This is a genomic window from Streptomyces agglomeratus (assembly GCF_001746415.1).
Classification (GTDB): domain Bacteria; phylum Actinomycetota; class Actinomycetes; order Streptomycetales; family Streptomycetaceae; genus Streptomyces; species Streptomyces agglomeratus.
In genome coordinates this window covers 344,283-574,968 of the sequence record NZ_MEHJ01000001.1, presented here as the reverse complement: position 1 = coordinate 574,968, position 230,686 = coordinate 344,283, and the positions used below count along the sequence as shown (strand labels likewise).

The following is a 230,686-nucleotide window of genomic DNA, read 5'->3' as shown; positions in this document are numbered from 1 at the left end:
ATCTCCGGCGGAGGCGGAGGTGTCCGCCGGGGCCAGGGCGGACGTGGTGCTCTGCCTGGCCCGTCGTGCCGGGGCCGGCCAAGCGCCCCGATACGGACCAGGGTTCGCTTCGACCCGTCAGTCCGTCGAGCCCACTGCGGCGGTTGTCGCTTGCCCGATGGTGAAGGTGGCGCCGGGGGTCGCGTAGTCGATGGGGCCGTCGAACCGGGTGGAGGCGCGGGCCACTGCCTGCCGGGGGTCAGGAAGCGGCCGACATGCGTAACGATCAGTCGGCCTGCCCGGGCGATGCGTGCGGTGTCGCCGGCGTCCTCGGGGGTGTGGTGCACCTGGTCACCGTTGTCCGGCGCCTGTGCGCTCTCGGCTTCGCAGAGCAATACGTCGCAGTCGTCGGCCAGCTGCGTGAGGCTCGGACACGGCGCGGTGTCCCCGGAGTACACCAGCGACCTGCCGGCCGCCTCGATCCGGACGGCGAATGCCGGGATGCCGTGGGCCACCGCCCGGCTGGTCAGCTTCAGCGAGCCGATGGCCGCCTGATGCCCGTCGTGCAACTCGGTGACGGCGAAGGCGGATTCGATCGGACTGCGGGTCGATGTGTTGGTGAGGAATCCGGCCAGCCGGTCGGCGATTCCCGGCGGGCCGAAGAGACGAATCGGCGCTGCCAGGCAGATGTCCGCGTAGAGAAGGGCGTAGTAGGCGGTGAGCAGGTCCGCGCTGTGATCGGCGTGCAGGTGGGAGATCCAGATCGCGTCGAGCTCGTCCAGCCGCACATGCCGCTGGAGCGGGCCGAGCGTCCCGCTCCCGGCATCCACCCAGATGCGGGTGTCGTCGCACGACACCAGATAGCCCGAGCACGGGTTGTCCGCACTGGCGTACGGCGTCGCGCACCCCAGGACCGTAATGCGAGGCAGCTCATCATTCATCCCGGGATCCTAGAACGTGTGAGCCACCGGAGTGTTGGCGTGGTCAGGCTGCCCCTCCCGCCGGCGTCGGCTTCGGCCCGCTGGACACAGTCCCGCACCGCGGTCTCGGGCAGATCGAAATCTCTGACGACCTGACCGACCGAGCGGTCACCCCGGCCGGCACAGAGCCGAGCACCCGGGGTGGCGCCTTGGGTCATTCGCGCTTCGGCTTGCGCAGCGTGAACCGCTTCGAGGACTGGAAGCCGGGCGCGGGACTTCCGGACCTCGATCGTCACGCGATGTGGGGCGTTGCCGTTCGGTGACATTTGTGACGTAGTTGCAGCAAGGGCGCAGGGCAACGAAAGAACCCCGTAGCGGGTCGTACAAGCTGTAATGACCAGAAGCGTTCCGGCGGGCCGCCCAACTGGGTCCCGTCCTCCGTATCCGGTCGTCTCGACAGCAACGCATGGGGGAATCATGAACGTTCGCACACGCGGTGCCCGACTCGTGCTGGCCGCGCTGGCCGCCGGGACCGCACTCACGCTGGCCGCCGCCCCCGCGACGGCGGCCGGCTCTCCGCGGTTCCTGGAGCCGGCCGAGATGCCGCCCCACCCGACCTCGCCCTGGTACGCCGGCCCGGTCACCGCGGGACAGCCCGAGCACCCCCCGGTCTGCGTGGGAGAGTCACTGCCGTCCGTCTCCAGCCACCGCGAGTACTGGACCGAGTACGACACCAACGGGTCGCAGGTCACCGTGGTCGAGCGCGACGAGCAGCGGGCCAAGGCGTTCGCCGGCCTGCTGCGCCGGAAGATCGCCGACTGTGCTGAGCGGCTCATGGCGGAGAACCCCGACGTCACCGCGACTCAGAAGAACTTCGGCAAGATCGGTGTCGAGGAGGGCGCCACCGTCCACGGTCTGCACACCGTGTCCGACTGGGGCTCCTCCGACGTCAGCCTGTTCTCGGTGGGCCGGGACGGCAGGACCGTGACGTATGTCCGGTGGGCCCAGATGGGCACCTTCGCGCACGCGCAGGTCGCGGACTTCAAGGCGCCACGCCGCAAACAAACCCTAGGCGGGGCGGACGGCCACCGCCACGGACGTCACGTACGGCTCGTCCAACTCACCACCGGGGAAGTGCTGGGCGAGGCGCTTGCGTTCGGCCGTGAGGAAGGCCGAGGCTCTGGGCTCGCCGAGCACGATGAAGGCTGAATGAGTGGCCAGCTTCGCGAGGTGGAAATCGACGGTGACCCGGCGCGACCAGCGCAGCGTACGGGTCTTCCACAGAAGTCCGGCCGGTGTCTGGACGTTGGAGATGTAACAGCCGGGCCCCAGCCATTCCTCGATCCTGGCCCCCTGCTCCGCCACCCACGGCACGGCCGGATCCGGGTCGCTCCACCACAACGCCAGAGCGCCCCCGGGACGCAGCACCCGCAGGGCGGACGGAACAGCACGCGAGGGGTCGGTCCAGTGCCAGGACTGGGCGTACGAGACGAGGTCGAGTGAGCCGTCGGCCAGCGGCAGCCGGTTGCCGTCCCCGCGCACGAGCGGGACCCCCGGCAGCTCGCGCCGGAACTGCGCCGCCATCCCGGCGCCCGGCTCCACGCCCACCACCCGGGCCCCGCGCTCGTGCAGATCCCGGGCGGCGATCCCGGTCCCGGTGCCCACATCGGCCACCCGGGCCCCGGCAAGCCGCTGCCCGCTGAACTCCTCCACGGTCTCGAAGACGGCCGCGGGGTACTGCGGCCGGTGAGCGGCGTACGCGCCCGCAGCCCGGTCGAAGGCCAGAGCCCGTTGGTGGGCGGGGAGGTCGTACGTCATGCCCCGACTATTGCGCAGGCCGCCACGTCCGCAACAGGGCGCGTCCTGGGCCATGGCTTTCCCGCCGCGCCTTCGTGCGAGCGGAGGCCGCGCGCCGTCGCGCCCCGCCGCGGCGTCGACGAAGAAGCGGCGGCAGGCGGTGCCCCGAGAGGTCTGTCCCGCTCGCCGCACCGCAGGTGTGACGGGATGGGCGTACGGGCCGCTCGGTTCAGCCGCCGAGGCGGTGCGCAAGGTGAAGCAGATCCGCCAGGTGCAGTACGCGTCCGTCGAACCCTGGGAGGGGGACATGGAGCGCCTGGGACCAGCGGGCGGGGATCGCGTCCGGCCCGTAGTACGCCCCCGCGAGGCCGCCGGTCACCGCGGCGACAGTGTCCGTGTCACCGCCGAGGTCGATCGCCGCGCGTACCGCGTCCTCGAAGCCGGTGGTGGTGCGCAGGGCCCAGACGGCGGAGCCCAGGCAGGGCCAGACGGCACCGTTGAACTCGGTGGCCTGTTCGGGGTGCCAGTCGGGCGCGAGGACTGTGGCGTAGCGCCCGCGGTGGTCGGGGTGGACCAGAGCGAGGATGTCCGGGAGCGCGACGAGGGGATCGGTGTCTTCGAGCGTGACGCGGATGAGCTCGTGGAAGATCGCGGTGCCTTCCCAGGCCGCCCGGTCGCCGTGGGTGAGGGCAGCGATGCGGCGGGCCGCGGCCATCGTGGCCTCCCGGCCGGCGGAAGCGAAGTAGACGGCGGAGGTCGATGCCCGCATCAAGGAGCCGTTTCCCGCGGCTCGTTGATTGACCTGGAAATGGACCGCGGCAGCCAGGTCCCAGGTCATCCCGTTGGTCAGGACGTCTTCGGTCTGCAAGCCGATGTCCTTGGGTTCCGATGCCGCCCACCGCTGGAAGCGGGTAAAGATGTCCGGCAGATCGAGTCCGCCCTGCTCCAGCAGGGACTCCGCGACCAGGACGGCCATCTGCGTGTCGTCGGTGGCCTCGCCCGCGTCCCAGCCACCGCCGCCGGTCATCTCGCCACCGGCACCGGGCACGGGAAACCGCGCGGAGAACGCTCCCTGGGGACCGAACTCGAAGGGGCCGCCCAGGGCGTCACCCACTGCTGAGCCGATGACCGCGCCGGCGGCCCGCTGAATTCGCTGCATCCGCGCAGGTTATCTGCGCCGTGTCGGCGGCCGCGGCGCTGTTCCTTCTCCGGATGCCCGACCGTCCGCCTGCCCGGTCCCTGTGCCACAACCGCACCGACCGGCGTGCCTGCTCCTTCCGCCCGCAGGGGCAGGCCGGGGGTTCAGGAGGGGGACGGGGCGGGGGCGTTCACGAGCGAGGCGGGCAGATAGCCGGACTTGATCCGCAGGTTCCAGCCGTGCACCTGAACCGCGAGCGCGGCCAGGGCGATCGCACCCATCGGCAGCAGGCTCCTGGGCGCGGGATCGTCACCGACGGCGTCACGGTGCTCCACCAGGCGTTGGTACAGCGCGTCCTCGAAGGCGGCCTGGTCGTCCCTGAGCAGGATGCGCAGCAGCCGCTGGTCGGGGCTCGCCGCGCCGGCGGCGTCCAGGGCCAGCGCAGCGTCCAGCCGCTCGTCGATGGACGGCTTGCACAGCGTCACCTGCGGCCAGTGGCGGGGCAGATGGCCCTGGGACGGGGTCAGGTAGCCGCACAGGGCGTCCATGTGCGCGAGGTCGGCCGGATCGGAGACCGAGTCCCGCTGCGCGTGCGGCAAGTTCTTGTGCAGCATGGGAGCGTAATCCTGTCGGAGCAGCAGCCCGACCACCCGCTCCCAGTCCCGCACCAGGCCGCTGGCCACACATATGTCGAACGCTTCGACCCAGGTGCGGGCGGTGATCGTGTCGGTCGCGTCCCGCATCTCGTCGAAGTCCTTCTCCTCGCTGCTGAAACGTGTGTGGGTCAGCGGGAAAGGAATCTCCCAGTCGCCGCCCGGGCAGCAACCCAGCTCAAGTACGCCGAAAAGAGATTCGGCAGCCGTGGTCAGGGCGAGGCGGGTGCGTTCCTCCTGGAGGTCGGGATCGTGCACGCTGCGTGCGGCGACGTGGTCGAGCAACTCGTAGCCGAGCTCCGACAGCATCTCGCGCAGTGGGTACCCGTGATAGTAAACGTCCTCGAACCGGCGCTGAACACGGTCCGCTTTGTCACCGAGGGCCTGCTCCAAGCGTTGCTGATTCACCGGATGGCGCTGCACGTCGTTGATCCCCATCCGTTCATCCTGTCAGTAGCTACCGACAACTCGGCCCTCAGCTTGTCGCTCAGCCTCCGCTGTCAGGCAGCCCGGCAGGTCGGAAGCGAGCACTGGCGCCTTCGGCACCGCATAGCGTGCGTAGCGGTCGTCGTACGGCTCGTTGCGAGGGGCGCCGGCGCATGTCGCTCCCGAGGGGCGCTGAACGATCTCCCTGGGCATGGGAAGCGATCTCCGGCAGTCGCTGAGCTGAGCCCTCCTGGTACCGCCGTGTCGTGCCGGGGCCGTCGGAAGCCCCACGGTCAACCCGCCGCCGACACAACGGCGTACGCCGACGCCACCAGGGCCAGTACGGCGGCCGGCAGGGCCCGTACCGGCGGATCACCGTGGCGCAGGTGCGCCACAGCGGCCCCGGCCATCAGCAGCGCCAGTCCGATCGCGGCGGCCACTGCGAGGGCCGTCGCGGCCAGTCCCGCCAGCAGCCCGACGACTGCGGCCAGCTCCAGGGCTCCGACGACGCGGTAGACGTTCGGCGACATGCCGAGGTGGGCCGCTGCCCGACGCATGACCGGTAGAGCGGCGAGCTTCGCCACTCCCAACGGCAGAAAGATCAGGACGAGTACGACGACGGTGGTGACCTGTGCGGTATTCATGCCGTGGCCCTTCGGTCGCGGTGGTCGGCTCCGAGCCGGGCGTAGTAGTCGATGAGTTCCGGGGCGTCCACCGAGGCACGGTTGACTACCTGCTCGGCCGGGGCGCCTTGAAGGAGGCGTTTGACGGGGACTTCGAGCTTCTTGCCGGTTCGGGTGTGCGGGATTCCCGTGACCTGGAGGATCTCGTCGGGGACGTGGCGGGGTGAGGCGCCGGTGCGGACCGCCTCACGGATCCGCTCGCGCAGGGCGTCGTCCAGCGTCGCCCCGGCAGCGAGGACCACGAAGAGTGGCATCCAGTAGCCGCCGTCGGGTTCCTCCGCGCCGATGACGAGGGCTTCGGTGATCTCAGGGAGGCGCTCGACGACATCGTGGATGTCGGCGCTGCCCAGGCGCACGCCGTTGCGGTTGAGGGTGGAGTCGGAGCGGCCGTGCACGATCACGGAGCCGTGGGAGGTGAAAGTGATCCAGTCGCCGTGCCGCCACACCCCGGGGTAGCCGGCGAAGTAGGCATCGTCATATCGGGTGCCATCGGGGTCGTTCCAGAAGTACAGCGGCATGGACGGCATGGGCCGGGTGACGACCAGTTCACCGACCTGGTCGACGACCGGTCGACCTTCGGCGTCGTACGCGGCCAGCGCCACGCCGAGGTGCGGGGCCGACAGTTCGCCGGCCCAGACGGGGGTTGTGGGCGCGCTGCCGGCGAAGCCGGAGACGATGTCGGTGCCGCCGCTGATGGATGCGAGCAGGACGCGGTCGCCGACGTGGTCGCGGACCCAGGGGTAGGCGGAGGCCGGCAGGGCGGAGCCGGTGCAGCCGACCACACGGACGGACGACAGGTCGTGCACCGAGGGGTTGATGCCGAACTTGGCCATGCGCAGCAGGTACTGGGGGCTGGTGCCGAAGACCGTGACGCGGTGGCGGGCCGCCAGCTCCCACAGGACGTCCGGGCGGGCGAAGGGGGCCGGGCTGCCGTCGTACGTACACGTGGTCGCGCCGGTCAGCAGCGTGGAGACGATCAGGTTCCACATCATCCAGTGCGTCGTGGTGTACCAGAGCAGGCGGTCGCCGGGGCCGAGGTCGGAGTGCAGGCCGAGGGTCTTGAGGTGCTCCAGGAGGACGCCGCCGTGGCCGTGCACGATTCCTTTGGGCAGGCCGGTGGTGCCGGAGGAGAAGACGACCCACAGGGGGTGGTCGAACGGCACGGGCGTGCAGAGGAACTCCTGCGTGCGGGTGGACGCGTCCTCCCACGGAATGACCAGCGACGGGTAGTTCCGGGACGGCCAGGGCAAGCCCGCGTGGTCGACCAGCAGAGTGGCCTTGAGGGTGGGCAGCGACCGTGCCAGTTCCAGGGCGGCGTCGCGGCGATCGTGGGTCGTGCCGTTGAAGAGGTAGCCGTCCCCGGCGATCAGTACGGTGGGTTCGAGCTGGCCGAATCGGTCGGCGGCGGCCTGCGGAGCGTAGTCCTGACCGCACACCGACCATACGGCGCCGAGGCTCGCGGTGGCGAGGAAGGCGACGATCGCGTGTGGGGTGTTGGGCAGGTACCCCACGACCCGGTCGCCCTTCCCGACCCCCAGGTCGCGCAGGGTCGCGGCCACCGAGGCGACCTGGGAGCGCAACCCCTTCCCCGTCACCTCGTAGCCGGAGCCGGTCTCGTCGAGGGCGACGATCGCCACGTCGTCGTCCGCGAGGCCGCGCAGGGCGTGATGGGTGTAGTTGAGGGTGGCGCCGGGGAACCAGCGGGCGCCGGGCATCCTCTCCTCGGCCAGCACCTGCTCATGCGGGGTGTCCGCATCGATGTCGAAGTAGTCCCACACCGCACCCCAGAAGCCCTCCAGGTCGGTGACCGACCAGCGGTGCAGGTCGGCGTAGTCGGTGCCTGTCTCCACGCCTCGGTGCCGGGCCGCCCAGCGGGCGAAGTCCACGATGCGGCTGGCCGCCGCGGCTTCCGGACGGGGCGTGAAGAAGGGGGACGGGTACGGTGTGTTCATCGCTTCGTGCTCCTCAACAGGGCTTCCTCAACGGTCTGTTGTGAAGGAAATGAGCTTCGCGTGGTGTGCAACAGGGACGCCCAGTCGGGCCTGCCCGTGAAGTCGTGGCCGCCGGACGGGACGACGTCCATCACGACGCGGTCCGGCCGCAGCAGCACGGCGTCCGTCCGCCCTTCCCGCAGCCAGTCGACGAGGCGGTTGTCGTCGCCGAGGCCCACCACGCAGACGGTCCGGGCGCCGAGTCCGTCGACGACCGCCTTCAGCGAGGGAGGCAGCGGCACGGCGGTCAGAACGGCGAAGGAGTCGCCGAGCGTTTCGTCGAGGCGGGCTCGCCGTCCGTCGACGGTCACCCACGGCTGCGGGCAGAAGCGGCCCGCGAGACCACGGCCGCCCTCACGGACTCGACGGCGTACGAGCGGACCCGCGGCGAGGACCGGACTGAGGTCGCGCCCTGCCGCCGCTGCGAGGCCGGGGATGCGGCAGGCCGTGCCCAGGACTCTGCGCCGGACAGCGGCAGCGCCGTCCTGGCCGCCGGTCATGGCCCAGCCCATCGCGACCGCGAGACGGATCACATGCCGGGCATGCGGCTTGCGTTCACTCTCGTAGGTCTCCAACAGCCGTTCAGTGGCGCCCTGCTGGAGGACACGGGCCAGCTTCCATGTGACGTTGTAGGCGTCGCGCAGGCCGGAGCACAGTCCCTGCCCGACGAAGGGCGGGGTGAGGTGCGCGGCGTCGCCGAGGAGGAACACCCGGCCCCGGTGCCACCGGTCCACGATGCGGGCTCGGAAGGTGTACTGCGCCTGTCGCACCACCTCGAAGTCGGCGCCGTGTGCGAGGTCCACCCAGGGGGCAATCAGCTCACGCAGCCGCTCGTGATCCAGTTCCGCCGCGTCCGGCAGACGGAACTCCCACCGGTAGCGGTCCTCGCCGATACGCATGAAGGTCGCCGGCCGGCTTGGGTCGCACACCTGATCGACGCCCTCCCAGCAGCGGACCGGGAGGCTGGTGCGTACGTCGATGACGGTCCAGCGTTCCTCGAAACGCAGGTCCTCCCACACGGCGCCGATGGCGTCGCGGGTCACGCTGTTGGCGCCGTCGCAGCCGAGGACCGCGTCCGCCCGCAGGAAGTGCTCGCCCTCGTCGTCCCGGTACGTCACACCGACCGGCCCGTCGGCGCCCTGCTCGACACCGACGACCTCCACCCCGCTGCGCAGTTCGCACTCCGGGCGCCGGGCCAGGGCGTCCCGCAGCAGTCTTTCCAACTCGGGCTGGTCGAACATGCTGGTCTGTGGGAAGCCGTGCTGTCCCTGCGCGGCGCGCGGGAACTCGGCCATCACCCGGTGCCGGGCGTCCAGCAGCCGCAGCCCCCGCGCAGGACGGGCGATCGCGGCGAACTCCTCCTGGACCCCTGCGGCCTGTAGGATCCGGCGCACCTCGTCGTCGGTGGCGACGGCACGGGGTAGGGGGTAGAGGTCGTGGTGGCGTTCTAGGACGACGGTCCTCACACCACGCCGGGCGAGCAGGAGTGCGGCGGTCACGCCCACCGGCCCGGCTCCGACGATCACCACGGGTACGTGTCCCGGCCTGGGCGTGGTCTCCCGTGGTCCGGCGACCTGGTCGACGGTCATGTGCGGCTCACTTCGGGTGTCGGTTCGAGTCGGTCAGTTCGAGTCGGTCACGGGGGTGCGCTGCTCCCCGAGGTCGATCCGCCCGTCCGGTGTGGCGATCGTCGCGGTCACCACATCGCCCTTCCGCAGGTAGTGCGGATTCCTCGCCTGACTCTTGAAGAACGCCTTCCACTTCACGGCGGGCGGCAGGAGCGAGCCGATCTTCTCGACCGGCTTGGGCGGTGCCTTGAGGGCCGTACCGCCGGGGGTGCCGGTCAGCAGCAGGTCACCGGGGGCCAGGGTCTGGAACCGGGTCAGCAGGGTCAGCGCCTGCGCCGGACGGACGATCATGTCGGCGAGAGTGCGGTCCTGGCGCAGGTCCCCGTTGACGCTCAACTTCAGCCGCAGGTCGAGGAAATGGGCGAAGTCGTCCGGCTCCAGCAGGGCCAGGTAGGGACCAGTGGGTGTGAAGGTCGGGTACGACTTGCTCTCGTAGAACTGGGTCTTGGTCAGTTGGACCTCGCGGGCGCTCACGTCATTCGTGATCACGAGCCCGGCGACGTAGGTGGGAAGGTCCCGTTCCTCGACGACCGTGCCCACCGGCAGGGGTGCGCCCATGACCAGGCCGAGCTCGACCTCGTAGTCGAGGAACTGCACGTGCGTCGGCCGCACGATGCTGTCACCGGGGCCGCTCACGGAGCCGGACGCCTTGCGGAAGAAGGCGGCCGGGATGTCACCGGTGAAGCCTGAATCGCGTGCGTGACTACGGTAGTTGACCATTTGGGCCACCACACGGCAGGGGGTGGTGACTGGGGACAGCGCCACCAGGCCGGCGACGGGGGTGCCCGGTCCGACGGCGGCCTCTTCGACAGCGGCGCGGTCGGCCAGCAGCTCGGCGGTGGTGACGGCCTTGGTCTCGATACGGACGGCGCGCGCGTCACGCACCACCCACCAGCCGTCGGCGGTACGCAGGATGTTGGTACTCATGTCATTGCCTTCGTCAGGGGTTGGGGAAGTCAGGAATTCGCGGCCTTGAGCAGGCCCAGCAGGCGGGCCCGGTCCATCTCGTTGTCGCCGCGCAGGGCCTGGATGACGTCGCGGACCCTTTGCGGGGAGGGGCCGGCGCCGAGGAAGTCACGGGTGGCCGGCGGCCCCCACTGGGCGAGGCCGCTCGTGGACAACGGCGCCCAGCCGGGTTCGACGTCACAGGAGAAGAGGTCGCCGTCGGCGAAGTGCTCCAGCATGAAGTGGTCGGGATCACGCCAGTAGTCGAAGAGCTGGCTGCCCTGGACATGTCGGCCGATGCCCCAGCTGCGCTTGTAGCCGCGCTCGGCCAGGTATTCCCCGCCGACGGCGATCGCGTCCAGATCGGTGACCTGGTAGGCGGAGTGGACGTAGCCGTTGCCCGGCCCGAGGTGCATGGCCAGCGTGTGGTGATCGACCGCGACGCTTCCCTGGTCGCAGCGGATGAACGCCATGACCGGGCCGTGCTCTCGCCGGCCGTCCAGGAAGTGGAAATCGCTGACGATCATGCCGAGGGTGTCCAGGTACCAATCCAGGGCACGGGCAAACACCCGCGTCTCCAGCACCACATGACCCAGCCGCTGGATACGTGACGGTTCACGCGGCGGCCGCTGTGTGACGTTGACACGAGGGTGGTCGCTGCCGAAGTTGAGAAGAAGCGGCTGCTGCCCGGGCAGCGCCGGCAGTTCCTCGCCGCAGTGCACCACGCGCACGGGGAAGCCGGAGGGGTCGAGCAGGTCGACCGCCTTGCCGCCGCCCGGAACGTCCACGTCGCGTACGGCGGTCCCCGTCGCCCGGGCCAGCCGGTCCAGGTCGGCCCGCTCCGCCGCGCGGAACGCCGGGCCGATGAAACGGGACGTACGGCCGCGCCGGATCACCATGCATGGCGAGCCGGCGTACGTGCCCCGCAGCCACAGCGCGCGCTCACTGCGGGCGGCGATCCCGAAGCCGAAGTCACGGGCGAAAACCTCCGCGCGGTCGAGGTCGGGCTTTTCGAACTCCAGCCAGGCCAGGTCGGCCACCTTGATCACGGGGTTCCGGGACAGCCCGGCGTGCTCGCCGCGCAAGGCACCCTGCTCGCTGTGAAATCATCATCTCTGATTCATCAATCGTCAATAGCTGCATCCGTGAAGGTGAGGGAATCATCAGAGATGCACTGATCGATGCATCAGAACTGTGGTGTCCACGGGCTCATTGCTAGACTCCTCGTATGCCGACGTCAGCTCCGCCCCTCAACCGCTTCGAACGGCGCCGTGCCGAGACCCGCCGGGCGCTCGTCCGAGCGGCCCGGCAGATACTGGCCGAGACCGGAGACACGAGCGCGAGCATCCAGGTGATCGCGGAGCGTGCGGACGTGGGTTTCGGCTCCTTCTACAACCACTTCGAGTCGAAGGTGGAGCTGTTCGACGCGGCGGTGGTGGACGCGCTCGAGGAGTTCGGCCAGGCCATCGACGAGCGTCTGCGGGGGACCGACGACCCGGCCGAGCTGGTCGCGGTGGGGCTGAGACTCAGCCTGCGGATGGTCGACTCCCACCCGGAGCTCATGCAGGTACTGCGCCACCGCGGACTCGGCCACGTTCACTCCGACACGGGTCTGGCGCCCCGAGCCCTGCGCGACCTGGAACGCGGTGTCGCCTCGGGTCGGTTCGTCGCTGTTGACCCGACCGTCGCCCTGTCGGCTCTGGGCGGGTCCCTGCTGTCCCTCGTGGAGTTGCGATTCGCCCGCCCCGAGCTCGACGCCGACGACGCGGCCTCCGGTCTGGCGGAAATGGTTCTGCGCATGCTGGGGGTTCCTCCGGACGACGCCCGCGACGTCGCCCGCCGCCCCCTGCCCGACCCGGCCTGACTGCGGGTACCGGTGTGACGGGATCGCCCGGGAAGGGGGAGGGGCGGCGAGGGAGGGGCTGGCGAGGGGAGGGGCCGGGCTTCAGCGGGCGTTGGTCTGGCTCTCGGCCGGCACGGCAGCACCAGCGCGGACCGGATGGCCGTCTTCGCCGGTGTTTCCCCGACGCCCCGCGCATCCGGAAAGGTCAGCGGTGACCTGCACCGTCGACGGCGAGGCAGGGCGTCTCTTCGGCGATGTGCCCGCCATCGCCCCGCCGCTGTCCCGCATCACCTCGGTGTGAACGCTTCGGCCGCGGCGGTGAAGGCGGCTGCCCAGTCGGACGTGATGATGCTTGCGATGTACCCGTCCGGCCGGACGAGGATGAGGGTGTCGCCGGTGATGCCGTAGATGCTCTTCAGCCGGCCGGTGGTGTCGCTGAGGAGGCGATCGGCTGTCTCTCGGCCTCGTAGGTATCGAGGAGGCTGTCGGGTGCGCCGGCGATGACCTGGGCGAGTTTCCAGCCGAGGTTGTAGGCGTCCTGGACACCGGTGTTGAGTCCTTGTGCGCCGGCCGGGGTGTGCACGTGGGCGGCGTCACCGGCGAGGTGGTGAATGGCTGCGGAGTGCCTGTCGGCTGCTACGTGTCGGCCTGTCGGCGGCCGTAAAACATGACGGGCAGGAAGGTCGCCCTCGATGTCACGATGGACACCACTGCGTAGTTGCGGCAATCAATGCCCTCCCCGTCCTTGGAGCGTCCCTCTCGGCGAGGTTGCGCAGACCGGCCGATCCGTGGCCCTCAACCTCCCGAGCCCAGCTCAGACGAGAAGCCGCCAACGAGACTTCTGGTGGAGGCTGAGGGATCATTGATGGGTGTACCGCGCCGCAACCCAGGATTCGTCTTCGGCTGCGGTAGAACCCAATTTGACCTGGCATGCAGCAAAGTCCGTAGGGCGTTGCCAGCCGGAGGTCGTCCGGTGCCGGTGAGGTGGGGCCGAAGGGGTGCGGCGGTGGGGAGCGGGCGGGCTGAGGGCCCGGAGTCGAGCCTGGTCATCCAGTTCGTGGACGTCACGTCCAATACGGTAACAGGTGGCCCAGGTCGCATGTTGGTTTGGACGGTCATCAGGAGACCCGCACGTAAGTATTCGGTGTCGCCTCTCGGTCAGATGGCCGAGAACGATGAAAGTTGTTGGTGAAAATGACCACCACTGAGAAACCATGCGTCGTTGCCACCATCCCAGTAGGGACGGAGCCGGTCGGTGTGGCAGCGGATGTTCATGACCATGTCTTCGTCACCAATAGCGGTGATCACACGTTGTCGGTGATCGATGCTTTGACCAACACTGTGACCGCCACCATCAACGTCGGACTCCGCCCGGAGAGCGTGGCAACCGATCCTCAATTCGGCATCTACGTCGCCAACGGCGGCTTTGGCACCGTGTCAGTGCTCGACAGATTCCATACTGTCATCGCCACCATCAACGTCGGAGGCCCGCCTTCGATTCTTCACCCACCATCCCACGTGGTGGGAGTGGCGGTCGATCATTTCCTGAGTCGTGCCTACGTGACCAGCCGAAGTCATCACAGAGTGGCGGTAATCGGCATCAGTGGCGAGCTCCCCACGGCCGCCCACAACTTCGTCCCTGTCGATGGTCCCCTTGGTGTGGCAGTTGACTCTGCAAGTCATCGCGTCTACGTCACGCAACCCGACTGGGACACGGTATCGGTGCTCGATGCTGCGACCAGCGGGGTTATTGCGGCCATCCCGGTCGGGCAGCATCCCATGGGCATTTCGATCGATTCCCAGAGGCGCCGTGCATATGTGGCCAACAACGGCTTCAAGACGGTGTCAGTGCTCGACATCGTCACCGGCGCAGTCGCCGATATCGAGGTCGGTGTGAGACCGCTTGGTGTGGCGGTTGATCTCCGGGGTGACGCCTACGTAACCCATTCTGACGGTACGGTGAAGGTGATCGACGCCGAGTCCAGCAGCGTGAGCGCTACGATTCCAGTCGGATCCCAACCGGATGGCGTGGCTTTCGAGCCCCACAGTAATCGCCTCTACGTCGCCAACAGGGGCGACGGCACCGTATCGGCGATGGATCTTGCTCGCAGTTGAAAGGTCGCCGGTGAGCCGTTTCCCCGACGAAGACTGCCTTGGGCAGAACGCAGCGCAGAAGGCGCAACTGACGTGGTGACCGATACTTCGCGTCGCATCTCCCGTTCAACAATGTGCCGTTCGCGATCGCTGTGGCTTTGGCAGTGCATCAGCCGCCTCACCCGCTTCGCCGCCCGAGACTACGTCCGATCGCCATCAGAAATTCGCGCCGAGGCGAGTCAACGCGTCCCGCCGCGCTGCGTACGCCGCAGAACGGGAGCCGTCAGGGCAGTCTCGTACGGCAGTTGGGAGCCATGGTTCCCCAGAGCAGCGAATCCAGCGTGGACGTGAGGCGCGTGCGAAGGTCGTCGCTGGGAACGTCATGACGGTGACTCGTCGTGGGAATGCGGGGCCTCTAGGCCGGAGGTACGCTGAATGCGGGGCGGAGAGCGAACGTATTACCCGACGCGGCCAGTGAACAGCGACATTCCCCATCGTGTGGCCTGCGAGGCGATCACATTATGCTCGAAGTTGAACTCGACATATTTTCAGGCATGCCGAACCCTCGATGGGTTCTGTCGCCACAAGAAGAGCGGGAGCTGACGGAGCGCGTAGAAGCGGATACGAGCCAGCTCTCGGAGGTCACTTCCCCCCACGAGGTGTTGGGTTTGGGGTACCGCGGCTTCATTGTGCGTTCAGTCAAGTCGGAACATGGAGCCTGGGACACATGGCAGGCGACGTCCGCAGCCCGTATCGGGGCTGAGTTTCGGGTAGGGGTCCGAACGGCCGCCAGAGAGGTCGATTCTGTTGCGCACTGGCTTCTCGCAGCGCCGGCCACCAGGATGGGGATCGCTGACGAGCTCCTGTCCGTTGCTGCAGGAGGCCCCTCTATTCTGCCGGCCGAGCGGGAGGAGCTGTACCCACCCAGTCCTGACTCGTTCGATGAATCCCCGGATGTCGAACGGGGGGTGACATGGCATCGACCGTGTCCCAGCACGCTCTATGCCGCGAACGCGGACATCTTCAACAGTCCCGGAACAGTTGAAAAGAACAACTGCTACTGCTTTGCGTCGAACCACGTGGCGAACATTCGACATGCCTTGCCGGGACGTAGAGGGGGAAAGCCGGCTGCCTCCCCGACAGTCGACAACATTCGGGGCGGTCTCTACGCCGATGGCTGGGCTGACAACTGCCAGACGAATACTCTCGTGATCGCGGCCCACGTCTGGCCGGGCTGGGACTATCACTTCTACCGTCTCGTGTCACCGGATCCCAACTGGCTTTGGTATCACAAGACCGGTGGCACCCCGGCGGTGTACCTCGATGGCGCCGGCTACCCGATACGCCGACAAGTGACCGGCGGTGGTTCGGTTATCTGGCGGCATCCCCAGAACTGTGTGAAGACGCCGCCCGACCCCATTGTGCCCGTGTACACCGAGTTCGTCGGCTGGTTCTACCAGAGAAATGCGACTGCTTTGGTTGCTTGACGGGTCGTTGTTGTCCGAGCGCGTGTTGCCGAAGGAGCTCTCATGTCAGGTGCCGTTAAGTATCGAAGCGACGCGATCGTTGAGCTCATGCAGATGCCCGCAACGGACCATGACGAAACCTGGCTGAAGGAGGCGCTGCAACAGGCCGTCTTGCTGGAGCTCGCGACGCTGCCGCCCTATCTGTGTGGCCTTTGGTCGATCCTGGAGGAGGACCAGGGGTCGGATGTCTTCGAGACGATTCACGAAATCGTCTTCGATGAGATGTCACACATGGGTTTGGTCTGCAACATGGTCTCGACCATTGGTGAGGTGCCGCGCATCGCCGACAGCGAGCTCGTACCGAAGTACCCAGGTCCGCTTCCCGGTGGTGTTCAGCCGGATCTGGAGGTGTCTCTCACCGGGTTGAGCAAGCAGGCGCTCGACATGTACTCCCGCATCGAGAGGCCCGACGACCCCGTGGCCGAAGAACGGATAGCGCACACGTCTATCGGCGCGTTCTACACGGCGATTCTCGAAGCTTTCCGTGCGCGCCCGGAGTTGATCCAGGGCACGCGGCAGCTGACCAAGGACATGTCCGCGGCCCACGGGCAGGGGAACAACGTCGCCCCGCTCAGATCGCTCGGTGATGTAGAGGCTGCCCTGCAAGTCATCAAGGAGCAGGGCGAGGGCACCGCGGCATCACCGGAGAACCCGTTCCCGGGCGAGGCCGACGAGTTGGCGCACTTCTACTCCTTCCGAGAGATCTTCCACGGGCGCAACCTGATCCGCGTATCAGACGATCCGCCACTGTTTGATTTCCAGGGAGATGAGATTCCCATGCCTCGGGCGTTCCCGATGGGAACGGTGCCCGCAGGCGGCTGGGTCGAAGGCGGGGTGCCCGTCTCCGATGCCGTGCAACGGGACCTGACCGAATTCAACCGGCACTACAGCTCGATGCTCCGGTTCCTCGAACGCGCCTGGAAGGCGGAGCAGCCGGGCACGGCGAAGCAGATGCTGAACCGGGCAGTCGTGGAAATGGTCAGCTTGCAGGTACCTGCCCAGACGCTGATGGCGACGCCGCTGCCCGACGGGAGCGGAAAGACGTACGGCCCGGAATTCCTGTACGTCGAGGAAGATCCGTGACGGAGAAACGGGCCGCAGTGCACAAGAGGAGAAGCAAGGAGAGCCGACATGGCGTTCCGTGTGACGCTGGAAATCTATTCGGGCCTGCCAAATCCCTCGTGGATGGTCACCGATCCCGATCAGGTGCAACGGTTCCTGCGGCTGTTCCTGCGTCATCGCGCAGGCTTGGCAGTGGCGCCCGGCGGCTTCACGGGGGTCGACTTCCGCGGGATGAAGATCGACTTCGCCAGTGACACTGTGCAGTCGTTCGGTCTGCCGCCGAGCATCGAAATCGCAGGTGGCGGTGCCGTAGACCCCTTCGCCAGTGCCGAGTTGGCGGAGGAACTTCTCGAGACGATGCCGGAGCCTGCTGAGGAAGAAGAGAGGGGTGACTTTCGAGTTCTGCGCGACGCCACGCGTCAGGCAATTCAACGATCAGTCAAAGAAGGACTAGGAGGGACGGAGACAATCGAGCCGGGGGAGCCACCGGACCAGGCACTCGCGGCTGAAGTCGAAGAACAGCTCCGACTTATCGATCAACGTCTGAATGCGTGTCCGTTCGATGCCGGTCCATTCGAGCCCGCCTTCTGGAACAACTTCTACGTCGTAGAGCGCAACAACTGCTACAACTACGCCGTGAACCAGCGTACGGACTCGTTCGCTCAACCCGGATGGGCTCATGGCTACAGAATCCCGCCCTCAGTGACCTGCGCGGATGTGCGCACGGGAGTGTTGCGGGACGGGCTGCGGGTTTGGGGTGACTGTCAGCCGGCCGGTTATGAACGGCACTTGGTCGCGCTCGTCACCGGAACCATGATGAGCGGGAAGCGTGACTACCACTGGTACCGGCGCCACCGCGAGGGTTTCTGGGGGCACAAGCTGGCGACCAACCCTGCCCAGAACGTGGACTACTCCAACAACGTGATCACCAATCCGTTCTCGTGCAACAGAGGCCGCTACACGGACTGGTGCGGCTTCTACCAGTCGCACAATTCCGTGATCGTGTCGGGGCCACTGTGACAGCCGGCGGACCAGCGAAGGGGTAAGGGAAATGCCTGTCACCTATGGAGTCCACTGGAACGATGCGGCGCCCGCTGTCGGGACCAGCTGTTCGTTCGTTGCCATTCCCGTCATCTCCTCGGTCGCGTCCGGGATGGACTCCGCCATGCAGAGCATGGGGCACACGCGCCGCTTCATACGTGGTAACGAGAACGCCTGGGCGACAGATTACGAGCACCCCGAAGTCGCGTCGACCGGCCAGTCGCTCACCGAAGACGGCATAGACAGCGTCGCGCTCATGTACTACGCCGGGCACGGGCTACCGGAGGTATCGGTCTCCCTGGCGTCGGACCATTTCGGCTGCCGCGCCTTCTACAGCAACATGCGTCTGGGCGTGCAGGAGCTGCGCTGGCTCGTGCTGGACCTCTGCGGTGGGGTGGCGGGACCGGATGTCAGCGCCAGTGTGAACATGGTCTGGTCCGAACCGACCAACGGAGACAGCGCGCGTCCCCTCGAGTCGCTGCACGTCCTGTGCACTTTCGTCGATGAGTCCTTCGCCGGTTTCGACACCGGCCGTGGCGGGGAGTTCGCCACCTTCGTCTCCCACGGTGCGCCGGTAGGCAGCGCATGGCTCGACGCAGCGTTCGCACGGTCCGGGGAGCAGGCCAACATACCCATCGCGATCGCCTGCGGCAACGATGAGGCGGACGCGCGATTTCGACTCGACAACGGCCGTTTGGCGGACGGCGCAGGCGGGCCCGTCCCATCCGTCAGTCTGGCTTGGAAGTGGCGTTCGTAAACTTCGCGCGATGCAACGAGAGATGCGGTCGCAATGGACTACAACACGCTGAGACAACGCTGGGACGCGCTCGAGGCGCCGGCGAGCATCTACGAGGTCGATCCCTCACTGGAGCCGCTGGACGACACGGTCGAGCTCGCACGGCACGCAGGCATGGCGATTCCGGCGCGGGAGCCCTCCTGGTCCGAGGATGGGGTGTCCATGAGGCTGGAACACGATGCCCACACGCTCACCGTCTACCGGCCCTCACGAGCAGTGCAGTACGTCGACAGCAGCCGATGGCAGGTGGATGACGGAACGTCCGACATGCATATCTCGGACACCGAGGCGTTCGATGCGGCAGTACGAGAAGCAAGCCGTGTGGGACTCATGGAGCAGAACGACTTCACTCCGTTCCGCGTGACGCGCCTGCGTGCATCATCCTGCGTCCGAGGCCAAAGCCCCAGGAACCCGCGGGTGATCGATGTCGGGGTCATCCTCAAGCGGCGGCTCGACGGCCTCGCCTTCGAGGGACAGGGCGGCAACGTGGTCATGTACTTCGGCCCCGACGGGAGCCTCACCGGATTCGAACGCGTCGCCAGGCGAGTCAGTAACGTTCGTGCCGCCGTGTCCGGCTGGCGCTCACTGGACGACGTGCTGACCGAAACCGAGGACCACCTGCGGCTGCGCCGCGACAGCGACTTCACCGTAGAAGAGGCCCGGGCCGGATATCTCGAGCTCGGCCGTCTCCAGCAGCAGACCGTGATTCAGCCCGTCTATGTCCTGGCATTGCGCCTTGGAGGGACCCACCGGGAACCGGCAGAGCCCGAGCGCCGCATCCAACACGCGATTCCCGCCGCTCTCAACAACGTCGCTCCGCTGGTGCCCAGCGCCGAACCGGACATACCCCAGACGCCGAGATACAGCGCCGAGTGAGGCCGGATCGGGCGGTGTGCTCACCGCGCACATGCCATCCGGTACGCGAAGAGATGGTGGGCGTGGGGGCGGAATCGGTACGGCCGGCCGTCGTCCGGCCAGGGCCGTCCTGCGAAGGCCCACGCGCAGCGTGAGGCGGCGCGGGTCCGGTGGGGTGAGGCCGTGGATGTCCTCGGGTGAGGCCGTTGTGCCCCCGCTTTACGCGGGGCCGAGTTCATGCTCACCGTCGTCATCGTGATCCAGAAGTAGTCACCCTTGCTTGAGCGGGCCGAGCCTTGCCCACCAGCAAGCAGGGAAGCCGCATCTCAGAGGTTCTCCTTGAAATGGTCTCGTGACGTGACTCGGTCCAGGGGATCCCGCGAGCCGCGATGAGTCCTGCGGCGTCCGGCGGGTCATACTGTCGAACCCGTTCACGAGGAGGGCTTCTGATGCGCAGCGTGACCTATTCGATGAGCGTCTCACTCGACGGCTACATCGTCGGGCCGGACGGTGACTTCAACTGGACGGTCCCCGGCGAGGATGTCTTTCGCTTCTGGATCGACGAGATCCGGCAGGTCGGCGTCCACCTGTTGGGACGGCGGCTGTACGAGACGATGCTGTACTGGGAGACCGCCGACCAGGATCCAACGCTCGACGACTCGATGCGCGAGTGGACCGGGCTCTGGAAGCCGCTCCCCAAGGTGGTCTTCTCCACCACGCTGTCGACGGTGCAGGGCAATGCCCGCCTGGCCTCCGGCGGCCTGGCGGAGGAGATCGAGCGGTTGCGAGCCGAGCCGGGGGAGGGCAACATCGCGATCGGCGGCGCGACTCTCGCCGCCGAGGCGGCCGCGCTGGGTCTGATCGACGAGTACCGGACCATGGTCTACCCGGTGCTGGTTGGCGGGGGCATCCCGTACTTTCCCCAACGCGAGCGCCGGGTGGTTCTGGAACTCGCCGAGACCCGCACCTTCAACTCGAGAGTCGTCTATCTCCGCTACCGCGTGGCGCGTTAGCCGGCCCGTCCGCCGAGCCCGGGAGGGAACGGGTCCCAGTGCCGTCGGTCAGCGACGCCCACGCCGTCGACGGGCCGGGCGGCACCGCACTGGAGCAGCCCGCGAGCCGGGCCGGCCCGCCACCCTGGTGTGCGGCATCGGCCAGGACGCCCGCAGTCGCCGTCACCCGGGGCCGCCTCTCCACAAGGCAACGCCACTTCCAGTAGCGGGCGGGTGGTTACCTCTTCCCGAGACCACCCTTTGCGCCGCAGCCGCCAGATGCTGCCCGATGGGTTCTACCGCCTCGCCCTGCGCACCTTCGTAGCAGCCCCTGAGGTCCACACCTGCGACCATAATCAGTGTGATGGCACCGTCCTCGCTCCTGCTGGCGAGGCTGACCGGAAGGCACGCCGAACATGGCTGGGCAAGAAAACCGTTGGGCGGAACTGACCGGCGGACAAGCCGGACAGGAGTACGCCCAGCGTTTCGCGCGACTCGCCGCATCGGGACACGACGTTCACGGCGAGGCCGCCTTCTGCGCCGCATTGCTGGAACCCGGCGCCCGGGTACTCGACGCTGGCTGCGGCACCGGCCGGGTCGCGATCAGGCTCGCCGAGTTGGGCCACTACTGCACTGGCGTAGACGTCGACTCCTCGATGCTCGCCGTCGCCCGCCGCGACGCCCCCACGCAGGAGTGGCTCCTGGGTGACCTGGCCCATCTGGATGCCCTCGGCCTGGATCCGGGGTACGACCTGGCGCTCGCCGCCGGAAACGTCATCCCCTTGCTGGCCCCAGGCACCGGCTCAGCCGTCGTCCGGCAACTGGCCTCCGCGCTTCGCCCGGGCGGTCTGCTGGTCACGGGCATGGGACTGGACGCGGCACACCTGCCGCTGCCGGAACCGACGGTGACCATTACGGAGTTCGACCATTGGTGTACCCAGGCCGGACTGGCCCTGCGGCAGCGTTGTGCGACGTGGAGCGGCGATCCCTATCACCAGGGCTGCGGCTACGCCGTCAGCGTGCACTCCCGCGCTGCCACGTGAGTCCGCGCGCATTGCGCGACGGTCCGTCACCGTCAACGCGATGGGTGTGCGGCGTCGACACCGCTCACCCCCGCCGCTCGGTTACAGGTCGAGGACGGCCCAGAGGCGCCGGCCGTCTTCTCCGGTGTCGGTGCCGCAGCTGGAGACGATGGAGTGGGCGCTGAGTTCGGCGAGGACGTCGTCGCCGTCCGGAGCATGGCCGGCGGTCAGGTTGGGCTGGTGGGAGAGGACGAGGACGCAGGCCTGACCGTCTTGGTCGGAGAGATGGACGCTGATGCGGCGGCCGCCGTCGTGCAGGACCGCGCCCACCAGCTCGCCGACAACGGCCTCCAGGGCGGGTTCGTCCGGCCGGTGCCCCCACGCGTGGAGCTGGGTGACGACCTGCCGCCCCGCTTTGGCGGGCGACCACGGAGCGTTCTCGTGCACCCAGTTCGCCGCCCGCCTGTTCTTCAGCGCCACCCCACGCTGCGCGGTCGTCATCAGCGGTGCGCCGGGCGGGGCCTGGTGCTCGGGCCTGGGTGGGGAGATGGGGCGCTTCGGCGGGGGCGGGGTCTTCGGCGGGTAATCCGGCTTGTGGTCGCCGTCGATGTTCGTACGCGGTGCCATGTGGCCCTCCCCGGTGGTGCGGCGGCCGCCGGGCCGCCCAGGAGTCTCAGCGTAGGCCCGTAAGCGCCCGGGATGGTGGAATTTGGCACCGGCCAATGCTGCTGACTGCTTGCACGGACGGCTGCATGCGACCCATCGGCCCAGGTTCCCTGCCGGGAAGCCCGGTTCGCGTCCGGCCCGGGTAGCACTCGGCCGGTTCAGAAATAGACGAGCGATTACCCGCTCTGCTGCATACAGCGGCCGATACCGGTCAGGCGAACGAGAAGCATCCGGCGACGCGAATGGAGGCACGACGATGGACTGGCGTCACGAGGCCGCCTGTCGGCGGGAGGATCCGGATCTGTTCTTCCCCATCGGCACGGGTGGCCCTGCGCTGCTTCAGATCGAGCAGGCGAAGGCCGTATGCCGCCGTTGCCCGGTTCTGGACGAGTGCCTGGAATGGGCCCTTGAAGGGGGCCAGGACATGGGCGTATGCGGCGGCCTGACCGAAGACGAGCGGCGTGCTGTCAAGCGGCGCCGGGCGGCCAGGGCGGCCCGGGTCCGGGCGGAAGCCTGATCTCACCAGCGTTCCGTGTTGGTGGGGGCGCCCCCGCCTTTGATCGCATGACGGCGCTGCCAAGCCTCCGGGACGGCCGGCCCGGTCGATCTTCGCGTAACGCACGCGGATATCGGGAAATTTCTGGACGCTCAACCCTATGGTGGCGTGGTGAACGGCCACCAGCGAATGCGGGACGACGAGGGGAGCGCGGCCCGGCTTCTCGCGCTGTCGGACGGCGTCTTCGCCATCGCGATGACGTTGCTGGCGCTGGACATCACACTGCCCGCCGGACTGGACCAGGCTGGTTTCGAAAAGGCGCTGGGCGAGGTGGTACCCAACCTGTGGGCGTACGCCCTCAGCTTCGTGGTCATCGCAGCGTTCTGGCGGGGACACCATCAGGTCTTCCGGTACGTGCGAGTGGTGGACGGGACAGTCATCAAGCTCGGGCTGCTGAATCTGGGGCTGATCGCCCTGATGCCCTTTCCCACTACCCTGCTGGCCGAGTACGGGGACCAGCGGCAGTCGGTGGCGGTCTACTCCGGCGCCGCCGCGGCCATCGGTGCCGCACAGCTCGTGTTGACGGTCGCGCTGTGGAAGCGCCCGTGGCTGAGCAGTACGGCGATCCCCGATCCCGTGGCGCGCAACGACGTGCTCGACCTGGCGTCGATGGTGCTGATCTTCGCCGTCGCCGTGCCGCTGGCCTTCGTCTCCCCGACGGGCGCGCAGCTTTGGTGGGCGGTGCTGATCCCGGTGAAGGTGGTGCTGGGCCGACGGGCCAAGCGTCTGCGCGCGGCAACCTAGCGGTGTCGCGGCTCGGAAGGTCGGGACACCCAGACACTCCGTGCAGGGCCATTCGGGGGACCTGTCGCGCACGGGAAGGCCCGCAGATGCGGCTCCTACGTTTGGCTGCCATGACGTACGTACCGAGCGGTCCCGCCTCCGCCGATCCGTACGAAGTTGCCCTGTGTTCTCGGCGTCTCCAGCGCCTCCGTGACACCGGGGCTGTTCGGACGCGGCCCGACCGCACGTCAATCTCGTACATCCGGGGGGAGCGGGACTGGTCCCGCTGAGCACGTCCGAGGGGAGATCTTCGCTCTGGACAGCACCCGGTCGACATCTCCGCGGCTTCGAGATCGGAGGGCCGATGTTCGACCGGGCTCTGAGGGATTCAGCGTGTTCCCGTCCAGTTGTGCGCCACGTCGATCACTACCCGGTCGGGCGCCACCGACACCCGGAACGGCAGCCGCGCCCGGACGCCGAGTCCGATCTGAGTGTCCCCTTCAAAGCTGCCTGCGAACCGGGCATCCCTGAAGGTGCGGTATCCTGTGAGGTCCACGCCCTTCAGGCGCTGGCCGGCCCGCACGGGGTAGGTGGGATTCCCGGTGGCGGGGTCGTAGGCGGGGGCGTTGACCCGTATCTCGAGGACGGCGCCGCCGCCGACGGGGATGTAGTTGCCGGAACCGTCCTGGTGGAGGCGGCTGACATATCTGACGGAATAGCCGAGGCTGCTGGTGCCCGCGCCGGGGACATCGACGACCATGCGGTCGAAGCAGGCGTGCCGGCCGGTCCTGATGTTCGTCACCGGCTCCGCCGTCGCGGCGGAGCGGGTCTTGGCCGCACTGCCCCAGCCGGTGGGGCAGTTTGTGGTCTGTGCGGTGGTGGTCGTTGCGGCCGCGGCCGGAACCGCCGCCACTCCTGCCATGGCGGCCACAAGCGCGACCACCGTCGCCCATGCGGCTCTGTTTCGTCCCATTTCGTCCCCTAGAAAGGTGGTGTGTCGGACATTAAGGGAGACACCCGGGTGGGCCGAATGGTTGCACTGTTCCGGAGCGGTCGAACCGGCCGAACTCGCGCTCGTGAACCTGCCGACCCCGTGTGACTCCCTACCGGGACGGCCGCTCGCCCTCGATGACGCAAGCGTCCACGACATGGACGGGCCATGGAAGGTAAGCCGCAAACGCCCGCACGTACGCCCCCTGGCCACGTCCTGATGGAGATGCGGATACGGGGCGTGTGTGCCCGGCTGGCCGGCATCCTGAGGGCAGACCGATGTACGAGCGGCACGGCGAGCCGATACCCGGGCAAAGCGGTTTGGTCTGGCGCGTGATCAGCAAACAAGCGCGGACCAGCGCTCTGTGCGGTGCGACCTCTGCCGCTGCCCGCATCGCCTCCGCCAGGGGGAGGCAGCCGGGGAACGAATCTGCGACTGTTGCATGACCGCCGTCGGCTCAGCCGCCCAGCGCAGCCCCATGGCGCTGCACGTGCCGACATCCACCGCGCGACGGCTCTCCGGCTACTCGCCGCTGGACCACAAGAACGACAAGGGCAAGGTCCACCCGTCGTGGGCATTGCCTTCCCTGAGCTGCCAATGGTTGTGGGCCGGGCGACGTTCCTCCTCTACGGAGTCACCGCTTTGTCCACTAGCGGAAGTTGGAGCCGTCACTCGGCCCCAGCGTGCACTACGTCAGCCACGGCATCCCCCGTACGGAGCGACGGCTCCCAGGAGATCTCCCCGGCGTGCGGGGCGGCGACCATCACCCAGGTCGACCAGAGACCAGCGGGCAAAGACCGGCACCCCAGCCGGGGCACCGAAACCTACTCGCCCCGGCCTAGGCGCGCCGCCCAGGCCGAAGATCCGCCACCCGGCACCCCGCCACGATGTCGGCAGATCCACGGGCGAGGCGTACGCCCGGCCCGCGCATCACCATGACCTGGCGCTCGCTGCCGAGCGACAGTGAGGTTCCCCCGTTGTGCGGGAGGTGCTGATCAGCTGGTCAGGGCGGGGTGACGGGGTTCCAGGTTCGCTTGTTCGGCCGTCGCCTGGTCGGTGTAGTGCTTCTCCTCGAACTCGATGGGGCTGAGGTAGCCGAGCCGTTGCTGGATGCGCCGGCTGTTATAGAAGCCGTCGATGTACTCGAAGAGGGCCAGGTTCGCCTCAGCCCTGGTCAAGCGTCACCGACACAGCCGAGGCAGAACCCCGGCACCCGACAGGTGGTGGTGCTCTGCCACTGTCAGGGGCAGACGCGCTTCCGAGCGTGTCATCGGGCAGGGGCATCTCTGCCCCCATACCGATTCTCGAGAGGGGCCGCACAAAGTGGTCCGGGGCGAATGGCGCGCGCCGCCTGTGATGCCTACGGTGGTATAAGAGGCAATGCGGCACGAATGGTCGCCGACACGATTAAGAATGTTGGCGCACCGATTTCGTACGGGGGTCCGCTCACCGGATCAGGTGGGAAAGATGCGTGCTCACAAGCTCGGCTCCGCCGCACGGCGTGCGCTGTCGGATGTCGGTGAGGCGGTCGGCCCCACTCCCTTCCAGGTGCTCATCCGGGTGAAGGGGGAACCCGGTGAAGAACAGCGTCGCCAGATTGCCGATGCTGGCGCGCGGGTGGGTATGGCCGCGGGGGATGTCCTGACCGCGGCGGTCGCCCCCGGCGATCTCGGACGCTTGACGGAAGTCGACTGTGTCGAATACGTGGAGCTGTCTGAACCGCTCCACCCCGACACGAGCACCCGGCCACACAACTAGTGATCGCCTGTCCCGCACTATGAGGGCAGGCGTTTTTCGCCAGAGAGAAGACCGCTCATGCTCGACTCACGGCTGAAATTCCTGCAGTCCCGGGCCGAGGAAGGTCCGGCGGAGCTGGTGGGCCTGGAGTCCACCGGCCGTTTCGCACTCATTACCGAAGGGGTGAGGGCACCTCGTGTGCGTGTACTGCTGCGAATGGCGGAGGGATACGGCGCCGACGACCTGGGGGAGCTGTCCCAGGGCATGGGGCTGACGGTTCTCATCCGCGCCGGGGACGTGGTTGGCGGCGAGATCGGAATCGACCGTCTCACGGAGCTCGACGAGTTGGAAGCTGTCAGCTACGTCGAGGCGTCCCGCCCCACCCTCTCGGAACTGGACGCCGCCGTGCCCGAGACCAAGGCCGACAAGGTGCACACCGGACCCCCCGGACTCCGTGGCGCCGGTGTGATCGTGGGTGTTGTCGACAGCGGAATCGACTGGCGCCACGGCTGCTTCCGGGACCCGACCGGGAGAACCCGCATCCTGCGTATCTGGGACCAGAACCTCACCACGGAAGCCGGGGAATCCTCACCGGCGCCGTTCGGTCACGGGGTGGAATACCAGCGTTCCGCAATCGACGACGCATTGCGCGCTGCGAACCCCATGGGCACTGTGCGGCACATGGACGACACCGGTGGCCATGGCACCCACGTGGCCGGCATCGCCGCCGGTGACGGGTCGTCGGCCGGTAATGGGCAACCGGAGTTCACCTTTGTCGGCGTCGCGCCCGAGGCGGATCTGGTCGTCGTGGCCAACCGGGTGACGACGGAAGCCCTGGGCGATTCCATGGGCACGCTCGAGGCCGTCGGTTACGTCTACAAGGTCGCCGAGACCCTCGGTCGGCCTGCGGTTGTCAACATCAGCCAGGGCGACAATCTGGGACCGCACGACGGTTCCAGCCTGCTGGAACGCGGAATCGACAACCTGCTCAACGCCCCGGGGCGCGCGCTGGTGAAGTCCGCGGGCAACGCGGCGAATGCCGGCATACACGCGACGGGCCAGGTGACGGAGGGAGGCAGCGACGTCGTCCAATTCCTGGTACCCGTCGACGACAACACGCCGGATACTCTGGACATCTGGTACTCCGGCGCTGACCGTCTCTCCCTGCGGATCACTCCACCCACTGGCACGGCGAGCGCCGAAATAGCCCCCGGCACCACCATCACAGATCTGGATCTCCCCGGGGGAAACAAGGCATTCGTCGACTCTGTCGTGCACCACTCACAGAACGGCGACAACCGGATCTACGTTCAGCTGAGCCCGGGAAGCCAGACAGCGATCCGGTCCGGCACCTGGAGTCTCACCCTCATTGGCCAGACCGTGGCCGACAGCGGCCGCTGGCACGCCTGGATGGAGAGGGGCCGGACCGTACCCCAGTTCATCGGATCACACCGGAATGACGAGATAACCATCTCCGTACCCGGGACCAGTCGGAAGGTCGTCACCGCCGCTTCCTACATCACCAAAGGCGCGGGGCAGGGAAACCTTTCCACCTTCTCCAGCCGGGGCCCCACCCGCGACGGCCGCAAGGCACCGACGCTCTCCGCCCCGGGCCAGGCCATCACCTCGGCACTGGTAGGAGCCACAGGACCGAGCCAATACCAGCCCATGTCCGGCACGAGCATGGCCGCACCGCATCTCACCGGGGTGTGTGCCCTCATGTTGCAGTCGAGTCCCACGCTGACCCAGGACGACCTCGTCCTGCTCCTGACCAGTTCGGCCCGGCTGGACCCCTTCACCGGCGCGGCGCCCGGCAACGACTGGGGGGCGGGCAAGGTGGACGCGGCAGCGGCGGTCGACTCCGTACCCTGACCAGTAGACACGCGCACCGCCCATCATGGCCGCCGTCGTACGCCCACCGCGGCCAGGGGGTGTGGGCCTGGCTGCACCGTGTGGTCTCGACGAGTGACGAACTCGGCACGAGTGACGCACTCGGCGCCGAGGGCAGTGCGACCGGCCGCCCTGTGCAAATGGAGGCTTCCCCAAGCAGGAGGCCGGTGTAGCGGCTTGGACCGCCTCGTCGAACTGGCCGAGCCTGGGTGAAGTCGCCATGGTTTACGACCGAGTGCGCTGATCCGGCCGATCAGCGCTTTGCAGGAGGCGGGGCGGAACGTACGCGTCGGACCGGAACTCCGGTCTCGTGCGATCCGCTGCTCCCGGGCGGGCCCGGGAGCAGCGGATACGACACCGGCCTGACCCTGTGCGATGGCTTCAAAAAGCGGGACATGCTTCAGGGTCAGGCGCGGTGTGTGTGAGGCCGGGGTCAGGCGCGCACGGTGAGCCAGGCGCCGAGGCCGCCGCATCCGGTCGCGTTGTAGGTGGTGCTCCGGTAGCCCGCCGGGATGGGGGAGTAGGGGCACGTCCATATGCCGTCGCGGACGAGCTGGTGGTACCAGGCGCCGACGCCGTCGCAGCCGCTCTTCATGTAGTTGGTGATGACGTATCCGGACACGACCGGGGAGCCCCCGCAGGTCCAGATGCCGTCACGGGCGAGCTTGTGCTGCCAGGCGCCGATGCCGTCGCAACCGCTCCTGATGTAACCGGTGATGACATACCCGGTCACGATTGGGGAGTACGAGCACGTCCATATGCCGTCCCGGGCCGGCTCGTGCAGCCAGGCCCCTGAACCGTTGCAGCCGCTGCGATTGAACGCGGTGATGACGTAACCGGGGGGGACGGCGGTGCCCGGGCAGGTCCACCCGCCTGCTGTGGCCCCCGCGGATCCGGACTCGGCGGCGCTCGCTGTGCTGGTGGCTGTGCCGGTGAAGACGGCCGCGAATATCGCGATCGCTCCGACCATCGCGGTGAACCTGCTGCGGAGGAACGACATCGTCGTACGGCTCTGAAGGCGACGCGATTGACTGTTCAATTCACACCCGTCCTTTGGACATGCCGGTGTACTTCCTCTCGACGGCCGAGAGCGCCTGGCGGTGGATCAGGAGGCACCCTAGTCGGCTCAAGAGGGCGAAGAACACGGCTGCCATAAACCAGAAAGAACCCTGTCCTGAAGCAGACATGACAGCAGGTCAGCACTGCTGTGCGAGGACGCTCGACGTGCGGCGAGGTGCCCGGTGCCGGGGCGAGATCGCCAGGCACCGGGGCTGCGGCCGGTGGAGGGGCATGTTGCCCTGTCGTACTGGCTGTGGCAGCGGATCGTCCTGTCGGGTCTGCTGGAGATCGAGCTGAAGGAGCTTGCCGAGGCGGCGGGCGCGGCCGAGCGCCTGTGGCCGTACGGACACGGTTTCGACCCGCACATCACGAAGAGCGGTGTCGTCCGGCGTGTCCATGTGAAGACACCTTCATTCTGCCCCGCCCACAAGGACGGTTCATCTCGCGCTGCCGAAGGACCATGCCTCGATGTCGCGGTAGTGGATCGGCCCGGGGCCGCGGCCGAAGTTGCTGCCGACCAGATGCAGACGCTCGGCCTGCCACGTGCGGCCGGTGAACGTGGAAAGCCCTGCGGCGGCCTGTACCACGCTGGAAGCATCACCGCGGCGCGCACGGGCGAGCGTCAGGTGGGGGTTCAGTGGCCGGTCCATGAAGGGGACACCATGTTCCTTCACCAGCGCCCGCACCTCCCCGGCGAGCAGCCGCAGCTCCTCGAGGTCCCCGCTGAGCCCGCTCCACAGCACACGCTCGTCGAAGTGCCCGCCGCCGCAGAGGGCCAGGTCCAGGGGCCGGCGCCTCGCTGCGAATTCCGCGAGCGGCGGCCGCAGGAGCGAAACGGCTGACGTCGGCAGCTCACCGAGGAACGCCAGGGTGATGTGCCAGTCCTCGATGCGGTTCCACCGCATGCTCGGGTAGGCGTCGTAGGCGGGCCGCAGCGCCTGCGCCAGCTCCTCCTTGGCGTCGTCGGGCGGAGCAAGGGCTATGAAGACACGGACGGTCGCGGCCTGGATCTGTTCGTTCACAAAGGACTTCGTACACCACCGAGGCCAGCCGCTGCTGTGCGTGGTGGGCTGTCGTTCAACGAGGCGGACTCGCCGTGGCTCACGCCACCAGCCACCAGCCACCAGCCGCCGCGGTCGGCGGCCCGGGACCGCGAAGCCGGGCTCGCCGACGTGCTGCGCGTCGATCTGTTCCATCACCTGACGTGGCAGGCGGTGCGTACTGCCTGGCGGCCCGGCCGATGGGCGGCGCTACCGCAGGCGATCGCCGGTAGGCTACGGCGGTGCGCACGGTCGAGCTCCTGTTGGACGAGACGGCAGAGCTAGCGGTCCGGGAGGCCTGGCGGCGGCTGGCGGATGCGGGGCTGCCCAGTCAGGCGCGCCACCGCTCACCGACGAACAGCCCGCACCTCACGCTGGCCGCCTGCCCGGAGCTGACCGCCCCGATTCGCTGGGAGCTCGCCGAGGTGGCCGCCGCCCTGCCGCTGCCGGTGCACTTCACCGGCGTGGTCCGTTTCGAGCGGCCCACCTCGGTGCTGGCCTGGGCGCTGGACTGCGACGTGGCGCTGGCCGGCTTGCACCGCCGGGTGTGGGAGGCGGTGGTCTCCGACAGCCCGCCCGAGACCCTCAACCCCTTCCACGCACCCGGGCGCTGGAGCCCGCACATCACCCTCGGCCGGAGCCGGCGGGCCGGGGCCTTCGCCGGCCGGCGGGTCCCCGAACTGCTGCCGGCGCCGCCGCTGTCGGCTCGGCTCACCACCCTGCGCAGCTACGACACCGAGACCGGCGCCCTGGAGGTGCTGAAGCCCCGTCCCTGAAGACGCGGCGGGGGAGCCGCGGCGGGAGTCCGGCGAGCGGCCGCCGCCGACGCCCTGCTCGGTGCCTACGCGGGCCGCTCCACTTGATTGGCCCCACCACCGCGCCACCGACCCGCCCACGAGGAACCCGGACGACCGGGTGCGCGCCGCTGTCACGGGCTCATGCGCCCCTGAGGCACTCCGGTCCGGGCTTCAGTACGACGTGACCCGTTCGGGTTCCGGTGCAGTTGCGGTCGCACGGCGGCGCGACTGGCCGCCAACGGTGGGCCGCGGGCGGACCGGCCACCAGAGGGCCCTGCCGAAGAGTGCGGCAAGAGCTGGGACCAGCACCAGCGAAAGGACCAGCGCGGAAAGCATGATGCCGAGCGTCATCGCGAAGGCGACCTGTTCGCTTCCTGGTGTCGTGGCCAGCGTGGCGAAGGAGCTGGCCAGTACCAGCCCTGCCATCGCGATGGCAGGTGCCGTGTGCCGTACCGCGCGGGCCACGGCGGCGCGGGCGGGGCCCGGTCGCTGCATCTCCTCCCGGATCCGGTCGGCGATCAGGATGTTGTAGTCGGTGCCCAGTGCCACGACGAACAGGAACAGCACCAGCGGGAGGGTGAAGTTGACGCCCGGCCGGCCGAGGGCGTGCTGGAAGAGCAGCGTGGCGGCGCCGAGGGTGGCTGCGAAGCCGAGCCCGACGGAGAGAATCAGCATCAGCGGTGCGAGCAGGCTGCGCAGGAGCAGCAGGAGGATCAGCGCGATCAGCGCTGCCGCGACCGGGAACACGATCGTGAGGTCGTGGTCGACGGCGGTCGAGACGTCGGCGAAGATGGCCGCCGTTCCCCCCACGTGTGCCGTCATCCCGGCGGGCGTGTGCTGGGCGACCACAGCCCGGATCGGTCCGGAGGCCAGGTCGCGCGCCTGCCGGCTCTGGGGGGCAGCGGTCGGGTAGAGGTCGATCCGGGCGGCGCGACGGTCCTCGTTCAGGACGGTCCGTGCGACCTTGCCCACGCCTTTGACCTGGGTGAGTGCACGGGAGAGGCCGTCGACTCCGACGGTGGTGAGGGTGCCGCCGTCCGTGGCGGTGACGAAGACGCTCGTCGGGTCCGACACTCCGGCCGGCAGTGCGCGGGAGATCTCGGCCGCGGTGGCCGCGGCGGGGGTCCGGTCACCGGATTCGCCCCGGCCGTAGTCCATGCGGATACCGATCAGCCCGGCGGCAAGTGCGGCAAGCAGGGCGACGGAGGCCGTCAGCATCGTCAGTGGTCGCCGCGTGACCAGCGCGCCCAAGCGGGCGGCACGCCCTTCGTTCGGCTTGCGGCGCAGGGTTCGGGATGGCCAGAACATCTTGCGCCCGGCGGCCGCGAGCAGCGCCGGCAGCAGGGTGAGGCTGCCGAGCAGCATCACCAGGACCGCGACGGCGATCGCGGGGCCCAGCGAGCGGAACTGCCCGAAGGTCGCCAGGCCCAGCGTGGCGAACGCGGCAACGATGGTCAGCGCCGCCGAGGTGATCGCGGTGCCGACCCGGCCGGAGACCTGCTCGGCCGCCTCGCGGGCGGACTGCTCGGGCCGGTTGCGCAGTTGCTCGCGGAAGCGGAACAGCAGGAACAGCAGGTAGTCGATGCCGATGCCGAGCAGGACGACGCTGATCAGCCCTGGGGTGCCCGCGTCGAGCTTGCGCCCCGTGACCATCGCGGCGCCCGCCACGGCTCCCGACGCCACGCCGCCGATGACGGCGACCGCGAGCAGCGGCAGCAGGGCCGCCAGCACGCTGCGGAACACCAGCACGTTGAGCAGGACGATGAGCCCCATGACGAGGGCACTCGCGACTGTCGCGGCGGTCTTGTGGGCGTCGGTGGTATCGACGGTGTCGGCGAGACTCCCGGCGAAACCGGTGCGCATCCCCGCCTCGGAGAACTGCGTCCGGGTGGCGTCCCGGAAGGTCCGGTAGACGCCCTGGACCCCGCTGTCCGAGGGGTTCCCGATCAGCTGGACGGAGAGCAGTTCGAAACTGCGGTCGGGCGCCGTCATCGCCGGGGCGATCCGGGGCGTCTGGGAGCGGTCCGGGACGAGGAACTGCGGGACGTCGTCTTCCCTGGGCATGATCACACGGCGTTGGGACAGTTTCGCGGCCTCGGTCTCCACACGCTCCTGGTCGGCGGCGCTGAGGGCCTTGCCGTCGGACCGGGCGACCAGGACCGTCACCGTGGTGGCGTCGGGGTTCACCCCGAACTGTTCCTGGGCGATATGCAGCGCGGCGGCCGAGTCGTAGCTGCGGGGCAGGAAGTCCCCGGTCTGGTGCTGGGTGACGCGGGCGATCAGTGTCGGGGCCAGGGCGCTCAGTACGACGCCCAGCACCGCCCATAGGGCGATGACCTTCCAGGGGTGTCTGGTGGAGTATCCGGTCAGGGCGCGGATCACGATGTCCTCCGGCGGACGGACTTGAGTGCGGACGTCTGCCGGGGGCTCCCGGCCGGTCTTCAGACCATCACTCCGGGGGCCGCCAAGCGTCGTGGCAGCGGATGATCCGGACCGGGGCCCTGGGTCCTCCGCCCGGCCCGGGACCAGGACTCTGGTCCTGGTCCCGATCTGGGCCCGCCTCCGGGACAGGGGCCGCGAACTGCTGCCGCCGGTGCTGCCATTGCGGCTTCTGTGCAACCCTGTCCCGAACGCCGGGAGGCCGGACGAGAGGGAACAGGCATGCCCAGTAGTCGACATATCGGGCCCGGCGATGCCCGGGAGGCGCTGCAGATCGGCAGCGCCGAGCCGCCGTGGACCCGTAACGACGCACTCGTGACCGGCGGGGCCTGCGCGCTGAACCTGCTCAGCTACGTGTTCTTCGACGCCCCCGACCGCCGACACGACGTGAGCGTGGGTGGATTCCTCCTCGTCGCCCTGGCCGCCATGCCATTGCTCGCCCGGCGCCGCCAACCGGTGGCAGCGCTCGCCGCCGTACTGGCACTCGATGCCACGGCTGCCTTGGCCATACCCCTGCCCAGCCACTTCGGCGCCGTCCTGGTGGTCGCCCTGTACTCGGTCGCCAGGGCCTGCCCCGGCCGGGTGACGGCTGTCGCCGCCGTCGCGACGGTGTCGCTGACGCTGCTGAGCCAGAGCAACGGCCGGATTCCACCCTGGCAGGCCGCCGTTGCATCGCCACTCAGCACCCTGATCGTCGTCGGCACCGCCATGGCGGTCAACCGCTGGCAGCGGGAGGTGGCGGCCAACCGCAGACTCCTTGCCGACCGAGCGGTGGCCGACGAACGCCGCCGAATTGCACGGGAGCTGCACGACATCGTGGCCCATCACATCACCACCATGCAGCTCATGGCCGGTGGAGCCCGGGCCAACCTCGCCGAACCGGAGGTCGCCCGGGACGCCCTGGTCACCCTGGAGGCATCTGGCCGGCTCGCGCTGAGCGAGATGCGCCAACTCCTGGACGTACTGCGGGCCGGTGACGAACCGGAGGCCGCGCCGGAGCTGCCCCAGCCCGGCATCGACGACCTCGACCGCCTGGTCGCCGAGTCCCGCCTCGCCGGACTGCCGACCGAGTTCAGCATCCGCGGGCCGCAGCGTCCGCTGCCGCCGACCGTCGGCCTCACGGTGTTCAGGATTTCCCAGGAGGCCCTCACCAACATCCGGAAGTACGCCGGGGCCGCCCGCGCGTCCGTACAACTGACGTACCACCAGGAGCGGATCACTGTCGAGGTCCGGGACGACGGCGGAGGCGCACCGCCGCAGGAGGTGGTGCCGGCGGCCGGCTCGGGCGGGTACGGCCTCATCGGCATGCGCGAACGCGTCTCCCTGCAAGGCGGCACGCTCACCTTCGGCCCGCAGGCCGGCGGGGGATTCGCCGTGGTGGCCGACCTACCGCTGACCACGGCCGAGGCGGCCCAGGCGGCCGTCCAGCACGAGAGGGCACACTGATGGCCGGAACCGGGCCGACGCCGCCGAGGATCAGGCTGCTGATCGTGGACGACCAGCCGCTGGTCCGTCGCGGCCTGTCGCTGATCCTCTCCCCAGACCCGTCCTTCGAGGTAGTGGGCGAGGCCGAGAACGGCGCGCAGGCCGTCACCCTCGCCCGCCGCCTGCGCCCCGACGTCGTGGTGATGGACATCCGGATGCCCGTACTCGACGGGGTCGGCGCGACCGGGGAGCTCGCCGCCACCGTGCCCGACTGCCGGGTCCTGGCCCTCAGCACCTTCGACATGGACGAGTACGTGGTGGGCGCCCTGCGCGCCGGAGCGTACGGGTTCCTTCCCAAGGACAGTTCCCCGGAGGAGCTGAGCGCGGCCATCCGCACCGTCCACGCCGGTGAGGCCGCAGTCGCGCCGCGCCTGCTCACCCGGCTGATCTCCACCTATGTACGGGGACCCCACGGTGCGCGGCCGGCCCCGACCGGCCTGAGTGAACTCACCCCCCGCGAGGTCGAGGTGTGGCATCTGATGGCTACCGGCCTCGACAACACCGAGATCTCCCGTGCCTTGGACATCAGTCTCTCAACGGTCAAGAACTACATCACCAGCATCTTCGACAAGCTCCGCGTCCGCGACCGCGCCCAGGCGGTCATCGCGGCCTACGAAGCGGGCCTGGTCACTGCCTCGTCGGCCGGGGCCCCGCCCGACGACGGGCACAGCGGAACAAGGTCTCGTCGCCTCAGGTCCGGACCGCCACGGCACGAGGCCGGACACCGGCCCCGCCTCTGAACACGGCCGGATGTCCTGAGCCGGGGACGGCATACGCATCGAACGACCTCGGCCGGGGATCGTTTCTGGCTGGCTGGCTGGCTGGCTGGCTGGCTGGCTGGCTGGTCCGCTCCGCTAGCCGGCCTGCTTGACGCAGGTCTGATCCTTCGTCGGCAGTTTGCCGGTAGCCAGGTACCGGTTGACCTCGTCGTCCACGCAGGTGTTGCCGTAGCGCCCGAAGAGGGCGTGTCGGTTGGCGCCTTCAAGGGTGACCAGCCTGGAGCTCGGCAGCAGCTTGTGCAGTTCGAGGCTGCCCTTGTACGTGGTGCGCGGGTCGCCGGTGGCGGCCACGATCAGCACCCGGCCGTCGCGCCGCACCTGGGTGGGCTCCTCGCGCGGCCGGTCCCAGAAGGCGCACGGGCCGATATTGCTGGTCAGCGGGCCGAACAGCGGGTGCGCGGCCCGGTTGCGCTCGATGTCCCGCCAGTAGCGCCGGGGATCGCGAGGGGCGGCCACGTCCCCGCAGATGATCGCGTGCTGCACGCCCGAGGGCTCGTCCCCGCCGTGCAGCAGGTATCGGAGCGTCGCGGCGAAGTTCGGCGAAAGCGTGGTCGGCGCCGCGCCTTGTGCCGCCATGTTCAGTACGGACAACTGCTCGCCGAGGAACGCGCGCGTCGGGTCGGTGTCGTCACCGACGCTCGAGAAGAGGAGGACCGGCACCTGGCTGTCGTCGATCCGGAAGACATCGGCGCCGGCGCCGACGGTCAGCGGGCCGCGCGCCGACGCCGCGACAACGCGGTCGACGGTGGCGAGCACCTCGGCGCGGGTGCGGCCGAGGCCGTAGGCGTCGTGGCGCTCCGCCGCCCAGGCGGCCCAGTCGGAGAGCGCCTTCTCGTTCTCGCGCTCGGAGCCTTTCAGCAGTTGGGGGCCGTACCGGTTCGGCGAGATCGCCCCGTCAAGCACCACCCGGTCGTAGCGGCCGGGGAACATCTGCGTGTAGACCGTGCCCAAGTAGGTGCCGTACGAGTAGCCCAGATAGGAAACCTTCCGCTCGCCGAGCGCGCCGCGGATGACGTCCATGTCACGGGCCGTGTTTCGCGTGCTGATGTGCGGGAGCACCGAGGAGTCGGCGGCGCGGCACTTGTCGGCCAGGCTCTTTTGGAGGACGACCTGGCGGTCGAAGCCCGCCCGGCTGGTTCCGGCCGACAACCAGGACGTGCCGACGGGCCAGCCGCAGTCCAGTGGGGTGCTGCGGCCGACGAAGCGTGGGTCGAAGCCGATGATGTCGTAGCGCGCGCCGACGTCCTTCATCGCTTTGCGGACGCCGGGCGGGGATTCGACGGAGGGGCCGCCGGGGCCGCCGTTGTTGAGCAGGATCGAGCCGATACGGTGGCGGGTGTCGGTGGCCTTGAGCCGGGATATCGACACGGTGATCGTGCGCCCCAGGGGGTCGGTGTAGTCCAGCGGCACGGTCACGTCCGCGCACCGCACACCGGCCCTGTCGAGATCGCCGCCCGTCGTGTCGGCGGGGCCCTTGACGCAGCTGCCCCAGCCGAGGTGCTGCTGGTAGTACCGGTCGAGCCCGGTAGCGGAGCCGTCCTTGGCGGGGGCTTCGGAGGCTGCGGCCATGGCGGGGGAAGCGGTGAAGCAGGTGGCGAGGGCGAGGCTCATGCAGGCGCGCCTCGCGGCGGGGCTGAGAGTGGTCACAAGTCTCCTTGAAACTGGTGGGTACGGTCGGTGGCGCACAAGCCGACTTCGGTTCGCAACCAGGGACGTCGTTGAGGGCGAGGGCGAGGGCGGTGTCGAGGCCGTCCTGCGGCGGCGGTTCAGCACATGTGCGTGGCGGTGATCGGCGCAGGCGGATCAAGAGGCCCCGCCCCGGGACACAGCGAGAGGTGAACCAACAAGAGGCGGGGGCGCACCGGGCCGGCGGCATCCGGCGCCTCGACTGCTTCGTGTGATCGCATGACGCGAGGCTATGAACCTGCCCCTGTACGGCACATCGCCCGAGGGCACGAGGACCCCGGTCCCACCCATCCAGCCACCCAGGACCTGGGACCCGGGCGGACCTCCCCCGGGAGGCAGCGCGAGCAGGCGGCGGGCATCGCAGCGCCGTTTCACGGTGCAGGGCGGGGCGGCGGCCGCCGGGGTGCTGAAGGCCGCACTGGCCGGAACACGTGGGTCGTCGACCGGCAGCCAGCCGATGTTGAGGCGGGCACAGCGGGTTTCGAACTCACTCTGACGATCAGCGGGCCGGTCAACGGCGGCGTTGACCGGGGTGCCGTCGGTGCGGTGGGATCATCGCGAGGGCCGGACATTTCCCGGTCCGAGTGGCCGCCTGTGGCCCGGCGCGTGCGTTTCCTGGCCGGGCGAGACGGGTTGTGCCCTCGGCCTGAGGTGTCCCCGGAGGGCTTGATCTCGTTGGGACAGTGCGTGTCGATCGCGGCGCGTCCACATGTCCGGCCGGGCCGTACAGCTCGTACGCGCCATTTTGCAGACCGGGCCGTTTCTTGAGGAGAGAAGGATGGACTACTACGACCTCGGCACCCACAGCCGCCCCGTGACGACGTCGTCCCCGGCCGCCCAGATGTGGTTCGACCGCGGGCTGCTCTGGTCGTACGGCTTCCACCACGAGGAGGCCGTCTCCTGTTTCGAAGCCGCCGCCGCGGCGGATCCGGACTGTGCGATGGCCTACTGGGGCATCGCCTACGCCCTCGGTCCGAACTACAACAAGCCCTGGGAGTTCTTCGACGGCGAGGAGCTGGCCCGAACCGTCGAGCGTGCCAACGCGGCCGTCGAACGCGCGCACGAGAAGGCGGCCGGCGCCACTCCGGTCGAGCAGGCCCTGATCCGGGCGTTGCGGTACCGGTATCCGCAGGCGGAGGCGGCCGAGGACTGTTCGGTGTGGAACGAGCCCTACGCCGACAGCATGCGCGCCGTGTACGCACTCGCTCCCGACGATCTCGATGTCGTCACTCTCCATGCCGACGCGCAGATGAACCTCACGCCCTGGCAGCTGTGGGACCTGCGGACCGGGATGCCGGCGGAAGGCTCCCGCACGCTGGAGGCCAAGGCGGTCCTCGAGCGGGCGATCGGCACCAGGCGGGGGAAGGCGCACCCCGGCCTTCTGCACATGTACGTCCACCTCATGGAGATGTCCCCGACCCCCGAGGCCGCCCTGCCCGTCGCGGACCGGCTCCGTGGCCTCGTACCCGACGCCGGGCATCTGCAACACATGCCCAGCCACCTGGAGGTGCTCTGCGGGGATTACCGGCGTGTGGTGTCGGACAACACCATCGCGATCGCCGCCGACGAGAAGTACTACGCGCGGGCCGGCGCGATGAACTTCTACACGCTGTATCGCTCGCACAACTACCACTTCAAGATCTACGGTGCGATGTTCCTCGGCCAGTCGGAGACCGCCCTGGAGACGGCCGCACAGCTCGAGGCCTCCATCCCGGAGGAACTGCTGAGGGTGCAAAGTCCGCCCATGGCCGACTGGCTGGAGGGTTTCCTCGCCATGCGGGTGCACGTGCTCATCCGCTTCGGCCGCTGGTCCGACATCCTGAACCTGCCGCTGCCCGCTGACCGGCAGCTGTACTGCGTGACGACGGCGATGCTTCACTACGCCCGCGGCGTCGCCTTCTCGGCGACCGGCCGGATTCCCGAGGCGCAGAGCGAACGGGAACTGTTCCGTGAGGCCGTCTCCCGCGTACCCGACTCACGCACGCTGTTCAACAACACCTGCGTCGACATCCTCGCGATCGCGTCGGAGATGCTCGACGGCGAACTGGAGTACCGCAAGGGGAACCACGACGCCGCCTTCGCCGCACTGGAACGATCGATCACACTCGACGACAACCTTCCCTACGACGAGCCGTGGGGGTGGATGCAGCCCACGCGGCACGCCTACGGCGCCCTGCTGCTCGAACAGGGACGCGTGGAAGAGGCGGAGGCCGTCTACCGGGCCGACCTGGGCCTCGACGACACGCTGCCGCGTCCTTCACAGCACCCCGGCAACGTATGGGCACTGCACGGATACCACGAGTGTCTCCTGCGCCTGGGCAAGAGCGCGGAGGCGCAGATCGTGGCCCAGCAACTGAAGCTGGCATCCGCCGTGGCGGACGTACCGATCAGCGCGTCCTGCTTCTGCCGTCTGGAAGCGGTCGCGGTCGCGGGCGCGGAGGAAGGCGGCTGCTGCTGACGGCCCGCGAACCGCGGCCGCACACCACGGACGCAGAGGGACGGCTGGCGTTGCGCAGCCCGGCCGAACCCAGTCAGTAGAGGATAAGTCGCCAGCGCTCGGCCCAAAGCAGCCACTGACCACCCGAACCGCGCACCTGGGCACGGTCTTCTTCCACCTGCCAAACCGTGCCGTAGAGCGTGGTGCTGGGGAGGTCAACCCTGACGATGTCGTAGACCTCCAGATCGCCCTCGACCGGCCGGTTCCACGCATGTGCGCATTGCTCGCAGAGGTAGCCGACTACTTCGCGTCCCTCAACGGTCATCGGGACACCCGGACGGACCGCTTCGACGAGGCACCGAGGGCACGGGTCAGCAGTGTGCGGGCCTTCTGATCGGGACATTGTCTGATCCTGCTGTACAAGAACGAAGCAGGGCAACTCTGATATCAGTCGGTGGCGTCAACGACGGCAAGAACAGACATCAACGCAGGAATTGCCGACTGAGAAGCGTCTGCTCGTTCCAAGGGGGATGACGAGCTCGCCGAGATGAGATGCTCCGGGCTGATGCGGGAAGGGGTAGATCACATGGAGCCCCGTCCAGTGCAGCTCGGAATCTGCAACGGTTCCAGGGGCGACGAGGCAGCCGCGCTGCCCCGCGCCGAGAGGAACCGGCGAAGACGGCCGGCGCCTCTGGGCCGTCCTCGACCTGTAACCGGTCCGCTTCCTCAGCACGCTATTCGGCGCGCCCTGTTCTCTCGCCACTCCCGGCCGATCGACCGTATCAGGGGAGGCTGGAGGCGATGAGTACACCAGCCTGCGTACGGACTGCCTTCCTGGATCGATTGGCCGGGAGGGCCATGGCACTCCGTGATCACCGCAAGCCTGTCACGGAGCAAGGCTTACCCGAGGGGGCGGAGCCGGCCGGGCTGTTCGCTATCCGCGCTCACCTGGCAGCGTGTCCCTGAGGCGCTGCGCCTGAGACTTGATGTCCCGCCGGACCGACGGGTTGTGCGTCCTCTCGCTGAGGATGGACACCATGTCGTCCGCGGTTTGCCGGGCCTGCTCGACGCGGCCCGCCCTTGCCTCCATTCGGGCTCGGCGCTTCATCACCCAGCCAAGGGTGATGTTGTCGACGCCGTGGTTCTCCACCGAGGCGGTCACGACCTTGTTCAGTTGATCGATGCTCTCCTGGTACGCGGCTGCCATGACGAACGGTTTCCCGGTCGCGGGCAGGTACTTGAAGTCCCGGGAGGCGTTGGCTCCCTTGACCAGGTGCGGGTACACGGCCAGCGGGTGGTCGGCGTACCGGTCGAGCATTTCGTCCAGCGCGTCCCGTCCCGAGGACAGGGTTTCGCTGTGGGAGCCGAGGAGGTGGAAGAGCATGCCCTGGTCGTCGCCCATCATCAGTTCGGCCACGTTCTCGTCCTCGTCGGTGAGGGGCGAACGGACCGTCAGGTGGTGGATCTGCGAGAGCACGCGGGAGCCGTCGGAGGCGACGTACTGCGCCCGCAGCTGGTACCGGCCGGGCTGCTGGAAGTACAGGCCGTCCTTTCCGTAGCCGATGTACGTGCTCTTGTAGATCGCCGGCCGCTCGCTGTCGAGCCGGACCTGTTCGGCGTCGTCCACACAGCGAGTCATCGGCGGCCGGTAGGTCTTGACAACGCCGGAGGGGGTGCAGATGGCGATGGTGACGAAGCCCTCCTCGGGGTTCAGGTACCCGTGCGTGCTCCGTCCGTTCAGGTCCGTGGTGGACAGTTTGAGCTCGACGACGACAGGCTGCCCGAACCGGAAGGCGCTGGGCGAGCGAAGCTCCAGGGCGAGGCCGGAGTTGTTCACCACGGGATCGCCGAACAGGTCGGCTTCGGTTTCGGAGGCGCCGACGCCGAAGCGGTTCCCGCCCATGACCACATCGCGGTAGAAGCCGTGCCTGAGGTGGACCAGCTCATTGTCGGTGAACTGGAAGGGGAAGGCCGCCCAGTAAGCGGCCTCTCCGCCCGGTGCCGGAGGCAGAGGCTTGTACCCCTGCGCGTAGTTCATCCACGACAGGTCGCCCATACCGCCGTTGGGTCCCAGCGGTTGCGGAGGACTGACTTGGTCCTTCAGCCAGGAGTGGTACAGGTTGAAGGCGTGGCCCAGTTCATGGACGTAGGTGCGCAGCTGCGCCCGCTGACTGGCCGGGTCGGTTCCCTTGATCTTGTCGTGGAACACCGCGCAGCCTTGCCGCTGGAAGGCTCCGGCCCCATCGAACATGATCCCTCGGACGCGGCTGTCCACGAAAGCAGTGGCCACCAGCGTCCACACCCGCCACAGGGGGGCGTCCTTCCAGAGGCTGAAGTGGTTGACCATCGCGTTGTGCAGCTCGGACTCGTCCCACTTCGCGTCGGGGCCGGCCTCCTGGAAGGGGACGATGTTGGGAGCGCCCGCCACCTGCATCTCGATGCCCGCCTCCGCGAACGCCTTCGGCACGGTGAGGGTGCGCGGGGGGCTCGTCACCGGCTGAGGCAGGGAGCCGGTGTCGTAGGAGATGAACGGGACGGTCCCCGCGACCGAGTCCTGCTCGAGCTGGACACTGCGGAAGTGCGGTGAGACGAACGAACAGAGGTGGGTTGCGGTAGGCGCTGTTCCCGGCCCTGCCGAAAATTCCACAGTGGCGATGCCCGGCGTGGGTGGAACTCCCGTCCCGCGGGGAATGGTCACCCGCACGTGCCGGGAGCTGGTGGGGGAGCTGAACCTCCCCTGCCCTTCGAGCTTCACGATGCCGGGTGCCTGCCTGATCGTCGGGGCCTCGACGACGAAGGACCCGGTATAGCTGGAGGTGGCTCCGCTGTTCTGGAAGAAGTCGCCGCTCACGCGCATGGTCGGCCGGAGGCCGTCCACGTCGACACGCAGTTCCAGCTGGGTTCCGGCGCTGGCGCTGCGGTAGCGGCCGCGCACCAGACGCTTCACCGGATGCGTCGTGGCCCTCAGCGCGGCGTGCGCCTCCAGCTGTGCCACTCTTGCCTGGAGCTCTACAGCCTGCTCACCGCCTTCGAGCTCCGCGGCTGCGGACTTTTCCTGTAGCTCCGCCACCTGCTGCCGCATGGTCAAGTCTTCGAGTTCGACTTCCTGTGACGACGGAGCCTGGCCGTCGAAGGCCGTTGGGTCGGTGATCATCGTCATGCGGTTTGTGCTCCTTCTGGGTCGGCTTCTCGGGCCACGGCGGACGACTTCCTCAGCCGACCACAGAGAGGCTGAACCTTCACGCCACATACGTCCGTCCAGGTGGTACGGACCCGGGGGCGAGGAACGGGGTGTTGATCGGACGTTGATCCCTGCGGGGCGGCGTGTGCGGCATGCCGATCGTGGGTCCACGCTGACCGCGCCGCCCCACGCTCCCAGGGAGACGTGATGGGCAGCAACCAGGCAAGGACTGAGTACTCGTACGTCATCGTGGGAGCGGGGCCGGCGGGCTGCGTGGTCGCCGCCCGCATCTCGGAGGACCCCACCGTGCGCGCGCCGGCTACGACGCCTGGTGCGAGGCGTCGGGGCCCGAGTGGTCGTACGACGGGATCGTGCCGCTGGAGCGTGTTCAGTTCCAGCAGCTCGACCGGACCGGGCGCCGGCTCCGTGCCGAGGAACAGCGCCAGGCCGAGCTCGCTGCTCGCCGTCCTCCTCCGCCGCTTCCGGACTGGGTGATCCGGCTGGGCATTGGCGAGGGGCGGCCGTCCATGGCGGTACACGCAGGGGGTTGCGGTCTCGCCGACGGGCGAATGGACGTCCAGCCCCTTGCCGCGGTGCAGATTGACCAGGATGTACCAGGTTTGGTGGCCGTCGTCGCCGCCTCGGCGGGCACCGGCTCGCCGTGTCAGGTCAGGTGCGGGTCCAGCGTTGGTTGCTGCCGTTCGAGCAGGAGTAGAGCTGGATCAGGGTGCCGTTGGAAGTGCCGTTGGCGGCGGCGTCGAGGCAGAGGCCGGACTGGACGCCGACGATGGATCCGTCGCCGTTGAGGCGCCACTTCTGGTTGTCGCCGCCCCAGCAGCTGTAGATCTGGACTTTGGTGCCGTTGCCGGTGCCGACGGCGTCCAGGCATTTGTTGCCGTAGACCCTGAGCTCGCCTGCGGCGGTGTAGGTCCACTGCTGGTTTGTGCGGTTGTTGCAGTCCCACAGGTTGACCTGGGTGCCGTCGGTGGTACTGGCGCCGGGCACGTCCAGGCAGCGTCCTGAACCGACGCCCTTGATCTGTCCAGAACCGGGCGAGGGGGTAGGCGAGGCGGCGTTGAGTGCGTTGAGGACAGAGGTGTAGGCGGCCTTCTTGCTGCCGTCGCCGTTGAACAGCAGCGGCGAGTGCTCCGGTCGCCAGGAGTCGGTGTCGCGTACACCCCAGACGGTGATGCCGAGGCAGCGCGGGACGGCCAGGCAGTCGCTGGTCACGTCGGCGTAGGTCGTGGCCGAGGCGCCCTGGATGTCGAGTTCGGTGACGGCCACATCGACGCCGAGCGCGGCGAAGCTCTGAAGCGTGGTGCGGAAGTTGCTGTTGTAGGGGCTGCCGCTGTTGAAGTGCGCCTGGAAGCCGACGCAGTCGATCGGCACGCCGCGCTGCTTGAAGTCTCGGACCATGGCGTACATGGCCTGGGTCTTGGCCCAGGTCCAGTTCTCGACGTTGTAGTCGTTGTAGCAGAGCTTGGCGGCCGGATCGGCGGCACGCGCGGTACGGAAGGCGACCTCGATCCAGTCGTTGCCGGAGCGCTGCAGGTTGGAGTCGCGCCGGGCTCCCGAGGTGCCGTCGGCGAAGGCCTCGTTCACGACGTCCCACTGGGTGATCTTGCCCTTGTAGTGGCCCATCACGCCGTTGATGTGGTTGGTCATCGCCTGGCGCAACGCGCCGCCGCTGAGGTTCTGCATCCAGCCGGGCTGCTGGGAGTGCCAGGCCAGGGTGTGGCCGCGCACCTGCTTGCCGTTCTGCACCGCCCAGTTGTATACGCGGTCACCCGCGGTGAAGTTGAACTGGCCCTGCTGGGGTTCGGTGGCGTCGATCTTCATCTCGTTCTCGGCCGTCACCGAGTTGAACTGGCGGCCCGCGATCGTCGTGTACGTCGAGTCGTTGAGCCGGCCCGAGGCGATGGCTGTCCCGAAGTAGCGGCCGCTCTGCGCCGCCGCGCGGCCGAGCGTGCTCTCGGCAGCGTGTGAGGTCAGCGGTGCCACCAGCGCGGCGGTCGAACCGAGGACGCCGACCACCAGGGCCGTACACAAGCCTCTGATCTTCCGGCGGACGGCGGTGGGGGGAATGGAATTTAAGTGCATGACTGAACCTCCAGGACAGAAATCACGGAAGGATTCGACGCGGCAGAATGAATCCGCGTCAGCGGCGCCCGCGTCCATATGGAGATCATCTGCCGGGACCGGGCGGGCGTCCACGCCGAGGGTGCCCGGGGCGGATGCACCACCTCGCCCGCACGGGACAACGCCCGTCCCGTACGAGACCGGAGAGATCCAAGGGAAGCGGCTCCCCACCTCTCCGGCTCGGAGAATGCTCAGTCGATACAGAACTCGTTGCCCTCGATGTCCAGCATCGGAATGCACGAATCATTGCCGTCATACAGCGTTCGCACGTGTACCGCGCCGAGCGGCAGCAGTCGTGCACATTCGGCCTCAAGTGCGGCGAGGCGCTCTTCGCCCACGAGTCCGGTGCCGACCCGCACATCAAGATGCAGCCGGTTCTTGGCGGCCTTTCCTTCGGGGACGCGCTGAAAGTACAGTCGTGGGCCCACACCTGAGGGATCCATGCAGGCGAACCATGAATCCCGCTCCTCAGGAAGCTGCGAACGCTTGAAGTCGTCCCACGTGGCAAAGCCCTCCGGTGGCGGCGGTACGACATACCCCAACACCTCGCACCAGAAACGAGCGAGGCGCTCAGGCTCCGCGCAGTCAAAGGTGACTTGGAAGTGCTTGATCGTTGACATCGGCGCACCATACCAGCGAGACTCTGCCCCTCGTCTCCCCAGGTGAAATTGCCCGCAACTCCGGCGCGTTTGCGGGCCCTTGGAAACGAAGTGTTCCAACCGCACAGCCCACGAGCACTACTCGACCCTGGCGGCGGAGCCAACGGTGGTGCCCACGATCCAGTCCTGACCAACCACACTCACGCGCGAGATCAACTACGGGACAATCCTTGGCCGTGGGCGTCCCTTCCCTGGACTTCGAGAACAGAGAGTCATGGCGGTGTCCGGCCGGCTGGGGTGCTGAGCGCTCCGCGGCGGTGAGGAAGGCGCTGCTGTGTCGGGCCTGAGCCTCTCCAGGTGCTCGCCGGGGATGTTGGCGGTTTCACCACCGTGGTCCGGGTGAACACCTGCACACCGGCTGAAGCGTGGTGAGCCCTGGTACGAGTCGGCGTCGATGCCCCTCTGTGGGGGGCCGTCACCGCTGCGGTGCTTCTGGTCTGGCTCAGCTGCTGATCCAGGCTGTGCTCCAGCCGACCTCGGCGATGACGACCATGGGCGTCTCGGCGTCGGCTTGGGCGAGCAAGGCACCGCCCGGGGCCCACAGCGCGGAGCGGCCGCAACCGGTCCAGGCGCCGGCCGGGCCGACATGGTTGGCCACGACGACGTGCATGTTGCAGTCCTTGGCGATGCCCGGATACACCGCCGCCAGCTCTTCCGCCCCGCCACCCGTGCCGTACAGCGAGCTGGCCAGATGTACCTGGCACCCGTCGGCGGCTCCACGGGATACCAACTCGGAGAAGTGGTTGTCGAAGCATGTGGCAAGAGCGAAACGCAGCCCTCCGAACTCAAATCGGCCGTCGTGCCGCCCTGCTACGAAGACGTCCTGCTCATGCTTGAACAGGTGTTGCTTGCGGTACGAGGTGATCAGTTCGCCGTCGGGCGCGAAGACCAGCGTCTCCACGGCAGGCCGCTCCCCGCCGGTGTCTGTAGCACAGTTGACGACGCTGGCGACACCGGACGACCGGACCGAGTCCAGGCGTGGGTCGTCCGCCTGCACCCAAAGATCACGGCGGGCAAGCAGGGCTTCGAGCTCGTACCCGGTCAAGGCCAGCTCAGGGAACACCACAAGCTCGGCCCCCTGCCCGCGCGCCGCGGCCGCGAGGTCAGCCATCTGTCGCACGTTGGCTGAAATATCAACAGGGGCACACGTGAACTGAGCTGTCGCAATCTTCATTGATCTCAGGATGCCATCTCGCCTCGAGGGGCACTGTCGCCCCCCTGATCGAAGCGCCGGCCTCTGTCCAGGCAGGCCCGGATTGAGGCAACTGGCCGTCGGCAGCATCGCAGTGGCGGCCACGGTCTCCAGGCGCGGATGGTGTAGTGGCCGGGGCCGAGGACGCTGCGGGCTGAGAGCTGTTCCGTCCGGGCGAGTGGTCCATAAATGATGCCCGACAGTGGGGAAGTGGAACCAATCGTGCCATAGCGGCGTATTACTGGGTGGTGACCAGGCCGTGCACGTCACGCCGCGCAACACAAGGAGAATATGATCTTGAAGAGTACAGGTGCACAGCCATCTCGCCGCTCTGTGCTTACGTTCGGCGCCGGTACAGCGCTGGCAGCCGCCACGTCCAACGGGACGGCTCACGCGTTGACGCCCGCAGGAGACCGGATCTCCCGTCGTCTGCGCGATCTGGAGCGTGAACACTCAGCGCGGCTTGGGGTGTACGCCCGCAACATGGTCACAGGCAAGACCGTCGCCCACGGGGCCCACGAGCGCTTCCCTATGTGCTCGACGTTCAAGACGATCGCCGTCGCGGCGGTACTGCGGGACCTTGACCACGACGGCACGTTTCTCGCCAAGCGCATCCACTACACCGCCGAGTACGCCAAAGCCTCCGGCTACGACAAGATCACTGGCCAGAAGCAGAACGTCACCAACGGCATGACCGTCGAGGAACTCTGCGGCGCCGCCATTTCCTACAGCGACAACGCCGCTGCCAACCTGCTGCTCAACGAGCTGCGAGGACCCACCGCCGTCACCCGCTTCTGTCGCTCGATCGGAGACGGCACGACCCGGCTCGACCGGTGGGAGCCGGAGCTGAACTCCGCGGAGCCGGGCCGGATCACCGACACCACCACCCCCCGCGCCATCGGACGGACCTACGCGCGGCTCGTCCTCGGCAACGCGCTCGCCCCGGCAGACCGCAAGCGGCTGACCGGCTGGCTGCTGGCAAATACCACCAGCGACGAGAAGTTCCGTGCTGGCTTCAAGGGCTGGACCGTCGCGGACAAGACCGGCTCCGGCAGCTACGGCACCACCAACGACGTCGGCGTCGTCTGGACCCCGAAGGGGTCACCGATCATCGTCTCCGTCCTCACAACCAAGCACGAGGCCGATGCGGCAGCAGACGGGGCGCTCGTTCGCAGAGCCGCTGAACTCCTCGCGCCGGGTCTCGCCTGACGGTCTGAACGCAACCACGCCCCGCAGGGCAGCACTTCCCAAAGCTCTGCGGGACACCGCCACGTTCCTTGCGTCCGAAGAGGCCGTGCGGTGCCACCGTGTGGCGATTCGGCCGACGTGTCCATTGCGCACCCCTTTCGCGGATTGCGTAGTCCAGCCGGCTGAGGGCCGTGTCCGGACAGCGCGCGGATCGCCCAGGATAGGTATGAATCACAAGCACAGCTGCGAGGAACAGCATCTGTGAGTGATTAGCCGGCCGAGACATTCCGCGGCACGCCGGGCGAGGTCCGCCGGGAAAGCCTCGGACGGCCCGCCCAGGATCCTGTCGTGCTGCTGCACGCCACGCCTTTCTCCTCGTATGTCTGGAGTGCTGTCGCCCGCTCGCTCGCCCGCAGGCGCCAGGTGTGCGTGTGGGACATGCCCGGTTACCGGGGCATCGGAGATGTCCGCCGGCCAGGATGTCTCCCCTGGCTGCGCAGGGCAGTGTCTTCGCCGAACTCCTGGCGCACCGGGGAGTGGAGGAACTCCTCTCGGTCGCGCACGAGTTCGGCGGGTCCGTCTCACTGCGGGCGCATCTGTTGCATGGCGCCCGCTATCGCGCACTCGCTCTGGTCGACGCGGTAGCGCTTGAGCCGTGGGGATCCCCGCTCACACCGTCACGAACGAGAGGGCAATCGTCGATGGGTGTGGCTCGTCTTGAGTGACGGCACCTGATCCATGTGGCTCCCCGTCCTGAAGAAGGTACGGGTACGCGGGCCCGTCGGCCGACCCCGCATCCGGCCGGACGCGGTCGCCGGGGACAAGGCGTACTCGTCCCGCGGAAACCGCGCCCACCTGCGCAAACGCCGTATCAAGGCGGTCATCCCGGAGAAGAAGGACCAGGCCGCCAACCGGAAGAACAAGGGCTCCAGAGGTGGCCGACCCGTCAGCCACGACGCCGATCTCTACAAGGAGCGGAACACCGTCGAACGCCTGATCAACAAGCTCAAAGCATGGCGAGGCATCGCCACCCGATACGACTGTGAGGATGTTCAGGTGCCGCTCCGGGCGGTGGCCTGACTCGCGATACAACTGGCACTGGTGCCTTGGGCTTGATCTGTCGGCCACTGCTCGGGGCGATACTCGCTGCCGCCGGGCAGGGGGCGTGTCCCGATAGACATCTCGGATCCGAAGAAGTCAAGCAGCAGCTGCCAATGATGAGCGCGACGGCGGAGCGAAGGCACGTTCTTCGTCGAAGAGAACGCGCTTCTGGAGGCAGTGGAACAGCTGTCCGAGCAGGCGGTTGAACAGGTGCCGCTGAGCTTGTGCGTGCCAGTCGCCGAGGTCGCGCCGGTGGCGGTAGTGGGCCTGTGCTCCAGGCGATGAGCGCAGGGAGGAGAAGGCCCATAGGTAGCCGGCGTGGTGGAGTCGGTTGTTCTTGACCATGCGGCGCCCGACGTAGTGCTTCTTGCCGGAGGCGCGGGTGATTGGTGCGGAGCCGGCGTATGCCTTCAGGCCGCGGGCGTCGGCGAAGCGGTTGCGGTCGTCGCCGGTCTCGGCGAGAACACGTGCCGCGAGCTGGACGCCGAGGCCCGGGAAGCTCAGGAGTATCTCGGCGTCGGGATGCGCGCGAAAGTGGGCATCCACTGCTTCTGCGAGGTCGTCACTGGCTTGGCAGGCTGCCTCGAACTGCTTCAGCAGAGCGAGGAGTTGCCTGCCGAAGGCGTTCTCGACAACCGCGGGTTGGCGAGCATACTCGGCCCGCAGGACACCGCGCAGGCGGTCAGCCTCCTCCTCAACGCCGCGGACGCGGCCGGCGCGCCTGAGGGCGGAGCGCAACTGGCTCAGAGACAGCCGCGAGCCCTCCGCCGGCGTGGGTGCCTTGGCGAGGATGACGCGCGCCTCCTCGCGGGCCAGCCCGCCCTGCTTGGCCAGGAAGGCATCCAAAGCGGCGGGGTAGTACTCGCGCAGCAGGGAGCGGATCTGGTTGCCGATCTGCTGGCGATTCCAGACGGCGTCCTGCTGAGCCCGGGCCAGCACGGCGATGGCCTGAGCTTGCTCGGAGTCCGCAGGCAGCGGCCGGTGCACGGCCATGTCGGTGCGGAGGATGTTCGCCAGCACGAGGGCGTCGCCCGGGTCGGACTTCTTGCGGGACACACCGTGGCGGTCGCGATAGCGGGAGGCGGCGAGCGGGTTGATCGAGAAGACCTTGCGGCTGCCGGTCCGAAGGGCTGCCACGAGCAGGCCTCGACTGGTCTCGATGGCCACCGGTATTGGCGACTCGGGGCTGTCACCATGCTCGGCCAGGAGCTCCAGCAGCATCCGGTAGCCCGCAGCGTCATCGCTGATCCGCCGCTTGGCCAATAGCTCGCCGGACTCGTCGACCAGCGCGATGTCGTGATGCCTCTCTGCCCAGTCGATTCCGCAGAACACAGTCACACGTTCTCCCATCATCGAGTTGTTTTCCCAGGTCATGAGCTCATGCGGGTCACGCGGCGTCCTAATCCCAGGACTCGATCGGTCCGCCATCTCGGTAGCCGTTCGCGGACACCAGCGCACCCCAGGGGCCTCTGCCTGCGCCAGAGCTCGCGGCTCGCGGAGGTGGACAGGAGGTCGCCCTGCGGCGGGCTCGCGCCACGACGACAACGAACGACATGCGGTGGTGGGTTTCACGGGACGTGGAGACGCCGGAAACCGCGCCGCTCTCTCGTGAGGCCTTACGGCCGGGGAGATTCCCAGACGTCTGCCCGGCGTCCGCATGCCCCGTGAAACCCACCACCGTGACAGCGCCGCTCTATCGGGAGGCCTCAGGGGCCCGGGGCCTTGCAGGCGTCCGTCACCAGGCAGTCCAGAGCCCAAATGCGGCCCTCTGGAACCACCTTCACTACGGATTAGGGGCCTTCGCGACAGGCACCGTCACAGTCTTGACCGCCCCCGGTCCGGCGACGGCCACCGGTTCCCGAGGCGATCAGGAGGCAGGCGACCTTGACCAGCATCACGCAGTCCACCGTCCCATGTCACGTCCCGACGGACGCGGAGGACGTCCTGCTCGCCGTGGACACTCACAAGGACGTCCACGCCGCAGCCGTCATCACCATGCTCGGTGCCGCCCTGGACGGCCGCAGCTTCCCCGCGACCGCCGACGGCTATCGACAACTCCTCCACTGGGCCCGATCATTCGGCGTGCTGCGGCGGGCCGGCGTGGAGTGCACCGGCTCTTACGGAGCCGCCCTGACCCGTCACCTGCGAGCCGAGGGCATCGAGGTGACCGAGGTGAACCAGCCTGACAAGGCCGTCCGACGCCGTCACGGCAAGACCGACGCCATCGACGCCGAGGCCGCAGCCCGCGCCGTGCTGACGGGACGCGCCACCGCCGCGGTGAAGACCGGCGACGGACCAGTCGAGATGCTCCGGCTGTTCAAGCTGGCGAAGGGGTCCGCGATCAAGTCCAGAACCCAGGCGATCAACCAGCTCAAGAGCGTCCTGGTCTCAGCTGACTCCGCCCTGCGCGAGTCGCTGGCCGGGCTGAGTAACCCGCACCTGTTCAGGCGGTGCGCTGACCTCGACCCCCAGGACGCGAGCGGGCCGGCCGGGGCCGCCCGTCACACCTTGAGGCTGTTGGCCCGCCGTATTCGGCACCTGACCGAGGAGATCGACGATCTCAACAAGCAGATAGCCGAGGCCGTCGAAGCCAGCACGCCGGGCCTGCTGGAAGTTTGTGGCGTTGGCCCGGACAGCGCCGCTGCCCTGCTCATCTCAGCCGGCGACAACCCTGAGCGACTGGTCAGCGAGGCATCCTTCGCGGCCTTATGCGGCACCAGCCCGGTCGAGGCTTCCTCTGGAAAGACACAGCGCCGCAGACTGAACCGTGGCGGCGACCGTCAAGCGAACGCCGCCCTCTACCGGATCGTCCTCAGCCGTCTACGCTGGGACGACCGGACTCGCGACTACCTGCAACGACGTCTGACCGAGGGCAAGACGCGACGCGAGATCATCCGCTGCCTCAAGCGCTACGTCGCACGAGAGATCTACCGACACCTCGTCCCAGCGAATCGGCCGGCTGACCAGACAGGACCCGCCGGAGTCGCTGCTTGACATCCATAGGGGCATCAAGACTCCCGACAGCTACCTCGCCGGTCTCCACCTGCGCGCCTCGATGATCTGGATCAAGGACCTCACCAGGACCACCCGATGATCACGACTCGATACGCGCCCTAGTACTCCAGCCGGACTTCTTCATTAGCGCTGGTCAACGGCTTGGGCGTGGAGAGTGTAGCGGGCTGGAATGGGGGTGGGGCGGTCTTTGCCTGGCCGTCCCACGAACGTGTGGCCGCGGTGCTTGTAGGGGCAACGTTCCGGGCAGTCCGCCCGCATGAACGATGCACCAACGAGCTTGTGGGAAGAGGGACTTGGCGAACTGCTCTTGCGAATCGGGGCCGTTTCGCCCGAGTGGAGCCCCGGCGCCGGATGCGGGACTACGTCCGTGGGCTCCTTGGCCCTGTGGGCCGCAAGAACGGCTGGCAGCTCGCCGAATACGTTGGCCACGCCACCCCCGACGGGCTGCAGCACCTCCTGTCCCGGAGCCGCTGGGAGGCCGACGAGGTCCGCGATGACCTGCACGCCTACGTCGCCGAGCACCTCGGCGCGGACAACAGCGTGCTGATCATCGACGACACCGGCTTCGTGAAGAAGGGCACCACCTCCGCCGGTGTCCAGCGCCAGTACTCCGGCACAGCTGGGGCCCGTATTTCAATAACTGTCAGGGACGGGTTTCCGCGGGTGCGGTTCGGGCGTGTAGCTGTTCCAATGTGCGGGCGGGCGATCCGGGTATCGGCGTGACGAGGATCCGGTGCAGGTCCAGGAGCCGTTTTGCGTCCTGGTACTGGATGGACAGGTTGGTGCGGTTGACGCCCAGTAGTTGGGCCAGGAACGTCATGGTCATCGCTCTGCGGCGGCGGAGGATGGCTGCCAGGAGCCGGTGGGTGTGGTCCACGCTGCTGGTCTGTGGGTGGCGGTAGCTGCGCGGGCGGTGGAAGCGTCGCTGGAATGCTGCCTCGGCCAAGGCGTCCCAGAAAGGCTCCGAGACCGCCACCAAGTACTCGAAGGCGGTTCGTGACATGCCGGTCAGGGCCGGATCGGTGAGCATCGCGGTCAGGGCCGGGTCGGTCCGGTGTGTCGTTGCCGACGCGTCTGGCGGTCGCGGTGGAACGGGAGACAGTGTGTAGTTCCAGTCACCGTGGAAGGTGTTGGGTGTGATCGGAAGGGCGTGGAACTCGGCGGGTGTGATGCTGATGCCGAGGTCGTAGCTGCCTGTGTCCAGTTCGGCCTCGATGGTCAGGCCGGTCTTGGTTGTTGTGGCGGCGATGGTCTCGAGGACGACCTGGTAGCTGGTCAGCGGCCGCCCCCGCCAGTTCGCGGTGATGTGACAGAACATCCGGTGCTCTATCTTGTTCCACTTCGAAGTCCCCGGCGGTAGGTGACAGACCGTGATCTCCAGTCCGCTCTCTCGTGCGAAGGTGGCAAGGTTGCTTTTCCAGGTCCAGCGGCGGGGGTCGTTGGAGCCGCCGGAGTCGGCGGTGATCAGGAACCTGCCGGCATTCGGGTGGTCTGCCCGTCCGCGGTGCTGCCACCAGCGTCGGATGGACTCCACCGCGAACTGGGCGGTGTCGTGGTCGGTACCGACGTTGACCCATCCGCTGTTGTTGGCAATGTCGTAGATCCCGTAGGGGATCGCCATGGGCTGGTCGTTGGTGGTGAACGTGTGGCAGTCCACCTTGATCGCGTTCTTGCCCGGCCGCCAGGGTCCCGGTTGCCGAGCCATTCCTTGGCCTTGGTGTCGACGCTGATCACCGGCTGGGCATCGTTGAGGAACGCGGCGGCGGTGGCATTCAGGTGGGAGAACTGGGCATCGCGGTCCGGATGGCTGATGCCCTCTGTTGTCTTCGCGGTTCCCTGCAGACTGTAGCCCAGGGTGTGCAGCAGGTGTCCGACGGTTGAAGCGCTGACCGGATGGCCCTGTGTGGTGAGGGTCGAGGCCAGGGCCCGTAACGACAGCGTGGTCCACCGCAACGGGGAGACGGGGTCGCCTCGGGTGTGCGGCTCGATCAACGACTCCAGCGCGGGCAGCAGACCAGGGTCGGCATCTGTCAGCCGCTTGCGGCCCGCACCTGGAGCCCGGACCCGCAGGGTCGGTGAGGAGCAACCGGCCAACTCGGCCATGCCTCGCGCGATGGTTGCAGTGCTGGTGCCGGAGGCGGCGGCGACCCGGACGATCCCGCCGCGGCCGAGGGCCGTCGCCTCACTGGCCAGGTACAACCGACGGCGGCGCTCATCGAAGTGCGGCAGGATCTGATCGAACTTGGCTCGCAGAGCACGAGCTGCAACGCGGCCTGACAGACACGGGGTCATATCTCAGACTCCCACCAACACCCCTCTGCCGAGCACTTATTGAAATACGGGCCCCTGGCCGCACCGAGAACTGCCAGATCGGCGTCTTCGCCGCCTACGCCACCTCCCGCGGCCACACTCTGGTCGACCGCGAGCTCTACCTGCCCAGGTCCTGGACCGACGACCGCGAACGCTGTCGGGCCGCCCGTGTCCCCGACGATCGTGTCTTCGCCACCAAGGGCGAACTGGCGAGGGCCATAATCCTGCGGGCCCTCGCCTCACCCCTGCCCATCGGTTGGGTCACCGCGGACTCCGCCTACGGCCAGGACTCCCACTTCCGCCGCTTCCTCGAAGACCATCAGGTTTCCTACGTCGTGGCCGTCCCGAAGTCCCAGCAGGTCCACGGCCCGCGCATCGACCACCTCATCGGCCAGGCCCCGCCCGAAGCCTGGCAGCGGCTGTCCGCAGGAAGCGGCGCGAAGGGCGAGCGTTTCTACGACTGGGCCGCAGCCCGCCTGCCGGCCGTGTGGGAGTTCGACGGCGACGAACTCACCCGGCAACGCTGGATGCTGGCCCGCCGCAGCATCGCCAAGCCCGACGAGATCGCCTACTACCTCGCCAGCGCACCCCTGGAAGCCACCGTCGCCGACCTCGTACGCATCGCCGGCTGTCGCTGGAAGGTCGAGGAATGCTTCCAGAGCGCGAAGAACGAATGCGGCCTGGACCAGTACGAAGTCCGCCGCTACGTAGGGTGGTACCGGCACATCACACTTGCCATGCTCGCGCATGCTTTCCTCGCCGTCCTGGCCAGCCAGGAACGAGAAAAGGGGGCACTGAGCGGGACACACCCGACCTCGTGGACCTCACACCGGCTGAGATTCGACGTCTGCTGGCAGTTGGACCCCGCCACCGTGCTCAGGACCGCGACCACGCGATGACGTGGTCCCACTGGCGTCGCCGCCACCAAGCACGCGCCCGCCACTGCCACTACAAACAGCGCGGCCACACGTTCGTGGGACGGCCAGGCAAAGACCGCCCCACCCCCATTCCAGCCCGCTACACTCTCCACGCCCAAGCCGTTGACCAGCGCTAATGAAGAAGTCCGGCTGGAGTACTAGTACTCCAGCCGTACTTCGGTATTTGGGCTGGTCAGCGGTCTGACGGCGGGGAGTGTAGCCGGGGCGTCGCAGGCGGGTGAGGGCTTTCGCCGGCATTTCCTTCGAAGGAGGGCCTTGCCGCATGTCTGTGGGCGTGTCCGAGTAGTTCTTCAGCGTGATCGATGAGGCTCCGGCAGGCGTATGGGATCGGGAACTCGAAGAACTCTTCTTGCGGGTCGGCGCCCGCTTCGCCCGCGTCGAGCCCCGGCGGCGGATGCGGGACTACGTGCGTGGCCTGCTCGGCCCGGTGGGCCGCAAGAACGGCTGGCAGCTGGCCGAATACGCAGGTCACGCGACGCCGGACGGATTACAGCATCTCCTGGCAAGGAGCCGCTGGAACGCCGACTCCGTCCGTGACGACCTCCAGCAGTACGTTGCCGACCAACTCGGTGCGGACGATGGAGTGTTGATCCTCGACGACACCGGTTTCGTCAAGAAGGGCGAGACCTCGGCAGGCGTGCAGCGCCAATATTCCGGCACCCAGGCCGCACCGAGAACTGCCAGATCGGAGTGTTTGCCGCCTACGCCACCGGCCGGGGGCACGCGCTGGTCGACCGCGAGCTCTACCAGCCCAAGTCCTGGACCGACGACCGGGACCGCTGCCGGGCCGCCCACGTTCCGGAGCATCGCGTCTTCGCCACCAAGGGAGACCTCGCCCGCGACATGATCCGCCGGGCCCACGACTCCCCGCTCCGCTTCAGCTGGGTCACCGCAGACGCCGCCTACGGACAGGACGGCCGCTTCCGCCGCTTCATCGAAGACCTCCAACTGCACTACGTCGTGGCGGTGCCCAAGTCTCAACAGGTCCACGGACCTCGCATCGAGGACCGCTTCCGCCGGGAAACACCGCCGGAAGCCTGGCAACGCCTGTCCGCCGGCCCCGGAGCGAAAGGCGAACGTGTCTACGACTGGGCAGGCGCCCTCCTGCCCGTCGTCTGGGAACGCGACGGCGACGAGCCCACCCGGCGACGGTGGATGCTCGCCCGCCGCAGCATCTCCAACCCCTCCGAGATCGCCTACTTCCTGGCCAGCGCCCCGCTCGATGCCACCCTCACCGACCTTGCCCGGATCGCCGGATGCCGCTGGAGGATCGAGGAGTGCTTCCAGAGCGCCAAGAACGAATGCGGCCTCGACGAGTACGAGGTCCGCCGCCACACCAGTTGGTACCGGCACATCACTCTCGCCATGCTCGCCCACGCCTTCCTCGCCGCCATGGCCGCTCTGGAACGTGAAAAGGGGCCGGGACGATGACACACCCGACCTCGTGGACCTCACACCGGCCGAGATCCGCCGTCTCCTGGCAACTGGCCCTCCACCCCGGGACCACTGCGATCACGCTGTGAACTGGTCACGGTGGAGGCGACGCCACCAGGCCCGTGCCCGGACCTGCCACTACGCGCGGCGCGGCTACCTGTTCGCCGGCACCAGATGGCGAAAGCCCTCACCCGCCTGCGACGCCCCGGCTAAACTCCCCGCCGTCAGACCGCTGACCAGCCCAAATACCGAAGTACGGCTGGAGTAGTCGAAGGCGTCTCCCGGTGATGCAGTCCGACCCGGTACAGACTCTGCACGTGCGCTCGCACGTTCGGCTCCTTCCGCACGGCGGTGCGCGGCCGCCTGGTGGCGGTTGAGGAGCGCAGGCAGGACCGAAGGGCGCACTCTGTAGGCGGGGGAGGGCCTACTGGCCGGCGCAGCTCAGGCGGATGCCGAAGTGCGGTCCAGCCGGATCGGGTGCCACGAATGCTGCTCGGCTCCGGTCATCAGGGCGACCAGGCTGTGAGGCGCGTCGTCGTCGATGGAGGAATTTGGCGTCACCCAAGCCGCGCGGCATGCTGATCCGACAGGCTGGGCCCGCGCGTGGGCACGGCAACTGGGCTGGGAGAATCACGTTGATCGTCTGGGTGAACGGTGCGTTCGGCAGCGGAAAGACCACGCTGGTGGACGAGTTGCGTCTGCCTGGCCCGAGGCGCTCGTCTATGACCCGGAGATGATCGGCTATGTCTTGCGGGAGATCGTGGAGGTGCCGACCGGGGATTTCCAGGATCTCAGACTGTGGCGGCGGGAGGTTGCCAGCTTGGCGGTGGGTCTGGTTGAGGAGTACCACCGCCCTGTTCTGGTCCCCATGACCCTGATCGACCCCGCGTATGCCGGTGAGATCTTCAGCGCGCTGAAGGACGCGGGCATCGACGTTCAACACTTCTTCCTCAAGGTCTCCCGAGAGGTCCTGGAGAAGCGGATCGACGGCCGGAGCTTCACCCCGGATAACCCCGAGCAGGACGAGCGGGTCCGGCGCTGGTGCAAGGGCAGGATCGAAGCGTGCATGACCGCGGCCGACGCTCTGCCCATTGGCACAGTGGTCCTGGACGGCGAGTTGTCCCCGCAGGAGTTGGCCGATCAGGTACTGGTCCGGGTTCGAGCCGGTAGGTCATCCGGCACCTGATCGGCGTGGTGCGGCGTTGCCGGAGTTCGGCTGCCTCGACGCCTCGAGGAAAGGAGTGTGGCCTCCAACCCCCTCAGTGGCCGCAGCGTCGACCTCGTCTCCGAGCCTTTGCCGCTTAAGACGCTTGTCCTCGCCGACGCCGGAGGCGGGTGATCTCCTCGGCCAGCTTCTGGCGTGCTTGCGCGCGCGGAGTGACCGCCGACCGGCGTCGATGTGGTCCACGGTGTTTCTGCGAGCCGGGATGGAGGCTGCGCAGCAGCGCCGTGACCAGCGCTTGTCAGTCCCAGCATTGCGTCAGCTGAGCCCGACTGGGTACAGGTCAGGGCCGACTACGTGCGGGCGAGGTGTGTGGTCGTGTTCGTCATGGTGGAAGTGACCTCCGTACCAGACAACGAGGTCCCGGCCGTCCACGGCTTCACCCCCGACGAAACCGTCGATGCGTGCCCTCGACAACGCGGGATCGGTGGTGAAGCCCTGGCCGTCATCGATCTCGGCGCCGCGACGGCGCACTACCCACAGATCACCGGCCCCGTATGCGTCAGCAGTACTGTCGTTCGGTCCAGGAACAATGTGATACCCCTGGTCAGTTGCGCGGTTGACCACTCGCCACTGGCGACGATGCAGCGAGTGGCGGTTGCGGCGGGTCTCGAAGCGCAGGCGTGTCCAGGCACCGTCCCCGATGGGGGGATCGTTGTACTCGTCGACGCGGTCGTCAGCTGCCCCGGCGATGTCGAAGTTCAACCGCCAATAGGCATGATGAGTATGAACCTGGCAGGTACATGGGTTGGTCACGCCGGCGAAGCCGAAGCGGGGACGGATCACACCGTCGTCCGCGAATCGCCAGTCGCTGATGTAGCGGTACCATCCGGCCGCGAGCTCGCTGACAATGCGCAGCTCAGACCCGTCGTGATGGAAGGCGACGCCATGGAAGCTTCCACTGTCGCTTCCATTGTCGAGGATTGTGGCCGGGGCGGTGCTGCACAACCGGTAACCAGGCCCGGCCGGTTCGCTGCCACTCGCAGTGAAGCACGCTTCCTGGTTCTGCCAGTCGCGATACGTAGGGCCGCACCCGACAGCTTCGCCGTCCGGCCCGTACTGGACGTTGAGGATCGGCAGATGAGCCTGGTAGAGCACACGAGTACCGCGGTAGTCCACGAACCGCAGCTCCGCTCCGGAGCCGTTGGTGCCGGAGGACTGGGCCGGGCGGCTGACGACCAAGTTCCACAGCTCGCTGGAACCGCGGCGGACCCGCACCCGGACCGAACGGTGTCCCGGCCCCCCTTCAGGGCAGTCGTCGACCCCCGGCGTGGTCTCGCATTCGTACGACGCGGGTACTGGAACTCCGACGGGCGAAGGAAGCACGATCCCGTCCCGCATCCGCACGCCAACGATGCGATGTTTCATTTCGCCACCCGGATCGCGCAACCCCACGGTGACGATACGGTCAGTCGTGCCATCGGCGTGCTCAATATCCGCCAGGGGTGGCATCGGCCGGTACGGATGAGCACCATCCCGGGCGAGTATCTGACTCAATTCGGGGTGAGCGCTCACTGCTTCAACAGCCTGAGCAAACTCCTCGGCACTCGGACGCGGCCGGAACCGCACTGAGCGTGCTTGCGCCTCGCCCAGCGCGGAAAGCCGCCCATTGACCAACACCGATCGGTAGGAGTCGGGGTCGTGGATCACAGCCTGGAAAGCCGCATCCTCCCCACCGTCCTTCTCCAGCAAACGGAAGTCTGCCATTCTTAGCCGCTCTCCGGGGAGCTGCTGGCGGACACCAGGCAGTCTTACCAGGTCGCCGGCCAGTGCCAGAGCGGCATCCGACTCGTTCTCGTATGGTTGGATATCGACGACTACTGCGTCATTCATAGAACTTCCATAGGCTCTCGGTTGTGCCGACGTTGTACCGCCGTCTTGCAATAGTGGTGGCGATATGGCGGAGCGGCAGGAGCAAGCCGTCGAGAGACGTGCAAGTCGGTAGGCGGTGCGTATCCGCTCCGGCTCGACTCACCCGGCGCTGGTTCCCGGGAAAAGGAGCGCGGCGCCAGGCCGGGCTCCTTTCACAGAGTCGAGCCACTCCGGCCGAAGATGGGTTACGTAGGTTTACCCTGGCCTCGGACAGTCGCTAGTCCGCTATATCACGTTGTGAGAGAAGAAACCGTGCGGGCAATTGTCGCATCTGCCGTCGCGGCCCTCTGACCATCCCTCACACCCGATGCAGGCCAGGCAGTTAAGTATGCCGGTTCCGCCCACTACGCCCGCGCTGTCCAGGCGAGACAAAGCCTTTCTGCGCACCTCATCCAGTTGATATTGCATCTTCTCCAGATCGTTTGCATTGTCCTTGAAGGCTTGCTTCTGCGCATCGGTCAAATCAGTGTTGAGGTCCACTGTCTTCCCTCGTTTCGCATCGAGAAGCCGTGCATCTATATCGATTGTCGCCCAAGCGGGAGACGGAGGCATCTGGAAACAACCACCCGATCACGGTCAACTATTGATTCGAAAAAACGGCGAAAAATCAACGATTCTGATTACGACTGCCGTCGACCTTGCCCCGCCCCAGTCGACCTGGCCGGGCGCCTTCGACGGGAATGCATCCCGGCATGGCGGGACATGCCGACCGTCGACCGCCGCCGGCCCCACCGGTTCCGCGCCTATCGCGTACGGACCCAGTAATGCTCTCCTGCCCTCAGCAGGTTCTCCAGCGTCTCGGGGTTGGCCCGGGCCAGGTCGCCGAGTGCCGCGTTCTCCTCGGCATGGGATTCGAGCCACGTGCGGAAGCCGGTCACCGCCGCGATGGACTCGGGAGTGGGGCCGCTCGCGGAGGCGAGTTGTTCCGGCGTGAGGAGAGGCAGTCCCGACCGGAGCCGTATCGCGCCCGGTACATCGAGACTGCGGTACCGGCTGGCCACCGTGTTCTCCTGGATCCCCAGCGTCCCGGTCACCGTGCACTCCCCGGACCGCAGGGCGGCCAGACGAGCGTCCCGGACGACGGCGAGAACTCCGTTGAGGTCGAAGTCGACTGTGACCGCCAGGTCGATCGTCCCCGCCCTCACGCCATCGATGATCAAGTCGACGCAGGGACGGTGGGTCGACGTGATGTGATGACTTGTCAGAGCGACGAGCTCCTCGCTGTCGGGGGCGTCGTGGGTGCGGCGAGCGGCTGCCGTGAGAGCCGAGTGTTTGCGCCAGCCCGCGCCCAGCAGGTCGAGCAGATCCATGGCGAGGAACCCGTTGACGACGGCGGCGATCTCACGCTCGACAGCGCGGCCTGCCGCACCTGGCATACGTCGGGCACCATTCGACAGCGTCTCGGCGACATGGCGCTCGTGCAGATGACCGGCGAGGGCGTCGATGGTACTCCCGCTCTCTTCCCCGAACAGGAGGGCCCGTACAGACATGGGTTCCGGGGGACTCGTCACGGTCGCCATTGATCGTCCTCCTCCTGGATGATCTGCTCGCCGGGGTCGCGGCGAGGCTCCAGCCGCACCGTGCGGTCCGGCGTATCCGAGTCGCGGATCTGGCGCACGCTGTCGAGGCCGGGACCGCTGCGCAGTACGGCGTGCACATGGCGGTGTACCCAGCGCGGACCCCGGTGACGGACACCGACGACGGCGGCCGTGGTGACCATCGCGGTGCCCAGCAGTACGAGGACGATCGGCAAGGCTCCGGACTCTTCGTCACCGTCCGGCGCCCGGTCTTCGGTGCCGGGGACGTCCGTGTCCGGGGCGTCGGTGTCGGATCCATCGGTGCCGGGAGGCTCGACCCCGGGTGGCACGGCCGGAGAGTCGGGTGTCGGCGGAGGCACTTCTGGTGGTACCGGTGGAGGTACTTCCGGACGCTCTTCCGGCGGGACCTCGGGAGGTACTTCTGGAGGAACTTCCGGCGATTGTTCGGGCGGAGGAGATTGTTCCGGAGGGGGCGGCTGCGGGGGAGGAGGGGGCTGCGGAGGAGGAGGATTCGGGGGATCTACGTTTCCCTCCCCTTCGCCCGAACACTCGGGGCACGAGGGACAACTGTCGCAGTAGTCACGATCAGGAGCGGATTGCCCGACAGCCCATGCTCCCGCGATTGCCACCCCCTGTACGGGCACCGTCCCGCACCTGCCCCTGCCCTGCGCCCCGGCCGCAGCGAGTGAAACCACAATGACGAGGAACGCCACGACCAGGAGGCGAACGGCTTGCCGACCTGGCACTGACATGGTCAATCCCTCGTCAACGACACTTGCCCGGCAAGGCTGGGAGAGCCATGCGGCGTGCTCGCTGGGCGCATTCCGCGCGGCTGACGAGCCCGGTGATGGTGCAACCGCCTCCATCCGGGCCACACAATTCCAGTCTGCGCCGACCGAACGCGGGCCGCACCTGGGGCTGGGAAGGCCGCGACGGGCGAGTAAGCGGGCGTCGTCCGGCGCAACGCCCAGCATGTGCAGGAGCATCTCCAGCAGGGCGGCGGGCGCCTTGTCGGCGTCGGGTCAGCCCTGATACCCGAGAACCGAACTTTGGCTCTGTGGCTGCGTGCGGCCTCGGTCGCCGCCCTGTACGCCGTGGCCTCCTCATGCTGCTCCTGAGCGTCCCGGCGATGGGCGGGGAAGTAACTCCGACGACCGACCGGGACGTCGCGGCCGGCGCTCACTTCTGTTTCGCCCTGTCCACCGTCTCCCTCGGCGCCACGGGTCTGGTCGCACGGAGGTAGAACGCGGCACTCCCTGCGGGTCGAAGCAGATGAGCCCGTGTTCGCGAGCCAGTGCAGCGGCGTACTCGGACACCTCTTCAGCCTTGCCATGGGACATAAGCATGTCCACGATCGGGCCCGATACCTCCTCGATGACCCGGAGACGCCCTTACGTCACCGCGGTCGATATCGTCTGGGTATCGCGCGACGAGAGCTTCCACGTAGGCCACGATGCGCGGCAGTAGGCCTACATGTAGTGCTCGTAGAGCTCGTCGTAGGTCGAGCCCGCTTGGTCGGCATCGAGTGGACGGTTGCCGTCCCACACCGCAAACTCATGGCTCACCAGCGCATCGTCGCAGGCAGCAGCTCCGCCGGCGCCATGCAGGCCCGGAGATCGACTCCACGCCTCCGCGCGCCCCGCGCAGGCGTGGCGTCCAGGCCGATGCTGCTGTCGTGCGCCCTCCCTGACCAATACCGAGCCCAGATGGGGGCCTCCGGCCGGGCTCGGCGTGCAGGTGGGCACTCGCCCGCCTAGCGTGTTGGTCGAACGGAAGGAACCACGCGGCCTGGCATGCCGCCGGTCCGGACGGGCTTCGGCCATGTGGGTGTCGGCGCGGGCAGTGCCGGGCGCGCCACGGCTGCCAGGTGCGCGCCCTTCTGCATCCCCCCACACTCTCCGGGAGTTCGGCATGGCCCGTATCACCATCAACGGCGTGACGGTGGACCCACTGCTCCAGTCCGAGGAGCTGGTCGCCGCATCGCTGGTGTCCGAGGACGCCTCCGCGTCCAACTATCTGCTCGTACAGACCACACACCCACCCACGCCCGAGGAGAAGGAACAGCTCTCGGAACTCGGCGTGGTGCTCCAGGAATACGTTCCGGACGACACCTATCTGTGCGGCTACCGGCCGAGCGATCTGGACGCCGTACGCGCACTGCCCTTCGTGGCCTGGGCGGACGTGTACCTCAACGGCTTCAAGATCGGCCAGTCGCTCCGCTCGGCCCGGCTGCGCACGGGCGTCGCCGAACTGGCCGAGCCTCTGGGCGGTGCGGGTCCGCGACCCCGCCTCGTCGACATCGTCCTGCACGAGGACGTCGACATGAGTGAGGACGGACTGCGGGACCGGATCGCGGCGGCGGCCGGAGTCAGCTACGGCGACGTACAGAACGACGGCGAGAAGGTCCGCATCACGATCCGCGATGAGGACCTGCCCGCCCTCGCCTCGCTCGACGAGGTGAAGGAGATCGAGGAGGTCCCCGAGCGGGTCCTGTACAACACCGTCTCGGGCACCCTGCTGAACGCCCACGTGTCGCTCAACGGCACGAAGTTCCGGGGCGAGGGCCAGATCGTGTGCGTCGCCGACACCGGCTTCGACAAGGGCTCGACCACCAATGTGCACCCCGCCTTCACCGGCCGGGTCAAGCGGCTGGTCGCCCTGGGCCGCACGAGCCCCGAGCGGATGGACGACCCTGACGGGCACGGCACCCATGTGGCGGGCTCGGTCCTCGGCGACGGCACGTCGGCGTCGATGGGCGGACCCGTCACCGGAACGGCTCCGGAGGCGAGACTGGTCCTGCAATCCGTGATGGACGAGAATGGCTTTCTCTCCGGCATCCCGAGCAACCTCCGCAAGCTGTTCGAACCGCCCTTCCTGGAGGACGGGGCGCGGATCCACACCAATTCGTGGGGCCCGGTCACCCCGGGGCTGCCCTACAACCAGGCCGCCAAAGAGGCCGATCGGATGGTCTGGGACAACAAGGACTTCGTCATCCTCTTCGCCGCGGGCAACTCCGGTACGGACCAGGACGGGGACGGACGCATCAACATGAGGTCCGTCAGCGGGGAGACCGCGGCCAAGAACGTCATCACCGTGGGAGCCAGCGAGGGCAACCGACCCGAGTTCTCCAAGACGTACGGTCAGCTGAAGAACGGACAGTTCCGGTGGCCGGTCCCGCCGATCAACGGCGACAAGATGGCGGACAGCCCCCACGGGATGGCAGCCTTCAGCAGCCGCGGCCCGTCCCAGGAGGGACGCTTCAAGCCCGATGTCGTCGCCCCCGGCACGTCGATCCTGTCCGCCCGCTCGCGGCTGGCGCCGGCCTCCCAGAACTTCGGTGTCTCCACGGACCCCGCGTTCATGTTCCAAGGCGGTACTAGCATGGCCACCCCGCTGGTGGCCGGCTGTGTGGCGGTGCTGCGCGAGACGCTCGTGAAGAACGGCACCCCGAAGCCCAGCGCCGCGCTCATCAAGGCCATGCTGATCAACGGCGCCGACGAACTGGCCGGTCAGTACGACCCCAGCGAGGCGGGCCCGTCGCCGAACAACAGCTCCGGCTTCGGCCTCGTCAACCTCCAGCGTGCCGTCGTCCTGCCGACCGACGCCGGCCGGGCGGGCTTCACCGACGCCGGGGAACTGGACCAGGGGGAGGAGCGTGCCTTCCACATCACCGTTCCGGAGGGAGGGGCCCGCACTCTGAAGGTGACCGTCGTCTGGACGGACCCCCCTGGGGCAGCCCTGCAGAACGACCTCGACCTGATCGTCCGCGCGGACGGTCAGGAACGCCACGGCAACATGGGTACGGGTTCCGGCTTCGACCGCGTCAACAACGTCGAGCAGGTCCACTGGCAGGATGTCCCCGCCGGGGAGGCCGAGGTCGTCGTCAGAGCTCATAGGATCACCCTGTTCGCTCAGCCTTACGCCGTCGCCTGGCGCATCCTTTGACGCGTAAACAGGCAGTGTCCCGGCCCGTTCGCTCGGGTCGGGGCAGCGGTCACGGGTCGGGCGGCAGCCGACCTCCAGGACGAGGCGTCGGCTCCCGACGCACATGGCGAGGGTGATCCGCTGCCGGGCGTCCGCAAGGCGGGCACCAACCGCCAGGGCGCACCGGCCACATTCAGGCCGGCGGGCACCAACTGCCAGGGCGCACCGGCCACATCCTGGCCGATATCCTGCCGCGCCCCACCGCCCTCGCAAGCCCGTGCAAAGCCGCACGCCGCTGCCCGACAAAAGCCCCCCGCGCCCGACGCCTCATCCTGGCCGGCCTCCCGCCCCTGACCACACAGCGCGAGCTGCGCCTCTACCGCGCCATACAGTGCCTGAGTGCCTGAGTGCCTGAACGGTGCTCCTGGCCGCCCGACGCTTCCAAGTGCACGGGGGAAGTCCCGCTCCGGGGCCGGTTCCGGCCCCGGAGCGTGGTGCGTCGCGGCTACCGTGGCGCCGGGCCGGCCAGGGTCCGCGTCTTGCACGTTTGCCGGGGGAGCGGGGTGGAAGAGTTGACCCCGACGACCGGCCGGCCGATTCGCCGGCGGGACGGCCGATTCTGCTCGACGCCCTGAACAGAACAGGAGCCCGCCGTTGCGCCTCTACGCCCAGACTCCCGCACGCCGGAACCGCCAGGTGCTCGTGGACCTGATCGCCGTGACCCTGATCGCCCTCACGGTGTGGGCGGCATTGTTCGTCCGAGACATGATCATGCTGCTGGCCGAGCCGGGGCGGAAGGTCGAGAGCTCCGGAGACGGCCTCGCGGAGGAATTGGGCAACGCCGGAGACGCGGCGTCGGACGTACCGCTCATCGGCGACGTCCTGAAGAAGCCGCTCCAGTCCGCAGCCGATGCCAGTACCGGCTTCGCGGACGCCGGCGAATCGATCCAGGAATCCGTCACCCGGGTCGCCGATGTGACGACTGCGGCTCTCATCGTCATCCTCGTGCTCCTCATCCTGGTTCTGTGGCTCCCCCCGCGCCTGCTCTGGATTCGCCGCAGCGTGATCGTCCGGCGTCTCGCCGACGCGCCGGGCGGCGCCGATCTGCTCGCCCTGCGCGTTCTCACCGGCCCGCCGGCCGCCCTCGTCAAGCTGCCCACGCCGCCCGGCGGATTCGCTGACGCCTGGCGCCGGGGCGACCAGGAGGTCATCGCCACCCTCAGCGCGGTCGCCCTCGCACACACTGGCCTGCGCCCCTGACGTACGCCTCGCACGGCGAGGACGGCCGACACACGGATACAGGCCCGGGGCCCGGGGTGCGTACGGGCCGCCGGCTCCCTGGCGGTCAGGCCGCCACGAGTTCCTCGGCGACGAAGCCCTCCACGAACTCCCGTGCACGACGGTCGAGATCGGCGTACTGCGCCTCTCGCTCAGCGCCCGCGACCGCTTCGCCGATTAGGAGGTTGCCTTCGGCGTCGACGCGCTGCGGGCGATCCTCCGCGTCGGTGAGCAGGGCGACGGTGGAATGGGAGAAGCCGCAGTAATAGGCGATGCCTTCGCTCAGATTGGTTTCGAGGACGGTTTGCATCCCCTCCACGATGGGATCGTCGGCCGTGGCGCCGGCCAGGCCCAGCCACAGCATGCGCTTGCCGGCGAGGCGGGGCTTGCTGCGGCCGTAGGCGAACCCGTAGTTCCATACGCGGTCGATCCAGCCCTTGAGGATGGCGGGCACGCTCTGCCAGTACACCGGGAAGACGGCGACGACGACATCGGCGTCGAGGATGCGCTGCATATGGGCGTGCGCTTCGTCCGAATACGTCTTCTCCCTGTTGCCCCAGTCCGGCTGGTCCGACATGTTCATCCGCGGGTCGAACCCCTCGGCGTGCAGGTCGAGCAGATCGATGCGGTAGCCGGCGGCTTCGAGCCGGGCGGCGGCACGGCGGGCCGTGTGCGCAGTGAGGGAATCGGTGCGGTGGTGTGCGACGACCACGAGGGCTGTCCTGGCCTGGCTGTCATGCTGCGTCACTGTGTCTCCCGGCTGGTCTCGGTCGATGCGATAAATCCATTACAGCCACGGCGACTTGGATGATCCATGGGAGAAACGCTCGGAAACATAGGAGATCGTCTACGATGCGTTCTGTGGATCCTTTGAGTTCGCTGCTGAGTGGCATCCGGGCCGAGGGTTCGGTCGTCAGCCACGCCGTACTGACGGCGCCCTGGACCATCCGCTTCGCCGACGACGCACCGCTCATCATGATCAGCGTGCTGCGCGGCGGGGGCACCCTGCTGCTGCCCGACGGCACCGAGCGAGCGGTCGGCGTGGGCGATACGGCCATCGTGCGCGGCCCCGCACCGTTCCATCTCGCGGACCATCCCGCCACGGTCCACAGCTCCCATGCGGCGTACGAGATCGCCTGCTTCACCACGGACACCGAGTGCACCGCCCAGGAACTCGGCGGTATCCACTGGGGCACCGACTCGCAGGAGGCGACCGCGCTGATCGTGGGCGCCTACCGCGCATCGGGCCACAGCTGCGAGCGTCTCCTGCGTGCTCTGCCGCCCGTCCTGGTGGTCAAGGAGGAGGCCGAGGTCTGTGCCTGGCTGGAGACGGCCGCCGCCGACGCCGCCCAACTCTCCGCCGGTTCGCAGGCGCTGATGGACCGGCTCCTCGACTGGGCCCTGGTGTGCACGTTGCGCAGCTGGTTCGACCAGGCCGGCGCCGACGCGCCCAGCTGGTACCGGGGTCTCGCCGACCCGGTCCTCGCTCCCGCGCTGCAGGCCTTCCACGACCGGCCCGCCGAGGCATGGACGGTGGCGTCGCTGGCCACTCGAGCCGGTGTCTCCCGGGCGCTGTTCGCCAAGCGCTTTACCAAGTTGATGGGCCGTCCGCCCCTCGCCTACCTCACGGAATGTCGCATGGACGAGGCCGAGGCGCTGCTGACCGACACCGACCTCAGCATCGCTCAGATCGGAAGGTCCGTCGGCTATGCCGACGCTTTCGGCTTCAGTGTCGCGTTCAAACGACACAAGGGCATGAGTCCCAGCACGTTCCGCGCCGCGGCGGCTTGAGTTCCGGTCCGGCGACCGGGGGGGCTGTGCTCTCCTCGTGCGTCAGGAGCGATCCTGCGGCCGGTACGACTGTGGCAACGAGTGGATACCGCCGTAGTCGGCTTGCAGGTCTACGTGCCAACTGCGTCTCAGTGAACCTGCCTTTGGCTGGCGCTGGACGCGCAATGCAACCTGCTACCACCACCCGACGGCGGGCCGGTATTCAGGTTGCACGCCGCCGCCGTGCACGGCGGTCTACCGAAGACGACGGCGGCGTAAGCGGAGCCGACCTGCTCTGGCCGGCCGCATGAATTGTCCTGCTACTCCCAGCAGATGAAGGAAGACACCGCGTCGTTCCACCCGAAGGCATTCAGGTCCGGGAAACGGTTGCCTGCCGGAACGAAGAACTGAGGCCCTGACAGGTTGATGTCCCAGAAGAGATCGACGTCGAACGCGCAGACGCTGATTGACGACACGATGTCGTTCCAGTTCTGCGTGTGGAGAAATCCCCTGGGGACATTCAGGAGGTTCGGCCAGTGGAAGCCGTGCTCCAGTTCAAGACGGTCTCCGCCCTCGTTGGCGTCTTCCCAGACCCTGGTGAAGGTGGGAAGCCCGAAGTCCAACGCCGCTTCTCTGTCCAGCGAGTGCGCCTCGGAGAGCATCGCCGCTCGGTCCGTGAAGACTCCGAGAGCGACGGCGCCTCCGTCGGACAGCCGAGTGGTGTAGATTGCCTGCTTCCTCATGATGGCGTTGAGCCGCTCGAGGTCCTCGAATACTTCGCCATCGAGGACGACGGGGACCTCGGGTTCGAGAGGACGCACGGCGCCGCTCACCGGCGGGCGTCCCTCGTCGAGGTACCTTGCGAGGTCCGGGGTGTTTGGGCGGGCCTGTATTTGCGCCCACGCTTCGCGCTTCTGTGCCGTGACTGTCATCCGCGATCACTCCTGACTGTTTGGAGCTCTTTGGAGGAGGACGATGATTCGTCATTTCCACGCTAGGCCCCTGACCGCAGGGCAATTGACAGTGCAAACACGTGAGAACCTCTTTCATTCTGCGTGTCCGCAGATACGAAGAGTGAAAGAATGGTGCGGCCTGGAGTGGGCGTGGTCGGATACTCTCTTTGGTGCGGCGCATGTGGTGCAGGTCGCCGCACGAAGACTTCAGTGCCCGGGTGCCCGGCGTGCCGACTTGAGGACTCTTCTGCCGTCCGACAGCCATCCCGTAGCCACCACGATGGCCGCGACACGCGCGTTTGCGTCGAGGTCTCTCGCAACTCGCAGAAGTCGACCGGTCTGCCGGATATGCGCGCGCCTGTGTGATGAGCAGTCAGAAAGCCCAAAAACCCGGTCCCATCCGCACCGGCGAGCACGCCCAGGAGCAGGACGACGTCCACTGCCCCGGGGGCCGCCGCAGACTCGACTTCACGGGAGGCCACGACCCGGGCATCGGCTGCTTCCCTCTACCCGGCGGCGCGTTGCACGGTGGCCCGTCGGGTGAACTGCTTGTGCTCCTTGGGGGGAGGTGCCCGCAATGCGCAGCGCGATCCGTCCCTTGCCGTCGGCGGCCGCCAGTAGGCGCAGCGGCTCGTCGGTCTGGGCCGTCATCTCGGCTGCGGCTGTCTCGACGGGCACTTCGGCTTGACCGTGCAAGAGAAGCTTCGGCTGCCGGGGAACGGGCCGGCGCTGTGGGCGATGCGGCGCGAAGCCCGGCACGCGCATAGAAGGTGCTGGTGAGCCAGTCACCCTGTGCCCAGGTCCCGTACGGGCACGAACCGCGCCATTCTGATGTCCGGGCCGTCGGCTGTTCCGGGGAAGAACCAGTATCCGTGTTCCTCGCGCGGCTTGGAGAAGCCCCGGTATCCGGCGAGGAGTTCGGCGCGGCCGTCGTCGTTGAGGTCGGCGGCGGCGATGTCCCAGCCGAAGTTGTCGGCGTCCGCACTGTGCCTGGGACGGCTGGGTAGACCGAGCCGGTAGCGATCGATGGTGAGTGGGGGCTTGTAACCGCCGTTCGGCCGCGAGAGCAGAACGGTAACGGTGCCTGCCGGCTTGCTGCGGGAGTCCCGGTTCACCAGGTCGTCCCGGCCGTCACCGTTCAGGTCGGCGAGGACGGGCCCTCCGGTGTAGCCGGTGGTCAGCAGCGTCCCTGGTGATTCCTCGCCCTCGGCGTCGTAGGGGGCGGGGAGTCGGCTGGTGCGGGCACCGGGACCGTGCGGGCCGCCGTGCAGGATCGTGCCGTCGGTCAGGATGAGGTCCATGAACCGGTCGGCGTCGAGATTCCCGGCGGTGAGCAGCGGCGTGGCCCTGTCGCGGTCGCGGTCCGCCAGTGGCAGAGCCTTGCCCACGAGCGTGGGGAAGGAGGCGACGGCCGGCCCGGCGGGCGTACCGCGGTAGTACCGCGTGTCCACGAGGCCGCGTGGCAGGCGGTCCTCGTCGTACCCGTCTGACACGTCCTGATCCTGTGCCGCCATCGGCAACCCACCGCGGGTGACCACATCATCGCGGCCGTCTCCGTCGAAGTCGCCGGTGACGAGAGTGGACACTCCCACGTATCCACCTTGGGTCGCCTCGACGGCGACGGTCCTGCCAAATGCGCCGGTGCGGCTGAACGGCCCGTAAAGGACGGTCAGGCACGCCGAGAGGCGCGGCTCGTGGAAGCCGACAGGCCGTACCTCACGCCCGTCCCGCAGCCCCACGAGATCCAGCGCTCCGTCTCCGTCGAAGTCGCCGACCGCAGAGAACAGCGGGTACTCGGCGGGGAGGCGCACCGCGCGGGGCGTGCCCTTCCCCCTGCCCCAGACGATGCTCTGTCCGGTCCATGAGCGCTCGCGGTTGTGAAACAGGCTCTGGACGACGAGGTCCGCCAGGCCGTCGCCGTCCAGGTCCCCGGTGAGGTGGGCGGCACTGTTCCTGACCAGCGGGCGGGTGCTGGTCGCGGGGTCGAGTCCGGGGAGGCTCAGCGAGACGCCGGCCGCCGGGGCGATGCCTCGCGCCGAGCCGGGGACGACGGCTCGGTGGTGCAGCCAGCCACCGCCCTCCTTCGGGCGGTACCAGGCGTCGAGGTGGAGGTCGGTGAAGCCGTCGCCGTTGAAATCCGCGCGGTTGACCGGCCGTTTCGAGGCCGGCCGGACGGCGGTGCGCGCCGAGGCGTCAGGCGGTGCGGCGCACACGGCCGGTGCGACGTCCGGCGCCTTGCCGTCCGATTCGACCGGCGGAGTGCCCTGCGGTATGCCCGGGGTGCGGTGGCCACTGGAGGAACCGGAGAGGTGAAGGTGCGTCACTCTGCCGGCGATGGTCAGCGCGAGGGCGACGGCGGCGGTGGTGGTGGTGATCCGGCGGCGGGGCATGTCCCGAGTTTCCGACCGGGCGACCGGCGTCACCAGACCTGGCATGTTCCGGATCGGCAACGGTCGCCCTGCTGTCCTGCTGCCTGGCGGCTGAATGGCCGTCTGGACTTCATGACGCGGTGTGAGGTCCTCAAGCGCCGGAAGCGCGGCATCTGCCAGGACACATCGGCTTCGTAGGCTGCCGTTGTGCGACTACGCGGTCGGCCCGGTAGGGGTCTGCGTAGGCTGGCCGTGGGACGACTTGTTGTGAACCCATGGCTACCTCATGTCCATCGCATGCGAGCAGTCCAGTAGACCGTCTGAGGGCCTGACGGGACGTCGTAGCCGCGGATGCGCAGCAGCCAGCCGCCGCCTACGTTTCCCACAACCCGGCACTTCTCGAACACGCTGACGCTTGTGATGCTTTTTCCCTCGATGCTGCCGTCGTCGGGGCGGACCAGGTACAGGTCGAGGTCGCTGTGGGCGGCGGCGGGATCGGGCCACCAGATCGCGGCGTCGAGCAGGTCGGGGAGGCTGCCGCTACCACCGATGCCGAAGCCGATGTCGACCGTCTCTTGGTGGCCCACGCTCGTCTTCCCCCACCACCACAGGCCGCCCGAGAGCAGGCGCAGCGGACCGGCGCCGGAGGTGTTGTCGAACGGATACGGGTTCTGGCCGAAGAGGATGAGGTGCGCGTAGACGTGACCCGGGTCGATCGTGTCGCTCGACCCTCTGAGCCAGTCGCGTACGAGCGCCGCAGCACCGGCGGCGTAGGGAGAGGCGCCGCTCGTGCCAGTGAAGATGTGTCTCGCAGTGTCCGAGGCGTTGCTCGCCGTCTCGGTGTTCGTCGGGCACTGAATGTCCGGTTTGTAGCGGGCGTCAGCCGTGGGGCCGCGGCTCTGGACGGCGTACTGGGCGCCGGTCTGTACGTCGTAGGCGCCGACACCGATCACTCGGCGCGCGTTACCAGGGGCCACCACGGTGGCTTGGCCGGGGCCGTAGTTCCCGACGATGGAGATCACCACTGCGCCGGCGTCGAACGCCGCGTCCGCTGCCTGGGCCAGCGCGCTCAGATGGTCGGCGAACCGCTGCATCGCTGTCACGATCACTCGGTCCAGGGCCGCGACGGCGGCTTGGAAGCCGCGCACCGCCGCCTGGTTGTCCAGGAGTCCGCAGCCACTGGGATAGACCTTGAAGCTGTCGACGCCCATCCCGGTCACGCCCCGGAAGTCATTTCCCTGATTGCCGTTGCCGGTGATGATCGCGGCCATCGACGTGCCATGGTTCCAGCAGTCGTCACCCGAGTCGAAGCCAGAACCGGGCTGGTTGCAGTTGGCGTCGCCGTTGACGCAGTCTCTGGTGGAGATGATGTGGGACGGGTTGAAGAGCAGCGTGTGGCCGGCCCGCACGCCAGTGTCAAGGATCCCGATCGGGCCGCCGTTGACGCCCAGCCCGAAGTGGTCGGAGACGATGCTGGCCCGCCCGTCGTCCACCTCGTCCTGACCGGGTTCTTCGCCGGAGTAGCGTGCCTCGACCGACACGACGTCGTCGCGCCGTGCGAGGCGCTCCACTGATCTCAGCGGCATCTCCACCACAAGACCGTTGATGATCCAGAACCGCTCCAGGGGCGTGGCCTCGTAGTGGGCCAGCTCAGCCTCCAGCCGCTCGTAACCCGGTGCGCGCTGCGCTTCGACGGAACGCACCAACTCCTGTGCCCGCTCCAGGAGCCGACGGTTGAGGTCCGAATCCCGCGGCTCGCCGGTCGCAGGTTCGGGAAAGCGCGGGATCGTGAGCGTATCCGCGAAGACGACCACGATCTGTTCGTACTCATCACCGGATCGGTCAGCAAGCCATTCGCGTAGCTTGAGGTCGATCTTGTCCCGAGCATGTTGCGGTTCGGGCTCGTCCAGGTACTTGGGCCGACCCTTGTCGTTGTACCTGGCATCGCCGGGCAGCGGGTGCACCTCGATCCCCGCCGCTGCTCCCTCGCGCCGGTCAGCCCGGTACACGAGGTCGAAGGCGTCTTCGTCCTCGCGACCAGCTGGATTGACGGGCTCTTCATCTGACATGACTGCTCTCCCAATCCGGTCCGGGTGCCACGTCGACAAGGGGTCATCCCTGGCGGCGTGCGCGTAGCCTGTGCGGCCCAGTGGCCGAAAGGGGCCGGGAAGGTGCTCAGGGGGCCGTTTCGTACGTAGACGACGGTGAAGCGGGGGACTTTCGGTGAACCACGCCAGGGCGGCCGCAGTATCCAGTGCGTGCGACGGGTCGTCACGGTAAACGGAAGGGCAGCAAGGTCACGGCCGTCGCAGCACGCACAAACTCTTGATTGCACAGCCGGTTATATCCAGGGGCGACCTCCTGGAGAGAGCGCGAGCCGTTCGCTCACCCAAGCGGGCGCTCGGTTTCACCTGAAGAAACGATCCCCTGCGCTCGATCCAGGAAGTGCCACCAGTCGAGCAGCTCCGGCGTTCGGCGAAGGTGGGTCCGCACCCTGCTTCCCCTCGGGCAGTAATTCTGGCTTCGGCCCACGCCGTTCGCCTCCGGGTTGAGTGGCCTTCTTGGGCTCCGGCCGAGCTCAGGAGCCAATTCGGTGGACCCTGCTCCTCCGGCCGACACGCCGATCTTGTGTCTAGCGCATCGGTGCGGTTGGGCACATGCTGTAGTCAACTGCTGGCTGACCGCTACAACCGCTACGGCATGAGGAGGAGCGCCATGGAGAACTCAAACGAGGAAATCGCTGCTGACCGAGTCCTTTCTGTAGAGGAAGGGGCGGAAATCAAGCAACGCATTGCTGCGCAGAGGTCGATCAAGCGCTGGCGCTGGATGGGCAATTACGGAGACCCCACCCAAGCGGCCGCTGTCGCGAATGTAGATCCACCGTGCGTGGCCGGAGAAGTGATGTTCTCTGTCAACGGCGACTTGGTCCCGGCGTGGATGTTCTACTGACCTTTCCCCGCCTGATCACGCGCCTGGCAAGGGCCAGGGGGCGTGCGTCGTAGCAGCCTGGCCGAGGAGTTCGGGAAGGGCTGAAGCCCAGGCCCTGCCCGGCATCGTCGGCAGGGGATCGAAGGTGACCGGCACCCTGGCCGGGCCCCACGAGAGCGGCAGCTCACCACGAGCGTGCGGCGGGCGCACGGCTAGGGGTCTACCCCGGCGGTAGCTACAGCGGCCTGCCAGTACCAGAGACCACACACTCCCCAAAGCACGGATGGTGGAGTCGCGACGTACCACACAGCTGTAAACGTGATCAGCTCCGGCGCGTCCGGACTCGACACCGACGCAAGGACAACAGTTTCCCGGCCGGAACTCCGGTCCTCATGGGCGACGGTGCGGGCACGCCGATCGAGCGGATACGCGAGGGTGACGAGGCCCTGGCCGCGCCGATCCCGAGACGGGTATCACCCGCGGGCGAGTCGGGGCATTCGTACGGCAAGAGGAGCGCCGAGCGCGGCCACGCCGGCCAGGACCAGGAGTGCGGGGCCCGTGCCGAGGGGCATCAGCGTGGTCGCGGCCGCAACTCCCAGCGTCGGGCCGATGTTCATCGCGGTCTGCTGTAGCCCGCCCGCCACTCCGGCCGACTCCGACGGCACGTGCCGTACGACGACTGCGGTCGCGGTGACCATCAGCGCGCCGAAACCGGCTCCCAGCAGCACGAACCCAGTGCCGACCAGCACCGTCGACGACCCGGGGCCTAGCCGGGACAGCGCCAGGATCCCAGTGGTGAGCAGCACCGTCCCCGCGAGGGCGGTGGGACGGGCGCCCCATCGGCGCAGCAGTACGGCCGACAGCGGCGCACCGAGCACCATCATCACGCCGCCGGGCAGCGCGACGAGACTGGTGCGCAGCGGGTCCATGCCGAGGACGTCCTGCAGGACGAAGCTGCACACGAACAGCGCGCCGAGCATCGCCGCCGACGCGGCCACCAGCACTCCGAGTGCCGCACTCACGGTCACCGACCCGAGCAAGGCCGGCGGCAACAGTGGGTCGGCGGTACGCCGTTCATGGCGGATGAGGGCAGCGGACGTGACGGCCGCGATCAGCAGGCCGACCACTCCGGTCGCCGTCCAGCCGTCCTCCGGCATCCCGACCAGCGTGTGCACGAAAGCCGCCAGGGCCACGGCGAGCAGCGCGGCGCCGGGCAGATCGAGCCGGGGTGCGGGCCCCTGCCCCGTCCGCTCGGTCTCCGGGGGACGCACCGCCAGCGCCAGGAGACCCATCACCAGCGCCGGTACGACGTTGAGGAGGAACACCGCCCGCCAGCCCAGCTGGGCGACGAGCACACCGCCGACCAGCGGACCGGCCGCGGCCGCGACGCCGATGGCGCTGGTCCGCAGCGCTATGGGCATCCCCAGCCGGTCGGGCGGGAACGCGGCCCGCAGCATTCCCAACGTGGCGGGCTGCAACAGCGCGCCGAAGATGCCCTGGACAACCCGCAGCCCGATCACCCATCCCACTTCGGGTGCGAACCCGATCCCCGCCGAGGCCGCACCGAACCCCAGCAGCCCCCAGGCGAAGACTCGTCGATGACCGAACCGGTCGCCGATCCGCCCCGCGAACACCAACAGCCCCGCCACTGCGCTGAGATAGCCGGTACTGGTCCACTGGATCTCGGTGAGGGACGCGTCGAGATCACGCCGCAGGGTGGGCTGGGCGATCATCAGCACCGTCCCGTCGAGGGCGACGATCACGGCGCCGAGCACACTGTTGGCGAGCGTGAGACGGCGGTGCCGCGCGGATATCGGCCTGCCGCGATTGACGCCGGCCTCCGTCGTGGACGCCGTCATCAGCACTCCCTGCCCAGATGTGCCTCCAGCGCGGTGTCGAGCAAGGGGACGACGTCGTCGGCGCCCGTGGTGAGTTGGAGGCTGCCCCACGTCCACAGCTGGGCGATGCCGTACAGGTTCGCCAGCAATGCGCCCGCGACGAGGGGGGCGTCGGCGTCGGGACGGGTCCGTCGGACGAGATCCACCAGCAGGGAGAAGATCGGCAGACTGACGTCGCGCAAGCCCAGTTCGTCGCTTTGCAGAAGATCGTGACGGAACATCAACTCGTGCATGCCCCGGTGGGTGAGCGCGAAGTCGAGATACACGCGCCCCAGCGTCGCGATCTGTTCGCGCGGGCTCGCGGTGCCGTCCCCGAGCGCCGCGATTCCCTGACCCGCCAACTCCTCGAACCCCCGGCGCGCGATGGCCGACAACAGCTCCAGGTGCGTCGGAAAGTAGCGGCGCGGTGCCCCGTGCGACACACCCGCCCGCCGCGCGATCTCCCGTAGGGAGAGCGCCTGCATGCCCTCCGTCGTCACCAACTCGACCCCTACATCGATCAGCCGAGACCGCAGCCCCGTGTTCGGCTCGTTCATAGACACTGTCTACCAGGGGAGGTAGACAGTGTCTACTCGTCGGAGGTGCGCGAACTCACGGCGCGCGTGAGAAAATCCAGACCTCGGCACTCGGGCTTGGAACGGGAGCGGCGTGATGGCATACGGTCCTTCATCGCCGGAACGGCAGGCCGTCCTCGACGACTACGACAGGGCCCGACGGACTTTTCACGCGCTTCTGGACGAGGCCACGCCGGCCGACCTCGCTCGCCCGACCAGCGGCACCCGTTGGACCAACAGGCAGCTGCTCTGGCACATGCTCTTCGGCTACTGCGTCACCCGCGTCCTGTTGGGGCTCGCGCGCGGCTTCAGCCGCCTGCCCCGGAGCGCGAGCAAGGCGTTCGCCCGGGTACTCGACGCGAGGACGAGGCCCTTCGACGTGATCAACTACCTGGGGCCGTGCGGGGCGGTGAGGGTGTTCGGGCCCCGCGCGACGGGGGCCGCGTTCGACCGGATCACCGATTCGCTGGCGCGGCGGCTCGTGAAGGAGTCCGAACGTGATCTGGCGCGGGGGATGCACTATCCGGTCCGGTGGGACCCGTTCTTCAAGGACTTCATGACGCTTGCGGACCTCTACCGGTACCCCACCCAGCACTTCGACTTTCACCACCGCCAGCTCACCCTCGGCGAGCGCGGCTGAGTCCGGTCAGTCGATGTGGGGGCTGCGGCGTTCGATCAGTACGGTGTCGCGCCAGCGGCCGTTGTGGCGGCCGATGCGTTCGCGGGTGCCGATGATCCGGAAGCCGGCCCGTTCGTGGACGGCGAGGCTGGCGGCGTTCTCCGGGAAGACGCCGGACTGGATGGTCCAGATCCCCGCCGCCTCGGTGGACCCGACCAGCGCCTTCAGCAGCGTGGAGGCGACGCCGCGGCCCCGGGCGTCGGGATGCACGTAGACCGAGTGCTCGACGACGCCCGCGTACGCGCAGCGGTCGGACACCTTGGTCGCGGCGACCCAGCCGAGCACGCCCCCGGTCTCGTCGACGGCGGCGAAGCGGTGCTCGGGCAGCTTGGCCGCGTCGAACTCCGCCCACGTGGGGGTTGTCGTCTCGAACGTCGCGTTGCCCTCGTCGACACCGGCCTGATAGATCGCGACGACCTCATCGGCGTGGTCTGCGGTCAGCGGCACCACGACGGTGGAGGCGGTCACGCGGCGGATGCCTTGGTCAGGAGCTGCCCCATCGCGGCCAGGACCGCAGGCTCGACGCGGTAGTAGACCCAGGTGCCACGCCGCTCGGAGGAGAGCAGCCCGGCCTCCTTCAGCTTCTTCAGGTGATGGGAGACCGTGGGCTGCGAGACGCCCACGTCGGAGATGTCGCAGACGCATGCCTCGCCACCCTCGTGCGAGGCGACGGCCGAGAACAGTCGCAGCCGTACCGGGTCGCCCAGTGCCTTGAACATCACGGCGGTCCGCTCGGCCTCGTCGGCGGTCAGCGGACGCTCGGTGAGCGGCGGGCAGCAGGGCTCGACGACGGTCTCCAGCAGCGGCAGCGCCTTAACGTTTGACATACGTCTATGTTGACACATGTCGAATCAACCGCCTAGTGCCACGAGCGGCCGAGGGCGAGAGTCAAGCGCCGGGCGCTCCGGCGCGCATTGCGGCCGACGCCTCGCAGGGATGCGGACGACAGGCTTCGCTGCCATTCCAGCCCGACGTGGGCGAGGCGGGGATGGGTGAGCGAAGTGCCGTCGCGGTGTCGCGGCCGGATCGCCTCGTCGAGGGCGTTGCGCGGAGTGAGGTAGCCGAGGTCCGGCGCGTAGCCGGTGGCCAGGATGATCGCGTCCACGTCTTCCTTCGCGCTGTCGGTCCAGGTGACGCTGGAGCCGTTGATGTGGGTGAACATCGGGCGGCGATCCGGCCGGCCCGCGGCGAGGGCGGCTCGGTAGGGCCGTCGTCGATCACCGCCATCGTGGCCGGACGGTGCTGGAACCGGCCGAACGGGGCCGCGTCCAAGCCGGTCACGGTGAGCCAGAAGTGCAGGTCCCGCCCCAGCGGCTTCTGCGAGAACCAGCGCACCGGGCTGCGGCTGGCCAGGCTCGCGCGCGCCACGTTCGCGAGCTCGGCGGCCACCTGCGCCGCTAATTCCCCGCCCCGACGACCACGACCCGCTGCCCCGCGAACGCCCCAGGCATTCGGTACTCCGAGACGTGCAGCACCGTGCCTGTGAAGGTGTCGAGCCCGGGTGGAGCGGGCCGGTTCGGCCGGCCGAAACCGCCGTGGCCGTCACCACCGCCCGCGCGCCGAGCTGCCGCCCGCCCGCGAGGCCGAGCGCGAAGCCCTCGCCCTGCGCGTCCTCCGACGTGACCCGGTGCCGGGTGCGGATGTCGGTGTCCAGGCGCTCGGCGTACCGATGCAGGTAGGCGACCACTTCGTCGCGGTGCGGGTGCCGGCCGGGGTCGCCGCCGAACGGCACCCCCGGCAGAGCTGTACCGGGCCGGGGAGAACAGGGTGAGGCTGTCGTAGTAGTGCGGCCATGACCCCTCCGTCTGGTCCGAAGCCTCCAGAGCGACGGCGGTGAGGCCCTCCAGCGGCAGGCTGTGCGCCGCCGCGAGGCCCGACTGGCCGCCGCCGATGACCGCGACGTCGACGTGCTCCATGAAACAGCCCAAATCGATGGATGTCTATGTTGACGTCTATCGATACAGATGCCATGCTGAAAACGCAAGAGATCGACGGACGTCGAAACACAAGGGGGATCGCATGAACGCCACCGCCACCGAGCAACTGCCGCGTCGCCGGCGTCTCCCGCGCGGGCCGGGACCGGATCTGTCCACGCCCGTTACCCCATCCGGATCGGCGTCGGCGTCCCGGCCGCCTCCGGCGGTTGCTGACCCGACCCACCCGCTCAATTACCCACAGGAGGAACGTGATGTCCCGCGTACAGCTCGCCCTGCGTGTCCCGGACCTGGCGAAGTCCGTCGCCTTCTACACCAAGCTCTTCGGCACCGAGCCGGCCAAGCTCCGCGACGGCTATGCCAACTTCGCCATCGCCGAACCCCCGCTCAAGCTCGTCCTCATCGAAGGTGCCGAGGGCGAGGACACCCGCATGGACCACCTCGGCGTCGAGGTCGGCAGCACTGAGGCCGTCCACGCAGCCACCACCCGGCTCAGTCAGGAGGGCCTGGCGACGACGGAGGAGCACGACACCAGCTGTTGCTACGCCGTCCAGGACAAGGTGTGGGTCCACGGCCCTGGCCGCGAGCCGTGGGAGGTGTACGTGGTCAAAGCCGACGCCGACGCCCTGACCAAGCAGAACAACAGCACGTGCTGCACCACCCCGGCCGGTGCCGAGACCGATGAACTCGAACCGGTCACCGCAGGCGGATGCTGCTGATCTCGCGATGACAGAACTCCACACCCGCGGGGCCTCGACCGGAACGGGGGACCGGTCGAGGAACATCGGCGGAGTGACGCCTCGTTGCGTCGGTGTTTCACCACTCGGTCTTCGCGGAGCGCAGGAGTCAAACGGGAGGTTCAGCTACGCCGGCGGCCTTACCCGTCGGCCGTCTTCAACGAGCCGGCGGATCGTGTCCAAGTCCAGCGCCGGGTTCGCAGCCGCGTCGTGGGCCAGCTCCTCGTCGTCGAGGAGTACTGCCAGCCGGTACTGCGGAAGGTTCGGGTGGCGCGTCGCCGCAGCCCTCACGGCGTATTCCGGGTCCTGGGTGAGCCGCTCCACGGCTGTCGGCTCAGTTTCGGGGTCGCGTGCGGCCAAGGCCCGGACCTCAGGGTCTTCGTGGTCGGCGAAGGCGGCCAGTCCGTTGGTCGGGAAGTTCGGCCGGGTGGTGAGGTGGCTGCGCTCGGGGCCGGTGTACTCGAGGAAGCTGCGCAGCAGAAGTGGCGCGGAGGCGTCTGGATGATTTTGGGCCAGCAGGACGCGTACGCCGAGATCGTCGTCGGCGGCCAGGCGTGCGACGAGGTCCGGTGGCAGCAGGTGGTCCCTGGCTGCCTCCCGGCGCAGCATTGGGTGGTTGGAGAGTGCGTTTCGGCGGACGGTCCCGGGGTCCCGGACTATCTCGTACGCGGGGTGGAAGCCGAAGCGGTGGTCCATGGGGACCTGGTAGTCGATCCGGTCCCGTTCCTCCTCGCTCAGTGCGGGGTGGAGGGACACGGCCAGCCGGACGTCGGGGTGGGGGTCCGTCATGAGCGTGCGGCGCTCGGCCGGTCCCAGGTCCGCGCGGTACGCCACCTGCGCGCGCACGTCCGGTTCCGGATCGGCGACGAGTGCGCGGCACTCGGCGGGTCCGAGGTCTGCGCGTTGTGCGATCTGGCACCGTACCTCCGGATCCGAGTCGGCGGCCAGGAGGACCACCGCGTCGGGAGGGAGGGTGGGGTTGACGGCGATCATCGCCTTGTCCTCCTTGCCGGCGGGCCTGGCGAGGACGCCCTCCACCACAGCTCTGGTGAGGGGGTGGTGGAGCAGCAGGTCGGTGCGGGCGTGGCACGGTCGGTCAGGGAGCGCACTCTCCACCCACGCCGGATCCTCTAGGCGCGCATGCAGCTGAGCCCTCTCCCGGACCTCGCCGTCGGGGTCTGTGAGGAGGGCGGCCCGCACGTCTGTGGACAGCGATGCCCATGCCTCGACCCCCCAGCGGCGAACCTTCGCGATCGGATGGGTGGGCATGGATCGGCGCAGCCTGGTGGAGATCTGCTGGTAGAAGGGACCGCCCAGCAATTCGTCGTCGTACGTGCTGATCATGTGGACGACGGCCTCGTCGGGTAGGGGCCTTGGCCGGGCGAGGCCGGCCATCCGCGGTCCTGCGGCCAGGTGGGCGCGGACGAACCACTCGGGATCGTCCACCAGTCGAACTCGCTGGGCCGGATCGACATGGAGGTTGCGGGCGAAGAAGCTGCGGGTGTAGGTGTCGGGGTGCTCGATCACCGCGTCGACGACGGCGTCGGGCAGGATCCGGTCCCGGCACAGCACCATCCGTGCGGCAAGCGGAGCGTCGGAGAGCAGCCGCAGGAGGATGCTCTCCGGCACGGACGGGTGGAGAGCCAGCCCGGCGAGCCGACGGGTGGGGAGATCGGCGTCCGCCCAGATCTGCTCAGGCGTAGGCATGCCTTGTACCCCCCAGGGTGTCAACGGGCTTCGTGAAGACGTGGTCCACGACCTTATCCGCCTTGCGCAGCGACAGGCCGTGCGTCGGGTAGCGCCGTCCAGGGCCCGTTCGGACGGTCGCGCGCCCGCGAGGCGGGCTTCCCCAGTCCGACGCGGACGAAATGCATGCCATGCGAAATGCGGAGTTCACCTCAGGTGGCGGCGGGGGCGACGTGTACCCAGGGCCCCGGCCTGTCTCGCGCGGGCAGCCGGTCGACGCGGCGTCAGCTCGACTCGTCGTACACCACCGACCACGGGCGGGGCGGCCCGTCGGGCGGGTGCGGGCCGTCGTCGCGGCGCAGGGCTGCTGCCGTACGGTCGCGGGCGAGCACGCCGGCCGCGAGCTCTGCGAAGTGGGGGGCGGCCGGGTGGGCGGACCGGCCGGCGGGCCAGGCCCCGGTGGTCCGCCGGGTGAGGGGGCGGCCGGCCAGCGGCCGCCAGACGACGCGGGGCTCTTTGCGGGCCACCGGCCCCTGGTCGAAGGCGATGCCGTGGCCCGCGTGGACGAGGGCCAGCACGAACTCGGGGTTGGAGGCGTGCCGGAGGCGGCCGGGCACGAAGCCCTCGGCGCGGCAGGTGTCGAGGATCCGGTCGTACCAGCCGGGGGCCTGGGCACGGGGGAAGAGCACCAGGTCGTGGCCGGAGAGTTCAGCGAGCGCGACCTCGGGGAGCCGCGCCAGCGGTGAGGTGCGGGGGAGGACGACGCCGAGTTCCGCGCACACCTCCCGGCCGAGGCGGAGTTCGGTGGCGTCCACGGGCTGGTGGACGAGGCCGACGTCGAGCCCACCGGAGGCAAGCAACCGCACCTGTTCCTCAGTGGTGATCTCCTGGAGATCGACGGACAGACCCGGAGAGTGCTCCGCGCAGGCCGAGAGCAGGGCGGCGAGCATGGCGACCGTGGTGTCGGGGGGCACGCCCGCACGCAGAGTGCCCAGGCCGCCGTGTCCGGCGCGGCGGGCCAGCGTCCGTAACCGCTCCTCACGGGCCAGCAGTTCGCGGGCTTCGTCCAGCAGCACCATGCCGGCGGCGGTCAGCCGGACCTGGCGGTGCGATCGGTCGAAGAGTTCGGCACCGAGGTCCTTCTCCAGTCTGCGTACCGCCTGGCTGAGGGGTGGCTGGGCCATGCCAAGCTGGTCGGCGGCCCGGCTGAAGTGCAGCTCGTCGGCGACGGCGACGAAGATACGCAGGTGGCGCAAGAGATCCACAGCCACGGACCTTACGTGAGAGGCGAACCGATGGTCGAGGAACGGATCCGCGAGGTCTTCGCGGGGGCGGGGGCCGAGGGGTTGCTGCATGCGGTCCCCGTCGGCACGGAGCCGGGCGCCGAGGAGGTGGCGGTCGGCGCGGACGAGCCGGTCGTGATCGCCTCGGTCTTCAAGGTGCTGCTGGTCCTGGAGTTCGCCCGGCAGGTGGCCGCCGGCCAGCTCGACCCACGGGAGCGGGTGCGGGTGACGGCGGCCGACCGGCTCGGAGGCTGGGGCACGGCAGGATGTGCCGACGACGTCGAACTGTCGCTGCGCGATCTGGCGTTCTTCGCGATCTCGGTGAGCGACAACTCGGCGGCGGATCTGCTGCTGGCACGGGTCGGCCTGGACACGGTGCGGCTTCTCGCCGGGGAACTCGGGCTCGGCGGGACTCGGATCGTGGGCGGCCCCCGTGACGTACTGGAGTCGATGCTCGCCGAGGTCGGCGCCCGCGACGAGGCGGAGTTCGCCCTCCGTTACCCGGCTCTGCCGGACGATCGCAAGAGACGGCTGAGTGTGCTGGACCCGCTGCGGACCAACGCCAGCACGCCGCGTGAGATCACCCGGTTGTTGCGTCTCGTCTGGCGTGACGAGGCGGGCCCGCCCGAGGCGTGCGCTCACGTACGTGACCTGATGATGTGTCAGGCATTTCGGCACCGGCTGGTGTCGGGGTTTCCCGATGAGGCGACGGTCGCGGCAAAGACGGGAACTCTGCCCGGGCTGCACATGGAGGCGGGGGTCGTCCGGTATCCCGACGGCGGCAGCTACGCGGTCTCCGTCTTCGCCCGTACGAGAGATCTGGCCGCCTCGCGTCCGGTGGTGGACGCAGCGATCGGTGCCTCGGCCCGGATCGCCGTCGACTTCCTCCGCGCTAAAGGACTCTGACCTGCACTCATATGCTTCCGCATATGAGGAACCCAGAATTCTGATCTTGGACGGCGAGGGGGGAGTCCTGATCTCCTGACGCCATGAGCGACGACACAGACGCACAGCGCCCGAAGCGGCGCATCCAGGGGTTCGGCCGACGTACGGTGCTGCGTGGCGCCGCGCTCGGCGCGGCCGCCCCGCTGCTTCCCGCCACGACCGCCGTCTCCGCGGCGGCGCCCCGTAGGGCCCCGGCGGCTGGTTCGGCGTCCTTCCGCTGGCTGGGCACCTCCGGCTGGCGCATCGACGTCGACGGCCGGACGGTGCTCTTCGACCCGTACCTCACCCGGTTCAAGACCGGCCTGTTCGACGGGGGCTTCAAGCCGGGTACGAAGCTGAGGTCCGATCCAGGGCTGGTGCGGGAGCACATCGGCCACCCCGAGATCGTCCTGGTCAGCCACTCCCACTGGGACCACGTCGCCGATGTGCCCCACATCGCCAAGTCCACCGGCGCCCGGATCGTCGGCACGGAGACCACCTTCCATCTGCTGGTCGCGTTCGGTGTCGACCCGGCACAGATCTCGGTGGTGAAGGGTGGCGAGGTGCTGGACTTCGGCGGGCTCACCGTCGAGGTCGTGTCGAGCCTGCACAGCCGCAACAAGCGGCACTCCTACTTCGCTCCGGGCACGCTGAATGCGCCGCCCGCTGCTGTCCCGAGGACCATCTCCGACCTGCCGGAGGGCGACACTCTCGCTTTCCAGGTGACGGCCGGGAGCGGCGGCCCGTCGGCCTTCCTGATGGGCGCCAGCGACTTCTCCGAGCGGGCCGTGCAGGGTTTGAGCCCCGATCTGGCGATGGTCGCGGTGCCGTCGAGCGCCTCCACGTCCCGCTATGTGCCCCGGCTGCTGCGCGCACTGGGCCGGCCCGGCGTCGTCGTGCCCGTCCACTGGGACAACTTCGAGGAGCCGCTGAGCGAGCCCCCGCGCCGCGACCCGGTGATGGACCTGGACGCGTTCACCACCCAGGTCCACCAGGAGTCTCCGACGAGCCGGATCGTCGTCCCGGACTACCGCACCACGTACGGCGCAGACATGCGCCCGAACTCCTGACCGGCGTACCGGTCGCAGGAAATGCAGGTGCGGCCTGTTGGCCGAAGCTCATCTGTGGGCTGGGAAGTCGGAGTCGGATGCGCGTTGTCGAGGTGGGGAGCGGCATCGAAGCTGACGGGGAGATCAGGGACAGCGGCGAGGACCATTTGCCGGGTCCCGTCGACGGCTTGTCCGATCAGCCGCCTGTGAGCGGTCTGGAAGGAGCCGAGCTCATCGGGAAGGTCAGTCCAAAATGAGTTGGTGCGGTAGTTCCACGCGATGGCCTCAAGAGTGCGGCGGTGGTCGGCCCATCGCCGCCCGCGGACCGGATCCGCCGGCATCAGGGGCTCAATTCGGTCCCACATCGCATCGGTGATCACTGATCGGACGGACACGTCCGATCAACTGAGCAACCCAGCAGAGAGGCACGCGCTAGGCCGCAGGGAGGTCAGCCCAGCGTGTGATCCCCTCGGTGCCGACGCGTATGCCGCAGCGGGCAGCCAACGCGGTGACGATGTCGATGCCGCGGCCGTGCTCGTCCGGGTCCGGGGCGTCCCATCCGTCACCGGCGAGGACGGGTCCCGCGTCGGTCACTTCCACGCGCAGGGCCCCGTGTCCGTCGATGCGGACCCACGACAACCGCAGCGTCGCCGGTGGCAGGGCGTGGACCAGTGCGTTGGTCAGGAGCTCCGATACCACTACGAGTGCGTCCATGATGGCGTCGGGAGACAGGCCCCACTCGGCGAGTACGGTGCGGACCCGCCCGCGGACGGCGGACACGGCCCCCGGGGCGTGGGGCAGAGGGCAGACATGATCGACAGCGTCGGGGCCGAGGCGATCGACTGCCTCGGGGTCGACGACGTTGAGCTGGGCGGCCATCTGCCCTCCTTGAGGAACGGTGTCGACAGGTGCCGACGTCACGCACGCTATGAAGTGATAAGGCACCGGTCAATAAACGTCGGTCGGCATTACCGAACGCAAGTCGCGAGCGAGGGAAACCACCACGTCATGGCCGATGTGGGACGGGGAAGGCGGATCTAGAATCGCGGTATGGCCGGTCCCGTCCAGTCCATCGAACGGGCGGCGGCAATTCTCCGCCTGCTCGCCGCGGGCCCCCAGCGGCTCGGGCTCGGGGAAGTGGCGGCCTCGCTGGGGCTGGCGAAGGGGACGACCCACGGCATTCTGCGCACCCTCCAGCTCGTGGATTTCGTCGAGCAGGACGCGGCGACCGGGAAGTACCAGCTCGGTGCGGCCCTCCTGCACCTCGGCACCAGCTACCTCGATGTGAACGAACTGCGTTCGCGCTCGATCAACTGGGCCGACGCCCTGGCCGCCCGCAGCGGTGAAGCGGTCCGCCTCGGCACTCCGCTGGAAGGCCGAGTGCTCGTCATCCACCACGTTTTCCGGCCGGACGACACCCTCCAGACCCTAGACGTGGGCGCACTGCTGCCCCTGCACGCCTCCTCGCTCGGAAAGGTGCTGCTGGCGTTCGGCACCGCGAACCTCGATGCGGCGGTCGACGCCGGGCTGGACGCGTACACCCGGCACACCCTCGCCCACGCGGACGAGCTGACCCACGCCCTCGCCGAGATCCGGGAGAACGGCTGGGGCAGCGAAGTACAGGAGATGAGCATGGGGGAAGCCGGCGTCGCCGCGCCCATCAGGGGGCACGGCGGCCTCGTGGTGGGCGCCATCGGCCTGTCCGGCCCGGTCGAGCGGATCTGTGACGTCAGAGGCCGGCCGGAACTCAAGCTGCTCACCGTGCTGCGTGAAGCCGCCCGGGCGATCTCACGAAACCTGGGGGCCGCCCGCTGGTAGGCCCCTCGCGCAGCGCATCTCCACGCCTCGCATCTCCACGCATCGGAAAGGCGGTCCGGATCATGGTCGAACGGTATGTGATGTCCATCGACCAGGGCACCACCTCCACCCGGTGCATCCTGTTCGACCACCGCGGGCGATTGGTGTCCGTGGCCCAGCGCGAGCACCAGCAGTTCTTCCCCAAGCCCGGCTGGGTCGAGCACGACGCCCTGGAGATCTGGCGCAATCTGCGGCGCATCGTGCCCGAGGCCCTGTCCGGCACGGGCGACGGCGTCTTGGCCGAGGCCGTCTCGGCCCTGGGCATCGCGAACCAACGCGAGACGACCGTCCTATGGGACCGGCGGACCGGCATCCCGCTGAACAGGGCGATCGTCTGGCAGGACACCCGCACCGCCCCGCTCGTCGAAGACCTGCGCAGCGACCCGGGCGACGCGTTCTTCCTGGAACGCTGCGGCCTGGCGCCCTCGACGTACTTCTCCGCACCACGGATCCGCTGGCTCTTCGACCATGTGCCCGGTCTGGAACAGCGGGCCGCGAACGGAGATGTCCTGTTCGGCACGATGGAGTCCTGGCTCATCTGGAACCTCACCGGGGGGACGGCGGGAGGCCGACACATCACCGACGTGACCAACGCCAGCCGCACGATGCTCATGAACATGGGCACGCTCGAATGGGACGAGGAACTGCTGCGGTTCTTCGGGATACCGCACGCCATCCTTCCCGAGATCCGGTCCTCTGCGGAGTGGTACGGCGACGACCGCTCGGTGCTCCCCGGCAGGCCCATCACGGCCGCGCTCGGCGATCAGCAGGCCGCTCTCTTCGGGCAGACCTGCTTCTCCCCGGGCGAGGCGAAGTGCACCTACGGAACCGGCAGCTTCCTGCTGCTCAACACCGGGACCGACGTCGTCCGGTCCAGCAATGGACTGCTCACCACCGTCGCCTACAAGATCGACGAGCAGCCCGCGGTCTACGCACTGGAGGGCCCGATCGCCGTCACCGGCGCCCTGGTCCAGTGGTTCCGCGACCGGCTGGAACTCATCAACAGCGCACCGGGCATCGAGACCCTGGCGCGCACCGTCGAGGACAACGGCGGCTGCTACATCGTCCCGGCGTTCTCCGGTCTCTTCGCACCCCGCTGGCGCAGCGACGCACGCGGCGTCATCGTCGGCCTGACCTCGTACATCACCAAGGGGCACCTGGCCAGGGCGGCGCTGGAATCCACCGGCTGGCAGACGAAGGAGGTCGTCGACGCCATGAACGCCGACTCCTCGCTCACCCTGAGAGAGCTGAAGGTCGACGGTGGCATGACGTCGGACAACCTCCTGATGCAGATCCTGGCCGACGTCCTCGACGTGCCGGTGGTGCGGCCCATGGCGGCCGAGACCGTCTCCCTGGGCGCGGCCTACGCCGCCGGGCTGGCCGCCGGCTACTGGGCGGACCTGGAAGTGCTGCGCGGCAACTGGCACCGGGCGGCGCAATGGCTGCCGGACATGGACCCCACGCGGCGGGCGTCGGAGTACGAGAACTGGCAACGGGCCGTCGAACGGTCCTTGGGCTGGATCAGACGGCCGAACGGCTCGTAGTACTCCAAGACTCCAGTCGGAAATCGTTGCCTGATCTGGTCAACGCCTCCTCCGAAGTCTGCTGCACGGGTCGTGGCCGGCGTGACTGACGTGCTGGATCATGCGGGCCACCCGCCAGCCCTCAGCGCGCTCCATCAGCGTGCCGCCTGGGGCGAGACACAACCGCTCCGTCACCGGCCGCAGCGCCCGCACCGCCCGCCTGTGATCCGCCGGCCCATCACGCGGGGCGGCGGATGATTCCTCGGCGGGTGAGCAAAGATGGTCTTGATGATCACCGCTGACCCTCTGGAGGGGACCATGGCCGACGTCTGGGTACTGAGTCCAAGTCATAGCGAGCCGGAGAAAAGCCGTCTGATCCGTTCCGACGCCATCACCTATCTCAGCACCTCAGCCGAGGAGCTCGTCGCGGCCCGCGTCGGCTCGGACGACACCGTGGTCCTGGTTCACCGGGCCACCCAGGGCGGCAGGGACCTCCCCGAGGACTTCCACCTCGCCTACCTGGCCAAGCTCGCCGTGGCCCGCGGGCGGGCCCGCGTGAGCGAGGAGGACCTGGTGCTCCTCGCCGACACGGACGACAACGGCGCCTGGGACTGGTCAGTGCTCCCCGTCTCGGAGCTCTGGCCGGGCTGACCCGTAAATCGGCCGCCTCACGGAAGGACGAGCCGGGCGCAATCGTCATGCAGTCCCGCGCACGCGGCGGGGGACTCGTCGGCCTGCTGGGTCGGCGGCAGCGTCCGATGGGCCGCGGTAGGCGGGCGGCCCACCTCATGCTCCTGGTCGTTATTGGCGCGCGCGGTCGGTAGCGGAGGAGGGGCGCCGCGAGCTCGGGCCGCGAGCTTGAGCTCGCGGCAGCGTCGTACCCGCGCACCGCGTCGAAGCGGCCGGACCAGGGCGTCGCCGGACAGCCAGGCGCCGTTGCCCTCCTGGTCGGCCTTGCAAGTCCGCGGGGGTGTCCCAGACGATGCCCATGTCCTCGGCCCCGGAGAAGAGGCACCCGGCGGTGATGAGCAGAGGGCGACCAGGGCCACCGCCATCATGGCCAGGGGGCGCCTGGTCCGGCCGCCCGGCGGTGCGCGTTCACCTGCGCGGTCATGTCCGCTCGCCCTGAGCGTGTCGCCGTCGACGGTCCACAGGACTTCCCGCGTTCCTGGGCGGCGATCAGCATGGGGGGGTCGGTCCGCCCGGACGGAAGGCGCACAGCCTGACGGCCGAGGACGTGTAGGGCCCGGTGCTCCTTCACACCACTGCGAAGGAGCACCGGGCAGCGAAGGAGACGAGCCGATGCCCAGCACACGCCCGACCGGACGGGGCAGTTCCGGCGCCGCCTGGGTCAGGTGGCTTACTCGTGTCGGGCAAGCCACCTGACCCTCCTGCGGGAGGTACTTCGAGTGCGGTGTCGGTCGGTTCAAGCGTCATCGCGCGTTCGCCGCGAGATACGCCGAGCCGGCCGTCCGCTACGAGGCGTCGGTGCTGGACGCCGCCCTCGAAGAGGGGCTGCAAGCAGAGCTCAGTTCCGTAGCTCTTCAAGACGTTTGAGGTCGTCGTGAACCGACTGCCGCTCCTCGGCGGTGAGATGGACGGCGGCGGCCTCGGCGAGCGCCGCCGTCGCGGTCCCTTCGTCACCGAGGCGCCCGGCGACATCCGCTCGCAGTACGAGGAGGCGCAGCAGTTGTACGGGCGTGGGCTGCTCGTCCTCGAGGTGAAGCGCCCGGTCAATGACCTTGGCGGCCATCGCAGGGTCATCTTTCGAGTCGGCGAGGAGGGAGGCATGGTGGAGGGCGCGGGCGTAGGTCTCCTCGGGGGCGCGCCGGTGGCGCTGGTCTTCGCTCGTCCGCTTCCCGATGTGGATGCAGTTGCCTCCCGGATCGGTCAGGAGGAACTGCCGCACGCCGTACGACATGTCCTTGGGCGGCCCGATACGTGGCAGCCCTCGGGTCGGGATCCTCCCGTACGCCGCCTTGAGCCCCGTCCGGAAGACGGCATGCAGTCCGTCGACGTCATCGGTGACGACGTAGCACGTACTGAAAGACTCAGCAGGCTCGTACTGCTTCATCCCGAAGAACTGGAGCTCGATGCCCGCGCGCTCCACGACCGCGTAGGGGTTGGGGCTCTTCTGCTGGAAGGTCACCTCGAACCCGAGGGCGGTGTAGAACTCGAGAACGGGCTGGATGGTCCGGCACGGCAGGATCGGAATAGTTTTCTCAGCCATGCGCACACTCTAGTCAAATTTGAACAGAGGGTGGGCTTGTTACCGCTGACCCGCCTCATGGCCGAGGCGATGAGGCCGTGCTCGTTGCCGTCGTGGGCGGCGAACGCGACCGGAATGCCCAGGGAGCGCACTCGCTCCGGTCATGGCGGCGACGCGGCGAGGGCGGCTGCGGCGTCCAGGGGGCGTCGGGGCGACGGCCCACAGGTGGCGCTCGCGGCCGTAGTGGTCGACGGTCGCCTGCAACCAGGCGGACCGAGCCTACGAGCCGGGGCAGTCCTTGCCGTGTCGCAGGCGTACAGGGCACCAGGCGGGATTACGCCGCCCTGCGGCTGGACAGGGACTTGCGGCGGCCCCGCTGACAGCAGCTCCCAAGCGGTGAGGCGGCCGCCCATCAACTGGCGGCATCACCGGTGCGGAAGATCCGGTCCAGGCGGTGGTCCAGGACGGCGATGGCAGACTCCGGGCTGCGCTGGCCGACGAGGATGCTGGTGCCGAGTCCCGCAGACATGGCAAGCAGGCCGGCTGCCTCCAACTGTGCGTCCACACCCGGCTCGAGCAGAGCTGCCTCTTGCGCCTGCCGCAGGAGCTGGGTTACCGCGTCTTCTGCGGCATCCGGGTTCTTGATGAAGGGCTGGGCGGCGAGCGCCTGGTCGGTCACGGCCAGAACGGCATACGAGGTGTAGACGAAGTGGAAGGTGCGGCTGTCCTCGTCGGTCGGCAGCGCCGCCATCAGCAGTGCCTCGATCATTTCCCGCGGGCCGGGACTGTCCCCGGCGGCCTGCACGCGGGCGGAGGCCCGTTCCCCGAACCTCTCTGTCAGATGCTCCAGTCCGAAGAGCAGCAGCTTCTCCTTGGTCTCGAAGTAGTACTGCACCAGCCGCAGCGACACGCCCGCCTCTGCTGCCACATCGCGCATCCCCACGGCATGCAGCCCGCGTCGCCCGGCGACTCGGACCAGTGCCTCGGCGATCTCGGTGCGCCGTTCTGTGTGGTCCACGCGCTTGGGCATCGGCCGTTTCTCCGCTCGTCGTTCCGCTGTTGCGTCCCCAGTAGGACCTTAATGATACAGTCGTACCATTGTTGTGGTACGCTCGTATCACGAAAATGTGATCCGGAGGTAAATGTGTCCGAGACTGCTGTCCGCGCCCGAGCCGACATAGGCCGCTACGTGAGCGATGCCTGGCGCGACCGCTACTTCGCGGCCTGTGACGCTGCCTATGCACTGGGCGCACCCGCGCTCGCCGAAGAGGACGTGGAGACGTCCTTCGGCACCACGCATGTCTATCGCTACGGTCCCGAGGGCGATCCCGCTCGATCCCGCACCCCTGTCGTCCTGGTGCACGGCGCGGGCTCCTGCTCTGCCATGTGGCACCCGAACACCCCCGCCCTCAGCGCAGACCGCCCGGTCTACGCGATCGACACCCCGGGTGATCCCGGCCGCAGCGTGCAGCGCGAATCGATCCACCAACCCGAGCGCGCCGCACAGTGGCTGGACGAGACACTCGCCGGACTCGGCCTTGACCGCGTCCACCTCGTCGGCACCTCCTACGGCGGATGGCTCGCCCTGAACCATGCGCACCGCAGGCCCGGTCGCCTCGCCTCGGTCACGCTGCTCGACCCCGGCGGCCTGGAGAGAGTGGGACTGCGCTTCTTCGTCTGGATCTTCGCCGGTCTCTTCGCGACCTTCGCGCCCAAGGCGCTGCGCCCCCGGCTGGCGGCCTGGCTGGAACAGCCGGTCCTCGTCATGCCGGAACTGCGCACGATGATCAGAACGGCCGTTCGCGCCTACCGCATACGCCGCCCGGCCCCGCTTCCCCTGTCCGAGGAGGAGCTGTCCACCATCCGGACCCCGCTCTATCTGGTGCTCGGCAAGCGAAGCCTCCTCGTGCACCCGCAGCGGCAGGCGGAGCGTGTGCCGCGCCTGGTCCCCGGCGCCCGAGCCGAGATCATCTCCGGCACGGGCCACGGGCCGCAGATTGACCACGCGGAGGAGATCAACCGCAGGATGCTGAACTTCATGGCCTCCGTCGACTGACAACCGCCCTCGCGGACGGGGCCAGGACATGACCGGCGTCAGATATCCGAGTCACCCGTCGGTGGGCGGGGGTTTGCTCGTCCGCCTGCACGGGCGTCGGTTCTTCTGCGATCAGAGCCAGCGCCAACGCCGGACGTTCATGGAACAGGTGGCGGGCCTGACCGAGCCACGCCGCCGTTCTTCAGCCCCGGCAAGGTCGGTGATGAGGGCGGTCGCAAGGGAACTCGGCGGGTGCCCCGGCCAGCGGCTGTGTCGCGGAGCTGTGGCTTCACGGCCGACGGACTGCGCTGTTGGCGCAACTGGTAGCGGCCTGTGCCGGCCCGCGCACCGCGGATACCGGTTGCGCCCTACTCGCTGAGCCCCACGACTCCCCAGCCCCGCCGGGCGGCTTCGGACAGGACGTGGCCCCAGTCGTCCATCAGGCGGGTGAACGCGTCGAAGTCGCTGACCCACCCCTGGGATACGGCGGCGTGCTCGTTGTAGACCCCACGCAGCTCGCCAAGCCTGGGCCGTACCCGCTCCGACGTCGTGGCCAGCTTCCGCACGCTGTCCGGCGACCGCGCGAGCAGCACGCCGTGGGTGACTGCTGGGTCGTCGCAGAAGAAACCCGGATCGATGTGCTCCGCCTCACCGTCCAGCCCTCTCCAGGTCAGCCCGAGCAGCAAGGTGTCCAAGCCGGCCCGCACCAACGGGTCGGCATGGTCACGTATGGACTCCCACCGCTCCGCCGCCCAGAAGTGCGCCTTGAAGGAACCGAGGGTGCCCCGGAACTCGTAGACGGCGAAGGAGGTGCTGTGAGGCCCTCGTGGCCATTCCCAGTCGCCTTCCACCACCGGTGCGTCGTGATCCCACAACCCGGTCTCGTCGGCGTACCAGGCATCCCTCAACCGCGACAGCCTCTCCCGGGGCGGAACCTTTTCCAGCCATGACCAGTCGGCGATCAGCACATTGATGTCAAGCCCCATACCCGTGAGGGTACCGATCACCCGTACTGCAAGGGCCGGCGCTGGAGCCCCGTCTCGGGTTCCTGCCGGCGATTGCGAACGGACAACCGGACGCTCTCTTCTCCACAGACTTCATCGCTGATCAACAACGGGGCCCCTTCCGCTGCCTGATGCCCTTGTTTCGTGCACACGTTCTCCAAACGCCTTGGCGTCCGTCCCGACAGCGTGGTGCCCACCTCCCCGGCACAGGCAACATGGCCGCCACCACCCTGCCCCTGCAACTCGCCCTCGCCGACGAGGAAGGCCGCGTCCAACCGGGCATGAGTTCGCCTTGTTCGGTCTGGCCAGCGGTGCCAGCGGGTCTGTGACGATGATCGACTGGACAACACCACAGACAGCGATGCCCTGAACAGGCATCATGCACCTACCCGGCCAGTTCGCGGGGCGGCCGTATCGCCCGGGCGGACTGCCACCACGGCCGAGACAACGAGGGTGCGCTGAGCAGTGTTCATGTCGATGACGGTCTGCCGTAGGAAGCCGGTGAGGTCCTGGCCGGGTGTTGTGGTGACGGGGAGCGCGATGGAGTGTTGGCTGAGGGCCGAGGCTTCCTGGGGTATCCACGGGGGAATCGCTGACCCGCAATCGGGGCTCACGCTCGTCGAGGACTGCGGAGCGCTGCACCTGCCAGCTTGTCGACGGCCTGTCCCACGATGGCGCTGACCGTCCGCTCGACCTGTCTGGCCTGCGCGGCTGCCGTGAGACGTTCGGTACTGGTTCCAGGCGCAGACCGACACCACCGGCTTTGTCGTCCTGCAACGCTGGGCGGAGACCATCGAGCGGCACTTTCCGCCCCAGCTGCCGGACCTCGACCACACCAGCGACTAGCGCAGCGAAATGGCCTCTCGTCGGTTGGTGCCGGAGTTCCGTCGCGGCCGCGAGATGCCGATTCAGCCGCCGAATCCGCGCAAGACGTTCCCAGCGACATTGGCGGCTTCCTTGGCGGCCTCGATGGGCATCTGCCACAGGGCGAAGGTTCCGGAGTCCGGGTCGAACGCAATGGTCTGGGAATGCTCACGAGTGAAGTCGAGAGAGACAGCGTCAGCGGGGACGCCACCGTGCATCTCGACTGGCTTTCCCTGTACGTCTTGGATCTGACGGCTCCCCGGCTCGCCTACCTTCACCGGGAAAATGAAGAGCTGCTCTTCCGGAGCGAACCGCAGCATGTGCTTCTCCCTGGCCAGGCCATACTCGAGAGTTCCTACGGCGTCCTTGCCGTTCACCCGCGCAAGCTGGGCCAGCGCGACTTCGACCGAACCAGTGGACGCAGTGACCTCGATGGCCGTTTCATCCACCGCATGAGGGAGGCGTGAAAACTCTCCCGCATAGTGCTGGTAGGCATTTTCAAGGGTGGCGGTTGACCTGACCGGTTCACTCGCGGAACCATCGGCAAGCTTGGGGAGGAGGATGTAGGAGTCACTCTACGAAACGACGAGGTCTTCCTCTCCGTCCGTGCCCTGGAACGGCCAGATGGTCAGCCAAAAAGTGATGTACTCGGTCCCTGCCCCGCCATCCTTGACGATGGCAATCGTCTCTCCCTTGTCCTGTAGCTTCCTGCGCGTCTCATCGTTGACCTTGATGGTCAACTGATAGTCAGTCATTTCTCTCTCCCTGTAAGTTTGTTGACGGGATGCTCTCCTGGCGATCATCTCTATCCATTTCTGTGGCGAGCTCGGGCGTTTCATGTCGCCATCACTCCTTCAGCGTCATCTCATCGATGGCGAACCCTGCCCGCTGGGCGACTGTGGCAGATGCGGGAGCCAGGCCACGCCCCCGCCAGGACAGATCGAGGCCGTGGGCGACATTCACCTGGCCCGGGCGCCAGACTGATCCCAGCCGTGCCGGACGGAGGTCACCCACTGGCCGAGATCCTCGCCCCGGCGCACGACCCCGCCCGCCGTGGTGGGCAGGGGCAAAGGGGGCCGGGGCAAGGCCGTCTCCGGGGTGCCTGGCCGGTGTCCAGATGCTGGCGGACGAGGTGGAAGCGGCGCTGCCACGTCACCGGCCGGCTCGGGCGCCACGAGGGGGCGATCTCCTCCAGCTGCTCGTGCCGAGCGCGAATTACACCAGCTATCACGTGGTCATTTCACGCGTGACCGGAAGCTGCCTGACAGCCGTCAACCAATCCCGGTGACCACCGAGGCCAAAGACAGGAGCAACGCGCCCAGCGCCCCTACAGAGCCGTAAAGCCTCACCTCACGCCGGCCATCGTGTCGGCGGACATAGTGCGTGGCGGCTGCGGCAAAGGCCAGGCCACCGGCAATGAACCACGGCCCCCACAGACAGAGGTACCAGCGGGTCAACCCGACCAGATCAGGCGCGACAGCGCGCGCCCCAGCCTCAACCAGCACTCCGTGGACAACGAATAGACATCCATGCCAGACGAGCAGCACCGCCGCGCCACCGCCACAGAACACCATGAGTCGACCCGTCCACTTGCCGCGACGGCGCGTCAGGCCGATACCGACCAACGCCCCGAAGAGCTTCAGAAAGCCGGTCACCCACAAGACGGCCAGGAACCACGTCACTCGCTCATGAGCAAGATTCATCAGCGACGGAGCCACTGTCGACTTCGCACCGAAGGTGCCACCCAACGCCCAGATGAAACTGGGTACCGCGAACAGGAACCCCCATGCCGCAACGGCGAACCCGGGCCACTTACCCAGACGGAGGCGGAGCGCCCAGCTCGGGACCGGAGGCACTGCATCGTCCAAAGAATGCTTGATCGTCACAACTCCACCGTTGCCGAACCTCGACGACAGGGCGTCCTCCGCGCGGACGATCAAGCTCCCCGCGCGGGGAGCCACCTTTGATCGTGCTTGCGGCTGACGGTCAGCAAAGACTCGGAGTCCCTCGAAGATCAGTTATACCAGTGCTCCGTAAGAGAGCTCCTGGCCGTGGACGGGTTTGGCGGACCGGTAGTTGTATCTCCCCAAGGCAGGGATGTACGACCCTGAACGCTGCGGGGCGGCGAAGATCCCGACGCGCGTGAGTTCGCGACCGAAGGCGAGCTCGGCCCGATCAGGCCGGCCTGATCGGTTCCGCCCGATCAGGCCGAACCGATCAGACCGGTCCGGTCATGTCCGGGGGGCCGGCAGCGCGGCGAGTTCGCCCAGGACGCGAGCAGCCGGCGCGGGGTCGGCCAGCCACTTCAGGTGGCTGCCCTCCAGTGTGCGGACGTCGTACGGGTTGTCGGGCGTCAGTTCGTTGCCCTCGCGGATCAGGCGGTCCTGTAGGGCGAGAGGCAGGCTCGTGTCATCGGCCAGGCGGATGTAGGTCTTGGGAATACGTCCCCAGGTCGCGGCCTGCGCCCGGTCGGCGGAGCCGCCGACGTCCAGGTTCTCGTCGGGCTGGAAGGTGTTCAGGAAGGTGAGGAACTGCTCGTCTGTGCCGTCGGCGAAGAAGGCATCCTTGAACGCCGCGAGCGAGTCCGGGTTCGCCGTGCGGAAGTTGACGCGGAGCAGGCCGAGGTCGGCGGGGTTCCCGGCCAGCGCCGAAGCGAAGGCAGCGGGGTCGACTGTGGCCATCTCCGGCTCGGCGTAGTAATCACCTACGTCGAGCCGGACCGGGCACCAGGCCGAGACGTAGACGATGCGGTCGATCAGATCCGGACGGGCGTTGGCCGCGGCGGTGGCCGTGGCGCCGCCGCGGCTGTGGGCGACGAGGATCACGGGTCCGTTCTGTTTGGCCCGTTCGAGGATCCCGATGAGGTGCGCGGCGTTGTCGGCCAGCGTGACGCCCTTGATCGAGCCGGGGGTGGTGGCGAGTTCCTCGGGGTTCTGCGGTGACTGGTAGGCGCGCGTGAAGGTCGCCTGGAACCCGTGGCCGGGGAGGTCGACGGCGACCGAACGGTGCCCGAGGAGGCCGAGTTCGGCCTGAAGGGGCGCGAAGGAGAAGGAGTTCGCGAAGGCTCCGTGTACGAGTACGAACGTCGGTTGCATCTGTGTGCTCACTTTCCAGTCGTGTCGGGTGTCTGACGTAGAACCAAGCAGAGGAATCCGAAGCTTTCTCGGTATCCGTGCAGCCACTGCGAACGTGCAAGGGTGGCCGCTTTCAGTGCCTGGGCGCCGGCCGGATCAGCAGGGTGGTCCAGTGCCCAGGAGGCCAGTGAGCCCCAGCAGGCCCACTCGTAGGCGTCCAGCTCGCTGCGGGTGCTGACATGGCCGTGGACCGGGGTCCATCCGTCGGCGACGACGTGGTCCACCGTGGTCGCCAGATCGGCGAGGTCACCGAACGCCTCGATGGCCGCGGGTGAAGGGTCGCGGTCCCAGAAGGACTCACCGATCAGGACGCGGCCTCCGGGGGCCAGGTGCGTGCGGGCTGCCGCGAGGGTGGGGAGAAGACCGCCGAAGGCATGCGTGGCGCCGACGCTGATCACCAGGTCGAACGGCTGCGGCGAGCCGAAGGCGGCAGCTTCCTGGTGGTGAAGGACCAGACGCTCGTCGACCCCGAGTTCGCTCGCCGTCCGGCCGGCCTGCCGCAGGGCGGCCTCGGAGACGTCGACGCCCTCGGCGTGCAGGTGGGGCCGCGTAGCGAGGGCCCGCAGAAGCCATTCCGCCGTGCCGCATCCGAGGTCGAGGACTCGCTCGTCGCCCCTCGGGAGGCCGTGTCCGAGCAGCAGGCCGACCGACTCGTCGTCGAGCGGAGCCTTGATCGGGTGATCGGCATGCGCGATGCCGGAGATCTCCTCACGGCTCAGTGGCGTGGTGTTCGCTGTGTCGAGGAGCAGTTTCGCGGCCACTGTCGTCCCGTCTGTGCGGATCGTGCCGGCGACGGCTTTCGCCCGTGCTTCCGTCTCGGGGGCCAGGGCCGTCCCGAGAGCGGCCGACAGAGAGGCGAAGGTCGGGTTCGGACCGTCGTGAGCCGCGCCGATGCCCAGGTCGGCGACCCGAGCGGCCCAGTGGGGCTGATCCACGAACTGGGGAACCACCACCTGGGGCGCGCCGGCCCGGGCCGCCGTCGTCGTCGTGCCCGCGCCGCCATGATGGACGACGGCCGCCACCCGGCGGAACAGCTCCTGGTGGTTGACGTCACCGACGGCGAAGCAGTCGTCCGCGTCGTCGACCAAACCCAGGTCGGCCCAGCCACGCGAGACGAGTACGCGCCGGCCCTGGGCGCGAACCGCCTCGACGGTGATGCGGGCGACGTCCGTCGCGGTGCGCATCGGCATGCTGCCGAAGCCCACGAACACCGGCGGTGTCCCGGCGTCCAGGAACTGCTCCAGGTCGGTCGGCAGCGGGCGTACGTCCGGCAGGATCCACGCGCCCGTCTGCACGAGGTCGAGGTCCGTCAGCTCCTGCCACGGCCCCAGAACCGGATCCGCCGCCAGCCACGGCCAGTCGCCGAAGACATGGTCTCGGACGTTGTCCACCGGCGGCAGCCCGATCGCCTCCCGGTGGGTGTTGAGCGGCGCGAGGTACAGCGCGTTCACCTTCTGAACGTCCAGGTTCCACAGGGCCCGGTTGTCGGACATGTCGATCGCGTCGGTCGACATCGGCGGGCCCGGTCGCGGCGACGGCGAGAAGTGCGCCGACGGCATCTCGAAGGAGTGGAAGCAGGCGTATACGTAGCGGATTCCCAGCTTCTCGGCCACCGACCGTGCGCCGGCCGGCATCAGGCCGCTCGCCACCAGCACGTCGCATCCCTCGGCGGCCGCGGCGACCGTGCCGAAGTGCTCTGCGACCAGCTCGGCGGCGAACTCGGTGGCAAAGCCAGGTGACGGCGGCGCGCCGGTCACCAACGGGCGCACGGGCCGGCCGAACGGCACGTGCTCCACACCCATGCCGGCCAGCAGCTGTGCGAACTCCTCGTCCGGCGGCGCGCACACGCGCACGTCCGCGCCGAGTTCCCGCAGCCGTGCCGCGAGTGCGGCCGGCGGCATGATGTCGCCGCGTGACCCGTAGGCCATGATCAGCACACGCATTTCGTCGTTCTCGTTTCTGTGGCCGCCGACCTCGGTCGGCGATGGTGCGGTACGGATTCGGATCGTGCCGGAGCCGCCGGGGGACAAGCTCGTACGGCGGTCGCTGTCACCGCGCCCAGGGAAGTTCGCGGGTGCCCTCGCTGCCGGGCACCGAGGCGACTCCGTCGGAGCGCATCGCGACATGGGCCTCGGCCCGCTCCGGAGCGTGGATCCGGCGGACAAGGGCCGGCGGCAGGATCAGGCTCTGGCCGGCCAGGACCTTCTCGGTGCGGCCGTCACAGGTCACCTCCAAGGCGCCCACTGTGACCGTCCAGACCTGCTCACGGCTGATGGAATGCTCGGGTCCGGTCGCTCCGGCCTCCATCGTGACCGTCCAGGTACTGAGCTCGGCGCTGCCGAGGCTGGGGGCCGCGAGGCGCGTCATGGTGGCGTTCGGGGAGCTGGTGACGTCGTCGGCCGAGGGGGTGATCACCCGTACGACGGTGCCTTCGTTCCCGTCCGTGCCGTCGTCCGGGACGGCCCATTCGACGAGCTGGACGACGACACCGTTGGGGTCGGTCAGCTGGAACAGCCGCTCGCCCCAGGGTTCTTCCCGCAGCGGCATGGTGATGGGGGCGCCGGCGTCACGCAGCCGTGCCTCCTCTGCGGCGAGGCGGCTGACCGTGAGCGCGACGATCAGCCCGCCCGCCTCCCGGTCCCGCTGTTCGGCGGGCAGTACCTCGGTCCCCTTGCGGAGCAGGACGATGTCGACTCCGGCGTCCTCGCGGGTCAGCGAGCAGAAGCCGTCGTCGGCCAGGGCCACCTGGTAGCCGAGGTGGGTGAGAAAGAAGTCGCGGGAGGCGTCGACGTCGGCGACGGTCAGGGAAATGGTGGAGGCGGACACATGCATGGCAGCTCCTCGGAGAGTGTTTGTGGTGGCGGGTGGCGGGTGGCGGGTGGCGGGTGGCGGCTGAGTCGTCGGCGGGATGCTCAGTTCCGGTCGTCCGCTGCGGGCGGCACGTGATGGGGGAGAGGGGCGAGACCTGAGGCTGAGACTCTCCGGGGTGTCGGAGCGAAGTTCGTTTGCGCAAGAGGCTGTCGAGCGGGCCGGTGCCCAGGGCCGTCCCCTCCCCCCGAGTACGCGGACGAGCGTGATCGGCGTGTACGCCTGCGGAGTCCGCCGGGCCGGGATGGGCGAGCGCGGGAGGCGGCGTACTGCTTCGGACGGGCGGGACGGCATCGCACCGCCGAAGGGGAGGAAGCCGTACGGGCCGACGCGTCCGGGGCCGGCGGTGCAACCGTCGCGGGTGCGGCAATGGCCCGGCCGGCTCGTCTGAGGTCTTCGCGTCTTCACCGGTCCGGAAGTGGGTGCGACCACGGGGGGATCAGGCCGAGGGCAGGTCGAGCTGGAACTCGAGGGTGCGCCGGTAGGAGCGGTATCCCAGACGGTGGTTGACGGCCAGCATGTGGACGTTGTCCTCGGCGTTGTCCGTCTCGATCTCGACGACGTCGGGATGTTCGGCGCGCAGGCGCCGCACCATGGCGGTCTTGACCCACACGCCCAGGCCGTGACCGCGATGCGCGGGCACGACCGCCGTGTCGTACTGCTGGGCACGCGGTCCGGAGCCCTGGGGGAGCAGGACTTCGGTGTAGCCGGCCATGGTGCCGTCATCGTGGACCGCAGCGAGCGTCAGCAGTGTGTCGCCGCGGTCGGCGATCACCTTGGCCATGGCACGAACGCGGTCGGCGTCCCAGGCCACGCTGCCGTAGTCCATGTCACCGACGGGCATGTCGTTCATGGCGGTCTTGGCCGAGGCGAAGGCGTCGGCGAACTCGTCGGGGACCGTGCCGGTCCAGCCGGCCAGCCGGTAACCCGGAGGCGCGGTATCGGAGGTCAGGGGCTGGTCCGCGTCGGGCAGCTCGTCGAGGCGCAGCAGGAGGTGATCGAGGGTGAGCGCCCGGCTGAAGCCGCGCCGTTCGCTGAAGGCTTCGCCCGGGCTGTCGGCCGCGGCTGCGGCGATGAGGCTGCGCCGGTTCTCGGCGTGACAGGCCGCCACGACCTCCGCCAGCAGGAGGGAGCCGATTCCCAGGCGCCGGTGCGCGGGGTCGACGTGCAGTTCCAGTTCGGACAGGTGCTCCTGGCCCGGGGAGGTGAACACCCGCAGGCCGGCAATTCCGACGGGGCCCCCGTCCGCCCCCGTGGCCAGCCAGATCAGCCGGTGGCTGCCCAGAGCGGGTTGGGTGAGCTGGGCGTGGACCTGCCCGGGGTCCGGGGCCGGCACTCCGGGCAGGTCATGGGCCATCGAGGCCGCGACGACCTGATGCCATGCGGCGGCCTCGGCCACCGAGACGTTCCGGAGCGGAATGAGATGTACGGAGACAGACGCAGATGCAGACAAAATCAGAACTTTCACGGTCGAGTCGGTCCTGCTACTAAGGAAGACGAGGTCGTGCTCGCGTGGCCGCAAGGGCCGGCGAACGGTGGCGGCTGCCGTGGACGCGTCAGCGCGTGGTGCGGGGACCTCATCGGTCGAGAGCGGCGCCTTCAGTGATCCACCGGGTTGCGCAGTCGGCGTACGCGGCTGCGGGCAGCCGGGTGAGGAGCCTCTCCATCGTCGGTTCGTCGGCGCCGTCCAGCAGCCGCGGCGGCAGCAGCGGTACTACGCGACTCATCCGCTGCATGACAACCCGGCAACACGAGACGCCAATCGGCCCGAAACACACGACACACCGCGCATGCGCACCCACCCCACGCCTTGGTCATCCCCTGCACACAGACGAAACAGTCGCAACAACCACGCAGAGCAGGAGGTTATGCCTGCCCTTCCCAACGGTGCCGTCACGTTGCTTCGACGCTTGATTAGACATCGCGTGGCTGCGGTCGCAGTGTGCATGTTGTGCGGAGTGCCTTCGCATTTCGTGCAGACCGCTTGACCACCACGCATGGATCCCGCTGTTGGCCCGCCTCCGCTGACTTCTCCGGAGCGGCAGGCCCGATCGGCACCATGAGCACCACTGCTGACGACAAGCTCCTCCACCTGATCCGGCGTGCCGCCCCGCACCTGGTCCCGCGGTGAGCGCGATGTCACCAGACCTTCGGCAGCACCGCGGTCCCCGCCCCCCATTGGGATCATGAGATAATCGGGCCAGTTGGCCTGTTTTGGCATGACGCGTATGCGGGGGTTCTGTGGGTTGGTCGAGGGCGTCGGCTTCAGTCGTGCCGCCAACGGACAGGTTCGAATGGTTCCTCGAAACCGTCTCCAACGAGGTCATGCCCCTGTCGCTGAGCAGTGACCGAAGGGACGACTTCCACGCAGCCATCCAAGACATGCCACTGGGCCCCGTGGCGTTGTCGGCGTTCGAGTTCTCCCCGGTGCGGGCGTGGCGGTCAGCGAGGCACATCCGACAGGGCGATCCCGAGGGCTACCAACTCGTACTGGTAACCCAGGGCAGCTTCCGGGTCTCCCAGGAGGGCCGGGAAGCGCTGGTGGCGGGTGACTTCGTACTGTCCGACACTTCCAGCCCCATGCTGACCGAGTGCTTCTCCGCCGGCGACCCGATTCACGCCCTGACGCTGCAGATACCGCGGTCCGCCCTGCCGCTGTCCCCCCGCAAGCTTGAGCCACTCCTGGTGCGTCCCCTCCCTGCCCACAAGGGAGCGACCGCGATTCTCGCGGGCTTCCTGCGCACCCTCCACGCCCAAGGAGCGCACTGCGGAACGGAGGCACTGCTGTCCATGGGATCCGCCACGGTCGACCTGGTCACCGCGTGCCTTGCCCAACATCTGCATTCCCTGGACGAGGCGCCGGTCGAGGCGCGATCCCAGCTGATGCTCCAGCGGATCCTGCGCTTCATCGAGCACAACCTCGGTGACCCCGACCTCTCACCGCGCACGATCGCCGAACGGCACAACATCTCTCTGCGCACGCTCTACACACTCTTCGACGGCGAGCCCGCCAGCATCGCGGGAGTCATCCGACGCCGACGCCTCGAACGCTGCCACACCGACCTCGCCCGCCCGGAAATGGACCACCGAACCGTCCAAGCGATCTCAGCCCGCTGGGGCTTCACCAACCCCGCCACCTTCAGCCGTACCTTCCGCGACGCCTACGGAACCACCCCCACCGAACACCGCGCCCACGCACGCCAGCACCGCAACACAGACGCAACCCAGCAAGCGGAGCGCTGACTCCGACAGCAGTACCGCTCCGCACTAGTTCGTGGAAGCGAGCCGACTTCCGACGTCACCGAGCCGGCACCGCGCAGACGGCCTCAGCAGGTACTCAGCCCCTGGCGGCGCTCCGCCCGCATTCACCTGGGCGTCGCCGGCGCGAACGGCAGCAGTTGCCTGAGACGCACTTCGTCAACGTGACAGCCGCGCGCGAGACGCCCATGGACAGCCGCCCCTACGAGCCCTTGCCGGCACCGAACCGGGCTTCGCGAGCTGCTCGCAAGTAGCCGCCGACCTTGCCTGGTGGTGGTCACCTTTCGACGCCAGATTCGCAGAAGCGCCGGCCGCGCCCCCGGGCCGACGCGGCCTTGAACCAGTCTGGCCCCCGCGTGACCAGCCCCTGGCTGCTGCCGGTTCCTGAGCGTGTATCAGAGCAGAGGGGGAAGGCGGTTGCAGACGGTCTGTACTCCATGCGGGCCATGGCACGTCTTGAACAGCGAAGGCCAGGCCGGCGCCGCGCCGGGGACGGAGCACCCGAGGACCTATGCAGCACACGGACAACACCACCACAGCCCCGGCTCTCGACTCCCTCTACGAGACGCTGCGCCTGTACCAGCACGGCCCCTTCAGCGTGGCCTGTCCCGACTGCCATGTGAAGCCCGGCCAACTGTGTCTGGCACGCCGCGTCGTGCACCGCGGCCGCCGCCGCGCCTACAGATCCGAGATGGAACGGGTCGAGCTCGTCCCGTTGCTCGCAGCCGCCGCATAGAGCCAGCCAGGCTGCCGGGACGCCGGACGTGGACGCGGGGCCGGCCGCCGAGCATTGCGGCTCGCCGAGTGGGGCAGCAGTGCGTCCGCTGCAACCGTGTTACCTCCAGCGGCGGCCGTCACCGCCGGGCTCGCCCTCGCCTTCTTCACCGTGGTCCGCGCACCCGAAGCCGACTGGGCAACAGCACCGACGGTCCTTCAGCCGACCGCCGGAGCAGCCCTGTTGGTCGTGTTCGTCCTCATCCAGCGGTCGCGAAGTCGCCGCTGATGCCGCTCGGCACCTGGCGCACCCCCGGTCTCGGCGTCTCCAACCTGGTGATGGTACTGCTGGGGGCGGCGTGGACCCCGATGTGGTACTTCCCCAACCTCTACCTCCAGCAAGTCTTCGGCTACGGCGCCTTCGCCTCGGGCGCAGCCCTGCTGCCGATAGCCGGCCTGATGATGGTCTTCATGACCACCGCCAGTGCCCGCCTGCTCGGCCGCTTCGACCCCAAGCCGCTCATCGCCGGCGGGCTGCTGGTCCTGGCCGCGGGCCTGGCGTGGCTCTCGGCGGCCCGCCCGACCGGATCCTTCGTCATCGACGTCCTGCACGCCTCGCTGCTCTCATGCGCGGCACGCCGCAGACCCCTGGCCCACAGCGCACACCACACCAGCACCGCTCACGACCACGGCGCACACCCCGCCGCCAGCGGCCACGATGCGCACATGCCCGGAGGGCGCGTCCTGGGGGACGGCGGCGAAGGCGACGCTGCACTGCATGACCGGACGCGCGATCGGCGAGGTCCCTCGGCACCGCGCTGCTGTGGGGCGACGTGCCCACCATGGTCGTGGCGATCACGCTGGCGTTCGTCTTCGGCTACTCCTTCACCCTCTTCGCGGTCCGCCGGGCCGGCCCGGACTGCAAGTCCGCGATCAAGGTGGCGCTGGCCGCGGACACCGTCTCGATCGCGGTAATGGAGCTCAGAGACAACAGGATCATCGCCCTTACGCCCGGGGCGGTGGACGCCCATCTGTCGGACGCCCTGTTCTGGGCGGCGCTGCTGGCCGGCCTCGTTGTCGCCTTCCTCATCGCGACGCCCGTCAACAAGTGGATGATCGGGCGCGGCAAGGGCCACGCCGCCGTCCACGCCTGCCACTGACCCAGCCGTACGGCACCGCACCCCGCCGCACCCTCACGGTCCGACCGGGCGCGTTCGCATTCTGGGGCGTTAGCTGGAGGTACCGGGGGCTTCGATGGCGGCCGCCCTGGCTCCGCCGGCCTCCCGGGGAACGGAGGCACCCTGATGTCCAGCACCGTCAAGGACATGCTCGCCACCTACCCGTCCGACCTCGGCGACATCGACCAGGCCAAGCTCACCGCCTGCATCGAGGAGTGCATCGCCTGCGCGCAGGCATGTACGGCGTGCGCGGACGCCTGCCTGTCCGAGGGCATGGTGGGCGACCTGACCAAGTGCATCCGCACCGACATGGACTGCGCCGACATCTGCACCGCCACCGCCGCGGTCCTCTCGCGGCACACCGGCTACGACGCCAACATCACGGCGGCCATCCTTCGTGCGTGCGCAATGGCCTGCAAGGCGTGCGGCGACGAGTGCGCCAAGCATGCCGACATGCACGAGCACTGCCGCATCTGCGCCGAAGCCTGCCGAAGCTGCGAGGAGGCATGCAACGAACTGTTCTCGGCCCTCAGCTGACGCTCGCACCGTCATCCGTCCCGCCCGGCAGCTGCAATCGCGGCCACTGGGTTGGGACCCGGGGACCCACACCCGTCGACTTTGGGGCCCGCCCCGGTTCCGGCGTACCCCGCACACCGCCAGCCGCCTGGAACAGTGGCGCACCTGGTGCGAACAGGACCACCCAGGACCACCTGCGAGGACATCGCCGACCGCGAAGGAACCAGCCTCGCCACCGTGCGTCTCGCCTTCCTCAAGAACAGGGTCCCGCTGCGCCCCGCCGGGTCTATACGGGCCGCCCTCGGTGGAAGTGGTCTTCCCTGTACATGGAGCTGTGCGGCCTCCTTGCGGCTTCTCCGGCAGCGGGTCAGGTGCTGGTTGCCCGGTCGCCGCAAGACGCCAGCGGCCCTCTGCCGGTCTGTCGCCGACGCTTTGGCAGGCGCCGCGCTGTTACACCTCCACCAGCCGCTATATGACATTCGTTATAGACGAGTGTAGGCTGGAGCCCGTTTATAACGACTGTCATAGGAGAATGTCGTGACGATCATCACCGTGAACGCCCCGACGGGACGACTGAGTCAGGAGCGGCTCCGCACACTGGCCGAGACGCTGACTGACGCCGTTCTCGTGCCCGGGGTGGGCCACTTCGCTCCGCCCGCGCGGGTCGGGTTCCAGGTGCACTTCGTGGAGCGTCAGCCGGACATGATGGCGATCGGCGGGCGACTCCTCCGCGGACATCGGCACGCAGGCCGACGTGATGGTGATCGACGTGGCGGTGATGGACGGGGACTGGCGGCAGGAGGTCAGGACCGCGGTCATCGAGCGCATCCTGGCCGCACTGGCCGACGCCTGTGGCTTGGAGAAGCCGTCGCCGACCTGGTGGGTCAACTTCCGCGTCATCGACGAGGGGAGCTGGGGCTCCAGCGGCGGGGTGCTGTCCGTCCTCTCACTCCTCGACTCCGGAGTGTTCGCGGAGGAGAAGGCGGAGGCGATCCGCGCCGCGCTCAGCGCGTGATCCCGCCCCGCACCCGGGCGTCCGCGCCCTCGACCGGGGTGCGGACCACCCGGCGCGGGGTCACTTCGCGATCGCTGTGACGATAAGGGCCTGGAGCTGTTCGGCGGTGCGGTCGAGCGGCTCGGTGCTGCGCTTGGCGCGGCACATGGCCACCGTGCCCTCGACGGCCGCGACGACGAGCGTGGCGAGTTGTGCGGCCTGCTCGGGCTCGGCGCTGTGCGCCCGGAGCGAGTCGGCCAGCAGGGCCTCCCACTGTTCGAAGACCTCGGCCGCGGCCGTCAGTGCGGGCGGGATCTCGCCGTCCTGGGGCTCCTCGATAGCCACAGCGAGGACGGGGCAGCCGGCATGGAAGTCGCTGTCGACGACGATCTTGCGCCACAGCTCGAGGAAGGCCCGCAGGCCCGCGGCCGGACCCGCTTCCAGTTCCTTGCGCAGGCTCCGTGCGACCCACTCACCCGTAAACCGGACGGCCTCCGTGGCCAGCTGCTGCTTCCCCTCGGGGAAGTAGTGATACGTCGAGCCGAGCGGCGCCTTGGCGTGCTTGGCCATCTCCCGGATGCTCGTGGCACTCAGCCCGCGCCGGCTGATCATGTCCGCGGCACCGGCCACGATCCGCTCGCGCGACGGCGTACTGCTCTTGGCCACCTGTGCGCTCCCTTCTGGCTATAACGTCCGTCATAGTCTACCGTGACCAGCGTATATAACACTCGTCATAGGAGTTGCCGTGCCCATGATCCGGCTGACCGTGCCGACCGGTGCCCTCACCGAGGAGGGCCGGGCCACTGTCCAGCGCGACCTCGCGGCCGTCCTGCTGCGCTGGGAAGGCGCGCCCGACACCGTTTTCTTCCGCGCCCAGGCGTGGAGCTACCTCGCCCGATGAACACGCCCCTCACCACCCCGAACGACCCGGCAGCCAAGGACCTGGAACGCCAGCGGGAGGCGATCGCCACCCTCGGCCACGAGCTACGCCTGCTCGTCGACGCCACCGTCCGAACCACCGCCTCCCCTGAATCCCTGAACAACCTGGCAGACGGCGTCCGTACCCTCACCGGACAGCTCACCAACCGCCGCCGCGGGCCGGCGGAGATCCCCGAGGTGGACGAGTTCCCGGGCGGCGTGCGGTTGTACAGGCGACACACCTTCGCCATCCGCTCGCAAGACCGACTGCGGCTGGGGAAGTAACTGCTACGGCCAGGTCCTGGAATCCAAAAACCGTCGACGCCGACGCCGCCGTGACCAGCCGCAACACGCCCGTCGCGGCCGTACTGGGTTGCGGTGGACAGCGCCGGCACCCTCTACATCTCCGACCACGACAACGTCCGGGTCCGGAAAGTCACGATCGTGACCGCGAGAGCCTACGAGCGGGACCGCCCCCCGCATCCCCTTAAGAGGTCGTTTTCACCGGCGAAGTCTGTTTCATCCCAGCAATGACGGTGTTTCTCGTGGGCAGCGCGAGTGATGGGACGCCCGAACTATCTGTCTCATCCCGGGAAGTTCTGTCTCATCCCAAAGAATGGCCGTAACGGCGATCGCTCCCACCCCTGCTCCTGCCGATCCGACACTACAGAGGTGCAAGGTTCCCGTGAGGTAATTGCAGCGGCACAAAATAGCTGAAAACGACCTCTAAGAAGACACTCCAACGGGGCATCCGAGCCGACCCGCCGCACACGAACCGTGTTGCTCACCGGTGGCGCGAGGATTTGTCGAATGCACGCTGAGCGGGGGCCGTTCCGACCGAGGCCCGGCTGATCGGCTCCGAGAGCCGCCGTGTGAGTAGGCGGCCGCGCCAGCCTTGCTGCTGCTCGCAAGTGCGTTCGGCCAGGCGGGCGGCGAGGGCGGTGGTGCGGTCGCGGGTGATCTGCGCGGTCGGTTCAGGGGGCGGGTTCGAAATGGACTTCGGTTGTCGGGCACTGCTCGGCAAGGTCGAGCAGCTCGGCTTGTCACTGACGGGCCGACGGTCATGTTCCAGCGGAGCTTGGTTGCGGTTCATTCTGCGGCGTACTGGCAGTGGACGTCGGGCACGGGGCGGCATCCAGGTGCCGGGGTCCTGGTCGGACTTGCTGCGGTTGGAAGCGCGCGAATTCGTGGAATCCTTGGCGTCCAAGGGCTGAACCCGCCTCGGAGTCGCCCGTCGAAGCAGCTTCGGCGGACGTGTTTCACGTGCCGGCGGGTGCCGGGAGGCCGTACGGAGGTTCCTTCCGTTGGACGGAGGCGAGTGTCTCGCCGAGGGGCGCCGTTCGGCCCCTCCGCTAGATCGGCCAGATTCTAGGTCGCGGTGACGGCCGCAGCAGCGGAACGGACTCGAAATGCAGGGTCGGCGCCGCCGGTGACAGGACATTGAGGATGAGGGAGAGGTAGCGGCGCCAGCCGTCGCCGGCGAGGCCCATGGCCCACAGCAGGCTGAACAGCGTGGCCATGATTCTGGTCATGTCGTCCGGTTCGCGGCCGGCGCGGATGCGTCCGACCTCCTGGCGCGACAGACCACCGCGCGCCGCGCCCGCCGCATGGGTGTGTCGGCTGTCCGTCCGAGAAAGCGTGCTCCGGCGCCGCCGCGTCGCCTGCGGACTTGAAGCGCCGGTTTGCGGGCGACAGGGCCAGCGGTCAAGGACCCTTCCGGTGATGCGTCGGACTTTGCGGCCGCTGTGCCGGTCTCCGGCAGCGCCCGGCCGCTGGTTCTCAATGGTTGGGAGAATCGGGCACAACTGGACGCACCGGCCCGCCGGGAACGGCAGTGTCCACACGGGCACGTCACCCATTCCGCAGATGCTGTCCGCCCCAAGACCGTCGCCGCACCGCTGGAGTTCCCTGCGACCTCGACCGAAACCGTCGCCAAACCCGACGTCCGCTCGATGCCGGCGCCACTGAGCATGATCCGGCTCACCTACACCCATCCCGAGCCCAGGTACAGCGACCCGGACGACGGTCCCTGCTTCTGGAAAGTCACCGCTGACGCACGCCGGCCGGCAGCGCCGGCAACTCACCCTGCCCGGCCTGTGACCGCAGGCCTCCCAGACCCGGCAGGCTTCCCAGACTGCCCGGTGTGCGCCTACGTCGTCACCGGCACCGCACGACAGTGCTCCGACTGTGCCGGACACACGCTCCAGCCCGTCGCCGACAGTCACTGCCCGGTCTGCTCCCAGGCCGTCGCGCCCGGCAGGCAGTGCGGCAGCCGGCTGTGTTCATCTCTGCACAGTGCGAAGAGATGAACACAGCACTGCACCGGCGTGCCAGCAAAGGCTCTTAGACCGAACGCAGTTGCAGTCGGTGCCGCAAGTATGCAGACCGTCTGGCGACCATACGGACTGAGGAGACGTCCTGATCAGGGCTGTTGATGGGCCGGAGCGCCGACGGCATGCAGGCTGTGAAGGGACTCGGGGATGCCGCCGTCGTCCACGGCACCCAGCATCTCGGTCACCTCTTCGACCGGAGTTGGCGGTTCCGTTGATGAGCGCCAGCCTGGATCGACAGTTCAGCGAACCTTACGCCGCATTGCGAGTTCCCGGAGCGGAACCCACGTGGACAACCTCCCTGTGTGTGACCCTGCTTGATCGCGCCGTGCGGTCGATGGCCACGGGCCGGTCGGACGGGCGGATCAGCGCAGTCCGGCGAAGAGATCGTTCTCGGGTACCGCCGCGCCGGTGGCGTCCTGGACACGTACGAAGGTCTCCATGCCCATCAAATCGCCGAACCTCTCCTTGCCCATCTTGAGGAAGAAGATGTTCTCGCCCTGACTGGCGTGCGCGGCCAATGCGTCGAACTTCTGACCGCTGAACGCGGTGGTGTCCACCCACGTGGTGATCTCATCGTCGGGGAGGCCGATCTCGGCCATCGCGGCGGCCTCGGCAGGATCCGGCTCCGGCATGTCCTCATGAAACTCGCGCATGACTTCGCCGAACCGCTGCATCATCGAGCGTGGCATCGTGGTCCAGTACACCTTCGGTGTCAGTTCGGTCATCTCCAGCGCTGCCATCGTGATGCGGTGGGCCTGGATGTGGTCGGGGTGACCGTAGAAGCCGTTCTCGTCGTAGGTGACGACCACATCAGGTCGGTAGTGCCGCATGAGTTCCGCGAGTCGGGCAGCGCCTTCCTGCACGGGGGTCTGCCAGAAGGATCCGGGCGCGTCGTTGCTCGGCCAGCCCACCATCCCGGAGTCGGCATAGTCCAACATCTCCAGATCGCTGACCTTCAGGACGTCACAGCTCGCCTCAAGTTCTTGACGGCGCATCAAGGCGACCGCCGCCGGATCGTGCTCGGGATCACCCGGTTTCGCACCCCCCGGCCCGTCACCGCAACCGCCGTCGGTACACGTCACGAGAACCGTGCGGATGCCTTCCGCCGCATACCGCGCGAGGACCCCTCCGGTTCCGGTGGCCTCGTCGTCGGGGTGGGCGTGTACTGCCATGAGCGTCAAGGGCCGGTCGGTCATGAAACAGTCCTCCTGCAGAAGTACGTCTAGTTCGAGTGCGCGGTGGGGCGTACCGCGATCCTGGGGCCCGGATCCGTGGGGCGAACGACCTTTGTGCTCTCCGTGTTCCCCGCCCGTGCGGCGCCGGTCCCTCGGTCGATGCAACCGTATCGGCCCGACCGGTTGTTCCCGGCTCGGCCCTTTGGCCTCCCAGGCGTCGGCGTTCCCACGCTAACGAGGTACAGGCGCGACCTGCATGTCTCAGCGCCACATCGGACCCGACTTGCATCCGGCACCAGCTGCTGACGCGCGTGGCCGCCCGTCCAGTTGCTCCCGGTCGGCATACTGCGTATGCGGCATGTGTCACGAGGCGATCCGGGCCATGTCTGACCATTCCGCCGCTCCCGGCGACGCCTAATGACGGTTCCTCGTGCCCGCGGTCACGGAGATCGTGTCGCGACGGGGTGGGGGCGCCGGGTTGTCGTGGCGCGCTGAGCGAACGGGCTCCGGCGAGCAGGTAACCAGGGACGCTGGCTGTACGCGGGGCGCCCTCTATTACCTGTTCGCCAACAAGGAGGAGCTCGCGCTGGAGCGTCGTGACGTGGGTGAGCGAGCCGTGGGATGCCGAGGTGCGCCAGCCCGCCCTCCGCGAGGAGGACCCCCTGGCCTCGCTCATGACGATGACCCGGGGGCACACCCTCTACTGCCGTCGCCACGACGGAGCCAAGGTGATGCTCAACCTGAGGGTCGAGTTCACCGGGCAGGACCATCCAGTCGGGCGCGCGCTGGACATAACCTACGATCAGCTCGAGACGGAATGCGCAAAGTTGATCACCGCTGGTCGCCGCAACGGCTCCATCCCCCGGGCTCTCCGGGCTCGGCTGACCGCAGCCGGGCTCCTCGCGGTCCTTGACTCGGTCGCCATCGAAGTCGCCGATAAATCTCCCCATGATATCACGCTCATGACGAGGGCAGTACGAGGGGTCCTCGGTGTCGTACCACGCCTTACCCGAACACCTCTCGGACTTCTGCCGCTGACTTCATGGGCGTCAGCATCACGCCGTACTCCCAGCCCTACCTGCCAACCGGGCCCGAGCCGAACCGCGTCACCCTGGCGGCGGGGACCGCTTTTCGTGTCATCTCGACGCGGAGTGCGTTGCGGTGTTCCTCGTGGACGAGCCGCGCATCGTCGCTCGGCAGCGCCTCGGTAGTGAGGCCGCACGGAATGCGCAGAGTGCCCCTCGGGGCTGGTCCCGGCGCCACCAGCCGGGTTCTCGTAGCCGAGGTTGTGGCGGTACAGGGCGGAGGGCTGCTTTGTGGTCACCGACGGGCAGCGGGTCGGCCGGTCCTCTCAGGGGGTGAAGACCTGGTCCAGAGTGTCGATCTTCGCGCCGGGACCGAGGTGATAGCGGAAGACGAGTCCCTGGTTGGGGTGGGCGACGAGCCAGTCGATCAACTGCTGGAGTGTGATCTGCTTGTTCTCGGTGCTCTCGACGACCGGGGTGACGGCCGTGATCTTGGCATCCTCCGCGATCGGGATGAAGGTCTCCACGCCGACTGTCTCGAATGGTGCGCCGTCGGTGTCGGGCGTGCCACAGCCCCAGTTGCCGTGCTTGACGATGAGGCTGTGGAAGCCGCCCTCGGGGGTGTAGCGGTTGACGGCGATCTCGTCCGGCGAGATGGGCATCTTGTGGTCACAAGTGGCGCCCGGAGCGGGCGGCTTGGGCTCCTTTTCGCCCGGCGCGGTGGCAGGGCTGCCGGCCGGCGTGGGCTTCGATACCGTGGAGGGCCTCGCAGCCGACGCGGTGACCGTCGGGGCGGCGGCGCTCGCCCCCGCGGCGGGGGTGACAGGGGCGGCCGACGTGGAAGACGTCTCGTCGGTCCCGGGTGGGGCACTGTCGTCCGCCTTGCAGGCCGTCAGGGTCAGGGCCGCGCAGAGGGTCAGCACGGCCAGCGGCCGTCTGTGTGCCTCCGTAATTCCGCCGCGTCCGCGCATGGTCTTCTCTCCCTCTGTCAAGGCATCCCTCATCGGACGCCGTTGAAGCCTGGCGTCAACGTAGCGCGGGACGGCAACGAGGTCATTGGCCGGATCTCGTTCGTCACCAGGCCGGGATCACGCTGTTGCCTGATACGGACTTATACGCACCAGCCCGCCCACCGTGAAGTGGCCCCTCGGCTCAGCTACGCAAAAACACGCCCATCATCTGGCGCATGGCCGTGCGCAGTCGGTTCTCGGATTGGCGGGCAGGATCTCGCCCTGGTCGGCCCTGCCGTGCGCCGCCTGGACTGGTCGCGGAAGTCAGTGCGGACACCGCCATCGAACGAGGTGCGTGGAGACACCCGCTGCGCATCGTACGACCGCGCCTGGACGTCACCGTGGCCGACGTGCCCAGGTTCGGGGGGAGGAGTACAGCCCCACAGCGGTTGACCCCGCCGCAGCCGCTATGGAGCGTCCGCAACCCCGGGATGCGGCAAAGCCCGCTGCACTGCTGAAGATCCGACGGTCAGACGGGGCCAGGGCCCGCTCCGGCCGCGACCTGACATCGGGAAAGGCGGCGCGGCCAAGCAGGGCGGAAGCAGATGAAGGCGACGAAGTGGTCCGTCCACTCGCCCGCAGCCCGGTCCGCCCCAAAGTCGCGCCACTGCAACTGGTTCTGCGCCGGTTCAAGGCGAGCCGGCCCGTTCACGTACGGCCAGCTGGCCGTCCAGCGATCGCGTCCTGCGGCTGCACGGCCCCGACCCGCTCTCCTCCCACAGCTCCAGGCATGGGTGCAGCCCTCGTTCCACCGGTCGTCCAGGTAGGGCTTGCGGTCGTCGAGACGGAGGGCCGGTTCTGCCACTGACTGATCATGGCCTTGCCGGAGGCGGCGGTCGCAGGGCTGCCCCGCGGCGCCGCCGAGGAGCTTGCCGCCCATGGCGGCGGTCTTGGCCCTGGCCTCCTCGGCCTCCTTCTCTCCGAGATTGCCGAAGATCACCTCGTGATGTCCAGAAGCCGGTCCTGAGCGCCGCCGGGCCGGGCTGCGTTGCCTTCGCTATAAAAGGGGGGAAGGGAGTTCCGCATGACGCTGAAGCAGCCCAGGACCGAGCTCGACGCCCGCTACAGCTCCGCTCTCCACCCGCGCCCGGGCGCGGAGAACGTCACCGCCACCGACTGGGCCGAGGCTCAGCGCCAACTGCGGGCCGCCGAAATCTTCTGGATTACCACAGTCCGGTCGGACGGCCGGCTCCACGTCACGCCGCTGATCGCCGCCTGGCACGACGGGGCGCTGCACTTCAGTACCGGACCGGGCGAGCAGAAGGCAAAGAACCTGGCCGGCAATGCCCACTGCGCACTCACCACAGGGCACAACTCGCTCTCCGAAGGCCTCGACATCGTAATCGAGGGAACGGCGGAGCGGGTGACGGACCTGGCGCGGCAGGACGAGGTAATCGCCGCGTTCGAGGTGCAGTACGGGGACCACATCACCTCGCCGGAGGGGACCTTCTACGGCTTCGGTGACAGCATCCGCACGGGCAACGACCTGCTGTTCGCGGTGGCACCCGGCACAGCGTACGGCTTCGGGCACGACGGGCAGGTGTTCAGCCACACCCGCTACACCTTCTAGCGTGGACTGGATCTCGAAACAACCCAGCACGGCGAACAGCGACGACGCCCGGCGCGCCGCCACCAGGTCGTCAGCCACGGCGACCGTGGCGGGTTCCTCAGCCCTGTCTGGTCCTTGCCCCGCGATGCCTTCCTGCGTCGGGGTCGGGGTACACAGTCCCAGCCCTGGCGCGAGCGGGGAGCGGGAAGGGGCACAGCGGTCCTCCTCGAATACGTGCGCACTGCTGGAGGCTCTCCGGCCACGGACGGAGCCCAGGGCGTGCACCAATGGGCTGCCCCCAGACCGGATAGACGGTGTGGGGGCAGCCCGTTGGATTCGGCACTTCGTCGCTCGGCGGCGACGAGGGGGTGTAAATCTAGTTACCCACCCTCAAGTCGATTTCACAGTCGAGGGTTTGGGTGTACGCACGGTTCCCTTGCCGATAGTGGAACCGGCAATCCTGTACCGGCCCTTGTGGCGGCTCAGTGATCTTCGCCTTGGCGATGAAGAAGATGTCACTTTCTTTTCAACTTCAGGCGACTGGCTCTACAACTCGGGCGCCCACGCGACAAGGAGTATTTGTCACACAGTAACGATCCAGCCGCCGATTATGCGGCCAGTTTTCCCGTGAGGTGTAGGCCTTCCCGAGACGTGGTGGTTGGCCTCGACGGGTGCGAGGTTAGGAGGCAGGTACAGATGGCGACGCGGGGTCCGCCCCCGCGTGAGTCGGGCTGCCTTGCAGCGAGCCCCCCCGCGAGGTACCCCGCACTCACTCCCTCACCGGACTGAGGGCTTGGGGCGCCGGATTCCTCGAGGGCATCCGAGCTTCGTGCGGACCGCGTCAACCGATGAAGTGGCGCACGGTGTGGCGGATGACCCGGTTGGGGTGGCCGCCGCTTATCTGACGTGCGGCCTGGCACGGGGGGCTGTCAGACGTCATCGTCTCTGTGCGGCGCGTGTCTCCATACGTTCATCTCGGCGCACGTTGGCTGCGACCAGGAGGTCCGCGTACGCGAACTCTTCGCGGCCGTACGGGAAGCGGGTGTAGGCGTGCCCCATCCAGTGAGGGCAGCGGGCTCTGCGGAGTGCGCCTGCGGGATGGGGCGGGTCACGAAGGCATTTACCGGGCCGTAGCCGTGGCTCGCCTTTGTCCGCAGGTAGTAGCTGATGCGTCTCTTCACCAACGCCGCGCTCCGGGCTTCCCGAACGCAGCCTCGGTGAACCGGTCGTCGTCGCGGCGGAGGGGCTCAGTGCAGTAAGACGGCGACGGCCGTCAGCGCTGCGGTCACCGCGGCCACCACACCCAACGTGGCCGCGAACGCAGCCCCCGCCTGCAACGCCGCAGCAGGATACGTCGCACCACTTCTGCGGCTCAGGTATCCTGCCCCGGCGCCCACCAGTACCGAGACCAATACCGCCAGAATGCAGACCAGCACGACCAGAACAGCCTTCTCAGACACGGTGTCTCAACCCTTCGATCAGCGGAATGATTGATGTGCCGAATCTGACGGACCCGGTGTTCGCCAAGGTTCGCCGCGAACGACGACGAACAAAGACGAACCACCGAACGAAGTCCCGGGGGGCCGGATCTCATGGACGCGCAGCCCGACCCCGAATCGCAGGTGGCGTTGAGCCCGGAAGAGGCCCTGGTTGAGTTGCGCCGCCAGCTCAAGGCCGGCCGCCTGAAGAAGCGCCTGTCCATGGACCAGATGAAGACTCGCAGCGGTCTGGGACGCACCGTCGTCAGCCAGGCATTCAGCCCTAACGCGCCGCCGCCGAGCGCCGCAACAGTCAACGCGCTCGCCGACGCATTGGGCCTCGATACCAACTACCTGCTGGACCTGCTCTACACAGCCACCACGGTCCCCGTTGGCGCACGTCCGGCTCCCCGGCCCACTCCCCCCTCAGCGGTACTCGACCGTTCCCGGCCCATCCGTTCCTGGACCGCCAAGCGCCTCGGAGTCCATCCCGCAATCTCCGGGCGTCCCGACAGACAGGTCGACGCTGGTTTTGTCTTGCCTGCCTATGTGCCTCGCCCGCACGATGACGAGCTGCGCGAACGGCTGGTCGCTGCCGCCGCCGAGCAGGCGCCCCCAGCACTCGTAGTCGTACGGGGGCCGTCGTGCACAGGCAAGACTCGCACTGCATTCGAAGCCGTTCAGCACGCGGTGCCGGACGACTTCCAACTCTTAGTTCCCGCCAACGCGTCCAGTCTGCTCATGGCATTGACCGCCAACGCGCTGACCCCGCGCAGCGTCCTGTGGCTCGACGACGCTCAGTGGGCGTTAAGTCCGGTCTTCCTCGGTTCGTGATCGCTCGATCGTGGTACTGATCGCCGTCCCGGCCGCCTGATGAGCATGTCCATGTTGAGATGCGAGCGTGAAGAGAGAGCCGTACCTCAGCGACTTATCAGACGAGCAGTGGGCGTTGATCGAGCCGATGATCACGGCCTGGAAGCAGGACAGGGTGGCGCGGTCGGCGACCGGAGATCCCGGGTCCTGCGACCTCCGGGAGGTCGTGAACGCGATCTTCTATCAGAACCGGACGGGCTGTCAGTGGCGCCTTTTGCCTCATGACTTCCCGGCCTGGTCGGCGGTGTTTTACTACTTCGGCCTGTGGCGTGAGGACGGGCTGGACCAGCGGATCCAGGAACTCCTGCGCTGCCAGGTGCGGGAGAAGGCCCGCCGATTAGAGGACCCGTCCCTCGTGATCATCGACACCCAGTCCGTCCGCGCCGCGGCGGGTGTCCCGAAGACCACGACGGGGCTGGACGCGAACAAGAAGGTGTCGGGGCGCAAGCGGGGACTGGCCGTCGACGTTCTGGGGCTGATCATCGGCGTCGTCGTCCTGGCCGCCTCCGCGCACGACAACGCCGCCGGCACCGCCCTGCTCGACCAGGCCGCCGAGCGGTGCGGGATGCGCCTGGAGAAAGCGCTGGTGGACCAGGGCTTCAAGGACGAAGTCATCATCCACGGCGTCCTGCTGGACATCGACGTCGAGGTCGTCCGCCGCAACCCTGCTGACCAAAGCAAAGGGTTTGTCCCGCAGCCGAAGCGGTGGGTGGTCGAGCAGACGAACGGCACGTTGATGCTGCACCGGCGTCTGACCCGGGAGTACGACCACCGGCCCGACACCTCCGCCTCACGCGTCTACTGGGCCTCCACCGCGAACATGGCCCGCCGCCTCACCACCCCCGCTCCGGCCTGGCGCGACATTCTCGGGCTGGCCGCGTGAACGTCTCCGAGCTCCTGGCCTACCTTCAAACCCAGCAGGACGAGGCCACCACCCGGGCCGCAGAACTACGCGGCCAGATCGAGCACCTCACCGCTGCCCTGGCCGAGAGCGAAGCGCGACTCACGGATCTGGCCACCACTCGAATAATCACGGAGGCCGCACCAGCAGGAGCCGAACCCGATCCACCCGAGGCGAACACCGCCTACCAGGACATCGTGAACGCGTTCAACCAGCACCCCGACCAGGTGTTCCGAGCTCGCGAGCTGCACGAACTCCTCGGCATGCCCACCGACGAGGCATCCGTCAACATCACCCGCAGCCGCCTCGGCCGCCTCACCCGCCAAGGCTTCCTCACCCAACCCGGACGAGGCCATTACCAGAAACGGACTTAACGACCTCTCACCCGACCTGAACCCCGTCGAAGGCGTGTGGGCCCACGTCAAACGCAGCCTGGCCAACCTTGCCGTCATGGCCCTTGACCAGCTCGAAGCCCTCGTCCGCAACCGCCTCAAACGCCTGCAATACCGTCCCCATACCCTCGACGGCTTCATAGCCGGCACCGGCCTGACCCTCGAGACACCAGCCGCACCCTGACAAGCCGAAGTCAGTAGGCGGGGGATACACCGACTCTCGCAACACCTACAGCACCGCGGCGTTGGAGGTCATCCTTCCCCATGTGATCGGCGGCCATCCGTGGAGCTACCAGTCCCGGATGCCGATGTGGGACGAGATTGCCGAGAACTGTGAACTTGTGGTGGCGTTCGGAGGGCTGGCCCTCAAGAACAGCCAGATCAACCCTGGTGGGCTGGCCAGGCACCAGACGCAGAACCTGCAGCGCCAGTGCCATGAGGCCGGTGTGCGGTTCGTGAACGTCAGCCCCATCCGCAGCGACGTCGCCGGCTTCCTCGACGCCGAGTGGCTGCCCGTCATCCCCAACACCGACACGGCCGCAATGCTCGGCATCGCCCACACGATGCTGGTCAACGGGTGGCACGACGAGGACTTCCTTCGCCGGTGCTGCATCGGGTTCGACCGCTTCGCCTCCTACCTGGTCGGCGAGCTCGACGGCATCCCGAAGGACGCTGCCTGGGCAGCGGAGATCACGGGCATCAGCCGCGAGGCGATCACCGACCTCGCTCGCCGCCTGATCACCAGGCGTTCTCTCATCATGGTCAACTACGCGGTGCAGCGGGCAGACCACGGCGAACAACCGATCTGGATGTCTGTCGTGCTGGCCGCCATGGCGGGCTCGATGGGTCGGCCTGGCTGCGGCTGGGGCGCAGGTTACGCGACGATGGACGCGACCGGCGTTGCCAGAGGCCGCGCCTTCGTGGCGACGGTTCCCGCGGTTGCCAACCCTGTCCCGGATTTCATCCCTGTTGCAAGGATCGCCGACACTCTGCTGCATCCGGGCAAGACCATCGATTACGACGGCCGGCGCCTCACGTTGCCCGAGCTTCGCCTGATCTACTGGTGCGGAGGAAACCCGTTCCACCACCACCAAGACCTGCATCGGTTGACCCGAGCCTGGCAGACCCCTGACACGGTGGTGGTTCACGAAGCCTGGTGGAACACCACGGCCAAGTTCGCGGACGTCGTCCTTCCCGTCGCCACCACCTTGGAGCGCGACGACGTCGCCGCCGGATTCTCAGACCCCCACCTCGTCGCGATGCCGAAAGCCCGCGAGCCGGCGGGCGAGTCGCGCACCGACCACCAGATCTTCGCTGCCTTGGCCTCCCGGCTCGGATACGAGCAGGAGTTCACGGAATCGCGCTCCGAGATCGAATGGGTCCGCCACCTTTACGAGCAGACGAGGGCCAAACTCGGCGACGATGCCGCCTTGCCGGGCTTCGACGACTTCTGGCGAAACTCCACCGCTGAACTGCCGGCGTTGAACGGACCGTTTCCCGGCAGCTTCGAGGACCTCCGCTCAGATCCGCAGCGTTTCCCCCTGCCGACGCCGTCGGGCCGGATCGAGATCTTCTCCGAGGAGATCGACTCGTTCGGCTACGAGGACTGCGCCGGGCATCCGACGTGGTTTGAGCCGGTGGAGTGGCTTGGTGCCGATCTGTCAGACCGATTCCCGCTGCACTTGATCTCGAATCAGCCCGCCTCACGCCTTCACAGCCAGTACGACAACGGTGGCCACAGCCTCAAATCAAAGATCAGTGGCCGTGAGCCCGTGACGATCAATCCGTTGGACGCCGAGTCGCGCGGCATCGAGAGCGGCATGATCGTACGCGTCTACAACGACCGAGGTAGCTGTCTCGCGGGCGCAGTCCTGTCGGACGACGTCATGCCAGGCGTCGTGCAACTGTCCACCGGAGCGTGGTGGGATCCGGTCCAGCCGGGCCTGAGCGGAACATTGGACCGCCACGGGAACCCGAACGTCCTCACAGGGGATCGGCCGTGCTCGCGCCTGTCCCAAGGACCGAGTGCTCACAGTGCGCTGGTCGACGTCGAGCTCTACGACGGCCCCCTTCCTGATGTGCTCGCCTTTGCACCACCCCATCTCGAACATTGATACGAAAGCTTCCTGCCTCTTCGGGGAAGTTTCCGTGAACACCATCGTCACGCGCCTAGCAGGCTGGCCCTGGCCCCGAGAGGCTCTCAACTTGCCGCTTGCGCTTGCGTAACGGCACGAATACTGTGCGCAGTCGTGACTGCACTTCAAGACCTCAAGTACGGCCAGTGGTTCAGGGGCGCCGACGTCGACGGCGACGGGTTCATCACCCAGCGGGACGTCCGAATGATGAGCGAGCGTTACATCGCCGCCCGCGGCACCGCGCCGGACAGAGCCACCGCCCGCCTGCTCACCGAGGGGATGGACGGGTTCTGGACGAACGTAATCGCCCCGATGGATCAGGACGGTGACGGGAAGGTCAATCTGCGGGAGATGACCGAAGGGTTCAGGCGGGTCCTGACCGACCCCGCGCTGTACCCGGAACAGATCGCGCCGGTGACCAACTGCTTCTTCGACCTCGTCGATCTCAACGGAGACGGCAAGATCGACCAGGCGGAGTTCCAGCAGATGTTCGACTCGGTCGCCGGCGTTCCCGGCGAGGACTGCGCCGCGGTCTTCGCCGCTTTGGACCGGGACGGCTCCGGTGCGCTGGACCGCGCCGAATTCCACCAGGCGGTCACGGAGTTCTTCTACGGCAACGACCCGAACGCTCCTGCCAACCACCTGTTCGGCAGGGTCGCCGGCTGACCACCCCATATGCGGCCCGGGACCCGCACGCCCACACCACTGATGGTGTGGGCGTGCGGCGTGAAGTACATCGACGCCGCCGTCGAACAGTTCCCAAGCGGCGTGGACGTCGACTGCTTCGGATTCCAGGACCTGCCCGCCTGGAGCAAGACGAACCAGCCGGTTCTCGTGTGGGCGGTATGGCGGTGGACCAAGAGCGTCCGGAGCGGCTGCGACGGGCGGTCCGTGAACACGCCAAAAGGGCAAGGAGCCTAGTAGTACTTCGTTAGGTTGATTTGATCTCGGGCTGCCGGGTTGGGCATGCTGCTCTGATGGAGCTGGGGGAGATCGAGCAACTCCGGGGCGAGCTGGGCGAGTTCGTGGCTGAGGTGTTCGCGTCGGTGCCGCGGAGGGATCAGCGGGCGAAGGGTGACTGCTACCTGCGGGGGTTGATGCTGGACGGTCGCAGGAAGTCGATCCAGCCGATGGCCGAGCGGCTGCCGGACGGCGACATGCAGGCCTTGCAGCAGTTCGTGAACCAGTCTCCGTGGGACCACGTGGCGGTGTTGCGGGCGGTAGCCGTCAAGACGGTTCCCGTCGTCGATCCGATGGTGTGGGTGATCGACGATGTGTCGTTCCCCAAGGACGGGAAGATGTCGGTGGGGGTGGCCCGGCAGTGGTGCGGGGCGTTGGGCAAGCAGTCGAACTGCCAGGTCGCGGTCAGCCTGCACGCCGCGTCCGACACCGCTTCCGTGCCGATCTCGTGGCGGCTGTTCCTGCCGGCCGAGTGGCAGGACGACACCGCGCGCCGGGCCAAGGCGGGGGTGCCCGAGGAGGTGGGGCACCGGGAGAAGTGGCGTCTGGCCCTGGACCTGATCGACGAGGCGATCGGCTGGGGCCTGGAACCCAAGGTGATCGTCGCGGATGCCGGGTACGGCCAGAACAACGCCTTCCGGCAGGCTCTGGCCGACCGTGGTCTGGACTTCGTCGTCGCCGTCCGGGCGGATGAATCCGCTCACCCGGCCGACGCTGTCCCCACCGCCCCCGCCTGGAGCGGAACCGGACGCAAACCCGCTGTCCGCTACCGCACCAAGGCTTCCTCCCTGAAGGACCTGGCCACCGGGACCGGACGCAAGGCATACCGGCAGGCCACTTGGCGCACCGGTTCGCGCGGTGCGATGCGCTCAAGATTCAAAGTCGAGACGGTGCGTCCGGCCGGCGTCGCGGCCCGCAGGCACGCCATCGCCCGGGCTGGCGGCTCCACCGCCTGGGACGGTGTTCTGCCCACGGCGACACTGCTGAGCGAGTGGCCCACCGGCGAGAAAGCGCCCACCGAGTACTGGCTGACCAGCCTGCCCGCCGACACCCCGCTGCGGCAACTGGCCCGACTCGCGAAGATGCGCTGGAGGATCGAGCACGACTACCGCGAGATGAAGCACGGCCTGGGACTGGACCACTTCGAAGGCCGCACCTGGCGCGGCTGGCACCACCACGCCACCCTCGTCACCGCCGCCCACGCCTTCTGCACCCTCCGCCGCCTGGACCCAAAAGCAACAGCGCCGGCCTGACCTTCTACCAGGTCCTCCACACCATGCAGGACCTGTTGCTCTGCTGGACCGGCGCATGCCCCACCTGCCATCGCCAGTTACCACCCCGAAGGCGAAGACAACAGACCCTCTCCAGCCCGACCTAACGAAGTACTACTAGATCACCATCGCAGTGGCCGAACTTCCAGTAAGCGGTGCGTTTCAGTCACTGCTGCCGGTTCCAGTGTCCACGCCGCTCGGGTCGGTGCCTACCCCGCGCGGCATGGTCCCGGGCGCCGGGTAGGCGAGGTGCATGAGCCGGGACTGTTCCCGGCGCATGTGCATGACCGAAGTGAGAACGTAGCCCAGAAGGAGGACGAGTGCCGCGATGGTCATGATCGTGGCAGCCAGTAGCGCCGTGGGGAGGCGTGGCACGGTGCCTGTGCGGGCGAACTCGATGACTACCGGGGTTCCGAGGATGATCGCGACAAGGGCGAGCAGGCCCGCGATGGTTGAGTGGACGAGCGAGGGCCGTTCGCGACGCGCGAGGTTGAGGATGAGACCGAGGATTCGCCAACCGTCCCGGTAGGTGCGGAGCTTACTCTCGCTTCCTGTCGGCCGGCCCGTGTAGTCGACGGGGATCTCTGCTGTGGGGAGTCGGAGGCTCAGCGCGTGAACCGTCATCTCGGTCTCGATTTCGAACTCGCGGGACAGCGCGGGGAAGGACTTGACGAAGCGCCGCGAAAAGACTCGGTAACCGCTGAGCATGTCGGTCACATCGCGACCGAACAGGGTCCGCACCGCCGAGGTGAACAGCTTGTTCCCCACGGAGTGCCCGGTACGGTAGGCGCCGTCGGCCGCCACGTTGCGGGTGCCGACGACTTGATCGTAGGGCCCCTCGAACAGCAGGTTGACCATGTCACGGGCCCGTGTCGCGTCGTACGTGTCGTCTCCGTCGATGATGAGCAGGGCGTCGGCGTCGATGTCGGCGAACGCTCGCCGCACGACGTTGCCCTTGCCCTTGTGCGACTCCACGCGGATGATCGCGCCCGCCTCGCGCGCGACCGCCACTGTGCGGTCTGTCGAGTTGTTGTCGTAGACGTAGATTTCGGCTTCGGGAAGTGCGGCTCTCAGATCCCGCACCACCTTGCCGACGGCAGCTTCCTCGTTGTGGCACGGCACGACGCAGGCGATCGTCGGGCGCACGGGCTCTCCTTGGTCGGGCGATGGGCTGCTGCGCTCATGGTGCGACACGGGGATGCCAGACGGCCGCAGGCACACCGTGACCGTTATGATTGCTTTTGTGTCGGTTCTCGCCTCCCTGGCTCTTCGCGTGCGCGACGTCGTCAGGGGCGTCTGGCGCGAGGCCGCCATGTTCGGGACCGTCGGGGCGCTGGCTTTCGTGCTGGACAACGGCGGCTACACCTTGTTGGTCTTCGGCTTTCCCGGGGGCGGCGGCGGTCCGATGCGTGCCGTGCCCGTTCAGGCGTCAGTGATTGCCACGGGTGCCGCGACAGTCTTCAGCTGGCTCGCGAACCGTTACTGGACCTATCGGCAGCGACATCGGGAGAACGTGGCCCGGGAGTTGGCCTTGTTCACCTTCGTGAACGTCATCGGCATGGTCATCACCGCGGGCATGGTTGTTCTGTCCAGGCAGATGCTTGGGCTCGACTCGGCTCTTAGTGACAACATCGCTCGCGCCTGCGGCTGGTTCCTCGCCACATTGTTCCGGTTCTTCACCTATCGACGCTACGTCTTCATTCCAGCCTGATGGTGGTTTGGCCTCGCATGTGGCGGCACGCGTCCAGCCCCATCCACGCTGTTAGCATCCCACCCATGGGGCACATTGGGCATTTCGGTCACCGGTGGCGTCGCACCTGGGTTGTGACAGCCGCTGCTGTGGCCTGTTGCTTGGCCACGATTCTCGTGTTCTCGCCCGGATATCTGAGCCACGACTCCCTGTACCAGCTCAAGCAGGCCATCGGCATGGAGCCCTTGAGCGACTGGCACCCACCCGTCATGAGCTTGGCCTGGCGTGCACTTATCGCTGTGACAGGCACGCCCGCATCCATGGCTGTTCTGCAATCAGTCATCTTTTGGGCGGCCATATGGGTGATCGCCTGCTGCGTCCAAGATTTCACGGGGAGCCGTTCGGGCGCCTTGGCTGTCCTCGGAGCCGGGGTCCTTCCCCACGTCCTCACCTTCGTCGGAGTGGTGTGGAAGGACGTCCACATGGCGTTCGCTCTTCTCGTCACCAGTGCGATCGCGCTCAGCGGCCTGCGCCTGAGAGCTGACCGCCGCGCCCCGCGGTGGGCCCTCTTCTCTCTGGGGGTGCTCTTCCTGGTCTATGCCATTCTGGTCCGCAAGAACGCGGTCTTCGCCGCAATTCCGGTCTTCGTGATGCTCGTACTCGCACTGTGGGGCAAACCGGCCCCCCGGATCTGGATTATCACTACGGCGGCTCTCGTCCTCGGCCTGGTCGCGTCAACTGTCGCTATTTCAGTTGCCGCGCGTCCGGTGAAGACGAGTCAGGTCTCGCAGATCATGCTGGACGACTTGCTTCATGTCTTGAGCGTGCAGGAACTGGAGTCGGCGGCTGTGTCACCGAACCTGCGCGAACGCCTCGTGGCCGCGGCGAAAGAGTGCGACCGCGTCAACGCTTTGTCGGACACGTATTGGACCTGCTACGGGCGAGGGAAGCACGGACCGTTCACAGCTGTGGCTCATACGGACCAGATCTCATCCTTGTGGGTCCGCGAGATGATCAGGCACGTGCCGGGTTATCTCCAGTATCGACTGGAAATCTTCTCGAAATTCCTCTTCGAGTCGCGCTACCAGTACCACCCCGGGATCGCGGCCAACGATCTGCGACTCGAGCTCCACCACCCCCGACTGGGGCGAGCACTTCAGACGTATGTCGACGGTGCGGCCAGGGACTTGCCGGTCCTGTTCGCGGGATGGTTCTGGCTCACCATCGCCGTCGTCCTTGCGGTTCGTCCGGGCAGTGGGACGTTCGCAATGCCGGTCCGAGCCCTCGGGATCAGCGCTGCGGCCTATGTGCTCGCCTATCTGCCCATCCTGCCGGTGACGAATTACCGTTACATGTACTGGTCGGCGATCGCCTGCACGGTCGGCGTGCTTCTCTGCCGCCTGGGCCGTGGCACGGCCGACGTGCGCGTTGATCCGTCACAGGCGGAAGCTCGTGGACGTCAGGGCCGCACTCGTCAAGATTGTATTGATCTTGACCGTCGGAGCGGTAGCTCTCGATGATGCCGCCGGATATCTTCAGCACAATGGCCAGAATGGCCAGAAGGAGAAGGAGAACCATCCCGCATCACGTCCAATCTGGAAAGTCCAGAGCGTCAGTGCGTTGAAGGCCACTTCCAAGCTACCCGCTGCGCCGCAACTGTGCAGCGGCAGCGCCCGTCCGGGAGGCGGCAGGGAGTGGGCCGGGCATGCTGACATGAAAGAGACAATGGCTCTCGCACGCCGCCCAGTCAGCGGAAGGTCCTTGTCGTCGCCTCCTCGATGCTTGGAGTTGCGGCGGGCGGCCTTCTCGCTATAGGCAGCTTCCTCGGGCTCTACGTCCAGCCCACGTCGGACGATTGGTGCGCAGCATGGAGGAGCCGGGAGCTCGGGATCCTTGGGATTGCCAACGAATTCTATGAAATCCAGAACGGGCGTATCACCAATGAAGTAGTCGCGGGAGTTGTTTACGCACACGGGGTGGCAGGGCCGAAGCTCCTTCCGTCCCTGCTCGTACTCTCCCTTCTGGCGGGGCTGATCCTTCTCGCGCGCACTGTACTTCGGCTCGTGGGCTGGAAGGTGCCCCAGTCTCTGACGATCGCGGCTACCGTCGTCGTCTGCGTGCTGCTCTCTTTGCCGGCGCCAGCCCCTATCAGGCATTGCTGTGGGCGCCCGCGACCATCTCTCACACATTGCCGAATGTGCTGGCGGTATGGAGTGTGCTGGTGGCTCTGGCAGCAGCTCGGCATGGCCGCCTGGCCAGGGGCCTGGCGCTCGTCTTCGCCGTGGTGATGGGCGTCGCGATCGGCACGTTGAGTGAACCCTTCACCGTTGCAGCAGGACCGCGCGCGGGCCTCGTCCCGTGGCGTTCGCCACCACCACGGCCGTGGTCGCATCCGTGGCGAGCCTGTGGGCCGTGGCCGGTCTCGTCCCCACTGTGATGGCAACGGACACGGTGACCCGTTCGGTCGATTGGGATCGTCAGGATCTCCTGGTGCGCACGAAGGCCGCTCAAGGCTCGAAGGTCGTCCCCTTCCGCCCCCTCCCCATCGGGGACTGTCCGAGCCGTACGCAACCCCGGATTACTCCCGGGACTGGGTCGCACGGTGCGTCTCGGGCTACTACCGGGTGGAACGCATTGTGAGGCCGGCGCCGTAGCACTCCACTCGCCATCGCAGCCTCACCGGGGAGCAGCGGAGGAGCCGTCACGGGTGGCTGCCGAATGAAGAGCTTGGTCCAATGGTCATCCAGGGGGCGAATCGAGTGGAATGAGGAGCCTGTGCCGGATGTCACCGTCGTCGTCATCGTCTACAACGACGCCGATCGCCTGAGCCGCGCAGTGCTGTCGGTACTCCACCAGTCTCTGCGCAATCTGGAAGTGATTATTGCGGACGACTGCTCGACCGACGGCACGCCGGCCGTGGCCCAGGCTCTGCGGGATGCGGATCCGCGGGTGCGCTACGTCCGGTTGGACAGTAACAGTGGTGGATGCAGTGCACCTCGTAACGCCGGCATGGCAGCCGCGCGGGCGCCGTACGTCATGTTCCTCGACAGCGATGACGATCTGCCCAAGCACGCCTGCAAGTCAATGCTGCTCGTCGCGGAGCGAACCGGGGCTGATTTCGTCACCGGCGAGGTCACGCGGTTCTTTGAGGAGACTCGTGCTACCGGACTGTGGTATCCGGCCCTCTTCGACGAGGTCCGGATCGTCGAAGGCATCCGCCAGGCACCCGAGTACTTCCACGACCACCTGTCGACGAACAAGCTCTACCGAGCCGACTTCATCACCCGCCATGGCCTGCGATTTCCAGAGGGCATCCACTATGAGGACCAGCTGTTCACGGCCCAGGCCTACACCCTGGCCCGCAGCTTCGCCGTCGTCCCGTGGCCCGTCTACACATGGCGGCTCTCGGCTGACGCGGCCGGCCTGTCCATCTCCTCCAGCCGCCACAAGCTGAGGAACGTGGCTGACCGGATCGCCGTGGCCCGTCTCATCGACCGCTTCTTCATCCAGAGTGGCAATGCCGATCTGCGCCCTTTCAAGGATGAGAAGTTCCTCCGCCACGACTTGCGCCTCTACCTCGGTGATCTCCCCTTCCGTGGAATGGAGTGGACCGAACGGTTCGCGGAGCTCCTGACGCCCTACCTCGACGAGCTCACCACCGAGGCGATCGGCTCGGTGAGCCGGGAACAGCGCATCTGCCAGTACCTGCTGCGCGCCGGCCGCCTCGACGAGGCGATCGAGTCCGCCCGCAGTCTCGGCCGCCCAACGATCGCCCCACGACGGGTGAGCAGAGAATCCGGGCGGACGTACTGGGGACACCCCACACCGAAACACGACCCCGACGGCAGCCACGAACTGGACATCAGCGAGTGGCACCTGGACGCACAACCCTTCCTGTCCGCCCCTCTGCGGCACGAGGTGCATGCCCTCGACCCGGCAGGCCGCGTGCTGCGCCTGGTACTGCGCACGTACGACCCGGCGGGGCTGCTCTCCAACCCCGAGAAGGTGACGGCACAGTTGTGGCTGTCCGCAGGGGGCGCGCCGTTGAAGCTCCCGTTCCAGTACATACTGGGCGGAGGAGGCCCGGATGTGTACACCGCCATCGTCGAGCTCGACCTCCGGCACATCCCGCTGAGTGCTAAAGGCTTCAAGGGCCGCCGCCACCCCGTAGTAGTCCTCGAACGGCTCGGGATGAAGCGCACCGACGTTGTTCTCGCGCCCCCTGACCTGCTCCCGCTGCGCGCTCATCGAACGCTGCACGGCACGCTCGCCGGCCAGGACATTCGCGTGGCATGTGAGGGCAAGGGGGCCGGGCGGCTGGAGTTCACCTGGTCACGATCCGGAGCACTCGCCCACGCGGAGACGCTGGTGCCGCGCGTACGGCCACTGCGCCGGAAGGTCCGGCAGTTGCAGCGCAAGGTCAACGGGCCGCGGGCAAAGGCCCTCACCTACCGGGAGCTACAGAAACTACCGGTGGACAAGGGACTAGTGGTGTTCGAAGCCCTGGAAGGCCGTGGCTACACCGACAGCCCGCGCTACATCTACGAGGAGATGGTCCGGCGCGGACTGCCGCTGCGCGCCGTCTGGTCGTATTCGGATGATCGTTCAACTTTCCCGGAGGGCTTGAACCTGGTCAGGCGCGGCAGCTGGGAGTACGTACGAACTCTGGCCCGCGCCCGCTACTGGGTGGACTCGCACGGCTTCCCCTCGATCTACCCCAAACGGCCGGGAACCCGCTACCTCCAGACGTGGCACGGCCAGGCGATCAAGCACATGGGCTTCGACCTCCCCGCGCTGCGCCTGGGCAGTCCCGAGCGGCAGCAGAAGCACCGCGACATGATCTCGCGCTGGGACGCCCTCATCTCACCCAGCGAGGAATTCGAACGCACCTTCGTCCGGGCGAATGAGTTCACAGGTGAGCTGCTGGCATGCGGACTTCCCCGCAACGACGCGCTGGTTCGCTGCGACGAGCCCGCACAGCTCGAACGCGCGCGGGCCGCCCGAGCCAGGCTGCAAATCCCGGACGGACGCAAAGTGCTGCTCTACGCACCGACCTTTCGGGACGGGAACACCTCAGGCGGTTCTATCCGAGTGGACCTGGCCGAACTGGTGGAGAAGACAGCCGATGAGTGGATCGTCGTGGTGCGCCCCCATTACTACGACCGCTTCACCGTGCCACGCGAACTGGGACACGGTGTGCGCGACGGCCGCATGTTCCCCGACATCAACGATCTGCTCCTCGCGTCGGACGCACTGCTCACGGACTACTCGTCGGTGATGTTCGACTACGCGAATCTCAGGCGTCCCATCCTGCTTTTCACCGACGACTACGACGAGTACAGCACCAGTGCTCGTGGCACCTACTACAACCTCCCGGACATCGCCCCCGGCCCCATGCTGACCACCACCGAGGAACTCGTGGAGGCGATCCGGGACCTGGACCAGGTACGGACGAAGTGGGCTGACGCATACGCCGGCTTCAACGCCAGGTTCAACGCCCGCGAGACCGGACGGGCCAGTGAAAGCGTCGTCAGCACGTTCTTCGAAGGCGGCAACAGATGAACTCTGGAACGCGGACCACCGAAAATCGCCGAAATCTCTTCCTGGTGGGCATCGACGTCGACTCGATGGGCGGATCACAACGCGTCATGCACACCCTCGCCCAAGGGTTCGCGCAGCGCGGGCACCGCGTCGACCTGATCGGTATCAGACCGAGCGCCGCGCCGTACGAGTTCTTCAGCGCGCCGGCCTACCGGCACACCACTCTCTACAGCACTCCGTCGGCTCCGGCCTGGCACGCCCAGCGCCTCAGCGAACGGCTCAGCCCGGCCCGGATGCGCATGGCACGCGCTGCCCGGGCCGAGCGAGAGCGGGCGAGGAGGAAGCTGACGCAGCGGTTCGCCGCCGTGGACGACGGTTACGTCATCATCGGTTCCCCCTGGGCGGTGGACTGGCTCGCGTCGGTCGAGTGGTCGCACCTCAAGGGCGTCGGCCAGTACCACGAGTCGTTCGTGCAGGCCCAGGGTTCAGCCCACCTGCGCCTGATCCGGAGTCACTACCCTCTGCTGGAGAAGTCGGTCTTCCTCAGTGAGGGGGACGCCGCCGCGTTCCAGCGCGACCGGCTGCCGAACGCCACCGTGATGCCCAATCCGCTGCCCTTCCCGCTCACGGCTCCGGCCCCGTTGGACACCCGGCGGATCGGCGCGGTCGGCCGGTTGGAAGCCGTCAAGCGGCTCGATCGCCTCATCGACGCCTTCGCGGTCGCCTGCGCCGATCTCCCGGGCTGGGAGCTGCACATCTTCGGTGACGGCTCGCAGGAAGCGGCTCTGCGCGAGCAGGCCGCGCAACTCGGCATCGGTGACCGGGTACGACTCCGAGGGACCGTGTCGGACATGGTCGCGGCATACCGGGAACTGGCCGTGCTGGCCCTTACGAGTGAGCGCGAAGGACGTCCGATGGCCATCGCGGAGGCGGCCGGCTGCGGAGTGCCGTGCGTGAGCTTCGACCTGTCCGCAGGTGTGCGGGAACTCATCGACGACGGACGTACGGGCACTCTGGTGCGGCCGGGAGACACTGCCGCACTGGCCGACGCCCTGCGCCGGCTCGCCGAGGACGACGAGCTACGCCGCAGCTACGGCCTCGCTGCCCAGTCCCGCGTTGCCTCACTTGAGCTGCCCGTCGTACTGAACCAATGGGAGCGCCTGTTCGACGAGATAGACCGCTGATACGAGGAAGCCTGGACAGACCGTCGACACTCCGCCTCAGCGCCGTCCTTGGCCGCCCTCGCCCCGCCACTGACGGACCGCTCGGCCAAGGCCCCTGGACAGCCCGCCTGCGACGGCAGGAGAACGCGAAGTACACGAGTGTTGGAACCCGGTTCCAGCTTCGAAATGAAGGCGCGAACAGGGGCTGAGCTTGTGCACGAAGCCGAAGCGAAGAAGAGAGCAACACCGGTCACCGGAACGGATCTCGCGCATATGGCAGCAGAAACAGAGCGTAGCCGGCCCATGGGCCAAGTCTGCGTCATCGTGATCGGCTACAACGATGAGCGGCACATCAGAAGCGCTGTGCTGTCCGCCCTGCGCCAGGGCCCGGCCGTTGCCGAGATCCTTGTGGTCGACGACGCCTCGACCGACGACACCGCCATGGTGCTGGCGGGTCTCGCACGTCGGCACCCCCTGGTCCGGGTCGTGCGCCGCACAGTCAACAGCGGGGGCTGCGGAACCCCCCGCAACGACGGCCTGCGCGAGGCCACCGCCCCCTACGTGATGTTCCTGGACAGCGACGACGAGCTCCCGCCCGGCGCGGTCGACGCCCTGCTCGACGCTGCGGTACATCATGGCGTTCCCGTCGTCGCGGGTGCATGCCTGCGCCGCGAGCTGCCCGAGATGCGCGACACCCCCTGGCAGTACGAGCTCTACCAGCGAGCGGCGGTCCACAACGGTCCCAACGAGTTGCCCGCTCTGGTGCGCGACACGTTGTGCGTCAACAAGCTCTACTCGCACGCCTTCCTGTCGCAGTACGGTGTCTTCTTTCCCGAAGGGGCCTTCCGCTACGAGGACTTCGTGTTCACCGCACGGCTACTAGCCGCATCGCCCCGCATCGCCGTGATTCCCGACATTGTCTACCTCTGGCATGTACGCCGCTCGGTCGCACACCCGTCCATCTCACTGGCCCGCAGCAGCGTCGACAACTGGATCAGCAGACTGCGGGCCCACCGCAGTGCGGTCGAGGTTTTCGAGCGGGCCGGCCAGAGACACATGGCCCACGCTGCACGGGTGAAGTTCCTCGACCACGACCTGCGGATGTATGTCCGCGAGCTGGGCACCCACGACAGCAATCACCGCGCCGAGTGGTGGCGGCGCACCCGCGAGCACCTTTCCTCCTTCAACGAGTCCGACTTCACCGCCGCAAGCGCCCCCGCCCGCTGGCTGGCCAGGGTCGTCACCGGCGCCGATCACCCACGCGACCTCGCGCGGCTCGTCGGACTGGGCAACCGCCCGGCCCGGTTGCTCCCGCCGTACGCGTGCGTGAACGGGCGTCCCGTCTGGGCGGCGAACCTGCCCGAGGTCGCACTGGACAGGATTGAGAGCGAGCCGATCAGCCGACTACCCATCAACATCGACGCCGAGCCGCATATCTGGCGGTGGCCCAGGCACCTGCGAATCACTGTGCACGAGCTCTACGGACGGCTGGCCGCAGCAGACCCGAAAACCCTGGACATCGAGCTCCGACGCCGAAGCGACGGACGTCTGGGCCTGACCCGCAGCAACGTCCTCAAAAAGCGCCATGGACCGGACGGCGAGTCATGGACCACTCAAGTCCTCCTGCACGGCCTGGACACGCTGGCAGGCCAACATGCCCACCGCCTCGAGGTATGGGAGGTATGGGCCCGGGTGCGCTGCACCGACGGCTCCTCGCTCTACACCTGCGTCCGCGCCACCGGGTCCGGGCTGCGGCGTACGGTCATCCCCGGCCGACGCCACGGGGTGATACTGATCCAGCCCTACGCGACGGCCGGCGGCTCGCTCTCCCTACGGATTGCACCAGGTCCCGGAGCAGCAGCAGTCGTGGTGACCCGCAAACTTCGCCGACTGATGAGCAGGAGCCCGGGATAGGCGACGGCGCATGGGGTCAGTGGTCCAGGCCGCCGTACCGACGGAGCAGTCGCACATCTGGATGCGCAGCAGCGGCCGTTGGGCCGTCACCATGTGGATCTTCCAGGGCGACTTGAACAACACCCCTTCCAGCCGCCTCCGTAAGCAGATGCACGAGCGGCAGACCTCTGGCGACGGGATCCCGAACCTGGACCCGTGGAGCTGGAGAGCGTCGCCCGGGACCTCCACGCCGAGGCGATGTCTGACGCCCCTGAGCCGGGACGCCTGCGCCAGTTCGCCACCCAGCTGAAGGACAAGCTGCTGGAGGCCGACACCACCATTGCAGCCACGATGGGTATACAGATGGCCGACCGGGCCCTCGCCGCGCTGGTGTAGTAGCCCTTGGCTGATGGACGAAGCGCCGGTTGTCCGTGGGCTCACCCGCCCCTGTGGATGAGCCCACAGCGTCCGGTAGCCAGCGCATCCTGTGGAAGGCGGTGTTCGAGCTGGTTGCCCTCGACGCGGCCGGTAGTCACCCGGGGGGGTGGCTGAAGGGGGCCGTCGTATCGCGCTACCCGTGCCTACGGTTGTATCCGCATGGGGTTGGGTGCGCCGGGGCGGCTACCGCTTGCCGGGTGAGCGCCGGTTACTTAGAGACATGGACTGCGTGAGCGGGGTTAGTCGTATCTGTATGACGAGGCATGAGCCGAGTACGACGCAGGGAAAGACCGGAGTCCGTGATGTGAGTCAGGTCGATCGAGCCTTCGAGTGTCTGGAGGCCGAGGCTGCCGGGCCGGATCGGCAGACGCAGTACGCACGGGGTGCTCTGGCTGGGTACCTGTGGGCGCTGGGGCGTGGGGAGCCCGCGCCCATCACCGCGCAGTCATCGGACGGTGCGCCGGCAATGGAGGTACTGATGGCGGAGGCGGACGCCGCCACTGTGCAGATCCAAGACTCCACCCAGCGCACCGTGCCCCGCGATTACCTCCAGGGTGTGCACGACGCCCTGGCCTGGGTTTGCGGCCACACCGACGACAAGCCCCTGGCACTTTGACCACACCGCGGCGGGTCCACGCGGTTCAGGAGCGGGCTGCGTCGGCTCGGGTGTCCACGTGTCGTCCTGAGAGTCGAGTGCGCCGAGCTCGTCAATCAGCGCCCGTTCAACGTGAGTTGTATCCGCGTGGTTCGTCGCCTGCCGACTTGATCTGCTTGCGGTAGGCACCCGGCGGCGATCCGAAGTGTCGTTTGAAGGCTTTGGCGAAGGCGAACTCCGACGTATACCCCGTGTGCTGCGCGATTGTGCTCAGCGGGGTCGGCGATTGGTACAGCAACCGCGCCGCGGTGGCCATCCGCCAGTTGGTCAGGTAAGTCAACGGCGGCTCGCCGACAACCGAGGCGAAGCGGCGGGCGAACGCCGCGCGGGACAACCCGGCACGGGTGCCCAGCGACTCCACGGTCCAGGGATGGCCGGGATCGTCGTGGATCGCCTTGAGGGCCGGGGCAACTACCGGGTCGGTCAGCGCGGCCGCCCAACCCCGGGTCTGCTCCTTCGGTAGTTCGGCGTACCACGACCGCAGGATGTAGAGCAGCAGCAGATCGATGAGCGCCGTGACGACCGCTTCCGAGCCCGGCTGCCGCGCGTGGAACTCGGCGCACAGTTGATCGACCGCCGAGCGCAGCACCGGGTGGCGGCCGGGAATCGCGGGGAGGTGGATGACCTCCGGTAGATCGCTGAACAGCGGATGCGGGCGATCAATGTCGATCGCGTACGCGCCGCACACCAGCACCGTGTGCGGCCCCGGTCCGTCCATGGTGACCTGGCCGATCGGTGAGGAACGGTCCACGCGCTCCGGTACGAAGTCCACCGGCTCGCGGCCCGGCACGTCGCACAGGGTGTGTCCGCTGCCGCGCCGCAGGAACACGATGTCACCGGGTCTGAGCGCGAGCGGTTGGCCGTGCGGTGGCAGCAGATGGCAACGCCCTTCCACGACCACGTGGAACCCGGCTCCTGAAATGGGTTGGAACTTCAGGGCCCACGGGGCGTGCGCGTCGGTGCGAGTCACCATCGGGCGTCCCGTACGCAGGACTTCGAGGGTGTTGCTCAGGATGTCCATAGCGCCACTCTATTGCCTGTACGGCGAGACGATATGACAGGGATTCAAGATTTCAACTCATTCACCGTCTCGATGTGGAGGCGTACGTTCTTGCCATGGCGGTTGCCGAACCCCGGCACTGCATCGACGAAGGAATGGATCCCATGTCTCTGACCGGCAAGAAGATCGTGATCATCGGTGGAACCTCCGGCATCGGCTTCGCGGTAGCCGAACAGGCCGCGGCGGCCGGCGCGGACGTCGTGGTTGCCTCCAGCAATCAGGGCCGCGTGGACGCGGCGACGAAGAGGTTGGGCGCGCCGGCCGAAGGCCGATGCCTGAACGTCGCTGACGGCAACGCCATCGCCGCGTTCTTCGAGCAGGTCGGGGAGTTCGACCACCTCGTCTACACCGCGGGCGAATCTCTGCTGATCAAGCCGTTGGTCGACACCACCCCGCAGGAGGCCAGGGCCGTCTTCGAGCGCCGGTTCTGGGGTGCGTTCCTCTCCGCCAAGTACGCTGCACCGCGACTGCGCGACGGCGGCTCGATCACTTTCAGCTCCGGCGTCCTCGCGATCCGCCCCCTGTCCGGAACCGCGCTCACGGCAGGTATCACCGGCGGCATCGAGGCCCTGTCCCGGGCACTCGCCGTCGAACTCGCGCCTCTGCGCGTCAACGTGATTCAGCCCGGTGTGATCCGCACCGAGCTGTGGGACGGCAGCGTCCCGGACCCGGAGGCTTTCCTCCAGGGTGCCGGGTCCGAGCTGCTAACGCGTCGTGTCGGCACTGCCGAGGAAGCCGCGGCGGCCTATCTCTTCGTCTTGGCCAACGCCTATGTCACCGGCACCACGCTCGCGATAGACGGCGGCGCGGCACTGGTGTGACATAGGTGCCACACGTAGCAGCAAGGATTACCGGGAGGGCAGCGCCGTCAGGCGTGTGCGCTGCCCTCGAGCTGAAGTTCCCCGTTGATCTGGGCGTCCCTTGCAGGTGCGGAAGGGCGGTTGGCGGATCCGGCGTTCCTGGACTGCTCATGACACCCACCACCTTCGCGAAGCGCCCGGTGGGCTTTCTGTGGGATCCGCTGGATACCGCCCAGCCAGCCCGACTGAGCGTTCCTGCTCTCCGCCGGCCGCTGACCGGTACCGGACCGGCAGAAGTGGACGGCTCCGCCGTGCGGACCCTGGAGTCTCTGCTCGGCCGCGCGCGAGCTGCCACCCTGCAAGGTGGCAGCGGGAGGCTGTCGTCCCAGCCCCCCTTTAGTCGTGACTTAAGAGGTAGGCCGCCGGTGGCCGACCCGCCCAAGATGGGAAGCCGCAACCGGCTCATCCCATTCTGGAGGTCGCATGAAGACTCGTCTCGCTGCCGCCGTCGGCTCCGCTGTGCTGACCGTGGGCACCTTGCTGGGCGCTCCCGCCGCCGGCGCGCAGACCGCCGCCTACCCGACCATCCCCTTCGACGTTACATACGGGGCCAGCTACGTCCGCGGCACCCTGACTTGGTACAACCGGTTGGTCGAGGCCGATGGAACACTCCGGGCCGTCGGTTGCCGCAGTGTGTGGTTCGGCGCGTATGGTGCCTCTGGCAACAAGCTTGGCGACGGGAGCACCGGCACCAAGTGCGACGGAACGTATCCGTTCAAGATCGGAATCCCTGCGGATGCGCCCGGTGGCGCCGTGTATGTCATCGTCTGTCTCGACGATGCGGACGCGAGCCCGCTCAAGTGCGCGCGGTACAACCGGCCCTGACCCATTCGACCGGTCGGAAAGTGACGTTGCCGCACTAGTGTGCTGCGCCAGAAATGGCGAGACTAAGTCTGTTTCAGGTTTCAGTGGTTGGCGGGTTGATTTTCGTGAGGTAGTCGGCGAGGGAGTTCAGGATCTCGTCGGCGGTCTTGGTCCAGGTGAAGGGCCTGGGGTTCTCGTTCCATCCCTCGATCCATGCCGTGATGTCTTGCTCGAGGGCCTTCACGGAGGTGTGCACGCCGCGGCGGATGAGCTTGTCCGTCAACAGGCCGAACCACCGCTCGACCTGGTTCATCCAGGAGGAGCCGGTGGGGGTGAAGTGGATGTGGAAGCGCGGGTGTTTTCCCAGCCACGTCTTGATCTCGGCGGTGTTGTGGGTGGCGTAATTGTCACAGACCAGGTGGACGTCGAGGCCGGCGGGCACGACCTTGTCGATCCGGGTCAGGAACTTCTTGAACTCGATGGCCCGGTGGCGGCGGTGCAGTGCTGATATGACGCTGCCGTCGGCGATGTTGAAGGCGGCGAACAGGCTGGTGATGCCGTGCCTGTAGTAGTCATGGGTGCGCCGCTCGGGCATGCCGGGCATCATCGGCAGAACCGGCTGGGACCGGTCCAGCGCCTGGATCTGGCTCTTCTCATCCACGCACAGCACCACCGCTTTTTCGGGTGGGTTGTGGTACAGGCCGACGACGTCGACGACCTTCGCGACGAACTGCGGGTCGGTGGAGAGCTTGAACGCGTCCTGGAGATGGGGCTTGATGTCGAACTTCTTCCAGATCCGCCCGATGGTGGACTTCGACAGCCCGGAGTGCTTCGCCATCGAGGCCCGCGACCAGTGGGTGTCCTTGCCCGGGGTGGACTCCAACGTCGCCGTGAGCACGTCCTCCACCTGGTCCAGCAGGATCGAGGGCGGCCTGCCGGGGCGGGGCTCGTCAATCAGCCCGTCCAGCCGCAACCGGATGAACCTTGATCGCCAGCGGTTCACCGTGCCCGGTGCGACGCCGAGTTCGGCGGCGACCTCCTTGTTGGTCCCGCCCTCCGCACACCGCAGCACGATCCTCGCCCGCAGCGCCAGGAACTGCGCGGTCGTCGCCCGCCGCACCCAGCGCGTCAGCTCCGCACGCTCAGCCTCGCTGAGTACCAGTTCCGGTTTGCGCCGACCCGGCCGAGGCTCGTCCACGAGGCCCGCCATCCGCCGGACCGCGAACCGCGAGCGCCACTTACGCACCGTCTCCGTGGACACCCCGAAGTCTGCCGCCACAGCGGTGTTGGAGCCGCCCTCGGCACAGGCCAGGATGATACGGGCCCGCTCCGCCACACGAGCCGACACCGCACCACCCGCTGCCCAACGCGCCAACTCCGCCCGCTCCTCGGCAGACAGCACGACTTCGACAGCACCAGGACCCCGAGACACCATGAAAACAGCCTACAGACTTAGTCTCGCCATTTCTGGCGCAGGACACTAGCGGTGGTTTGTTAGACGGGGATGTAGAGGTCAAGTGGGTGGCCTGCGCCGACGGCGTTGATCAGTGCTTGGAGTTCGGGCGGTGGGGGTGCATTCGTCCATGCGTGCCAGCATCGTTGGAGGTTGGTCCAGGGAGCGAGCCAGGCGCGGACGGCTCGGATCGCCTTGGGCCAGCTGGCCGGTTGGGGCTGGTGGGGTCTGCTTGGGCCCCCTCTCAGCCGGTCCCGGCGGCGTCGGGGCGGGCGGGAGCGCAGGGACGGGGGCGGGTTCCCGGTCTGGCGGATGAGCGAACCAGGTGTCCCAGCAGAACGAGAACGCGCAGGTGACCAGTGTCTGGTGGCGGCGGATGGCGGTGTCGGAACGGACCTGGAAATCGGCCCATCCGAGTTCGTCCTTGACCTGTTTGTAGCTCTGCTCGATCCAGTGACGGATGCCGTAGATCCGCACGACTTCGTGCAGGTCAGCGGCGGGATGAGGGTGGTCGGCCTCACGGGGGCCGCCGGGGCGGGGCAGGTCGGTGGCCAGGTACCAAGTTGCCTGCGCGGGCAGGATGGCCGGGTCGGTGGTGGCCACGACCAGGCGGACGTTTCCGTCCGGACCCCACCAGCCGAGGTGGGCGTCGGCGGCCCACCAGGTCTCGGTGTGCCCGTTGCGGAAAGTCCGCTCAACCGCGGTCCAGTCCCCGGGATGCTCGGGATTGGTCCAGGTCAGTGCGCGTGCGGCGTCGACGGGGGTGTAGGCATCCTTGCCGTAGGCCCACGTGCCGTGGCTCGGCTTGAGGGCCATGACGAACGGCAGACCCGCCTCGCCGAGTTGCCGGCGGAAGCCGTCCTGGTCGCCGTAGGCGCAGTCGGCGGCCACGGCCCGGAAGGCCACCCCGGCAGTCTTGGCGGTGCGGGCGAGTTCGGCTGCGATCTGCAGTTTCGTGCGGAAGCCGGGGTCGCTCTTGCCGGCGGGGAAGTGACGGGCGGGGCTGTAGGGCACCGCGTGGAGCGGGTAGTAGACGCTCTCGTCGGCCCAGCAGGTCGTCACGGTGACGATGCCGTTGTCGGTCTTGCCCAGTCGGCCCAGCCACTGCCGCCCGACATGCGCGGTCGCGGTCCCGTCCTTGCGGTCACCCGAGTCGTCGATCACCAGTACCCCGCCCGCGTGCGGCTCGGTCGCCGGGTCGGCGAGCAGCAGTTCCAACCGGCGGGCGTTGATCTGCTCGTGGTCCCAGGTCGACTCGGAGAGGAAGAACTGCAGCCGCTGCACCGCCGGGTGCTGGGCTCCGGCCACGGGCTCGGCGCCGGCCAGGCAGGTCAGGGTCTTGTTGCGGTCCCGCGGCAGCAGCAGCCCGGCGAGGTACTCACGGAACCCGCGTCGCTGGGCCAGCGTGGAGAGCAGGTCATCGAAGCGTGCGGCGTAGGCTTCCAGCGGGCCAGGAGCCGGCGGGCACGGCACACGACGGGTCATCACAACCCCCAGGCAGCGAGGCGACTTTCCTCTCTACCGGCCTACCCCAACACTGACCCGCCGTCAACAAACCACCGCTAGTGTCCTGCGCCAGAGATCCGTTGGCAGAAGCGGGCGAGTGAGTCGAGGATTTCTTCGGCTGTCTTGGTCCAGGTGAACGGGGTCGGGTTCTCGTTCCACTGCTTGACCCAGGCCCGGATGTCGGCTTCCAGGGAGCGCACACTCTTGTGGGCGCCGCGGCGGATCTTCTGGTCGGCGAGGAAGCCGAACCACCGCTCCACCTGGTTGATCCAGGAGGAGCCGGTAGGTGTGAAGTGCAGGTGGAAACGTGGGTGTTTGGCCAGCCATGCTTTGATGGCTGGGGTCTTGTGGGTGCCATAGTTGTCACAGATCAAGTGGACCTGCAGGTGCCCAGGAACCTCTTTATCGATCTTGGCGAGGAACTTCTTGAACTCCGCTGCCCGGTGCCTGCGGTGCAGGGAGGTGATGACTTCTCCGGTCGCGACGTCGAAGGCTGCGAACAAGGTGGTCAGACCGTTGCGGACGTAGTCATGGGTGCGGCGCTCGGGCATGCCCGGCATCATCGGTAGTACCGGCTGGGAGCGGTCCAGCGCCTGGATCTGCGACTTCTCGTCCACCGACAGCACCACCGCGCCTTCGGGCGGGTTGAAATACAGCCCCACCACGTCGTAGACCTTCTCCACGAACAGCGGATCCGTCGACAGTTTGAAGGTGTCGGTCAGATGCGGCTTGAGCTGGAACTTCCGCCAGATCCGGCCCACGGTCGACTTCGACAGACCGCTGCGGTCGGCCATCGATGACCGCGACCAGTGAGTGGCGTTCTTCGGGATCTCCTCCAACGTGCTGACCACGACCGCCTCCACCTGGTCGACGCTGATGGTGGGCGGCCGGCCCGGCCGGGGCTCGTCCACCAACCCGTCCAGCCGGGCGGTCAGAAACCGGCGGCGCCACTTGCGGACCGTGTCCGCCGCGATACGTAACTCCCGCGCCACCACGACAATCGGTGGAACATCAGCGCCGGCACACGCCAGCACAATGCGGGCCCGCAACGCCACTGCCTGCGCGGACGACGCCCGCCGGGCCCAACGCTCCAACACCACACGCTCATCGGGCGACAATAACAACGGTTCCAACTTCGGGCCACGACGTGGCACCGGCACATCTGCAGAAGCAGTCATAGACAAACTAACGATCAACTACTGGCGCAGGACACTAGCCCCGGGCGGAACAACACGCGACGCGCCGGAAGCTCATCTCGCCGCCCCACGAGGCAGCGCTTCCTGCCAATCGTCAATTCAAAGGCGTAGGGACCTTGCGCGCACCCGTGGAGCACCCCGGACACAAGGTGGTCCGGGCGCTGCTGCATCCGGCTGCACGGTGCAGCGCGTGGCCGTGGGCGGTGCTGGTCGGTAGTCGACTACACGCCGGCCGGGGGACCGGGATGGCGCGGTGCCCCGCTCCTGCCCCGCGAGTCGCCGTTCAGCAGCGGCAGCCCGCGTCGTTCTCCGAGGCCGTCACCACGGTGGTCCACGCCCACGCCCACGCCCACGCCCGTGCCGGGACTTCCGGGTGTTCAGCCCGGATGAACTCGCCTCCAACCGCCACCCCGGACTCGCCGGACAGCCGCGGACCACGGAGATCCTCGCCGAGGAGTCCTTGGCGAGCAGCTGGCCGGCTTCAACGCGGCCGGCGGCCGCGGCGTCCTGATCTCATACGAGGTGTTCGCCCCGCCCCTGGCGACCGGGCTCTGTCCCTGCTGAGCGGCAACGGATGCCCGGCGCCGCCCCGCGGCCGAGCTGGAACCTGCTTCTGACCTCCTACGGCTGGCACAACACCTACACGCACGGCGACCCTTTGCTGACCACGAGGCTCTTGGCGCTGGAGGACCCGGCCGTACGCGTGCTGAGCCCGGCCGACCCGGCCCCGCTGGCGGCTGTCCTGGACGACGCTTTCACAAGTACGGGCCGGCTCAATGTGGTCATCTCGGGCAAGCACCCGCTGCCCGCCGTCCCTGCCGACACGCTCGCTGGGTAATTTACCCGCGGCGCCGTGAGGCGCTGCCCGGGATCCGGGCGGAGCTGGGCGTGGCGGTGCGAGTGGTGTCCGTGCGGTCAGCGAGCGTGCGGCACTCCGGCTACGGGACGAACCCCCCCCGGGACCTGCAGGGCGTTCTCGGCCTGGGCGCTTCCGTTGCCGCACGTTGCTTGGCGGTACAGCGCCTTCAGCGCGTAGTCGATGGGGTGGGGCTGGGGCTTCCCCGAGGAGTCCGGCTTGTTCCACCTCTGGAGGTTGACCGCGACGGACATCTGGCGCTTGCCGTCGGTCCGGGTCAGGGATATCGTCCCGGCCCCCCAGACGGTGCCGTCGTGGCCCCAGAACGTGCCGCAGCCCGTGTCGACCTTGTGAAGGCCGAGGCCGTACGTGATCATCGATCCGTCCAGGGCGCGAACCGGGACCGTGCGCTGCATCTGCGCCAGCGACGACCGGTTGACGATCGTGCCGTCGAGCAGCTTGCCGTAGAAGCGGTTGAGATCCTCCATGGTCGATATAAGAGCGGCCCCCGTCCCCGTCCAGGACATGTTGTAGACGCTGTAGTCGCGCGGGGGGTCGATCAGGCCGTAGAAGGCCTCGTACATTCGCGAGTGCGGTCCCTCGATGCGAGGTCCGGTAGGAAACCCGGTGTGCCGGAGCCCGGCCCGCTCGATGACGTTGTGGGTGATGTACTCCTCGGCAGGGCTGCCGGTCACCTGCTCCAGGAGTTGGCCGAGGAGCAGGTAATTGGTGTTGGAGTACACCCCCGGAGTGGCTCCGGGCTCGCCGGCGGGAGGCGCCGCGAGCCCCATCTCGATCAGCTCGGCCGGGCGGAACTGCCTGAACCGGTTGTCGTCCAGGCTCTTGGGCGAGACGTCCGGCAGGGAAGGAAACGCCTGGAGGGACGGGAAGGCGTAGGGGATGTAATCGGGGATGCCGCTGGTGTTGTTGAGCAGCATACGGACCGTGATCTTCCTGCCGCGTTCTCCCGGCACCAGCTGCGGCAGATGGCCGCCGATCGGCGCGTCGAGCTGGATCCGGCCCTGCTCGACCTGCTGCATGACGGCGGCGGCGGTGAATGTCTTGGTGATGCTCCCGACGCGCTGGCGCATGTCGGGTCTGACGGGACGGCCGGTCCTGACATCGGCGAACCCGGAAGCGCCGCGCCATATCTGGTCGGCATCGCGCACCTCGGCGTACAAGCCCGGCATCCCGGTGCGGTGGACCGAGTCGATAGCGGACTCCAGCTCCGCGCGATCGAAGCCGGTCGACGGGGTCACGCCGCCGGTTGGCGCAGCCCTTGGCCCGTGGGGCGCGGGAGCCACCGCCACGGTGCCCGCACAAGCAACCAGCGCGGCCACGCTTGCACATATCCCCAGTCGGATCTTCAAGACATCCGTCCTTTTGTGATCGATTCATCATCAATGAGTGCAACAGGGAACCTCCCCGTGCCTTTCGATATCCGCGCCGGGGCCTACACCAGCGCGCGGCGCAGGGCTGCGGCGAGGTCGGTGATCTGGCGCTGTGAGACCTCGGCGGAGAGAATCGCCTGTGAGCCGTGGAAGGTGCCGGGCCACTGGTGCAGGTCAACCGATACGCCGGCCTGCAGCAGGCGTAGCGCGTAGGCGATGTCTTCGTCGCGGTTCGGGCAGAGTTCCGCAGTGGCGATGTAGGCCGGTGGCAGGCCGGTCAGGTCGGCGGCCCGGGCAGGGGCGGCGTACGGTGTGGCGGGCTGGGAGCCCAGGTAGTGCCGCCACGCGGTGGCGACCTTGTCGCGGTTCATCCAGGGCGTATCGGTGAAGTTCCGCCGCGACCATGTCTGTTCCCGGTCGTCGAGCCCGGGCTCGTTGAGCAGCTGGAAGCGGATGGGCGGCCCCTGTTGGTCCCGCGCCCGCAACGCCACTGCGGCCGCGATGCCCGCGCCGGCGCTGTGGCCGCCCACCGCGATTAGCCCCCGGTCGACGCCGAGTTCGGCCGCGTGTTCGGCCGTCCAGGTCAGTACTGCGTACGCGTCGTCCAGGGCCGCCGGGTAGCGGTGCTCGGGCGCCAGGCGGTAGTCCACCGAGATCACCACCGCGCCGGAGAGGGCCGCGAGCCGGGCGGCCCACGGGTGCTCGGTGTCCAGGTCACCGAAGACGCCCCCGCCGCCGTGCATCCAGACGACGGCGCCCACCGCCGCCCCGTGCGGGCGGTAGATCCGCACCGCCACGTCCCGATCGGCGGGCACGATGCGGTCCTCGACGTCCATGTTCGACGTGTCCGGTGCCGGCGCCGCGGCAGCGCGCTCGGCGAACTGTTTGCGCGTGGTGACAGGGTCGTTCATGTCGAGGTCCGGCAGGAACGGGACGAATGCTTCGAGTTCGGGATCCATGTCGGCCATCCTCACGGTCGCCGCCCACGGGGGTCACCCGCCATCCGTCGCGCATCCCGCCCCGATCACGCACCGCTCGGCGCGCCCCCGCCCCTCTATCCTTTCGCCATGCAGGCACTGGCCTTACGGCTGTCGGGACTGGATCCGTACGTCGACGGCGCGATCCGCATCGTCGCGTTCTACGACACGCTGATGCGCCGTCGCGTGGATCTCCCAGCACTCGCCCGCGCCTCGGCGGGCCTGGCCGGGTGTGTGGCCGGGGTTCGGCTCCACAGCACCGGGCGGGCGATCCGCATCGCGCCCGACGGCAGTCCGGCGTCCGAACCTGCGGAACCCGCCTCCAGCACCGCACCCATCACCCTCGACGAGGAGGAGATCGGTACGGCATGGCTGGAACGCCCCGGCCAGCCCAGTCAGCTCGACGAAGTCCTCCTCGACCGGCTCGCCATCGCTGCCGCGGCGGCCGCCGAGCGCTACGGCCCGGCCCGCACCACCATGGCCGACCCAGCCCTCGTCGAACTGGTCATCTGTTCCGACAGCGACGAGGCGGTTCGAGCCCGCGCGCTACGCCTGCTGGGTTTCGCCGCCGACCTGCCGCTGCACGTCGTCGCCGTACGGTCTGAGTTCCCGCTCGATCAGATCGGCGCCCTGGTCTGCCCGGCTCGCCCGGTGAAGGCGGCGCCTCTCGCCGACGTCGGCGTCATCCTGGCGACCACCGTGGACCCGACTCGACTTCCAGCGAGTTCCCGCGCGGGCATTGGCGCCGCCGAAAGCCCCGACCGCTCTTGGCGGCAAGCCCGCACCGCCCTCCGCTTCGCCACTCCGCGCGAACCCGTCATCCGCTACGCCGACCTGGGCGCGCTGGCGCTCCTGGCCGAGATACCCCAGGACACCGCACGCGACAACGCCGACGTGGCCGCCATCGCCCGACTCGCAGGATCCCGAGAAGACCTGGAGACGCTGGACACCTACTGCGCCACCGGCTCCCAACGCCGGGCCGCCGACCTCCTCCACCTGCACCACAGCAGCGTCGCCCGCCGACTCGAACAGATCGCCAAGACCTTGGACATTGAACTCACCGAACCCACCGGACTGACACGGGCCAGGATCGCCCTGACCACATGGCGGCTACTCAACGGCTGAGCAGGATCTGCCTCGCGTCACCGCCGTAACGGGATTGACCGCTCCCCTCACATGGCGCGTACATCGCATACGACGGGATCAGCCACCTGTGGGGGACGATGAACTACCAGGCGTACGAAGGAACGACGGGGGCCCCAGATGGGCTGAAGGAACTGCACTTGGCGGCGGCCTACCTCCAACCTCAAGTCTCGGAGAGTGACTCGACCGACCAGCCGCTCAACGACTTCCAAAGAGCGCAGTACAAGCTGTGGTCCGGGCTGCGCGCTCGGGGCAATCCCTGGTTGATCACTGACTTCATCAGCGCTGGCACCCCGATGTACTTTGCCGACGTCCTCTACACGCGCAGGCGCAAGACCTTCGACGACCGAGTCAGGCGCCGAGAGCTGCCGACCTGCCCGCCACAGAATGAGGAGCAAGACCACGCGGAGGAAACAGAGCCCGCCTACTCCTACTGCTGTCGGGGGCGGGACGTGCTGTACGACGGAGCCCCGTTCGCCGTCGTACGGTGGACGAACCTGTGGTTCCCTCACCGCCCGCAGAGGTTTGGGGTCCTGGGCGACTGGTTCGGCGGACCACTGCAGCCTCTGTTCGGCCCCGGCATTCGCGACGTCCCTGTCAGTGGTAATGGTTGGAAGCGCTTCATCCCCGGCTACATCCATGCTTTGTACTTCAAGTTCCCCGAGGACCAATCTCCCGATTCGGTCAGGCAACGACTGCGCCAGGCCCTCGCCCTTGAAGAGGTCGGTCTGTCACCCACAGATGATCAGGTTTCGTCCGCGCTCTGTCTACTGGCCCAGGCCGGCTTCAATGCAGAGGCGGTAGATGCTGCTTACGCCGAGCTCATCGACCCTCGGCGCTCTGTACCTGATGGAAGCGTCCAAGAATGGTTGGAGTCGCTGACGCGGTCCCGGGTTGCCTGCCTCATCGACGACTTGCGAAGGCGCCAAAGCCGAGGCGGCGATGGTGGTGCGCATCTCGTGGAGCACACCGAAAGGGACCGTGCCACTTGGCCCTCGGGTGGCGTCCTTCCTTCTGCAACTCCCGCAGGCCGACCAGCAGCTGGCCCATGAGCACGGGATCGGCCGGTACCGGGCCGGAACGGGACTCGGCCACTGAGTCGTCGGCGGCTGGTACGACCCGTGAGGTCGCGTCGAGCGCCAGTTCCGCCCAAACGACTTTTATGAGGGCGGGGTGTGCCGCTGCCCGGTCAACAACAGGTGCTGCCCGGCCGGGGCGCCGTCGCCGGGGAATGAGCGTGTCGACACGGAACATGCTGGGTGGAGGACCAGCTGTGGGCCGCGTCGGGGGGCCACGCTGATCGGCAAGAAGCTGGGCGAAGCGGCCGCGTCGTCTACTCGGTGACGCAGGAGGCGGCCTTCAGTCGGACCATCGGGTGCTGGTATCAGTGTTGCCGCTGCCGAGCCACTCGATGGTCGCCGTGACGCCGCTGTGCCTTGTGATCGGCTGATGCATGGCGAAGTTCCTCCCCGCGTCGCGTGGGCGCGCTCACCGATCGGTGCCGCCGTCCGCGAGACGGGAGGGGCATGGCTCTCCGAGTCCGGCCCTGTCCCGCCGGTGGGAGGTGACAGGTCGAGGCTGTGAGGTAGCCGCGCTGCCAAGGCATCTCGGCCAGGGCAGCCGCCTCAACGGGGAGCTGTCGAACTCGGCGACACTTCGCACGGCATCGGCTCGTACGCCCGCTGACTACGTCCCGGCTTTCGGCCGGTAGGTGCACACGTGCACTCCGGTGCCGCTGACGACCGTGGAGACCAGTTCGAACGTGCGGAGGTGGCCGTCGGTCGGGTAGATCCTCTTACCGCCGCCGAGGAGCACCGGCAGGATCATGAGCCGGAGCTCGTCGACCAGCCCCTCGGCCAGCAGGGTTTGAGTGAGGGACGCGCTCCCCATGAGCACCAGTTCGCGGCCTTCGGCATCGCGCAGCTTCTTGATCTGGTCCAGCGCCTGCTCGCCGGGGATGCGGGTGGTGTTGTTCCATGTCAGCAGGTCGTCCTCGTTGAGGGTGCTGGACACGACGTACTTGGTGACGCTGTTCATGTGGTCGGCGAACGGGTCGCCGGCCCGGGCCGGCCACGCCGCGGCCATGGTTTGCCAGGTACGGCGCCCGAACAATAGGGCCTCGGTGTTGGTCTGCCTTTCGGCGAGGGCGCCGCCCATCACCTCCGGGTCGAAGAACGGGTGGCTCCAGCCACCGTGGGCGAAGCCGCCGTCGGTGTCCTCGTCGGGGTGCCCCGGGGCCTGAACGACGCCGTCCAGGCTGATGAATTGCCCCATGGCAAGGCGCATGCGGATGTCTCGCTTCCTGATCCGGTTGGGTTCAGAGTGGGATGGATCGCGGCGGTGTCGACGGCCTGGAGGCTCATGTCGCACTCCGTACCCGCTGGGATCCCTGTCGTTCGCGACAGAGGAAAAGCTATGTTGCGTATCGGCGGTCCAGCAACCGATTGATCGCTTCGTCTCCGTGTTGAAGCAGGTCAGTTGACTGAAATCATTGCAATGGACTTGTCGCTGAAGGCAAGGGCGGTCGTTGTTCCATTGCAATGACCAGAGAGTGAATGCTCGTCGCCGGCCGGTGTGGGCTACTTCGCCTTGTCCTCCGCGAGGGTGTGGGCGACCAGGGCGTTGGCGTGGCCGTGGCCCAGGCCGTGCTCGGACTTGAGCCACGAGACGAGTTCCATGTGCTTGGTCAGGGGAGAGGACCGGATGAGGCCCTTCCATTCCGCGATCGGGCGGCCGTACTTCTTCTCGATCGAGGGGAAGTACGCGGCACCCTGCAACGAGTCCGTCATGTCGTTCATACCTTTCGTTGGTTGCTCGCGAAGAGCTTTGGTGTGTCTGCTTACGTGTGGGTTGCCCGGCGGTCCGCCTAGTGGCGCGTCAGCCGGACGGCGATCGTGGTGAGTGCGGCAAGGCCGAACGCGGCTCCTGCGGTGAAGGACAGTACGGAGGCCGCGGACCCGGCGAACCCGGCGAGGACGCCCACGGGTGCGACGCGGCAGGCGATCGCCCAGCCACCCTGCCGTCGGCCGGCGAAGTGGCGGGCCAGGACGAGGAACGCGGCGCACAGGGCGAGGTAGCCGACCATGCCGGCGGCCATGTGGACCGCGCCTTGAACGCTCAGCGTGGGGGTCGCGGAGTCCGGGGTGCCGGCGGGGAAGCCAGCCCCTGGGTCTGCGGCGAACACCCCGCTGACCAGGAACGAGGTGCCGAACACGCCCACCAGCACGGGCGCCAGGCGGTGGCCCTCGCCCAGCGCGCGCCGCAGCCCGACCGCGCCGGCGAGCATGAGGGCGCCGGCGACGAAGAAGCTGGTCACCTGGATCCAGCCCAGGTCGCCGAGGCTGAGCTGGCTGATGGCGTTGCGAGTGAGGTCGAATCCCTCACGCGTGAGGCCCTGGATGAGCCCCACGCCGAGGAACAGCGGGCCCGCCGCGGCGCCACAGGCCAGCAGCACGCGCCCCGTCGGCCCGGCCCCAGGCGCGTGCCCGGTGGGTACGGCAGAGGTGGAGGCGCTGATCGTGTGGGTCATGGCATGCCTTCCTCGTTTGCCGCGGCCACCCGAAGGGCTGGGATCGCGGCACTGGAACATCGTTGCTTGTATGACCGCCAGGGACGACCGAACTCATCGGCCCAGCCGAAGAGATGCCCGTCACACAAGCATGCTGGCTTCTGGTCCGCGGTGTCGCGCTAGACAAGCATCTCGGGGCCGATGGCAATGGGGGGCGGGGCGGCAGGCAGGGGGCTGTGTGCCCATCAGCTCACGCACCAGGAAGTCCCAGCAGCGCATGCGAACGTAAGCCAGGTGGTGGATGAACGTGTGCTCGGCGCCGGGGGACGATGAGCAGTTCGAAGTCCTTGCCTGCGGCAATGAGCCGGTCGGCCAGCCGCAGGGTGTGGTCCGGGTGGAACCGATCGTCCATTTCGCCGTGGACCAGGAGGAGTTTGCCCGCCAGGCGGTCGGCCAGGTGGCAGTAGGAGGCGTCGTGGAACGACTTGTCCCGGCCGGGGCCGCATGCCCCTCCACCCGCCCGGGCAGCGTCTTGCCGGCCTAGTACTGCAACGGTCTTTAAGAGTTGTCCTACCTTTCTAGACGTGGGTGACCGGTCATTCGTAGGATCGGAGGGCCCGGGGTCTCCGGGCATGGCTGAAAGTGTTGAGCCGCTCGATGACTTACGGGACTTGGCCACCTGGAGCCCCGCGACGACTCGACCGCTGATTGGGAGACGCGACTCGATCGCTGCTGTAGGACAACGCCGGCGAAGTCGTCCGCGGGATTGATGCGAGGCGACCTGGTGGGAGGGGAAGTGCCTGAGATCTGGGCCGGGGTGGACATCGGCAAGACACATCACCATGCCGTGGTGATCAACGCGGAGGGCGAGCGGCTGCTGTCCCGCCGGATCGAGAACGACGAGCTGAACTGTTCGCTCTGATCGGCGATGTGCTGGCGATATCCGGCGATGTGTTGTGGGCCGTCGACCTCAACCACGGCGGCGCAGCCCTGCTGATCGGCTTGCTGACTGCCCATGACCAGCCCGCCGCCTACCTCACTGGCCTCACGGTCCCCCGAGCCTCGGCCACTTACCGGGGCGAGGGAAAGACCGACGCGAAGGGACGCCATCGTCATCGCCGACCAGGCCCGCATCCGGCGGGATCTGAGTCTGCTGCGGCCCGGCGACGAGCTCGCCGTCGACCTGCGCACCCTGACCAACCGGCGCCTGGACCTCGTCTTCGACCGCACCCGGCAGATCAACCGCCTCCGGGCCAGCTGCTGGAGATCTTCCCCGCGCTGGAGCGGTCCCTCGGCCTGACGAACAAGGGCCCGGTCATGCTTCTGACCGGCTATCAGACGCCGACGGGCATCCGCCGAACAGGTGCGAAGCGCATCGAGACGTGGCTGAAGAACCGCAAAGCCAAAGGTGCTGCCGCGTCGCCCGCACCACCGTCGAGGCAGCCCAGGCCCAGCACACCGCGCTGCCCGGTGAGAAGCTGGCCGCCGCCATGGTGGCCCGCCTCGCGAAGGGGGTGATGACCCTCGAGGAGGAGATCGCGGAACTCGACACCCACATCGAGGCCCGGTTTGGTGAGCATCCGCATGCCGAAGTGATCCGCAGCCTGCCCGGTGTCGGCGTACCGAGAAGAGTGCTCAGGCGTGTACAGACGAACGTGCTCAGTCGTGGGACCGGGAGGACAACCCTGCGGCCGTGGGGGTGTCCGCGAGCGTCCATGACTCGACGGCGGTCTGAACCTGGAGCACGCGGGCGTAGGCTCTCGGGGATGCGGATAGGCGAGTTGTCCAAGCGCACGGGCGTGAGTCCGCGCTCACTGCGGTACTACGAAGAGCAGGGCCTGCTGACCAGCTCACGCTCCGACGCGGGGCAGCGTCACTATTCCGATGCTGCGGTCCAGCGCGTGTCACTCATCCGACAGCTGTTCGACGCGGGTATGTCCAGCAGGGTGATCGTGACTGTGCTGCCGTGTGTGGACGTCCCGGGTGACCTGGGCGTCGCCGAGGAGACGTTCACGGCGATGATGCGCGAGCGCGACCGGATCGACGCCGACATCGCGCACCTGATCGAGACCCGAGATGCACTCGACGTGCTGATCACGGCCAACAGCCGACACCGGGCGGAGCTGTCCACGGCCCCGGAACCGGTGGCGCAGTCGACCTGATGCTGTGATCTGCATCTCAACCGGTTGCCCCTCACATCAATGTCAGAGGTGAGGATGGCGAATACGCCCGGAATCACCGGGTCGGTCATACGAGAGGCGGCGGAAGATGGGGCAGGCATGGGGTTTCGGCAGGTATGGCGGGCCCGAGGTGCAGGAGTTCTTCGATCGTCCCGACCCCGTCCCCGGTCGCGGCGAGGTGCTGATCCAGGTTGACGTCGCCGGTGTGAATCCCCTCGACCACCTTCTGCGCTCGGGTCTGGTCGACGGGCTCGACGGCGGGCGTCCGTTTCCCCGCGTGCTGGGCATGGAGGCAGCCGGAACCGTTCTCGCCCGGGGCGAGGACGTCAACGGGCTCGAGGTGGGTGACGCGGTCTTCGGCTTCGCACTCACCGGTGGCGGCACCTACGCCGAGACGACGGTGCTGTCCGCGCCGAACACCGCGCGCATCCCGGAGGGTTTGTCCGCGACCGTGGCGGCAACGCTGCCAGTAGCCGGGACGACCGCGGTGGACGTGCTCGACCAGCTCAGCCTCCCGGCCGGTGCCACGGTCCTGGTCAACGGAGTCGGGGGCGGGGTCGGCCTCGCCGTCGCCCGGCTGGCTATCGGGCGCGAGCTGCGTGTGATCGGCACCGGGAGTACCGCCAAACGCGAGCACGCCGAGGCCATCGGGGTGCGGTTCATCGACTACACCGCCGAGGACGTCGCCGCCGCGGCACGCGAGCTGGTTCCGGACGGCTTCGACGGGATCGTCGACCTGGCCGGAGGCACCTCGCTGCGGACGGTCGCTCCGCTGGCCCAGGATCCCCGCAACGTCATCGCTGTGGGTGATATGTCTGTGCCCGATCTCGGTGGGCGTTTCGTCGAGCGTCGCGGGGACCGCGAGAACCTGGAGCGGTCGGCCCGGCTGGCCCTCGACGGACTCCTCGCACCCGTAATTACCGCGGTCCATCCGCTCTCCGACGCCCCGGCCGCCCTCGCCGCCGTCGAGAACGGTCACACCTCGGGCAAGGTTGTCATCAAGGTGGCATGAGAAGTGCCCGGCCGTCTGACGCTGTCGACCGTCCATTGCGGACTGACGAGAACCCGTGGTCAGCGCATCATCAACTGAGCACGTTCACCTGTACGGGGTTGAGCACGTTCAGGCGTACTCCGACACCCGGCATGGGTACCAGGATCGGCGCCGAGTTCATCACCGCAACAGGCGGCGACATGGGCGCTTTCAGCAGTGCCGACCGTCTGGCCGGCTTCGCCGGCCCGGCCCCACAGCCCCACGATTCCGGCCGCGTCAGCGGCAGCCTGCGCAGGCCCCGCCGCTACCACCGAGGCCTGCTTCGAGCACTTGTCGGCAATGGCCAGCCTCAAGTCGTGCCCCGCCTCCAAGACGTACTACCAACGGAAGCGGAACGAAGGGAAAGGACACAAGCAAGCTGTCCTCGCCCTCGCCCGCCGACGCATCAACGTTCTTTGGGCAACGATCCGTGACAGCACGTGCTACAGCCCTTCACCTTCCGTCGCGGGAGAGGCTTGACATCAACATTGGGAAGTCTCGTAAGTGGTTCCATAGTCGGTGGGCTTCGGAGGAAGGCCAGCGGGACGTCCTTGTCGATGCAGAGCCGCAGGACGCCCGCCAGCTGGCGGGCGTCCTCGATGTGTTGCTGGAGGAGTTGGTCGCCGCCCTCTGCTGCCCGCCGGTTGGTGATGGCCTCCAGCCGGACCAGGATCGACGCGCACTCGACAGGCGAGAGGTCGTCACCGCCGTCATCCGGATGATCGAGGAGTGGCTCCAGGGCGGTGGACACGTCCCTCCACGGGCGCTCGCCGCCGAAGCCCGACATCTCGGATAGGACGAACCCCTCGGTCTCGGCCAGACGCCGCCGGAACGCGGCAAAGCCGCTGTAGGACCAGGAGACATCCGGACTGCTGTTGTCTGCGTCGCCCGGGAAAAGAACCAACCCCATGCGCCCTCCCTGCTTGCCGAGCACACAGAACCGAGGACATGGGGCAGCGTCGGCAACTGGGATGATCTTGGTGTGGCTGGTGTGATCACGGCGTCGGAGCCGTCCTCGATAGCCCCGTTCACCGGGCTGAGCCCGCGCGCCTTCGCCAAGCTGGTGACGGTTCTGCGGCGCGAGGGTGCGGACGCGGTCCGCAAGGGCCGGCTGTGGAGCCTTCCGCTTGAGGACAGGGCACTGCTGGTCGCGGCCTACGGGAGAACGAACCTGACCATGCGCCAGCTCGCTCCACTGTTCGGGGGTGTCCAAGTCGGCGGCGGACCGCATCATCGACAACCTCGGGCCGATGCTCGCTCTCCAGCCCCGCAAGCGGTTTGCCAAGGGCACCGTGCTCATCGTGGACGGCACCCTGGCCCCCACCCGCGACCACGCCATCGCCGAGCGGTCGAAGAACTAACACCCTGCGGTAGTGCGCACGTTTTGAAGTAAGGAGCAGCCCTTGATGCCTGGCCAGCAGGGCTGCGGCAGCGGTCCGTTGGCGGCCTGAAAGGCGGTCTGCCTGGTGTGGCACTGGGGGCTTGTAAGTGATCAAGGTGCTGTATCTTCGAGCTCTTGTTCTCGCTTACAGGGGGGTTGCCGTGAGGCGTCTTACTCGTTCGTTCCTGGCGTTCTGTTCTGTGCTGGGTTTGGTGGTGCTGAGTGGTGGAGTGGCTGAGGCTGCGACGGAGGAGGTGAAGGTCTGCTACCGGGCTCATGTGGCTGGCAAGGGTTGGATGGAGTGGAACTGTAATGGGCAGTTCGCTGGGACGGTAGGGGAGAATCGGGCGATCGAGGCCATGGACATCCAGGTCTGGGGGCGGGGCTACTTCTGCGCTGATGCCCATATCCGGAATGTGGGCTGGCAGGCTCCGTATGGTGATTGTGTGGCCTCTGGCCAGGTGAAGAGGGTAGGCACCGTCGGGCAGGCTCTGCCCATGGAAGCCGTGCGCATCACCCTGTCGTACGGGAGTCTGGAGGGTATTGGCCACGTCCAGGACATTGGGTGGATCGGTCCTTTCCGCGGCGATCACATCACGGTTGGCACCACGGGCCAGGGTAAGAACCTGGAACTGGTCACTCTCAAGGTCATCGGATAGTTCCGAGGCCCTTCAGCCGTGACCCCGCATCAGCGGGGTCACGGTTGAAGCATGCCCGAAGGCCAGCAGTGGCGGCCCCACCCCGCCATACAGGACGGCCCCTGACACTTGGCCAACTTGGCCCGCGACAGCGGGCCCACGGTTCGGGAGGCGCAGCCGGAAACCGTGGGGCGGGGGAGCGAAGCGGCCGCCACGCTGAGCGAAGCGAAGCGATTCCGCTGTGGAACCGGCTCCGCGCGGCTGTTCGGGCCGTCTCTTTCGGATCTTGACGGGCTCTGTAGGCGGCGCCCCGGAGATTTGATGCAGAGGCGGTCCTCGTAAGTTGGTTCTCGGATACGACACGCCGCGCACTGCGGGCGGCGGGACGAAGGGCGAGACATGCGCGGGACGGACACGGTGGCGGCACTTGCCGAGCTCATGCCGGTGGCTCATGGGGTGGACGAGCGGGTTGACTGGGGCGAGGTCGAGGCGGCCTGGGGGACTCGGTTCCCCTCGGACTACGTCCGTTTCATGGAGGTGTACGGGGCGGGAGTGATCAGCGACAGGATCAGCATCCTGCTGCCGGCTTTGCAGGCAGACGGGTACCCGTACACGTCCGGTCTGCAGGAAGAGACGGAGAACGCCCGTTACACCTGGGAGATGTGCCGCGACGAGGCCGACTTCGACATGGATCCTGGTTCGATCGTGGCGTGGGGTGTGACGTCGGGGGCGGACATCTACTGCTGGGTGACCACGGACGACGACCCGGATCGATGGCCGGTCCTGATCTGCGGGAGACACACCAACCCGGAAATGCAGTCGCACCCCCTTGGGATGGCCGAGTTTCTTTTCAAGCTCTTGGGCGACGAGGCGTTTCGACAGGGGAAGGTCAGCGTGGTCCTGCCGGACGAGGTGTCCTTCGTCAACTGGCGGAACCGCTAGGCAGTTGCGTTCAGATCATCTCATCGTTGGTCTGGTGTGTCGTTGACCGACGCCCAGTGGGCGCGAAGTGAGCCGTTGCTGCCGGATCGGACGCCGAAGTGGGGCGGGTGCTGGCGTGATCACCGGTAGGTGATCGAGGGGATCGCCTGGAAGTACCGGACCGGTTCGCCCTGGACGGACCTGCCTGTCGTGTTCGAGTCCTGGAAGTGGGCCTACAACGGCTGCGGATGTGCTTGTTGAAGAGCGTTTGTTCCACCAAGGCTGTTTGAGTAGTGAAAGCGTTCGCGGGCGCCGCCGGTGGCCGGCACGTTCATAAGCCCGGCCAAGGGCAGCCCCCGAGCGGATGCCGTTCTGACCGCACCTGGGACCGGGTTGCCGGTGTTGTTCGTGGAGGTCGACAACGGCATCGAGGACCGCCCGACCGTCTGTCCGGCGGCATGTGCGGCGACTTGGGGTGGCGGGAGATACTGCGGGGACGAAAGGTGAGGAGAAGCGAGATGGCCCAGCAGCCCCAGAACCCCAAGGGACCCGACGCCGACCGCGGCGTGTGGGACGAAGCGCTCGACCCCGAGCAGGTTCGCTCATTGAACTCCGCGCTCCACAAGCTCGCCGACGGTGGCGGCGCCGGCAAGGAGCTCCAGGACACGGCGAAGAACCTGCTGTCCGGCCGCCTCCAGCTGCGCGACGCCCTGGACGACCCCTCGGCGGTGCGGGCTCTGAGCAGCGGCCCCATGGCCTCGCTGCGCAACCAGTGGGAGTCGCTTTCCGACGAGGAGCAGGAACAGATCCGGCAGGGTGAGGCACCGGCGAGCGACGGCGCACCCTCGGACCCGAACGCGCCGAGGCGCTCGGGCGAGGACTCCCCGCAGCCCCGCAAGAGCCAGGGCCGGCACAGCGGCGGCTTCTCGCTGTATTGAGCACCCGGACGCGCGGTACATGGCATTCCCAACGGGGCCGGGCGGACTCGCCCGGCCCCACTGCGCTGTGTGCTTTCGTACGTGCCGGAAGGCCTCCGTCCGAGGGTGCGCGGCACGCGGTCCGCTCGCGAGACCTTGAGCCGACTCCGGGTCGGGCGACTGCTCAGAACAGCCCGTGCCACATCTGCTCGACGATCAGCGACCACCAGCCGTCGGGATTCACCAGCGCCGTGGCGTCGATGGCCACCAGCTGCTCCTGCAGCTCCGCCACCGCGGTGCCTGCGGCCACCGGGTCGAGCCCCTGCATCCGCTCCCGGACGGTGGCGAGCAGGGCGAGGGAGCGGACGTACGCGCCGGCCGAGATGTTCACGTAGCGGGCCGACGCGGTGACCGGGTCGATCGCCCAGACGGCACCGAGCCCGTTGGGCTCCGTCGCTCCGGGCAGGCACTGCACGGCGAGCACGGCGACGCCGTCCCAGCCGATGCGGATCAGGTGCGCGAGCGCGCCGATCTTCTCCTCACCGGCCGGGCTGCGGCGCTCCCGCAGATTGGTGGCCACGTCGGTGAACAGGCCCCCGTCCGGGGGCGCGTCGGGCCGGTCCGCTGTGAAGAACAGGGGCAGGTCGATGGGGAGCCCGGCCCACGTGAGCAGCGACTGCGTCTCCTCGGGGAGCCGGCTCGCAGCGAGGTCGTCGGCGTCGTAGCGGCGGACGCCGTCGGTGCCGAAGACGTCGGTGAGGTGGCGACCGAGGGCCACGTCTCGCAACGGCTCGACGGGGGGCACGTGCGTGGGGACGGGGATGCGGTGGGGGCGCGGCGGGGGCTGCCGGCCGGCGACCTGGTGCATCGTCTCGACGTGCTGGATCAGTCCGGCGATGCCCTCGGCACGGGCCTCGGGGCGGGCGCCGTACGTCTGGGTGCAGGAAAGGCTGGCGTTCCGGTACGTGTTGAGGAGTTCCGCCGTGTATCCGCCGGGGAGCAGGCTGGGGCGCAGGTCGGTGTGGATCGCGAGCACGTTCTCGTTGGGCACGCCCAGCCGCCTCAGCTCGGCCGCCGCCTGGTGCTCGGAGGGCGGGAGGCCGGGGCCGGAGTTGCGGAAGAGGGTGGTTTCCTCGCCGGTGGCGGGGTCGGTGTAGGTGAAGACCGAGGTGTTGCCGGGGCCCGTCACCGGACGGGCGTCGGCTCCGTCCCCGCCATGCTTCTGCCGGTACATCCGTACGACCTCGTCGACCGGCACCGACGGCCACACCGTCAGCTCACCGGTACGCCGGTCCACCACTCCGCACGCGTCCCCGATCTCGGCGGGCGGCCGCCGCTCCCCGGTATCCGGGTCGCGCTCCATCGGCGCGGGCGCGGCCCACACGACCCAGCCCAGGTCGAACTCCCGCATCTTGACCTCACGGCGTTCCCCCGAGCCTTCGGGGTTCAGCCAACGGTCGGCGGCGGCGAGCGCCTGCTCCTGGGTGATCACGCGGAAGGCTCCTTCAAAGGTGGTGGGGGCATGGTGACGGCGAACCGAGAGGGGCATGGCGTGCACCCCGTCGCTCATGTGGCTGTCGCTGACGACGCTGGTCTGATCTGTAGGGCGGTTACTCCGCGCGCAGACGCCAGGACAAGCACCCCGGCAGGGGAGAGATCGGCGGAAAGGACCCTGCTGTCGGAGATCAGAGCCGCGACAACTTTGCCACTCGCACGGTCCCACACCCGGACGTAGTCAGTACCACGGCTCAGGGCGAGTGGAGCCGTGGACAGTTCGGCCTGCGACGGGCGCAGGACCTGCTCCGGGTCGATTTCGCCGAGATCTGGGACGGGTTGGCCGAGGCTGTGGACGATCACACCGTGCGGCACGGTCCCACCGTCGTCATCGACCTGGGCGACCGGTCGGGCGCCAGGCGTTTCTGCGGGAACGATCAGAACGGCGACCGGGGCTCGCGCGCCCTCGGGAAGCGGGACGTTGCCGATGCGCACCGACTTCACCTCTGAGACCCGCAGGCTCCAGAGGGTCCGCCAAGGCAGGTCGAATCCGAGATTGCGAATGGCATCGGCGTACTCGGGCAGGCCGTCCTCGACGAACGCAATCTCCAGCAACGCGGCGCGCAACGGGACCGGGACCTCAGTGCGGGTCAACAGCGGAGCGATGCGGAGGTACGTGCGGGCAGGCGCGCCAAGGGCTGCGATGGGAACGGCTTCGACTGCCGTCCTCAGCGCAACGGGGTCGGCGTGCACGAACAACCCCGGATCCGTGAGGAGTTGAGGCAGCAGGCCGGCGTCGAGTGTGTGACCGGCGATGTGATCACGCAAATAGGGCTCAGCCTTGCTCCAGTCCTGCCCCGGTACGGCTGCGAGTAGCGCCATAGCGATCCGAGACTGTGCGGCGCCGACACTTCGCAGGCGGGCACGGATGTCGTCCCCGATGGCAGGGTGCCGCAGCCGCAGCAAGGTGGGGTCGCCGTTCTGACCAGTGCCCGATGCCAGTATGAACGGCCCGACGAGCTGCATGGCGCCCGCGATGTCCCTGCTCACGTCGCGTCCCGCGACAGCACCGGCGAGCGGTGCCCAGAGCTCGACCGGCAGGCCCCCGCCCTCGGCCAGGGCAAGTGGCGCCAGTAGCACACGCAGGATCCCCGGCTCGACACCCAGCCGTTCGGCATGTAGGTCCATGCACCCACCGACCGAGGTGGGCAGCCGGTCTTCATCCGCCGGGTCGAAGCCTTCCGGAACCATCAGGATGCTTTGGGCCGCGAGTTCCACGACCAGTGGGCTGGTCCCCGCCCGACGGCCAATCAGCTCGGCGAGCCTCCGCCGATCGACGGAGGTCCTGGTGAACTGCAGCTCCGGTGCTCCGAACCGCGGGCTCAGAGCTGCTTCGGCATGCAGTACAAGACCTTCGGGATCCGCCCACTCGGGCTCGTCCAGATCGATGACCTGGACCACGCCGGACGGCAACCCACGAAGCAGCTCAGCCACCAGGGAACGGGGTACGTCGGCGAGGAGACGGATGGTGCCGATGGACGCCAATGGATTCAGGACCTCGCGTACGAGCCTCGCGGGTTCTTCCGCAGCCCGTACGGGACCCGCCCGATCGACGTTCGGCACGGCGATCGTCAGCGGTTGGTCGCGGGCCGCCAGCTGCGTGAACACCTCGTCGGTGGTGGTGGCGCTCAACTCGCAGTGATCGGCGAGCAACCAGAGGAACTGCGCCGCAGTCAACCACGCCGGGTTCGGTACGGTGGGGGCCGGCAGTTCGGGCGGCACGGTGGAGGGATCCATCGAGTCCAGCGGCATCTGCTTGCGAAACTCTGGATCGCACATCATGAGGAAGCCGGTGAGCAACCGTGAGCACCCGCTTCCGGAGTCCCCGGTGAGAACGATGACCCGCGGCGTGCCCGGCCATTCCATGCGCCAGGCCGCCAGTGCGCGGAGGGCAGCCGCACGGCCGCCTATGTGGGGGTGCGGCGTAGCGCCGTCGGGCGAGGTGGTCATCATTCCCTGTCTTCCGCCGCCGCGGGTGTGTATGCGTACGTTTCTGGTCCTACGGTGGGGGCCGCCCTCGGGGAGCGGGCGGCCCCATCACAACGATTCAGGGACATCCAGCTCTCCACCGAACGCTGCCCGCCAAGGGTTGGAGGTCCCCGCCGGCGGGTCGATCTGCTGAGCCCAGGTCTCGACGCTGCGTCGAGCATCTCGCTCCTCGTACCGCGTGGGGAACTCACTGCGACGCAAAGTGCGGTACAGACCGACCAAGGTCATGAACTGCCGCAGGCTGCTGCCCAGGAGTTGCGTGCCTGCGACGGAGACCACCAGCACGCGACCCGAATCGCCGGCCAGGACCATTTCCTCGCCGAGCCAGTCTCCCAAGCGGTAGACCGGCTCATGGGCTTCCGAGACGCCGGCGGTTTCCAGTCCGGTCCGGTCCAGGGTCACGGTGCTGAGGAACCTCGGTTCGCTCCTGTGCAGAGCGGGGAAGCCGATGGCGGTCAGGGTGGCGCGGGCCTTTGTATCGGTGAGGCCGGCGGGGATGCCGGTCGGTTCCGGACGGCGGAGCGTCTCCTCGCCGAAGCTGCGCGCGAACCAGGCCACATCTGGGCCTTCGGCTGTGAGGAGCGCGGCCGGCATCGGCCAGATCGCCGCACGACGGATGGGGGCGACAAGCGGGCTGTGCCAGCGGGGCTGCCCCTCTCCCAGCTCTTTGGCCCCCAGCACGTCCAGTGCGAAGACTCCACCGCTTCCACCCAGCACCCAGCGATCGCCGCCGGCCTGCTCTTTGTCCCGGACGCTTTTGGGCAGCCGAGGGCAGGGGAGCTCCGAGCGCGTGGGCGACGGCGCGTCCGGGCGAGTGTCGGCGGCACGGCCGACCACGCGGTCGACCTCTCCTTCGTCGTCGAGGAATACATCGACGACAGATGGCTCCCCGAGGCCTGCGCCGTCCGTCAGCCTCCAGACCTGCTCCAGATAGCGCTCGTCACCGGCTTCCTCCGACTCGTCATCAGCAGGCAGCGGCAACTCGCGTTGGGTGGTCACCACCGGAATGTCCTGGATGCGTCCGAGCTCCACGTAGTCCACCGGCCCACTCGCCCCGGGATGGGGCCCGAAGATGCCGTAGGGACGCCACTTCGACCACGTGGTGCGCCAGGGCATCCGCCCGGCCGAGCCGGCGAGTTCATCGGCCCATTCCGTACGTCCGCGGTTCACGGCGGCCCAGTGCAACCAGGCAAGCCACTCGGCCTGGGACTGCGGTGCGACGCCCTCCGCATCCAGATAGTGAGCGTCAGCCGCGGTGCCCCCCATGGGCACGCCGTCCGGCCACGCCAGCGCGATTCCTTCGAGGAGAGCGGTCCGGTCGCAGTGGGCCACGAACGCCGCCTCCTCGGCCAGCAGACGGGGGAGGGCTCCCCCCAGAGCAGCGTGGACAGCGGCGGCACGAGCCGCGTACTCCCTGATCTGCTCCGGAGGGCCGACCGAGAGGGCGGATGCAGTGGGAGTGGTCGCGCGGTCGAACAGGGCCGCAGTTATCGCGATGTGTTCGGCAGGGGCCAGTGGGCCGCGCGAACGGATTTCCTCTTTCAATGCATCCGACGTGAATCTCGCGCTGTTTCCGGCTGGTGTGTCTTGCACGACCAATACGTCGGGGATCCGTTGCGCCGTCCGGAGAAGATGCTCTTCCGTGGCGTGATCACCCAATGTGGAGCAGAGCAATTGCCATACCGGCAGCGACGTTTCGCACACTTCGGATGCAGCAAGTGCCCGGAGCTGAGGGTGTGAGTCGAGCAGGGCCGCGACATCCGAACCGTCGGGTTCTTCGTCCAGCACGATCTCGTTGTGGCGGCTGATGTGCACGTGGTGACGAGACGCGTCGGCCTCGAGGACTACACGCACGCATCCGCGACTGTGCGCGCCAAATGTGGTGGCCAATGGGCCGGCGATTCGATCCGGCTCACTCGATGTGTACAAGGACCCGGACCACTGCACGTTGGAGAGCAGGACGATCGCATCATTTCGCAGTTTCGCGACCATGTCGAAAAGCGGTTCCCGACCTCGGGGGGTTCCGAGGTCGACACCGAACTCTGCAAGCAGCCTATGGGCCACCTCGTCCATGGTCAGGCCACGGCAGTCCACAGCCACCGAGGAGGGAAACCGCTCACGAATCCTCGCCAGGAGCGCGGTCTTGCCCACTCCCGGGTCCCCCAGCACGGGAAGCACCGATCCGCGTTGCCGAGGCTCGACCAGCCAGTCGCCGATGACACGCTCGGCTTCAGTAATGATCACTTCTTCATCACTCCGATCAGCCCTGGTCGAATCAGCCTACGTCACTGTTCTGGGCAACCTTCATCCATACCCGAACGAGCTCACCACGGAAGCGGTGCATGTCCTCGTCGCGACGGTCCTTGGCTTCCTGATGCGTCCGCTTTTCCGCCTGCTCCTGTGTCTCGCCCTCCCTGACCTCCACGGCTCCGGGCTCCATGTCGCCCATGCGGTAGCCCGCGGCGTAGTAGATACTCGTCCTGTTCTGCTGGCCCTCGGAGACCGCCCTTTCCTCCTCGGTCTTGTCGTGATACTTCTTCCGCTCCTGATCTGCGGGGCGTTCCAGTTCGTGCACGAGATAGTCAGAGCAGTTGGCCGAAGCGGGGTGGGTCTTGTTGCCGCACGGCTCGAATTCCGTATACATCGCAGGTGCTTCGTAGCGGCCGGGGTTGTCCTGATCGAGCGTGCGAAAGGCTTCGCCGAGGACCGGCTCGGAATGATCTTGGCTGATGTCGTCGGAGTTCGGTGGCACTGAAGAGTCGATGATGTAGTGAGTCTCGGTGGTGCCGTCCTCCTTCGTTTCCACTACCTCCAGCACTGCGTAGTTCTTTCCCGAAAAATCGGGGCGCAACAGCTTCCGCTTTTCTTTCATCTCCTCCTTCTGCTCGTCGGACTTCCCCTTCTCGTCGTTCTCTATCTTCTTCTTGTCTCCGACGTGCTCGTTCCAGAGCGAGGTGAACTTACGCTTCTCGGCGCGCAGCTCCTTGGCGTTCTCCGGATCCTTGCCGGTGTCCAACAGTTCCTGGACTGCCGCGTACTCCCGGGCAAGTGGGGCCGGGTCCACCCGCTCCCCGGTCTTCGGATTGTGCCTGGAGTGGAGGTCCGCGCCACCGGACTCGTCGACGGCGTGCGCCTCGTGGAACGCGCTGCTGAGGCGAGCAATCGCAGCCACGGTTGCCATCTTCTCTTCACGGCTCATCTCCGCGAAGCCCGGCTTGAGCAACTCGTTCAGCCGCTGCTGGCTGATCGGCCCCAGGGCGGACTCCCGAATGGCCGCCATCAGTGCCGGAGGTGTCCCCTCAGGGCCTGGCGCGGCCCATGCGTGGAGGCTTTGCACCACCGGCGCGAGGTCCACCTGCTCGACATGGTTGGTGTCCCGAAGGCGGTCCTGAGACTGATCGGTGAGCATCCCGTAGTGGGTGTGAGAGCCACCGCCGGCCTGATCGACCCCGTAGCCGGGCGTTCCTTCAGCCCGAGCCGAGTCATAAGCATCCCGGGCAACCTCCTTGGCCCTGGCCTTCTCGGCTTCCCTCTCCTCCGGGGTCTTCGTCTTCTTCGGCTTCTTGGCCGAGCTCTGCCCGCCTTGCTCCTTGCCTGCTGGATTCTCGGGTGAACTGCCCGCAGGAGCGCTCGGTGCTGCGCGGCCAGGTTGTGAGGCCGCGGCCGGCCTGGCCTGGCTCGCTGATTCCGGGGCGACCGGCCGGCGGTTGGAGTCCAGGGGAATTGCGAAGACGCCGTTGTTTCCGTTGTGCAGCGGGCTGGGGCTGGTTCGTCCCGTCTGGGCGTCGATGTAGGTGATCTTGCCGTTGTGGTTGACGGCGTTCCACGCGTGGGCGCGGCCGTTCGCGTCCTGCGTGATGATCACGGCCTGCGAGCCGTGGCCGCTCTGGCGGAGGGTGTTCTCCAGGCGGTTGAACGCGTCGCGGCCGTTGCCCATGTCGCTGAAGCGGGCGCCGAGGGCGTTCTCTATACGGTCGCGGCCGCCCTTCTCGCCGCGATCCGAGGGGTTGCCGTTCGCATCCAGGTCTGGGGTGCGCGCGCCGGCGGCCGTGGGGTTGCCGGCGTAGGTGTCGACCGTGGACAGGGCGGTGTCGACACAGTTGTTGTTCCGGCCGGGTGTGTCGGGTCCACTGCCGTTCATGTTCTGGACCCAGGGGCCGTCGGCCGGGTCCGGCGGGCGGGTGGGGTCGCCGTTCTCGTCCCGGGGGACGGAGCTCTCCAGGGCGTCCTGCTCTGCGCGCGTCGGGTCGGTGACGCCGCCCGGGGGCGTGTTGTCGCGTGTGGCCGAGGCGGGCGTAGAGGTGGCTTCGGACTGGTGGGGAGTGCTCGGGGTGCTGCTGTTCGGCGACGGCGCAGTTTCGGGCGTTTGACTGGGGGGGGTGGCGTCCGGGGTGGCCGGGCTCGGCGTCGCCGTCGGCGTTTGGGTGGGCGTCGGGGTGTCCCTGGGGGGCGCGGGCTGCCTCGGGTCCTGGTGCGGGGCGGTGGGTTCCGGACGATTCGAGTTGGACGTCGTCGGCGTCGTTCCCGGGCTGGGGCTGGGGCTGGGGTTCGGAGTACCGCTGTTCGGCGAGTTCGGCGAGTTCGGCGAGTTCGGCGAGTTCGGCGAGTTCAGCGAGTTCGGCGAGTGCGGTGTGCTGGTGTTCGGCGTGCTCGCTTGTGGAGTCGACGTCCGACCGGGTGAGGTTTCCGGTGTGCCGGAACCTGCCGGTGTCGTGCTGGGGGCCGGCTGGTTGGGGTCCGGGGTACGGGCGTCCGTCCCCGGGGTGCGGCCGTCCGGCGATGGCGTCGGCGTAGTACTACTTGGCGTGGCGGACGGCGTCGGGCTCGGGGTGGATGCGAGGCTCGTGCTGGTGGGGTTCGGGGTGGCGCCCGGCTCCGAGCGGTTGCCGCTGGTGTCTCCAGGCGGCGGAGTGGCCTGGCCAGGCCGGCTGTCCGGGTTGCTGGAGTCACCGGTCGGGTCACCGGCCTTGGGCCGGCCTTGAGCGCCCGAAGGGTCGGTTTCGGGGCTGCTCTGCCCGTTCTCCGATGACGGGGAGTCGTTGGTTCCTTCGTGCGAGTCGTCCGTCCCCGTTTTGGAGTCGTCCGTCGTCTCGTTCGCCGTCTCGTCCGAGCCGTCCGTCTCGGTCTCCGGCGGGAGGATCGGGTTCCGGTCGGCGTCCAAGGGGATGTGCCAGACGTTTTCCGCGTCGGCGATGTGGAGCGGCTCGTGGCTTACCTCACCGCTCTGGGTGTCGACCCATACGACGGTGCCGTTGTGGTTCACGGCATTGAACGCGTGGCCGCCGCTGCCGTCGGCCCAGTCCACATGCACGATGGCCGCCGCGCCGTGACCGGCCTGCTCCAGGTCCCACACGATGCCCGCAGCGGTGTTGGGGTCGTCGCCGGGTCCCGAGTAGGTGTACGGCGTGCCCGCCCAGCGCATCTGATTCTCGTTCGCGTCGTTCTCCGGCGAGAACGGGTCGGGGTTTCCGTCCTCGTCGTGGTCCAGGGTGCGAGGGGCCGAGACCTGCGGGTTTCCGTACCAGGTCTCCAGGAAGGAGCGGGAGCAGTCGGCGCAGTTGTTGCTGCGCCCGGGCACCTCGTTGCCGCCGTCGTTCTGGAGCTGGCTCCAAGGACCGAACGGGTCGGGGAACCGCTGAGGGGTGCTGTCAGGGTTCTTCGGCACGGCGTTCGCCAGGATCTGCTGGTCCTGCGGGTCGGGCTCCCTCAGCCCTCCTGGGGAGTGGTCCAAGTCGTCGCGGATGTCGTTCAAGCTGTCCGGCTCCGGCTCCGGCTTGTCGGGCGTGCCGGGGTCGGCCTGCGGCGAACCGGGCTCCTTCGGGCCGGACGGAGGGGTGCTCGACGCCTGTCCCTGCGGATTCGGGGTGGGCACCACGGTGTGAATCGGTACCGCAGTCACCTGAGGATGCTGTTGCTGCTGGTTAGGGGTGTTCGACGGCGTGCCAGGGTTGCCGCTGGCGGGTTGCTGCGGCGTGTTGGGTGTGTCCGGCCTACTCGGCGTGTGGGGTGCGTTGCCCGCCGGCTGCTGCGGCCGTGGCGCGGTGGTGCTCGTCCCCGGCTGCGACGCGGTCGGCCTGTTGCCGGCCGCCGGAGGCGGTGCGGCGTCGGGCGTACGACCAGGGTTTCCGTTGCCGGGGATGCCGGCTGCGCTCGGAGTTGCCGTCGGGGTGGTCGGCGGCGTCGTGCTCCTGGGCGGGGCAGGCTGCCTCGGGTCCTGGTTCGGGGTCGTGGAGGTCGGGTTCTGGTTCGGCTGAGGGGTGCGGCCGTCGGTCGAACTCGGCGTGGTGGGCGTCTGACCGGACGGCCGTCCACCCGCCGCTGCCGGTGTGCTCTGGGACGGCGTACGGCTGCCGTCTGATGCCGGTGTGCTCTGGTTCGGGGTTCGACCATCACCCGCCGCCGGGTGCGCTCCCGGGGTACGGGTGTTGGGCGTGCCCGGTGTGCTGGCATTGGGGCTGGTGACGGGGCCGGGTGCCGTCCCCGGGGTGCGGCCGTCCGTCGACGGTGTCGGCGTACGGGGAGGTGTCGACGGTGTCGGGCTCGGGGTGGACGCGGGGCCCGTCCCGGTGGGGTTGGGGATGCCGGCAGTGGAGGAAGGGGTCCTGGGCGGGCCCTGGGAGGGGTTGGGGCTGGTGGCGCCCGCACCGGACGGGGAGCCGCTCGGGGTGGTGCCCGTGCCGGTACGCGCGCCTGCTCCGCCGTCGGCAGTGGACGGGGGCGTGGGCGAGGTCGGCATGGAGGAGTTGCCGTCCGGACGGGGGCCGGCCGAGGCCGACGGGTCCGCCGCGGTCGGCGTCGGGGCGGCGTTCGACTGGGTGGGGATGCTGGCGGCGAGGCTGTCGATCGACGTACTGATCGAGCCGCCGTTGCTCGACGAGGAAGGTGTGCTGCCGCCCGTCGGTGTGGGCGCCGATTGCGCGGTGGGGGAGGTGAGGCCGCCGGGAGACGACGAGCCACCGCGGCTGTCGCCCGCGCTGGGTGTGCTGCCGCCGGTGTCCCCCGACGGGGACGGGGACGGCGCGGGCGCCGTGTTGCCGGGTGAGGGGTCGTCGAAGTCCGAGAGGGTCGGACGGGGCGAGTTCGAGGAGGAAGGATTCTGCCCGGTGTCCGAAGTGCTGGGGAGGAGTCGGGGTGCCGCTCCCGGTGTCGGTGCTGGGGAGGTTCCCGAGGTCGGGGGCGCTGTAGGCCGCCGGGCCGTCGCCGTCGGCGGATATGCCACCGCCGATGTTCGTGTTACCCGTGTTGGTGTTCGAGCGCGACGTCGTCGACGAGTCCGAACTGGAGGAGTCGGGGGAGCCCGAGGTGTCGGACGAGTTCGACGAGTTGGATGAGCCCGACGAATTGGTCGATCCCGAAGAGTTCGTCGATCCGGACGAGTTCGACGAGCCCGACGAGTTGGACGCGCTCGACGAGTTCGACGAGGAAGAGTTCGTGCCGGGGGAGTCCGAGCCGCCGGAGGAGGAGGAACTGCCGCTCCCCGAGTTGTCGCCGCTGCCGCTGCCGCTGCCGCTGCCCCCGTCACCACCGCCCCCCTCACCGCTGCCCGCAGTGGGGTTGTTGCGGTTGTTGTAGGCGTCCATGCTGTTGTTGTAGCCGCTGTCGATGCCGTCGCGGACGCTGCTGCCGGCCTTCTTGCCGAGGCCGTCTCGCAGGCCCTCGGCGAAGGTTTGCGGGGTCTGCTTGATGGCTTCCCAGCCGCCTTTGGCGCCGGCGGAGACGGTTTTGCTGAGGTCGAAGCCTTCCTGGGCGCCGAAGCCGACGTTGACGGACTGCCTGACGAGGTCGGTGACCATGGCCTGGACGGCGGAGACGGCCGGTTCCTTCATCGCTTCGATGATGGCTTGCATCAGCGCGTCTTTGAGCGCGTCGAGGATGCGTCGTACGGCGAGGCGGGTGATCTGGGTGGCGGCCATGCCGGCTGCGGCGGACAGGCCGAAGGTGACGACGGAGGCGGCGGCCGCTGCGGCGATCTGGATGGCCAGGGCGATGAGCTGGACGATGACCGCGTACTTGGCGAACTCCACCAAGTAGGCAGCCGCTTCGAAGGTGTTTGCGATGATGTAGGCGGCTTCGGCGGCGTTGGAGAGGTAGCCGTCCGAGCCGTTGGAGAACTTCTTGTAGTGCGTGGCGAACTTCTCGATGGACTCGCCCGCGTTGTGCGCGACCACCGTCCGGGCACTGGTGTCCGCCCGTACGCGCAGCTTCTGGACGTCGTCACCGAACGTCCGCCACAACTGGGCGGAATCTCTGAGCAGGTCCTCGTTCGCCGTCGGCCAGTTGTAGCCGAGCATCTTCAGAACCCACTCGAGCTCATCCGGCAACATCATCGCCACAGCGCGCCACACCCCCGATAGGCAACCGCCGTACAACGTCCCCCAACGACAGGAGAATCACACGAAGTACGGCTGTGCCTAGAGCGTACTAACCATCACCACCGTTGCTGCAGGCAGCTCCTGTTACAACCGTGCTGCGAACAGGGCGAATCCGGCGAAAAGGTTGTGCGCGCTGTGGCCGCGACGGTGTCGCCGTCCCCTACTCGCCCGGTTGGCGCTGCCGGCGGTACAGCCCGATGGCCTTCTCCGTCGGGTAGTTGGGTACGGTCACGGTCTCGCCGGTGTCCTTGGCCACCACGATCTTGCTGCCGCCGGGCTGAGCCGGCCGCGGTCGGCCCGCCGCGTCGGTGACCGGCGGGAAGGTCGCGTACACCAGGTAGCCGATGTCGAATTCGTGGACGTGCATCGGGGCCGGTGTGCCGTCCGCCAGCTTGGGCTGGGCGTACCGGCTGCGGACGATTTCCAGAGCCTGCTCGGGAGTGGTGGGCGGGACCTGAGGTCCGGGGGCGGGGGTCTCCGGGGTCATGGATGGTGTCCTTGCCTGACTCGCGTTGCCTGGGGTGGGAACTCGCCGAGCAGTCGTCGGCAAGAGGTCCTGGGCCATGTGTGTGTGCGGACCCGACGTCGATCGTAGACGCGCGCGGGCGGCCCCGCAGGAGGCCCGAGCACCGTACAAAGCTCAGCCGCCGCCCGCCGGCTGCTGACCGACGACACTGCCAGGGCGGGGGTGCACAGGGGCGGATGGTGGCACGGCAGTGGAGTAGCAGGGCTGGGCGGAGTAATTGTCAAGAGTTGTGGATCACTCGACGGCAAGGCTGCCTCTCGGAGCGGCACTTTTGGACTTCCAGCGAGTGGCTGACTCCTACGAATGTTTCTCCCACTTGGTTCGGGTGAGTTCGTACTCGACTTCGCCGTGCTCGGAGCCTTCGATCGCCTCTGGCCAGTCCCCGGTGAAGTTGCGGAGGAACGACAGCCCTGCCTTCTCCATCACACGCCGGGATCCCGCGTTGACCGTCATGGTGTTCGCGGTCACTCGCTCCACGCCGAGGTCCGTGAATCCCTTGCGGATCAGGGCCTGTGATCCCTCGGTGGCGTAGCCGCTGCCCCAGGCTGCCTTGTTCAGCCGGTAGCCGAGTTCCACAACGGCGGGGCTGTGGTCGTCCAAGGGGCGGAACTCGAACCAGCCCAGGAAGTTCCCGGTGTCCTTCTCCTGCGCGGCCCAGTAGCCGCGGGTCCCGAAGCACGGGTAGTCGTGGAGCAGCTTGGGCAAGGTCTGTGCCTGGATCACCTCGCGGCTTGTGGGTCGACCGCCGTTGATGAATCGCATGACTTCCGGGTCGTTGTCCAGTGCGAACAGGTGGTCGATGTCGGCCTCAGTGAACGCGCGCAGCACGAGCCGATTGGACTCCAGAAAGATGTTCATGCCGCGATCCTCACCACCGGCAGCAGGGCCCGCCACCGGATATCGCAGCAGGGCTGGTGAAGGGATGGTTGCTCATGCCACTTGGGGCTTGCGGCGTTCGACGAGCTCCCCGCGTTCGAAACGGGCTCCGGCCCGCACGAGGGCGACGAGATGAGGTGCGTTCACGGCCCCGCCAGTGGGCCTGAGCGCACTCAACTTGTCCTGGATAGCCTTCTTCGCCGCAGGCTGGGCCGACTTCGGAGGCTGTCGAGACAGTTGGCCGTCTTGTGAACCCGGCACCTCTGATGCCGGGTTCGGGGAAGACCTTGTTCAGGGCGTTCCACAAGCCGAGGGCACCGTCGCCGACAGCGAGGACGGGGGCGCCCCGCCGCGCCGCTGGCAGACCAGGGACAGACTCGCCCCGAACTCCGAGGACTCGCGGTAGCCGTCCGTCATCGCGATCAGCTCCTTGGTGCCGTCCGCGCTCACTCCGATGACGACCAGGACCGCCCTCAGCCTCTGCGTCGGCGAGAGGTCCGCTGCCGCCCACCGGCGGTGCGGAACCAGCCGGGGCCCTCATTCACACGGTGCTGGTGACCGTGACGAGGACGGTGACCGGTGCGGCTGAGCCGTGCTGGGCCAGGTGAGCGGTGAGGGCGGCCTGGACATGTTCGCGTACCTGCTGGGCGACATCCAAGACGCGGTGGCCTTCGTGGACGGCGCAGCGTACTTCTACGTGCCAGCCGCTTTGAGGACTGTGTTCGGCCCGGATGCCGGCCTCGCCAGAGACCGGGTCGGCTCCCATGGCCTGCTGTGCGCGGGAGGCCACGGCGGCCAGCCGGTCGGCGACGCCCGGATGGAGTGCGGCCACACCGGGGACATCGAGGGCAGCCCGCGCAGCAGTGCGCTGGATGTCTCGGTTGCTGGAGGAGGTCATCGCTGCCCGCTCCGCTTGGTCGGCCCGCCACTGGACACGACGGCAGGGTCCAGCACGGTGTCGATTTTCAGGTCCAGGTCGCTGACGGCCAGGCCCAGCTCGTGGTCTGCGGCTTGGAGTACGGCTCGGCGCACCCGGGCGGCCCGGTCGGGCAGCGGCTGGTCGAGAGCAGCTGCCAGCGTCATGGTGATGTGCACGGCGGTGCCGTTGCCGGTGGCAGTGAGGCGGCAACTGGCGGCGCGAGCTCCCGGCACGGTGTCGGCAGCACGGCGCAGCACCCTCGCGGCGGCGCTCTCCGCGATCCGCACGTCGTGGGCGGAGTCGTCCAGCGGCAGCAGCGCGCCGAGCCGCACCTCCGCCCTCACCGCGTTGATCACCCGTTCGGCGAGGCTATGCCCAGGGGGACGTTCCTTGTCACGCAGGGCGCGGGAGGCCTCATCCAGGGCAGCCAGCCCATCGACGGCCTGCCGGCAATACGGGCAGCGAGTGGTGTGCGAGTCTGCCGTGGCCTTGCCGTCGCGTGCCTCCTCCCAGGCGCGGCTCAGTGGGCGCCCACACGGCAGCAGCTCGTCGCCGGCGAGCGGTTCCGCTTCGGGCAACGGCTGGCGGCCGGCCGCCTCGGCGCCTTCGGCGGGCACTCCGTGGCCGGAATCGGGTGGGGGTGGGGTCGCCTAGCGCCATGGGCGCATCGCCTCCTGCAATGCGTGTCGTGCGCGAAAGAGTCTGCCGCGCACCGTCTGTTCGCTGGTTCCGGTCACGTGTGCGATCTCCTCGTAGTGCAAGCCGTGCAGCTCCCGCAGAACCCAGCAGGCTCGCTGCTCGGGGCTCAGCTTGTGCAGTGCCTGAGCCAGAGCGGCCGTTGCCGCGTCCGTCTCGGCGACACACGGTGGTGAGCTGCCTGGATCATGAGCGGTGGGCTCGGGGACCGTGTCCAGGGGAAGCGCGCGGGGGGCGCGGCGCAAGATGTTGAGACACCGGTTGGTGACGATGCGGTACATCCAGGTGCCGAACGAGGCGTCGTGGCGGAACTCCGGCAACTGTCGCCAGGCGGCGAGAAATGCTTCCTGGACGGCGTCCTCGGCATCGGCCTGGCTGCCGAGCAGGTGGTGGGCCAGCGCGAGGAGCCGGCTGGTGTGACGGCGGACCAGGACGGCGAACGCGTCATCATCCCCCTCCGCGGCCCGTACGGCCAGCAGCCTGTCCGGCAGCTCGGCGACATTGTTCCGGCTGACCGGCACCTCGGCGAGGCTCGGCGGCGCAGGGTGCTGCAGGTGGTCTGCGCCCGGTGGGGGCGGGTGTCCGGTCCGGTCGCGCATCCACCGCTCGCTTCCTGCCAGGACCGTCACCCCGGCGTCCGCATTCTTCGAGTCTATGGGAAGTCCGTCACGTAATCGGTGTGAGGAATGCAGCTGCCGTGTGTCCAAGTATTCGACGGGCACCGCACCGGGACCCGCACGGACACCCTCGGGAGGCCCTCATGTCGGACACCATCAGCCGCCCCACTGCACAATCGACGAAGACGGGCGCCGGGGGCAAGACGCTGCAGGGCCGCACCGGCGCGGGGACCGCGCCCGAGACACGCGGGCGGACCACCATTGCCGACAGCGTGGTGGAGAAGATCGCAGGAATGGCCGCCCGCGAGGTGCCGGGCATCCACAGCCTCGGCGCCGGGATGGCCCGCACCTTCGGCGCCGTCCGCGACCGCGTGCCAGGCGGACACCCCAGTGTGACCCGAGGGGTGAGGGTCGAGGTGGGCGAGCGCCAGGCGGCCGTGGACCTCGACGTGGTCGTCGAGTACGGCGTGGCCATCGTGGACGTCGCGGGCGATGTCCGCACCAACGTCATCGGGGCCGTGGAACGCATGACAGGCCTGGAAGTCGTCGAGGTGAACATCGCTGTCGACGACGTCTACCTGCCCGACGAGCAGGACAAGCAGGAGGAGACCGAGGGCCGCGTGAGGTGACCCCCTCCGCCTCCAGCACCCGCCAGCGGTTCCTACCGGTGGTGTCGGGGAGAGACAGATCGACATAAGATTGGGTTGAGTGATACTGGGCCTGCTGGCAGGCATGGCCCTGGGCTTCCCGCCTACTTCGGCGGCTTCTGGGCCTTCCTCCTGGTGGCAGCCCTGGGCGCGGCGGGCCTGGTCGCCGGCCGACTCCTCGAGGGCGACCTGGAGGCATCCGACTTCGTCCGGTCACGGGAGCGGCGGTGACCACCCAACCCGCTGCAACCGCACTCCCCGGACCGGGGCACGCTGCCCCGCCTCCTGTGCCAGCGGCGGAGCGCGGCGCGACCGTGATCCCCGACAAGGTGGTGGCCCGCATCGCGGCCCGCGCCGCGCATGAGGCACTGACCGACCTGATGGGCGCCACCCCCGCACATCGGGGACTGGCCACACCCGGCGCGACGGTCGCGGTCGGCAGCGGATCGGCCCGGCTGGGCCTGTCCATCGACCTGCCCTACCCAATCGACATCGCCCATACCGCCCGCGCGGTCCAGCGTTCTGTCGGCGAGCGGGTAGCCCGGCTGACCGGCATGCGCGTCACCCAGGTCACCTTGACCGTCGAGAACCTGATTCCCTCCGGCGGCCTGGAGCGCAGGCGCGTGCAATGAGCCAAGCCAGCACACCTCACGGGAAGGAGAGCCGGCATGTCACGGGACCAAGAACCCGCTGAGACGGGGCAGCCCCCCACAACCCAAGCGGCCACCCTCCTGACGGTGGGCCTCCTGGCCAAGCAGCCGCCAGACGCTGCGCAGCCCCAGCACGGCAGCAAGACCGGCGACGGCACACGACGTCCCTCACGCCGCCTGTGGTCCGCACGCCGCATCCCCGCCGCGCTGCCCCCCCTCTTTGTCGTGGCCGGCGCCGGGATGCTGCTGTTCGACATCTCCATGGTGCGGGCCGGCCGAGAAGCCGCCGCCTGGCGTACCCGCCTCGCCCACGAACTGGCCACCCGCCCCCTGGACGACACATGGGTGCTCACCGGCGCCGCCCTCGCCACAGCCCTCGGACTGTGGCTGATCATCCTGGCTTTGACCCCTGGCCTGCGCCGCCATCTGCCCCTCAAGACCCCCGCTGGCCCCGGCAAGGTGCGGGCCGTGCTGGACCGTGATGCCGCCGCCCTGATACTGCGAGATGCCGCTCTGCGCGTCCCCGGAGTCAGCCGCGCCAGGATCCGGGTGCGCCGACACCGCATCAACGCTCGCGCAGACATACGCTTCCGCGACCCCGGTGTAGTCAGGACCGACCTCACCGCCGATCTCCACGAGCAACGCGAGCGACTCGCCCTGGCCCACCCACCCAAGCTCACCGTCCACGTACGCCAGCGCCGCGGCTGACAGTCCTGCAGACGCTTGAACTGGGCAACAAGAAGGACAGGAGATGCCGCTGTGAAGAGGCAATCCACCGGGTTCACTGTCAGGGGTGAGTGTGAGGGTGATACGGCACTCGGGGTGGTCGGGTCGGCCAACTATCTGTGCATGTGCTTGCTGGACGCCGGGCAGGTGGCGGGCGTCGGCGGCGATAGCGTCGCTGAGGGCGTGCTGGTGCAGTTCCACGCAGTCTGTCGGGGGTGTTCCGACGGGCAGGGAACCTGGGCGGGTTCGGCGCAGTTGGGCCAGGAGCCACCACAGGGTGAGCAGGACGATGACGGCCAGGGCAGCGATGACCGCTGGCCACCACCAGCCCTCGTCGTTCCAGCGGGTGCGGTCGGCGGCGCTGAGCAGGACGGTGTGCGGGGTGGTCAGGGGCCAGCCGTCGGGTGGTGTCAGGTGCCAGCGACGGTAGAGGTCAAAACCGGCGGCGAGGACGAGGAGGCCGCCTGTGAGGAGGACCATCCCAGCCAGGGCCAGCAGCGTCCGCTTGACCACCCGGCACCGTCCAGGCGCTGTGCCACGGCCCGCTGGAACGTGCCCGCCATTCCACCGGCTGGCACCAGCTCCCCACAGAGGCACGACTGCAGGTCACCCCACACAACACCGCGCCACGTAGAAGCGGCGCTTCGACACCGGCGGGGGGCCACGATCGCGAGGGCTGTCCACACACTCATCCCGACGACGATCACGGCCACCGCCGGACCCCTCCGTCGAAACACGCCTCGCCGATGTGCGCGAGCCCGGAGGAGATGCCTGCGACTCTAGACACCGCACGGCAGCGCGGCGTTCGCGAGAGGGCCGTGTACACAGACGATGGGGGAGCCGAGCCAGGGGCATGGGTCGGGTGCATGTACTGGCCAGTACTCCAGGCGTCATGCCGGGCGGGAGGAGAAGGGAGCCGGATATATGAGTGGAGGCGACCCCGCACGGGGCGATCCCGACATGGCGGGGGCTGCGGCGTCCGGGCCGGGTGGCCTGCTCGACGTGCTGGGAGTGGCGGCTGTTCTCCTCGACGCCGAGGGAAAGATCGATCTTTGGAGCCCGCAGGCCGAGGACCTGTTCGGCTACAGCGCCGAGGAGGCCCTCGGCGAGCACGCCGGCCGGTTGCTCGTCAGCGAGGAGCACAGGGAGCTCGTACTGGACATGTTCGCCGAGGTCATGGAAGGCGGCGGCAGCTGGGCCGGTGTCTTCCCCATCCGGCGCAAGGACGGCAGCACGCGGCTGGTTGAGTTCCGCAACATGCGGCTGCAGGACGACCAGCGAGAGTACTGGGCCTTGGGTCTGGCTACTGACCAGGCGACGCTCCGCGAGGTCGAACGGGACCTGGCACTGTCCGCCCGGCTGGTGTCCCAATCACCCATCGGCCTAGGCGTGCTGGACACCGACCTTCGGTACGTCTCGGTCAATCCGGCGGAGGAGCGGATGAACGGCGTGCCTGCCGCCGAGCACATTGGCCGCCACGTCCATGAGGTGCTGCCCTGGCTGCAGGAGTCCTTCGAAGCGGCGATGCGCGAGGTCCTGGCCACCGGCGTCCCGGTCCTGGACCAGTACACCGCCGGCCGCACCGCGGCCGACATGGACAACGACCATGCCTGGTCGATCTCGTTCTACCGGCTCGAAGCCCCCAACGGGAAAGTGCTGGGAGTCGCCACCGCCAGCGTGGACGTCACCGAACGACACCGCACCGTCGAGGAACAACGCCATACCGCGCTGACCCTCCAACGCAGCCTCCTGCCGCATCCGCCACCGCGGCGCCCAGGCCTTGAGATCGCCACCCGCTACCGCCCCGCCCAAGCCAGCGTCGAGATCGGCGGCGACTGGTTCGACGTCATCCCTCTGAGCGGAGACAAGACCGCTCTGGTCGTCGGGGACGTCATGGGCAGCGGGGTCGCGGCCGCAGCCACTATGGGCCAGCTCCGTACCGCCACCCGCACCCTGGCCGACCTGGACCTCCCACCCGCCAAGGTCATGCACCATCTCAACCACGTCACCGCCGGCCTGGGTGACGCCATCGCCACCTGTGTCTACGCCGTCTACGACCCCCGCCAGGCGCGCTGCGACCTGTCTCTCGCCGGGCACCTGCCGCCGGCCCTCCTGCATCTCGACGGCAGGGCCGAACTGCTGGAACTGCCCACCGGCGCGCCACTGGGCGTCGGCGACGTAACCTTCCACACCACCACCCTGACCCTCCGCCCCGGCGACCAGCTCGTCCTCTACACCGACGGCCTGGTCGAAACCCGCGACACAGCCATCGACACCCGCCTGGACGTCCTCCTCACACTCCTCGACGACCCCAAGCGCCCGCTCGAGGACACCTGCGACTGGCTGCTCCAGGGACTTCGGCACCCCGGAGATCACGACGACGTCGCCCTCCTCATCGCCCAGACCACGTGACAGGCGTTTGGCCCCAGCACCGGCCGCCGAGAAGGGGGGCTGGTCCGTCAGGGGTTGTAGCGGAGAGCCTCGTCGAGGCGGCTGCGCAGGACAATGAGGGTGGCCATGTCCGCGACGTGTGCCAGGGCTGTGAGTAAGGCCTGGATGCGTGGGTCGTCGCCTGCGCGGACGGCTTCCACGATCTCGCTGATCGTGTCATCTACCGCAACCGGCACCGCCGCAGAATGGGCGTCCATCGTGTACGCATACCCGCTCGGGCGCCTGACGGGAAGGGCGCCAACGCGGGGGGTTCAGGATGAATCCTGTCGCGCTGGGCAGAGCTCAACCTTGGCCGGTGGCGCGCCGCCCGGCAGACACCTGTAGTGAGACCCTGGCCTCAAAGTTCGCAGGTCAGGCATCGCTGCTGCTGCGAGCGCATTAGCAACCGGGCCGCGAACTCGTCCACCCCTCCCGCTTCTTGACCGAGCAGCCGGGACTTGTCCGGGCGATCTCTGAGGCAACGGTGTCTAACGCCTGTGAATCTCGCTGTCGAAGGTCTCGTCAAGTGAGGTAAAAGGGGCGGTATGAGCAGATGCTGGACGAGACCTTCGATCACGCTGTCGTGCACCACGGATACACCAGCTACATGCGCGACTACGAGCTCATCATCTACGCGACGGCTGACCCCCGCACCGGCGTAGCGCCAGCCTACCGGCGGTACCTCTTCCGGTACTGCGTCGAGGCCCGATGTGAGACGTCAGTGCCTGCGGAGACCTGGCGGGTCTCCCTGCCACAAGCGGCACATAGCTGTACCCAACCTCGGGGAAGTCGACCCCGGCCTCCTCCCGGGCAGGTGGGCTTGGGGAACCATGCCCTCAATGTGCTGACGGCCGCGACGGATTTCGGCCTCGATCTGCGGGCGCCGGATCTGGACGTAGTCGCAGATCGTGGAGTACGTCGCGCTGTCGAAGCCGTATCCGGCGGCCAGCCCCTGATGGAGGCGCCGGGCGGTGTACCTCTGGCGCGGTGCGGTCTGGTCCTCCCCGAGGGTCGCGTCCATCCACCGTTTCGCGGGGGCCAGCCACGTCATCCCGTGCTTTGGCATCTTCGGTCGGCGGCACCGCCGACTGCAGAGCCTGTCTCACCGTCCGTCGAGTGCCGTACTTCTCCGCCAACGCGCGCTGGTCGAACTCCAGCTCACACGCATCAGTGCGGCCCACAGGTGCAGCGGGCGGGCCGGGTCGTAGATCCGGGCTGACGGCGCAACCGCCCACGAGAAGACGCGCTCCACAGGGTGCGCCTACCCTGTCATTGAGGTCTCTGCGAGATCGGAGTTCATCATGATCATTCTTGGGGTCATCCTGCTTGTGATCGGCTTCGTGGCCAGCATCTCGATCCTGTGGACCATCGGGATCGTTCTGGTCGCTATCGGAGTGCTCCTATGGATTTTGGGTGCGGTCGGTCACGCGGTCGGCGGTCGCCGGCACTACTGGTAGTCGGCCCTACCCCTGCCCCTCGTCCGGTACGGCTGCCCCCTCGGCCTCGGGAGCGTAGCGTCATGGTCGTCTTCCTGGTACTCCTCGGCAGCGCGGCCGCTCTGGTTGTTATCGGCGCCGTCGTGGACGGAATGCTGTATCTGCTGTCCGTCGGGGTGCTGCTCGCCGTGGTCGCCGTGCTGTATCTGCTCGTGCGCTCGGTATCGCGCTCGCGACGACGCCCGGCCGGTTGAACGTGGCACCTGCGGCCCCTCAAGCCACGAGTTCATGCCGATGAAGCCCTCCACGCCCGCCACCATTCCTCTTCGCTGCGTCGGGCGCGTCGAGCGGTCAGCCGTTCAACCGTGGGGCGCGCCTGGCGGCGGAGCAGCGCTCTCGGACTGGGACAACGAGCACTGGGCTTCGCCGCACTCGGATTTCTCACTCTGGTGCCCCTGCTGATCATCGTCTCCTCGGGAGACCCGGAGAACGGACGGGGATTCGCGCAGTGGCTGGGGGAAGGGCTCGGGGTCTCGAGGGCATCCAGGCAGCAGGTCGAGCATCTGTTCATCCAGCCCGGCCAGGCCCTGCGGACCACGACGGCCTTCGGCATCGCCGCCCTCGCCGTGTTCGGCCTGACCCTCGGTGCCGCGGTCCAGAGCGGTTACGAGAAGGTCTGGGACCTCCCACCGGCCCGCTGGTGGGCCAGGTGGCGGCACGTGGTCTGGCTCACCGTCCTCACCGGATACCTCTTCTTCTCCGCCACCACGACCCTGCGGGACAAGCCCTTGGCGGGCGGGGTGATGGCATCACTGAGCGCCTTGCTGTTCCTCTGGTGGTCCCAGCACATGCTGCTCGGCGGGCGGATCCGCTGGCGCGCCCTGTTCCCCGGCGCCATGGTCACCGTCATCGGGCTGCTCGGCCTGCGCCTCTTCTCCAGACTCGTCTTCTCGCCGTTGATCGCATCCAACACCGTCAGCTTCGGCCCCGTCGGAACCGTCCTCGTGGTCCAGTCCTGGCTGGTCGGTGTAGGCGTCGTCGTCTTCGGCGGCGCGCTGGTGGGCCGGTTGCTGTGCGAAAAACTCCCACGTAGGACACGCACGATGAAACGGCGCAGACGGGACGCGACCTCCTAGCTGCCAGCCCCCCCAGGGCTGGACTCCCTGTTGCAGCTCGGCCACGGGCAGGCTGGCGGTGATGTTGGACTGTCCGGCCGCAAGCGCTGGGTCCTCTGTCCGAGTCGACTTGCAAGCGTCACAACCGGCCCACTTTCCAGCCGTCGCGGACACGCACCTGTCGGACGCCTGATATGCGGCGTAGGCTCATATCAGCGCCACGGAATTCGGCGCGTTGAGCACAGCGGTGATGCAGGATTCTGCCAGAATCCCGTGTACCCCGGAGCGGCGGCGGGGCGGGAGCAGCGCGCAGTCGCGAAGGCTCGATCCTGGTCTTGTTCGGAGGAAGGCCCGCACTTACGGCGTGCGGAACCACCTGCCCCTGAGTGTGTCACTGCGGTGTCGAGCCGTTTCTGACTGAGGCGCTATGCATATTGCGCGCACCCTGCTGGTGAACCAGAACCTGGAAACCCGGATGGGCCTCACCCTGGTGGGAGAGCTGGACCGGGAATCAGTCCCCCTGCTGCAGACGGCTCTTCAGAACTGCCTGCAGCCCGTCGGCCGGGGCGACATCGAGATCAACGTCGAGGGGCTTACGTTCTGCGACGTCAGCGGCCTGAACGCTCTCCTGGCCGCCGCACGTCGGCGGCACGGGCAATTCCGTACGTCTCCACGGTCCATTGCCCGCCGTCGTCAGGCTCTTGGAGGTGACCGACACCTGCTTCCTCACCGATGGCCCCGCCACCGCTCCGGCACTGAGACTCGTTCCTACGGTGCCCCTCGACCAGTGACCTCATAGCGGGGACCAGCTGCCCAACCGTGGACGACTGCGCCAGCCCCCGCTCGGATGCTCTGGGCCAGAACCTTGGCGAAGCCTCACGCTCCGCACAACGTCACGCCTATGAGCCCCGCCCAGAGGGGGGCGGGCGTACGTCCGACGGACGCTCCAGACCATCAGTGACGCATGAATCTCGACACAGGGGACACTTCCGCATCGGCACAGACAGAAGGACGGATCACGTGCCCGATCAACAACTCACCCAAGTCCCGGCTCCCCAAGAATTTTCCGCTGCCTTCGGTACCCGACTGCCCAGAGGAAGCACGGCACCCGGCACACAGCGCTGCCCGGCCGGCCATCAGCACACGATGAGCCCGGTTACCGGAACACAAGGACCGTCATGACCACTCAGGCACCGCTGCGCCCACCCGCACCCGAAGGCCGGTATCCGAGGGGCGGCAGTGACTTCGCCCGGCTCTCGAAACAGATCAAGGAGGCCGGGCTGCTACGCCGCCGGCCCGCCTACTACGCCGTGCGTATCGCGCTCGTCGCTGCCTTGTACCTCGCCGGCTGGGGAGCGTTCCTGCTGGTGGGCAACAGCTGGTGGACGCTCGCCGTTGGTGCTCTTCTGGCCGCCGTGTTCGGACAGGTGGCTCTCGTCGCCCACGACGTGGGGCACCGGCAGGTATTCACGCGAAAGAAAGCGAGCGCTGCCGCCGGCCGCCTCGCGGGAAACCTCGGGATCGGGATGGGATACGGATGGTGGCAGGACAAGCACTCCCGCCATCACGCCAACCCCAACCACGAGGACCTCGACCCGGACGTCGCACCCGACATCTTCGTCTGGAGCCAAGCCCAGGCCCGCCAAGCCTCAAAGCTGCCCCGCATGGTCGGGCGGGCCCAGTCCGTCCTCTTCCTGCCCCTCCTCACCCTTGAGGGATTCAATCTCCACGTAGCCGGCGTCCGCGCCCTCGCGAATCGCTCCCTCAAACAGCGCCGCCTGGAAGGCACCCTGCTGTTCGGACACTTCACCCTCTACTGCGCCCTGCTGTTCGCCGTCCTGCCGCCGGGCAAAGCGGTGGCCTTCCTAGCTGTGCACCAGTGTCTGTTCGGGGTGTACCTGGGCTCCATCTTCGCCCCCAACCACAAAGGGATGCCCACCCTGACGGGACCGCACCGCCCCGACTTCCTGCGCCGCCAGGTCCTCACTTCACGCAACGTCCGCGGCGGACGGATCACCGACGTCATTCTGGGTGGCTTGAACTACCAGATCGAACACCACCTGTTTCCCAGCATGCCGTCCCCGAACCTGCGCCACGCCCAGGCCATCGTCCGCCGGTACTGCGAACAGCTGGGCGTGCCGTACCTCCAGACGGGACTGATCGACTCCTACCGGCAAACGATCAAGAGTCTGCACCACGCCAGTTCCCCCTTGCGGCAGACAGGCTGACCGCCTGCTCAAGCCAATCCGTCAGTGAGCGTGGCTGCGCCGGGCGGACCCCGGTCCGCTGTAAAGAAGTCGCATGATTTTCAAGCATCCGTCCGACCGGGGCGGCTCGCGGAACAAGCCCTTCGAGAGGCTGGCCGAGAACGCCTCACGGTTCACCAGTTCAGCGACGTTCTTCGTGGTGTGCCTGCTCCTGGTCGCCGTGGTCGTCGCCCTGCACCTGATCGGTCTGCCGGTCAAATGGCTCCTGTTCGCGGGCGAGGCGATGTCGGCGGTGACCCTGCTCCTGCTGGCCTTGCTCAAGAACTCCGAGCTACGGGCCGAACGGGCGGTCCAAAGCAAGCTCGACGCAATCGCCGCAGCCCTGCTGGAAGGCCAGGAAGGCCGCGGCCCAGGAAAGGCCCACCAGGAGCTGCGGTCTCTGATTGGATTGGAGGACGACTCATGAGCAACCCGAGTCCCGTTTCTCCTCAACGGAGGCGGACGAGCGGGACACGGTGGACCGGTGGCGGATGCTGCCCCGCAACTCCAACTGTTCAGCGGTGACTGACGAGCAGGATGAGCGACGACGGCTTCGACGACGCTACGGCCAGCGCCCCGAATCCGACAGGTCCGCTGGTCACCGAGGGCCTCGGCTGCTGGCTCGTGGGATCGCCTGGAAGAGGCGGCGCGACCCTCATCGAGGGTGAAGCACCAGTGAGTCGGTGAGGGACCGGTGCCCGTTGCGGGCGATCGACGGCGATGCCGCTCACACCTACCGCGGTTCGGGCACGGGGACCTGGCACCTGATCATGACCGTTCACATCCCGCCCGGTCCTGGCGCTGCAAGCTGACCTGTGTAGCAGGGCAGCCATGCAGGGGCCGTGCCCGTTATTGCTCGGGGAACGAGGTAGCGGGTCCAGCTGTCGTTGGCGTACTTCGCCCACGTCTCGGCAGTGGAGGGGCTGATGCCGAACAGGTCGGCGATGACGAGCAAGCAGCGGACGTGCCGGGTGGTGGCGCTCTGCGGGAGGCTGTCCAGCAGCTCGTGAGTGAGCGGCTCGGCCTGACCGGCGAGCTGGGCGAGGGCCTCGGCGGAAGGGCCGCGGCGCAGCCATCCCAGCACGGGGTAAGAGTTCTCCGCGCTGGTCACGGCGTCGGCCGTCGCCGGCAAATGGTCCGGGACGGCACCGTGGTCGCAGTGGGCAGATCACGGACCCGCTCGCCGGGGTCATCGCGTCCGCAGCAGGCGGTGCGCAGATCGCTGCCGTCGGCAGCGCGGCACGCAAGCGACGACGACACGGCTCATCCAGACTCCGAAATCCGATCACTGGCGCAACGGTCACCCATCGGCGGCAGTCCTGATCGTGATGGTGTCGTTGAGGACTGTGTGGCGGTACACGGTGAACAGCGCGTTCCCGGCAGCGCGCCGGACCCTGGCAGCTGCCCGGTGACCGGCCCTACCGGACAGAGCGGGTGCGCCGTGAACTTCGGCTTCGGCTGGAGGCCGCCGTCGCCTGGCGGCTGGGGATGCAACGGCGACACGAGGATGCTCAGTCCTCGGCCGACGCGCCCATGCCGCCTTTGGCAGACGCCCGCGCTGTAAGCGAGCTGGGTTGTCGTAATCTGCGGCTCATGACTGATGCCACGTCCCCGACTCCGTCCGAAGCCTTCGCGCTGCTGCTGGCCGGCAACCAGCGTTTCGTCGCGGGTACGCCGCAGCACCCGAACCAGGACGCCGCGCGCCGCGCCGAGACTGCCCCGGGCCAGCGTCCGTTCGCGGTGCTCTTCGGCTGTTCTGACTCCCGCCTGGCCGCCGAGATCATCTTCGATCGGGGCCTGGGTGACCTGTTCGTGGTCCGCACTGCGGGCCACGTGGCGGGGGCGGAGGTGCTGGGCAGCATCGAGTACGGCGTGAGCGTGCTGGACAGCCCGCTGGTAGTGGTGCTGGGCCACGACTCGTGCGGCGCGGTCGCGGCCACTCGCGCTGCCCTGACCGACGGCTTGGGCAGCACGACCGGATACGTGCGCGACGTGATCGAGCGCGTCACGCCCAGTGTTCTGGCCGCCCGGGCCGCCGGGCTCAGCGGGGACGACGAGATCATTGACGAGCACATCCGGCACACCGTTGCCCTTCTCCTGGACCGCTCCCGGGCGCTCGCTGACCAGGTCACAGCAGGACGCACGGCCGTGGTGGGCATGTCCTACCAGTTGGCCGACGGCAGTGCCCGACTTGTGACGGCCCGCGGTCTTCCGGCGGAGATGGCTGCCTCGGGCCCGGGGGGCGTTACACCCCACCTGTGAGCGGTTCTCCGGTTGCCGTGCCAGGCCGTCTGGCCCGCTCAGACGGCCTGCACACCCCGGACAGCCGTAAGGCGATTGGTGCCGCCACCGAGGTGCCGGACACTGGTCAACTTCTTCTCAAGGAGTGAATGGGCTGCGCTGCCAGCCAGGCCCTGGTAAGCGGGCCTGGGGCGGCATCGGCCTGTAGCTCGTATGCGTCGCCAACCCAGGGACCCGGTGGGACCCGGTGGGGCGACGTGTGGTGGCACCGGGTTCACCTCGATGCGCCCAGTGATCTATCGGTTCTGCGGGCATCGGAGGCATGGGGGCTGCCCCTCCCGCGTGGACCGTATGCCGCGGTGTTGGGCTTCCCCGCGCACTCATGGACCCGCACCCGCATCTTGGCTGGTGATGTCTGTGGGCACCCGCGCTAGCTGTATTGCCCTGTGAGGTTGGGGACGCGGCTGGCGGGTGGTTTGCCTGCGAGCGCGGTGTGTCCGCGGTGGTGATTGTAGGTGTGGAGCCAGTGTGGGAAGGCGTCGCGTCGTTCTTGTTCTGATCGGTAGGGGCGGGCGTAGGCCCATTCGTCGAGCAGGGTGCGGTTGAAGGGTTCGACCTTGCCGTTGGTCTGCGGCCGGTAGGGCCGGGTTCGCTTGTGGGCGATCCCGGCCGCCGCCAGGGCATCGTGCCAGTCGCGTGAGCGGTAGCAGGAGCCGTTGTCGGTCAGGACGCGCTCGACGGTGATGCGAGAAGGCCGTCACGCGCCGCCCGAGCGCGTCGGCCAGGTGTACCCGTGTCGATCCTGTCACCGGCCAAGGACACGGCCGGACTGCCCGGGGTCTACGGTGTGGTCGTGTTTCCAGCTGCGGAGGCGCGTTGAGTGCTTCGGTGGCGCTGGGGTGGGAGGGCATGAGGGTGCTGATGCCGGTGAGGTCGAGCATGGGGCGTGTCCTCGGGCAGGTTCGAGAACCGGCTCCGCCTCGCTCGCAGGCCATTCGGCCAGCAGCCAGCACGCGGGCAGTTCCGGCCCCTCGACCGCCTTGCGGATCTCGCGACCGGGAGCCGGCGGACTCGGTAGTCGGGTGGGCCTCATCGGCCGCCGGCGAAGTGTGGGTCGGCAGGGGTGCTGGACGCGGCACCATCGGCTTTGGCCGCATCGGCGAGGGCCTCGGCAGCAGCCTTTGCCGCCTGCGCGGCGTCGTCGGCGACCTGGGCGGCCCTGTCGTCCGACGGGCTCTCCCGGGTGGCCGATGACTGGGGCAGTACCTCGCTGAAGGCGCGGGACACTCCCTGGAGTGCGGAGGTGACCTCGCTGGGGATTACCCAGAGTGTGCTGCCCGAGCCCTGCGCGAGTTGGGGCAGCATTTGGAGGTACTGGTAGGCGAGCAGTTTGGGGTCGGGGTCGTTGCGGTGTACTGCCTGGAACACCTCGTCGATGGCCCGGGACTGTCCCTCGGCCTTGAGGATCTCCGCGGTGCGGTTGCCCTCCGCTCGAAGGACGGCGGACTGCTTGTCGCCTTCAGCGGTGAGGATCTGCGACTGGCGTTGTCCCTCGGCGCCGAGAATGGCGGCCCGCTTGTCGCGCTCGGCCCGCATCTGCTTCTGCATCGCGTCTTTGATGGACTGCGGGGGGTCGATGGCCTTGATCTCCACACGGTTGACTCTCAGCCCCCACTTGCCCGTGGCTTCGTCCAGGACGCCACGGAGCTGGTTGTTGATGGTGTCGCGTGAGGTGAGTGTCCTTTCCAGGTCCATGGACCCCACAACGTTGCGCAAGGTGGTGACAGTGAGCTGCTCGACTGCCTGCAGGAAATTCGCGATCTCGTAAAAGGCTGCGCGTGGGTCGGTGACCTGAAAGTACAGGACGGTATCGATCTCGACGACCAGATTGTCCTCGGTGATCACCGGCTGCGGTCGAAACGATACGACCTGCTCCCGCAGATCGATCACCGGATGGACACGGTCGATGTAAGGGATCACCACGTTGAGGCCGGGCTTCAGCGTGCGGTGGTAGCGGCCGAGTCTTTCGACGTTGCGGGCGCGTGCCTGCGGCACGATGCGTACGGCCCGCAACACGGTGAAGACTGCGAAAAGCGCGACGAGCAATCCAGCAATAAGGAATGCCGAGGCTTCCATGGCTCACTCCCGGGGGTAAACGAGCGCGGTGGTGCCGCTGATCTCTATGACATCGACGGTCGCTCCGGGAGGAATCACCAGCGTCTCGTCATAGGCGCGGGCGGTCCATTCCTCGCCTCCGATACGAACCCTTCCTCCGGTGACCGTTATTTCGGAGACCACGTAGGCGGCCCTGCCGACCAGTGCATCAATGCCAAAGCGTTCCGCCTGGGGCTGCAGCATGCGGCGCAGCGCAAGAGGACGCACGAACAGCACGCTGACCACAGCGACGATGGTGAACACCACGAACTGCAAGGGCAGCGCAAGCCCTACTGCGGCGCACCCGGATGTCACCAGAGCGGCCCCACCCAGCAGTCCGAGGGCAGCAGTGAGCGTGAAGATCTCCGCCACAGCCAACACTGCTGCGACGACCAACCAGATCAGCCACGGATCCATTGCGTGCCCCTCCCAGCCGGTGACGCCGCGCTATTGGCCGGCCGACTTCCCCGGACCATCTGAATATGACGCTGCTTGCGGGAGTCTGCGTAGCGAGCCGGTTGCGATGAGCCCAGAGCCTCAGTCGATTGACTACTTTGTGGTAATTTTACCCATATTAGGCGGTAGGAAACCGGCCTTGCCTCGCAGGGGGAACGATCTGGTCGTCAATCGTTGAGGGCATGGAACACGCCGTCCGAGGGGCCTGCGCTGTTCCGAGTGGACGCCCAACAGCTCAGTCGGCTCGCCGGGCCCTGGACGATTTGCATTCACCGACGCGGTTCCAGCGGGCCCCCTGCGTCCGGCGGCACGAGCGCGGACACGGCTGCGCGTGGAAGAGCCGCAGCGTGGCCGACGACTTCGGCTGACAGCCCGCCGTTGGCTTTCCGCGCATCTGCCTCGCCGAAGCCGGCCGGAGGTGTCACGCGATGGTCGTGACGCGGCGGGAGTCCTCCGTGGCGCGTGGGCCGCCACAGCGTGTGGACGACATGCCGCGGGGTGAGTAGCGCGAGTGCGGCGCCGCCCAGCGTCACCAGCCCAGTTCGTCAGTTTCAGTCCCTTGGCGTAGTCGCATCGGGCAGGAAGAAGTGAGCCTCAGCCGACCGGCGCGACGATCATCATTCGGACGCCGGACTGTTGACCACCATGAGTGTCGAACAATGCTGGCACTTCGACGGCACTTTGCGTGATGTGAGCGAAGCCCGCAGTTGGGCCTCCGACTTTCTCTGCGGCCTCAGCCGCATGCACCCGCCCGCGAGTTCGGATGCTCACGATGACGTGCTGCTCGTGGTCTCCGCACTGTCCTCCAACGCGTTCGCTTTCGCTCCCGGCCCCTTCACCCTCACCCTGGGGAGCACCCTGAGCGGGAGGGTGCACGTCGCCCTGACCGACACCAACCCGACAGAGCCCCGGCCACGGCCGTTCGACCTCAACGGATGCGGTGGGCTGGGCTGGCACCTCATCAACGCGCTGGCAGAGCAGACGATCATCGGTCCAGAGGTTGACGGCAAGACGGTGCATACCTTCCTGCCGTGGTGATCAAAGGTGAGTTCCAGTTCGACGACAGCGTGGACGTCAGCAGGTAGACCACCTGGAGCAAGCCGCACCATCACCACGGATGGTGAGGCAGCACGGGTCAATTCCGCCCTCTACAGCCCGGCCAGGTGCCAGTGTCCGGCGGCGGTCGCGTGCTCTGACGCCGTGCGCCGTCGCAGGCTTGCCCCATGCCCGACACCAGGCTTCCCCAGGTCGCCCTTGCCCGATACTTTGCCCGCGTCAGTTTACTAGACCCGTACTTCGCGGGTGACCGTTTTAGGTCTGTGGCCAGCGGGTTTGCGTGATGTCGGTGTCGAGTAGGTCGAGGAGGTGGAGTTGGACGCCGCGGTTGATCTGGACGGTTGGCGGGTCGGTGACGTTGCCGATCCGCAGGGTGAGTTCGCCGAGCTGGTAGAGGATCATCCGGCCGGTGGGGCGGACGCGGCGGTTGTCCGGGTAGAGGCCGGGCATGGTCTCGTCGGGGCCGAGCGCGCGTCTAACCTGCCGCTCAATCAGGCAGAAGACGAGCAGGGCCAGGCAGATGACCTGGATCAGCGCGGCGACGCGCCGGTTGTGCTGCACGAAGACCGGTGCCACCGCGAGGGGGCCCTTGAAGTCGTGGTAACGCCGTTCGACGGTGCCCTGGCCCTTGTAATGGATCAGGACGTGGGCCGGGCCGGCTTTCTCGGCCGGGACGCTGGTGATCAGCGCCCACCAGCCGTCGACGGCTGTTTCGGCTCCCAGTACGTCCTGGTCGAAGTGCCAGGTGAGGCTGGGGGTGCCGTGCTCGTCGGTGGTGATGTGCCAGCGCAGGCAGGAGGTGACGCGGCGCTTGGTCGCGATGACGCCGATCCGGGCAACGATCTTCTCTCTGGTCTTGTAGTGCCGTCCGCCCGCCGCGGCGGTGAGCCTGTCGAGGTCTTCGGCGGCTTTGGCCAGTCGTTTGGCCCGGGCAGCCTGCTGGCCGGCCGCGACGGCGGTGGAGTGGACCAGGATCCGGCGCACGGTCAGCGGCGGATCGCTTTTGCGGCGGCCGGTCAGCGTGTGGGTGTCCTCCAGGACCCGGTAGGTCTCCCGTTCCGCCTCGGGTTTCCTCTCGTCCCGCTCAGGCACCCGGTCGACGGGCTCGCCCCGCTGAGGATCCAGGACCGCGTAGACCTCGTCCTTGATCTGCGCGGCTGGGACGGGCGCGACGAACTCCACCCCGGCCTCAAGCAGGGCGGTGATGTTGGAGTAGGACACCAGCTTGGAGTCGGCGACCATCAAGAACTCGCGGGTGCCGGCCATCGCTTTGAGGTCGTTCATCGCGCCGACGACCTGACGGACCTCGGCGGCGGCGCCGTCGAAGACCCGGGAGTGCACGGGGATCCCGCCGTCGGCTGTCACCGCGAGCCCGGTCTGGATCTGCTTCAGGTCCAGCCGCCGGTCCTTGGGATGCCCGTTGCAGGCGATCAGCGGGTACTGCTCGTCCTGGTCCTGGGCGGGGAAGGCGCCGTGGACGGACATGCTGGTCATGTCCCAGTGCAGCCGCGAGACGTCGATCCCGAACTCGGTGATCGCCCGCGCGCCGACGGTGCCGGCGACGACTTCCAGCTTCGGGGCGATCGCGTCCAGCGCACGGGCCAGGCGATCGTCGTTGAGGAGGTCTGGTGTGATGCCGAAGACCTCCTCCACCGCCCAGGTGCGGGCCCAGTCCCCGACGCGCACCAGCGGTGCGGGCGAGGTCAGCCGGTTGGCCACCAGCGCCTCGATGACCTGCCCGTGCGTCAGATGCGCGCTCGCGCCGCCTGGACACACCTCGTCGACGATCCCGGCCACGTCCAGCCGGCGCAGAAACTCGGCAGCGACAGGCAGAGCGCCCAGACGCTTTTCCACCACGGACGTCACCACCACTTCAAGGCGCTGACGCTCAGATCGTGGCCGCGGGGACCGGGAAGTCATCGACACATCCGGACCAACGCCCTGCGACCGGCCCGGGACACTCCCGGACCGGTCACACCATACGAATCAACGACCCGCGAAGTACGGGACTAGAGGGGAGTCGAGGTACCAGATTTGCGGGTGCAGTTGGCAGGCAAAGGCCCCCAGCCGGATTGTGACGGCCACGCCGGGGGCCCAGCACCCTATCTACACGTAGACAGTCTCACCGGTCCGGCGTGAGTGCGCCGCCGCCACGCCTAGCTCACCCGAACGACCCCTGAGGAGCCCTGCCGCATGTTCGGTCGTTGAAGCCCAGCGGGTAGCCAAGCCCGGGTCGTGGTTGCTTGTCGGGCACGGGTTGATCCGTCGGCGAGTGCGCGTAACGCCTGTGTGCGGTCGATCGCGCGAGTACGTCCGCCGCCGACGTGCACGGCCGTAGGCAAGTCGGCCCTCGCCGACGTCGAGAGGATCACCCAGTCCGCAGGCGGCGGAGGACGGCGGGCAGCGAACTCGGCCTGGCGCTGCTCTGGACGAGCTTGACATTCCGGCAAGCGGAGCGAGCACTACGGTCCGTCGGCATGTTGGGCCGCGAAGGCAGGTTCGGGCCCTGGCGGGGTACGGGCGGCCGGGGCGGGTGACTCACGCTTCGCAGTGCCGTCCCGCCATGCCGTGCTCGCGTGCCCGCCGAACGGCGGCCAGACCGGTGCCACCGGCTGTGGCGGCTCGGCGCATCATCCCCAGATGTTGCTGTTCGGGGCGCTGCTGCTCACCGTGCAGGGCGTTGAGGACCAGCAGGCCCGCGGTCAGCGCGGGCACCGCCCACTGCAGCAGGACGAGCTGACGCTGCGCCTGTTCAAGCTCGATGGGGTGCTCGGCGGCCGTCTCGGCGTCTCTGGGGTCCAGGGATGAGGCGAGTTCGACCTTCTTGCCCACGACGCGGGTGTAGGCGGTCGCGGCTAGGGCTGCTCCTGTGAGCGCCAGCTTGGCCACGGTGGAGGCGCCCACGCCCTGCTGGTAGGCCACCCGGTCGCTGTTCGCACCCAGCAGGCCGGCCCCGCCCACCAGATGAGCACCGATCGCTGCTGCGTTCACCGGTGTCCAGGCTGCCCAGCCGGCGCTGGCGATCCGCGCGGTGGACATCTCATCGTCCCCAGTCTTCTTCGCCGCGCCGTTGAGGCCGATGGCACCCATCAGGGAGCCACCGAACCAGGCCGCCAGCCCGATGTCGTGCAGACTGCGCAGGGCCGTGTTGCGTTCTGACATGCGAATCCTTCCAAGACTCAAGCCCCGTGACCCAGGGCACCGCAACCAGCCTCGGCGTGATCACCGGCACAGACCACACAGGGAGCGCATACGGGCTACCAGCCCATCTCAGGCCGCTGTCGCAGGGCGGCCCGGGCACGATGCTTCGGTGAGGGCGCGGCGGCACTGAGAAGGGCAAGGCGTGAGATCAGCAGGGCTCTCGTGGTCGATCAGCGCGAGCGTCTTGCGGTGCGCGGCGTCCTGGGTGGTGAGCCAGGCCGCGTCGTACGCAGAGCTGCCGTCCTTCGCCTGCACGGCGGCCAGTTCCTTCTTCTGCTCCGCGGATGGGGAAGCCGGCAGCGTCACGTTCAGCCTGCCCGCGAGCGTCTTCACATCCGCGTCCAGCTTGGTGTGGTCGCGCACCAGCACGGCACCCACGTGCTTCACGCACGTGCTGGTCGCGTTTTCTGTGCGTCGTGCCCGGCCGCGATCTCGGCGAGGTTGCCTTGATGGGCCTACATCAGGAACATCTCGTCCTGGCCGCTCACGCCTGCGTCGGCGAACGCAGGGGGTGCGGATATGCCGGACAGCGCCACCGCCGCAACAGCAGCGGATATCAGCCGTCCACGCATCGGTACTGCTCCCTTCGAACCGGCACGGCGGCACAGCCGACGTCGCGCCGGTGATCGGATCGGACGCATGAGACAGCGCCCAGCACGTATCCATCCCACCCTCATGCCGGGCCTTCACAGACCGGGCCGGTCGTTCACCCAGGTAGCCGACAGGAGGGGGCGCGACGGCCCGCCCGGGCATCAGGTGCACTGCCTGTCCTAAATGCTCTGTCGCCAAGCGATGTGATCCCCGGCTTGTTTAGGGCGTGTCTTGTGGGAGCCCGTGGCCACCCGGCCCTTCGGTGAGGTGGCTTGGGGTGGGAACTCCCGGTCCGTTGGGGCCCCAGGGCGAGCAATCCGAGATCCGCGAATGTGCACGCCTCGACCGAGAGGCAGCGGGTGAATCTCGGGTCACGGTTCGGTCGGGTGACGCGTGGTGGGCGGTGCCGTTGGGCCGGGGCAGGGGCCATTGGGGGCATGCTGATGAGCAGGTGCTCGTGTGGCGTCGGCGGGCAGCGTGGTGCGGGGCGGCCGTCCATCCACCCTGGGAGGCAGCTCATCAGGGGGGACGAGACGGCCGCCGGACCGGACGGCCGCCCCGTTCCTGACCACTTGCCCGGTTAGCGACGGATGATGTTCTGTGCCTGTGGGCCCTTCGGACCTTGGCCGATGTTGAAGGTGAGGTGCTCGCCCCCGGTCCGTTCTCGGGTGGTGTACCTGGAGCGGTTGACCAGCGATCTCTACCTGGAGAACCATCCGACGCGCAGCACTACAGCGTGATGTACGACCACCTCCAGGTCCACGCCCTCGCTCCTGACAGCACCCGCGACTTCATCGCTGACGCCCGTCAAGTCGTACAGCAGAGCACCCGGCGTCCTGACCGCCGGCTGTGACCCTCGCCCGACGGCCGGGGCAAGGGCCTTTGCTGTGGCGGGTGTGTTTGATGCCCCTGTGGATGTCGCGGCCCGGAGCGGCGGCAGGCTGACGGCCGCTCTCCGGGTCCGTTGACGATACCGACCGCCACACCGTGGCGGAGCGGTACCAAGTCCCGGGATCGCTCAGGGGGTCAGGCGGCAACCCTCGAGGTGCCTTCCTGAGGCCACCCCTGATCGCGCCCCTGTGCCTTCCCTGATTCCGGTCTCGGGCTCTTGTGCACCCGCAAGGCCAATCACCACGCTCGGCGAGGGAGTAATCCCCGTGATCCATTTTGTGCGATCTTTGAAAGGGACTGCATGCAACCGTTCTTCAGGGCGCTCACCGGAGTGCTCGCTGTTGGAGCGTTCGCAGCCGGAGTGCCGACGTCGGGCGGGGCGGCAGCGGACGCCGCCCCTGCCGGCAGAAGCTCGACGCCATCGAACGCCATTGTCTGGAAGCCGTGTCCCCAGGACGCCGCAGCAGAGTGCGGCTCTCTGCGCCTACCCATCGACTGGGCACATCCTTCGGGTGCGACGTTCGATCTCGCGGTGGCCCGTCGCAAAGCGACCGATCCAGGTCGCCGAGTCGGTGTGCTGCTGGTGAATCCCGGCGGGCCGGGTGATTCAGGTGTGGACTTCGCGGTACGGCGCGCCAAGGCCCACTTCAGCGCGGACGTCCAGAAGAGGTTCGACATCGTTGGGTTCGACCCGCGAGGTGTCGGTGCCAGCCAGCCGGTGAAATGCTCTCAGGAGCTGTTGGCCCAACGGCCGTCGGCCTACCCCCGCAGCCAGGGGGAGTTTGAGCAACTGGCCACCTTCAACCGGACGTTACGACAGGACTGCCGACGGCACAGCGGTCCCATCTTCGACCACGCCGACACCCTGAGCGTTGTCCACGACATGGACGCCATCCGCAGGTCCTTGGGCGAGAAGGAGATCAACTATTTCGGCCACTCCTACGGCACCCTGATCGGCCAGCAATACGCGGAGCAGTACGGTGACCGGCTCCGGACCATGGCCCTCACCGCGAACATCGACCACAGCCTCAACGCACGGCAGTTCCTCGTCTCCTCGGCGGTCACCGCAGAGGACTCGTTCCAGCAGTTCGTGACCTGGTGCGACCGCACCAGGTCCTGCGCACTTCATGGCCGGGACGTCACCGCTGTGTGGGACGGCCTGCTGGCCAGGGCGGACCGGGGAGAAGTACAGGATCCGGGAAACCCAGCCCAGGCCCTCACCGCGAACGCGATCACACAGGTGGCCTTCAAGGCGTTCTACGGCCCGGACTGGGACGGGCTCGCCACGTACGTGGCAAGTCTCGGCGCCGGGGAGCTGAAAGAGCGGCGGCCACCGCAGCGACTGCGGATCTCAGAGGTAGGTGACAAGCCGGCGACCGCCGAACCGTTCCACGCGGTGTTCTGCCAGGACTGGCGCATCCGGCCGAAAGACTACCGGGAGTTTGCCGGCCTGACCCGGGCCGAACTGCGGGCCGCCCCACATATGCGCGGCTCACCACGTATTCACGCAGGAGTGGCAGGCTGTGTCGGCTGGCCGTACAAGGTGAACAATCCGCAGCATCGGCCGCAGATCACCGAGGCACCCAAGATTCTCATGCTGCATTCGCTGCACGACCCGGCGAACAACTACGCGTGGGCGACCAACGTGCACCGACAGACCCGCAGGACGACTGTCCTGGTGCCGTACGAGGGCGCAGGACACAGCGTCTACGGCCGCACCAACTGCACACGCGAGGCGGTGGACGACTACCTCCTTGAGCTGAAGATCCCGAATGCTGGGCACAGGTGTGCCCCGGCCGCGAGTAGCTGATCGTTCCGGGGCACGACATCGGGCGACGGCGACCGATGTCACGTGCCCGTGAGCGCTGGGCGCCCGGTTGCCCTTAGAGGACGGCTGGTACGTGAAGTTCGTGGGTGATTGCGGTTTATGCGTCTCGCCAGGTGGGGGTGGTTTCGCCGGTTGACGGTCGTGATGATTTGCAGGATGTCGCTGCGGTGTTGGCTGTGCTGGGGAAGAAACTCGGGGATGATGGTGATGAACATCGGGCAGGGCAGGCAGGCATTTGCGTGCGGGCAGGACTGCTGGACGGGCGGCCGCAGTAGCCGTTCGGCAGGGCCTGGGTGGCGCGCAGAGCCGCTGCTTGGACCAGGCCGCCTCGGCGAGTGGTCCGTCGGGGTCGAGTTCTGGCCTGCCCGCTGATGTTGACCTTGCGGGCCTTCTCCCAGTGCTCACGGACCGTGGTGTCATGCAGCCGCACGTAGTGCGCGGTCATCTCGGCGGTGTCGTGGTCGAGGATGCGGCGTACAACTTCTTGCGGGACGTCCCGGTTGATCATTCGGGTGCCCAGAGTATGACGCCACTGGTGAGGGGTGAAGTGGGCGGGCCGCCCGTGCTGGTCGCGGAATTCGCAGAGTTGGAGCCAGCGGTAGAGGACCAGCCAGTAGGTGGAGCACGCGGTCGGATAGCCGCCGTCGGGGTTCTCCGGCGGCCGGGGAAATAGGTGCGGGCAGCCGTCGGTCCAGCGGGCGAGGACACGTTGCTGCTGGTCGATGATGAGCTTGTGGATTTCTTCGTCGATGGGGACCAGGGATTCGCCTTTCATCACAGTTACTCATGGAACCAGCACTGGTGGCGCTACGCTGCTGTGTCGTGCAGGAAACGCGTCTCGACACTGCTCGGATCCGGGCGGCTCGCCGGGTAATCGACCCGGTCTTTCTCGACACTCCGCTCTACCGCTGCGAGGCACTGGAGCCCGGCCTCGGGTGCACGGTGAGCATCAAGCTGGAAACGGCGAACCCGGTCCGCAGCTTCAAGGCCCGCGGCACCGAGGTAGTCGCGAGCCTGCTGGCCGACGATGCCTCGCGAGCCGCGGTGTGCGCGAGCGCGGGCAACCTCGGCCAAGCCCTTGCGTGGTCCGGTCGCGGCCGGGGGCTCGACGTTACAGTCGTGGCATCCCGCTTTGCGACTCGGGCCAAGCTTGATCGCATCCGCGCGTTGGACGCCGGATTGGAGCTGGTGGACGGAGACCACGAGATGGCGCGCGAGCGGGCGGTGGCCATCGCGCGGTACGACGGCATCCGGCTGGTCGAAGACAGCCTGGACATCGAAACCTGCGAGGGCGCGGCGACCATCGGCCTGGAACTGGTCGGCACTGAGCTGTCGTTCGACGCCGTCCTGATCGCTCTCGGCGGTGGGGCGCTGGCCACCGGTGTGGGGCATGTGGTGAAGGCCCTGGCACCCGAGGTCGAGGTGATCTGCGTCCAGCCGCTGGGCGCACCGGCGATGACACACTCGTGGCGCATGCGACGAGTGGTCACTACCGACTCGACCAACACGATCGCTGACGGCGTCGCCGGCCGGCGTCCCATCCCGGCCGTCCTAAACGACCTACTCCTGGTAGCCGACGACGCCGTTTTGGTGCAGGAGGCAACGATCATCGCCGGTATGCGGATGCTCCTCGACCACGCGGGCCTCGTCGTCGAGCCGTCGGCCGCGCTCGGCGTCGCGGCGATCCTCGAGGACCGTGACCGCTTCGCCGGCCGACACGTAGCCACCATCGTGTGCGGCAGCAACGTCGATGTAGATGCCTACCACCGCTGGGTCGGCCCGGCTCCCATCCACAGGTCTTGACAATTACTCGGACCGAGGTGAACTCGATGTTGATGTCCCAGTCGATGCCGCCGTTGGCTTCGGCAACGGCCTGAACGCGCTGGACCATGGCCTGGGCGAGCACCGAACCGGACGGCACCGCCCCCATCGACAGTCTCACCGTAACTCTCGCCACCACCCACTGGAGTGAGCCGCCCCGTGACCGTTCAGCGCATCGACCCTCCCGGTTCGAACGCCGCACCCGGCCTCATCGGCCAGGTCGTCACGACCACCGGCCGTCGACTCATCCACCTCTCCGGGCAGCTCGCCTGGGGACGTCTCCGGCAACTCCACCGGCGGCATCACGCAGCCCAGGCCGCCGTGATCGCCCGCAACATCACCACCGCCCTCGCTGCCGCGGGCGCCGGCCCCGACGACATCGTCAAGGAGGTGATCTACGTCGTCGACTACACCCCTACATCCCCCGACCATCCTGGGTGCCCTCCGTGACGGCGCCCGCACCCTGCCCGCCAGGACCCTAGGCCCGTCTCTCCGATCACGCTGGTAGCCCGGGAATTCAGCGACCGCGGTGGGGTCCTGGAGGGCATTGCTTCCAGGACCCCACGAAATCAGCGCAGATCGCGGTCCGGGTTCGAGATCCTGAACTTGACTACGTTGTTCTCCCCGGTCGTCCAGCGGCGGAAGCCGGCCTTCTCCAGTACTCGGAATGAGGCCGGGTTCGACAGTTCCACGTCGGCGGACACAGTGTGGACATCTGGCAAGGTGAGGGCGAAGTCGGCGAGGGCCTTGGTGGCCTCGGGGGCATAGCCTCGGCCACGCCGGGAGACTACGATGCCGTAGCCGATCTCAAGGACCCCCTTGCTGGGCGGCCAGAACAGGCCGATGGAGCCCACCACTAGGCCGCTGTCGCGCTCGATGACCAGACGGTGGCCGTAGGGGCCGAGCCAGTCGGGGTACTGCTCGAAGAGGCCCGCGACCACCCGATCGCCTCCGGCGGGAAAGTCGTCCGCCCAGTGCGGGGGCCGGGTGTCGTCGAGGACCGCTATGGCCTCGCTCCTGGTCCAGGGCCGCAGGACGAGGCGCTTGGTGACCACGTCGGCGTGGCCGTGTGAAAAAGAGGAAGACATGTGTCTCTCCAGGTCGTTGGAACGACCGGCCGCGCTCTGTTATCGCACGGGCCGGATGAGGGCATGCTGATCACGGCCAACGGCAGCCATATTCATCAACCTCCTCATCCCGAGATCACGCGTCTGTCGCGCTGGCGTGAGGGTAGTAGCCCTTACTCTGCGGCGGCAACCCCTTTCCGGACTGCTGACCGGGGCTTTCGCTTGCTGAAGGTCGTATCCCTTCGCGCGGCAGCGTTGCTCTGATCGTGCTCAGCAGAGGGGATCTCAGCGACGACGAGTGGGCGGTCCTGGAACCGCTCCTGCCCAGCCCACGGGCAACAACCGGTGCGGCCAGTGGCGGGACCACCGCTAGGTGATCAACGGGATCATCCATCGACTCAGCACCGGCGGCCAGTGGCGCGAGCTGCCCGAACGCTTCGACCCGTGGCAACCGTCCACAAACGCCAGTCGCTTCAGCCAGGGGAACACGCTGCCTCGCACGGGCTACTCCTCAAGAACCTGACGGTGACGCCGACAGAGCCCCGACTGTCCGAGGACAGCCGGGGCTCTCTGCACCTCGCTGAACCGGGGCGAGCCTCCTGGGATCAGGTGGCCTCGGCTCAACGAGGGCGATCAGCGGTCAGTACCGCTCGCCATGGGGGCCACGGTCGCCCCCGGGTGGTGCATCCAGACCTGCTGACCCTCGGCCGTGACCGTAAGGCCGAAGCGCTGGGCGTCAGGTCGGCCGAGGGCGACGTACTCGCGGTGCACGGCCTCGATCTCCGTCCACAGGTCACGTGGCCCGTACTGCTACAAGTCCTCGCCCTTCGCCGTGGACGTGGCTGACCCGTCCTCGCCACGAGCCCAGACCTTGACGGTGTCCTCGGTCCGGGAGTGTTGCATCCATACGCCTGGCAGTCGGGCCCCGGCGTACAGGGCGAAGCCAAGGGACAGCAGTTCCTCGGGGTCCAGGCCGGCTGTCCGGGAGCGTGCTGTGGAGGAGTCGACCTCCACGGTTGCCGTTGCCCGCTGCGACCTCATTGGCATGTACGAGGCTCCGCCCTGGAAGTGGCCCCAGGCGCGTCCGTCGGTCTGGACGGTGAGCTGGACCAGGGCGCCGCTCCAGAAGTCGCGGTACAGCGGGGCGACGATGATGCCGCCGGGACGGACCTGCTCCACGAATGCGTACGGCACGCGCCGGAGCGAGCAGGTGGAGATGAGCCGGTCGAACGGTGCCTCCTCCGGCCACCCCAGCTCTCCGTCACCGAGGCGGAGGTTCGGCGTGTAGCCGAGGGGCCGTAGGTGGTTGGTCGCCATGGCGGCCAGGGGGGGGCGATCTCGACGCTGTAGACGTTGCGGTCCCCGAGGCGCTCGGCCAGCAGAGCCGCCAAGTAGCCGGAGGCGGTGCCGATTTCCAGGACCCGGTCGTGGTTCTTGACCTGGAGGAGCCCGAGCATCTTGGCGACCATGGAGGGCATGGAGTTCGAGGACGTGGCCACACCGGGCCCGTCCTCGTTCCCGTCGTCCACCTGGATGATCACCGGCTCGTCGCTGCTGACGAGATCGCACCAGTCCTCGTATGTCGTGACGGGCTCGCACCGGTCTGGGTGCTGGCGCCAGATCTCCTGTGGGATGAAGTGGTGCCGGGGCAGCTTCTCCCACACCTGTCGCCAGGCCGGGGTCAGGAGCCCCTGCTCGTCCAGTAACCGGACGAGGGCGGCGTGACCGTCCTGCGCTCGCGTCGGGATCACTTCTTCGGTCCCGACCCGTCAGGGCTCGGCTCCGAGGGACTCGGGGGAGTCCAGGGCTTGTCCGAGGGCTGGCCGCCGTGCTTTCCGCTGTCACTCATGTGGGTCCATACCTTTCTTCGTGGGTTGATTCGGGTCACTCGTAAGATCGGGACACCCAGGGGAGCCGGGTGTGGCTGGCATGTGGGCGCCGCTGTTGTGGCTCAAGGAGATTGGCCGCCCGACTCCCCGCGACGACTCGGCCGCTGATTGGGATGCGCGAACTGAATCGCTCGTATGGACACGTCGGCGAGGTCGTCTGCTGGGACGGAGTACACGCACGTCGGCGGAGGAGGACCTGATGCCCCAACTGTGGGCCGGGACGGATGCGGGCAAAGCCGAGCACCACTGCACTGCCATCGACACGGACGGGAAGACGCTGCTCTCCCGCCGCGTGCCGAACAGCGAGACCGAACTGCTGAAACTGCTCCGACTACAGCGTCTCCAAGAGCGCACTGATCCTGCTGACGGGCTACCAGACCCCGGCCGCCCTGCGGAGGATCGGAAGGGGGCCGGCTGGCGACCTGGCTGAAGAATCACGGCGTGCGCACCCTCAACGCGGCGAAGAGCACTGCGGAGGCCGCCGTCACCGCCGCTGAGGCCCAGTTCACCGTCGTCCCCGGGGAGAAGACCTGCGCGAAGATGGTCTACACCCTGGCGAGGGAGGTGATGTCCCTCGACCAGGAGATCGCCGAGCTCGAAGCCCTGATCGAGGGCCGGTTTCGCGAGCATCCCGACGCCGGAGTGATCACCAGCATGCCCGGTATCGGCGACATGCTCGGCGCCGAGTTCATCGCAGCCACCGGCGGAGACATGGCCCTCTTCGGCAGCCCTGACCGCCTCGCAGGCGTCGCCGGCCTCGCCCCCGTCCCACGCGACTCGGGCAAGATCAGCGGCAACTTCCGCCGACCCCGCCGCTACAGTCGAAGACTCCTGCGGATGTTCTACCTCTCGGCCCAGGTCGCTCATGCACTGCCCCGTCTCCAAGGCGTTCTACCGCCGCAAGCGCGACGAGCGGAAGTCTCATAAGCAGGCGATCCTGGCCCTCGCCAGGCGCCGTCTGAACGTTCTCTGGGCCCTCATACGCGACGGCCGAAACTTCGAGACAGCCGTCCCCCAAGCTGCTGCCGCAGCGCAGTGAACGCATCACAAGGCGTCACCGCCCTGACTTGACAAGATCATTGGGAATCTCCTTCTCTGGTGGTGTGGATACCCGTCCAGGTGGACGGGAGTCAGAGGGGCCGTCGCACTTCAACTCGCCCCAGACCTGCTTGCCCCACCGGTAAAGGTCGGTGCCTCAGCGCTCGGTCAGGGCGTCGACCACCAGGAGGCCACGGCCCCGGATCTGATCGCCGTTGGAGTCGGTCCGCATCATCGGGATGACCTTCGAGCGGTCGACGACCCCGAGGCGGAGCCAGTTCTCGGTGGGGCGAGAGACGATCACGCGGATCGAGGGGAGGCGGCCATGGTCCACGGCGTTCGAGACCAGCTCGGTGATGACCACCGTGGCGTCGTCGATTTGGTCCTCCAGGCCCCAGGCGGCCAGAGCGGTACGGACGAGCCTGCGGGCTACGGCCGGGCTCTCCGCCTCGGGGGGGAGGGTCTGGGAGTACCCGGGGTGTCCTGTAGGGCAGGGTGTGGCGGTCACTGACATCGGGACCTCGTCCGCTGTCGAACGATCAGGGAGGCCGCCGACTGTGCGTCACAGACCGGTTCAGAGGGCCGAGATGACCCGACAGCAAGCGGTGTGCTGCGACCGTAGGGAAGGCTCGTGAGGCACCTCCACAGTTTTCTACGGTTCTCTATGCGGTCTACCGCAGATGAGCAATGGCGTCCGTGATCAACCCGCGGGCCGAACTGCCGTACACCGCCGAATCGGCCATCGTCTTCATGGCTCTGACGTACTGCTCGACCTCGCCAGGAGCGGTGATTTTCACGGCCGCGGACAGCAACTCGACATGGACCCGGGCGTCGTCGAAGACGTTGAAGGTCTCCAGGGGCCAGGTCGGGCGCGCAGCGGAGAAGGGGATCACGCCCAGACTGACCGACGGCAGCGACATCAGCGTGAGCAGGTAGCCCAGTTGTCCCGCCATCGTCTCGGAGTCACCGATCCGGCACCTGAGCACGGACTCCTCCACCAGCACGGAGAAGCGGTTCCCGTTGACGAACAGCACCCGGGAGCGCCTCATGCGGGCCTCCACGGCCTCTGCAACGTCGTTCTCTCACGGCCGGAGCCATGAGAGAGCGCAATCGTGCGTGTTTCAGATCTTTATGGGCAGGTTTCGCCGAACTTGACGGCACCGACTGAGATCTTGGCGGTGACGGGGACGGTCTTGTTCTTCGGGTCCTGGTCGCAGATCTGCCAGTTGGTGAGCAAGAACACGGTGCGTCCCTGACCGCTGACGTCGTGGAACGAGGTGGCCCGGTATCCGTCGGTGAAGCCTGCCTTCTGGAGCGCTTCCACGAGCAGGTCCCCGGACTTGCCGGTCATGTCGGGGACGCGGGCTTTCTGCGGCGCGGCTGGCTTCGTCGGTGACGGTTTAGGCGCCTTGGCCGGCGGGGGAGCGGTGACGGTTGCGGTTGCGGTAACCGTGACGGCAGGGACCGGCTTGGCCGCGGCGGGCTTGGCCTCGGAGGGCGACACGGCAGCCGCGATCATCCCGACCACGAGAAAGGCGGCGAGCATGCCGCCACAACCGAGGATAGTCTTGTGCTTGGCGTTGAGCTGACCGCCGGGCTTATTGAGGCCACCTTGCGGCTGCGGAGGCAAGGGGGAGTAGGCGGCTTGCGGGGCTACATGAGGGGGAGCACCGACGGGCTGCTGTGGGTAGCCGGGGGCAGGGGTGGGCACAGTCATGGATTTGCTCCTGTGGCAAGACAGAGGGGTGCCCCCAACCTGGTGCGGTGAACTGTGGACTAGCCAGCAGCCGCAGACGGCGTGAATCAACCTCCCATAGGCCAGCTGACCTGCGGTTGTGTCACCGCCGATCCCGACTCCGCCCTGGCACTATTCCCCAGGAACCTTGAGCAGGTCCCACGTGGTCTTGCCCGGGGGCCACTTCGCGGCGGTACGCGAGTACCCGCAACGACGCTGCCACGCCTCGTACGAGGCAACGTCGCCGGAGCCGATGACGTCCTTGTTCGCCAGTGACCCCGACGGCTCGCCCCGTTCTCGTCTACGACAACCACAAGGCCTACCGGCTCGGCCGCCGCCTTCCGGTCGGCTGCGAGACCGCCGACGTGATCCGCCGCCAACAGCAACGCGTACGCGACCGCTTCCCGAACGTTGCGCCGGCGCCTCAAACTCCTGCCTCGTCCGAGGACGAACCCCGAGGATGGGACGGTCGGCGGCGATCCGGTCGATCGGCAGAAGCGTCCCGTCCAGGATCAAATACGCCTTCATCGACGCGGCCCGCATGGCTTCGGCGAGCGTGGGGGCGAGGACGGCCAGGAGCCCGACGGCCTCGGTGACGTAGCGGTAGACGGTGGTGGTGCCGATCCCGAAACCAGCCGCGAGCTGGGCATACGGCTGGCCGTTGCGGAGGTAGACGAGGGTGAGCAGGGCTTGGCGACCCGCGCTCAGGCGCCGCCATCGGGTGCCGAGAACACGACGGTGTTCCCTCAGGCGGGCAGTGAGGAAGCGCAGGGCAGAGCTGGAAACGTCGACGCCGGACGGGTAGACAAGCATACGAAGCCTCTGGTGGAGACGGTTCTCTTGGTCGAAAACCCGTCTACAGGGGCTTCATCCGTCCGTCAGGCCAACTGGCCATCCGACAGGTGAGATTGGCAATGGCTCACTGTACAGCTGGCCGCTGCCCCGCCCCGGGCCGACCGGTGACCTACGTCTTCGATTACGTATTTCTACTGACGCCTCGGGAAGGCAGCCTTGGGAGACTCACTCCATGAGCTTCCTGACGGAGCCGTGGTGTCACGCCGGGGAGCTTGCTGACTCCCTACTGGGCAACCGTCGCCAGCCGTCCAACGGGTAGCGAACGCTGTCTGGTCAATAGAGCCCGCCTGAACATTGGAGAGTCCTCCGTTGGTTTCCAAGATTCGAGTCCTTCTGGGCATGCTCGTGCTCCTGGCGCTGGCCCTCGGCGCCATCGCCCTGCTCGCGGCCATGAAAGCCGATGCCACCTGGTTCACGGTCGTTCCTCTCGGCATCCTCGTTATCGGCGCGTCCGTCCTCCAGTCGCTCGGATGGTTCAACAAAAAAGGCAGGTGACTGGCCTGGCGCCTCGCAGGGCACACAGCTTCTCCTACGGCGCCCTGCTCGCGGGGCAACGGCAGGTCCGTCCGCCCGGCTAATCCGGGTGCCGTCGAGAGCCGGTCTGCAACCTTCCTGCTCAACTGATCGCAGCCATGGCTGACCGCCGCCGCCCATGTCGGACGGCATTTCATGGGAGGGAGAGGCAGGCGCGAGGTGTGCCGGACGACGAACGGGATTAGCAAACGTCCGGGCCCTTGCCGAACAGGCCATCGCCACCCTCAAGTCCTGGCGGATACTCCTCCGCAGGCTCCGCTGCTCGACATCACCAGCCTCGTCCAAGCCGTCCTCACCCTCCATCTGGCCAGCTCAGAGGTCGTTAAGTCCGTTTCTGGTAATGGCCTCGTCCGGGTTGGGTGAGGAAGCCTTGGCGGGTGAGGCGGCCGAGGCGGCTGCGGGTGATGTTGACGGATGCCTCGTCGGTGGGCATGCCGAGGAGTTCGTGCAGCTCGCGAGCTCGGAACACCTGGTCGGGGTGCTGGTTGAACGCGTTCACGATGTCCTGGTAGGCGGTGTTCGCCTCGTGGATCGGGTTCGGCTCCTGCTGGTGCGGCCTCCGTGATGACTTTTCGAGTGGTGGCCAGATCCGTGAGTCGCGCTTCGCTCTCGGCCAGGGCAGCGGTGAGGTGCTCGATCTGGCCGCGTAGTTCTGCGGCCCGGGTGGTGGCCTCGTCCTGCTGGGTTTGAAGGTAGGCCAGGAGCTCGGAGACGTTCACGCGGCCAGCCCGAGGGTGTCGCGCCAGGCCGGAGCGGGGGTGGTGAGGCGGCGGGCCATGTTCGCGGTGGAGGCCCAGTAGACGCGTGAGGCGGAGGTGTCGGGCCGGTGGTCGTACTCCCGGGTCAGACGCCGGTGCAGCATCAACGTGCCGTTCGTCTGCTCGACCACCCACCGCTTCGGCTGCGGGACAAACCCTTTGCTGTGGTCAGCAGGGTTGCGGCGGACGACCTCGACGTCGATGTCCAGCAGGACGCCGTGGATGATGACTTCGTCCTTGAAGCCCTGGTCCACCAGCGCTTTCTCCAGGCGCATCCCGCACCGCTCGGCGGCCTGGTCGAGCAGGGCGGTGCCGGCGGCGTTGTCGTGCGCGGAGGCGGCCAGGACGACGACGCCGATGATCAGCCCCAGAACGTCGACGGCCAGTCCCCGCTTGCGCCCCGACACCTTCTTGTTCGCGTCCAGTCCCGTCGTGGCTTCGGGACACCCGCCGCGGCGCGGACGGACTGGGTGTCGATGATCACGAGGGACGGGTCCTCTAATCGGCGGGCCTTCTCCCGCACCTGGCAGCGCAGGAGTTCCTGGATCCGCTGGTCCAGCCCGTCCTCGCGCCACAGGCCGAAGTAGTAAAACACCGCCGACCAGGCCGGGAAGTCATGCGGCAAGAGGCGCCACTGACAGCCCGTCCGGTTCTGATAGAAGATCGCGTTCACGACCTCCCGGAGGTCGCAGGACCCGGGATCTCCGGTCGCCGACCGCGCCACCCTGTCCTGCTTCCAGGCCGTGATCATCGGCTCGATCAACGCCCACTGCTCGTCTGATAGGTCGCTGAGGTACGGCTCTCTCTTCACGCTCGCATCTCAACATGGACATGCTCACCAGGCGGCCGGGACGGCGATCAGTACCACGATCGAGCGATCACGAACCGAGGAAGACCGGACTTAACGCCCACTCAAGCTGAGGATGGAAAAGGCTCACTGAAGTGCTTGTTTTTCGTTCCCTTCTACAAGTTCCGCCCAAGCTCGGTTCTCGAGGTCGGTCAGCCTGCCAAGGTCTTCAGGCATGTTCATGGTCGCTCCGCGGTGCCTGCAAGGATGCTCACCAGTGCAAGGTCTCGCTGAATCTCTCGACAGTTCAAGCACCCCGCGGTTGACGTGGCACTTATGTCGCCTGACTGGTCCATGTCTGTTGTGGCTTCAACAACCCAGCTTGGCAAAGACTCAGCAATGGATCTCCGGACGGCTGAGACACCTGGCCCGCCAGCCAGGGCGACTTGCATGCCGCAGCCGCTGACGGCCCGCTGAGACAGGCCGGCCGATGAGACACCCGAACTGTTCCTAACACGGCATTCCGCCGCCTGGTCGAGCTGAACCCGCCCGCCAACTTCAAGTACACCGGCGCCGAAGAGCGCAACGCTGCCGAGCGCATGCTGGACCGTGCCATTGCCGCCGCCCAGAACAAGGGGCAGGTCATCAGGAAGGGGCGGCAACAGAGACGCCGCCACCTGGCACAGATACCGCCTACCCGACGTCCACTACGGCGTGCGGTACGGAGGGGCCAAGGGCTTGTCCACCGCTCAGATCGCGAAGCGCATCCGTGCGGACATCAAGCTCGCCCGCAACGTCGAGGCGAAGCTCGGCACCGCGACCGGCACCAACGTCGCGCTGGTCGACCATGCCCAGACAGATCAAGGTATCCGTCCGTAGCGACTACTTCTCCGGCGGCAGTGCGATCCGTGTCAAGGTTTACAACCCCCCCCCGGAGAAGGAATGGGCTACGTCCAGGAGACGGACAGGTGGGGCAGCCGCACTGGGTGCCCGGGTTGGAGCTGCGCGCGATCCTGACCGCCCTGGAGGAGCTCCACGGCGCCTACAACTTCGACGGCTCCGACTCGTGCGTCGGCTACGTCCACGTCAACTACTACGGCCAAGTGGAGGGTGTCGTACTTACTGTGGGGCGGCGCCATGTTCACGAGTGAGCCGTTGAACGCGATCGTCTGGCCTTCGTGCCTGGTCGCGAAGTCCAGGTTCGCCTCGTCGCACGAGTCTGCCTTGAGCAGTGCCGCGAACTCCGGGTTGTTCTGGTCAGAGTGCGTCGGCACCGATCGAAACAGCGTGGAAGCGGCCTGTCCGGGCCGGTGGCAACGCGTGCACTAGGCTGTGGAGCCTTCTTCGACTGGGAGTGTCGCGTGTCACCGCAGTTGGTTGAATGCCTGGTCGGCTTCGGCTATGGCCTCTGGTTGGACGTCGTGGGCGGTTCGACCGTCGGCGATCTTTTGCCAGTTGGTCCGGGCGAGCACCCGTTGGACCGCGAGTACCTGTGCGGCTAGCAGGCGTGCCTGGATGCCTTCGCCGAGGGCGTCCGCCAGTGCCTTCTCGTCCTCGAGCTGGTACCGCGTGAGCCGTCCTGCCAGGCTCGGTGTGGTGAACACCAGCCGATGGAACGCCACCACCTCCGGATGATCGTTGAGGCCGGTGACGGGGTCGTACCGATCGAGGCCGACCCGGAAGTGCCGGTGCAGCGCCGTCACCGGCTTGATGCCGGACCTGCGGTCACGTACGACGCGTGCCGCCTCTCCTTGGTGGTCCGCGAACCGGTGCAGCACCAGGTCTTCCTTGGTGGGGAAGTACCGGAAGAGGGTCGGCTTGGAGATCTCGGCCGCCGCGGCGATGTCGTTGACGGAGACGCGGTCGAAGCCGCGCTCCAGGAACAGTGAGATGGCCGCGTCGCCGATGGTGTCGCGCGTCCGCTCCTTCTTGCGGGCCCGCAGTCCCGTCGGCTCGCTCATCTGACCACCGTAACATTCATTACCGGGTTGCGTTTTTAACCGAGTAACGTTTTCATGGCTGTCGTGAACCAGACAGACATTCCTCCCGTGCTGGTAACCGGGGCGACGGGCCGGGTCGGCCGCGTCGTCGTCGACCAACTCCTCGACGCGGGCGTGCCGGTCCGCGCCCTCACCCATCGCTCCGAGGCGGCGGCGACGCTGCCGGCGAAGGTCGACGTCTTCACCGGCGACCTCACCGTGCCCGAGACACTCGACCCGGCGCTGAATGGCGCCGGTGCGGTCTTCCTCGTCTGGACCGCCCCGCCTCAGACCGCCGCGGCAGTCGTCGAGCGGCTGGCAGCCCACGTGCGGCGGGTCGTTTTCCTCTCCTCCCCGCACCAGACGCCGCACCCCTTCTTCCAGCAGCCCAATCCCATGGCGGTGCTGCACGCCGACATCGAGCGGCTCATCGCGGCCACCGGACTCGAGTCGACGATCATCCGGCCGGGAATGCTCGCGTCGAACTCGCTGGCCTGGTGGGCGCCCGCGATCCGGGCCGACGAGGCCGTCCGTTGGCCTTACGGCGCTGCCGAGACAGCACCCGTCGACGACCGCGACATCGCAGCCGTCGCGGCGCGGACGCTCCATCAGGACGGATACGCCGGAGGCGACTACGTCCTTACGGGCCCCGAATCGCTGACCCAAGCCGCGCAAGTGGGCGTCATCGGCGACGCCCTGGGGCGCCGGATCCCATTCGAAGAGATGACGCCGGACGAGTTCCGAAACCTGTCGCAGGGCACGGCGCCCAGCTCGGTCGTCGACATGCTGCTCGCCGCGTGGAGCGCGGCGGTCGGACAGCCCGCGTACATCACCACTGCGGTGGCCGACATCCTCGGGACGGCGCCGCGAACGTTTCGCCAGTGGGCCGCCGACCACGCCGCCGCGTTCACGGAGGGTTCGCAGGGGTCGTAACCTCGTCGGCCGCGATCTGCGCCCCTGGCTGCAGCTATCAGTCCGCCGTCGCCCCGGCCCCCCGCCTCCGGGATGTGCCGGGCGCGTGGGTCCGGGAGGCAACCAGGAGCAGGCCCCCTGGTGCCAGAGCACGTGCCTGCGCGGCGAGCAGCGCGGGCAGTTCCCCAGGCGGGGTATGCATCATCGAGTAGTGGGCCATCGCCGAGCGCGCCGTCCTCGACCGGCAGGGCCTCCATCAGCGCCTCATCGAACCGCAGCGCCGGATAGCCCGCCGGGGCATGCTCGACCATGCCCCGGCAGAGGTCGAGCCCGAAGGCGTCCAGCCCATTTCGTGCAACATGGCCGTCAGACATCCAGGCCGGCACCGACGTCGGCTGCCCGCGGGTTCCCCGCCCGCGGACATTGCGACGCGGAGATGATGCGCTCGTGGACGCGGTAGTCGATGCGCGCGGCGATCACTCCGTACAGGCCCCGGGGGATGACCACTAGGAGCAGCACGCCAAGGAGGAGCGGCTGAAGGGACGTGAGGACAGTCGCGGCGGACACCTGGACGAACCGCCACAGCCCGCCGCGAAGACCCCGAGCGCAGCGCGTCCTCACCGACTCACCACTCTGGAACAACAGGGCAAAAAGATCACGGACACTGTGGTCGCCCGCACCGTGGCGTCTCCACCTGGCTCACCTACACCGAGGGCGTCCGCGAACACATCGAAGCCGCGCAGCAACGCCAGCAGCCCAAAGCCCCTCAGCTCACCAGTTCCACACCGCCTGCACATCCGAGCGGCGGCAGCAGTTGGGCAGGGTGCCCTGCCCGGCTGCGGTGGCTACTCTCAGGGCCGCAGTAGCGCGTTCCACAGGGCTCTGAGCCGGTCGGGCGGGACGGTGAGAAACTTGTCTACCAACCGGGCCGTGATGGACCGAGCGGCCCCATGGGTATCGCGCGGCGGGCAGGCCGACACCAACAGCGAGCTGCTGCCGGACAGGCGCGGGGTGGTCAGAGCCAGGTGCCTCCCCAGGGAGCGATCTGGCCCAGCCTTCCGCCGGCAGCGGCCATCTCGTCGACCAGGCGCCGCCCCGCCTTCGCGTCAGCAGGGTGCCGCCCGGCCCACGGCCAGCGCACGGAACGTCTTCGCTCGATGCTGTCCGACATCGGGCTAGCCTTGGCTGGCCGAGCCGGAGCCTGCATGGCCCAAGCGCTCGGCGTCGGCGTCAGCCGGAGCACGGTCCTGCGACTTGTCGACGAACTGCCAGAACGGCAGCTGCCAACCCCGCGGGTGGTCGATGTCGACGAGTACGCCACCCGTAAGGGACGGCATTACGGAACCGTCCTGGTCGATGTCGAGACCCGTCGGCCGGTCGACCTGCTGCCCGACCGGGAAGCAGTGCTTCGAGGCCCGCGTCGAACGCACCGGCAGGAAACCACTGGTCGGACGGTTCGGCGGGATCCCGCTGCGACAGGACAAGAAGACGGTCGTCACCGACCGTCAGCTGGCCCCGGTCAACATCAAACGCAAGGAGCTGGTCACCCGGCTTCTTGCGGGACGATGCGAGGCATGCGGACGCCTCGACAAGGTGGAAGTCCACCACGTCGCCAAGCTCGCAGACCTTGGCAGACCGGGAGACCGGCCGCCGTGGGCAGATCTCATGGCCGTGCAACATCGCAAGGCCCTTGTGGTCTGCGGCAGTTGCCATGCGGGCATCCACGGCAGAAGACCTGTCCCAGCACTCACGGAGTAATCACTGGAGAGCGACGTGCGGTGAAAGTCGCATGCGTCGTTCGGGCTGGGGGCCGTGGGAAAAGGACCTGCTCAGCAGGCACCTCGCCGACGGCCCACCAGTACCCTCTGGCACAACTTACCGAAGCCGCCGAACGAAGCGTCTCCCAGCACCGCCGCTGCCTGAGCGTTCTCGTTCCCACCGTCCCGCAAACGAAGGCCGAACCTGCTCCGGCAGCCGAGTCCGCGACCTCACCATGGACGACCAGCAGCCGCTTCGCCGCCCCCACCACAGCCCGGCACGCAACGATCCACGCCCTGATCAAGGCCGGGCATAGCCGGCGCTCGATCCAGCGGCAGCTCGGCATGACCTACCGCACCGTCCAGCGTTTCGCCGACGCCGCACGGCCGGAAAACCTCTTCACACGCCAATGGCAAAACCGGACCTCCGCCCTGGACGAGTACAAGCCCTACCTCGACGACCGCTGGCGCGAGGGCTGCACGAATGCCCGGAAGCTGTGGGAGGGGATTGTCCCCTCGGCTACCAGGGGAGCTACGGCGCGTCCGCGCATACGTGCATCTAAAGCGGACATCACCACGGCCGGTGGCGGCTTGGCCACCCGCGCCCCGCTTGGTTGCCGGATGGATCCTGCGCCGCCCCGAGGCCCTCACGGAGTCCGAACAGCTCCAGCTCAGGAACGTCTGCACCAACTGTCCCGAGATCGCAGCACTCACCCGCTACGTTCGGTTCGTCGCGACCATGCTGACCGAGCGCCAGGGCGAACGACTGCCGGACTGGCTTGACGCCGTCCGGCAGGACGACCTTCGCCGTCTCCACACTCTCACCGCCGGGCTGGAGCGCGACCGTGATGCCGTCATCGCCGGCTTGACCCTGCCCTGGAACTCGGGGGTCGTCGAAGGACATGTCAACAGGATCAAGATCCTCAAGCGCCAGATGTTCGGACGCGCAGGCTTCCAACTCCTACGGAAACGCGTTCTGCTGGCATGAGTCAAAGTGGGATGAGGCTGGCCGGATTCGAACCGGCGTCCTCCCACATGCGGTGAAGGCGCGACAACCGCTGCGCTACGAGCCTCATCCCGCCCGCGATCATACGAGCAACCCCGCACCCAGCGCTCTGAGATTTATCCAAGAGGGATGACTCAGCGCGACGACATCACAAACCTGAGCCAGAATCTGAGAACGGGCAGCAGATGTTCACCACTTCCGGAGGCACCAAGGATTCGAACGGTCGGTGACCTGAGACCGTGTATGACGGAGCGGTCAGTCCCACCAGTCGGTGCCGGTCTGCCAGCGGCGCACCCACTCCTCGAAGCCCCATGCCTGGTCGCCGGGCACCGGGATGGCGCCAACATCGGCGACCATCCACACCTCACCGCGGCGGGGACCAGTGGTCAGCAGATGGCGTGCTCGTGGATCTCCTTGGGGTCGCGAAAGCCCAATCCCGCAGGCGACCGCCCTCCTGACCTGGAGAATTGGCAGCCCCTGAATCCGTAGCCCCATTAGGTACCTACCAGGTACCATGGGGGTATGCCGTCCTTGAACATCACTTTCACCGACGAGGAACTCGAAGCGGTCCGCGCGGCTGCCGCCGCTGAGGGCAAGTCCCTCAAGCAGTTCGTCCACGACCTGCCCCTGCGCGAGCAGCAGCGCCTGCAGTTCGTCCGCTACGCCGTGTCCTGGAGCGAGACGCACCGCGACGAGTTCGACGAAGCCTTCCCCGACGAGATGCCCCCCCCCAACGCCCAGCGGGGAGCCGAAGCCGCCTGATGGTGCTCTACATCGACGTCCCCTGGCTCCTGGACGTCCAGGACCAAGCCGTCCCAGAAGACGTGAGCGTCGCCGACTACTCCGCCCTCGTCGCCGCCGTCGCCCGCCACAAGACCCGCATCCCCGCCCCGCCACCGCCGACCCCGACCCCGCCTGGCGCGCCGCCGCCCTGCTCCACACCCTCGTACGCCTCCAGCCGCTGCCGTACCGCAACAGTCTCTATGCCTGCCAGGTCACTGCCGCTTACATGCACGCCTCCGGCGAGGGCATCGATGCCCCGTACGGCGCCATGGTCGACCTGGTCCGGGACATTCAGGCCGGCAAGACCAGCGTCTACCAGGCAGCCGACCGCATCCGAACCTGGCGCATCTGACTACACCAAGCCGAGACACGCCCCGGGGCCACGCCTCGTCATGCCGTGACATCCCGGCCACCAGCCCGCCGCCTGCCCCTGAGCTTGGCGTTTATGGTCTGCCGTCGAACACGGCCTCGAACTTGCTGATGGGTTTGCCTGAGTTCCGGACGTAAGAGCGGCCTTCGCCTGATCCTGTGCTCCGTCACAGAGGCATGGGATCAACACGAAGGCCGTAGATATGAGTGTGCTGCAACACGGCGTCCCGCGGGATGCGTTTGCCGAACTGTCATGCTTCCGGACGGAGCTCTATGCCTGTCTGACCGGGCGGCGCGATGCGCTGTTCGAGCTGAGTGATGCCCTGCTGTGCGCGGATGGTCCGGTGAGGACGTTGGTCGAGCTGTCGTTGGAGCCTGAGCACCGGCGTGGGCATGGCGCCTTGTACGGCGGCCTGAACTGCGGGGATCTGGATGTGGCACGCCTGCGCAGGACGCTGGCAGGGCTGCCGCTTCCCCGCACGGCGTCGGGGCGGCTGGTCCTGGCGGTCGATGTGAGCAACTGGTTGCGGCCGGACGCGAATACCAGCCCGGACCGGATGTTCTGCCACACATACGGGCGAGGCAGAGGCTCGGCCCAGATGATCCCCGGTTGGCCCTACTCCTTCGTTGCCGCTGTGGAGCCGGGCCGGACCTCGTGGACGGCCGTGTTGGACGTGCTCCGGCTGCGGCCCTGGGACGACGCGATCGCCGTCACCGCCGGCCAGGTCCGAGAGGTGTTCCAGCGGTTGTATGTGGCAGGCCAGTGGCAGATCGGCGACCCGCCCGTCCTCGTCGTCTTTGATGCCGGCTACGACGTGACCCGCCTGGCCTTCCTGCTCGCGGACCTGCCCGTGGAGTTACTGGGCCGGATGCGTTCGGACCGAGTCCTGTACTTTCCGCCTACGCCCCAGCCGGCGGGCAAGCGCGGGCGTAAACCCAAGCACGGGGCAGAGTTCACCTTCGAGTACCCGGCCACCCTGCCGGTCCCGTCCATCACCACGGTGACCGACACCACTCACTACGGGCAGGCCGTCGCCACGGCGTGGGACCGCCTGCATCCACTGCTGACCCGGCGCTCGGCCTGGGCCGACCATCCCGGAGAGTTGCCGATCATCGAAGGCACCGTCATCCGTCTGCGGGTCGACCACCTTCGCGGCGACCGCCACCCCCGGCCGATCTGGCTGTGGTGGTCGGCCACCGATGCCACCGCCGGGGACGTGGACCGGCTCTGGCAGGCGTTCCTGCGCAGATTCGACCTGGAACACACCTTCAGGATGTTCAAGCAGACGCTGGGCTGGACGGCTCCCAAACTCCGCGAGCCGGCCGCCGCTGACCGTTGGACCTGGCTGGTCATCGCCGCCCACACCCAACTCCGCCTGGCCCGGCCCCTTGCCGAGGACCTTCGCAGACCCTGGGAGCGGCCCGCACGCCAAGGACGTCTCACCCCTGCACGGGTCCGCCGAGGATTTCGCCGCCTCCACGGCAAGGCCCCTCAACCGGCCGGTGCACCGAAACCCAGCACCGCAGGCCCAGGCCGACCAATCGGCACGAAGAACAAGCACCGTGCACGCGAACGCACCGTCGGGAAACAGGGCCAACCGGACCTCACGACAACCATCACAAGCAGCAGAGCTGGATAAACGTCAAGCTGAGGAACCGTGCAGTTCACCGTCCTGCCCGTCCGCAGCCCCCTGCCCCCTCGCGCCCGGGCGAGGCATGCCTGGTCACGGACGATTGGGACGACCATCACTTCAAGACGACCTGCCACCTGTACTGCCCCCAGGAAATGGGCAACTACCAATTCATCGGGCTCGTCAAAATTGGCCGGTCCGGTATGGCGGCACCCAGCCGGACACCTGGACCACCCCGCTTCGCCGCCCTGGACGCATAGGTCGTCTTCCATGTCCCCAGCGTGTCTGGGACGAAAAGCCGTTGCGGTTGCTGGGGTCTGGCACTGAGGGCGTTACTGGGGCTGTTGTGTCGTCGTCGGGATGTGACGGTTCATGATCCCTGCGGTAAGCCGGTGAGGCGAGGTCGGAGGGTGGGGGGCCTGGCCGCTGAGCGTCGGGCGTTTCGTGGGGGGATCCGGCTTCAGGCCAGGCAACAGTATGCGGAGGGTGAGAGGACCGCGCTGATCGTGAAGGACCTACGAGTGAGCGTGCGGTCGGTGAAACGCTGGCGCCGTGCCTGGCGCGAAGGCGGGATGGAGGGCTTGCGTTCCGCGGGTCCGGCGAACTCGCCGACCACCACCGACGCCCAGTTCGCCGTGCTGGAGGGAGGAACTCGGCAAAGGCCCGGCGACGAACGGCTTCCGAGACGAACGCTGGACCCTGGTTTGGGTTCAGACGGTGATCCGCCGTCGGCTGTCGAGTGAGCCTGACGGTGGCGACGGTAGCGGCTACTGAAACGGCACGGCTGGTGCTGGCAGCCGCCCGCAGATCCTGCTCCGGTCCCGCCTGATCGACAGCTGTCTCACCGCCACAAGCCTGACCATCAACCCGCCGACCCAACCTGAAAACCTCAGTAATGCGGTGCGTCAATCCGCCCCAGCAGCTTCACAGGTGGGTCAGCTGGGCCAAAGAGAGCCCGGTCGTGGCGACGGACCGCTTGTTTAGTCGTTCTGAGGTGCGCCATTTCCACCGGCGTGCCGACAAGGCCGACGCGCCTCAGGTCGGCCTCCGTCAGCCGAGCTTCGCCCTGTGAGAGGTGGTGCATCTCGCCGCAGGGTTCGTAACACGGGGACGAGAACTGGCCTCCTTGGTCGCCAGGCGAAGCCGAGCGGCCCTGTGCTCGGCGGGTAGCAGCTGCCTGATCTCTTCTGGTACCGGATCCGGCACATGTCGGCCTGGTGGTACTGGTGGAAGCTGATGTTGTGGTTCTCGGCCGGCAGGACCTTGATAGGGAAAGTGGTGTTGAACTGAACCATTCTGTTTGAGACGAGATGCAGCCACCACGCGCGCGAATCCGCGAGCTGTCGCATGCTGGAATGAGAACGATGCGTCGTCTCTGCGCCAGCCACTTGGGGGGACGATCCAGCGTGGCTCGTGACCGCTTGCAGTAAGGGGCTGCTCGCCGGTGGACGACCCGGTGCTGTATGAAGGCGATTTCCGCAAGCGTCTGGGGGCGGTCGGAAAACTGGCTGGTCCTCTGAGCCGGCCGACACACCCAAGTCATGGCTGGTTGCAGGCATCCGCCCTGTGGGTTGTTTCTCGGCTGCGGTTCAGCGTCTTGTTCAATTCGAGCAGAAGGATTGAACCATGCCTCGAATCATCGGACAGCCGGAAGGGAAGGACTGGCGGCACCGCTCGCGTTTTCCTCTCTTCCTGCGTCACCACGGCTCCCGGGCATGGCAGGCAGTCGTGCGCAGGGTCCACCTGCTACACATGCGCTATGCCGCCCGACGCCAAGTCCCTGCTCTCAGAATTTGGTGGAAGAAGTCGTCGGGGCGCGCCTTCTGGAGGTATCTGGCGTATGCGGGAGGAGTTCTCTTCCTGACCTGGTTCGCACTAGGTTTGTACGCCATCTTCAGCTACTCCGACAGTCCGCTAAAGGGTTGGTGTGAAGGTAAGGGCATGTCTTGCGGCATCGTCAGCGGCACCCTGAGCCCTTTGCTGAGCCTTGGATTTGCAACCGCAGTTTTCCTGCTCATTCCTTATCCGAAAGTCGCTCGAAAGGTGCGCAGGCACGCGAAGAGAGATCCTCGTTCTTTGGTTCCAACGGCCGGGACGATCCTCGAGGATGTCGTTGGGCGCCGGGAGCTTTGTCAGGTCATCATACGGTCGCTTTATGACCGTGCCATACGCCGTCCCTACCTCTTGGTGGGAAGTGTGGGTGCCGGAAAGACTGCCGTGCTCGTTCAACTCACTCAAATGCTGGCGGAAAAGGGTGCTGTACCCGTGCCAATTCGGCTTCGGGAAGTCGATCAGGACGGTTCACGGCTTGACTTCGCAGAAGCTGGTCGGAAGAGGTTCCGCGAGATGGTCGACTCCGACCTTCTCTCTGGTGGACACGGCGACCGGGTGTGGAGGCAGCTTGTCGCCGATGAGAGGGCCGTCGTCATCGCAGATGGACTTGAAGAGCTGTTCGTGCAGGGTACCCAGCAGAAGGAGCGCGATATCGCCATCCGTAAAGCGATTCGGAGAGCCAAACGACAGGGGCTTCCGCTCGTGATCGCCTCCCGGCCTCATCCGCCACTGGAAGAATCAGATGCGGCGATCATCGATCTTGAACCACTGAGCGAAGAAGCGGCGTTGGAGTACCTGTCGGAGAGCTCCCCCGAGCCGGACGAGCTCCGCCTGGACCGGATCGTCAAGACCGCGATGATCTCTGAAGCTCCGCTGTATCTGCAGATCACGCGGCGCTTGCGACAACACCATCGACTGGAATACTTGACCCACAGCAAAGAGTGGGAGGACTTGGACACCCGCAATGCCGATCGTGCAACACTTCGGCTCCGCCTTCTCGAAACTTGGAAGAACGCGCTGGTCAAGGGACACCTCTGCGAGGACTATGCGCTATCGTCCCAGCCCCGCGCGGCGACGGTCGAGGTTGTCTCAGCCTTGGCCTGCATCGGACTTCTCGAGGATAGCCTGGAAGTCGACTTCGGTCAGTTGATTGATCCGACCGATGGGACGGGAAACCGACCTGGGCGCAAGGACGTAACGCGCGGTACCCGCCTAAAATACCGCAGAATTCAGCAGCCAAAATCTACACAGCCCACACGGGAGAACAAGTTCCCCGAGATCTGGGATGCGCTCAAGCGACGTCTCAATGTTGGCTCCGAGGGCAATGACATTGCCATGCCCTACGGGGCCGCTACCTCTGACTGTCTTAACTACCTTTCCCTGTACGCCACTCAGGGTGAGAACTTGGGCCTGGTCGAGACGATCGGCGATCGGGTTCGATTCCAACACAGCCTCATCCAGACCTACCTCGGAGCTCGCTTCTTGAGTGAAGTTTCCGACAACCGCCTGGAGGCGGCGCTGCGCGAACCCAAGCCTGGCAGGGAACTGCTCATGGCTCTGGTCCTCAACTCACGGATGCCAAAACTGGATCAAAACTCGCCGATACCAAAATCGCATCGGATGAAGTCCATGGCACAACTGCTTCTCAGCATGACTGACTCACGCCGGGATGCCAAAGCATTCGACATTTACGCTGCCGCACTTGAGATCGACCGGATGGAGGAGGAATCCGACGGCGGCTCGCATGAAACCATCGCCAGCGCCGCTCTCAAGAACTGGAATAAAATCACTGTTGGCGATCAACGGTCGATCGACGAAGCAAAGGAAAACCTAGTCCACCGGTTCGGGGAAACAGCCCGAGCTATCGGCAAGGCAAGAGAAGACACCGATCCCGCCCACAGTGAGAAGCCGGCGTATGAGCAGCTCCTTGAGATTGTCCTCAGAGAGCCCATGTATCAGGTCAGGCTGGCAGTGGCCCAGGAATTCGGTGCGTCCGGTGACGTTGCGTTCGACGTGCTGCGAACTCGTTTCCCCTTGTTGGACGACGGGCGCCAGCATCCCGAGTACGACCCGCAGGATCAGTACGAGATACAATACGAAAAGGCAGTAATCGAGGAAAGTAAAGCGTTCGAGCGATTCAGGCGTGAAAATACCGAAAAGGGCAGTGTGATCTCCGCAAGGCACCGCGCACTTGAACACGAGTACCGTGAGAAAAAAATGCAATCCGCCGAGAATACATCGCACGGGCTTGGCTCGTACCCATGATGGTTGGCTCCGTCACAGACAAGTACAAGCGGCAGGCCAAGGAGAGAGTGGAGCTGTGGCTCAAGCACCTCGACCACAACAGGCCGGGAGCTGAGCGCGCAGAGCTTCCACTCATTCTGGAAATTGCCCTCGCTCAGGGCTTCAAGTTCGCGGCCAACCGGCGCCGGCGTCACCCGAACACCAATGAGGAAACCCGTGAGTTCATGGTGCAGCAGGCCGAGATCCTGCTCGCCCGTTCCCGCTACTGGTACTCCCAACTGACTATCATCCATGCGCTGTGCCTTTGGGAGCTGCCCGACAGTCCCGGGAGGTCCCCTACCGGCTACAGCGACACTCCGAGAGTGGACGCTTCACAGGCCGTCACTCGCTGGCTGGGCATTGCGGGCAGCAAACGTGACCCGAGGAGCCGCAAGCCGGGCGACTTTACCTCCGACGGAAGAGAACGACTACACCCCTTCGTAGCGGAGGCCGCCGAGCTCGCCGCGCTGGCCCTAGAGACCGGCCATCCAGAGCGGTACCTCTGGATCGATGAAAAGGGTGCCATGGACAGTGTCGGCTCCACACCCGCCAACCCCAGCGACTACCGCAAGCACAACCTCTGGATCCCTCCCTCGGTTGGCTGGAGCACCTTGCATCCGCGAGCGCAACAACTGCTCGCTGACGTGCTCTTGCTGCTCAACCTCGCGGAGCGGGACGGCGCCCCTGACGAGGTAGACGAACGCCTGGAGAGGGCGAACCGCACCGACCTGCCGCCGTGTCTTACCAAGGGCCGCGAACCGCTCCACCCGGACCGTACGGTGGGTATGGCCGACGACGCTCCGCCGGGCAGTACCTGCCTGCGGGACTGCCCCTTCGAGATGTGCCCATACCCGGCTAAGGGGCAGCAGCCACGCGCTGAACTGCAAGAGACTTTCTGCCGTCAGCAGCAGGCGCTGCTCCGGACGAAGCCGACGCGGCACCGCGCCCCGTGGCAGGACATGCCCCGCAAGGAACTCGTTCGCTTCTGGGGCACGATGGCACGGCGGTCGCGCACCCGCGCGGAGTGACCACCATGTGGAGCCATGCGCGCAACGAAGGCCCTTGTATCCCATGGCAGATGACAAGCCCCGGCCCCGCGCACGTCGGCTCGCGTGTCGGGGGAGCCGACGTGCCAGATCGCACGGCGCGACCACCACGCGATCGCGCGAGACAGACCGTCCCCATGCCGCCGGCGCCAAGTTCCCGCCGCTCCACGGCGTACACACCGATACGCCCAGGCCGTTCCACCTCGAATGCCATACGCTCTCCTCGCCGACCGCAAGCCGGGGGAGGTAGTGCCGGTGCGGCTGTCGCTCGCCACCTTTGATCCCGACCGGCACAGTCTTGAGCAATGGATCACAGCCCACCTGGTCGATGCCTACCGTCTGCGGCCCGCTGCGGCGACCGCATTACTGATCGTTTCAGAATGACGTTCGGAGTCGTCTCAAGCAGATGATGCTGGAGGCGAGTTGGAGTGGTGCGAGGTGGAGGTCGGCGCGTATGGCACAGGACCCGACGTAGCTATCCCGAGGCAGCGTGAGTGAACGCGGCTGCCGGCAGTTCTGCCTCCGTCTCCTCCCAGGGGAGGTAGATGCCGAGCTCGCCCTCCAGGAACCGCAGGAACGCCACATCGCCCAACTCGTCATCGCGGTGAACGAAGCCGAGCGCCACCTCGGCTGGGGCGCCGTTCGTAAGGTGTGGCAGGCCGGGCTCGAACGACGTCACGGCCTCGCCGTGGAGGCCATGGTCGACGCGGCTGAAGCCCTTCGCGTTGCGATGCACGGCAAACGCCCGTCCCCGCTCGGACAGCGCCGCGATGTAGGTCCCGGTACGGCAGCCGAATTCCTCCAGCGCGTATGCCCAGCCCGCCACCGAACCCGCTCGGACGATGGTGCCCGGTGGGGCGGGCAGGAAGCCCCCGCTTGTCAGTCGGGCCACCGCCGCTGTGTCCTCCCAGTCCAGGAAGTCCAGGTCACTGATGTGGTCCTCTTCGTCCCTGAGCAGCAGTTCGTACGCCGCGAAGCGGGTCAGCGGGACAATGTGGCGCTCCTCGGCTCCAACGCTGCGCAGCAGCTCGTACGGCGAGATCCCCTCGCTGAGCGTGAGCGTGAAGCTGGTGCTGTAGGTGTGCGCTATCCAGCACAGCCCGTTCTCCCCAGGTCCTCGGTTCATCAAGCCGCCCTCTGCGAAGTAATCCGCCACGATGACGGCCTCGCGAACAGAACCTAGCGCTCAGTCTCGCCAAGTAAAACGCTCACCGTCACCTATAGCGCTCAGTCACAACGACCTGTCACACACGGCTTGCGGTGCCGTCGACTGGCCCTGTTCGAATTTGGTAAGTGGGGGAGGGGTGGAGGTGAGCTGTGGGTACTGGAGTGCACCTCCACGTCGCCAGCGGCTACTCCGCCCGCTGCGGCGCCTCGCATCCGTATGCTCTCGTGGCCCGGGCGGCCGAGCGTGGCATCCGTACGCTGCGCTCACCGACCGTGACACCGTCACTGGTGTGGTGAGGTTCGCGAAGGCTGCCATGGCCGCCGGTGTGCGTCCCGTCTTCGGGGTCGACCTGGCTGTCGCCGCCCACGCACCGACGACTGTTGGCCCCCGGCGCCGGACCCCAGTACGTGGTGGGGCTTACGTCGAGAAGGGGGTGCGGGACCGATCGGGTGAACTGCCCGGGCGGATGGTGGTCCGCCTGAATGACGATCCCTGCACGGCCGCAAAGCGGCCATGGAGGCTCTCAGCGCCGGGCCACCCCACGTGGTATCACGTCAAGGTGGCGACGGTGGACCGCCGCAGTCCCGACGGACGTCGATGCCGAGGAGTTGATGCCCATGTCGGCCGAGGGTTCCGTCGATGCACCGCAGGGGACGCCGCCGGACCCCTGCGCCCTGGTCAGGAATCGCGGCTACATCGGGCTTCTGGTCATGGCGGCGGTTCTCGGAGTGCCGATCTCCGCAGCCGCGTACGGCTTCCTCGCTCTGGTCAACGAGCTCCAGCCCTGGATCTACGCCGACCTGCCCAAGGCCCTGGGCTTCCAGGCAACCCCTCCCTGGTGGCCCCTGCCGCTGCTCGGCGTCGCAGGCCTGCTGGTCGGAGCGACCATCCGTTATCTTCCGGGAATTGGCGGCCACAAGCCCGCCGAGGGGCTGTCGACGACCGGCGCGCCGAAGTCGCGCGACCTTCCCGGCATCTTCGTCGCCGCCGTCGCCACGCTGGCCCTGGGTGCCGTCCTCGGTCCCGAGGCACCACTCGTCGCCCTCGGCAGCGGCACAACCGTCTGGCTCGTACGCCTGCTCAAGCCGGACCTGCCGGAGCGGGCCGGGGCCGTGGTCGGCGCCGCCGGAAGCTTCGCCGCGGTCAGCACCCTGCTCGGGTCACCCATCACCGGGGCGTTCCTTCTCATGGAGGCATCAGGAATCGGCGGGCCGATGCTCGGAGTCGTACTGGTACCGGGCCTGCTCGCCGCCGGCATCGGCTCGCTCGTCTTCATCGGCCTGGACAGTTGGACCGGTCTCGGTACGTACTCCCTTGCAATTCAGGACGTGCCGCACGCCAACACGCCCACCGGTGCCGAGTTCGGCTGGGCAATTGTCATCGGACTCGCGGCGGCCCTCCTCGGCACGGGCATCCGACGACTCGCCCTGCTGCTTCAACCGCGAGTCGAACGGCGCCTGATCCCCGCCACCGTGCTGGTGGGCCTGGTGATCGCCGGGCTGGCCATCGCCTACGCCGAAGGCACTGGAAAGGGCGCGACCGAGGTGCTGTACTCGGGGCAGACCGCTCTGGGCCCGGTGCTCGCGAACAGCGCCGACTACACCGTCGGCACCTTGACGCTTCTCGTCGCCTGCAAGGGGCTTGCGTACTGCGCCTCACTGAGCGCCTTCCGAGGCGGCCCGATCTTTCCGGCGATGTTCCTGGGGGCGGCGGGCGGGATCGCGCTGTCCCACCTTCCGGGGCTGGAGCTCACCCCCGCGGTCGCGATGGGGATCGGAGGCATGTCTGTGGCCATGCTCAGGCTCCCGCTGACCTCGGTGCTGCTGGCCACCCTGCTGCTGGGGTGGCAAGGTATCACCGTCATGCCGCTCGTGATCGTCACGGTGGTGGTCACCTATGTGGTGGTGATCAGGCTCAGCCCGGATCCGACCGACAGGTTCAAGACCGGGGCACGAGAAGACCCCACGTAGGCATGACGGGCTGGCAAGCAGGCCTCAACCGCTGGAACGATGAGGGCACCCAGGATGAGGTGTACTCAGCTCCCGGCCTCTGCCAGCCGTGTTCTGGCTCCTTTGGGGACCTTGCGGCCGAGTCGGGCGGCTTGGCCGGAGAGCATCCGCTTCCGGGATTCCACGGCCGGGACCGAGCTGGTGCGCCGAGGGACTGGCAGACCCGGCAGGCCAGTTGCCGCGGGCACCGGGCCGAGATCGCCAAGCTGCCACAACATCAGATCCCGGTGCTGGCTCACGGCCTGATCCGATGCGCCAGAGTGGCTCTGGTACTCAATTATGACCACGAGCGGGACTACCAACCCCCGCTGAGCAGCCAAGTGTACGGGCGGGCCCCGGCGTCATCACTGTTCCGTCTCAACGATTTCCCGATGCCGCTTGTCAACCCGTCCGAGCGTGCGTGGTTGGGGCCGCAGCGGTGCGTCGGCGGCTGAGCGCTGGCGTCGCGTAACTCCTGGGCCATCTGAAGTTTTCGCTTACCACTGTGATGGCCTGACAGCGCCCGCCATAACCCTGGCCGCACCACCGGCCGATGCCGTGCCCGTCCGAAACGCTCTGTCGCAGACACCTCCGGGCGGACCCAAGCGGCATGGGCAGGCCAGTCCGGAAGTGCCGCCCGACTTCCGCCGTGGCAGCCTGGATATGGAGTCTCCGACCAGGTTGCCCGATCCGGCGACGAGGTCTTCTCGGAGGAGCCCGAATGGGCTGATTCGCCGCCGCCGGCCCGGCTACGCGCGGGACCGGCGGCGCAGCACCGACCGAGAGAGATCGCCACCTTCAAGGAGCCAGCTCCCCGGAGACTGCACGAGGAGATCCTGCAACGCCTCCACGACGCCGGCCTGCTCGACCTGTCCCCCGCGCGGTCCTCGACTCCGTCCACGCGAGGGCGAAAGGGGGGCGAACTTACAGGTCGACCGCACTGTCATACAGGCATAACGCGTATCGAAGAGGCATCCTGGATTAGGATCCCGAGGCACAAGAGGAAGCGGCGCTGCGCGCGGTGAAACTGCGCCTGCACCAGCGCTTCGACAACTCCCTCGGCGTGAACGCGGTTGACCGCGCGAGGGAGACGGCGCGGCGTCGCTTCGACGCGAGCCCCATTCGCTTGTTTATCCCGATCCCCGTCGAACGCCAGGCAACCGGCACTCCGCGCAACCCAGCGCTCTATGGCCACGACGACGCCGGAAAGCTGACTGACGGCGATCACGACATCGGCCCACCGCTGCCCGAGCGGCCCCAGGGCACTCGCGCTCCGCGTGGCAGGGCAACAACCTGGTTTGGCCCGTCCGCTCACCCGCAACCAGGCCCGGCCGGTCCTCTGCACTCTGCTCCGTACCGAAGTGAACATCGTTGATCAGTCTCCCATCGCATCGGCCGGGCGCCCACCTGTTCGAAAGCGCCGAGTGAGCCCTCCGAGTTTTCCGCTCGCATGACCGAATCCCGAGTCTCGTGGGTGAACTCTGTACAACTCCCACGCACGTCGCATCACAACCCGGCGCCTGGGCATGGGAGTTGGAGCGTCCCGGTCACAGTCGACATGCGATGGCCGGCCCGTGCCGGTGGATTCTTCAAGCCGGAGCATCGAGATCCTCGCAGGCGCTCCCCAACTGGAGCGTTCTTCCCCATTTCCCAGCGACAGCCCCCGTCAAGGGGGTTGGCGTTGCGGGCTCGCCTGCCTAACGTATGAGCAGAACATGAGCCCAACTCACATTTAGGATCTACGTGATCACCCACCACGCCGAAGCCCGCCTGTGGCTGCTGAGCACGCCCGGCACCTCCTACGCCTTCCAGCTGGATGCCGACGACGTCCCCCGGCACGTGCACTGGGGCCGGCCGCTGACCCTGGATCAGGTCGCCGCGATCGCGGCCAGCCTGCCCGCCGAGGACCCCGGCGGCGACGACCCCGGCGGCGAGGAGTACGTGGTGGAGGGCGGCCTACGGTTCGGGGCGCCGTCACTGACCATCCGGTTCGACGATGGCGTGCGCGGCTTCGAGTGGCGGTTCGTCTCGCACACGGCCCACAACGGCCTGCTCACGCTCTCTTTCACCGACCGCGTCCGCTCCCTCGGTCTCGAACTGCACTACCGGATCCGGGACGGCCATGACCAGATCGAGCGCTGGGCCGTCCTCACCGCGGACGAGCCGGTGGACGTCCTGCGGTTCGACTCCGCCGCCTGGACGCTGCCCGCCCGCCACGACTACCGGGTCAGCCACGTGGTGGGGGAATGGGGCCGGGAGTTTCAACTCCAGCGCGACCGGGTGCCCGTCGGGGAGACTGTGTTCACCAGCCGCCTCGGCATCACTGGACAGCACGACGGACCCTGGCTGATGCTCGACGCGCAGGACGCCGCCGAGGAGCACGGCGAGGTCTGGAGCACTGCTCTGGCCTGGAGCGGCAGCCGCCGCATCACCCTGCGCCGCGACCCCTACGGCCGCGCCTCCTGGACCGGCGGGTTCGGCCACGAGGGGCTGGTCTGGAAGCTGCTCCCCGGCGGGTGTCTGGAGACCCCCGTCTTCGCCGGTCTTTACGCCCCCGACGGCTTCGGCGGCACCAGCCGCCGCTGGCACGCCTACGTCGAAGGCCAGGTGCTGCCCGCCCGTCCGGCCGAACGCCCGCTGATCTACAACTCGTGGGAGGCGACCGAGTTCGACGTCACCGAGAAGCAGCAGACCGAACTGGCCGAGCTGGCCGCGGGGCTCGGCGTCGAGGTCTTCGTGGTGGACGACGCCTGGTTCGGCGCCCGCACCAGCGACATGGCCGGGCTCGGCGACTGGTGGCCCAACCCCGACCGCTTCCCGGACGGCCTGGGCCCGCTCGCCGACCACGTCCGCGCGCTGGGCATGGGCTTCGGCCTGTGGGTTGAGCCCGAGGCGGTCAACCCCGACAGTGACCTCTTCCGTGCGCACCCTGACTGGATCCTCCGCCAGGATGGCCGTACCCGCACGCAGCGTCGCAACCAGCACGTGCTGAACTTTGCCCGCCGCGACGTCCGCGAATGGGCGGTCGAATGGCTGGTCAGGACCGTCACCGAGCTGGACGTCGCGTTCCTCAAATGGGACATGAACCGGCCCTTCAGCGAGGCAGGGCAGCCTGGGGCCGCCGACCCCGACCGGGTCTGGATCGAGCACACGCGCGGCGTCTACGAGGTGATGGACCGGCTGCGCGCCGCGCGTCCCGGCCTGTACCTGGAGGCGTGCGCGGGCGGTGGCGGCCGGGCCGACCTGGGCGTGCTAGCCCGCGCCGACCAGGTCTGGACGTCCGACAACACCGACGCCGCCGACCGGGTCGCGATCCAGCACGGCTACTGCCAGCTGCTGCCCGCCCGGACCATGGGCGCCTGGGTCACCGACAGCCCGAACAGCTTCAGCGCCCGCCCGACCTCGATCCGGTACCGCTTCCATGTCTCGATGGCCGGGGCGATGGGCATCGGCGGCGACCTGCGGAACTGGAGCGAGGAGGATCTGGCCTGGGCCCGGATGCTGGTCGAGCAGTACAAGCGGATCCGGCTAGTGGTGCACGGCGGCGTCCTGCACCGCCTGGGACACGACGCCGTGCAGTACCTCACCGAGGACGAGGTCGTCGTCTTCCAGTTCCAGCCGTCCGCGCTGACCCGCTCGGTCGCCCGCACTCGGTTGAAGGGTCTCGACCCCGACGCCCGTTACCAGGACGAGGCCACCGGCGCCGTCCACGAGGGCGCCGTCCTGCTCAGCCACGGCCTCCCGCCGCTGCTGCCCTTCGACTGGACGAGCGAGCTCGTCCACCTCAAGAGAGTGCCCCGATGAGCCTCGCCCCCGTACAGCCCGAGGCCCTCGCCGAGCCCACCCGCAAGGTCGGCTCCGGCTGGCTCACCCTGTACGTCCTGGCCAACGCTGGGCTGTTCATCCCGATGCAGGTGCCGACCACGTTCCTGATGCCCGAACAGATCGCCCAGATCGACCCGGCGGGGAAGATCGGCAGCTACGCCTGGGTCAGCATGATGGGCGCGATCTCGGGGATCGTCATCGCGCCGCTGGCCGGTGCGCTCTGCGACCGCACCACCGGCCGTTTCGGCCGCCGCCGGCCGTGGATGATCGCGGGCTCGCTGGTCTGCATGGCAGCTCTGGTCTTCACCGGCATCCAGACGACGGTCGCCGGGGTCGCGCTCGGCACTCTCTTGCTGTCCGCCACCTTCATGATCACCGGCGCCGGGCTCGCCCCTGTGGTGCCCGACCGGGTTCCGGTCGGGCAACGCGGCGTGGTGCTGGGCTGGGCCACTGTCCCGCAGGCCGGCGGCATGATCGCGGGCGGGCTGCTGCTCGGTCTTGTCGCGGGCTTCTCCGCGCAGTATGTGCTGATGGCCGCGTTCCCGCTGCTGATCGTGGTGTTCGCGGTCACCATGAAGGACCCGCCGCTTCCCCGCGACCACCGCGAGCCGTTCTCACTGCGTACGTTTCTGGACGGCTACCGGATCAGCCCGCGCGAGCATCCCGACTTCGTCTGGGCGATGAGTTCGCGGTTCATCATGGGGCTGGGTTACGGCCTGGGCACGCTCTACATGCCGTACTTCCTGGACGACGTCCTGCACTACGAGCAGTTGTTCCCCGGCGAGTCCACCGAGGACGGTCTGCTCATCGTGATCGGAGTCAACTGCCTGGCCACGATCTCGACGGTCGTCCTCAGCGGCTGGCTCTCCGACAAGTTGGGCAAGCGCCGCATGCTGGTCTTCCTCGGCGGCATCACGATGGCCGTCGCCGCGATTCCGCTCGCGCTGGCGCCCACGTGGCCCATGACGCTGGTCTCAGCCGTCATCCTGGGCCTGGGCTACGGCGTGTACCTGGCCGTCGACACCGCCCTGGTCACCGAGGTGCTCCCCACCTCGGCGAATCGCGGCAAGGACATGGCCCTGGCCAACCTGATGGCTTCCCTGCCGTACGTGCTGGTTCCTCCGATCGCCTCGGTCGTGCTCGGCGATCTGGGGGGCTACCGCTCGTTGTTCCTCTGCTCTGCGGCCATGTCCGCGTTGGGCGCGGTGCTGGTGTGGAACGTCAGAAGTGTCCGTTAGCGCGCTCGGCGACTTGTCGCCAGTGACCGGATTCGATCGTTGAGGTAGCTGTTCAGGACCCGTTTGCACTCAGCGATCAGCTGGGGGTCGCCGTGCGGATCGGTACGGAATGCAAGCTTCAGCACGCTGTCCGCGCACTCCAGGGCCACCCGGATGGCGAGCTCCAGTTCGGCGTCGTCCTCAACGCCGGACAGGGACGCGGTCAGTGAGCGCAGCCGTCCGGCGACCGCCGTGTTGTTGTCCAGGGCCGGATCGAGGGTGTGGTCCCGGCCCACCGCGCCGAAGTCGACCACGCCGAAACCGCTGATCGTCCGACGCATGGCGACGAACTCCTCGACGGCCACGTCGATGACGCCCGAGATTTCTTCGGGCTCCTCGCGCTCCAACCGGGCCGCGACCCGCTCCAGGAAGGCCTCCAAGTTGCGGGCGGCCAGCGCGCCGATCAGCCCCTCCCGGTCGGAGAAGAACTGGTACAGGGTCCCGATGGGCACCTCGGCCCTGCGGGCCACCTCCTTGGTGGTCAGCGCGGCATAGCCGACCTCGTCCAGGAGTTCGGCGCAGGCGTCCAGCAACCGTTCGAAACGTTCGGCGCTGCGCTTCTGGACGGGCAGGCGGCGCAGCGACCCCGCGGTGCGATCTTGGTTCACGGTTCCATCATCGCATCCATCAAGCTAACATGAGCCACACTCACATTTTAGGGGGTTACGCATGACGCTGGGCCATCTGCCGGCCGACTTCGTCTGGGGCGTCTCGACGGCGTCCTACCAGATCGAGGGCGCCACCAAGGAGGACGGCCGTGGACCGTCGGTATGGGACACCTTCACCGCCCGCCCCGGGACGGTCCGCGACGGACACACGGGCGATGTGGCCTGCGACCACTACCACCGGTACGAGGAGGACTTGGGGCTGATGGCCGAGGCGGGCCTCACCGGCTACCGCTTCTCCATCGCCTGGCCCAGAATCCAGCCGACCGGCAAGGGCGAGGTCAACCTCCAGGGCCTGGACTTCTACGACCGGCTGGTCGACGGCCTGCTCGCACGCGGCGTCGAACCCGTCCCGACACTGTTCCACTGGGACCTCCCGCAGGGCCTCGAGGACGAAGGCGGCTGGCTGAGCCGCGACACCGCGTACCGCTTCGCCGAGTACGCCGCCGTCATGGCCGGCAGGCTGGGCGACCGCGTCCAGAAATGGATCACACTCAACGAGCCGTTCATCCACATGGTCTGGGGCTACGCCCTCGGCACCCACGCGCCGGGCCGCACCCTGTTCCTGGACTGCCTGCCAGTCGCCCACCACCAACTGCTCGGCCACGGCCTGGCGCTGAGGGAGCTGCGGGCACGCGGCCTCAAGGTGCTGATCGCGAACAACTGCACCCCGGTCTGGCCCGCCTCGGACGCCCCCGACGACCGCGCCGCCGCGCAGGCCTATGACACCCTCCACAACCGCCTGTTCAACGACCCGATCCAGACGGGCGCCTACCCGGACCTGTCGGCCTACGGCGCGGACGCCACCCTCGGCGGCTCGGTCCAGGATGGCGATCTCGAACTGATCTCGGCCCCACTGGACGCGCTCGGCATCAACTACTACAACCCGACCCGTATCCAGGCTCCGACGTCCGAGGGCCTGCCGTTCGAAGAGGCCCCCATCGAGGGCTACCGCCGCACCGCCTTCGACTGGCCCGTCGTCCCCGACGGCCTACGGGAACTGCTGGTCGGCCTCAAGGAGCGCTACCCGGCACTCCCGCCGGTTTACATCACGGAGAACGGCTGCTCGGTCGAGGACGTCGTCACCGCGGACGGCACCGTTCCCGACCTCGACCGGATCGACTACTTGGACACCCACCTCCAGGCCGTCGACACAGCGGTGGCCCAAGGCGTGGACGTCCGCGGCTACTTCACCTGGACCCTGATGGACAACTTCGAATGGGCTGAAGGCTTCCACCAGCGCTTCGGCCTCGTCCACGTCGACCACGACACCCAGGTCCGCACCCCGAAGGCGTCCTTCGCCTGGTACCGCGACCTCATCCGCGCTCAGCGCGGCTGGGCCGCCCGCCGGGCTCGTACAGAGACCTGACCCTGGAGCGGTCCTACCCATTTCCCAACGATGGCCCCCGTCAAGGGGGTTGGCGTTGCGAGCTCATCTGCCTAACGTATATGCGGAACATGAGCCCACCTCACATCTAAGGATCTGTGTGATGACCATGGTTCAACCTCCGCGCCGCAGGCTCAGATCCCTCACGATGGTGTCACTGCTCCTCACCGTTATGGCCCTGGTACTCGGTCCGATGCCCAGCTCCGCAGCGGAGCCCGACTGGTGGACCCCGACCGCGCGGCCCGCGCCCGACTCACAGATCAACGTCACGGGCGAGCCCTTCAAGGGCACCGACGCGCAGGGGCGCGTGAGGGGCTTCGTCGACGCCCACGACCACATCATGTCCAACGAGGGCTTCGGCGGGCGGCTGATCTGCGGCAAGCCGTTCTCGGAACAGGGCGTCGCCGACGCGCTGAAGGACTGCCCCGAGCACTACCCTGACGGCACGGGCGCCATCTTCGACTTCATCACCAAGGGCGGCGACGGCAAGCACGACCCCAACGGGTGGCCGACCTTCAAGGACTGGCCCGCCCACGACTCGCTGACCCACCAGCAGAACTACTACGCCTGGGTCGAGCGGGCATGGCGCGGCGGCCAGCGGATACTCGTCAACGACCTCGTCACCAACGGCGTGATCTGCTCGGTCTACCCCTTCAAGGACCGCAGCTGCGACGAGATGACCGCCATCCGCCTGGAGGCGAAGAAGACGTACGACATGCAGGCCTACATCGACAAGATGTACGGCGGCCCGGGCAAGGGCTGGTTCAGGATCGTCACCGACAGCGCGCAGGCCCGTGACGTCGTCGAACAGGGCAAGCTGGCCGTCGTCCTGGGCGTCGAAACCTCCGAGCCCTTCGGCTGCAAGCAGATCCTGGACGTCGCGCAATGCGGCAAGGAGGACATCGACCGCGGCCTGGACGAGCTGCACGAGCTGGGCGTGCGCAGCATGTTCCTGTGCCACAAGTTCGACAACGCCCTGTGCGGGGTGCGCTTCGACTCCGGCGCCCTCGGTACGGCCATCAACGTGGGCCAGTTCCTGTCGACCGGCACCTTCTGGAAGACGGAGACCTGCCGCGGGCCGCAGCACGACAACCCCATCGGCAACGCGGTGGCGGCGGAGGCGGAGAAGAAGCTGCCGGAGAGGGTGGCCGTACCCTCGTACGCCTCGGACGCGCAGTGCAACACCCGCGGGCTGACCGACCTGGGTGATTACGCAGTGCGCGGCATGATGAAACGCAAGATGATGCTGGAGATCGACCACATGAGCGTCAAGGCCGCGGGGCAGGCCTTCGACATCCTCGAGTCCGAGTCGTATCCGGGCGTGATCTCCTCGCACAGCTGGATGGACCTGGGCTGGACCGAGCGGCTCTACAAGCTCGGTGGTTTCGCCGCCCAGTACATGAGCGGCTCGGAGGCGTTCAGCGCCGAGGCCAAACGCACGGACGCCCTGCGCGAGAAGTACAAGGTCGGTTACGGCTACGGCACCGACATGAACGGGGTCGGCGGCTGGCCGGGCCCGCGGGGCGGGGACACTCCGAACCCGGTGAAGTATCCGTTCCGCAGCACGGACGGCGGCTCGGTGATCGACAAACAGACCACCGGCGAGCGCACTTGGGACTTCAACACCAATGGCGCGGCGCACTACGGCATGGTCCCGGACTGGATCGAGGACATCCGGATCGTCGGCGGCCAGGACGTCGTGGACGACCTCTTCCAGGGCGCCGAGTCCTACCTCCGCACCTGGGGGAACTCCGAGCGCCACAAGTCCGGGGTGAACCTGGCCTCGGGCGCGACCGCCTCGGCGTCCACGTCGGAGTGGTGGAACCCCTTCGTCAGCTTCTCGCCCGGCCGGGCCGTGGACGGCGAGAAGGGCACCCGCTGGGCCAGCGAGTGGAACAACGACCAGTGGCTGCGGATCGACCTCGGATCCGCGAACCTGGTCAAGCGCGCCACCCTCGACTGGGAGGCCGCGTACGGGAAGTCGTACCGCGTCGAGCTGTCGGCCGACGGCACGAACTGGCAGACGGCCTGGTCCACGACGACTGGTGACGGCGGCCTGGACACGGCACGGTTCGCCGGAACTCCGGCGCGCTACATACGGATCCAGGGACTGGAGCGCGGCACCAAGTGGGGCTACTCACTCAGCGAGGTCGGCGTCTACAGCGACTGACGGCACCGGTGGGCCGGTCATGTGGTGGTCGATGTGGAAGTACTCGAAGAACGCCCGGGTATGCACCGCGCCGGCATAGAACAACAGCGCCGCAGCGAGC

At 67.9% G+C, this 230,686-nt stretch carries 190 protein-coding genes, 1 tRNA gene and 35 pseudogenes (1 of these 226 running past the window's edge); 117 read left to right on the top strand and 109 right to left on the bottom strand.

The annotated features are described in order from the left end of the window. Positions 1 to 117: 117 nt before the first annotated feature. From AS594_RS02245 to AS594_RS02205, 9 genes and pseudogenes are all read right to left on the bottom strand, one after another. Positions 118 to 920 (bottom strand): annotated as a pseudogene (locus AS594_RS02245) (MBL fold metallo-hydrolase). 1,047 nt (positions 921 to 1,967) lie between these two features. Further along, positions 1,968 to 2,717, bottom strand: coding sequence for a class I SAM-dependent methyltransferase (locus AS594_RS02240; protein WP_069925404.1), 750 nt, complete (start codon positions 2,715 to 2,717; stop codon positions 1,968 to 1,970). Positions 2,718 to 2,925: 208 nt separating this feature from the next. Beyond that, positions 2,926 to 3,855: an ADP-ribosylglycohydrolase family protein gene (locus tag AS594_RS02235; RefSeq protein WP_069933556.1), complete on the bottom strand. Its 930-nt coding sequence runs from the start codon at positions 3,853 to 3,855 to the stop codon at positions 2,926 to 2,928. Positions 3,856 to 3,998: 143 nt separating this feature from the next. Further along, entirely contained in the window at positions 3,999 to 4,925 is a 927-nt protein-coding gene (locus AS594_RS02230; protein ID WP_240508905.1) for an immunity 49 family protein, read from the bottom strand. A gap of 281 nt (positions 4,926 to 5,206) precedes the next feature. After that, positions 5,207 to 5,557, bottom strand: coding sequence for a DoxX family protein (locus tag AS594_RS02225; protein ID WP_069925402.1), 351 nt, complete (start codon positions 5,555 to 5,557; stop codon positions 5,207 to 5,209). Then, positions 5,554 to 7,548 carry an acetoacetate--CoA ligase gene (locus AS594_RS02220; RefSeq protein WP_069933557.1) on the bottom strand — a complete coding sequence of 665 codons (1,995 nt, stop codon included), beginning with the start codon at positions 7,546 to 7,548 and terminating at the stop codon, positions 5,554 to 5,556. Before AS594_RS02220 ends, AS594_RS02225 begins: the two co-directional genes overlap by 4 nt. Next, positions 7,545 to 9,176 carry a bifunctional 3-(3-hydroxy-phenyl)propionate/3-hydroxycinnamic acid hydroxylase MhpA gene (gene mhpA, locus AS594_RS02215; RefSeq protein ID WP_069933558.1) on the bottom strand — a complete coding sequence of 544 codons (1,632 nt, stop codon included), beginning with the start codon at positions 9,174 to 9,176 and terminating at the stop codon, positions 7,545 to 7,547. Before mhpA ends, AS594_RS02220 begins: the two co-directional genes overlap by 4 nt. A 33-nt stretch (positions 9,177 to 9,209) precedes the next feature. Next, positions 9,210 to 10,142 (bottom strand): fumarylacetoacetate hydrolase family protein, encoded by a 933-nt coding sequence (locus AS594_RS02210; protein ID WP_069933559.1) that lies wholly within the window; start codon positions 10,140 to 10,142, stop codon positions 9,210 to 9,212. A gap of 29 nt (positions 10,143 to 10,171) precedes the next feature. Beyond that, the gene (locus AS594_RS02205) at positions 10,172 to 11,245 is read right to left on the bottom strand and encodes a VOC family protein (RefSeq protein WP_079148338.1); all 1,074 of its coding nucleotides are present in this window, start codon (positions 11,243 to 11,245) and stop codon (positions 10,172 to 10,174) included. A 143-nt stretch (positions 11,246 to 11,388) separates the two neighbouring features. On the opposite strand from AS594_RS02205, the gene AS594_RS02200 reads away from it, so the two are divergent. Both AS594_RS02200 and AS594_RS47865 read left to right on the top strand, forming a co-directional pair. Then, positions 11,389 to 12,024 carry a TetR/AcrR family transcriptional regulator gene (locus tag AS594_RS02200; protein WP_069933561.1) on the top strand — a complete coding sequence of 212 codons (636 nt, stop codon included), beginning with the start codon at positions 11,389 to 11,391 and terminating at the stop codon, positions 12,022 to 12,024. A gap of 135 nt (positions 12,025 to 12,159) precedes the next feature. Continuing rightward, positions 12,160 to 12,204: pseudogene (locus AS594_RS47865) on the top strand (hypothetical protein); the annotation flags it as partial. Between the two features lie 238 nt (positions 12,205 to 12,442). On the opposite strand, the pseudogene AS594_RS45355 reads toward AS594_RS47865, so the two are convergent. After that, positions 12,443 to 12,607, bottom strand: a pseudogene (locus tag AS594_RS45355) (FAD-dependent monooxygenase); the annotation flags it as partial. Positions 12,608 to 13,197: 590 nt separating this feature from the next. Here AS594_RS45355 and AS594_RS02195 point away from each other — a divergent pair. The 8 genes from AS594_RS02195 to AS594_RS02165 all read left to right on the top strand — a co-directional run bounded on the left by AS594_RS02195 (position 13,198) and on the right by AS594_RS02165 (position 21,412). Next, a complete protein-coding gene (locus tag AS594_RS02195) occupies positions 13,198 to 14,118 on the top strand; it encodes a YncE family protein (protein WP_079148340.1) in 921 nt (306 codons plus the stop codon). A gap of 500 nt (positions 14,119 to 14,618) precedes the next feature. Further along, entirely contained in the window at positions 14,619 to 15,584 is a 966-nt protein-coding gene (locus AS594_RS40720; protein WP_079148341.1) for a hypothetical protein, read from the top strand. A gap of 42 nt (positions 15,585 to 15,626) precedes the next feature. After that, on the top strand, positions 15,627 to 16,706 hold the full coding sequence (locus tag AS594_RS02190; RefSeq protein WP_069925396.1) for a ferritin-like domain-containing protein: 1,080 nt from the start codon (positions 15,627 to 15,629) through the stop codon (positions 16,704 to 16,706). Between the two features lie 48 nt (positions 16,707 to 16,754). Continuing rightward, positions 16,755 to 17,705, top strand: a complete 951-nt coding sequence (locus AS594_RS43815) for a hypothetical protein (RefSeq protein ID WP_070343496.1) — start codon at positions 16,755 to 16,757, stop codon at positions 17,703 to 17,705. A 31-nt stretch (positions 17,706 to 17,736) separates the two neighbouring features. Beyond that, on the top strand, positions 17,737 to 18,483 hold the full coding sequence (locus tag AS594_RS02180; protein ID WP_141746877.1) for a DUF6345 domain-containing protein: 747 nt from the start codon (positions 17,737 to 17,739) through the stop codon (positions 18,481 to 18,483). 33 nt (positions 18,484 to 18,516) lie between these two features. Next, entirely contained in the window at positions 18,517 to 19,398 is an 882-nt protein-coding gene (locus tag AS594_RS02175) for a hypothetical protein (protein WP_069925393.1), read from the top strand. Between the two features lie 428 nt (positions 19,399 to 19,826). After that, positions 19,827 to 20,390, top strand: coding sequence for a dihydrofolate reductase family protein (locus AS594_RS02170; RefSeq protein ID WP_069933563.1), 564 nt, complete (start codon positions 19,827 to 19,829; stop codon positions 20,388 to 20,390). A gap of 395 nt (positions 20,391 to 20,785) precedes the next feature. After that, positions 20,786 to 21,412 carry a class I SAM-dependent methyltransferase gene (locus AS594_RS02165; RefSeq protein WP_069933564.1) on the top strand — a complete coding sequence of 209 codons (627 nt, stop codon included), beginning with the start codon at positions 20,786 to 20,788 and terminating at the stop codon, positions 21,410 to 21,412. Between the two features lie 81 nt (positions 21,413 to 21,493). Here the strand turns inward: AS594_RS02165 and AS594_RS45905 are convergent, their stop codons facing one another. Then, entirely contained in the window at positions 21,494 to 22,018 is a 525-nt protein-coding gene (locus AS594_RS45905) for a hypothetical protein (protein ID WP_069925390.1), read from the bottom strand. A 295-nt stretch (positions 22,019 to 22,313) separates the two neighbouring features. Between AS594_RS45905 and AS594_RS02155 the strand changes: the two genes are divergently transcribed. Both AS594_RS02155 and AS594_RS02150 read left to right on the top strand, forming a co-directional pair. After that, complete coding sequence (locus tag AS594_RS02155) at positions 22,314 to 22,574, top strand: WhiB family transcriptional regulator (RefSeq protein WP_069933565.1); 261 nt, start codon at positions 22,314 to 22,316, stop codon at positions 22,572 to 22,574. Positions 22,575 to 22,742: 168 nt separating this feature from the next. After that, positions 22,743 to 23,357, top strand: coding sequence for a TMEM175 family protein (locus AS594_RS02150; protein WP_069925388.1), 615 nt, complete (start codon positions 22,743 to 22,745; stop codon positions 23,355 to 23,357). Between the two features lie 367 nt (positions 23,358 to 23,724). On the opposite strand, the gene AS594_RS02145 is transcribed toward AS594_RS02150, so the two are convergent. Together AS594_RS02145 and AS594_RS02140 are read right to left on the bottom strand one after the other, a co-directional pair. After that, positions 23,725 to 24,309: an AMIN-like domain-containing (lipo)protein gene (locus AS594_RS02145; RefSeq protein ID WP_069925387.1), complete on the bottom strand. Its 585-nt coding sequence runs from the start codon at positions 24,307 to 24,309 to the stop codon at positions 23,725 to 23,727. Positions 24,310 to 25,322: 1,013 nt separating this feature from the next. Beyond that, a pseudogene (locus AS594_RS02140) lies at positions 25,323 to 25,502 on the bottom strand (IS3 family transposase); the annotation flags it as partial. 292 nt (positions 25,503 to 25,794) lie between these two features. Here AS594_RS02140 and AS594_RS43810 point away from each other — a divergent pair. Beyond that, positions 25,795 to 26,085, top strand: a complete 291-nt coding sequence (locus tag AS594_RS43810) for a hypothetical protein (RefSeq protein WP_141746878.1) — start codon at positions 25,795 to 25,797, stop codon at positions 26,083 to 26,085. 57 nt (positions 26,086 to 26,142) lie between these two features. Further along, positions 26,143 to 27,936 (top strand): S8 family peptidase, encoded by a 1,794-nt coding sequence (locus AS594_RS02130; protein ID WP_069933568.1) that lies wholly within the window; start codon positions 26,143 to 26,145, stop codon positions 27,934 to 27,936. Between the two features lie 451 nt (positions 27,937 to 28,387). Here AS594_RS02130 and AS594_RS02125 read toward each other — a convergent pair whose 3' ends face one another. The 3 genes from AS594_RS02125 to thpR all read right to left on the bottom strand — a co-directional run bounded on the left by AS594_RS02125 (position 28,388) and on the right by thpR (position 30,035). Further along, complete coding sequence (locus AS594_RS02125; protein ID WP_240508904.1) at positions 28,388 to 28,993, bottom strand: hypothetical protein; 606 nt, start codon at positions 28,991 to 28,993, stop codon at positions 28,388 to 28,390. A 157-nt stretch (positions 28,994 to 29,150) separates the two neighbouring features. Continuing rightward, a complete protein-coding gene (locus tag AS594_RS02120) occupies positions 29,151 to 29,411 on the bottom strand; it encodes a hypothetical protein (protein ID WP_069925383.1) in 261 nt (86 codons plus the stop codon). A gap of 39 nt (positions 29,412 to 29,450) precedes the next feature. Continuing rightward, on the bottom strand, positions 29,451 to 30,035 hold the full coding sequence (thpR, locus tag AS594_RS02115) for an RNA 2',3'-cyclic phosphodiesterase (protein WP_069933569.1): 585 nt from the start codon (positions 30,033 to 30,035) through the stop codon (positions 29,451 to 29,453). Positions 30,036 to 30,295: 260 nt separating this feature from the next. Between thpR and AS594_RS02110 the strand changes: the two genes are divergently transcribed. Continuing rightward, entirely contained in the window at positions 30,296 to 30,829 is a 534-nt protein-coding gene (locus AS594_RS02110; protein ID WP_069925381.1) for a 2'-5' RNA ligase family protein, read from the top strand. A gap of 192 nt (positions 30,830 to 31,021) precedes the next feature. Here AS594_RS02110 and AS594_RS02105 read toward each other — a convergent pair whose 3' ends face one another. Then, the gene (locus tag AS594_RS02105; protein WP_069934931.1) at positions 31,022 to 33,232 is read right to left on the bottom strand and encodes an MMPL family transporter; all 2,211 of its coding nucleotides are present in this window, start codon (positions 33,230 to 33,232) and stop codon (positions 31,022 to 31,024) included. 279 nt (positions 33,233 to 33,511) lie between these two features. Here AS594_RS02105 and AS594_RS02100 point away from each other — a divergent pair, with 279 nt between their 5' ends. After that, on the top strand, positions 33,512 to 34,735 hold the full coding sequence (locus tag AS594_RS02100; protein ID WP_069933571.1) for a sensor histidine kinase: 1,224 nt from the start codon (positions 33,512 to 33,514) through the stop codon (positions 34,733 to 34,735). Beyond that, positions 34,735 to 35,514, top strand: a complete 780-nt coding sequence (locus AS594_RS02095) for a response regulator (RefSeq protein WP_206281703.1) — start codon at positions 34,735 to 34,737, stop codon at positions 35,512 to 35,514. The genes AS594_RS02100 and AS594_RS02095 overlap by 1 nt, the downstream gene beginning before the upstream one ends. Before the next feature lie 114 nt (positions 35,515 to 35,628). On the opposite strand, the gene AS594_RS02090 is transcribed toward AS594_RS02095, so the two are convergent. Further along, entirely contained in the window at positions 35,629 to 37,164 is a 1,536-nt protein-coding gene (locus AS594_RS02090) for an alpha/beta hydrolase (protein WP_176742757.1), read from the bottom strand. 853 nt (positions 37,165 to 38,017) lie between these two features. On the opposite strand from AS594_RS02090, the gene AS594_RS02085 reads away from it, so the two are divergent. After that, on the top strand, positions 38,018 to 39,697 hold the full coding sequence (locus AS594_RS02085) for a tetratricopeptide repeat protein (RefSeq protein WP_069925377.1): 1,680 nt from the start codon (positions 38,018 to 38,020) through the stop codon (positions 39,695 to 39,697). Between the two features lie 73 nt (positions 39,698 to 39,770). Here AS594_RS02085 and AS594_RS02080 read toward each other — a convergent pair whose 3' ends face one another. From AS594_RS02080 to AS594_RS02060, 5 genes are all read right to left on the bottom strand, one after another. Beyond that, on the bottom strand, positions 39,771 to 40,001 hold the full coding sequence (locus AS594_RS02080; protein WP_069925376.1) for a hypothetical protein: 231 nt from the start codon (positions 39,999 to 40,001) through the stop codon (positions 39,771 to 39,773). A gap of 609 nt (positions 40,002 to 40,610) precedes the next feature. Continuing rightward, positions 40,611 to 42,836: a hypothetical protein gene (locus tag AS594_RS02075; protein WP_069925375.1), complete on the bottom strand. Its 2,226-nt coding sequence runs from the start codon at positions 42,834 to 42,836 to the stop codon at positions 40,611 to 40,613. Between the two features lie 690 nt (positions 42,837 to 43,526). Then, complete coding sequence (locus tag AS594_RS02070; RefSeq protein ID WP_069934930.1) at positions 43,527 to 44,957, bottom strand: endo-1,4-beta-xylanase; 1,431 nt, start codon at positions 44,955 to 44,957, stop codon at positions 43,527 to 43,529. Positions 44,958 to 45,187: 230 nt separating this feature from the next. Next, positions 45,188 to 45,616 carry a VOC family protein gene (locus AS594_RS02065; RefSeq protein ID WP_069933574.1) on the bottom strand — a complete coding sequence of 143 codons (429 nt, stop codon included), beginning with the start codon at positions 45,614 to 45,616 and terminating at the stop codon, positions 45,188 to 45,190. Positions 45,617 to 46,097: 481 nt separating this feature from the next. After that, on the bottom strand, positions 46,098 to 46,829 hold the full coding sequence (locus AS594_RS02060; protein WP_069933575.1) for a carbon-nitrogen hydrolase family protein: 732 nt from the start codon (positions 46,827 to 46,829) through the stop codon (positions 46,098 to 46,100). Positions 46,830 to 47,138: 309 nt separating this feature from the next. Between AS594_RS02060 and bla the strand changes: the two genes are divergently transcribed. The 3 genes and pseudogenes from bla to AS594_RS02050 form a co-directional block, all read left to right on the top strand. Further along, a complete protein-coding gene (bla, locus tag AS594_RS02055; RefSeq protein ID WP_069933576.1) occupies positions 47,139 to 48,056 on the top strand; it encodes a class A beta-lactamase in 918 nt (305 codons plus the stop codon). A 327-nt stretch (positions 48,057 to 48,383) separates the two neighbouring features. Continuing rightward, positions 48,384 to 48,703, top strand: a pseudogene (locus AS594_RS45900) (alpha/beta fold hydrolase); the annotation flags it as partial. A gap of 73 nt (positions 48,704 to 48,776) precedes the next feature. Beyond that, positions 48,777 to 49,076: pseudogene (locus AS594_RS02050) on the top strand (transposase); the annotation flags it as partial. 156 nt (positions 49,077 to 49,232) lie between these two features. Here AS594_RS02050 and AS594_RS02045 read toward each other — a convergent pair. After that, positions 49,233 to 50,489 (bottom strand): IS110 family RNA-guided transposase, encoded by a 1,257-nt coding sequence (locus tag AS594_RS02045; protein ID WP_069934011.1) that lies wholly within the window; start codon positions 50,487 to 50,489, stop codon positions 49,233 to 49,235. A 531-nt stretch (positions 50,490 to 51,020) separates the two neighbouring features. Between AS594_RS02045 and AS594_RS02040 the strand changes: the two genes are divergently transcribed. Then, a complete protein-coding gene (locus tag AS594_RS02040; protein ID WP_079148343.1) occupies positions 51,021 to 52,130 on the top strand; it encodes an IS110 family RNA-guided transposase in 1,110 nt (369 codons plus the stop codon). 277 nt (positions 52,131 to 52,407) lie between these two features. Continuing rightward, positions 52,408 to 52,775 (top strand): annotated as a pseudogene (locus tag AS594_RS45895) (transposase); the annotation flags it as partial. A gap of 19 nt (positions 52,776 to 52,794) precedes the next feature. On the opposite strand, the pseudogene AS594_RS02035 reads toward AS594_RS45895, so the two are convergent. After that, a pseudogene (locus tag AS594_RS02035) lies at positions 52,795 to 54,443 on the bottom strand (ISAzo13 family transposase). Between the two features lie 56 nt (positions 54,444 to 54,499). Here AS594_RS02035 and AS594_RS02030 point away from each other — a divergent pair. The 3 pseudogenes from AS594_RS02030 to AS594_RS02020 all read left to right on the top strand — a co-directional run. After that, positions 54,500 to 55,360 (top strand): annotated as a pseudogene (locus AS594_RS02030) (IS701 family transposase); the annotation flags it as partial. A gap of 334 nt (positions 55,361 to 55,694) precedes the next feature. Further along, a pseudogene (locus AS594_RS02025) lies at positions 55,695 to 56,922 on the top strand (IS701 family transposase). A 546-nt stretch (positions 56,923 to 57,468) separates the two neighbouring features. Continuing rightward, positions 57,469 to 58,019 (top strand): annotated as a pseudogene (locus AS594_RS02020) (P-loop nucleotide/nucleoside kinase family protein). A gap of 294 nt (positions 58,020 to 58,313) precedes the next feature. Here the strand turns inward: AS594_RS02020 and AS594_RS42740 are convergent. From AS594_RS42740 to AS594_RS42735, 4 genes are all read right to left on the bottom strand, one after another. Then, positions 58,314 to 59,888: a hypothetical protein gene (locus tag AS594_RS42740; RefSeq protein ID WP_107357999.1), complete on the bottom strand. Its 1,575-nt coding sequence runs from the start codon at positions 59,886 to 59,888 to the stop codon at positions 58,314 to 58,316. Positions 59,889 to 60,152: 264 nt separating this feature from the next. Continuing rightward, positions 60,153 to 60,407, bottom strand: coding sequence for a hypothetical protein (locus AS594_RS43800; RefSeq protein ID WP_141746880.1), 255 nt, complete (start codon positions 60,405 to 60,407; stop codon positions 60,153 to 60,155). Between the two features lie 263 nt (positions 60,408 to 60,670). Then, positions 60,671 to 61,447, bottom strand: coding sequence for a hypothetical protein (locus tag AS594_RS02010; protein WP_069933582.1), 777 nt, complete (start codon positions 61,445 to 61,447; stop codon positions 60,671 to 60,673). Continuing rightward, a complete protein-coding gene (locus tag AS594_RS42735) occupies positions 61,435 to 61,794 on the bottom strand; it encodes a hypothetical protein (protein ID WP_107358000.1) in 360 nt (119 codons plus the stop codon). The genes AS594_RS02010 and AS594_RS42735 overlap by 13 nt, the downstream gene beginning before the upstream one ends. Before the next feature lie 1,582 nt (positions 61,795 to 63,376). Here AS594_RS42735 and AS594_RS01995 point away from each other — a divergent pair. Beyond that, on the top strand, positions 63,377 to 65,410 hold the full coding sequence (locus AS594_RS01995) for a S8 family serine peptidase (RefSeq protein ID WP_069933584.1): 2,034 nt from the start codon (positions 63,377 to 63,379) through the stop codon (positions 65,408 to 65,410). A 633-nt stretch (positions 65,411 to 66,043) separates the two neighbouring features. Further along, a complete protein-coding gene (locus AS594_RS01990) occupies positions 66,044 to 66,649 on the top strand; it encodes a hypothetical protein (protein ID WP_069925354.1) in 606 nt (201 codons plus the stop codon). 85 nt (positions 66,650 to 66,734) lie between these two features. Here the strand turns inward: AS594_RS01990 and AS594_RS01985 are convergent, their stop codons facing one another. Further along, positions 66,735 to 67,415: an NAD(P)H oxidoreductase gene (locus tag AS594_RS01985; RefSeq protein WP_069933585.1), complete on the bottom strand. Its 681-nt coding sequence runs from the start codon at positions 67,413 to 67,415 to the stop codon at positions 66,735 to 66,737. A 113-nt stretch (positions 67,416 to 67,528) separates the two neighbouring features. On the opposite strand from AS594_RS01985, the gene AS594_RS01980 reads away from it, so the two are divergent. After that, on the top strand, positions 67,529 to 68,458 hold the full coding sequence (locus AS594_RS01980; protein ID WP_420877764.1) for an AraC family transcriptional regulator: 930 nt from the start codon (positions 67,529 to 67,531) through the stop codon (positions 68,456 to 68,458). Positions 68,459 to 68,757: 299 nt separating this feature from the next. Here AS594_RS01980 and AS594_RS01975 read toward each other — a convergent pair whose 3' ends face one another. The 3 genes from AS594_RS01975 to AS594_RS01965 form a co-directional block, all read right to left on the bottom strand. Further along, on the bottom strand, positions 68,758 to 69,369 hold the full coding sequence (locus AS594_RS01975) for a hypothetical protein (RefSeq protein WP_069933587.1): 612 nt from the start codon (positions 69,367 to 69,369) through the stop codon (positions 68,758 to 68,760). 806 nt (positions 69,370 to 70,175) lie between these two features. Next, positions 70,176 to 71,780, bottom strand: coding sequence for an FG-GAP repeat domain-containing protein (locus tag AS594_RS01970; RefSeq protein WP_069934928.1), 1,605 nt, complete (start codon positions 71,778 to 71,780; stop codon positions 70,176 to 70,178). Between the two features lie 263 nt (positions 71,781 to 72,043). Then, on the bottom strand, positions 72,044 to 73,828 hold the full coding sequence (locus tag AS594_RS01965) for a S8 family serine peptidase (protein ID WP_079148347.1): 1,785 nt from the start codon (positions 73,826 to 73,828) through the stop codon (positions 72,044 to 72,046). A 646-nt stretch (positions 73,829 to 74,474) separates the two neighbouring features. Here AS594_RS01965 and AS594_RS40690 point away from each other — a divergent pair. Beyond that, a complete protein-coding gene (locus tag AS594_RS40690) occupies positions 74,475 to 74,708 on the top strand; it encodes a hypothetical protein (protein ID WP_079148348.1) in 234 nt (77 codons plus the stop codon). 452 nt (positions 74,709 to 75,160) lie between these two features. Here the strand turns inward: AS594_RS40690 and AS594_RS01960 are convergent, their stop codons facing one another. Both AS594_RS01960 and AS594_RS01955 read right to left on the bottom strand, forming a co-directional pair. Continuing rightward, positions 75,161 to 76,546, bottom strand: a complete 1,386-nt coding sequence (locus tag AS594_RS01960) for an MFS transporter (protein ID WP_069933590.1) — start codon at positions 76,544 to 76,546, stop codon at positions 75,161 to 75,163. After that, the gene (locus AS594_RS01955) at positions 76,546 to 77,121 is read right to left on the bottom strand and encodes a TetR/AcrR family transcriptional regulator (protein WP_069933591.1); all 576 of its coding nucleotides are present in this window, start codon (positions 77,119 to 77,121) and stop codon (positions 76,546 to 76,548) included. The genes AS594_RS01960 and AS594_RS01955 overlap by 1 nt, the downstream gene beginning before the upstream one ends. A 115-nt stretch (positions 77,122 to 77,236) precedes the next feature. Between AS594_RS01955 and AS594_RS01950 the strand changes: the two genes are divergently transcribed. Next, positions 77,237 to 77,779: a DinB family protein gene (locus AS594_RS01950; protein ID WP_069933592.1), complete on the top strand. Its 543-nt coding sequence runs from the start codon at positions 77,237 to 77,239 to the stop codon at positions 77,777 to 77,779. Between the two features lie 6 nt (positions 77,780 to 77,785). On the opposite strand, the gene AS594_RS01945 is transcribed toward AS594_RS01950, so the two are convergent. From AS594_RS01945 to AS594_RS47495, 4 genes are all read right to left on the bottom strand, one after another. Beyond that, positions 77,786 to 78,286, bottom strand: coding sequence for a GNAT family N-acetyltransferase (locus AS594_RS01945; protein ID WP_069933593.1), 501 nt, complete (start codon positions 78,284 to 78,286; stop codon positions 77,786 to 77,788). Beyond that, on the bottom strand, positions 78,283 to 78,645 hold the full coding sequence (locus tag AS594_RS01940; RefSeq protein ID WP_069933594.1) for an ArsR/SmtB family transcription factor: 363 nt from the start codon (positions 78,643 to 78,645) through the stop codon (positions 78,283 to 78,285). Before AS594_RS01940 ends, AS594_RS01945 begins: the two co-directional genes overlap by 4 nt. Before the next feature lie 32 nt (positions 78,646 to 78,677). Then, positions 78,678 to 78,980, bottom strand: a complete 303-nt coding sequence (locus tag AS594_RS47500) for an NAD(P)/FAD-dependent oxidoreductase (RefSeq protein WP_338120133.1) — start codon at positions 78,978 to 78,980, stop codon at positions 78,678 to 78,680. A gap of 235 nt (positions 78,981 to 79,215) precedes the next feature. Next, positions 79,216 to 79,293: a hypothetical protein gene (locus AS594_RS47495; RefSeq protein WP_338120207.1), complete on the bottom strand. Its 78-nt coding sequence runs from the start codon at positions 79,291 to 79,293 to the stop codon at positions 79,216 to 79,218. Positions 79,294 to 79,319: 26 nt separating this feature from the next. On the opposite strand from AS594_RS47495, the gene AS594_RS47490 reads away from it, so the two are divergent. Both AS594_RS47490 and AS594_RS01930 read left to right on the top strand, forming a co-directional pair. After that, positions 79,320 to 79,589, top strand: coding sequence for a hypothetical protein (locus AS594_RS47490; RefSeq protein WP_338120225.1), 270 nt, complete (start codon positions 79,320 to 79,322; stop codon positions 79,587 to 79,589). Positions 79,590 to 80,006: 417 nt separating this feature from the next. After that, complete coding sequence (locus tag AS594_RS01930) at positions 80,007 to 80,471, top strand: ArsI/CadI family heavy metal resistance metalloenzyme (RefSeq protein WP_069933595.1); 465 nt, start codon at positions 80,007 to 80,009, stop codon at positions 80,469 to 80,471. Between the two features lie 144 nt (positions 80,472 to 80,615). Here the strand turns inward: AS594_RS01930 and AS594_RS01925 are convergent, their stop codons facing one another. Together AS594_RS01925 and AS594_RS01920 are read right to left on the bottom strand one after the other, a co-directional pair. Beyond that, entirely contained in the window at positions 80,616 to 82,196 is a 1,581-nt protein-coding gene (locus tag AS594_RS01925) for a hypothetical protein (protein ID WP_069933596.1), read from the bottom strand. A gap of 263 nt (positions 82,197 to 82,459) precedes the next feature. Next, positions 82,460 to 83,431, bottom strand: a complete 972-nt coding sequence (locus AS594_RS01920; RefSeq protein ID WP_069934014.1) for a LysR family transcriptional regulator — start codon at positions 83,429 to 83,431, stop codon at positions 82,460 to 82,462. Between the two features lie 39 nt (positions 83,432 to 83,470). Between AS594_RS01920 and AS594_RS01915 the strand changes: the two genes are divergently transcribed. Next, on the top strand, positions 83,471 to 84,364 hold the full coding sequence (locus tag AS594_RS01915) for a serine hydrolase (protein WP_069933597.1): 894 nt from the start codon (positions 83,471 to 83,473) through the stop codon (positions 84,362 to 84,364). 83 nt (positions 84,365 to 84,447) lie between these two features. Then, positions 84,448 to 85,452 (top strand): MBL fold metallo-hydrolase, encoded by a 1,005-nt coding sequence (locus tag AS594_RS01910; RefSeq protein WP_069933598.1) that lies wholly within the window; start codon positions 84,448 to 84,450, stop codon positions 85,450 to 85,452. 128 nt (positions 85,453 to 85,580) lie between these two features. Here AS594_RS01910 and AS594_RS42725 read toward each other — a convergent pair. After that, positions 85,581 to 85,826: pseudogene (locus AS594_RS42725) on the bottom strand (transposase); the annotation flags it as partial. A 37-nt stretch (positions 85,827 to 85,863) separates the two neighbouring features. Further along, a complete protein-coding gene (locus AS594_RS01900) occupies positions 85,864 to 86,310 on the bottom strand; it encodes an ATP-binding protein (protein ID WP_069933599.1) in 447 nt (148 codons plus the stop codon). Positions 86,311 to 86,481: 171 nt separating this feature from the next. Here AS594_RS01900 and AS594_RS01895 point away from each other — a divergent pair, with 171 nt between their 5' ends. The 3 genes from AS594_RS01895 to AS594_RS01885 all read left to right on the top strand — a co-directional run bounded on the left by AS594_RS01895 (position 86,482) and on the right by AS594_RS01885 (position 89,462). Next, entirely contained in the window at positions 86,482 to 87,249 is a 768-nt protein-coding gene (locus AS594_RS01895) for an IclR family transcriptional regulator (protein WP_069925338.1), read from the top strand. Positions 87,250 to 87,311: 62 nt separating this feature from the next. Further along, on the top strand, positions 87,312 to 88,832 hold the full coding sequence (glpK, locus tag AS594_RS01890) for a glycerol kinase GlpK (protein WP_069933600.1): 1,521 nt from the start codon (positions 87,312 to 87,314) through the stop codon (positions 88,830 to 88,832). A 267-nt stretch (positions 88,833 to 89,099) separates the two neighbouring features. Then, a complete protein-coding gene (locus AS594_RS01885) occupies positions 89,100 to 89,462 on the top strand; it encodes a hypothetical protein (protein ID WP_141746882.1) in 363 nt (120 codons plus the stop codon). Between the two features lie 877 nt (positions 89,463 to 90,339). Here AS594_RS01885 and AS594_RS01880 read toward each other — a convergent pair. Next, on the bottom strand, positions 90,340 to 91,041 hold the full coding sequence (locus tag AS594_RS01880) for a bleomycin resistance protein (RefSeq protein ID WP_069933602.1): 702 nt from the start codon (positions 91,039 to 91,041) through the stop codon (positions 90,340 to 90,342). A gap of 391 nt (positions 91,042 to 91,432) precedes the next feature. Then, the gene (locus AS594_RS01875; RefSeq protein ID WP_069933603.1) at positions 91,433 to 92,050 is read right to left on the bottom strand and encodes a TetR/AcrR family transcriptional regulator; all 618 of its coding nucleotides are present in this window, start codon (positions 92,048 to 92,050) and stop codon (positions 91,433 to 91,435) included. Between the two features lie 114 nt (positions 92,051 to 92,164). On the opposite strand from AS594_RS01875, the gene AS594_RS01870 reads away from it, so the two are divergent. Then, complete coding sequence (locus tag AS594_RS01870) at positions 92,165 to 93,076, top strand: alpha/beta fold hydrolase (RefSeq protein ID WP_069933604.1); 912 nt, start codon at positions 92,165 to 92,167, stop codon at positions 93,074 to 93,076. A gap of 347 nt (positions 93,077 to 93,423) precedes the next feature. On the opposite strand, the gene AS594_RS01865 is transcribed toward AS594_RS01870, so the two are convergent. From AS594_RS01865 to AS594_RS44425, 10 genes and pseudogenes are all read right to left on the bottom strand, one after another. Continuing rightward, complete coding sequence (locus tag AS594_RS01865; protein ID WP_069934015.1) at positions 93,424 to 94,041, bottom strand: hypothetical protein; 618 nt, start codon at positions 94,039 to 94,041, stop codon at positions 93,424 to 93,426. Positions 94,042 to 94,967: 926 nt separating this feature from the next. Next, complete coding sequence (locus tag AS594_RS01860; protein WP_069933605.1) at positions 94,968 to 95,372, bottom strand: hypothetical protein; 405 nt, start codon at positions 95,370 to 95,372, stop codon at positions 94,968 to 94,970. A 126-nt stretch (positions 95,373 to 95,498) separates the two neighbouring features. Next, complete coding sequence (locus AS594_RS01855) at positions 95,499 to 95,678, bottom strand: hypothetical protein (protein ID WP_069933606.1); 180 nt, start codon at positions 95,676 to 95,678, stop codon at positions 95,499 to 95,501. Between the two features lie 516 nt (positions 95,679 to 96,194). Further along, a complete protein-coding gene (locus tag AS594_RS01850; RefSeq protein WP_240508903.1) occupies positions 96,195 to 96,809 on the bottom strand; it encodes a DUF3995 domain-containing protein in 615 nt (204 codons plus the stop codon). A 345-nt stretch (positions 96,810 to 97,154) separates the two neighbouring features. Further along, entirely contained in the window at positions 97,155 to 98,018 is an 864-nt protein-coding gene (locus AS594_RS01845) for an alpha/beta fold hydrolase (RefSeq protein WP_176742758.1), read from the bottom strand. A gap of 8 nt (positions 98,019 to 98,026) precedes the next feature. Further along, positions 98,027 to 98,776: an SAM-dependent methyltransferase gene (locus AS594_RS44430; protein WP_167368118.1), complete on the bottom strand. Its 750-nt coding sequence runs from the start codon at positions 98,774 to 98,776 to the stop codon at positions 98,027 to 98,029. Between the two features lie 12 nt (positions 98,777 to 98,788). Further along, a pseudogene (locus AS594_RS01840) lies at positions 98,789 to 100,000 on the bottom strand (glycosyltransferase); the annotation flags it as partial. 106 nt (positions 100,001 to 100,106) lie between these two features. Further along, positions 100,107 to 100,889, bottom strand: a complete 783-nt coding sequence (locus AS594_RS01835) for a VOC family protein (RefSeq protein ID WP_069933608.1) — start codon at positions 100,887 to 100,889, stop codon at positions 100,107 to 100,109. Between the two features lie 475 nt (positions 100,890 to 101,364). Further along, positions 101,365 to 102,324, bottom strand: coding sequence for a GNAT family N-acetyltransferase (locus tag AS594_RS01830; protein ID WP_240508902.1), 960 nt, complete (start codon positions 102,322 to 102,324; stop codon positions 101,365 to 101,367). A 178-nt stretch (positions 102,325 to 102,502) separates the two neighbouring features. Then, positions 102,503 to 102,652: a hypothetical protein gene (locus AS594_RS44425; RefSeq protein ID WP_167367973.1), complete on the bottom strand. Its 150-nt coding sequence runs from the start codon at positions 102,650 to 102,652 to the stop codon at positions 102,503 to 102,505. 544 nt (positions 102,653 to 103,196) lie between these two features. On the opposite strand from AS594_RS44425, the gene AS594_RS01825 reads away from it, so the two are divergent. The 6 genes and pseudogenes from AS594_RS01825 to AS594_RS01800 all read left to right on the top strand — a co-directional run bounded on the left by AS594_RS01825 (position 103,197) and on the right by AS594_RS01800 (position 107,606). Then, positions 103,197 to 104,168, top strand: a complete 972-nt coding sequence (locus AS594_RS01825; protein ID WP_107358005.1) for an AraC-like ligand-binding domain-containing protein — start codon at positions 103,197 to 103,199, stop codon at positions 104,166 to 104,168. A gap of 526 nt (positions 104,169 to 104,694) precedes the next feature. Then, a complete protein-coding gene (locus tag AS594_RS01820; protein ID WP_069925328.1) occupies positions 104,695 to 104,919 on the top strand; it encodes a zinc finger domain-containing protein in 225 nt (74 codons plus the stop codon). Between the two features lie 108 nt (positions 104,920 to 105,027). Then, a pseudogene (locus AS594_RS40685) lies at positions 105,028 to 105,524 on the top strand (MFS transporter); the annotation flags it as partial. Between the two features lie 99 nt (positions 105,525 to 105,623). After that, positions 105,624 to 106,057, top strand: a pseudogene (locus AS594_RS01810) (DUF4396 domain-containing protein). A gap of 144 nt (positions 106,058 to 106,201) precedes the next feature. After that, complete coding sequence (locus AS594_RS01805; RefSeq protein ID WP_069933610.1) at positions 106,202 to 106,612, top strand: four-helix bundle copper-binding protein; 411 nt, start codon at positions 106,202 to 106,204, stop codon at positions 106,610 to 106,612. A 736-nt stretch (positions 106,613 to 107,348) separates the two neighbouring features. Next, positions 107,349 to 107,606 (top strand): hypothetical protein, encoded by a 258-nt coding sequence (locus AS594_RS01800; RefSeq protein WP_069925325.1) that lies wholly within the window; start codon positions 107,349 to 107,351, stop codon positions 107,604 to 107,606. 60 nt (positions 107,607 to 107,666) lie between these two features. Here the strand turns inward: AS594_RS01800 and AS594_RS01795 are convergent, their stop codons facing one another. Then, the gene (locus AS594_RS01795; protein WP_069925324.1) at positions 107,667 to 108,251 is read right to left on the bottom strand and encodes a TetR/AcrR family transcriptional regulator; all 585 of its coding nucleotides are present in this window, start codon (positions 108,249 to 108,251) and stop codon (positions 107,667 to 107,669) included. A gap of 79 nt (positions 108,252 to 108,330) precedes the next feature. Here AS594_RS01795 and AS594_RS01790 point away from each other — a divergent pair. Together AS594_RS01790 and AS594_RS01785 are read left to right on the top strand one after the other, a co-directional pair. Continuing rightward, positions 108,331 to 108,477: pseudogene (locus tag AS594_RS01790) on the top strand (tautomerase family protein); the annotation flags it as partial. A gap of 5 nt (positions 108,478 to 108,482) precedes the next feature. Continuing rightward, positions 108,483 to 108,788 carry a hypothetical protein gene (locus tag AS594_RS01785; RefSeq protein ID WP_069925323.1) on the top strand — a complete coding sequence of 102 codons (306 nt, stop codon included), beginning with the start codon at positions 108,483 to 108,485 and terminating at the stop codon, positions 108,786 to 108,788. A 1,067-nt stretch (positions 108,789 to 109,855) separates the two neighbouring features. Here the strand turns inward: AS594_RS01785 and AS594_RS43790 are convergent. The 3 genes from AS594_RS43790 to AS594_RS01775 form a co-directional block, all read right to left on the bottom strand. After that, a complete protein-coding gene (locus AS594_RS43790; protein ID WP_069925322.1) occupies positions 109,856 to 110,035 on the bottom strand; it encodes a hypothetical protein in 180 nt (59 codons plus the stop codon). Positions 110,036 to 111,198: 1,163 nt separating this feature from the next. Next, positions 111,199 to 112,032: a PIG-L family deacetylase gene (locus tag AS594_RS01780; RefSeq protein WP_069925321.1), complete on the bottom strand. Its 834-nt coding sequence runs from the start codon at positions 112,030 to 112,032 to the stop codon at positions 111,199 to 111,201. Positions 112,033 to 113,362: 1,330 nt separating this feature from the next. Then, entirely contained in the window at positions 113,363 to 114,028 is a 666-nt protein-coding gene (locus AS594_RS01775) for a hypothetical protein (protein ID WP_240508901.1), read from the bottom strand. Positions 114,029 to 115,070: 1,042 nt separating this feature from the next. Here AS594_RS01775 and AS594_RS01770 point away from each other — a divergent pair. Further along, entirely contained in the window at positions 115,071 to 115,616 is a 546-nt protein-coding gene (locus AS594_RS01770) for a pyridoxamine 5'-phosphate oxidase family protein (RefSeq protein ID WP_069925319.1), read from the top strand. A 743-nt stretch (positions 115,617 to 116,359) separates the two neighbouring features. Then, positions 116,360 to 116,500 (top strand): annotated as a pseudogene (locus AS594_RS45890) (glycosyltransferase family 2 protein); the annotation flags it as partial. 342 nt (positions 116,501 to 116,842) lie between these two features. Here the strand turns inward: AS594_RS45890 and AS594_RS01765 are convergent. Next, a complete protein-coding gene (locus AS594_RS01765; RefSeq protein WP_069925318.1) occupies positions 116,843 to 117,055 on the bottom strand; it encodes a hypothetical protein in 213 nt (70 codons plus the stop codon). A gap of 132 nt (positions 117,056 to 117,187) precedes the next feature. Here AS594_RS01765 and AS594_RS01760 point away from each other — a divergent pair, with 132 nt between their 5' ends. The 8 genes and pseudogenes from AS594_RS01760 to AS594_RS01730 all read left to right on the top strand — a co-directional run bounded on the left by AS594_RS01760 (position 117,188) and on the right by AS594_RS01730 (position 123,587). Continuing rightward, positions 117,188 to 117,907, top strand: coding sequence for a helix-turn-helix domain-containing protein (locus tag AS594_RS01760; RefSeq protein WP_069933612.1), 720 nt, complete (start codon positions 117,188 to 117,190; stop codon positions 117,905 to 117,907). A gap of 67 nt (positions 117,908 to 117,974) precedes the next feature. After that, on the top strand, positions 117,975 to 118,829 hold the full coding sequence (locus AS594_RS01755) for an IS5 family transposase (RefSeq protein ID WP_079148352.1): 855 nt from the start codon (positions 117,975 to 117,977) through the stop codon (positions 118,827 to 118,829). Continuing rightward, positions 118,826 to 119,221 (top strand): hypothetical protein, encoded by a 396-nt coding sequence (locus AS594_RS01750; protein WP_176742728.1) that lies wholly within the window; start codon positions 118,826 to 118,828, stop codon positions 119,219 to 119,221. Before AS594_RS01755 ends, AS594_RS01750 begins: the two co-directional genes overlap by 4 nt. A 7-nt stretch (positions 119,222 to 119,228) precedes the next feature. After that, positions 119,229 to 119,423 (top strand): annotated as a pseudogene (locus AS594_RS40675) (IS630 family transposase); the annotation flags it as partial. 61 nt (positions 119,424 to 119,484) lie between these two features. Next, positions 119,485 to 121,353: a molybdopterin-dependent oxidoreductase gene (locus tag AS594_RS01745; protein ID WP_240508900.1), complete on the top strand. Its 1,869-nt coding sequence runs from the start codon at positions 119,485 to 119,487 to the stop codon at positions 121,351 to 121,353. A gap of 135 nt (positions 121,354 to 121,488) precedes the next feature. Beyond that, positions 121,489 to 122,040, top strand: a complete 552-nt coding sequence (locus AS594_RS01740; RefSeq protein ID WP_069925314.1) for an EF-hand domain-containing protein — start codon at positions 121,489 to 121,491, stop codon at positions 122,038 to 122,040. Positions 122,041 to 122,100: 60 nt separating this feature from the next. Beyond that, a complete protein-coding gene (locus AS594_RS01735; RefSeq protein ID WP_141747138.1) occupies positions 122,101 to 122,295 on the top strand; it encodes a hypothetical protein in 195 nt (64 codons plus the stop codon). A 56-nt stretch (positions 122,296 to 122,351) separates the two neighbouring features. After that, entirely contained in the window at positions 122,352 to 123,587 is a 1,236-nt protein-coding gene (locus AS594_RS01730; protein WP_069774172.1) for an IS701 family transposase, read from the top strand. A 180-nt stretch (positions 123,588 to 123,767) separates the two neighbouring features. Here the strand turns inward: AS594_RS01730 and AS594_RS01725 are convergent, their stop codons facing one another. After that, on the bottom strand, positions 123,768 to 124,751 hold the full coding sequence (locus AS594_RS01725) for a glycosyltransferase family 2 protein (protein WP_069933614.1): 984 nt from the start codon (positions 124,749 to 124,751) through the stop codon (positions 123,768 to 123,770). A 97-nt stretch (positions 124,752 to 124,848) separates the two neighbouring features. On the opposite strand from AS594_RS01725, the gene AS594_RS01720 reads away from it, so the two are divergent. The 7 genes from AS594_RS01720 (at position 124,849) to AS594_RS45885 (ending at position 134,946) form a co-directional block, all read left to right on the top strand. After that, positions 124,849 to 125,316 carry a GtrA family protein gene (locus AS594_RS01720; protein WP_069934018.1) on the top strand — a complete coding sequence of 156 codons (468 nt, stop codon included), beginning with the start codon at positions 124,849 to 124,851 and terminating at the stop codon, positions 125,314 to 125,316. 140 nt (positions 125,317 to 125,456) lie between these two features. Continuing rightward, the gene (locus tag AS594_RS01715; protein ID WP_141747137.1) at positions 125,457 to 126,815 is read left to right on the top strand and encodes a hypothetical protein; all 1,359 of its coding nucleotides are present in this window, start codon (positions 125,457 to 125,459) and stop codon (positions 126,813 to 126,815) included. A gap of 1,255 nt (positions 126,816 to 128,070) precedes the next feature. Continuing rightward, on the top strand, positions 128,071 to 130,857 hold the full coding sequence (locus AS594_RS01710; RefSeq protein WP_240508899.1) for a bifunctional glycosyltransferase/CDP-glycerol:glycerophosphate glycerophosphotransferase: 2,787 nt from the start codon (positions 128,071 to 128,073) through the stop codon (positions 130,855 to 130,857). After that, positions 130,854 to 132,020, top strand: a complete 1,167-nt coding sequence (locus AS594_RS01705) for a glycosyltransferase (protein ID WP_069933617.1) — start codon at positions 130,854 to 130,856, stop codon at positions 132,018 to 132,020. The genes AS594_RS01710 and AS594_RS01705 overlap by 4 nt, the downstream gene beginning before the upstream one ends. Before the next feature lie 252 nt (positions 132,021 to 132,272). Then, positions 132,273 to 133,913 carry a glycosyltransferase family 2 protein gene (locus tag AS594_RS01700; protein ID WP_176741082.1) on the top strand — a complete coding sequence of 547 codons (1,641 nt, stop codon included), beginning with the start codon at positions 132,273 to 132,275 and terminating at the stop codon, positions 133,911 to 133,913. A 195-nt stretch (positions 133,914 to 134,108) separates the two neighbouring features. Next, the gene (locus tag AS594_RS01695) at positions 134,109 to 134,288 is read left to right on the top strand and encodes a hypothetical protein (protein ID WP_069925301.1); all 180 of its coding nucleotides are present in this window, start codon (positions 134,109 to 134,111) and stop codon (positions 134,286 to 134,288) included. Between the two features lie 520 nt (positions 134,289 to 134,808). Next, on the top strand, positions 134,809 to 134,946 hold the full coding sequence (locus tag AS594_RS45885; RefSeq protein ID WP_240508898.1) for a hypothetical protein: 138 nt from the start codon (positions 134,809 to 134,811) through the stop codon (positions 134,944 to 134,946). 106 nt (positions 134,947 to 135,052) lie between these two features. Here AS594_RS45885 and AS594_RS01685 read toward each other — a convergent pair whose 3' ends face one another. Continuing rightward, positions 135,053 to 136,006, bottom strand: a complete 954-nt coding sequence (locus AS594_RS01685) for an AraC family transcriptional regulator (protein WP_069934925.1) — start codon at positions 136,004 to 136,006, stop codon at positions 135,053 to 135,055. 143 nt (positions 136,007 to 136,149) lie between these two features. Here AS594_RS01685 and AS594_RS01680 point away from each other — a divergent pair, with 143 nt between their 5' ends. Both AS594_RS01680 and AS594_RS01675 read left to right on the top strand, forming a co-directional pair. Then, a complete protein-coding gene (locus tag AS594_RS01680) occupies positions 136,150 to 136,866 on the top strand; it encodes an SDR family oxidoreductase (RefSeq protein WP_069930190.1) in 717 nt (238 codons plus the stop codon). Positions 136,867 to 137,328: 462 nt separating this feature from the next. Continuing rightward, positions 137,329 to 137,730: a hypothetical protein gene (locus AS594_RS01675; RefSeq protein WP_069925298.1), complete on the top strand. Its 402-nt coding sequence runs from the start codon at positions 137,329 to 137,331 to the stop codon at positions 137,728 to 137,730. A 73-nt stretch (positions 137,731 to 137,803) separates the two neighbouring features. On the opposite strand, the gene AS594_RS01670 is transcribed toward AS594_RS01675, so the two are convergent. The 3 genes from AS594_RS01670 to AS594_RS01660 form a co-directional block, all read right to left on the bottom strand. Beyond that, the gene (locus AS594_RS01670; RefSeq protein ID WP_079144188.1) at positions 137,804 to 139,144 is read right to left on the bottom strand and encodes an IS630 family transposase; all 1,341 of its coding nucleotides are present in this window, start codon (positions 139,142 to 139,144) and stop codon (positions 137,804 to 137,806) included. A gap of 78 nt (positions 139,145 to 139,222) precedes the next feature. Further along, entirely contained in the window at positions 139,223 to 140,647 is a 1,425-nt protein-coding gene (locus tag AS594_RS01665; protein ID WP_069774837.1) for an IS701 family transposase, read from the bottom strand. Positions 140,648 to 140,724: 77 nt separating this feature from the next. Then, positions 140,725 to 141,846 (bottom strand): IS630 family transposase, encoded by a 1,122-nt coding sequence (locus AS594_RS01660; RefSeq protein ID WP_069774651.1) that lies wholly within the window; start codon positions 141,844 to 141,846, stop codon positions 140,725 to 140,727. A 592-nt stretch (positions 141,847 to 142,438) separates the two neighbouring features. Between AS594_RS01660 and AS594_RS45880 the strand changes: the two genes are divergently transcribed. Next, complete coding sequence (locus AS594_RS45880) at positions 142,439 to 142,702, top strand: hypothetical protein (RefSeq protein WP_069925297.1); 264 nt, start codon at positions 142,439 to 142,441, stop codon at positions 142,700 to 142,702. A gap of 77 nt (positions 142,703 to 142,779) precedes the next feature. Here the strand turns inward: AS594_RS45880 and AS594_RS01650 are convergent, their stop codons facing one another. Continuing rightward, positions 142,780 to 143,910 carry a serine hydrolase domain-containing protein gene (locus AS594_RS01650; RefSeq protein WP_107393260.1) on the bottom strand — a complete coding sequence of 377 codons (1,131 nt, stop codon included), beginning with the start codon at positions 143,908 to 143,910 and terminating at the stop codon, positions 142,780 to 142,782. A gap of 263 nt (positions 143,911 to 144,173) precedes the next feature. Further along, positions 144,174 to 145,070, bottom strand: coding sequence for an alpha/beta hydrolase (locus AS594_RS01645; RefSeq protein ID WP_069925296.1), 897 nt, complete (start codon positions 145,068 to 145,070; stop codon positions 144,174 to 144,176). 108 nt (positions 145,071 to 145,178) lie between these two features. On the opposite strand from AS594_RS01645, the gene AS594_RS01640 reads away from it, so the two are divergent. Together AS594_RS01640 and AS594_RS43785 are read left to right on the top strand one after the other, a co-directional pair. Beyond that, positions 145,179 to 146,213: a helix-turn-helix domain-containing protein gene (locus AS594_RS01640; protein WP_069933619.1), complete on the top strand. Its 1,035-nt coding sequence runs from the start codon at positions 145,179 to 145,181 to the stop codon at positions 146,211 to 146,213. Between the two features lie 98 nt (positions 146,214 to 146,311). Continuing rightward, entirely contained in the window at positions 146,312 to 147,283 is a 972-nt protein-coding gene (locus AS594_RS43785) for a hypothetical protein (RefSeq protein ID WP_141746888.1), read from the top strand. Between the two features lie 634 nt (positions 147,284 to 147,917). On the opposite strand, the gene AS594_RS01635 is transcribed toward AS594_RS43785, so the two are convergent. The 4 genes from AS594_RS01635 to AS594_RS48355 form a co-directional block, all read right to left on the bottom strand. Then, a complete protein-coding gene (locus tag AS594_RS01635) occupies positions 147,918 to 148,517 on the bottom strand; it encodes a dihydrofolate reductase family protein (protein WP_069933620.1) in 600 nt (199 codons plus the stop codon). 293 nt (positions 148,518 to 148,810) lie between these two features. Further along, positions 148,811 to 149,020 carry a DUF4287 domain-containing protein gene (locus AS594_RS01630; protein ID WP_069930188.1) on the bottom strand — a complete coding sequence of 70 codons (210 nt, stop codon included), beginning with the start codon at positions 149,018 to 149,020 and terminating at the stop codon, positions 148,811 to 148,813. 77 nt (positions 149,021 to 149,097) lie between these two features. Next, positions 149,098 to 149,760, bottom strand: a complete 663-nt coding sequence (locus AS594_RS01625) for a DUF998 domain-containing protein (RefSeq protein ID WP_069925293.1) — start codon at positions 149,758 to 149,760, stop codon at positions 149,098 to 149,100. 229 nt (positions 149,761 to 149,989) lie between these two features. Beyond that, on the bottom strand, positions 149,990 to 150,373 hold the full coding sequence (locus tag AS594_RS48355) for an alpha/beta hydrolase family protein (RefSeq protein ID WP_240508897.1): 384 nt from the start codon (positions 150,371 to 150,373) through the stop codon (positions 149,990 to 149,992). Positions 150,374 to 150,535: 162 nt separating this feature from the next. Here AS594_RS48355 and AS594_RS01615 point away from each other — a divergent pair. From AS594_RS01615 to AS594_RS40665, 4 genes and pseudogenes are all read left to right on the top strand, one after another. Further along, positions 150,536 to 151,358 (top strand): annotated as a pseudogene (locus AS594_RS01615) (IS110 family transposase); the annotation flags it as partial. 147 nt (positions 151,359 to 151,505) lie between these two features. Beyond that, positions 151,506 to 151,901, top strand: a complete 396-nt coding sequence (locus tag AS594_RS01610) for a MerR family transcriptional regulator (protein WP_069930187.1) — start codon at positions 151,506 to 151,508, stop codon at positions 151,899 to 151,901. Positions 151,902 to 152,007: 106 nt separating this feature from the next. Then, on the top strand, positions 152,008 to 152,931 hold the full coding sequence (locus tag AS594_RS01605; protein ID WP_107358007.1) for an NADP-dependent oxidoreductase: 924 nt from the start codon (positions 152,008 to 152,010) through the stop codon (positions 152,929 to 152,931). A gap of 125 nt (positions 152,932 to 153,056) precedes the next feature. Then, positions 153,057 to 153,429, top strand: a pseudogene (locus AS594_RS40665) (transposase); the annotation flags it as partial. On the opposite strand, the gene AS594_RS01600 reads toward AS594_RS40665, so the two are convergent. Then, a complete protein-coding gene (locus tag AS594_RS01600) occupies positions 153,356 to 153,859 on the bottom strand; it encodes a hypothetical protein (RefSeq protein ID WP_338120131.1) in 504 nt (167 codons plus the stop codon). The pseudogene AS594_RS40665 and the gene AS594_RS01600 overlap by 74 nt on opposite strands. Positions 153,860 to 153,931: 72 nt before the next feature. On the opposite strand from AS594_RS01600, the pseudogene AS594_RS01595 reads away from it, so the two are divergent. From AS594_RS01595 to AS594_RS01580, 4 genes and pseudogenes are all read left to right on the top strand, one after another. Beyond that, positions 153,932 to 154,307, top strand: a pseudogene (locus tag AS594_RS01595) (transposase family protein); the annotation flags it as partial. A 130-nt stretch (positions 154,308 to 154,437) separates the two neighbouring features. Further along, positions 154,438 to 154,989 carry a hypothetical protein gene (locus AS594_RS01590; protein ID WP_141746889.1) on the top strand — a complete coding sequence of 184 codons (552 nt, stop codon included), beginning with the start codon at positions 154,438 to 154,440 and terminating at the stop codon, positions 154,987 to 154,989. Positions 154,990 to 155,367: 378 nt separating this feature from the next. After that, positions 155,368 to 155,910, top strand: coding sequence for an SMI1/KNR4 family protein (locus AS594_RS01585; protein WP_069925290.1), 543 nt, complete (start codon positions 155,368 to 155,370; stop codon positions 155,908 to 155,910). 497 nt (positions 155,911 to 156,407) lie between these two features. Next, positions 156,408 to 156,827, top strand: coding sequence for a hypothetical protein (locus AS594_RS01580; RefSeq protein ID WP_069925289.1), 420 nt, complete (start codon positions 156,408 to 156,410; stop codon positions 156,825 to 156,827). 163 nt (positions 156,828 to 156,990) lie between these two features. Here the strand turns inward: AS594_RS01580 and AS594_RS01575 are convergent, their stop codons facing one another. The 11 genes and pseudogenes from AS594_RS01575 to AS594_RS01520 form a co-directional block, all read right to left on the bottom strand. Further along, positions 156,991 to 158,298, bottom strand: coding sequence for an SUKH-4 family immunity protein (locus AS594_RS01575; protein WP_069933623.1), 1,308 nt, complete (start codon positions 158,296 to 158,298; stop codon positions 156,991 to 156,993). Between the two features lie 74 nt (positions 158,299 to 158,372). Beyond that, the gene (locus AS594_RS01570) at positions 158,373 to 160,160 is read right to left on the bottom strand and encodes an ATP-binding protein (RefSeq protein ID WP_240508896.1); all 1,788 of its coding nucleotides are present in this window, start codon (positions 160,158 to 160,160) and stop codon (positions 158,373 to 158,375) included. A gap of 237 nt (positions 160,161 to 160,397) precedes the next feature. Further along, complete coding sequence (locus AS594_RS01565) at positions 160,398 to 162,593, bottom strand: SUKH-4 family immunity protein (protein ID WP_069934923.1); 2,196 nt, start codon at positions 162,591 to 162,593, stop codon at positions 160,398 to 160,400. A 31-nt stretch (positions 162,594 to 162,624) separates the two neighbouring features. After that, positions 162,625 to 166,248 (bottom strand): toxin glutamine deamidase domain-containing protein, encoded by a 3,624-nt coding sequence (locus AS594_RS01560; protein ID WP_069934922.1) that lies wholly within the window; start codon positions 166,246 to 166,248, stop codon positions 162,625 to 162,627. Positions 166,249 to 166,738: 490 nt separating this feature from the next. After that, positions 166,739 to 168,676: a WXG100-like domain-containing protein gene (locus AS594_RS44420; RefSeq protein WP_167367972.1), complete on the bottom strand. Its 1,938-nt coding sequence runs from the start codon at positions 168,674 to 168,676 to the stop codon at positions 166,739 to 166,741. Between the two features lie 205 nt (positions 168,677 to 168,881). Next, positions 168,882 to 169,208, bottom strand: a complete 327-nt coding sequence (locus tag AS594_RS01545) for a hypothetical protein (RefSeq protein ID WP_069925278.1) — start codon at positions 169,206 to 169,208, stop codon at positions 168,882 to 168,884. 336 nt (positions 169,209 to 169,544) lie between these two features. Then, the gene (locus AS594_RS01540) at positions 169,545 to 170,105 is read right to left on the bottom strand and encodes a GNAT family N-acetyltransferase (protein ID WP_069925277.1); all 561 of its coding nucleotides are present in this window, start codon (positions 170,103 to 170,105) and stop codon (positions 169,545 to 169,547) included. 72 nt (positions 170,106 to 170,177) lie between these two features. Continuing rightward, a pseudogene (locus tag AS594_RS45870) lies at positions 170,178 to 170,588 on the bottom strand (transposase); the annotation flags it as partial. Between the two features lie 76 nt (positions 170,589 to 170,664). Next, on the bottom strand, positions 170,665 to 171,021 hold the full coding sequence (locus AS594_RS01530) for an Asp23/Gls24 family envelope stress response protein (RefSeq protein ID WP_069925275.1): 357 nt from the start codon (positions 171,019 to 171,021) through the stop codon (positions 170,665 to 170,667). After that, positions 171,018 to 171,659, bottom strand: coding sequence for a hypothetical protein (locus AS594_RS43780; RefSeq protein WP_141747136.1), 642 nt, complete (start codon positions 171,657 to 171,659; stop codon positions 171,018 to 171,020). Before AS594_RS43780 ends, AS594_RS01530 begins: the two co-directional genes overlap by 4 nt. 33 nt (positions 171,660 to 171,692) lie before the next feature. Then, entirely contained in the window at positions 171,693 to 172,337 is a 645-nt protein-coding gene (locus AS594_RS01520; protein WP_079148680.1) for an RNA polymerase sigma factor, read from the bottom strand. A gap of 161 nt (positions 172,338 to 172,498) precedes the next feature. Here AS594_RS01520 and AS594_RS01515 point away from each other — a divergent pair, with 161 nt between their 5' ends. The 5 genes from AS594_RS01515 (at position 172,499) to AS594_RS01500 (ending at position 176,790) form a co-directional block, all read left to right on the top strand. Then, positions 172,499 to 172,984, top strand: coding sequence for an Asp23/Gls24 family envelope stress response protein (locus AS594_RS01515; protein ID WP_069925274.1), 486 nt, complete (start codon positions 172,499 to 172,501; stop codon positions 172,982 to 172,984). Between the two features lie 75 nt (positions 172,985 to 173,059). After that, positions 173,060 to 173,233, top strand: a complete 174-nt coding sequence (locus AS594_RS44415; protein WP_167367934.1) for a hypothetical protein — start codon at positions 173,060 to 173,062, stop codon at positions 173,231 to 173,233. Positions 173,234 to 173,316: 83 nt separating this feature from the next. Next, the gene (locus AS594_RS01510) at positions 173,317 to 173,634 is read left to right on the top strand and encodes an Asp23/Gls24 family envelope stress response protein (RefSeq protein WP_240508895.1); all 318 of its coding nucleotides are present in this window, start codon (positions 173,317 to 173,319) and stop codon (positions 173,632 to 173,634) included. A gap of 36 nt (positions 173,635 to 173,670) precedes the next feature. Then, a complete protein-coding gene (locus AS594_RS01505; protein WP_167367971.1) occupies positions 173,671 to 174,360 on the top strand; it encodes a DUF6286 domain-containing protein in 690 nt (229 codons plus the stop codon). A 942-nt stretch (positions 174,361 to 175,302) separates the two neighbouring features. Continuing rightward, entirely contained in the window at positions 175,303 to 176,790 is a 1,488-nt protein-coding gene (locus AS594_RS01500) for a SpoIIE family protein phosphatase (RefSeq protein ID WP_069925272.1), read from the top strand. A gap of 47 nt (positions 176,791 to 176,837) precedes the next feature. Here AS594_RS01500 and AS594_RS43775 read toward each other — a convergent pair whose 3' ends face one another. After that, positions 176,838 to 177,026 (bottom strand): hypothetical protein, encoded by a 189-nt coding sequence (locus AS594_RS43775; RefSeq protein WP_069933626.1) that lies wholly within the window; start codon positions 177,024 to 177,026, stop codon positions 176,838 to 176,840. A 335-nt stretch (positions 177,027 to 177,361) separates the two neighbouring features. Between AS594_RS43775 and AS594_RS47860 the strand changes: the two are divergent. The 8 genes and pseudogenes from AS594_RS47860 to AS594_RS45865 all read left to right on the top strand — a co-directional run. Continuing rightward, positions 177,362 to 177,559, top strand: a pseudogene (locus AS594_RS47860) (YxiG-like protein); the annotation flags it as partial. Positions 177,560 to 178,109: 550 nt separating this feature from the next. Beyond that, a complete protein-coding gene (locus tag AS594_RS44410; protein WP_167367970.1) occupies positions 178,110 to 178,265 on the top strand; it encodes a DUF6131 family protein in 156 nt (51 codons plus the stop codon). A gap of 62 nt (positions 178,266 to 178,327) precedes the next feature. Then, positions 178,328 to 178,498, top strand: coding sequence for a hypothetical protein (locus AS594_RS44405; protein ID WP_167367969.1), 171 nt, complete (start codon positions 178,328 to 178,330; stop codon positions 178,496 to 178,498). A 111-nt stretch (positions 178,499 to 178,609) separates the two neighbouring features. Beyond that, complete coding sequence (locus AS594_RS01490) at positions 178,610 to 179,380, top strand: YihY/virulence factor BrkB family protein (RefSeq protein ID WP_240508894.1); 771 nt, start codon at positions 178,610 to 178,612, stop codon at positions 179,378 to 179,380. A 406-nt stretch (positions 179,381 to 179,786) separates the two neighbouring features. Next, the gene (locus AS594_RS47855; protein ID WP_079148679.1) at positions 179,787 to 180,158 is read left to right on the top strand and encodes an STAS domain-containing protein; all 372 of its coding nucleotides are present in this window, start codon (positions 179,787 to 179,789) and stop codon (positions 180,156 to 180,158) included. Between the two features lie 379 nt (positions 180,159 to 180,537). Next, complete coding sequence (locus tag AS594_RS01485) at positions 180,538 to 181,587, top strand: fatty acid desaturase family protein (protein ID WP_069925269.1); 1,050 nt, start codon at positions 180,538 to 180,540, stop codon at positions 181,585 to 181,587. Positions 181,588 to 181,660: 73 nt separating this feature from the next. Then, positions 181,661 to 182,032: a low affinity iron permease family protein gene (locus tag AS594_RS01480; protein WP_069933630.1), complete on the top strand. Its 372-nt coding sequence runs from the start codon at positions 181,661 to 181,663 to the stop codon at positions 182,030 to 182,032. 286 nt (positions 182,033 to 182,318) lie between these two features. Next, a pseudogene (locus tag AS594_RS45865) lies at positions 182,319 to 182,417 on the top strand (XRE family transcriptional regulator); the annotation flags it as partial. Here AS594_RS45865 and AS594_RS01475 read toward each other — a convergent pair. Next, positions 182,384 to 182,716: a hypothetical protein gene (locus AS594_RS01475; protein WP_141746891.1), complete on the bottom strand. Its 333-nt coding sequence runs from the start codon at positions 182,714 to 182,716 to the stop codon at positions 182,384 to 182,386. The pseudogene AS594_RS45865 and the gene AS594_RS01475 overlap by 34 nt on opposite strands. Positions 182,717 to 183,198: 482 nt before the next feature. Between AS594_RS01475 and AS594_RS01470 the strand changes: the two genes are divergently transcribed. Next, positions 183,199 to 183,867, top strand: coding sequence for a carbonic anhydrase (locus tag AS594_RS01470; protein WP_069925266.1), 669 nt, complete (start codon positions 183,199 to 183,201; stop codon positions 183,865 to 183,867). A gap of 409 nt (positions 183,868 to 184,276) precedes the next feature. Here the strand turns inward: AS594_RS01470 and AS594_RS40630 are convergent. From AS594_RS40630 to AS594_RS01460, 3 genes and pseudogenes are all read right to left on the bottom strand, one after another. Then, positions 184,277 to 184,591 (bottom strand): annotated as a pseudogene (locus AS594_RS40630) (integrase core domain-containing protein); the annotation flags it as partial. A 344-nt stretch (positions 184,592 to 184,935) separates the two neighbouring features. Next, a complete protein-coding gene (locus AS594_RS01465) occupies positions 184,936 to 185,982 on the bottom strand; it encodes an SPFH domain-containing protein (RefSeq protein WP_069925265.1) in 1,047 nt (348 codons plus the stop codon). Between the two features lie 3 nt (positions 185,983 to 185,985). Then, entirely contained in the window at positions 185,986 to 186,417 is a 432-nt protein-coding gene (locus tag AS594_RS01460; protein WP_069925264.1) for an NfeD family protein, read from the bottom strand. Positions 186,418 to 187,092: 675 nt separating this feature from the next. Here AS594_RS01460 and AS594_RS01455 point away from each other — a divergent pair. Next, a complete protein-coding gene (locus AS594_RS01455; RefSeq protein WP_420877763.1) occupies positions 187,093 to 187,494 on the top strand; it encodes an ATP-binding protein in 402 nt (133 codons plus the stop codon). Positions 187,495 to 187,767: 273 nt separating this feature from the next. On the opposite strand, the gene AS594_RS45860 is transcribed toward AS594_RS01455, so the two are convergent. The 3 genes from AS594_RS45860 to AS594_RS01440 all read right to left on the bottom strand — a co-directional run bounded on the left by AS594_RS45860 (position 187,768) and on the right by AS594_RS01440 (position 191,100). Beyond that, on the bottom strand, positions 187,768 to 189,369 hold the full coding sequence (locus AS594_RS45860) for an IS1634 family transposase (RefSeq protein ID WP_240508893.1): 1,602 nt from the start codon (positions 189,367 to 189,369) through the stop codon (positions 187,768 to 187,770). Between the two features lie 681 nt (positions 189,370 to 190,050). After that, the gene (locus AS594_RS01445; protein WP_069933631.1) at positions 190,051 to 190,674 is read right to left on the bottom strand and encodes a hypothetical protein; all 624 of its coding nucleotides are present in this window, start codon (positions 190,672 to 190,674) and stop codon (positions 190,051 to 190,053) included. A 108-nt stretch (positions 190,675 to 190,782) separates the two neighbouring features. Beyond that, positions 190,783 to 191,100: a DUF4142 domain-containing protein gene (locus tag AS594_RS01440; RefSeq protein WP_240508892.1), complete on the bottom strand. Its 318-nt coding sequence runs from the start codon at positions 191,098 to 191,100 to the stop codon at positions 190,783 to 190,785. A gap of 1,456 nt (positions 191,101 to 192,556) precedes the next feature. On the opposite strand from AS594_RS01440, the gene AS594_RS01435 reads away from it, so the two are divergent. Then, entirely contained in the window at positions 192,557 to 194,005 is a 1,449-nt protein-coding gene (locus AS594_RS01435) for an alpha/beta fold hydrolase (protein WP_240508891.1), read from the top strand. A gap of 115 nt (positions 194,006 to 194,120) precedes the next feature. Here AS594_RS01435 and AS594_RS40625 read toward each other — a convergent pair whose 3' ends face one another. After that, complete coding sequence (locus tag AS594_RS40625) at positions 194,121 to 194,798, bottom strand: tyrosine-type recombinase/integrase (protein WP_079148364.1); 678 nt, start codon at positions 194,796 to 194,798, stop codon at positions 194,121 to 194,123. A 47-nt stretch (positions 194,799 to 194,845) separates the two neighbouring features. Between AS594_RS40625 and AS594_RS01430 the strand changes: the two genes are divergently transcribed. Together AS594_RS01430 and AS594_RS01425 are read left to right on the top strand one after the other, a co-directional pair. Further along, positions 194,846 to 195,826, top strand: a complete 981-nt coding sequence (locus AS594_RS01430) for a threonine ammonia-lyase (RefSeq protein ID WP_069925261.1) — start codon at positions 194,846 to 194,848, stop codon at positions 195,824 to 195,826. Between the two features lie 177 nt (positions 195,827 to 196,003). Beyond that, entirely contained in the window at positions 196,004 to 196,294 is a 291-nt protein-coding gene (locus tag AS594_RS01425; RefSeq protein ID WP_069933632.1) for a RidA family protein, read from the top strand. Positions 196,295 to 196,413: 119 nt separating this feature from the next. Here AS594_RS01425 and AS594_RS01420 read toward each other — a convergent pair whose 3' ends face one another. Beyond that, positions 196,414 to 196,932 (bottom strand): GNAT family N-acetyltransferase, encoded by a 519-nt coding sequence (locus AS594_RS01420; protein WP_069925259.1) that lies wholly within the window; start codon positions 196,930 to 196,932, stop codon positions 196,414 to 196,416. Positions 196,933 to 197,544: 612 nt separating this feature from the next. Continuing rightward, positions 197,545 to 198,659, bottom strand: a pseudogene (locus AS594_RS47850) (methyltransferase domain-containing protein). A gap of 181 nt (positions 198,660 to 198,840) precedes the next feature. Between AS594_RS47850 and AS594_RS47465 the strand changes: the two are divergent. Together AS594_RS47465 and AS594_RS01410 are read left to right on the top strand one after the other, a co-directional pair. Continuing rightward, a pseudogene (locus tag AS594_RS47465) lies at positions 198,841 to 199,077 on the top strand (hypothetical protein); the annotation flags it as partial. 64 nt (positions 199,078 to 199,141) lie between these two features. After that, positions 199,142 to 199,839, top strand: a pseudogene (locus AS594_RS01410) (transposase); the annotation flags it as partial. Positions 199,840 to 199,995: 156 nt separating this feature from the next. Here AS594_RS01410 and AS594_RS01405 read toward each other — a convergent pair. The 4 genes and pseudogenes from AS594_RS01405 to AS594_RS45840 form a co-directional block, all read right to left on the bottom strand. Further along, positions 199,996 to 200,352 (bottom strand): ATP-binding protein, encoded by a 357-nt coding sequence (locus tag AS594_RS01405; protein ID WP_069934919.1) that lies wholly within the window; start codon positions 200,350 to 200,352, stop codon positions 199,996 to 199,998. Between the two features lie 157 nt (positions 200,353 to 200,509). Next, positions 200,510 to 200,905, bottom strand: a pseudogene (locus AS594_RS01400) (DUF5753 domain-containing protein); the annotation flags it as partial. Positions 200,906 to 200,967: 62 nt separating this feature from the next. Further along, positions 200,968 to 201,555, bottom strand: a complete 588-nt coding sequence (locus tag AS594_RS43770; RefSeq protein WP_141747135.1) for a hypothetical protein — start codon at positions 201,553 to 201,555, stop codon at positions 200,968 to 200,970. A gap of 150 nt (positions 201,556 to 201,705) precedes the next feature. Continuing rightward, positions 201,706 to 202,386 (bottom strand): transposase family protein, encoded by a 681-nt coding sequence (locus tag AS594_RS45840; RefSeq protein ID WP_240508890.1) that lies wholly within the window; start codon positions 202,384 to 202,386, stop codon positions 201,706 to 201,708. Between the two features lie 351 nt (positions 202,387 to 202,737). Here AS594_RS45840 and AS594_RS01385 point away from each other — a divergent pair, with 351 nt between their 5' ends. Continuing rightward, positions 202,738 to 202,923: a hypothetical protein gene (locus AS594_RS01385; protein WP_069925254.1), complete on the top strand. Its 186-nt coding sequence runs from the start codon at positions 202,738 to 202,740 to the stop codon at positions 202,921 to 202,923. A gap of 361 nt (positions 202,924 to 203,284) precedes the next feature. On the opposite strand, the gene AS594_RS45835 is transcribed toward AS594_RS01385, so the two are convergent. Next, positions 203,285 to 203,461 (bottom strand): type IV toxin-antitoxin system AbiEi family antitoxin domain-containing protein, encoded by a 177-nt coding sequence (locus tag AS594_RS45835; protein ID WP_240508889.1) that lies wholly within the window; start codon positions 203,459 to 203,461, stop codon positions 203,285 to 203,287. Between the two features lie 216 nt (positions 203,462 to 203,677). Further along, positions 203,678 to 204,531: pseudogene (locus AS594_RS42665) on the bottom strand (IS5 family transposase). Positions 204,532 to 205,245: 714 nt separating this feature from the next. Between AS594_RS42665 and AS594_RS44395 the strand changes: the two are divergent. Next, complete coding sequence (locus AS594_RS44395) at positions 205,246 to 205,386, top strand: hypothetical protein (protein ID WP_167367967.1); 141 nt, start codon at positions 205,246 to 205,248, stop codon at positions 205,384 to 205,386. An 89-nt stretch (positions 205,387 to 205,475) separates the two neighbouring features. Continuing rightward, positions 205,476 to 205,658 carry a hypothetical protein gene (locus AS594_RS45830; RefSeq protein ID WP_240509324.1) on the top strand — a complete coding sequence of 61 codons (183 nt, stop codon included), beginning with the start codon at positions 205,476 to 205,478 and terminating at the stop codon, positions 205,656 to 205,658. A gap of 6 nt (positions 205,659 to 205,664) precedes the next feature. Here AS594_RS45830 and AS594_RS45825 read toward each other — a convergent pair. Both AS594_RS45825 and AS594_RS01360 read right to left on the bottom strand, forming a co-directional pair. Further along, positions 205,665 to 205,781, bottom strand: a pseudogene (locus AS594_RS45825) (DUF4839 domain-containing protein); the annotation flags it as partial. A gap of 90 nt (positions 205,782 to 205,871) precedes the next feature. Beyond that, entirely contained in the window at positions 205,872 to 206,468 is a 597-nt protein-coding gene (locus AS594_RS01360) for a TetR family transcriptional regulator (protein WP_069934918.1), read from the bottom strand. A 54-nt stretch (positions 206,469 to 206,522) separates the two neighbouring features. On the opposite strand from AS594_RS01360, the gene AS594_RS01355 reads away from it, so the two are divergent. Further along, positions 206,523 to 207,419 carry an NAD(P)H-binding protein gene (locus tag AS594_RS01355; RefSeq protein ID WP_069934917.1) on the top strand — a complete coding sequence of 299 codons (897 nt, stop codon included), beginning with the start codon at positions 206,523 to 206,525 and terminating at the stop codon, positions 207,417 to 207,419. A 97-nt stretch (positions 207,420 to 207,516) separates the two neighbouring features. On the opposite strand, the pseudogene AS594_RS40605 reads toward AS594_RS01355, so the two are convergent. The 3 genes and pseudogenes from AS594_RS40605 to AS594_RS44385 form a co-directional block, all read right to left on the bottom strand. Further along, positions 207,517 to 207,809: pseudogene (locus AS594_RS40605) on the bottom strand (methyltransferase domain-containing protein); the annotation flags it as partial. Positions 207,810 to 208,413: 604 nt separating this feature from the next. Next, the gene (locus AS594_RS44390) at positions 208,414 to 208,569 is read right to left on the bottom strand and encodes a hypothetical protein (RefSeq protein WP_167367966.1); all 156 of its coding nucleotides are present in this window, start codon (positions 208,567 to 208,569) and stop codon (positions 208,414 to 208,416) included. Positions 208,570 to 208,573: 4 nt separating this feature from the next. Then, positions 208,574 to 208,735 (bottom strand): hypothetical protein, encoded by a 162-nt coding sequence (locus AS594_RS44385; RefSeq protein ID WP_167367965.1) that lies wholly within the window; start codon positions 208,733 to 208,735, stop codon positions 208,574 to 208,576. A 19-nt stretch (positions 208,736 to 208,754) separates the two neighbouring features. On the opposite strand from AS594_RS44385, the gene AS594_RS40600 reads away from it, so the two are divergent. Next, complete coding sequence (locus AS594_RS40600; RefSeq protein WP_240508888.1) at positions 208,755 to 209,156, top strand: HNH endonuclease; 402 nt, start codon at positions 208,755 to 208,757, stop codon at positions 209,154 to 209,156. A gap of 609 nt (positions 209,157 to 209,765) precedes the next feature. Further along, a complete protein-coding gene (locus AS594_RS43760; protein ID WP_167367964.1) occupies positions 209,766 to 210,143 on the top strand; it encodes a transposase in 378 nt (125 codons plus the stop codon). A gap of 12 nt (positions 210,144 to 210,155) precedes the next feature. Here the strand turns inward: AS594_RS43760 and AS594_RS01335 are convergent. Then, a tRNA-Ala gene (locus AS594_RS01335) sits at positions 210,156 to 210,229 on the bottom strand. A gap of 454 nt (positions 210,230 to 210,683) precedes the next feature. Between AS594_RS01335 and AS594_RS01330 the strand changes: the two genes are divergently transcribed. The 7 genes and pseudogenes from AS594_RS01330 (at position 210,684) to AS594_RS47170 (ending at position 218,490) form a co-directional block, all read left to right on the top strand. Further along, positions 210,684 to 210,923 carry a hypothetical protein gene (locus tag AS594_RS01330; RefSeq protein WP_069934916.1) on the top strand — a complete coding sequence of 80 codons (240 nt, stop codon included), beginning with the start codon at positions 210,684 to 210,686 and terminating at the stop codon, positions 210,921 to 210,923. Then, positions 210,923 to 211,296 (top strand): annotated as a pseudogene (locus AS594_RS01325) (toxin Doc). Before AS594_RS01330 ends, AS594_RS01325 begins: the two are co-directional and overlap by 1 nt. Before the next feature lie 220 nt (positions 211,297 to 211,516). After that, positions 211,517 to 212,953, top strand: a complete 1,437-nt coding sequence (locus AS594_RS01320; protein WP_069774663.1) for an NF041680 family putative transposase — start codon at positions 211,517 to 211,519, stop codon at positions 212,951 to 212,953. A 401-nt stretch (positions 212,954 to 213,354) separates the two neighbouring features. Beyond that, positions 213,355 to 213,750: pseudogene (locus tag AS594_RS47845) on the top strand (helix-turn-helix domain-containing protein); the annotation flags it as partial. 820 nt (positions 213,751 to 214,570) lie between these two features. Next, positions 214,571 to 217,042, top strand: a complete 2,472-nt coding sequence (locus AS594_RS40590) for an NACHT domain-containing protein (protein ID WP_079148367.1) — start codon at positions 214,571 to 214,573, stop codon at positions 217,040 to 217,042. Further along, entirely contained in the window at positions 217,039 to 218,088 is a 1,050-nt protein-coding gene (locus tag AS594_RS44380; protein ID WP_069933638.1) for a hypothetical protein, read from the top strand. The genes AS594_RS40590 and AS594_RS44380 overlap by 4 nt, the downstream gene beginning before the upstream one ends. Positions 218,089 to 218,361: 273 nt before the next feature. Beyond that, a complete protein-coding gene (locus AS594_RS47170) occupies positions 218,362 to 218,490 on the top strand; it encodes a hypothetical protein (RefSeq protein WP_256097015.1) in 129 nt (42 codons plus the stop codon). Between the two features lie 91 nt (positions 218,491 to 218,581). On the opposite strand, the gene AS594_RS01300 is transcribed toward AS594_RS47170, so the two are convergent. After that, on the bottom strand, positions 218,582 to 219,232 hold the full coding sequence (locus tag AS594_RS01300; RefSeq protein WP_069934023.1) for a DUF6461 domain-containing protein: 651 nt from the start codon (positions 219,230 to 219,232) through the stop codon (positions 218,582 to 218,584). 191 nt (positions 219,233 to 219,423) lie between these two features. On the opposite strand from AS594_RS01300, the pseudogene AS594_RS40575 reads away from it, so the two are divergent. The 5 genes and pseudogenes from AS594_RS40575 to AS594_RS01285 form a co-directional block, all read left to right on the top strand. Continuing rightward, a pseudogene (locus AS594_RS40575) lies at positions 219,424 to 219,698 on the top strand (PHP domain-containing protein); the annotation flags it as partial. A gap of 193 nt (positions 219,699 to 219,891) precedes the next feature. Next, the gene (locus AS594_RS01295) at positions 219,892 to 221,244 is read left to right on the top strand and encodes a chloride channel protein (protein ID WP_338120128.1); all 1,353 of its coding nucleotides are present in this window, start codon (positions 219,892 to 219,894) and stop codon (positions 221,242 to 221,244) included. Positions 221,245 to 222,274: 1,030 nt separating this feature from the next. Then, positions 222,275 to 222,637 carry a three-helix bundle dimerization domain-containing protein gene (locus tag AS594_RS47840; RefSeq protein ID WP_369522872.1) on the top strand — a complete coding sequence of 121 codons (363 nt, stop codon included), beginning with the start codon at positions 222,275 to 222,277 and terminating at the stop codon, positions 222,635 to 222,637. Positions 222,638 to 222,999: 362 nt separating this feature from the next. Further along, complete coding sequence (locus tag AS594_RS01290) at positions 223,000 to 225,066, top strand: alpha-galactosidase (RefSeq protein WP_069925241.1); 2,067 nt, start codon at positions 223,000 to 223,002, stop codon at positions 225,064 to 225,066. Beyond that, entirely contained in the window at positions 225,063 to 226,325 is a 1,263-nt protein-coding gene (locus AS594_RS01285; protein ID WP_069925240.1) for an MFS transporter, read from the top strand. Before AS594_RS01290 ends, AS594_RS01285 begins: the two co-directional genes overlap by 4 nt. On the opposite strand, the gene AS594_RS01280 is transcribed toward AS594_RS01285, so the two are convergent. Then, positions 226,322 to 226,972, bottom strand: coding sequence for a TetR/AcrR family transcriptional regulator (locus tag AS594_RS01280; protein WP_069925239.1), 651 nt, complete (start codon positions 226,970 to 226,972; stop codon positions 226,322 to 226,324). The two genes, AS594_RS01285 and AS594_RS01280, sit on opposite strands and share 4 nt — an antisense overlap. Before the next feature lie 61 nt (positions 226,973 to 227,033). Here AS594_RS01280 and AS594_RS01275 point away from each other — a divergent pair, with 61 nt between their 5' ends. Together AS594_RS01275 and AS594_RS01270 are read left to right on the top strand one after the other, a co-directional pair. Next, complete coding sequence (locus AS594_RS01275) at positions 227,034 to 228,398, top strand: GH1 family beta-glucosidase (protein WP_069925238.1); 1,365 nt, start codon at positions 227,034 to 227,036, stop codon at positions 228,396 to 228,398. 121 nt (positions 228,399 to 228,519) lie between these two features. Then, positions 228,520 to 230,586 (top strand): galactose-binding domain-containing protein, encoded by a 2,067-nt coding sequence (locus AS594_RS01270; RefSeq protein ID WP_240508887.1) that lies wholly within the window; start codon positions 228,520 to 228,522, stop codon positions 230,584 to 230,586. Here the strand turns inward: AS594_RS01270 and AS594_RS45330 are convergent. Next, positions 230,554 to 230,686, bottom strand: partial view of a hypothetical protein gene (locus AS594_RS45330; protein WP_176743498.1) — the 3' portion only. It continues 17 nt past the right edge of the window; 133 of the gene's 150 nt are visible here — the last part of the coding sequence; its start codon lies off the right edge, out of view; it ends in the stop codon at positions 230,554 to 230,556. The genes AS594_RS01270 and AS594_RS45330 overlap by 33 nt on opposite strands.

Coding starts and splice junctions, on each gene's coding strand:
- AS594_RS44425 (WP_167367973.1), bottom strand. CDS start 102,652: ATGAGTCGCGTAGTACCGCTGCTGCCGCCGCGGCTGCTGGACGGCGCC.
- AS594_RS01660 (WP_069774651.1), bottom strand. CDS start 141,846: ATGACTGCTTCTGCAGATGTGCCGGTGCCACGTCGTGGCCCGAAGTTG.
- AS594_RS01460 (WP_069925264.1), bottom strand. CDS start 186,417: ATGGATCCGTGGCTGATCTGGTTGGTCGTCGCAGCAGTGTTGGCTGTG.
- AS594_RS01635 (WP_069933620.1), bottom strand. CDS start 148,517: ATGCGCCTTGCCATGGGGCAATTCATCAGCCTGGACGGCGTCGTTCAG.
- mhpA (WP_069933558.1), bottom strand. CDS start 9,176: ATGACCGTCGACCAGGTCGCCGGACCACGGGAGACCACGCCCAGGCCG.
- AS594_RS02175 (WP_069925393.1), top strand. CDS start 18,517: ATGGACTACAACACGCTGAGACAACGCTGGGACGCGCTCGAGGCGCCG.
- AS594_RS01900 (WP_069933599.1), bottom strand. CDS start 86,310: ATGGCCGCCCAGCTCAACGTCGTCGACCCCGAGGCAGTCGATCGCCTC.
- AS594_RS01855 (WP_069933606.1), bottom strand. CDS start 95,678: ATGACTGACTATCAGTTGACCATCAAGGTCAACGATGAGACGCGCAGG.
- AS594_RS02225 (WP_069925402.1), bottom strand. CDS start 5,557: ATGAATACCGCACAGGTCACCACCGTCGTCGTACTCGTCCTGATCTTT.
- AS594_RS01665 (WP_069774837.1), bottom strand. CDS start 140,647: ATGACCCGTCGTGTGCCGTGCCCGCCGGCTCCTGGCCCGCTGGAAGCC.
- AS594_RS47855 (WP_079148679.1), top strand. CDS start 179,787: ATGCATATTGCGCGCACCCTGCTGGTGAACCAGAACCTGGAAACCCGG.
- AS594_RS43770 (WP_141747135.1), bottom strand. CDS start 201,555: ATGACTGTGCCCACCCCTGCCCCCGGCTACCCACAGCAGCCCGTCGGT.
- AS594_RS02060 (WP_069933575.1), bottom strand. CDS start 46,829: ATGAAGATTGCGACAGCTCAGTTCACGTGTGCCCCTGTTGATATTTCA.
- AS594_RS01700 (WP_176741082.1), top strand. CDS start 132,273: ATGGCAGCAGAAACAGAGCGTAGCCGGCCCATGGGCCAAGTCTGCGTC.
- AS594_RS01805 (WP_069933610.1), top strand. CDS start 106,202: ATGTCCAGCACCGTCAAGGACATGCTCGCCACCTACCCGTCCGACCTC.
- AS594_RS02065 (WP_069933574.1), bottom strand. CDS start 45,616: ATGTCAACGATCAAGCACTTCCAAGTCACCTTTGACTGCGCGGAGCCT.
- AS594_RS02080 (WP_069925376.1), bottom strand. CDS start 40,001: ATGACCGTTGAGGGACGCGAAGTAGTCGGCTACCTCTGCGAGCAATGC.
- AS594_RS01940 (WP_069933594.1), bottom strand. CDS start 78,645: ATGTCAAACGTTAAGGCGCTGCCGCTGCTGGAGACCGTCGTCGAGCCC.
- AS594_RS01885 (WP_141746882.1), top strand. CDS start 89,100: ATGATCACCGCTGACCCTCTGGAGGGGACCATGGCCGACGTCTGGGTA.
- AS594_RS43810 (WP_141746878.1), top strand. CDS start 25,795: ATGCGTGCTCACAAGCTCGGCTCCGCCGCACGGCGTGCGCTGTCGGAT.
- AS594_RS01545 (WP_069925278.1), bottom strand. CDS start 169,208: ATGACCCCGGAGACCCCCGCCCCCGGACCTCAGGTCCCGCCCACCACT.
- AS594_RS01355 (WP_069934917.1), top strand. CDS start 206,523: ATGGCTGTCGTGAACCAGACAGACATTCCTCCCGTGCTGGTAACCGGG.
- AS594_RS02240 (WP_069925404.1), bottom strand. CDS start 2,717: ATGACGTACGACCTCCCCGCCCACCAACGGGCTCTGGCCTTCGACCGG.
- AS594_RS01960 (WP_069933590.1), bottom strand. CDS start 76,546: ATGACGGCGTCCACGACGGAGGCCGGCGTCAATCGCGGCAGGCCGATA.
- AS594_RS01835 (WP_069933608.1), bottom strand. CDS start 100,889: ATGCATGTGTCCGCCTCCACCATTTCCCTGACCGTCGCCGACGTCGAC.
- AS594_RS01540 (WP_069925277.1), bottom strand. CDS start 170,105: ATGAACATCTTTCTGGAGTCCAATCGGCTCGTGCTGCGCGCGTTCACT.
- AS594_RS44385 (WP_167367965.1), bottom strand. CDS start 208,735: ATGCCGTCCCTTACGGGTGGCGTACTCGTCGACATCGACCACCCGCGG.
- AS594_RS43775 (WP_069933626.1), bottom strand. CDS start 177,026: ATGGACGCCCATTCTGCGGCGGTGCCGGTTGCGGTAGATGACACGATC.
- AS594_RS01465 (WP_069925265.1), bottom strand. CDS start 185,982: ATGGAAGCCTCGGCATTCCTTATTGCTGGATTGCTCGTCGCGCTTTTC.
- AS594_RS02210 (WP_069933559.1), bottom strand. CDS start 10,142: ATGAGTACCAACATCCTGCGTACCGCCGACGGCTGGTGGGTGGTGCGT.
- AS594_RS02220 (WP_069933557.1), bottom strand. CDS start 7,548: ATGAACACACCGTACCCGTCCCCCTTCTTCACGCCCCGTCCGGAAGCC.
- AS594_RS01895 (WP_069925338.1), top strand. CDS start 86,482: ATGGCCGGTCCCGTCCAGTCCATCGAACGGGCGGCGGCAATTCTCCGC.
- AS594_RS01295 (WP_338120128.1), top strand. CDS start 219,892: ATGTCGGCCGAGGGTTCCGTCGATGCACCGCAGGGGACGCCGCCGGAC.
- AS594_RS01910 (WP_069933598.1), top strand. CDS start 84,448: ATGAGCGACGACACAGACGCACAGCGCCCGAAGCGGCGCATCCAGGGG.
- AS594_RS01975 (WP_069933587.1), bottom strand. CDS start 69,369: ATGACAGTCACGGCACAGAAGCGCGAAGCGTGGGCGCAAATACAGGCC.
- AS594_RS01865 (WP_069934015.1), bottom strand. CDS start 94,041: ATGGGGCTTGACATCAATGTGCTGATCGCCGACTGGTCATGGCTGGAA.
- AS594_RS01640 (WP_069933619.1), top strand. CDS start 145,179: ATGCAGGCACTGGCCTTACGGCTGTCGGGACTGGATCCGTACGTCGAC.
- AS594_RS01705 (WP_069933617.1), top strand. CDS start 130,854: ATGAACTCTGGAACGCGGACCACCGAAAATCGCCGAAATCTCTTCCTG.
- AS594_RS44380 (WP_069933638.1), top strand. CDS start 217,039: ATGATGGTTGGCTCCGTCACAGACAAGTACAAGCGGCAGGCCAAGGAG.
- AS594_RS44390 (WP_167367966.1), bottom strand. CDS start 208,569: ATGTCGGACAGCATCGAGCGAAGACGTTCCGTGCGCTGGCCGTGGGCC.
- AS594_RS02165 (WP_069933564.1), top strand. CDS start 20,786: ATGGCTGGGCAAGAAAACCGTTGGGCGGAACTGACCGGCGGACAAGCC.
- AS594_RS01930 (WP_069933595.1), top strand. CDS start 80,007: ATGTCCCGCGTACAGCTCGCCCTGCGTGTCCCGGACCTGGCGAAGTCC.
- AS594_RS02235 (WP_069933556.1), bottom strand. CDS start 3,855: ATGCAGCGAATTCAGCGGGCCGCCGGCGCGGTCATCGGCTCAGCAGTG.
- AS594_RS01800 (WP_069925325.1), top strand. CDS start 107,349: ATGGTGATCGACGTGGCGGTGATGGACGGGGACTGGCGGCAGGAGGTC.
- AS594_RS01520 (WP_079148680.1), bottom strand. CDS start 172,337: ATGCGCGACCGGACCGGACACCCGCCCCCACCGGGCGCAGACCACCTG.
- AS594_RS02120 (WP_069925383.1), bottom strand. CDS start 29,411: ATGGACACGCCGGACGACACCGCTCTTCGTGATGTGCGGGTCGAAACC.
- AS594_RS02070 (WP_069934930.1), bottom strand. CDS start 44,957: ATGCACTTAAATTCCATTCCCCCCACCGCCGTCCGCCGGAAGATCAGA.
- AS594_RS43815 (WP_070343496.1), top strand. CDS start 16,755: ATGGCGTTCCGTGTGACGCTGGAAATCTATTCGGGCCTGCCAAATCCC.
- AS594_RS45905 (WP_069925390.1), bottom strand. CDS start 22,018: ATGGCACCGCGTACGAACATCGACGGCGACCACAAGCCGGATTACCCG.
- AS594_RS40625 (WP_079148364.1), bottom strand. CDS start 194,798: ATGAAAGGCGAATCCCTGGTCCCCATCGACGAAGAAATCCACAAGCTC.
- AS594_RS01480 (WP_069933630.1), top strand. CDS start 181,661: ATGATTTTCAAGCATCCGTCCGACCGGGGCGGCTCGCGGAACAAGCCC.
- AS594_RS01470 (WP_069925266.1), top strand. CDS start 183,199: ATGACTGATGCCACGTCCCCGACTCCGTCCGAAGCCTTCGCGCTGCTG.
- AS594_RS02100 (WP_069933571.1), top strand. CDS start 33,512: ATGCCCAGTAGTCGACATATCGGGCCCGGCGATGCCCGGGAGGCGCTG.
- AS594_RS43790 (WP_069925322.1), bottom strand. CDS start 110,035: ATGACCAGAATCATGGCCACGCTGTTCAGCCTGCTGTGGGCCATGGGC.
- AS594_RS01320 (WP_069774663.1), top strand. CDS start 211,517: ATGAGTGTGCTGCAACACGGCGTCCCGCGGGATGCGTTTGCCGAACTG.
- AS594_RS01915 (WP_069933597.1), top strand. CDS start 83,471: ATGGTCGAGGAACGGATCCGCGAGGTCTTCGCGGGGGCGGGGGCCGAG.
- AS594_RS01645 (WP_069925296.1), bottom strand. CDS start 145,070: ATGGATCCCGAACTCGAAGCATTCGTCCCGTTCCTGCCGGACCTCGAC.
- AS594_RS02085 (WP_069925377.1), top strand. CDS start 38,018: ATGGACTACTACGACCTCGGCACCCACAGCCGCCCCGTGACGACGTCG.
- AS594_RS02130 (WP_069933568.1), top strand. CDS start 26,143: ATGCTCGACTCACGGCTGAAATTCCTGCAGTCCCGGGCCGAGGAAGGT.
- AS594_RS47500 (WP_338120133.1), bottom strand. CDS start 78,980: ATGTTCACCCACATCAACGGCTCCAGCGTCACCTGGACCGACAGCGCG.
- AS594_RS45840 (WP_240508890.1), bottom strand. CDS start 202,386: ATGCTTGTCTACCCGTCCGGCGTCGACGTTTCCAGCTCTGCCCTGCGC.
- AS594_RS01880 (WP_069933602.1), bottom strand. CDS start 91,041: ATGGCTGAGAAAACTATTCCGATCCTGCCGTGCCGGACCATCCAGCCC.
- AS594_RS02190 (WP_069925396.1), top strand. CDS start 15,627: ATGTCAGGTGCCGTTAAGTATCGAAGCGACGCGATCGTTGAGCTCATG.
- AS594_RS01405 (WP_069934919.1), bottom strand. CDS start 200,352: ATGTCAGTGACCGCCACACCCTGCCCTACAGGACACCCCGGGTACTCC.
- AS594_RS01820 (WP_069925328.1), top strand. CDS start 104,695: ATGCAGCACACGGACAACACCACCACAGCCCCGGCTCTCGACTCCCTC.
- AS594_RS02090 (WP_176742757.1), bottom strand. CDS start 37,164: ATGAGCCTCGCCCTCGCCACCTGCTTCACCGCTTCCCCCGCCATGGCC.
- AS594_RS40590 (WP_079148367.1), top strand. CDS start 214,571: ATGCCTCGAATCATCGGACAGCCGGAAGGGAAGGACTGGCGGCACCGC.
- AS594_RS01515 (WP_069925274.1), top strand. CDS start 172,499: ATGTCGGACACCATCAGCCGCCCCACTGCACAATCGACGAAGACGGGC.
- AS594_RS02195 (WP_079148340.1), top strand. CDS start 13,198: ATGACCACCACTGAGAAACCATGCGTCGTTGCCACCATCCCAGTAGGG.
- AS594_RS45885 (WP_240508898.1), top strand. CDS start 134,809: ATGGCGGAGGCGGACGCCGCCACTGTGCAGATCCAAGACTCCACCCAG.
- AS594_RS01500 (WP_069925272.1), top strand. CDS start 175,303: ATGAGTGGAGGCGACCCCGCACGGGGCGATCCCGACATGGCGGGGGCT.
- AS594_RS01770 (WP_069925319.1), top strand. CDS start 115,071: ATGACGCTGAAGCAGCCCAGGACCGAGCTCGACGCCCGCTACAGCTCC.
- AS594_RS01955 (WP_069933591.1), bottom strand. CDS start 77,121: ATGAACGAGCCGAACACGGGGCTGCGGTCTCGGCTGATCGATGTAGGG.
- AS594_RS01530 (WP_069925275.1), bottom strand. CDS start 171,021: ATGACCTCCTCCAGCAACCGAGACATCCAGCGCACTGCTGCGCGGGCT.
- AS594_RS44410 (WP_167367970.1), top strand. CDS start 178,110: ATGATCATTCTTGGGGTCATCCTGCTTGTGATCGGCTTCGTGGCCAGC.
- AS594_RS01445 (WP_069933631.1), bottom strand. CDS start 190,674: ATGTCAGAACGCAACACGGCCCTGCGCAGTCTGCACGACATCGGGCTG.
- AS594_RS01995 (WP_069933584.1), top strand. CDS start 63,377: ATGGCCCGTATCACCATCAACGGCGTGACGGTGGACCCACTGCTCCAG.
- AS594_RS44420 (WP_167367972.1), bottom strand. CDS start 168,676: ATGATGTTGCCGGATGAGCTCGAGTGGGTTCTGAAGATGCTCGGCTAC.
- AS594_RS01580 (WP_069925289.1), top strand. CDS start 156,408: ATGGCCCAGCAGCCCCAGAACCCCAAGGGACCCGACGCCGACCGCGGC.
- AS594_RS01680 (WP_069930190.1), top strand. CDS start 136,150: ATGTCTCTGACCGGCAAGAAGATCGTGATCATCGGTGGAACCTCCGGC.
- AS594_RS02095 (WP_206281703.1), top strand. CDS start 34,735: ATGGCCGGAACCGGGCCGACGCCGCCGAGGATCAGGCTGCTGATCGTG.
- AS594_RS01675 (WP_069925298.1), top strand. CDS start 137,329: ATGAAGACTCGTCTCGCTGCCGCCGTCGGCTCCGCTGTGCTGACCGTG.
- AS594_RS02075 (WP_069925375.1), bottom strand. CDS start 42,836: ATGACGATGATCACCGACCCAACGGCCTTCGACGGCCAGGCTCCGTCG.
- AS594_RS02230 (WP_240508905.1), bottom strand. CDS start 4,925: ATGGGGATCAACGACGTGCAGCGCCATCCGGTGAATCAGCAACGCTTG.
- AS594_RS40600 (WP_240508888.1), top strand. CDS start 208,755: ATGTCGAGACCCGTCGGCCGGTCGACCTGCTGCCCGACCGGGAAGCAG.
- AS594_RS01875 (WP_069933603.1), bottom strand. CDS start 92,050: ATGCCCAAGCGCGTGGACCACACAGAACGGCGCACCGAGATCGCCGAG.
- AS594_RS01780 (WP_069925321.1), bottom strand. CDS start 112,032: ATGACCGACCGGCCCTTGACGCTCATGGCAGTACACGCCCACCCCGAC.
- AS594_RS02180 (WP_141746877.1), top strand. CDS start 17,737: ATGCCTGTCACCTATGGAGTCCACTGGAACGATGCGGCGCCCGCTGTC.
- bla (WP_069933576.1), top strand. CDS start 47,139: ATGATCTTGAAGAGTACAGGTGCACAGCCATCTCGCCGCTCTGTGCTT.
- AS594_RS01610 (WP_069930187.1), top strand. CDS start 151,506: ATGCGGATAGGCGAGTTGTCCAAGCGCACGGGCGTGAGTCCGCGCTCA.
- AS594_RS01965 (WP_079148347.1), bottom strand. CDS start 73,828: ATGTCAGATGAAGAGCCCGTCAATCCAGCTGGTCGCGAGGACGAAGAC.
- AS594_RS01760 (WP_069933612.1), top strand. CDS start 117,188: ATGGACGCGCAGCCCGACCCCGAATCGCAGGTGGCGTTGAGCCCGGAA.
- AS594_RS01505 (WP_167367971.1), top strand. CDS start 173,671: ATGTCACGGGACCAAGAACCCGCTGAGACGGGGCAGCCCCCCACAACC.
- AS594_RS44405 (WP_167367969.1), top strand. CDS start 178,328: ATGGTCGTCTTCCTGGTACTCCTCGGCAGCGCGGCCGCTCTGGTTGTT.
- AS594_RS02170 (WP_069933563.1), top strand. CDS start 19,827: ATGCGCAGCGTGACCTATTCGATGAGCGTCTCACTCGACGGCTACATC.
- AS594_RS48355 (WP_240508897.1), bottom strand. CDS start 150,373: ATGCCCGGAGACCCCGGGCCCTCCGATCCTACGAATGACCGGTCACCC.
- AS594_RS01585 (WP_069925290.1), top strand. CDS start 155,368: ATGCGCGGGACGGACACGGTGGCGGCACTTGCCGAGCTCATGCCGGTG.
- glpK (WP_069933600.1), top strand. CDS start 87,312: ATGGTCGAACGGTATGTGATGTCCATCGACCAGGGCACCACCTCCACC.
- AS594_RS01670 (WP_079144188.1), bottom strand. CDS start 139,144: ATGGTGTCTCGGGGTCCTGGTGCTGTCGAAGTCGTGCTGTCTGCCGAG.
- AS594_RS45880 (WP_069925297.1), top strand. CDS start 142,439: ATGCCCGGCGCCGCCCCGCGGCCGAGCTGGAACCTGCTTCTGACCTCC.
- AS594_RS43785 (WP_141746888.1), top strand. CDS start 146,312: ATGAACTACCAGGCGTACGAAGGAACGACGGGGGCCCCAGATGGGCTG.
- AS594_RS02145 (WP_069925387.1), bottom strand. CDS start 24,309: ATGGGACGAAACAGAGCCGCATGGGCGACGGTGGTCGCGCTTGTGGCC.
- AS594_RS01360 (WP_069934918.1), bottom strand. CDS start 206,468: ATGAGCGAGCCGACGGGACTGCGGGCCCGCAAGAAGGAGCGGACGCGC.
- AS594_RS01730 (WP_069774172.1), top strand. CDS start 122,352: ATGGAGCTGGGGGAGATCGAGCAACTCCGGGGCGAGCTGGGCGAGTTC.
- AS594_RS01270 (WP_240508887.1), top strand. CDS start 228,520: ATGACCATGGTTCAACCTCCGCGCCGCAGGCTCAGATCCCTCACGATG.
- AS594_RS01630 (WP_069930188.1), bottom strand. CDS start 149,020: ATGACGGACTCGTTGCAGGGTGCCGCGTACTTCCCCTCGATCGAGAAG.
- AS594_RS01485 (WP_069925269.1), top strand. CDS start 180,538: ATGACCACTCAGGCACCGCTGCGCCCACCCGCACCCGAAGGCCGGTAT.
- AS594_RS01625 (WP_069925293.1), bottom strand. CDS start 149,760: ATGACCCACACGATCAGCGCCTCCACCTCTGCCGTACCCACCGGGCAC.
- AS594_RS01300 (WP_069934023.1), bottom strand. CDS start 219,232: ATGAACCGAGGACCTGGGGAGAACGGGCTGTGCTGGATAGCGCACACC.
- AS594_RS01285 (WP_069925240.1), top strand. CDS start 225,063: ATGAGCCTCGCCCCCGTACAGCCCGAGGCCCTCGCCGAGCCCACCCGC.
- AS594_RS02045 (WP_069934011.1), bottom strand. CDS start 50,489: ATGATGGGAGAACGTGTGACTGTGTTCTGCGGAATCGACTGGGCAGAG.
- AS594_RS01785 (WP_069925323.1), top strand. CDS start 108,483: ATGAACACGCCCCTCACCACCCCGAACGACCCGGCAGCCAAGGACCTG.
- AS594_RS40690 (WP_079148348.1), top strand. CDS start 74,475: ATGGAGAACTCAAACGAGGAAATCGCTGCTGACCGAGTCCTTTCTGTA.
- AS594_RS02010 (WP_069933582.1), bottom strand. CDS start 61,447: ATGGCGACCGTGACGAGTCCCCCGGAACCCATGTCTGTACGGGCCCTC.
- AS594_RS01925 (WP_069933596.1), bottom strand. CDS start 82,196: ATGCCTACGCCTGAGCAGATCTGGGCGGACGCCGATCTCCCCACCCGT.
- AS594_RS01845 (WP_176742758.1), bottom strand. CDS start 98,018: ATGCAACCGACGTTCGTACTCGTACACGGAGCCTTCGCGAACTCCTTC.
- AS594_RS01605 (WP_107358007.1), top strand. CDS start 152,008: ATGGGGCAGGCATGGGGTTTCGGCAGGTATGGCGGGCCCGAGGTGCAG.
- AS594_RS02155 (WP_069933565.1), top strand. CDS start 22,314: ATGGACTGGCGTCACGAGGCCGCCTGTCGGCGGGAGGATCCGGATCTG.
- AS594_RS40720 (WP_079148341.1), top strand. CDS start 14,619: ATGCTCGAAGTTGAACTCGACATATTTTCAGGCATGCCGAACCCTCGA.
- AS594_RS01970 (WP_069934928.1), bottom strand. CDS start 71,780: ATGCCCCGCCGCCGGATCACCACCACCACCGCCGCCGTCGCCCTCGCG.
- AS594_RS02150 (WP_069925388.1), top strand. CDS start 22,743: ATGCGGGACGACGAGGGGAGCGCGGCCCGGCTTCTCGCGCTGTCGGAC.
- AS594_RS02200 (WP_069933561.1), top strand. CDS start 11,389: ATGCCGACGTCAGCTCCGCCCCTCAACCGCTTCGAACGGCGCCGTGCC.
- AS594_RS01330 (WP_069934916.1), top strand. CDS start 210,684: ATGCCGTCCTTGAACATCACTTTCACCGACGAGGAACTCGAAGCGGTC.
- AS594_RS01420 (WP_069925259.1), bottom strand. CDS start 196,932: ATGTCTTCCTCTTTTTCACACGGCCACGCCGACGTGGTCACCAAGCGC.
- AS594_RS42740 (WP_107357999.1), bottom strand. CDS start 59,888: ATGAATGACGCAGTAGTCGTCGATATCCAACCATACGAGAACGAGTCG.
- AS594_RS01600 (WP_338120131.1), bottom strand. CDS start 153,859: ATGGGGTTGGTTCTTTTCCCGGGCGACGCAGACAACAGCAGTCCGGAT.
- AS594_RS01275 (WP_069925238.1), top strand. CDS start 227,034: ATGACGCTGGGCCATCTGCCGGCCGACTTCGTCTGGGGCGTCTCGACG.
- AS594_RS01650 (WP_107393260.1), bottom strand. CDS start 143,910: ATGCCGGGCTTGTACGCCGAGGTGCGCGATGCCGACCAGATATGGCGC.
- AS594_RS01950 (WP_069933592.1), top strand. CDS start 77,237: ATGGCATACGGTCCTTCATCGCCGGAACGGCAGGCCGTCCTCGACGAC.
- AS594_RS01685 (WP_069934925.1), bottom strand. CDS start 136,006: ATGGACATCCTGAGCAACACCCTCGAAGTCCTGCGTACGGGACGCCCG.